Below are 208,793 nucleotides of genomic sequence, written 5' to 3'. Positions count from 1 at the left end.
CGCTTGAACTCCGACGTGTACCGCTTGCTCATGTTGCTCTTGCCACTCAACCTGGACTGCTTCCTCCGGGACCCATCCGTCCCAGTATCAGGCTGTCCACTTCAGAGGGGGAACTTCAGTGCTGAGGCTTCCCCGCCACGCCGACGGCGCCCGCCTACGTCAGGTCGTCGCCCGAGCCGACGTGGCCTGACCATCGACTACCCGAACGACGAGTCCTCAGCCCACGGTCGTGGTTTTGATGAGCGGCGCGTCCCGCGTGAACTTCCGGAACCCGACGCTGTAGTACAGCCCGCGCGCCTGGGGATGCCCCGGCGCACCCAGGCAGGCGACCGTCATATGAGTGGCCCCGGCCGCCCGCGCCAGACGCATCCCGTGCAGAAGCATCGCCCTTCCCAGCCCCAGACGCCGGTAGTCCGGATGCGTCCCGACCGGCTCGAACTCAGCGGTCTTGTTCGCTTCGTCGAGCCACATGATCGTCGAGGATGCCATCGTTCCGTCCGGCGCCTCCACCAGGATGTGCAGGTCGCCGCGGTACGCCGCCGTCTGCCGGACGCCCTGGTAGTTCTCGGCCGTGTACGTCGAGGGAGCCCAGGCGTCCAGATGGGCCTGGACCGCGGCCTCTGGCCCGGCCTCGTCGGCGGTGCGGAACCGGAATCCGTCTGGCAGTACCGGCTGTTCCAGGTCGGTGAGGTCCCGCTCGTTGAGCTGGGTCCAGGACCCGGTGTCGCCGAGCGAGGCCGGGTCGGTCACATAGCCGTGCGCCGCCCATCGCTTCAGGGCGAACTCATCGGCGCCGCTCGGTATCACCGTACGCTCGATGTCCCCCGCCGTACCGTCGTACCAGTCGATCACCTCGTCAACCAGCCCGGCATGGTCGGGATGGACCTGATACGCCAGATAGGCGCCGGTGACGTCCTTCACCGACCCGTCGTTCCGCCTCACCTGGTGCGGAAGATGGGCCCAGCTCCACGCCACCAGATCCCCGCCAGAGAACCACAGCCGACGCGTCCAGCTTGCGCCGTCGCTGGCGTGCCCCTTGCCCCAGTTCCAGGCCAGCTCGCCGAACGACGCGTCGCTGTTCACCAGGTCCGGGCGGGTGGCGGTGACACGCTGTGCCAGACTCTGCATGAGCTGCACGTCCGCGGCGGTCACAAGCTCGAAGTTCGCCATGGTGCGCCACTGTGTCAGGACCCGGTAAAGCTGTCGAACCGTTTTCCGGGGCCGCCGATCGCGGCGCGCGAAGCGCATAGTCGTGGTGGCCGGATCGATCAGGAATCGAGAAGCGCGGGTCTGGGAGCCGCACTTAGCCTGAGCATCATGGACATCACCATTCACACGAGCTTCCTCCCGCATGAAGACCCGGACGCGTCCCTGGCTTTCTACCGCGACGCACTCGGCTTCGAGGTCCGCAGCGACGTCGGACAGGGAAAGATGCGCTGGATCACGGTCGGCCCCGTCGGCCAGCCCAGCACGTCCATCCTCTTGGCGCCGCCGGCCGCCGATCCTGGGGTCACCGAGGACGAGCGCCGCACCATCGTCGAGATGATGGCCAAGGGCACCTACGGCTGGATCCTGCTGGCCACCCGGGATCTCGACGGCACTTTCGAGAAGGTGCAGGCCGGTGACGCCGAGGTCGTCCAGGAGCCGACCCAGCAGCCGTACGGCATCCGCGACTGCGCCTTCCGCGACCCCGCGGGCAACCTGGTCCGCATCCAGGAGCTTCGCTGAGCCGGCCGGTCAACGATTCGGCCATGACGGTCGACGTCGCGACCACCTGCGAAGAAGACGGCGGCCGGCGCTTCCAGGCCGCTGTCCTCGACCACCCCTCGGCGGCCGCATCATCGCAGAGGTACTCGCGATATCGGCCGCCGAGGCCGAGGAGCGCACGCCGGCCGCCAACAAGGGCGGCGTCTGCATCCTTGCCGAGCCGACCACCGGCCTCCATCCCAACGCCGTCGAGCAGTTGCTCGGTCTGCTCGGCCTGCTCGTCGACTCCGGCAAGCCGGTCATCGCCATCGAGCACCTTGCCGCCAGCCTCGGCATGCAACCCAGGTGCTCGCGGACATCGATGAAAAGGAGTTCTCTCATGTGTCACCCCTCGTGGGGGCGCGCACGCACCGCGGCGCAGCGCCAGAGCGACCTCGCGCGGCTGCGCCGCGTCCGCGACCGGATCGACCGGGAGTACGCGCAGCCGCTGAACGTCGAGGCGCTCGCCCGCGGCGTGAACATGTCCGCCGGGCACCTCAGCCGCCAGTTCCGGCTGGCCTACGGCGAGTCGCCGTACACGTACCTGATGACGCGTCGCATCGAGCGCGCGACGGCACTGCTGCGTCGTGGCGACCTCAGCGTCACCGAGGTCTGCTTCGCGGTCGGCTGCTCATCGCTGGGCACCTTCAGCACCCGCTTCACCGAGCTGGTCGGCATGCCGCCCAGCGCCTACCGGCGCCGCGCAACAGGCGTTGCGGCGGGGATGCCGCCGTGTGTGGCAAAACAGGTGACCAGACCGATCAGGAATCAAGAAGCGACGGGCGCCGAGCCGCAACTAGCGTGATGGCCATGGCATCCATCGAATCCGTCACCCTCGACGTGGCCGACCCCACGGCCGCCAACCACTTCTACACTGCCGCCTTCGGTTTGGACACGCAGATACGCCTGCGGGCCTCGGAGGCCCCCACAACCGGCTTCCGTGGGTTCACGCTGGCGCTCACGGTGTCCCAGCCGGCCACCGTCAACAGCCTCATCGACGCCGCCCTCGGCGCCGGCGCCACGCCGCTGAAGCCCGCCTCGAAGTCGTTCTGGGGCTACGGCGGTGTCGTACAGGCCCCGGACGGGACGATCTGGAAGGTCGCGACCTCGGCGAAGAAGGACACCGGCCCTGCCACCCGGCGGGTCGACGAGATCGTGCTCCTGCTGGGAGTCGCGGACGTAGCCGCGAGCAAGCGGTTCTACGTCGACCAAGACCTTGCCGTGGCGAAGAGCTTCGGCCGCATGTACGTCGAGTTCGCTGCTGGGTCGAGTCCCGTCAAGCTGGCGCTGTACAGGCGCCGTGCTCTGGCCAAGGACGTCGGCGTCTCTCCCGACGGCACCGGATCGCACCGGCTCATGATCGGTGGCGATGCAGGGCCTTTCACCGACCCGGACGGGTTTGCATGGGAGGCCGCATCGCCGGCACCCACGCTCTGATGTGTCACTGCTGCCTGCCCTGCCTGCCCTGCCTGGTCGCCGGTCACGAGACAGCCGCCGGGCTCGCGGCGGTCCGGGTGCCGAACCGATGCGCCCGCCGCGGCCGATCACCGTCGTCACTCGGACCGAGTGGACCGCCCGCCTCGCCGGCCATGGGGTTCGGGTACTGTCGCCGCCGAGCAGATACGTACATACGTACGCTTCGTGGTCCACAGGGCCCACGAGAGGGCGGTGTGCGCGAGGCCGTCAGGGCGCTGGAGGCCGTGACGTCCGCGAAGCCCGCGGCCCCGGTGAACCGACCGATGACCGACGGAGCCCGTCCCCTGAAGGAAGGGCTCTCCACGAAGTGACTGGAGGAAGCATGACGGGCGCGCCGCCGCGTGGACTTGAGGAGAGGCTGCGGGACACTCGCGCGAAACTGGAGAGCGACGTCGATCTCTGGGCCGCGACGTCGGGTTCTCCGGGCGGCGTCCATCTCGTCCCGCTCTCGTACCTCTGGGACGGGACCGCTTTCCTCGTCTCGACGCCGCGCGCCTCGGTCACCGGCCGCAACCTGCTGGCGGACGGCCGGGTGCGACTCAGTCTCGGGCCGACCCGCGACGTCGTCCTCGTCGACGGCACCGCCGAGCCGGTGGACATCGCCGACCTCGCCCTCAGGACGGGCGACGCGTTCGCGACCAAGACCGGTTTCGACCCGCGCGAACTCGACGAGCCCTACCAGTACTTCCTGATCCGGCCGCAGCGCATCCAGGCCTGGCGTGAGGCGAACGAGCTGCGAGGACGCGACCTCATGCGCGAAGGCCGCTGGCTCGGCTGACCGCCGCACGGAACACCCGACCCACCCGGCGAGCGCCGCGGCTGAGGACGTGGACTTCCAGCGGGGACTCCTCACTCGGATCGAACAGAGCTGACGCATCTCAGACGTCTCCAGCACCGACCTCCGTCGGGAGAAGCACGTCACACCCCGTGATCGTCGGCGGCCAGTCGTCTCCCGGCAACTGGCTTCCGGTGGGAATTCCAACGGGCCGCTGTCACACGTGACCGCGGCCCGCGAGGAAAGTCCGCGATCCCGTCCTTGAGACCGGAAGCCCCATCATGGGCTGGTGACGACGTGGATGCGCTGCTGCTGAACTTCCCTTCTCGGCACGGGAAGTCCACCACCCCGAGCAACTGGCCCCCGACCAGTTTGAGGAGGTCTGGGAGACTGCCCGCCAGCACCTCACGGCTCTGCCGTCGTGACGCCTGACGCGAGCCAAGAGGAAATGCCACTCGTCCTGAGACAAGAGCGTCTGGCCACGGTGTGAGACAGGCCGAGAACCCGCTGGTCAGCGCGACGCTCTAGGCCGCGAGCTGCGAGACCTGCACGGGTCCTTAATGTCGCCGGCTCACCCCCTTCCGCCTCGTGGCGAATGCGGGATGGAGCGGGAGCGATGATTTTGGAGGGGAGCCGGAGTCTCTCTTGCAGTAGACCCGGTTGAGGAAGAGGAGCGAGTCCCGTGCGCATCGTGATCAGTGAGTTCATGAGCTTGGACGGCGTCGTGCAGGCGCCGGGTGGACCCGACGAGGACACCGACGGTGGCTTTGCCCACGGCGGCTGGTCGCACCGGTTCTTCGATCCGGAGGTGGTGGGCGGTGCTTTCGATGACGCGCTGGCCAAGGCCGAGGCGCTGTTGTTCGGGCGCCGTACGTGGCAGTCCATGGCCGCGGCGTGGCCCGAGCGAGCCGGGGACCCGTTCGCCGACCGGATGAACGCCATCCCGAAGTACGTCGTGTCCGAGACACTGGGCGATGCCGTGCTGACGTGGGACAACAGCACGCGCATCCCCGGCGACAAGGCCGTCGACCGCGTCCGTGAGCTGCACGAGACCGATGGAGGCGACCTGTTGGTCATGGGGAGCCCCACGCTCGTGCGCACCCTGCTGCGCGAGGGCCTGGTCGACGAGCTCAGACTTATGATCATGCCGGTGATCCTCGGCGGCGGGAAAACGATCTTCCCCGGCGACCGCGCGTTGCGCCCAATGGAGTTGGTCTCCACGGTCACCAACGGTGCGGGCGTACAGGTGTGCACCTACCGGCCGGTTGCCGAGGGGTAGGCGCCGGGTCGATGGGGCGTCGGCCCTGGTGCGCAGCGTCATGCGGGCCAGTTGTCCGGCCGGCTCCTGGTCGAAGCACTCCAGGGCCGCCGTTCGGTGCCCTATCAAGGCGAGGCGGGTGGCCTTCCCGACCTCGCGCGACGCCCTCCAGGACGCGAGCCCGCTTCGGTCGGTGCGGCCGACAGCACGCCGTCAGTCGTTCTTTGTCCGCCCGCGTCGCAGGCCGGAACCCATGTCGACCGGGCGTGCCACGGTGAGTTCGGCAGCAGACGAACGCCGTTGTGGCGGACCGGGGCGATGGACACGGTTGCTGGGCCGTCCCGCGCGCGGAGCGGCGTCATCGACAAGGAGGTGTGCAGCACATGCTCAGGAGCCGTCAGCACCCGAACTCGTGCACTGCCATGCCACCAGCCGCTTCTTCATGACAGAGACATCTTGTCGATTCGCATACCCCGCTGACCGACCCCGACCGCGGCGCTGAAGGCCGAGGTGATCCGGCAGGCCGTCGAGTGCCACCCGCATCTCGCCGGTCTGCTGACAGACACGGCCGACAGCAACCGGCCCATGCGCGCGATCAACGACGCGTTCGGTTGTCTGCCGACCCATACATCGCTTCTCTACCAGCTCGATCGGTAGACGCGATGCCGCATGGCAGGGGCAGCTCTCTCGTCCTGGGAGTGCAGCCCCTGCCATTTGTTGCCCTGTCCGGGCGGCTCACCTCGCCGGAATGATAAGAGTGACCACCGTCTCCACAATCCGGTCCAGGGTGGCATCGGTGTGGGGACCGTCGTCGGTGTCGCCCCCGGTGAGCACGTCGGGCAGCGTGAAGTGCTCCAGCAGCAGGCCCGTCATGGCGAGATACAGCACGAGGAAGGCGTCGGCGTCGCCCGGCAGTCCCGCTTCCCGGTGGAAGCGGGCGCTCTCGTCCAGATTGGCGCGGAAGGTCCGGTTGAGCCGGTCGCGGAGGGCGGGGCGCCGGGTGGCCTCCAGGCGCAGTTCCAGCATGGCGAGGTAGCTGGTGCGATCGGCGGCCATGCGCTGCACCAGCCATCGCATCAGTTCCGTGACCAGCTCACGCGAGGGAGCCGGGCGCATCGCCTTCTCGACTCCGGCCGGGTCCGGTGTCATCCGGTCGGTGATCCGGGCGCCGGCTTGCATGAACAGGTCGTCCCGGTTGGCGAAGTAGTTGGACGCAGTCCCGACCGGTACGCCCGCCCGTGTGTCGACCGCGCGGAAGGTGAGCCCTCGCGCACCCTCGTGCGCCAGCACCTCGATGGCGGCATCGACGAGTGCTGTTCTGCGCTCCGGGTTCCTGACCATGTGTGTCTCCTCTTCCTTCGGTCCCTCTGCGGAAAGGGGCTTGCGCAACCACTACATGTGAAGCACTATGAATGAAGTGTTTCACATGTCCGAGCCAACGCCACATTGAACGGGGATCCTGTGCGAAAGCTGACCTACTTCATTGCCTGCTCCATCGACGGCTTCATCGGTGACCCGAGCGGCGATGCGTCGTCCATGTACCGGTTCCTGGACAAGGAGTTTCTCGACTACCTCAAGTCCCAGTATCCGGAGACGGTTTCGACCGCAGGCCGCAGGCAGCTGGGATTTCACGGCGTCAGGAATCAGAAGTTCGACACCGTGATCCAGGGAAGGGCCAGCTACCAACTGGCCCTGGACGTCAACATCACCAGCCCGTATGCCCAACTGCGTGAGCTTGTGGCATCCCGGACCATGAAGGAGTCTCCGGACCCGAACGTCGAACTCGTCTCCGGCGACGTGGTCGGCAGGGTGCGGGAACTCAAGGCGGAGGAGAGCGGCCTCGGGATCTGGCTCTGCGGTGGCTCACAGCTCGCGGGGGAGCTGCTCGACGAGATCGACGAGCTCGTGATCAAGACGTATCCGCTGGTCTACGGCTCGGGTATGCCGATGTTCGGATCGGATTTTGCGGCCACGGAGTTCATGTTGGATTCGGTGGCCGCCTTCGACAGCGGAGTACTGGTCAGGACGTACAGCCGCAAGCGCTGACCCCCAGGCCCGCGGGCTTCGAAATCGGGTCGCCGCCGACTCGCTGTGCCGGTACTTGTTGACCATGACCTATTCCTCAGAAGAGTTGCTTCCCGGTACGCAGCGGGCGCTGCTGCACCGCATCGCCTCCGCACAGGTCGAAGGCCGTACGCCCTCGCTCGTCGCTGCGGTGCAGCGCCGGGGCCGGATTGTCTGGAACGCATCGCGCAGTTGCGTCGACGGTCACGCCCCCGACTCCGATACGCAGTTCAGGATCGGTTCCCTGACCAAGACCTTTACAGCCGTGCTGGTCCTGCGGCTGCGTGACGAGGGTCTGCTCGATCTCGACGACCCGCTGGAAAAGCACCTGCCGGGGACAGGCGTCGGCGGGGTCACCGTCCTCCAACTACTGGGCCACAGTGCGGGGCTGAGCGCCGAGTCGCCCGCGCCCTGGTGGGAGCGGACGCCGGGAACTCTGCGCCCCGAGCTCGCCGATGTCCTCGGCGAGCAGGCGCGGATGCATCCTCCCGGCCGGCGTCACCATTACTCGAACCCCGGCTACTCAGTGCTCGGGGCGCTGATCGAGGCGGTGCGTGGCGCATCGTGGGCGGAGGTGCTGCAGCGCGAGATCCTGGAACCGTTGGGCATGCGTCGTACGAGCACCCAGCCACAGGCGCCGCACGCGGGTGGCTGGGCCGTCCACCCGTGGGCCGATGTCATGCTTCCCGAACCGGCGGAGGACCTCGGTCTCATGGCACCGGCCGGGCAGCTCTGGTCCACGGCCACCGATCTTCTCCGGTTCGCCTCCTTCCTTGCCGAGGGGGACGACCGGGTACTCGGCGCTGCCTCGGTGGAGGAGATGCGCGCGCAGTCGGCGCCGTCCGCGTCCAGTCCCGGGGAGGGGGCTTACGGTCTCGGCCTGCAGGTCGTACAACAGAGCGGCCGCACCCTGCTCGGGCACACCGGCTCGCTGCCGGGGTTCCTGGCCACGCTCTGGTTCAGCATCGAGGACGATGCAGCCGCCGTGGTTCTCACCAATGCCACTTCCGGGCCGCTCGCCGCTACGATAGCCGCAGACCTCGTGGAGATCGTCGCTGAGGCCGAGCCGCGCATCCCTGAGCCGTGGCGCCCGCTGCCCGAGGCCGACCCGGAACTTCTCGCGCTGACCGGATTCTGGTACTGGGGCACACGCCCGAATGTCCTGCGCCTGACTGCAGACCGGGGTCTGGAGCTGGGGCCGCTGCGTGGCGACGGCCGCGGTGCCCGATTCGTCGCGCAGCCGGACGGTAGCTGGATCGGCCTGGACGGGTACTACGCCGGGGAAACGCTCCGCGTCGTCAAGGCCGGTGACGGCAGCGTGAGCCACCTCGACCTGGGATCGTTCGTCTTCACGCGTGAACCGTACGATCCCGAGTCGGTCGTTCCTGGTGGGGTCGACGCGGAGGGCTGGCGGGGCCTCGGCGCCTGAGCGTTACGTCGTCACGTCGTCACGTGAAACGTGACGACGTGGCCCGCTCAGGCCGTCAACTCCCTTTCCAGCGGCGTGCGGAAGCGTGGAGTGATCCGCGTTTCCCCCACCCACTCCGACAGCCGGGACGCCTCCGCCTCGATCGCGGCGGTGGCCTCCCGGCCGACGTCGGACAGCAGTCGCCACACCGGCTCACCGTCGGCGCGCTGAGCCCAGCCGCCCACGATCTCGCCGTTCCACCACACCGTCGGGCCGATGTTGCCGGCCCGGTCGAAGAGTGCCGCCCGGTGCTCGGCCGGAAGATGGAAACCGCGATCGGCCCAACCCATCGCGCTCGGGTCGAGGGCGGGAAGCAGTGCCGCCCACGGCTCCAGGGCCGGTTCGGGCTCTGTGTCCCCCGGGGAGATCCAGCCCGTCGCGCCGCTGTCGAGCCGCACCTTCTCGGCGCCGGTGGCTGCCAGAGCACTGCGTACCTGGCCGAAACCCCAGCCCGTCCACCACTTCAGATCTGCCTCGGTCGCGGGGCCGTACGAGCGGAGATAGCGCAGGGCCAGTTCAGCCTGTGCCTCTGAGAGCTCCTGGGCGGGCCATGGCTCAGCCGTCGTCCAGCGGAACTGGCTGGAGGTCCAGGAGCCGCGCGGCCGGTGCCGGCGGATCAGGCCTTCGGCTGCCAGCACCCGCAGAACACGGGTGGCGACACCCTGCACCGTCTCCTGCTTCTTACCGGGAAAGACCGTGATCTTCGTACGCAGCGCCGGCACGGCGGCGGACAGTTCGCTGCCGGTGGCCGAGCCGCGCGCCGTCAGGGCGGACAGGGTCGCCTTCTCCGTCTCGATGAGCCAGCTCTCGTCCAGTCCGTTTCCGTCGTCCCGCAGGTGTTTGAGGAAGGTCCGGCGCTCCTTGGCTGCCACGGCCCGGGCGTTCGACGCGTCGACATACGGGGCGAGCCCGCTCGACACCGTGAAGAGGGTGTTGCGCATGGAGAGCAGCCGGACCAGAGAGACATCCTCGTAGAGAGCCCGCTCCACTGTGTCCACGCCGGCCTCGGCGAGCCGGGCACAAGTGGAAAGAATGACAGTGGCCGCGTCGGTGGCGTGCAGGGCAACGACCGCGTCGGCCACGGACACCGCAGAGGGAACCCGCACGGAGGGCGCCAGGAGGTGACGTCGGCCGAGTCTGGCCCGTCGTTGCGTGTCGCAGATGGCGTGCACCGAGCGCTCCTTCGGTCCGTCGGATTCTGTGGATTCCGAGCTGCGGTCACAGAGCGAGCTTGAAGCCTACGTGACTGGCGGTGAACCCGAGCCGCTCATAGAAGCGATGGGCATCGGTCCGGGTCGCATCGGACGTCAGCTGGACCAACTGGCATGTCTGGCGCCGGGACTCGTCCACCGCCCACTGGATCAGCTGGGTGCCGAGGCCACTGCCGCGCTCATCGGCATGAACACGGACGCCCTCGATGACGGAGCGGGTCGAGCCGCGCCGGGAGAGCCCGGGGATCACCGTCAGCTGCAGGGTCCCGACAACACTGCCTTCGCGTACGGCGACGACCAGGTGCTGGTTCGGGTCATCGGCGAGTCGCTGGAAGGCGGCGTGGTAGGGGGCGAGATCGTCCGGCGACTCGCGCTGTGCGCCCAGCGGATCGTCCGCGAGCATGGCCACGACGGCCGGGATGTCGATGAGGGCCGCAGGGCGTATTTCCAGATCGCTCATGATCGGCAGACTACGCAGTTCAGGCGGCCTACGCGGGGACCTTCAGCTCTTCGACCGCCGTGACGAGCGGGGCCAGCTCGGGGTTCCTGGCCGCCTCGTCGAGGGCGGCGCGCAGCGCCGCGTCGTTGGTCGGCCGGGCCTGGGCGAGCAATGTGAGGCCGGCATCGGTGACATTGGTGTAGATGCCGCGGCGGTCGGTGTCGCAGAGATACCGGGTCAGCAGCCCGCGGTCTTCGAGGCGGCTGACCAGACGGGTGGTGGCGCTCTGGCTGAGCACGACCGCGTCGGCGACCTGCTTCATCTGCAGATGGCCGCCCGGGCCGTTGTGCTGTCGGCTCAGGACGTCGAGCAGGGAGTACTCCCGCACGCTGAGCCCGTGCCCGGACTGCAGGGCCCGCTCGATACGGGACTCGATCTTGCCGTGAAGCAGGGAGAGGGCGCACCAGCCCTGCGAGAGGGCAGTCAGTGCAGGGTCCGTCGCTGTCATGGTCTCTCCTCCGTGCGGAGCCGCTTGCCTCCAGGATAGAGGACGTCTGCAATAGCCCGCGCTTGCAATTAATCGCGTATGCAATTATTGTGGACGCTCGTAAGGCGCAGACGCAATCTCCTGGGAAGGTGAAACCCATGCCGCTCGCGCTCCTCGCCCTCGCCATCGGGGCATTCGGTATCGGAACCACCGAGTTCGTGATCATGGGGCTGCTCCCCGAGGTCGCTGCGGACTTCCAGGTCTCGATTCCCACCGCAGGATTCCTGGTCACCGGCTATGCACTCGGCGTCGTACTCGGCGCTCCACTGATGACGGTTCTCGGTACGCGGGTCACCCGCAAACGCATGCTCATGCTCCTGATGGGGCTGTTCGTCGTGGGCAATGTGATGTCCGCCGTCGCTCCCGTCTTCGGCGTGATGCTCGCCGGGCGAGTGATCGCCTCGCTCGCCCACGGTGCCTTCTTCGGCATCGGATCGGTCGTCGCAGCCGATCTGGTCGCCCCGGAGAAGAAGGCCGGCGCGATCGCCATGATGTTCACCGGCCTCACCGTCGCCAATGTCGTCGGCGTACCGCTCGGCACCTACATCGGGCAGAGCGTCGGCTGGCGGACCACGTTCTTCATCGTCGCGGCCCTCGGAGTCGTCGGCCTCCTGGGCGTGGCCAGGCTGGTGCCCGAGCAGCCGAAGGCCGAAGGCGTGCGGCTCCGTCATGAGCTGGCCGCGTTCCGCAATGTGCAGGTGCTGCTTGCCATGGCGATGACCGTTCTGGGCTTCGGCGGAGTCTTCGCCGCGATCACCTACATCACGCCGATGATGACCGAGATTGCCGGCTTCTCCGCGTCTTCCGTCACCTGGCTGCTGGTCCTCTTCGGGCTCGGCATGGTCGGGGGCAATCTGCTCGGCGGTAAGTTCGCCGACCGCCACTTGATGCCGATGCTGTACGTGTCGCTGGGCGCCCTGTCCGTGGTCCTGGCACTCTTCACCCTGACCGCCCACAACAAGATCGCGGCAGCCGTCACCATCGTCCTGATCGGTGGCCTGGGCTTCGCGACCGTACCGCCGTTGCAGAAGCGGGTTCTCGACCAGGCGGCGGGGGCCCCGACCCTCGCCTCCGCCGTCAACATCGGCGCCTTCAACCTCGGCAACGCGCTCTCGGCGTGGCTCGGCGGCCTCGTCATCGTCGCCGGTCTCGGCTACACCGCACCCAACTGGGTCGGCGCCGCACTGGCTGCTTCCGCACTGGTCCTCGCCGTCCTTTCCAGCGCCCTGGAGCGTCGGACGGTCACACGCAGTCGGCTCGTCGCCGGGCACATTCCCGAGCCGGTCGAGGTATCTGCGGCTCGGCACTGACACCCCCCACAGAGCGCGCTCACCGCAGGGCGCGCACTCTCCACCGCACCAAGGAGCCATCCTTCATGAGCACCACCATCCCCACGGCCATTGCCCCGCTGACCATTCTGGACGCGGAATTGCTGGTCGCCGCGGCTCGCACCGCCGCCGAAGCCGCCGGTGTGACCGCCGCTGTGACAGTCCTCGACGCGGGCGGCCACCTGCTGGCCTTCCGCCGCGACGACCGGGCCGTTCTCATCGCGGGTGAGACCAGCACCCGTAAGGCGTACACGGCCCTTCAGCTCGGCGCTCCGACCGCCGATCTTGTCGACGCGGTCCAGCCGGGCGGGCTCTTCCACACCCTGCCGACCGCCCTCGACCGTCCGCTGCTGTTCATCGCCGGCGGCGTCCCCGTCTTCCGTGACGGTCGGCTGATCGGAGCCGTCGGCGTGGGCGGTGGCGCGCCCGAGCAGGACCACGGCTTCGCCACGGCCGCCGTGACGGCTCTCGGTTGACTCGCGAACCGCCGCTGAGGTCGCGGAAATCCATCGATGCCCGTTCTCATGTGCCAGCAGAATCAGGGCACATGAGAACGGACATCTGCGGTTTCAGCGAGTGCCGGGCCAGTTGGTACGAAAGTGCGAGCCGAGCCCGACCCGACCCGGCCGGCCCGGCGCCGCTCAGCCCGGTCCGCGTCAGCCCGTCGCCACGGTCAGCGGTGCGAAGCGACGGGTCCAGTCGCCCGGCAGGTCCGGGGACCGGTAGGTCATCACCGTGGTTCCGGAGCCGGCCGGCTGCAGACCGCACTCCCTGAGCCGGTCCAGCAGTTCTTCATGGCGTGCGTCGATGTCCGCGCGCAGGGGACGGACCGTCGCCTGCGCGAGGGAGTCGACGAGCGCCATCGCCGTGACGGTGTCCCGGGCGATCAGCGGACCGACCACATGGACACTGTCGCTCGGCCACAGCGCCGCGTAGCCGACAAGTCCGCCCTCGTCCTCTGCGACCCGGAGGTGATCTGCGAAGGCCGGCAGCCGGGCAAGGAGATGCGTCCGGTCCGCGCCGAACACCTCCGCGTCCAGCCGGAGCATGGCACGCAGATCCTCGGCCGTCGCCGGACGGACGGTCATGGTGGACGCTGCGGGAGCGCCGTCGCCGGACGCGCCGGTCAGCCGGAAGTGACCACTGATCCGCTCGACCCGGCCCACCGCTTCGAAACCGAGCTCTTCGTACAGCGGCCGCCCGGCCGACGTCGCGTACAGGCTGAGTGTCGTCTCCCTCGCCGTTTCGATCACCTGGTGCATCAGGCGTCGGGCGATCCCCTGGCGCGCGTATCGCTCGGCGACGAGGAGCATGCCGATGGCGGCGAGTCCCTGGCCGTATGAGGTCATTACACAGGCGGCCATCAGGCCTTTGCCCTCGGGATCATCGATGCCGTAGCCCGTCCCTGCGGAGAGGAGCAGGGCCCAGCGGTGCTCGTCGCGCGGCCAGCCGCGGTCCTCGCAGAGATTGGCGCAGGGGACCAGGTCTCCCCGGGTGAGGCGCCGGATGGGCGTGTCGGTGTGCGGGCGAGGCAGTGGGCTGGGCATGAGGGCCAGGCTGTACGACGCAGTGAGCGCTCGTCCACCGCTTTACCGGATCCGGCCGAGACTCACATGCGCCCACCCCTCGATACTGCCGGCGCGGCCAGTCAGCCGAGCCCGTGGTGAGGGCTCGACGGCGAGTCGCACGCGTGCGCGGTTTCACGTGAAACACGCTGCTGAGCGAGGGTGAGAGGTGATCCGGCGCAGATACGCGTTGCGCGCACGGTCCTGGGTTCCCGGTGTGGCCATGGGGGCAAGAGAGCGTAACGGGAGAACTGGTTCGGATACCCGGACTTCACGCTATTTGTCCGACCTGTAGGTGTCGCAGGCATGCTGGGGCGAGGGACCGCAGGCGGTACGTGCGGTGCCGGCGCGCTCATGCGACCAGAAGATGCTCGAGGCGAGGCAGAATTATGGATGCTCCGGCCACCATGTCGACCGGCGACGGAATTCCGAGATCTCCCGATGCGACCCTGATCCACCACACCGTGGCGGAGAGGATTACTTCTGTCGCGGACCAGGCCACCTTGTACTTCTACGCCCTGCTCTCGTGCGCCACCCCGATCTGCGGGCCATGTTACCGGCCGCGATGGATGCTCAGCGCGGCCGCCCGGGATGATCCGCAGAGGCGTGGGTGTCCTCAGACGGATCGGTATGCCGCCCGAGCGCATCCGGCACGACTCCGTCGAGGAACTGGCGCTCGTGAGCCCGAGGTGGCCACGACGGTCCATCCCATCCGCGTGGAGCCTCCGGGCTCAGGATCAGCCCAGGTCCGGCGCGTGCATCGCTCGTACACCCTCGATGTTGCCGTCCAGGTAGTGCCGCAGTGACAGCGGCACGAGATGGACGGCGGCGATCCCGATCCGGCTGAACGGCACCCGTACGACGTCGTACTCGCCGCATGGATCGTCGATCTCGGGGCCGTGCCGCCGGGACAGGTCCATCGAGTCCAGCCGGCAGACGAAGAAGTGCTGGACCTTGACGCCCTTCACCCCACCGCCCTCGATATGTTCCACGGTGTCGACGAAGCAGGGGACCACATCGGTGATCTTGGCGCCGAGCTCCTCGTCCACCTCGCGGTGGAGGGCGTCGACGACGGTTGCGTCCTCGGGCTCGACCCCGCCGCCCGGCGTGAGCCAGTACGGATCCACCCCCGGCTTGGTGCGCTTGATGAGGATGAGGTCGTTGCCGTCGAGCAGGATGGCGCGTGCGGTGCGCTTGACCACAGGACGTTCGGTCATGGCAAGAGAGTGGCCCACAGAACCCTTTCTGAAACACCCGCCCTGCCGTCGGGTCACCAATCGACGGCGGCACGCACCAGCCACTCGTGCGCCCGCGCGATGTGCGGCAGCGCGAGTGTGCCGGTCCGCGCGGCCAGGAAGTAGGTGCGCAGTGGCGGCACGGGCGGGTCCAGGAGCGCCACCACCTCGCCGCGCTCCAACGCCCCCTCGCACAGATAGCGCGGCAGTACGGCCAGTCCGGCGCCCGCCGCGGTGCACTCCAGGACCGCGCGCAGATCCGGCGCGATGACGGTGCCCGCTGTGGCCGGCCGGCCGTCGAAGACGGCGGCCCAGTAGCGGGAGACGAGCGGGAGGCTCTCATGCACCTCCACCACTGGCAGCTTCTGAAGCACCACGGGGCCCTTGCGCCGCAGCGCTCCGGGTCCGAGGCGTGCCGCCCAGCGCGGGGCGGCGACCAGCACATGCTCTTCGTCGCAGAGCGGAGTCGCGGTGAGCAGACCACCACGCGGCCGGGCCGTCGCGATGGCCAGATCATGATGTCCGGCGGCGAGCCCCTCCAGCGCCTCATCGGAATTGGCGAGGAACGTGCTGCGCAGGGTGAGGCCCTGGGAGATGAGCGGGGTGAGAGCGGGCAGTGCCCGCAGCGAGGTGAATTCCGGCGGACCGGCCAGATGCAGTGTCCGCACGACCGACTCCTCGTCGAGCCCCGTCTCGGCGATCTCGACCAGTGCGTCCAGATGAGGAGCCGCCCGGTGCGCGAGCTCGTCGCCCATGGTGGTCGGGGTGACGCCGCGGGCCCTGCGCAGGAAGAGCGGGCGGCCCAGCTGCCGTTCCAGCGTACGTATCTGCGAGGTGACCGCGGGCTGGGAGAGACCGAGCAGCGCGGCGGCCCGGGTGAAGGAACCGGCCCGGTGCACCGTGACGAATGTGCGCAGCAGGGCCAGGTCCATGTCCGGTTCCCTCCCGCCCTTTCGACGCGTCCGACCCGAACAATCATAAATATGTCGATAGGTCGCTGTCGCTACTGTGATTGGACACTGACGCAGAGTCAATTAGCCTTGTCCAGGCGGTTCTTCGTCCGTGGAACCGGGACGGTCCGAGCCACGAGGGGGGAGGCTCGGACCGTCTGTACCGCTGGCTCCTCTCTGTCCTGACCTGTCCCCCCAGCCCATCGCCTCGTCGAGGGCCCGCTCCACGTCAGCGATCAGGTCGTCCGCGTCCTCGGCCCCGACCGAGAATCGGATAAAGCCCTCCGGTACGGCGTCGCCGCCCCAGCGCGCCCGCCGTTCGGCGGTGGAGCGGACGCCGCCGAAGCTGGTGGCGTCGTCGACGAGCCGCAGCCCCGCCAGGAAGCGCTCCGCGATCTCGCGGTCGGGCAGTACGAACGACACCACGGAGCCGAAGCGCCGCATCTGCCGCACGGCGACCGGGTACGAGGGGTCGGTGGGCAGCCCGGGATACCGCAGCCCGGTCACCTCCTGCCGTTTGTCCAGCGCCTCGGCGAGAACGAGCGCGGTCGCGCACTGCCGGTCGATCCGCAGCTCCAGCGTGGCCAGCGAACGGTGCGCGAGCCAGGCCTCCATCGGGCCGGGGATCGCCCCGACGACCTTGCGCCAACGCCGTACACCCGTCGCCAGCGCCGGATCCCGGCACGTCACGTGGCCGAGCAGGATGTCGCCGTGCCCGGTCATGCCCTTGGTGTCACTGGCCACGGAGAAGTCGGCGCCCAGCTCCAGAGGGCGCTGTCCGAGCGGGGTGGCGAGCGTGTTGTCGACGGCCACCAGAGCTCCGGCCGTGTGTGCGGCGTCGATGACCCGCCGCAGGTCGCAGACGTCGAGTCCCGGATTGGACGGCGTCTCGATCCACAGCAGCCGGGCCCCTTCCAGGACCGCAAGCTGTCCGTCGCCCCCGGTCGGCGCGGTCCGCACCTCGACTCCGTACGCTTCCAGCTGCTCACGCACCAGCGGCAGCGCCTGATATCCGTCGTCGGGCAGGACGACCGTGTCGCCGGTACGGGCCTGCGACAGCAGTACTGCTGAAATCGCCGCCATTCCGGAGGCGAACACCGTGGTCTCGACGGCCTCTCCCGGCGCTTCGAGCTCGCCGATGGCCTGTTCCAGATGGGTCCAGGTCGGATTGGTGTCCCGGCCGTAGGTGTACGGACCGGTCGGCTCGCCGGAGAGATGGAAGTGCGCGGCGAAGACCGGACCGGGCAGGGTGGGTTCGTACTGCTCCGGGTCGGGAAGGCCTGCCCGTACCGCCCGGGTGCCGTCGCCCATGGTGCTCATGCTGTGCCTCTGTTCTCTCTGTGCTCTCTGGTCTGTGCGGCGTCGGATCAGTCCTCGTCGGGCAGGACCACGTTCAGTGCCCACGACACGATCGAGATGATGAGGCCGCCGAGCACCGCGGTCCAGAAGCCGTCGACATGGAAGCTGAGATGGAACTGGCCCGCCAGCCAGGAGGTCAGCATCAGCATCAGCGCGTTCACCACAAGGGTGATCAGCCCCAGCGTGAGTATGAACAGCGGCAGGGTGAGCACCTTCACGATCGGCTTGACCACGAAGTTCACCAGCCCGAAGAGCAGGGCGACCAGGATCAGGGTGAGCGCCTTGCGACCGGTGCTGCCGCCCGACAGTGTGATGTCGTCCAGCAACCAGATGGCCACGGCCAGCGCACCCGCGTTGGCGATCGTCTTGACTACAAAATTCTTCATGTGTCTGATCGTGGCAGACATGATCGGTGGCGGACACCGGCTGAACAGAAGCAGGGAGCGGACGGGCCATGAAGGCATTCAGGCTGGACGAACTCGAGGCGGAACGTGCCGCCAACGACGGCGCGTACCTGCAGTTCCTGCGGGAGCGGAACATGTCCGTCGGCCTGTACGCGCTGGACGCCGGCGAACTCGACCCGCAGCAGCCGCACCAGCAGGACGAGGTCTACTTCATCGTCAGCGGCCGTGCCTCGATCACTGTGGGCATGGAGACCACGCAGGTGGGCAGGGGAAGCGTGGTGTACGTACCAGCCGGCGTGGCCCACAAGTTCCACCACATCACCGAGGATCTGCGGGTCATGGTGGTCTTCTCTCCGCCCGAGAGCTGACCGGGCTCTCAGGGATCCCTCGGGGTTCGATCAGGGGAGATCAAGGGCTCCGGAGCCCCCGCCGGCGACCCCCGCGCCTCTAGCATCGAATCAGGTACTCACAGGAATGGGGTAGGGACGATGGCTGTGCGGGAGATATTCACGGGGATGCCCTGGTGGGTGAAGTGGGTCGCGGTGCCCGTCATCGCGATCGTGGTGTTCGGCGGCCTGATCGCCAGCTTGATCGGGTTCGTGATCGGTCTGCTCTTCAAGGCCCTGGTCTTCGTCATCCTGGTCGGCGGCCTCGTTTTCGTCGTACGGAAGTTCATGTCGTCCTCGTCCTCGCGCGGAGACTGGTAGAGACGGGCGGTCACCAGTCGGGCAATTAGCCCAGCTGGGCTAAGCGCAGGACGAAACGGCGCCTCCTGCTGACGCGGCCGATACAGTGGCAGTCCGCTGCCGCCGCCTGGGAATTAGCTGTCTGTTGCCACTGTGACCAGTGGATTGTGCGTACGTCCGGCCTCCGGACCTCAGGATTGCGGCAGGACCGTGGGGGCGGCCCCCACGGACGGGCCGACCGCCCGTCGCCATGCCTGGGGGTGACTTTTGACCACGGCATCGAGTACCGCTGTTCCGACGTTGATCGGTTCGGTTCAGCGGGCGTTGAGGCTGTTGGAGGCTGTGGGCGCCCATCGGGACGGGGCGCCCGCGAAGCAGCTCGCACGGGAAGCGGGACTTCCTCTTCCCACCGCCTATCACCTGCTGCGCACCCTCACCCACGAGGGCTATCTGCGCCGCGAGAACGGGGTCTTCCTCTTCGGCGCTGCCGCCGAGAGGCTCGTCGACGACGGCGGTCTGCGGAATCGGCGCAGCAGAATGACCCAGTCGCTGGCCCGCTGGCGCGACATCATCGGTGCACCGGTGTACTGCGCCGTCTACCGTGAGGGTGAGATCGAACTCATCGCGGTCGCCGACAGCCCCGCGGCGGATGAGTGGGCCTCGTTCCGGGAGACCGGGCATGCCCACGCGCTCGGTCAGTGTCTGCTCAGCCGGCTCGACGAGAAGGCCCGTGAAGACCATCTGGACCGTCATCCTGTGCAGCCACTGACCCGCTATTCGGTGCGGGACCGACCGGCGCTTCTTGAGCGGTTGAGGTCGTTGGAGCGAATGGAACCTGTCATCGAACGACAGGAGTACACCCTGGGGACGGTCTGCGCGGCCATCCCGCTCATGGCCGGATTCGCCGCAGCCGCCATGGCGATTTCCATGCCTCTCGACCAGGAAGATCGATTGCTCCCCGCAGTCGAACGACTACGCGGCGAAGTGGCAAGCCTCTTGCGCTCGTTCGTTTTCTCTATCAGTATCTGAAAAATCACTCCTTGTGATCTGCTATCGCGTGCACCACGATGGCGTCAATAGGGCCATGGGGGATCATTCCTGGCCAGATTCATCTACTGCGGGGTTGGACGATGCGCGAGTCGGTTCAAGCTGAGGTCATGATGAGCTTTCTCGTTTCCGAGGAGCTCTCATTCCGTATCCCGGTGGAGCTCCGGTACGAGGTGTGCGATCCGTATGCGATCCGGATGACCTTTCACCTGCCCGGCGACGCCCCCGTCACCTGGGCTTTCGGCCGTGAGCTGCTGCTGGATGGTCTCAACAGCCCCAGCGGCGACGGTGATGTGCACATCAGTCCCACCGAGCCTGAGGGGCTTTCCGACGTACACATCCGGCTACAGGTCGGGACGGACCGCGCCCTGTTCAGGGCCGGTACAGCGCCGCTTGTCGCCTTTCTGGACCGCACGGACAAGCTCGTGCCCCTCGGACAGGAGTGCACGCTGAGTGACTTCGAGGGCAGTCTGGAAGAGGCGCTGGGCCGGATCCTGGCCAAGGAACAGAACGCCGGCTGAGGAAGACCGCACGGACGGCCTACCGGCCGATTCGAACGCAGTCTCTGCCGAACGGGTGAAATGTGCTCCGCGTCGAGGTGCTCAATGCCTCGCCCTGCGACGCCGGCCCCTCCCGCTCCGTACGGGTGCCGAAGCTCCTGCTTCCGCGTCGAGTCCTGTGCGGTCGGCGGAGACGACCAGTGCCGCGAGCACCGTCGTCACCGGCACCGAGGCGACCAGTCCGATCGAACCGACCAGCGTCCGGACGATCTCCTCCGCCACCAGCTCGCTGTTGGCCACCGTCCCCACGCTGCTCTGCGCGATCGAGAACAGCAGCAGGAGGGGAAGCGCGGCGCCTGCGTAGGCGAGCACCAGCGTATTGACCACCGAGGCGATGTGGTCGCGACCGATCCTGATCCCTGCCCGGTAGAGCCTCCGCGCACCCATGGCCGGGTCCGCCTGGTGCAGCTCCCAGACCGCCGACGTTTGGGTGACCGTCACGTCGTCGAGAACACCGAGCGAACCGATGATGACGCCGGCCAGCAGCAGGCCGCTCAAGTCGATGTGCGGGTAGAGGCCGTGGATCAGACCGGTGTTGTCGTCGGTGTTCCCCGTCAGGCTCGCCCAGCCGATGAAGAGCGAACCGAGCAGCCCGATCAGCAGCAGTGAGAGCAGCGTGCCGATGACCGCGACCGAGGTACGGGCGGTCAGGCCGTGGCACATGTAGAGCGCGATGAGCATGATCGCGCTGGCCCCGACGACCGCGACGAGCAGCGGATTCGACCCTTGAAGGATCGCGGGGAGGATGAACAGGGTCAGTACGGTGAACGACACGGCGAGCGCGACCAGCGCCATCAACCCACGCATTCTGCCGACCACGACCACTGCGAGAGCGAAGATCCCGGCCAGCAGCGCCATCGGGAACTTCCGGTTCACATCCGTCACGGAGTACTGCAGATCATGGGGCGCGTCCGGGGCGTACGCCACGACCACACCCTGACCCTCGCGCAACTGCCGAGGGGCGTCGGGCTGAATGATCTCGACGAACCTGCGCCCCTTGTCGTGCCCGGTCGTCACCTCGACCGTGGCCTTCTCGCACAGTTTCTGGCCGGCGCCCGCGCCCCCCGACGGCGTCGTGGTGCCGCCCGTGACCGGCGTCTGCGCGGCGTTCACGTCCTTGCAGTCGACCTTGCCGACGCTCACCACCTTGCCCTGCTGGGTCTGCCGGTCGAAACCGACACCGGTGCGCTCGTGCGCGGGCGCACCGCCCGGCCAGAGGACCATCAGGCCGACAACGACCGCCGTGGCGAACGGGATCAGCACGGCCGCGATGACCTTGCGCAGATGTTTGGAGACCGGTGCAGCGGGGCCGTGGCTGTGCGAGTGTCCGTGCTGATGGTCCTGCAGTTCGGGGGCCCTCTGAGGAGACGTCACCGGGCGATCATCGCAAGAAGGAAGGGGCCCTCTGTCCAGCACACCCGGACAGGCGCTAGCGTGAGGACACCTTTGCACACGCGGGAGCTCGGAGCACCGGGCTGAGAGGGCGCTGATATCCGTACGTCCGTACGGAGCGGGCTGCGCCGACCGCTGAACCTGTTACCGGGTAATGCCGGCGTAGGGAGTAGGTCTCATGACCACATCGGACGCACGTACGCCTGCCTCGACCCAGAGCGACGAGGCCGGGAAGTCCATCGGCTGGCACAAGGGATACGTCCAGGGCTCGCGCCCGGACCTCCAGGTGCCGGTCCGAAAGGTACACCTCACCAATGGCAAGGACGTGACGCTGTACGACACGTCGGGGCCGTACACCGATCCCGCCACCGAAACCGACGTACGGCGCGGTCTCGCCCCCGTGCGGGAGGACTGGATCGTCGCCCGTGGCGACACCGAGGAGTACGCGGGCCGCCCCGTCCGCCCCGAGGACGACGGGCTCAAGCACACCTCTCCGCGCGGGGGACTGCGTAACCTCGACGCCGTCTTCCCCGGCCGCCCGCGCCGGCCGCGACGCAGCCGTGACGGGCAGCCCGTCACCCAGCTCGCGTACGCCCGCCGGGGCGAGATCACTCCGGAGATGGAGTACGTCGCGATCCGGGAGAACGTCGAACCCGAGGTCGTACGCGAGGAGATCGCGGCCGGCCGGGCGGTTCTGCCGGCCAACGTCAACCACCCGGAGATCGAGCCGATGATCATCGGCAAGCGGTTCCTGGTGAAGGTCAACGCCAACATCGGCAACTCCGCGGTCACTTCCTCCATCGAGGAGGAGGTCGAGAAGATGACCTGGGCGACGCGATGGGGCGCCGACACGGTCATGGACCTCTCCACCGGCCGCAATATTCACACCACCCGTGAGTGGGTGCTCCGCAACTCTCCCGTGCCGATCGGCACCGTGCCCCTCTACCAGGCCCTCGAAAAGGTCGACGGCAGGGCGGAGGAGCTGACCTGGGAGATCTACAAGGACACCGTGATCGAACAGGCAGAGCAGGGCGTCGATTACATGACGGTCCACGCCGGCGTGCGGCTGCCGTATGTCCCGCTCACCGCCCGGCGCAAGACCGGAATCGTCTCCCGCGGCGGGTCGATCATGGCCGCGTGGTGCCTGGCACACCACAAGGAATCGTTCCTGTACGAGAACTTCGAGGAGCTCTGCGAGATCCTCGCGACGTACGACGTGACGTACTCGCTGGGCGACGGACTGCGCCCCGGTTCGATCGCCGACGCCAACGACGAGGCGCAGTTCGCCGAACTGCGCACGCTGGGCGAGCTCAACTCGGTCGCCAAGCGGTTCGGCGTCCAGACCATGATCGAGGGGCCGGGCCATGTCCCGATGCACAAGATCAAGGAGAACATCGACCTCCAGCAGGAGATCTGCGAGGAGGCGCCGTTCTACACGCTCGGCCCGCTGACCACCGATATCGCCCCGGCGTACGACCACATCACCTCGGGCATCGGCGCGGCGATGATCGCCTGGTGGGGGACGGCGATGCTCTGTTACGTCACGCCCAAGGAGCACCTGGGCCTGCCCAACCGGGACGACGTGAAGACGGGCGTCATCACCTACAAGATCGCGGCCCACGCGGCGGACCTCGCCAAGGGGCACCCAGGGGCGCAGGACTGGGACGACGCGCTGTCGGACGCGCGTTTCGAGTTCCGCTGGGAGGATCAGTTCAACCTGGCGCTCGACCCTGACACGGCAAGGGAGTTCCACGACGAGACGCTGCCGGCCGAGCCGGCGAAGACGGCCCACTTCTGCTCGATGTGCGGTCCGAAGTTCTGCTCGATGAAGATCAGCCGAAGCATCTCGGAGCAGTTCGGTGGCGACGAGCCCGCGGCGACCGAGGTCGAGATCGCCGAGGGAATGATGAAGAAGTCGGCGGAGTTCGCGGCCGCGGGCAACCGGGTGTACCTTCCGCTCACCGACTGAGCACGCCGTACCGGAACGGCCCGCGGCTCCCCCGGAAACCGCCGGGGCCGCGGGCCGCTCCGCCGGTCGCCTGCCGGGTGCCGGTGGGAGCCGTTACGTTTCCCGCGTGTGCAGGCCGGAAGGGGGGCGCAGGGGTGAGTGAGATGGAATCGGTTGTTCTGCTGTCCTATGCGGAGGGGTGGGATCTTGCGGCGCGTGCGCTGTGGAGGCCGCTGACCCCCGAGGCGGCGACGGCCCGGGACTCGGCCGGACTGCCGTATACGGTCGCGTACTGGATCACAGGACGGAACGAGCCGGTCGAGGTCCGTCTGGTGTCCTGGCAGGACCACTACACGGGTGTGTGGGTGTACGACGAGCAGGGCCGGCGTACACATCGGCTGGAGCTGCGCCTCCTCGACGACGGCCGGCTCTTCCACCGTCAGGTGGAGAACTGGCTCTATGCCACGCCGGACATGCCGGAGTTCGACCGCACCTGCGCACGGACGAAGCTGCGCATGCATCCGGGCCGCCGAGGGAGGACCTCGTGGGAGCCCCAGGGGGATGCGGGTTCCAGATTCGACACCCTGGCCGATGTCACCGAGGAGCAGCAGCGGTTGGCCGTGCCCGGGTTCGCCGACTGGCCGCTCTTCTCCGCCGAGCAGCAGGGACTGGCCGGGCCACTGGTGTTCCGGAACGCGGAGGCGCCCGAAGGGAGAGCCGTCGGCCGGCCGGAGGACGCATGGCGAACTCCCCGACCGGCCGGTCCCGGCCACCTGGACGCCTTGTTCCGGCCCGGTACGCGCATGTCCACCCGTGACTTCCCCGCAATGACGGTTCTGGAGCCGAGCCGGTGCGGGACACTCCGCGTGCCCGGCGGCCTGCTGGCCGTCGACTGTCCCGGAAACGACGAGGGGCCGAGAATCACCGTCGCCGTCCCGCCCGGCGAGTACGTACTCGAAGAGGCGCAGGTCACCGTCGGGTACGACTGTGAGTGGACCGGCGGCTGGGTGACGCGTACGGACATGCTGCAGGCCACGACTCCTGGTGAGCCGAGGGGTGCCGAACCCACGGCCCGTGGCGCCGCCGCCTGGTGATTCCCCACCGCTCACGAGGCAGGCCGGGCCGCGGCGGCCGGTCAGTCCGGTTCGTGTTCCGGGCCGCCGAAGTCCGGGCTGGTGAAGTCCGGGCTTGTGAACGACGGGCGGGGACCCGCCGCAGGCCCCTCGTCCGGCCCCGTGAAGTCCGGTCTGCTGTAGCCGATCTTCGGGATGCGGTTGGCGGAGGGGTGCGGTGTGCGCGACGCGGCGCCTGCGGTGGGATCGGCGAGTGCGTCGCGCAGGAACGGCAGGATGCCGCGCTCCAGCAGCGCATGACGCCAGGCCTCCCTTGCGCGCGCCACCTCCTCCGGCAGTTCGTCCTCGGCGTCCTCGGCGGGCAGCGCGGTCGATCCGTTGCGCAGCGCCGTGATGAGCAGTCCGACGGCGGCGGCCAGTATCGCGGCCGCCGTCATCGCGGCGAAGAACCACCCGGCGGCGACCATGGTGTCGGCGAACGAGGGGGGCCGGCTGAGCATCTTCAGCAGATAGCCGACCAGCAGGAAAATCAGTGCGGCGGTGCCCGCAAGCATCGGCGCCAGGACCGTGACGACCGCCCCTATCCCGGCGCCCGGCCGGTCCCGATCGTCCGCGTCCGCGTCGGAGCCGAGGCCCGAGCCCTGGGCGGAGTCCGCGGTCGGTCCGCGCAGCTCTTCGCGGGCCTTCACATAGTGGTCGTACTCGGTGGCCGCCGCCGTGGTGATCAGCGCCGTGGCGTTCAGTGCCATGGTGCGCAACTGTTCCGCGTTGAGCCGTTCGCCGACTCCGGCGAGATCCGGTCGTTCATGAGCGTGACGCAGCGCGTCGCCGAGGATCCGTTCGTACTCGGGTCGGTCCTCGGCCAGCAGGTGCGGAGCGCTGTTCATGTGCATCCCCCGATGCTCCGTTGGGCCTGAATACCCGCTTTGGCCGGGCAGTTGGGCGGAAACGGAGGAGAGCCTGCTACTGATACGCCGATGGTAGAGCGCCCACGGCACGGGGTGACAGGGGGTTTCCGTAAATAGGCCCAGTGGTCGGCGTGGTCAGGTCGTGGATGCGTCTTCCCCGAAGACCGTCAGTCATGCAACGGCAGCTGGACGACCAGTAGCTTTCCGGCCATGGTCACGCCGCCGTCCATGGCGATCGCGAGCCCGTCCGCGTATACGTGCGGACCCTCCACCACGGGTCCGGCGCTGTCCTCGCCGTCCTCCGAGCCGACCTCGCCGAGGAGATACGGAATGGGGCTGTGACCATGGACGACGCGCTGTCCGCCGTATGCCGTCATCAGCTCCTGGACCGCCTGCGGACCCGCCTCGTCGCGGAAGGCGAACCGCTTGGTGAGTTTGCGGAAGAGGTCCCAGCACTCGTCGGCGTCGTTACGCGTGAGAATGGCGTGCACGGTGTCATTGACGTCCTCGATGGTGGAGCCGTAATCGAGGTACGCCGTCGTGTCGGAGTGCATCAGCAGATGCCCGTCCTCCTCGACGACCGCGTCGAGCCGGGACATCCACTGAAGGTGGTGGTCCTGGAGCCGCTCCATGTCGTTCTTCTGGCCGCCGTTGAGCAGCCACGCGGCCTGGAACGTGGCGGTGCCGGCCCCGGAGTTCACCGGTGTGTCACCGAACCGTTTGGCGCCGATGAGCAGCAGTTCGTGGTTGCCCATCAGGGCCTTGCAGTAGCCGCCCGCGGCCGCGGCCTCGGCGGACAGGCGCATGACGAGTTCGATGACGCCGATGCCGTCCGGTCCGCGGTCGGTGAAGTCGCCGAGGAACCAGAGCCGGGCGTTGCCCGCGGCCCATTGGCCCTCCGCGTCGATGAGCCCCTGTTCGGCCAGGGCGGCGTGGAGTTCGTCCAGATAGCCGTGGACATCGCCGACGACGTACAGCGGTCCGAGCCCCCGGTCCTGGGCCGGCCGAGGGTCGGGGACTGTGTGCACCTGGACGGTGTCACCGAGGTTGATCACGGGAAGATCGCGCGCGGTGGGGGTGTAGCCCTCCGGCTCGTCCGCCGGAACGGCACTGCCCGGATGCGGCGCCGTGGGTGGCACCGGAGTCTGCGCATAGGGCGGCACGCGGAAGTCACGCAACGTTGCCGTCCGCACCACGGGTTCCTGACCGGCCCCCTGTGTCATCGACCCCTCCACCACCGTCGCGCCGCCGTACACCTGACGGGCCCTGCTGGTCGGGGTGGTCCGCGGTGTCGTGCGCCCATCATAGGAATGCGGATCGTGCTCTGTGACGCACCAGGGGTGGTGAATCCGGGCGCACGACGAGGTTCACCGGTTGATTTGTCTTGATTGCGCCGATCAGTCCCCTGAGGGGGACCGCGGGGCGCTGACCGTGGTGCGGGGCGGACGGCGTTGCGAGGACGTCCGCACGATGAGTTCTGTCGGTATGACCTGTTCCACCGGGCCGTCCTGGTCGACGCCTTCGATGGCGTCGATGAGGAGCTGGACGACCGCCGTACCGATCCGGCGCGGTTTGAGCGAGAGCGTGGTGATGGGCGGCTCGGTCGTCGCGTACCCGGTGGACTCGCTGCAGCAGACCAGCAGCAGATCCTCGGGGACGCGCAGGCCGTACCGGCGGGCCGCCGCCAGCAGATCGGTGCCGTTGGGATCGAAGAGCCCGTAGACGGCGTCGGGCCGGTCCGGGCGGGCGAGCAGACGGTCGGCGGCGACCGCCCCCGCGCACGGGTCGTGGGCGGGATAGGACTCGTACACCGGGTCCTGGCCCACGCGCTCGCACCAGTGGAGGTACGCCGTGGTGGAGAGGCGGGTGTACGTGTCGGTGGTGGTGCCGGTGAGCAGGCCGATGCGGCGGGCCCCGGCGGCGGCGAGATGGTCGAGGAGGTCGAGCACGGCGGCCCGGTGGTCGTTGTCGACCCAGGCGGTGACCGGGAGGGTCCCGGCTGGGCGGCCGTCCGAGACGACGGGCAGCCCCTGCCGGACGAGTTCGGTGACGACCGGGTCCTGGTCGGAGGGGTCGATGACGACAGTGCCGTCGAGAGCGACGTTCGACCAGACGTCATGGCGTGAGGTGGCGGGGAGGATGACGAGGGCGTAGCCGCGGGCGAGCGCGGCGGAGGTGGCCGCCCTGGCCATTTCGGCGAAGTAGGCGAATTCGGTGAAGGTGAAAGGTTCATCCCCGTACGTCGTCACGGTCAGGCCGATGAGGCCGGACCTGCCGGTACGGAGGGTTCGGGCCGCGGCGGACGGGCGGTAACCCAGGCGCTCGGCGACCTCGCGGACATGTCGGCGGGTGGCGTCCGGGAGCCTGCCCTTGCCGTTGAGCGCGTCGGAGACGGTCGTGATGGAGACCCCGGCGGCGGCGGCCACATCCCGGATTCCCGCTCGTCCCTGCCGGCCGCCGCGCCGGGGGGTCTCCGTCCGGCTCACCTGGTGCTTCCCTGCTGCTGTCATGGCGAGCCGATAGTAGGGCTCGCGCGGACGGTTGGCCCGGCCGCATATTCACACGTCGACAGGCACGTTTCTGCATGGTCACCTGGCCGCAAATGCCTTGCAAAACAAGGGCGTTGGCGGGGTGGGCCGTAGTGTGTCATGCACTGAGGAGGATGGGCCTACTAAATGGTCGATGTTTCGAAGAGGTCTCAACTCACCTCTTCGAGGGATGCGCACCACGGAGTGAGCTACCGGCGCGCGCCGGTACGAGGAACGCTCCCCCCCATTCCTGGCCCCACCGGACGATTCCTCCGCTCTGCCATTCGCAGCGGCGCGCAATCCTCATAAGGTGAGCAGTATTGATGTGTGTGACGGTCGAGGAGGACCTGCGGTGAGCGAGACGAGCCCCAAGCTGCGCGCCGAGCTGGACGGCGTCCCTGCCTATGTGCCGGGCAGGCCGGCGGCGGCCGGCGGACCGGTCGCGTTCAAGCTGTCCTCCAACGAGAACCCCTATCCGCCGCTGCCCGGGGTGATGGAGTCCGCCCTGGCCGCGGCCGCGAACTTCAACCGCTACCCGGACATGGCGTGCACCGGTCTGATGAATGAGCTGGCCGACCGGTTCGGTGTGCCCGTCTCGCATCTCGCCACCGGCACCGGTTCCGTCGGGGTGGCGCAGCAACTGCTCCAGGCCACCTCGGGCCCGGGCGACGAGGTCATCTACGCCTGGCGCTCCTTCGAGGCGTACCCGATCATCACCCAGGTCAGCGGAGCGACCTCGGTGAAGGTTCCGCTCACCGACGGCGAGGTGCACGACCTCGACGCGATGGCGGACGCGATCACGGACCGCACGCGGATGATCTTTGTCTGCAACCCGAACAACCCGACCGGGACCGTGGTGCGCAGGGCCGAGCTGGAGCGGTTCCTGGACCGGGTGCCGGGCGATGTGCTCGTGGTGCTGGACGAGGCGTACAAGGAGTTCATCCGCGACATCGACGTGCCGGACGGCATCGAGATCTACCGGGACCGGCCCAATGTGGCGGTGTTGCGGACGTTCTCCAAGGCCTACGGTCTGGCCGGTCTGCGGGTCGGGTTCGCGGTGGCCCATGAGCCGGTGGCGGCGGCGCTGCGCAAGACGGCGGTGCCGTTCGGGGTCAGCCAGCTGGCGCAGGACGCGGCGGTCGCCTCGCTGCGCGCCGAGGACGAACTCCTCGGCCGGGTCGGCTCCCTGGTCTGCGAGCGCGTCCGGGTGCACAAGGCCCTGGTGGACCAGGGCTGGACCGTTCCGGAGTCCCAGGCCAATTTCGTCTGGCTCCGGCTGGGTGACCGCACGGTGGACTTCGCAGGGTTCTGCGAGCGGGCCGGCGTCGTGGTCAGGCCGTTCGCGGGCGAGGGCGTGCGGGTCTCGATCGGTGAGGACGAGGCGAACGACGTGTTCCTGAAGGTGGCGGAGGCGTACCGCAAGGAGCTGTAGCGCGGCACGTCCGGCCCGGGTGTACCGGAAGGCCCCGTACCTCTCGTTTCTCGGAGGTGCGGGGCCTTCGCGTGGAGCGTCCCGATAGGGGACCCCCCTCGAACATCCCGAAAGTCTGTGCGCAATAATGCTTGTGAATGTGAACGCGTTCACAAGCGTGTCCTGTTCCTCCAGCGATCAGTCGGATTAACGGGGCAAACTGCCGCTGCGACTACGGCGACGTAAGGAGAGACGACGTGGAGCTGGCTCTGGCGCCCGAGACCCTGGCGCGATGGCAATTCGGTATCACCACCGTCTACCACTTCCTCTTCGTTCCCTTGACGATCTCGCTCGCCGCGCTCACCGCCGGCCTGCAGACCGCCTGGGTGCGGACGAACAACCAGAAGTACCTCAGGGCCACCAAGTTCTGGGGCAAGCTCTTCCTGATCAACATCGCCATGGGTGTCGTCACCGGCATCGTCCAGGAGTTCCAGTTCGGCATGAACTGGTCCGACTACTCGCGGTTCGTAGGCGACATCTTCGGCGCTCCGCTCGCCTTCGAGGCCCTGATCGCCTTCTTCTTCGAATCCACCTTCATCGGGCTGTGGATCTTCGGCTGGGACAAGCTGCCGAAGAAGATCCACCTCGCCTGCATCTGGATGGTCTCGATCGGAACCATCCTCTCCGCGTACTTCATCCTCGCGGCCAACTCCTGGATGCAGCACCCGGTCGGCTACCGGATCAACAAGGAACGCGGCCGGGCCGAGCTCACCGACTTCTGGCATGTGCTCACCCAGAACACCGCTCTCGCCCAGTTCTTCCACACCATCACGGCGGCCTTCCTGGTCGGCGGCGCGTTCATGGTCGGCATCGCCGCCTTCCACCTGGCGCGCAAGAAGCACATCCCGGTGATGCGCACCTCGCTCCGGCTCGGACTGGTCACCGTCGTGATCGCCGGTCTGCTCACCGCTGTCAGCGGTGACACGCTCGGCAAGGTCATGTTCAAGCAGCAGCCGATGAAGATGGCCGCGGCCGAGGCGCTGTGGGAGGGGCAGCACTCGGCCCCCTTCTCGATCTTCGCGGTCGGAGACGTGGCCAAGGGCCACAACACCGTGGAGATCTCGATCCCGGGGATACTGTCCTTCCTCGCGGACGACAACTTCAACTCGTACGTCCCCGGCATCAACGACATCAACAAGGCCGAGCAGGAACGGTTCGGCCCCGGCGACTACCGACCCAACATCCCGGTCGCCTTCTGGAGCTTCCGCTGGATGATCGGCTTCGGCATGGCGTCCTTCGGCCTCGGCCTGCTCGGACTGTGGCTGACGCGGAAGAAGTTCATGCTGCCACCGGGGCTGCGGACCGGTGAGGACGAAGTGCCGCACCTGGTCCTCTTCAAGAACACGGCGCTGAGCCCGAAGCTCACCAGGCTCTACTGGATCGTCGCCCTGTGGACACTCCTCTTCCCGCTGATCGCCAACTCCTGGGGCTGGATCTTCACCGAGACGGGCCGCCAGCCCTGGGTCGTCTACGGGGTGCTGCAGACGCGCAACGCGGTCTCCCCCGGCGTCTCGCAGGGTGAGGTACTCACCTCGATGATCCTCTTCACCCTGCTCTACGCGGTGCTCGCCGTGATCGAGGTCAAGCTGCTCGTGAAGTACATCAAGGCCGGACCGCCGGAACTCACGGAGTCCGACCTCAACCCGCCCACCAAGATCGGCGGCGACGACCACGACGACGCCGACCGGCCGATGGCCTTCTCCTACTGAGAGCAGAGGAGCTGAGAGATGGAACTCCACGACGTCTGGTTCGTACTCATCGCCGTCCTCTGGATCGGCTACTTCTTCCTGGAGGGATTCGACTTCGGGATCGGTGTCCTCACCAAGCTGCTGGCCCGTGACCGCACGGAACGGCGGGTCCTGATCAACACCATCGGGCCAGTCTGGGACGGCAACGAGGTGTGGTTGCTCACCGCGGGCGGCGCGACGTTCGCCGCCTTCCCCGAGTGGTACGCCACGCTGTTCTCCGGGTTCTACCTGCCGCTGCTGATTATTCTGCTCTGCCTGATCGTGCGTGGTGTCGCCTTCGAGTACCGGGCGAAGCGGCCCGAGGAGCGGTGGCAGAACAACTGGGAAAACGCGATCTTCTGGACCTCGCTGATCCCCGCCCTGCTCTGGGGTGTGGCCTTCGGGAACATTGTCCGCGGCGTGAAGATCAACGCTGACATGGAGTACGTGGGCAACTTCGGGGACCTCCTCAACCCGTACGCGATCCTCGGCGGACTGGTCACGCTCTTCCTCTTCACCTTTCACGGTGCGGTGTTCGCGGGACTCAAGACCGTCGGGGACATCCGGGAACGGTCGCGGAGGCTGGCACTCAAGCTGGGGCTGGTCACCGCGGTGCTCGCCCTCGGCTTCCTGATCTGGACCCAGGTCGACCACGGCGACGGCTGGAGCCTGCTCGCGATGATCATCGCCGTGGTGGCGCTGGTCGGAGCGATCGGCGCTGTCGCGGCGGGACGCGAGGGCTGGTCGTTCGCGCTCTCCGGGCTGACCATCACGGCCGCGGTCGCGATGCTCTTCCTGGCGCTCTTCCCGAACGTCATGCCGTCCTCGTTGAACGACGGCTGGAGCCTCACGGTCACCAACGCCTCGTCCACCCCGTACACGCTGAAGATCATGACCTGGTGCGCGGGGATCGCTACTCCCGTGGTGCTGATCTACCAGGGCTGGACGTACTGGGTGTTCCGCAAGCGGATCGGTACGCAGCACATTGCCGAAGCGCACTGACGCGCCGGGGACGCGTCCCGGCGGATCGCGGCCGAGCCCGATCCGCCGGACACGTCCTGGGGACGGTCCGACACGTCCCGCCTGGTCCACCGCCCGAGCTCATTGGGGATGTTTCACGTGAAACCGATCGACCCGCGCCTCCTCCACTACGCCCGTGCCACCCGCCGCTTCCTGGCGGCCGTGGTAGCACTCGGAGTGATTGGGGCGGCGCTGGTCATCGCCCAGGCCATGCTCATCGCCGAAGTGGTGGCGGGCGGGTTCGAGGACGGGCTGACCGTTACTGAGCTGCGGACCCCGCTGATGCTGCTGGCGGTGGTCGCGCTCGGCCGGGGACTGGTCTCCTGGCTGACCGAGCTCGCCGCGTACCGGGCCAGCGCGGCGGTCAAGTCCGAGCTCCGCGGCCGGCTGCTCGACCGCGCCGCGGCGCTCGGGCCGGACTGGCTGAGCGGGCAGCGCACCGGCTCTCTGGTGGCGCTCGCCACCCGCGGTGTCGACGCGCTGGACGACTACTTCGCGCGCTACCTGCCGCAGCTCGGGCTCGCAGTCGTCGTGCCCGTGGCGGTCCTTGCCAGGATCGTCACCGAGGACTGGGTCTCGGCCGCGATCATCGTCATCACGCTGCCGCTCATCCCGCTCTTCATGATCCTGATCGGCTGGGCCACCCAGTCCCGGATGGACCGCCAGTGGCGGCTGCTCTCCCGGCTCTCCGGACACTTCCTCGACGTGGTCGCCGGACTGCCGACGCTGAAGGTCTTCGGACGGGCCAAGGCCCAGGCCGAGTCCATCCGCACCATCACGTCGCAGTACCGCCGGGCCACCCTGCGGACTCTGCGGATCGCGTTCCTGTCCTCCTTCGCCCTGGAACTCCTCGCCACCCTGTCGGTGGCGCTGGTCGCCGTCACCATCGGCATGCGGCTCGTGCACGGCGAACTGGACCTCTACACCGGCCTGGTGGTGCTGATCCTCGCGCCCGAGGCATACCTGCCGATCCGGCAGGTCGGGGCGCAGTACCACGCCGCCGCCGAGGGACTCTCGGCCGCGGAGGAGATCTTTGCGGTCCTGGAGACCGAGGTGCGGGCGGGTGGTACGGCGGACGTCCCGCAGTCGCTGAGGCTGGAACTGGAGGGGGTGACGGTACGGCACGAGGGCCGTACCGCTCCGTCGCTGGACGGGGCCTCGCTGGTGGTCGAGGAGGGGGAGACCGTCGCCCTGGTCGGCCCGAGCGGTGTCGGGAAGTCCACACTGCTCCACGTGGTGCTGGGGTTCGCGGAGCCCGACGAAGGGCGGGTGCGGGTCGGCGGTGCCGATCTGGCGACTCTCGCGCCCGAGCGCTGGCGGGAGCGGATCGCCTGGGTGCCGCAGCGCCCGCATCTCTTCGCGGGCACGATCGAGGAGAACGTACGACTGGCCCGACCGGACGCGGAGGACAGCGCGGTCACGGCGGCGCTGCGGGACGCGGGGGCGTACGACTTCGTGGCGGACCTTCCCGACGGTGCGCAGACACTGCTCGGCGAGGACGGCGCGGGACTTTCCGCCGGCCAGCGGCAACGGCTTGCACTTGCAAGGGCGTTCCTCGCCGACCGGCCGCTGCTGCTGCTCGACGAGCCGACCGCGAGCCTGGACGGCGAGACGGAGGCCGGGATCGTCGACGCGGTACGGAGGCTGGCAGCGGGGCGGACCGTGCTGCTCGTCGTGCACCGGCCGGCGCTGCTCGCGGTCGCCGACCGGGTGGTGACACTGGAACCGGGCGTGGCACCGGAACGCGCGGCGGCCACGGAGCCGGTCGGGGTGAAGGGGCCGGCGCGCGTCACCGAGGACGTACCCGATGGCGTGCGGGGGCCCGAGGCGCTGCGGGAGACCGCGGCAAGGTCCGGCCAGGTGCTCGCCCGGGTCCGGGAGGCCGCAGGGACACAGCGCGGACAGCTGGCGCTCGCGCTCCTGCTGGGCAGTCTCGCCCTGGGCTCGGCCGTCGGACTCATGGCTGTCTCCGGCTGGCTGATCTCCCGCGCCTCCGAACAGCCCCCGGTGCTCTATCTGATGGTCGCCGTGACCGCGACCCGTGCTTTCGGGCTCGGCCGCGCCGTCTTCCGTTATGCCGAGCGCCTCGTCTCGCACGACGCGGTGCTCAAGATGCTCGCCGAACTGCGCGTCGCCGTGTACCGCGGACTGGAACGCATCGCGCCGGCCGGTCTGGCCCGGACCCGACGCGGAGACCTGCTGTCCCGGCTCGTCGCCGATGTGGACGCGCTGCAGGACTACTGGCTGAGGTGGCTGCTGCCCGCCGGGTCCGCGGCTGTCGTGGGGGTGGCGGCCGCCGGGCTCACCGGCTGGCTGCTGCCCCAGGCGGGCGTCGTGCTCGCTGCCGGGCTGCTGCTGGCCGGGGTCGGGGTGCCGCTGGTGAGCGGCGCCTGCGCTCGCCACGCGGAACGTCAACTGGCGCCCGCGCGGGCCGATCTGGCCACACGGATCACCGATCTGCTCGGCGGGACCGCCGAACTGACCGTCGCGGGCGCTCTGCCCGCGCGTACGGCGCGGACCCGCGAAGCCGACAGCGTCCTGACCCGGATCGCGGCCCGGGCGGCAACGGCCACCGCGCTCGGGGGCGGGCTCTCCGCCGTGATCTGCGGTCTGACGGTTGTCGCCGCCGCACTCGTCTCTGTCCCGGCGGTCCTCGACGGGCGGCTGGCGGGCGTGGAGCTCGCGGTGGTGGTGCTCACCCCGCTCGCCGCGTTCGAGGCCGTGACCGGCCTGCCGCTTGCCGTGCAGTACCGGCAGCGGGTCAAGCGGAGCGCGGAGCGGGTGTACGAGGTGCTGGACGCCCCGGTGCCGGTGCTCGAACCCGCAACCCAGGCCGATCCACCCGCCTCGCCCTTCCCGCTGGAGGTACGAGGGTTGGCGGCCCGGTACCCAGGAGCGTCGCGGGACGCCCTGGACTCCGTCGACCTGACGCTGACCGCCGGCCGGCGCATCGCCGTCGTCGGCCCTTCCGGCTCCGGGAAGACCACCCTCGCGCAGGTCCTGCTCCGCTTCCTGGACGCACGGTCGGGGACGTACCGGATCGGTGGTGTGGAGGCCTCGGCACTGGACGGCGACACTGTCCGGCGGTTCGTCGGGCTGTGTGCCCAGGACGCCCATGTCTTCGACAGTTCCATCCGGGAGAACCTGCGGCTGGCCCGTACCGGCGCGACGGACGACGAACTGCGGGCGGCCCTTGCGCAGGCACGGCTGCTCGACTGGGTGCAGGCGCTGCCCGACGGGCTCGACACGCTCGTCGGCGAGCACGGTGCCCGTCTCTCCGGCGGTCAGCGCCAGCGGCTGGCGCTCGCCCGGGCGCTCCTGGCCGACTTCCCCGTCCTCGTCCTGGACGAGCCCGCCGAGCATCTCGATCTGGCGACGGCGGACGTTCTGACGGCGGATCTGCTGACCGCCACCCGGGGCCGTACAACGGTTCTGATCACCCATCGGCTGGCGGGGCTCGAAGCGGTCGACGAGGTGGTCGTGATGGATGCGGGCAGGGTCGTGCAGCGCGGTCCGTACACCGATCTCGCGACGGTGGAGGGGCCGTTGAGCCGGATGCTGGAGCGCGAACAGGAGACCGTACGGATCCTGGCTCCCGTCGAGCGGGCGTAGGAGCGCCCGGGCGGGCCCGTCGGGCAGGGCCCGGAGCGGCCTGCCGGACCACCGGCCGACTAGGAACCGGCCGACTAGGAACCGGCCGACTAGGAACCGGCCGAGGCGCCGTCCGGGTTGCGGACCCGTGTCCTGCGCGAGATCAACATGGCGGCCGTCCTGCTGGGTTTCAAGCCGTCGCACCGTTTCCTCGGCCCGGTCGACTCGCTGGTCGGCGAGCTGACCGGCAAGAACCTGATCGCGGCGCTGAGGGAGGTGCTGTCCAACGCCTTCCGGCATGCCGGGGCGTCCTTGATCGATGTGGTCGTCGACGCGACCGTCACGCTGCCCGACGGACGCGACGCGGTACGGCTGTCGGTCGCCGACGACGGGGTGGGCATCCCGGAGGGCGGGCGGCGCAGTGGGCTGCGGAACCTGGCGCGCAGGGCGGAGGCACTCGGCGGGTCGACCTGGTTCGGGCCGGGCATCGGGGAGGACGGGGGCGGGACGACCGTGGTGTGGGAGGCGCCGCTCTGAGGTCGTCGTCGGCGTTCGGGCCCAGGCCCTTCAGCTCTGGATGCAGTACCTCCGGCGCGCGGCCACGAGCCGCTCGATGACGATCGCGACGCCGTCCTCCTCGTTGGTGACGGTCCGCCCGGAGGCGGCGGCCACTGCGGCCGGGTGGGCGTTGCCCATCGCGTACGAGGTGCCCGCCCAGCTCAGCATCTCCACGTCGTTCGGCATGTCCCCGAAGGCGACGACCTCGGCGGGCGAGATGCCGCGCTCGGCGCAGCACAGCGCGAGGGTGCTGGCCTTGGAGACGCCGAGGCCGCTGACCTCCAGCAGGGCCGTGGGGCTGGACCGGGTGAGGGAAGCCCGGTCGCCGGCTGCCGAGTGCGCGACGGCGAGGAAGTCGTCCGGGGCCAGTTCGGCGTGGTGCGCGAGGAGCTTCAGTACAGGGGCTCCGGCGTCCGGCATCTCTTCGTGGAGCAGTTTCTCGGCAGCGGCGACGGTGGCGCCCGGGTCGAGATGGAACGGCGGGTAGGCCGGTTCGTAGTGGATGCCGGTGGCCAGCTCGACAGCGAACGAGGTGCCCGGAGCGGCCGCGCGCAGGGCGTGGACGACATCGAGGGCGGCGGGGCGGTCCAGCGGGCGGACCTTGAGCAGCGTGCCGCCCGCGTGCAGGTCGGCGATCGCGGCGCCGTTCGCGCAGATCGCCAGGCCGTGGCCGTGGACATGGTCGCTGACGACGTCCATCCAGCGGGCCGGGCGACCGGTGACGAAGAAGACCTCGATCCCGACCTCCTCGGCCGCGGCCAGCGCCGCGACCGTGCGGTCCGAGACGGTTTTGTCGTCGCGCAGCAGAGTGCCGTCCAGATCGGTGGCGATCAGCCGGGTAGCGGCAGGCAGAGGCGAGTCGATAGCTGAGGTCACCCCGCCATTCTCCCGTACAGGGGTGCACGGTTGTGCGGAGGGGCGCGCATTTGAGGATGCGCGCCCCTGACCAGGAGAACATGCCCGACACATGCCAGGCGTGATGAAGGGCGGCCGGTGGTGTGTGCGCGCCGGTGCGTGGGTCAGCCGAGCTGGGACAGCCCCTCGATGGCGATCCGTTCGAAGACCTTCTCGTCCGCCGCGAAGTCGGAGTGCGCGATTGGCCAGTGGATGACGATCTCAGTGAAGCCCAGCTCGAAATGGGTGCCCGCGAAGTCCACGAACGCGTCGAAGGACTCCAGAGGGCGGTCCGGGGTGAAGCCGGTGAGCAGGATCTTGTCCAGCTCGGCGATATCCCTGCCGGTGGCCTCGCAGGCTGTGCCCAGCTTGCTGATCTGCCCGCGGATGGCTGCCACGGACTGCTCCGGGGTGCCCGTCTCGAACAGCTTGGGATCGCCGGTGGTGACCCAGGCCTGACCGTACTGCGCGGCGAGCCTCAGCCCGCGCGGACCGGTCGCGGCCACCGCGAAGGGCAGCCGGGGCAGCTGCACACAGCCGGGCACGTTCCGGGCCTCGTTCGCCGCATACAACTCGCCCTCATACGTGACGGACGGCTCCCGCAGCAGCCGGTCGAGGAGCGGTACGAACTCGGCGAAGTGGTCGGCCCGCTCGCGCGGCGTCCACGGTTCCTCGTCGCTCCTGCGCAGCGTGGTGGCATCGAAACCGTTGCCGCCCGCGCCGATACCGAGGGTGATCCGTCCGTCGGAGACGTCGTCCAGCGTGATGAGGTCCTTGGCCAGGGTGACCGGGTGCCGGAAGTTGGGGGAGGTGACGAGGGTGCCCAGGCGCAGCCGCTCGGTGGCGGCCGCCGCGGCGGTCAGGGTCGGAACCGCGCCGAACCACGGTCCGTCGCGGAAGGTCCGCCAGGCCAGATGGTCATACGTGTATGCGGCGTGGAATCCCAGCTCCTCGGCTCGCTGCCAGACCTTCCGGCCCTCGCTCCAACGGTGAATCGGCAGAATTACAGTGCTCAGACGCATACATACGACCATACGGCGGGAGAGCCGCGGAGCAGGGACGCGTCAGCGAACGCTGCGGCTGAGCCAGGGTGACAGTGTGTCGCCCAGGACGAGCTGCTTGTACGTCCCGTCGCCGGGCAGCGGCACGATCGACGAAGACCCTGTGCGGCAGTGAGCCGTCCGCATCGGTGATGACGAAGGCGCCTGCGGAGGTTCGGCGGGAGACCTGGTCGGCGCCGATGTCATCGGTGGCCCGCACCTCCGGATCGAATACGTGGGCGATCTCGCGGATCGCGAGGACGTCGGTTTCGTGCCGGCGAAGTGCGGACGGGCCCATGAGGGCATTCACGCCGGGACGGGGAGCCGACGCGGATCCGGGACCGCCGGGAGGGGCGGGTGGGACCGGCAGACGACGGCCGGGGACGGGCGGGTCGGGTTCAGCCGGGAAAGTGGAGGAACTCCGGCGGTACGGAGTCGGTCAGCCAGACCCCGTTCGCGCTGACGTACAAGAGGTGGCCGGCGCGGTGCATCGCGCCCGCGTCCACCGAGAGGATCACGGGCCTACCACGGCGGGCGCCGACGCGGGTAGCCGTCTCGCGGTCGGCCGAGAGGTGGACGTGGAGCCGGTTCATGGGGCGCAGCCCCTCGGTGCGGATCGTGTCGAGGGCGCGGCCCACAGTGCCGTGACAGAGGTACGCGGGCGGCTCGGACGGAGGCAGGCCGAGGTCCACCGGGACGGTGTGGCCCTGGCTCGCCCGAATGCGGTCGCCTTCGATCGCGTAGCGCTGCTTGTCATTGGCGGCAACGACATGGTCGAGCTCGGCACGGGTGAGGGGGAAGCCGTGCCGAGCCGCGGCCCGGAGCAACTCGTCGATCGTCACCCAGCCGTTCGGGTCGAGATGGATCCCGATCCGCTCGGGCTGGTGCCGCAGATGCTTTGCGAGGTACTTGGACACCTTGACGGTGCGTCTCTCGTCCATCCGGACAGAGTGCCTGTGGCGATCTCGTCGGCGCACCAGAATGTGCTCACGATTCGCAACGATTTTCGTCCACAGGTTCGATCCACAAGCAACTGCGGTTATCCACAGGTGAATTGGCCATTCTGTGGACAAGTGGCTTCGCAATCAACTGTTTTGGTTAACTTTCCTTGATTCGTGGATTGATGTGGCAAGTGTATCCAATGTTCTGGCCTGTACCTCGCGTTCAGTGGCGGCGGCGACAAAGGCAGCGACGTTCTGCGGACCAACCAGGCGCTGTACGGCCTGCATTGTTTCCGGCGGCAGTGGTACGGAACGCGGCTCGCTCGTCGAGAGTCCCGGGGTGAGCGGTGTGTCCGCGCCGAGATGGTGCTGCAGATGACGCGTGGCGAACGTCCGCATGGCCCGCGCCAGTTCCGCGTCCACTGTCCGCTGGGCGAGCGGGCGGAGCCGACGGACCAGCGAAGCGGCCTCGGCCGCATCCGCGTCCGTCGGTGGACGATGGCCGAGGTAGCGAGCGAACACATGCTCCGTGGTGAACTCCAGGAAACGGGAGGCGATGTGCTCGACCTGTCCCCGAAGTTCCCGCAGATGAGCGGAGATTGCGGTGAGGGGCACCCCTGCGGCATGCAACTCGACGGCTACAGAGAGCTCGTGTGGGCTCGGAACCAGGAACTCGTCGCCCCGGCCCGGGATGCACTCCAGTACGCCGAGCTCGACCGCCTCGGCGACCGCCTGGTCGTCCTGCGCGCCGCCGAACCTCGCATGCAGCTCCTCCCGGGTGATCCGGTCGGCCTGTTCATCGGTCCATGGCCCGTGCACCTCGGCGACGAGCCCGAGCACTCCGCCCAGCCCGCGTCCCGCGTCCCACGCCTCCAGCAGCTCCTTGATGCTGGCCAGCGTGTAACCGCGATCCAGCAGCTCGGCGATCTGCCGGAGCCGGGCAAGATGCGTGTCCCGGTACACATTGGCCCTGCCGCGCCGCTCCGGCGTCGGCAACAGCCCCCGGTCCTGATAGGCCCGGATCGTGCGGACCGTGGCGCCGCTCGCATGCGCCAGGTCCTCGATCCGGTACTCGGCGGCGGAACGCATCGTTGCCGCGGACGGCTCTGCCCGGCTCACAGCGGCGGCTTAAGCCGGGCGATCCCGCGCAGCGCGCCGGGGCTGAGCCGGGACAGGAACCGGGCGGCTCGCGCCTCCGGTGTCACCGGCACCACGGCGCGGTTGTGCACCACGGCATCGAGGATCGCGTCGGCGACCTTCTCCGGCGGGTAGTTGCGGAGGCCGTACAGTCGGCTGGTCCGCTTCCGCAGACGTTTCTCCTCATCCGCGTCGGCCCCGGCGAAGTGCGTGGTCGCCGTGATGTTGGTGTTGACGATGCCGGGGCAGATGGCACTGACTCCGATCGAACGCTCCGCCAGTTCGGCCCGCAGGCACTCGCTGAGCATCAGTACGGCCGCTTTGGAGGTGCTGTACGCGGGCAGCGCCCGGGACGGCTGATACGCGGCGGCGGAGGCGGTGTTGACGATATGGCCGCCCTGGCCGCGCTCGGCCATCTGCCTGCCGAAGATCCGGCAGCCGTGGATGACGCCCCACAGATTGACGTCCAGGACGTTCTTCCAGTCCTCGCTCGTGGTCTCCAGGAAAGAGCCGGACAGCCCGATCCCGGCGTTGTTGACCAGGACGTCGACGATCCCGTACTCGGCGGCGACCTTTTCGGCGAGCTTCTCCATCGCCTGCTCGTCGCTGACGTCCACCGCCTCGCTCCAGGCGGCGGGGGAGCCGATCAGACGGGCCATCTCCGCTGTTCTGGCCGCCCCTTCCGCGTCGCGGTCCACGGCCACCACCCGGGCGCCCGCCTCGGCGAACGCGAATGCGGTGGCCCGCCCGATACCGCCCGCCGCGCCCGTCACCAGGACCAGCTGACCGCCGAACCGGTCGGCGTACGCCCCGGTCGGTGCGGTGTCCGGGGCCGGCCGCCCGTCCTCCCGCGCCGACTCGTCGGCGGCGACGAACTCGCTGATCCAGGAGGCCAGCTGGTCCGGGCGGGTGCGCGGCACCCAGTGCTTGGCCGGTAGGGAGCGCCGTACCAAATGCGGTACCCACAGCTCCAGTTGGTCGTACAGCTTCTCCGAAAGGAAGATGTCACCCGTCGGCGTGATCAGCTGGACCGGCACATGCGCGTACGCATCGGCACGCGGTCTGCGCAGCCGGGCGCGGACGTTGTCCCGGTAGAGCCAGGCGCCGTGCGCCGCGTCGTTCGGCAGGGAGGGCGTCGGGTAGTCGCCCGCGGGCACCTTCTCCATCCGCTGGAGTATCCGCGGCCACTGCTTGCCGAGCGGACCGCGCCAGGCGAGCTCCGGCAGCACCGGCGTGTGCAGCATGTACACGTACCAGGACTTGGCCCCCTGACCGAGCAGCTGACCGACCCGGCGCGGGGTGGGCCGCGTCATCCGCTGCTTGATCCAGTGACCGAAGTGGTCCAGGGAGGGACCCGACATCGACGTGAAGGAGGCGATCCGGCCCTCGGTGCGCTTGACCGTCGCGAACTCCCACGACTGGACCGAACCCCAGTCGTGCCCGACCAGATGCACCGGCCGGTCCGGGCTCACCGCATCGACGACGGCCAGGAAGTCGTCGGTGAGTTTCTCCAGAGTGAACCCGCCTCGCAGCGGCTCCGGAGCCGTCGACCGGCCATGGCCGCGCACGTCGTACAGGACGACATGCCACTGCTCGACCAGCCGCACCGCGACCTGCGTCCAGACTTCCTTGCTGTCCGGATAGCCGTGCACCAGCACGACCGTCGGGCGCGTCCCGTCGCCCAGCTCGGCGACGCACAGCTCGATCCCGCCCGTACGCACCCGGCGTTCACGGAACCCCGGCACATCTTGCAGACTCACACCGCCACCCTCTCCTCGGCCCAGCGCCGCACATGCGGCAGATCGTCGTCCAGCCGGAAGGCCCTCTGCTCAGGGTCCTTGGAGTCGGTGACGACCAGGATCTCCTCGAACTTCGCGCCCGTGCCCCGGAATCCGAGATGGGGTTCGACCGCCCACAGCCCCGGCTGCGGAGGATGGTCGGAGAAGCGGTACGGACTTCACAGCGGAGACCAGCCGTCCCGGTGCCCGTGCACCGCATCGCCGACGAGACCCTTGAGCGACTGGGTACCGAACCCGAACACCCGCGGTGACCAGCGGCGCTCGGCGACGCGGTCGACCTTGTGGGCGATGACGCCGAAGGGATAGGCGCGGTGCCTGTTGGCGTACCGTTCCTGGGCGGTGAGCAGGAGTGAGTCCCGGCTCATCGGCACGCCCCGAACGGTCTTGGGCGCACTGGTCCTCCGCTTTCGCATCCTGGTCGGCGACGCATATCCCAAGGAGCTTGTCGTGCAACGGGTTGAGCCCGAGACAGCCGGAATATCCGATGTCCGCCGTGAACTCCTTGTACACCGGAGCCATGTCGAGGATGAACGGCATCCCGGGCTCCAGCTTCCGGTTGGTCGGGAAGAACCGCAGCGGCACCTTGAAACCGGCGAAAGCCGTGCGGTCCCCGAACCAGGCGAACGGGAGATGGAACCAGTCACGGACCCCTCGCTCGCGTAGCCACTCCCGCTGCATCCGGGCCGCCTCACGCTCCGTCACCCCCGGTCCGAGCCGCGCGGCGACTGCCTCCGCGCAGGCATACGCGAGGCGTTGCACCTCTCTGAACCTCTGGAGCTCCTGAAGCAGTCCGTCCTTCACCGGTGAGGCCATGTCACCGTCCGTCCCATGTCGTGTGCGGTACGTGCTCGTAACGCGACACTGATGAATGTGACAATGTCCGGCGGCTGCGTCAAGGGTGCGCAAAGACCTGTGGACAACTCCCCGGCAGCTCCCCGAGCGCCCCGCTCCGGCCCTGCTCCCGGCCACCACCCCTTATCTTCGTCGTCCTCCTTCGTGGGGTCCCCCTACGGGGCCGTACGACTGGAGACTGACGCGGATCCAACCGCCTGGTCTGACGACCTGTGTGGCCTGCGCCACTATCTTCGAAGACGTGACTGTGATCGCGACCGAAAGCCTGAGCAAGCGGTTCCCGAGGGTGACCGCGCTTGACCGGCTCTCCCTGGACATCGGGCCCGGTGTAACCGGCCTGGTGGGCGCCAATGGAGCCGGCAAGTCCACATTGATCAAGATCCTGCTGGGTCTGTCCCCCGCCACCGAAGGCCGGGCCGCGGTGCTCGGGCTGGACGTCGCCACCGGTGGCGCCGCCATCCGGGAACGGGTCGGCTACATGCCCGAGCACGACTGCCTGCCGCCGGACGTCTCGGCCACCGAGTTCGTCGTCCACATGGCGCGGATGTCCGGACTGCCGCCGACGGCAGCGCGCGAGCGCACCGCCGACACGCTGCGCCACGTCGGCCTGTACGAGGAGCGCTACCGCCCCATCGGCGGCTACTCGACCGGCATGAAGCAGCGCGTGAAGCTGGCCCAGGCGCTCGTCCACGACCCGCAGCTGGTCCTCCTCGACGAGCCGACCAACGGCCTGGACCCGGTCGGCCGCGACGAGATGCTCGGCCTGATCCGCCGTGTCCACACCGACTTCGGCATCTCGGTCCTGGTGACCTCCCACCTTCTGGGAGAATTGGAGCGCACCTGCGATCATGTCGTCGTCATCGACGGCGGCGCGCTGCTGCGCTCCAGCTCCACCAGCGACTTCACCCAGACCACCACGACCCTCGCGGTCGAGGTCACCGACAGCGACGTCCACCCCGACGGCACGGACGCACTGCGCCGGGCGCTCACGGCAGCCGGAGTCGGTCTTCTGGGCCGCGACGGAATCGAGGCGGACGGTCTGCCCGGCGCCGGTCACATCCTGCTGATCGAGGCCACCGGCGAGGAGACGTACGACGTCGTCCGCGACAGCGTCGCCGGGCTCGGACTCGGCCTCGTACGGATGGAACAGCGGCGCCACCACATCGCCGAGGTCTTCCGTACCGAAGGCGCCGCAGAGACCACGGAGACCGTCCTGGCAGGAGCCGCACAGCAGAAGGGGAGCGGTCGCGATGAGCACTGAGACCGGGGCCGTGACCGGGAGCGAGACCACCCGGATCCACAACATCGGGTACCGCTCCTACGACGGCCCGCGCCTGGGTCGCGGCTATGCCCGCCGTTCCCTCTACTCGCAGTCGTTGCGGGGCTCCTTCGGACTGGGCCGATCAGCCAAGTCCAAGGTGCTGCCGATGCTGCTCTTCGGCGTGATGTGCCTGGTTGCGCTGATCATCGTGGCCGTCGCGATGGCCACGCCCGACGCGACGAAGCTCGTGATCAAATATACGGATTTCGCGATCTATCTGCAGGCCGTCATCGGTCTCTTCATCGCCTCGCAGGCGCCGCAGTCCGTCTCCCGGGACCTTCGCTTCAAGAGCGTCCCGCTGTACTTCTCGCGCCCCGTCGAACGAGTCGACTACGTCGTCGCCAAGTACGCCGCGATGGCATCCGCCCTGTTCATTCTCACCGCGACACCGCTTCTCGTGATGTATGTGGGAGCCCTGTTGGGGAAGTTCGACTTCGCCGACCAGACCACGTGGTTCGGACAGGGGCTCGTGTCGGTGGCCCTGCTCTCCGTGCTCTTCGCAGGACTCGGCCTGGTGATGGCCGCACTGACTCCGCGCCGCGGCTTCGGTGTTGCCGCGGTGATCGCCGTGCTGACCATCTCGTACGGAGCGGTCTCCACGGTCCAGGCCATCGCCTGGCAGACGGGCTCGCCCGGCGCCGTGCAGTGGCTGGGGCTCTTCTCGCCCATCACGCTGATCGGCGGCGTCCAGAGCGCGTTCCTCGGTGCCACCTCCGCCTTCCCCGGAGGCGAATCACCGGGCGCCGGGACAGGCGTGGTGTATCTGATCGTTGTCCTCGCGCTCGTCGCCGGCTCGTACGCCGTTCTGATGCGCCGCTACCGGAGGGTCGGGCTGTGACCACCATCGAGATCGACCACACCTCGCGCTGGTTCGGCAATGTGGTCGCCGTCAACGACGTGAGTATGACCGTGGGCCCCGGTGTGACCGGCCTGCTCGGCCCCAACGGTGCGGGGAAGTCCACGCTGATCAACATGATGGCCGGGTTTCTCGCGCCGTCGACCGGCAAGGTCACTCTCGACGGCGCGCTGATCTGGCGCAATGAGGAGGTGTACCGGCAGATCGGCATCGTGCCGGAGCGGGAGGCGATGTACGACTTCCTCACCGGCCGCGAGTTCGTCGTCGCCAACGCGGAACTGCAGGGACTCGACGAGGCTGCCGCGCAGAAGGCGCTGGCCACGGTCGAGATGGAGTACGCGCAGGACCGCAAGATCGCCACGTACAGCAAGGGCATGCGGCAGCGCGTGAAGATGGCGTCCGCGCTGGTCCACGAGCCGTCCGTGCTGCTGCTCGACGAACCGTTCAACGGGATGGACCCCCGCCAGCGGATGCAGCTGATGGAGCTGCTTCGGCGGATGGGCGCCGAGGGCCGTACGGTCCTGTTCTCCTCCCACATCCTCGAGGAGGTCGAGCAACTCGCCTCGCACATCGAGGTGATCGTGGCCGGACGGCATGCCGCGTCCGGTGACTTCCGGAAGATCCGCCGCCTGATGACGGACCGTCCACACCGCTATCTCGTACGGTCCAGCGACGACCGCGCCCTCGCCGCCGCGCTCATCGCCGACCCGTCGACGGCCGGGATCGAAGTCGACCTGAGCGAGCAGGCGCTGCGTATCCAGGCGGTCGACTTCGGACGGTTCACCACGCTGCTGCCGAGGGTCGCACGGGAACACGGCATCCGACTGCTGACCGTCTCACCGTCCGACGAGTCCCTCGAATCCGTCTTTTCCTATCTCGTAGCGGCCTGAGTAGCGGCCTGAAAGGAGCTGTGAAGCGTCATGTACAACCCCACAGTCGCCCGGCTCACCTACCGGGCCCTGCTCGGCCGGCGCCGGGCCGCCATCCTCTTCGTCCTGCCCGCGCTGCTGATCGTCATCGCCGTGGCGGTGCGGGCGTTCGCCGGGGTCGATGACCAGGTCGCCACCGATGTACTGGGCGGTTTCGCCATCGCCACGATGGTGCCGCTGATCGGCGTGATCGCCGGTACCGGAGCCATCGGACCGGAGATCGACGACGGTTCGATCGTCTATCTGCTGGCCAAGCCGGTGAGACGGCCGACGATCATCGTCACCAAGCTGACCGTGGCCATCGCGGTGACCATGGTCTTCTCCGCTCTGCCGACGTTCGTCGCGGGCATGATCCTCAACGGTAACGGCCAGCAGATCGCGGTGGCTTACACGATCGCGGCACTGGTCGCCTCCATCGCGTACAGCGCGCTGTTCCTGCTGCTCGGCACGGTCAGCAGGCACGCGGTGGTCTTCGGCCTGGTCTACGCGCTGGTGTGGGAGGCGCTCTTCGGCAGCCTGGTGCCGGGGGCGCGCACGCTCAGCGTGCAGCAGTGGTCGCTCGCGCTCGCCGCGAAGGTCGGCGGGGACGGTGCGATCACCTCCGACGTCGGACTGCCGCTCGCGACGGTTCTGCTGGCCGCTGTCACGGTGGCCGCCACCTGGTACGCCGGTCAGAAACTGCGCACGCTGAAGCTCGCCGGCGAGGAGTGAGCGGTAGGGCTCCGCAGCCCCTTGTGTCCGCCAACCCCTGCCCCTCGGGCGGGGGTTGGCGCATGAACGGACCGTCGTACGCGTAACTGTACGGTTATCGGTTCGTTGTTCAGGGGGCGTGGAGGCAATGAGAATCCGTGGCGTCGTAGTGTTCGTGAAATTGGGGATTGCCGATTCCGGCTCCGGCGAGACGGTGCGGGCCGGGTCGGTCATTGGGTGAGTGGCAACCGTGAGCGTCCTCCGCCCCTGAAGCCCGGGGACAGGGCCGTCCATTGCCGGTTTCTCGAACGGAAGGCATGCCCATGCCCACGGAAGTCGCCCTGCTCGAATCGCGTGCGCTGCGCGTCGAGCAGATGGGGCGCGTCGACGTCCTCGACAAGGTCAAGAGCCTCGTCATGCTTCCTGACGGAATTCACGTCCGCACAGAGGACGTGGCTCGTTACTTCGAAGTATCCACAGAGGTCGTCAAGAAGGTGATCCAGCGCCATCGTGGCGAGATGGAGGAGAACGGCCTCACGCTACTGCGAGGCTCTGAGCTGCGAAACTTCCATAGGGACATGATGTCCCTATGGGGTGGCCGTGAGGGCGAAAGTTATCCACAGGCGGCCACTCGACTCACCCTGTTCACCCGCCGGACCGTGCTCGACGTCGCCATGCTTCTTCGCGACAGCGACATCGCTCGATGCGTCCGAACCTACCTCCTAGGTGCGGAGGAGGATCTGCGGACAGGGCTCGCCTCGCTCGACCGTCGGGTCAATCGCGTCGAGAACTGCCTGGCCGGAGTCGGTTCCGCGCTCCAGGAGCTCGGGCCGGTACTCAACCGGATGTCGCACCGGCTCGACAGCCTCGACCGCAGGCTGGAAACCACGAATCGGGTCGTCGGCGCGATGAGTGTCCGGCTGGGGGACATGTCCGAGGACATCGTCCGTATCGATGCGCGGATGGACGACTTCGTCCGTCAGCTCCAGGATCTGCGACGTCACCGTAGGCGCCGCTGATTACCGTCCGCCGCCAGCTGTCCGCCCACGGCCAGACGTACGTGGGCCGGGGCGGACAGCGAGCACCCCCCGTCGGTCGTCGCCGCTCGAATAATGGGTGGCGGACAAGGACGGCGCCAGGCACAGTGATTGAGGAAAGCACGCCACAGGACCGGGAGAGGAGCGCGACGATGACCGAAAGTACGAGTCCGTCGAGTTCCCACCAGGGCGGCCCGGAGCAGGCGCCGGAGTAACCATCACCTCACTCCGCTGAGCCGCTCCCAGCAGGACGCCCGGGGCGGCTTTTTTGCGCGTATCGCGCGGCCGCCCACCCGGAGGATTGGCCGAGTGGTAAGGCAGCGGCTTGCTAAGCCGTGGTCGGGGCTGTTGACCCCGCGCGCGTTCGATCCGCGCATCCTCCGCACAGATACCGGCGCAGACGACCCCGTGCGCTGAGGTCGCACACGATCACGGGCCGGGTGCATGCCTGCACCCGGCCCGTGATTCTCCGCATGCGCGCGGCCTGCGGCTGCCTAGAGCAGCTGCTCCAGCACCACCGCGATGCCGTCGTCCTCGTTCGAGGCGGTGATCTCATGCGCGACGGCCTTCAGGTCGTCGTGCGCGTTGGCCATCGCGACCCCGTGCTGCGCCCAGGCGAACATCGGGATGTCGTTCGGCATGTCACCGAAGGCGAGCGTGTCCGCCGCCTTCACGCCCAGACGGCGCGCCGCCAGCGAGAGCCCGGTCGCCTTGCTCAGGCCCAGCGGCAGGATCTCCACCACGCCCGGGCCCGCCATGACGACGTCCACCAGGTTGCCGACGGCCCCACGCGCCGCGTTCGCCAGTGCGTCGTCGTCGAGTTCCGGGTGCTGGATGTAGACCTTGTTCAGGGGCGCGGACCACATCTCGATCGCGTCCTCCACGAAGACGGCCGGCAGGGGTCCGTCCTGTACGCGGTAGCCGGGGCCGACCAGCACCTCGCCGTCGAGCCCGTCGCGGCTCGCCGCCAGCGCCAGCGGTCCGACCTCCGCCTCGATCTTGGAGAGCGCGAGGCCGGCGAGCTGGCGGTCCAGCGTCAGCGACGTCAGCAGCTTGTGCTCGCCCGCGTGGTAGACCTGCGCGCCCTGGCCGCAGACGGCGATGCCCTGATAGTCCAGGTCGTCCAGGATGTGCCGGGTCCACGGGACGGCCCGCCCGGTGACGATGATGTGAGCGGCACCGGCCGCGGTGACGGCGGCCAGTGCCTCGCGGGTGCGCTCGGAGACCGTGTCGTCGTTACGCAGCAGCGTCCCGTCGAGGTCGGTGGCGACGAGCTTGTACGGGAAGGTCACTTGGCGACCGGTTCCAGGACCTCACGCCCGCCCAGGTACGGACGGAGCACCTCGGGCACCCGTACCGAACCGTCGGCCAACTGGTGGTTCTCCAGGATCGCCACGATGGTGCGCGGTACGGCGCAGAGCGTGCCGTTCAGCGTGGCGAGCGGCTGGAGGACCTTCTTGCCGTCGCGGGTGTCGCGCATCCGGACGGAGAGGCGGCGCGCCTGGAAACCGTCGCAGTTCGATGCGGACGTCAGCTCGCGGTACTTGCCCTGGGTCGGGATCCACGCCTCGCAGTCGAACTTCCGGGAGGCCGATGCCCCCAGGTCGCCGGTGGCCACGTCGATCACCTGGAACGGCAGTTCGAGGCCGGTGAGCCACTGCTTTTCCCAGTCCAGAAGACGCAGGTGCTCCGCCTCGGCGTCCGCCGGGTCGACGTACGAGAACATCTCGACCTTGTCGAACTGGTGGACGCGGAAAATGCCCCGGGTGTCCTTGCCGTACGTACCGGCCTCGCGGCGGAAGCAGGGCGAGAAGCCCGCGTAGCGGAGCGGCAGCTTGTCCGCGTCGATGATCTCGTCCATGTGGTAAGCGGCGAGCGGGACCTCGGAGGTGCCGACCAGGTAGTAGTCGTCCTTCTCCAGGTGGTACACGTTCTCCGCGGCCTGGCCGAGGAAGCCGGTGCCCTCCATCGCGCGGGGGCGGACCAGCGCGGGGGTCAGCATCGGGATGAACCCGGCCTCGGTGGCCTGCGCGATCGCGGCGTTGACGAGGGCGAGCTCCAGCAGCGCGCCGACACCGGTCAGATAGTAGAAGCGCGAGCCGGACACCTTGGCGCCGCGTTCCATGTCGATCGCGCCGAGCGCCTCGCCGAGCTCCAGGTGGTCCTTGGGCTCGAAGCCCTCGGCACCGAAGTCGCGGATGGTGCCGTGCGTCTCCAGGACGACGAAGTCCTCCTCGCCGCCGACCGGGACGTCCTCGTGGACGATGTTGCCGAGCTGCAGCAGCAGGCTCTTGGCCTCCGCGTCGGCCTCGTCCTGCGCCGCGTCGGCCGCCTTGACGTCGGCCTTCAGCTGCTCGGCCCTCCTGAGCAGCTCGGCGCGCTCCTCGGGAGAAGCCTTGGGGATGAGCTTTCCGAGCGATTTCTGCTCGGAACGGAGTGCGTCGAAGCGGACACCGGACGACCTGCGCCGCTCGTCGGCGGAGAGAAGGGCGTCGACGAGCGCGACGTCCTCTCCACGGGCACGCTGGGAGGCGCGAACACGGTCGGGGTCCTCACGAAGCAGGCGAAGGTCAATCACCCCTCCAGGCTACCGGTGTGCGCTTCCGTAGCTCGAACCGATATTGCCGAGCGTTTCACTTTGCCCGAATTGCCGGAATTGGTAAAAATGCTGGAGCATCATCGCCCGTGGTCGACTCCAGTCGTCAATAAGGAGCCACTATTCCCCTAAATGGGGCAGAAAGGGCTTTCGATCTTGACGTATCAGCCTTGTGTGCGGGGGGAGTTGAGGACACTTGTCCACAGGGGCGGGAAATCCTTCAGGGTTATCCACAGGCTGTGGGGGAAGTCTGTGGACGCAGGAAGAGATCATTCCGAAAGCCGCATGAGGGCTCATGGAGTCCCCGTTCAAACTCACTTCACACACTCATTCGGGTGGGAATTCCTCATCCTAAAGAGTTGATCAATGGAATTGTGATGACACGGGTGGCCTGCGGCTCTGTGGGCAGATGTGGGACGGGTGGGACGATTTGTCGACCATGTCATGGTGAGGGTGTCGACTTGTCCCCAGGTCGAGAACCGGCCCTGTGGATAACTCTTGCGGATTGTGAAAATCAGCAGGTAATACCGGCGATCCGCGCATGCAACCGTCGCAGGGATGCCCATCCCCCATCGGTCCAGGCCGTCGGGCCAGGTCCTCAGCGACGGCCATCACCCCAGGCCGTCAGGCCCGATCATCCGGGTCCCCGTCAGGCACGGCCGTCCTGGACCCGGGCCAGCCAGTCCGAGGCGTCCGTGAACTCCCTGTCCGACGTCCCGTCGCGCAGCGGCCGTACGTCCTCCGGCGCCACCCCCGCACGCGGATACGAACCGAGGAACCGCACCTTCGGACAGATCCGCTTCAGTCCCATCAGCGCCTCCCCGACGCGACGGTCCGCGATGTGTCCCTCGGCATCGACGGCGAAGCAGTAGTTCCCGATGCCCGCGCCGGTCGGCCGCGACTGGATCAGCATCAGGTTCACCCCGCGCACCATGAATTCCTGGAGGAGTTCGAGCAGTGCGCCGGGGTGATCGTCGCCCAGCCAGATGACCACCGACGTCTTGTCCGCGCCGGTCGGCGCCGCGGGCCGGGCCGGGCGACCCACCAGCACGAAGCGCGTCTGCGCGTTCTCCGCGTCGTGGATCTCCGTCACCAGCGGTTCGAGGCCGTAGGTCGCCGCCGCGAACTCACCGGCGAAGGCGGCGTCGTACCGTCCCTCCTGCACCAACCGCGCACCGTCCGCGTTGGACGCGGCCGACTCCCATACGGCCTCCGGCAGATGGGCCGCCATCCAGTTGCGTACCTGTGGCTGTGCGGCCGGGTGCGCGGTGACAGTCTTGACGTCGGACAGCTTGGTGCCGGGCCGCACGAGCAGCGCGAAGGTGATGGAGAGCAGCACCTCGCGGTAGATCATCAGCGGTTCGCCGGTGGTCAACTCGTCGAGGGTCGCGGTGATACCGCCCTCGACGGAGTTCTCGATCGGTACGAGGGCGGCCGCGGCAGCCCCGGTCCGTACCGCGTCCAGAGCCGCCGGTACGGAGACCATCGGGACAAGTTCCCGGGTGGCGGCTTCCGGGAGCGTACGGAGGGCGACCTCGGTGAAGGTGCCTTCGGGGCCGAGATAGGCGTAGCGCGTGGCGGACATACCGTCACCCTAGTGCGCCTTGGTGGCTCAGGGCTCCAGGAGTCGCTGCCCCACGTATTCCCCTTCCGCCGCACCGCCCGGCACTGCGAAGAGGCCGCTCGCCTCGTGCCGGAGGAACGGCGACAGCGCATCACCCCGGTCGAGTTTGCGCTGTACCGGCACGAATCCCTTCAGAGGATCCGCCTGCCAGCAGATGAACAGCAGTCCGGCGTCGGGAGTGCCGTCGGCCGCGATGCCGTCGTGGTACGAGAAGGGGCGGCGCAGCATCGCAGCCCCGCTGTTCCGCTCGGGGGAGGAGATCCGGGCGTGGGCGTTGCCCGGGATCAGCAGTTTGCCGTCGGGGCCCGACTTGTCGAGGTCCATCGGGGTGGTCTCGGTGCCGCCGCTCAGCGGCGCGCCGTCCGACTTGCGCCGCCCTATGACCCGCTCCTGCTGTGCCACCGGAAGCTTCTCCCAGTCGTCGAGCAGCATCCGGATCCGCCGTACGACGGCGTAGGAGCCACCGGCCAGCCAGGCGTACCTCGCCTCGTCGCCCGCCGCAGGCTGAGAAGGTACGAAGATGCGCCGGTCGAAGTCGCTCTCCGACTGCTTCGGGTTCCCGGTGCCGTCGATCTGGCCCATCAGATTGCGGGCGGTTGCCGGCTCGGCCGTGGCACCGGGGGTGCGGTTGAAGCCGTTCATCTGCCAGCGGACCCGGGCCGTCGTGGCAGCCTCCTTCTGGATGGCGCGCAGTGCGTGGAAGGCGACGAGCGCGTCGTCGGCGCCGATCTGCACCCAGAGGTCGCCGTGGGAGCGCTTGGCGTCGAGCCGGTCGGCGGAGAACGGCGGCAGCGGATCCAGTCCGGGCGGCCGGTGGTCCACCAGCCCCGTGCGCACGAAGAAGGAGTGCCCGAAGCCGAAGGTGACGGTCAGCGAGGAGGGGCCCGCATCCAGCGCGATCCCGGTGTCGTGGTCCGTGCCGTCCGCGCTGCCCCCACTGAGGGGTTCGCCGGCCATCAGGCGCTGGGCCACCTCCGACCAGCGGCGCATCAGGGCGGCGGCTTCCTTCCGCCCTGCGCCGGGTGCCAGGTCGAAGGCGATGAGATGGCCGCGCGCCTGAAGCGGAGTGGTGATCCCCGGTTGGTGTTTCCCGTGAAACACTGCCTCGGTCGAGCCGACCGTCATCAGTGCTGTCGGCTCGTCGGCGCGGGCTGCGGCGTAACCGGTCGCACCGCCCGCCGTGCCCAGTACCAGTCCGGTCGCACCGGCCGCACCCACGCTGCCGAGCAGCCGTCGCCGGGAGATCTCGCCGGTGGACCTCTCCCCGTTGCTTCCGGTCTTCTTGCTGTCTGTGCTCACGTTGCTGTCTGTGCTCACGATTCCGCTCAGCCGATCTTCACGTTCTTGCCGATGGTGATCTGATCGATGTCCGACGTACGGACGGTCACCGCGACGTTCCAGTCGCCCGCCATCGGGATCTGGATGCCGCTCGCTGTCCAGTGCCCTTCGGTGAGCCGTTCGGGGAGGACGGGCAGCGGCCCGATGTCCTTGGACTTCAGGGTGAAGGCGAGCTTCACCTCGGGGACGTCCATGGGCTGTCCGTCGGGCGCGTCGATCCAGAGGTGGAGCCCGTTGGCGCCGGTACGGCCGGGGTCGATGTCCATCCGGACCGTCCCCTTGCCGTTTTGGCCTCCGGTGTCGAACGGCAGGCTCAGCGTGACGGGTCCGTCGGCCACGGGCGCGGACGCGCTGGTCGAGGCGCGGGCCGCTTCCTCCTCGGTCCGTCCCGGCTCGGTCGAGGTCAGTACGGTCGTCACCGCCAACAGGGCCACCGCGACGCCCACTTCCGCCAGCACGGAGCGGCGGAGCCCGGACCGGTCGGGGTCGGCATCGCGGTTCCGCTTCTTCGTGGCGGTCGCCACAGCGGCCTTCTGCCGGGCGAGCTGGGCGGCGCGCGACGGGTCCTCGGACGCCTCCGAGGGTTTGCTCTCCACCTCGGCGGACACATCCACGTCCACCTGGGGATCCACCTCGGTCGTGCCCGCCGTCAGTCGAGCCGTCCACCGCCGTGAGATCCACGCGACCCCGACCAGTACGGCGACGAGTCCCACCTTCACGAGAAGCAGTTGCCCGTACCCCGTGCCCGCGAGCGCGGACCAGGAGCCCACCTGGCGCCAGGACTGGTAGAGCCCGGTCGCGGTGAGCACGAGCACGCTGCCGAATGCGATGCGGGAGAAGCGCCGTACCGCCGTGGCTCCGATGTCCGGCGTCCGGTACAACGCGACCAGGAGCGCCGCGAGTCCGCCCAGCCAGGCGGCGACGGCGAGCAGATGCAGCACGTCGACCGGCATGGCGATGCCGGGCTGGATCCCCGTCGAGGCGTGCTCGGCGAGCGCCCACGTCCCGGCGATCCCGGCGGCGATGACCGCGCCGCCGATGGCCAGTCCGAACGTGAGGTCCTTCTTCTCCCGCTCGTCCTCGCGCTTCGCGTACGCCCCGAACAGGACGGCGATGAAAAGCGCGGCGGCCCCGAGCAGTAGCAGCCGGGAGACCAGCGCGGCCCCGGGCTTGGTATCGAGCACGGCCTTCAGGCCGTCCAGGTCGAAGGCGTCCGCGAGCTTTCCCGAGCCGGTGTACGGGCTCCGCAGCAGCAGCATGGCCAAGGTGGCCGCGGTGAGGGTCATCCAGCCGCGCACGACCAGGCGCTGCACCGGGCGCGCGCCCGCCCCGAGCTGCCAGCAGGCCAGGACGAAGGCCGCGCCACCGGCCAGCACGATGAACCCGGCGTACGCGGCGTACCGCGCGATGCCGTAGAGCGCGCCGACCAGGCCACCACCGGCCTGGTCCGACGGGAGGGCGACAGCGGTCTCGGAGGGGGCCCCGATGGAGAAGGTGAAGGCGCCGGAGACCGGGTGGCTGTCCGCGGAGACCGCCTGCCAGGCCACGGTGTACGTCCCGTCGGGCAGCCCGGCGTGGAGCGTGACGCCGTACTTCACGGCGGAGCCGTTCTGCAGATCACGCGGAGCCGCACCGGTGTCGGCGCGCTTGCCGCCGGGGTCCAGGACCCGGATGGAACCGTCGCCCATGGCGACCTGCTCGGAGAAGGTGAGCGTGACCTCTTTCGGCGCGGTGGCGACCACCGCCCCGTCCTGCGGATCGCTCCCGGTGAGCGCGGCATGTGCGGACGCGGGTGCCGCGCCGCCCAGCAGCAGGCCCGCCACCATCGTGACGAGCGCGGCGAGGAGTGCGGCCGCGGCGAGTGGCCGGCGCATCGGGGGCGCGGACGGGGACGGCCCGAAGTGCGGGGCGGTGGCTGTCATGGTGTGTCAGTCCCTCACTGCTTCTTCGGGTTGTAGGTGGTCTCCTTCACAGGAAGGTCGACCGTGATGGGGTGGGCCTTCTCGAAGTGCAGCTCCACGGTCACCGTCTCGCCCTGCTTGGGCCGCTGCTTGAGCGCGGTGAACATGATGTGGCTCCCGCCGCGCTCCAGGTCCAGCTCGCCGTCGGCGGGCACCTCGAAGGACGTCACCATGCGCATCGTCTGGTTCTTCGTCTCGTGGATCGTGACGTGGTCCGAGAGCGGGCTGGTGACCGAGGTGAGCCGGTCGGAGCTGCCGCCACTGTTCCGCACGACGAGGAAGCCCGCCGCCATGTCGCTGACGGGCTGCGGCATGAACGCGCCGGTCACCTTCAGCTCGGGCTTGCTGTCCGAGCCCGAGCATCCCGCCAGCGCCAGCCCGGTGGTGAGGGCGAGGGCGCCGGCGAGGGTCGTGCGGCGATTCACGGAGTCTCCCCCGCGATGATCTTGGGGAGGTCCTTGGTGTAGTCGTCGGGCGACGTGTCCTCGCTGTACAGCACGTACCCCTTGTCGGTCTTCGGGGAGAACGCGATGACCTGTGACCCGTGCATCGAGACGACCGTACCGTCCTTCTCCTTCTTCGGCGGGTCGATGCCGATGCCGATCTGGCGTGCGCCCGCCTGGATGGTCGGGAAGTCGCCGGTGAGGCCGATGAAGGAGGCGTCCTGGGCCTTGAGCCAGCTGCCCAGCGAGGACGGGGTGTCCCGCTCGGGGTCGGTGGTGACGAAGACGACCCGGAGCTTGTCCTGGTCGGCCTTGGGCAGGGACTTCTTGGCGATGGCGATGTTGCTCATGATCAGCGGGCAGACATCGGGGCAGTTGGTGTAGCCGAAGTAGATGAGCGTGGGCCTGCCCTTGGTCTGCTCACGCAGGTCGTACTTCTTGCCGTGGGTGTCCGTCAGCACAAGATCCGGCTTGGTGAACGGCTGGTCGAGCACGGTCGCGGCCTGGGTCTTCGCCTCCGTGGAGACATCGGCGATGGGCTTCTTGGCGCTGTCGCCGCTGCTGCCGCAGGCCGACAGGGTGAGTGCTGCCGCGGCGACGAACGCCGCGACCAGCACAGTCTTCTTACGCATGGATCGCTGATTCCTGGTGGGTCGGTGAAAACGGTGGGGCGTGGGGCCATCCTCCGGATCAGGCCGGGCTCGTGGGCCGAAGCCCACGCGTCTGCGACCTGATCCGGAGGAGAGGCCTGATCCGAAAGAAAGGACCGGGGGTATCAGACGCTGCGGCGGCGGCCGGCGAGGATGCCGAAGGCCACCCCCGCGATGCCGATGACGATGCCGACCACCCCGAGGACACGAGCGGTGGTGTCACTGGAGGACGAGGCGGAAGCAGCCTCCGTGTGTTTGTCCTTCGCTCCGTCGGCGGTCGCCGCAGCGCTCTTGTCGTCGGCGGTGCTGCCGTGCTCGTCGGTGGTCGCGGCGGTCAGCTTGAGGACCGGCGCCGGGCTCTCGGGCTCCTCGGCGCCGTCTTTCTGCTCCTCGATCCAGCGGACGACTTCCTTGTTGTCGTACGTCTGGATGGCCTTGAAGACCAGCTGGTCGGCGTCCTCGGGGAGCTGGCCGACGGAGAGCGGGAACTGCTGGAACTCGCCCGGGCCGATGCCGAGGTCGCTCTTGCTGCCCTCGGCGGTCCAGGTGACCTTGGAGACGACCTCGTTGATCTTCTTGCCGTGCATGTCCAGCGGCTTCGCCAGCTTGCTCCTGGTGACGTCGATCTTCCAGCCGGGCACCGGCTGCGGCATCACGGAGGCCAGCGGGTGGTCGGTCGGGAAGTTGACCTCGAGCTTGGTCGTCGAGGCGTCGTCGCGCTCGTTGGGAACCTTGAAGTTGATCGTGGCGTAGCCGCCCTTGGCTGCCTCGCCCTGCGGCTGCACGCTGACGTGCGCGGATGCCGTACCGGCGAGGATCAGAACGGTGGACGCGGCGACGCCGCCGACCAGGGCGATGCGGGAAACGTTCATGGCAGGAATCACTCCGGAGAAGCACGAAGGAAAGGAGGTCCGCCGCACAGGTGCGCGACGGCATCGCGACACCTCTTCCCTACGTGCGGCGTGCGTGCACGGAGCCGGGCGGGCACCACGGGGGCATGGGCCGAGTGGTGAACACAGAACGGTTCGTGCGTGCCACGAGCGGAGGGCGTCGCGTCAGGCTGCGAGGGTGAACACGGGCGGAGGCCCGCGCCTGATCACCTGGTGCTGCAGTGGATCGCCGGTGACCGGAGCCGGTGCGTCGGCTGCGGTACGGAGAGTGCGCGGCCCGGTCGCCGCTTCATCCGGGAGACCGGCTCGCAGCGCTCGTACGAGAACGAGCGCGGCCCGCAGCGCGCGCAACCGGGCCCCGGCCGCGAGTTGCTGGGCGCCGTACGCGGACAGCCGGGCCAGCCGGAACAACGCGATCTCGCCGCGCCGCAGCAGCCAGCCGGTGGCCAGCGCGGCCAGCAGATGGCCGAGCAGCATGGGCAGGCTGGGCAGCAGATCCGTGAGCGGCCCGGCGAGGGCGGTCGGGCCGGTTCCGGCGGCTGCCATGGACGGATGGCCCATGCCCGTCACCGTCGCCGGATCGATGCCCGCGTCGCTGACGATGCGGTGGGCGTCGGCGGCGTTCAGCTGCGCCGGCCCGGCGCCGCACACCAGGCCGGCGGCGAACCGGATCAGGGAGCTGTCGCCCGCCGCTGCCTGCGTCGGTGTGGCGGACGCGCTGTGCGTGCCCAGTCCGAACAGGGTGTGCAGGGCAAGCTGTCCACCGGCCAGGGCGGCGGCGATGGACGGCAGGGAACGCTCGCGTCCGGCGAGTGCCACCACCACCGCGAAGACTCCGAGGAAGCCCGCGAGCAGCGTCCACCAGGGGACGCTCGCGCAGGACGCCAGTGCGTGCCCTGCCGCGGACAGCGCGACACAGACCGCGGTGAACACCGCGGCCCTCAAGAGCCGCAGACCGGCTCCGGCGCGTGCGTCAGGCGTAGACATGGCGGGGCCATCATCGCACTGCGCCCCGGGCCTTGGTGCGGCAGGTCCGGAAGGTCGTCTTCGGCCCGATTGGGTGCGCGGCGTTCCTGCTGTCGGGCCCGGCATACACGGGTGCACGAAGTGCGGGTATCCGCCGAATGAGCGGTTTCACATCAGGACTGTGCTTACGAACCGCCCGGCGCGGCAATACGTATCGGTATGTCGAGCCGCAGCCAGGAGGCTGGAGCATGAGCATCTGGTGGTCACTCCATTTGCGGCGCGAAGCTGCGAGCGTTCCGCTCGCCCGTCGTTTCCTGCTCGGCACCATGGAGACCGCCGGCGTCGATCCGGACATCTCCTTCGATCTGTCGGTCGCGCTCAGCGAAGCCTGTGCGAATGCCGTTGAGCACGGCGGGGACCGGAGAGACGTCGGAGACATCGACGCCCCCGGGGCTCTCTGGGACACATGGGACGCCTGGGATGAGCAGCCCGGTACGGCCTCCGGGCAGTACCGGGTCACCGCGTATCTGGACGGCGAGAAATGTCGCATCGAAGTCGCCGACTCGGGGCCCGGTTTCCCCGCCCGGTGCGCGCTTCGCACTGCCGATCAGCCGGAGTCGGATCAGCACCAACATCAGCAGCAGTACCTGCCGCCCGTCGGCGCCGAGGACGGCCGGGGGCTCTGTCTGATCGAGCAGCTCGCCGACCACGTCCACTTCGGCAACCGCCCGGGCTGTGGCGCAGTGGTGAGTTTCGACAAGGTTCTGAAATGGCGGGAGGGCGCCCTGCTCATGGTGTCCTGAGCAGGGCGCCCTCCGGCGCACGGGTGCGGATTCCCGGTGATCAGCCCTTGAGCTGGGCCATCCAGGCCTCGATCTCGTCGGCCTGGCGCGGCAGCTTGTCGGAGAGGTTCCGGTTGCCGTCCTCGGTGACGAGGATGTCGTCCTCGATCCGGACGCCGATGCCGCGGTACTCCTCCGGCACGGTCAGGTCGTCGGCCTGGAAGTACAGGCCCGGTTCGACGGTGAGGCACATGCCGGCCTCCAGCGTCCCGTTGACGTACGTGTCCGTGCGCGCGGTGGCGCAGTCATGGACGTCCATGCCGAGCATGTGACCCGTGCCGTGCAGGGTCCAGCGGCGCTGAAGACCCAGCTCCAGAACCTTCTCCACGGAGAGGTCGCCCAGCAGACCCCACGCGACGAGCTTCTCGGCGAGCACGCGCTGCGCGGCGTCGTGGAAGTCGCGGAAGGCCGCGCCCGGCTTGACGGCGGCGATGCCCGCCTCCTGGGCCTCGTACACCGCGTCGTAGATCTTCCGCTGCAGCGGCGTGAACGTGCCGTTGATGGGAAGGGTCCGGGTCACGTCGGCCGTGTAGAGGTCGTTGGTCTCGACACCGGCGTCGAGGAGCAGCAGCTCGCCGGAGCGCACGGGGCCGTCGTTGCGCACCCAGTGCAGGGTCGTGGCGTGCGGGCCGGCCGCGCAGATCGAGCCGTAGCCGATGTCGTTGCCCTCGACGCGGGCGCGCAGGAAGAACGTTCCCTCGATGTAGCGCTCGCTGGTGGCCTCGGCCTTGTCGAGGACCTTCACGACGTCCTCGAAGCCGCGCGCCGTGGCGTCGCAGGCCTTCTGCAGTTCGGCCGTCTCGAAGGCGTCCTTGACCAGCCGCGCCTCGCAGAGATAGATCTTCAGCTCCTCGTCGCGCTCCGCGGTGACCTTGTCGGTGAGCGCGGCCTCGATGCCCGCATCGTGGCCACGGACGTTGCGGACCGGGCCGGTGGCCTCGGCCAGCGCGGCCGGGAGCTCGCGTACATCCTTCGCCGGGATGCCCAGCAGCTGTTCGGCCTCGGCGAGGGAGTGGCGGCGGCCGACCCACAGTTCGCCCTGGCCGTCGAGCCAGAACTCGCCGTTCTCCCGGTTGGAGCGCGGGAGCAGGTAGATCGTCGCCTCGTGGCCGTCGTCCTTCGGCTCCAGGACGAGCACACCGTCCTGGGTCTGGTCGCCGGTGAGGTACGCGTACTCGGTGGACGCGCGGAAGGCGTACTCGGTGTCGTTGACACGGGTCTTCAGCTTGCCCGCGGGAATGACCAGACGCTCGCCGGGGAAGCGGGCGGACAGCGTGGCGCGGCGGTCGGCGGTGTGCCCGGCCTGCGCGATCGGCTCCAGGCCGTGCAGCTCGGTGTCGGCCCAACCCGACTTCATACCGGCGGCGAGCTCATCGGAGACGCCTGGGTACAGGCCGTTCTTCCGCTGCTTGACCGTCTCGGCTTCTTCGGTCTCCGGGTTCTCCGGGATGAGCTCCTCAGACACGGCTTGACTCTCCTTGATACGACACTGGACCTCGTCCATCGTACGGGCGTACGGAAGGGGGCCCAGGGCCGGAAGACCTCTTACACGCGGAACCTGAAGAGACCACTCAGCCGAAACGACGGGTTCAGTCGAAGCGTGCGGCGAGGATCACGACATCCTCCGTGCCCTCGGTCTGGTCGAGCCCGTCCGGAAGGACGGTCCGCAGGACATGGTCGGCGACGGACTCGGCGTCGTGGCGCTGCGCCCTCGGCACGCTCGCGGCCGCCGAGTGGAGCCGTGCGAAGGCCCGGTCCATCGAGTCGCCGGTACGGCGCAGCAGCCCGTCGGTGTAGAGCAGTACGGTCTCCCCGGGCGCCGGAGCGATTTCCACGCTCGGCGCTTCCCAGCAGGCGAGCATGCCCAGCGGCGCGGACAACGAGGTCTCGACGAACTCCGTGCGCCGGTCGCCGATCACCAGCGGCGGGGTGTGCCCGGCACCGGCCAGCAGGATCTTGTGGCGGGCCGGTTCGCAGTAGGCGAAGAGCGCGGTCGCGGACCGGGCGGGTTCGGTCAGCCGCAGCAGCAGTTCCAGATCGGACAGGACGGCGACCGGATCCTCGCCCTCCATCACCGCGTACGCCCGCAGGCCCGCCCGCAGCCGTCCCATGGCGGCCAGGGCCCTCGGCCCGGATCCGCCCACCGAACCGACGGCGAGACCGAGTGCGCCTTCCGGCAGCGCCAGCGCGTCGTACCAGTCACCGCCGCCGCGCGGTGCCGTGCGATGGCGGGCGGCCAGCTGTACGCCGGTGATCCGGGGCAGTCGGCTGGGCAGCAGCTCCTCCGTGATGGTGGCGACGTCGGCCCTGGCCCGTTCCAGCTCCAGCAACCGGGCCAGATGCTCACTCGCGTACCCGGCGTACAGGCCGACGAGATGACGCTGGCGCTCCAGCGGCTCGGCGGGCTCGTCATACAGCCAGACGGCTGCGCCGAGCCGTCCGGTCGCGTCGGTGGTGATCGGCAGAGCGTAGCTGGCGGCGTATCCGAGCCGGGCGGCGACCTCGCGGTGGCGGGGGTCCACGCTTGTGTCACCGAGAAGGTCAGGGCTGGTCAGTGGAGTTTCGGTGGCCGGGAGACCGTCCAGGATCCGTCCGTACGAGGTGGCGCTGCGCGGCACCGTCTCGATGTGCCCGAGTTCGGCATGGGCGAGCCCGAGACCGATGGTGGAGACCGGGCCGCGACGGTCGGAGGGTTCGAACACGATCAGCCCGCGGCGGGCGCCGACGAGAGCCGCGCCGGCATCCAGCAGCTCGTGCAGGGCGTCGTCGAGGGTGCTGGTTCTGGACAGTCGCTCGGTGAGTTCATGGAGCGTCGTGAGGTCGGACACCCAGCCGGCCAGACGGTCCTGGATGAAGACCCCCGGTGCGGCGGGCCCATCGGCCAGGGACCCGGAAGTGCGCGCTGAAACAGGAACCATGGGGTCGATTCCAGCCACTTTCGGCAGGTGAGGGGCGCTCATGGCAACCGGCTTTCCGACCAGTGCGTTTCGTCGAATAGCATCGCAAACCCCCATGTCATTCTGCGCCGCTATCAGTGCATCCACATGTACACGCACAAGTAAGCCGATGTCCAGCATTGTCCCTACGACATTTGTGGTGTCCATGGGACCACTAAGTTGGCCAAAAAATGCACCCTATGGCGGCTAATTGCGGTCGACTGGGTCTGGCTCGACAGGGGGTGCCTGCGGGGTGAAGCCCGGCGGGAGCGTCATTCCGGGCCTGCGGGGTACGTAATCGGTGAGGAACCAGGGGCAGTTCAGGTTGCCCCGGAACCTGGCGCAGAGCCCGGGCGTCCTCACTGTGACGGCCGCTCCCCATCCCCGAGTGGCGGGGTTGTGCACCGTGAGACGGCAGGTGCGACGCGCGCTGCCCCTCGCCATGCTTTTGGCTGGACCTGGCTCGGCTCGACTCGGCTCACGCTCGGTACCGACGGGTGACCCCGTACCGCAGGCATAGAGAACATGTACGCACGGTGAAGAAATGCACACGTGATGTGACGCACATGGTGTGATGTGGCCCTCGGCGTTCAACGGAAAGGAACGAGCGCTCATGCGCGAGATCCTCGGAAGGCGACGCAGGCTCCGGCTCCGGCGCAAGGCAAGGCCCGCTCAGCTCGACGCGGCCATGACCTGCGCCACTGCATGGCAGTGGCCCGTGCTCCCCGGAGTGGGACTGGACGCAGCCGGTAGCCGCGGCGACCGTGGCCGCGGTTGTGCCTGCCCCGATCCCGAGTGCGCCGTACCCGGCGCACACCCCTTCGATCCCGGTCTCCTCGCGGCGACCACCGATGAGCGCATGGTGCGCTGGTGGTGGAACAACCGCCCGACCGCGCCGATCGTGCTGGCCACCGGTGGCCGAGCCCCGTGCGCGCTGAGCCTGCCGGCCGTGGCCGGCGCCCGGGCGCTGACCGAGCTCGACCGCATGGGCATGCGGCTGGGTCCGGTGGTGGCGACACGGACGCGGTGGTCGCTGCTGGTCGCCCCGTACACCCTCGAACGGCTCGGTGAGCTGTTGCACGCCAAGGACTGGGTGCCCAGTTCGCTGCGCTTCCACGGCGAGGGCGGCTATCTTGTCCTCCCCCCGTCGGGAGTGGGTTCGGGGCAGGTGCGCTGGGAGCGGGCTCCCCTGACCGGCTCGGCGACGCCCTGGCTGCCGGATGTCGAAGCCGTCCTGGACGCATTGGTCGAAGCGAGCACCAGCGCTCCGGACGGCGGCAGCCGGCTCGCCTACTGACGGGCGCGGCTGACGGGTCCGGCGTATGAGCGGCTCAGCCGACGGCCCGGGGTGGATCGGCTCGCGCGTTCGGGTGTGAGCCGGTCCCGGTTCTGCGGAGCACGGGCGTGCTCCACCCGGGCGCCCCTATGGCGCCGATGTCTTCGGCGCGGCGTCAGGGACTCCCGTACAGCCGGCAGGTCGGGCCACCATGAATCTCCGCATGATCGTAATGGTGGGTGCGGTGGTGTTTCCCCTCGTCGCTTCCGCGGAACCCGCGGAGAGCCCTGATTCCGTACCTGGCCATGCAAAGTCCGCCCATGCAAACTCTGATGCCGATGGGCTTTCTGATGCGTCTTCTCATAAAGGTTCGGCAGATACTTCGGGGACTGCCTCAAATGGACCTTTGAAGGGGAGTTCCGGTGTCGGATTTCTGTCCGATACCGACCGCTCCGGTGAAGGTGACGCAGTCGGCGTTGCCACCGGGCCCACCGCCCTCACGGGTCCCGGCGCGCTGCCGGTTCCGCTCCGCGGCGTCCCTGCGTCGGGGTCGACGTCGGTCCGCGGCTGCTGTGCGCCGGGCGCAGTCCGCTCTGTGAGCCGCGCCGCGCGCCGAGTCCGGGCATGAGAATGCCCGGCCGCTGGCGACGGGGGATGCACCAGCGACCGGGCTTCTAGAACCGTAACAAGAGATCTGCCGTTCGCAAATTCGATCTCGCTTATTCGGACAGCGAATTACCTGCGGGTGCGGCAGGTGTGACGCGAGTCACCGCGCGGCCCACAGGGGGCGTCACGTCCGCAGGTCAGCTGAGCGTCACCTGGCGGTTGGTGAGGCCGCCACGGGCCCGGCGCTCCTCGGCGGTGAGCGGGGCGTCCGAGGCGAGTGCCGCCGCCAGCCGCTCCGCGAGTTCGGCTGCGGGCTTCTCGCACTCCTTTGCCCCCATCGCGCTCGGCAGGTCCCAGACCGGAACCATCAGCCCGTGCGCGCGGAAGGAGCCGACCAGCCGGGTCCCTTCGCCGAGCGAGGAGGTGCCGGCGGCATGCAGCCGGGCGAGCGCGTCGAGCAGCTGCTCCTCGGGGTGTGGCATGACCCAGCGCAGGTGGTTCTTCTCCGGGGTCTCGCACCAGTACGCGGCGCTCACCCCGGAGAGCAGAACGGTCGGGATCGCCGCTTCGTTCGCGCGCTCCAGGGAAGCGGACACCTCGGGCGTGGCGTTCTCCGCGTCCGGGACCCAGAACTCGAAGCCGGATCGGACGACCGGCTCGAACGCTGCTTCCGGGTCGAGGAGGTCTTGCAGGCGCGGACCGTCGGCGGGTACACGGCGGGCGGCGACGGGCGAGCCGGGCTCGGCGGCCAGTGCGCGCTGCAGGGTGTCCGCGAGGTCACGGCTGAGGTCGCCGGAGGAGGTGTCGTTCTGCAGGGCGAGCAGGACGGAACCGTCGTCTCGGCGCAGTGCAGGCCAGGCCATCGGCAGCACGGTCGCGAGCGTCACGGAGGGCACACCCTCGGGCAGCCCGCCCTTGAGTGTCAGCTCGACCGTGGCGGCGGGCACCAGCTCGCGCAGGGCGACCCAGTCGCACTCGCCCGCCAGGCCCTCGAAGGGGCGGTGGACCAGCTCGGTCACGGCCTGGGCGGCGGCGCGGCCGTGACACGCCTTGTAGCGGCGGCCCGAACCGCACGGGCAGGGCTCGCGAGCCCCGACCACCGGGATCTCGCCGTCCTTGAGTTGCTGCTTCCCGGCCTTGGTCTGAGGGCGCTTCTTGGCCATGGTGGGCTTTCTCCCGATTGCGACAGTGCGGTCTGGGCCGCGAGCCTAGCCGCCCGTGTCGAGTACGGGGCACAGACGCCCGGGCGCCTGCGTGTACATACGCCGGAAGGTCGGCCGGGACGCGGGTCCGTCCGCCGGTCCGCACGCGGGTCCGTCCGCCGGTCCGTCCGCCGGTCCGTCCGCCGGTCCGCACGCGGGACCGTCCGCCGAGTGGTGCGTCTGCCCCCCGTCCGGGTGGCGCATCCGGCGCGTCGGGTTCAGCCCACGTCGTCGAAGGCGTCGGCGAAGTCCAGCCCGTCGAGCCCCGGCGCGTGTCCGGTCCCGGTCCCATGGCCCTCGCTGACCACCACCCACACGGTGACCTCGCCGGACGAGCTGTCGCGTACGCCCCACTCCTCGGCGAGCGCGCTGATGATGTTGAGCCCGCGTCCGCCGCGCGCCGTCACCGAAGGAGTGGCCGGAATCGGCCTGGTGGGACCGCCTCCGTCCGTCACCTCGACGGTCAGCCCACCTGTTCTGTCGACGCGCCATGCGGCACGGACGTCACCGTCACCCACATCTGTGTGTCGTCCCAGCGGCCTGCCATGTCGACAGGCATTGCTGAGAAGTTCGGAAAGGATCAATACAGCATCGTCGACGACCGAATCCGACACCCCGTAGCTGCGCAATTGCTCACGCATCCGGTGCCGCGCCCGGCCCACGCCCGCAGGGCCGTGGGGTACGGCCATGCTCGACGACGTGGGCACTTCTTGTGCCACCACCAACGCCACCCCCGAGACCTCCTTTGCCCCACGCCACGGAGTGAATGCCCTCCTGGACTGGGCCGGAAACCGGCCCATGGTCTGCCGGTGACGCACTCGTAACGATCGAATACAGACCGAATGCGCCGGAGTACTCCCTGTAACTGATGTTAAAAGTGACCCAGCTGCGACAGAACCTGCTTTGGGCGATTCGTGATGATTGCCTCGACACCCAGGCGAGCGCAGAGCTCGACGTCCTCCGGTTCATCGACCGTCCAGACGTGCACGCGATGGCCCGCGCGGTGCAGTCGCTCGATGTAGTCGGGGTGACTGCGTACGATCCGCAGGCCTGGACCGGCGATCCGGGCACCGGCGGGCAGCCGCCCGTCGCGCAGCCGCGGTGAGACGAACTGCATCAGATAGACGGTGGGCAGGGTGGGTGAGGCGGCCTGGATGCGGTGCAGGGAGCGCGCCGAGAAACTCATGATGCGCACCGGCGAGGGGGCGTCTGCCGGTGGCGCGTCGAGCTCGAACCGCTTCAGGAGGTGCAGCAGCCGTTCTTCCACCTGGTCGGCCCAGCGCGTGGGGTGCTTGGTCTCGATGGCCAGCTGCACGGGGTGCCCGGCGGCTCGCGTCTCGACGACCAGTTCGAGCAGTCGCTCCAGGGTGAGTACGGAGGTGAGCTCGCCCGGCACCGGGTCCCAGTCCGGGGACTCCTCACGGTCCTTCCAGGAGCCGAAGTCGAGTGCGGCGAGTTCGGCGAGCTCCAGGGCGGAGACGGCGCCCCGTCCGTTGGACGTGCGGTTCACCCGGCGGTCGTGGACGCAGACGAGGTGGCCGTCGGCGGTGAGGCGTACATCGCACTCCAGGGCGTCGGCGCCGTCCTCGATCGCCTTCCGGTATGCGGCCAGGGTGTGCTCGGGTGCGTCGTCGGACGCTCCGCGGTGTGCGATGACCTGGATGGGGTGGTGCAGGGTGTGCTGCCGTGCGTGGGTCACCACGTCATCGTGTCACCGTGGGGCGACGGGTGCGTGCACCTCGCAACGAGGGACCGTTTTGCCGGATATAAAGATTGGTGTGCGGACGCACAGGTCCTGCTTACAGTGGCCTGACGGGTCATGGGAAAAGCTGGCTCCAGACACGTGCACAGCGGATCTCTTGCCGAAACTGATGAGGAACCGAGGAGTAAAGAGCTGTGAGCACCGAGAACGAGGGCAACGAGGGCACCGCGGCTCAGGCCGTTCCGTCCGTTCCGTCCGCACCTCCCGTGCCGGCCGCTGCTCCTGAGGACACGCCTGCGTCCCCGCCGGCGCCCGCGAGGCCGGAATCGTCGGAAGCGACGGCAACGCAGCAATTCCAGCAGCCGCAGCAGCACGCGCAGCAGCCGGAGCAGCCGTCCCAGCAGCCGCAGCGTCCGAATGACTGGCCGCCGCCGCAGCCGCCGCAGTCCCAGCCCGCGGGTGCCTGGCCGCCGCCCCCGCCCGCTGTTCCCGCGTACGCCCACGGTGCGGGTGGTGACGGTGGTCCCGTGTGGGGCGCCCCCGGTCTGCAGTCGCCCGAAGCCCCGCGCAAGCGGCGAGGCGGCGGCCTGGTGGCGGCGGTGGCCGTGGCGGCGCTCGTGGCGGGCGGTGTCGGCGGCGCCCTCGGCTACTGGGCGGCCGACCGGAACGACACCAACTCCTCCGGTTCGACCACGGTCGCGGCGTCGTCCAACCCTCAGGTCCTCAAGCGCGATCCCGGTACGGTCGCGGGCGTCGCGGCCAAGGCGCTGCCGAGTGTGGTCACCATCAACGCGCAGAGCGGCGACGGTGAGGGCGGCACGGGCACCGGCTTCGTGTACGACAAGGAAGGCCACATCCTCACGAACAACCACGTGGTGGCCTCCGCGGCGAACAGCGGCCAGCTCACGGCGACGTTCTCCGACGGCAAGAAGTACGACGCCGAGGTGGTCGGCCGCGCGGAGGGCTACGACGTCGCGGTGCTGAAGCTCAAGAACGCACCATCGGGCCTCACGCCGCTCGCCCTCGGAAACTCGGACCAGGTTGCGGTCGGTGATTCGACGATCGCCATCGGTGCGCCATTCGGTCTGTCCAACACGGTCACGACGGGCATCATCAGCGCCAAGAACCGCCCGGTCGCCTCCGGCGACGGTTCGGGCGGCAGCAACTCGTACATGAGCGCACTGCAGACCGACGCCTCGATCAACCCGGGCAACTCCGGCGGTCCGCTGCTCGACGCGCGCGGCGCGGTCATCGGCATCAACTCGGCGATCCAGTCCACAGGCAGCAGCGCCCAGTCGCAGGCGGGATCCATCGGCCTCGGCTTCGCGATCCCGATCAACCAGGCGAGGAACGTCGCCCAGCAGCTGATCAAGACCGGTCAGCCGGTCTACCCGGTGATCGGTGCCACGGTCACGATGGACGAGAAGACCGGCGGAGCCGTCATCTCGGACCAGGGATCGGGCGGCACCCCGGCCGTCTCGCCGGACGGTCCGGCGGCCAGGGCCGGTCTCAAGGCGGGCGATGTCATCACGAAGTTCAACGGCTCGGTGATCGACAGCGGCCCGACTCTGATCGGCGAGATCTGGACCCACCAGCCGGGCGACAAGGTGACGCTGACGTACAAGCGCGACGGCAAGGTGTCGACCGCCGAAGTCACCCTGGGACAGCGCAAGGGCGACAACTGACCGGATCGGCTGTCCGTAGTCAGGAAAGACGCACGAGGGGGGCTGCCGAGCGATTCGGCAGTCCCCTCGTGCGTCCCGTAGGGCCGCGGTGCCGGGCCGGGGCGGTGCGGAATCTCGTCCGCAGGGTGCGGCAGTCGTTCAGCTTGTGTTGATGCTGCGGACGGGTGCCGATTCGCCGTGTGTATCGGTGCCCGGTAGGGGGTTCCCGGCCGTGACGGCCGCAGGGGTTACTGACTCGGTGCGCAGACTTCCTCGACATCCCACTGGGTGCCGACTCTGCTCAGTTCGGCGTGGAGATCTGACGCCGGGGCCCTCTCCTCCAGAGTGGCCGGACGCTGGAAGATCCCGTCGTACCTGCTGAGGTGCGGAGAGCAGGCGGCTTCGCTCGGAGCGAGATCCATGCGGGGTCGCTGCTGTCCGGGATCCGGTGCGGGTACGGCCGATTCGGCACCTGTGACGGCGATTTCGGGTTGCCGGGAGTCCGGTCCGTGACCGTCCGCCCCTGGAGCGCCACCACCGGCCTCGGGGCTCCTCGCCGCAGTGAGCCGCACTGCCGGTCTGCTCCTGGCGGGACCGACCATTCCAGGGCTTGCAGGTGAGGCCGTACGGGGAGCGTGCAGGTGAGTGTCCGTCTCGCCCTACGACCCGGCAAGGTGATGGGATTCCTCTACGAGTGAGCGGAGTTACGTGTCCTGCCGCGGCGCACCCTGCGGCTGGGGACGCGAGACAGGGGCGGCGGTTCCCCGGTGTCGATGGACACATGATCAGCTGACCGGGTGCGGCCACTCATGAGACCGGCCAGTCACACCGGAAGCACCCAGCCGGTAGGCTGTAGCCCGCTCCGCAGCAAACAAGGCGGGGCGAAGGTGGGTTGCCCGAGCGGCCTAAGGGAACGGTCTTGAAAACCGTCGTGGCAGCGATGTCACCGTGGGTTCAAATCCCACACCCACCGCAGCAGGTCAGTGTCTGCGCTGGCCACAAGGGGTGCCCCTGACTGGGGGCGCCCCTTTCAGCTCTCGTTGCGAGGAGGGCGAAGGCGTTGGGCCTGCATTCCGCCATGGGAGTCGGGGCGGGTGACGAGGAACGTGCCGTTGTGCGGGCTCGGCCGCAGCGCTGGAGGCCGAAGTCAACGCGTATATGGCTGAGCTGACTGACGAGCGTGACGAGAAAGGCCACCGGCTCGTGGCGCGCAACGGCTACCACCAGCCGAGGAAGGTCACGACCGCGGCCGGGACGGTCGAGGCGAAGGCGCCGCGGGTGAACGACAAGCGGGTCGATGAGGCCACGGGTGAGCGCAAGCGGTTCTTCTCGGCGATCCTGCCGCCGTGGTGCCGCAAGTCCCCGAAGGTCAGCGAGGTGGTGCCGCTGCTCTACCTGCAGGGCCTGTCGTCAGGCGACTTCGTGCCCGCGCTGGAGCAGTTCCTCGGCTCGGCGGCCGGCCTCTCACCGGCGACGGTCACCCGGCTCACCCAGCAGTGGCAGGCCGACCACCAGGCGTTCGCGAGCGCGACCTGTCCGGCAGCGACTACGTCCCGTCTACGTGTGGGCCGAGGGCATCCACCTGCGCATGCGCCTGCGGGAGGCGAGGTCGTGCGTGTTCGTGCTGATGGGTGTGCGCGGACGGCACCAAGGAACTGATCGCCATGAGCGACGGCTGCCGCGAATCTGCCGACTCCCGGGGCGTCTTGCTGCGCGATTGCCGGCGCCGCGGGATGCGCGCTCCCGTCCTGGCGGTCGGCGATGGCGCGCTCGGCGTTCGTCACCGTCCGCCTGCGCACGAAGGTCACCAAGGGCGCCGGCAGCCCGGCCGCCGCCTTGGCCATGGTCTTCAAGCTGGTGGAGTCCGCACAGCAGCGGTGGAGAGCCGTCAACGCACCCCAACCTCGTCGCCCTCGTCCGCGCCGGAGCCTGTGTCGAACGCGGCCTGCTGGTCGAGCGCCGGGACCGGGTGGCGTAAGGCAGGCATTCGGCGTGCCGGGCGGACTCCGAACGCCCGCCGCGCTGCCTGAGCCGACGGGTAGGGTCCGTGCCGACAGTCAAGGGTCGGGGAAGGGCAGGAGCTGGGGTGGGCGCGTCATCGTGGCAGTACATCGAGCCTTATGCCGGAGATGTCGCGGCGGACTCGGCCACCGCGCGCGTCTTCCCCCGTCGGGCGGGCTGCTTTTGGTGAGGGAGAAAGCAGCCCCGACCGGAAGGTGGCAAGCGAACCCACTCCGACTTTTAACAAAAATATAGAAAATCGGCTGAAATTGAGATATATACCATCACGGGCTTTTTTGCGAATAAGCAGCAGAACCGTATTCTCCGTGTGGCGTCAACCACGGGTGAGACTCTGGGTCGTGGTGGGTGTCGTGGCCCTCGGATTCCTCATCGCGCTGGAGATCGCCGCACGTCGCTACGGACTGCCGGGGCCGATCACCAACCAGGCGCGAGAGGTGATATTCGCCCCCAAATCAGGCTTCCTGTTGTACGCCGGTATGGCGTTGATGATGGTGGTGCTCACCTGGCGACAACGGTTCATCGCGGCTGCTGCCGCGATCGGCATCGACGTCGCCTTCTTGGTGGTCCGGTGGGCGGTCGACGCCAAGATGACCGGCGGCCACCCCTTCGGCAACGGTGCGTTGTGGGTGCTTCTGGGCTATGCGGCCATCGCTGTCACTCGCCGTACCGGCCGGGAACGTGTCCTGCTGCTGAAGGGCGTCGGGCTGGGCCTGCTGCTGGTGGCCGGCCGCAAGACCGGCGACACCTGGCTACTCATCACCTCGAAGACCCGCCCAGCGGTGCTCGACCAGTACGTGGCAACCGCCGATCACGCGCTGGGCAACCCGTCGTGGCTGGTGGGCCGGATCGTCACGGCCACCGGCCCGATCGGTTTCAATTTTCTCGACATCGTCTACGGTCAGCTCGCGGTGGCCGCGGTCATCGTCGCGCTGTATCAACTGCGTAACGTGGCGGTCGAGCGCCGCTTCCCGGGCCATCATCTGGTGCGCACTTTTCTGGTGATCGGCCTCCTCGGGCCCACCATCTACATGATCTTCCCCGTGGTCGGACCGATCTTCGCCTACGGCGCCGGCGCCGAGCACTGGGCGACGGTCAGTCTGTGGTCGGAAACGCCGCCCAGCGAGCAATGGGCGGTGGCCAACCTGTGGCCGGAAACGCCGCCGCTGATCAATACCCCGCACCACATGCCATTCGACGAGATCACCCCACGGAACTGCATGCCCAGCCTGCACACAGCGTGGGCTACCGCGATCTTCATTCATTCCCGGACGGGCCCACGGATTCTGCGATTCGCAGGCACGTTCTGGCTGATAGCTACGCTCTGCGCAACGCTGGGATTTGGCTACCACTACGGCGCGGATCTCATTGCCGGCGTGGTGTTTACGCTCACGATCGAGGCAGCTCTGCGCTCGCTCGACCGCGGCTGGGATCGATCAGGGATTCAGTTGGTCGCTTGCGGCGCAACCGTCTTCGCTGCGCTCTTGGTGTCTTATCGCTATCTGCCGTTGGAGATGGCGAAGCATCCGTGGGTGTCCGGACCACTTCTCATGCTGGCGACGATCTCAGTGGTCTACGGCTATGTAAGGACCACCGCACGGTGGGAACCGAGGACCGCACCAGCGCGGCAACCGGAACCGCAACCCGGACTGGTTTGAACCGAGTTGCACCAGGTTGTGGGCTGAGCGCTACCCGAGTGAGGCCGGGATGGTGGGGTGTGGCGCAGGTGGCACGTCAGCCCATGACTGACAGCCGTCCAGACAACACAGAAGCCCCGGGCCGCCCTTGAGTTCTAGTGGTCGTCGCAACACCCCAGCTCAGGGGATGCGATGGAATTCGAGATCCGGGAGGACCGGCACCGGAAGGGGCGCCGTCTGACGCGTGAGCGGGAGGCATACCTTCAGCTCATGCAGCAGGGACGCAGCAGCACAGAGGCATGCCGGATCGTGGGCATCAACGTGCGAACCGGCAAGAGATGGCGCAACGGCTGGCACGGGTCCGGCACGAGGGCGCGAGTCACCGTGGGTTCAGATCCCACACCCACCGCATCATCTGTGAAGGGGCGTCCAGGAGGGCGCCCCTTCTGCGTGTCCGCCCGGCACGTCCGGTCAGGGTGACCGGTCGGGGCCGTCCTCCGGGCCGACGGGGCGGCCGGAGGTGAGGCGGGCGGCCGAGGCGATGGTGGCGCGGGCTTCGTGTTCGGTGAGGCCGGTGCGGACGGCAGCTCTGGTGAGGGCATCCGCGAGGGCGTCCCCGAAGCCATGTTCGTACGCACGGCAAGCCGCCCAGAACAGGCGGGTGTTGCGCTGTCCTTCGTGTGCTGCGAGGACGAACTGGACCAGGCCCTGGCCATGGTGGGGGCGGTTCGAGGGGCGGTGAGGGCGCGCGGGGGGTGTGAGCAGCCGCAGGAGTGCGCGGGGGCAGGGGGCCGGTGCGAGATCGGCGGCGCCAGGGGCGAGTCGGTAGGTGCCACCGGTGGTGACCGAGCCGGGGCCGACCAGGTAGCCGCCGGCGCCGCGGATGTCGATGCCGGAGGCGAGGCGGCTGGCGGAGTTCGGTACGGACACCCCGGGTGGGCCGGTGAGCCAGATGTGGCGGCCGCCGCTCGGTGTGATGACCGTGACGGTCGGCGGAATGGTGAACAGGTGGTGCAGGGCCAGCTGCTGGAGGGCCGTGGCGGAGTCGTTGCGGCCAGAGGCGTCGATGTCGAGGTCGATGCCGATGAGGTGGTGCGGGGCCCGGCCGCAGGCGATGCCGTAGCCGGTGGCCCACGGAGCGGCGGCGAACAGGGCTCGTACGGCGGCGGGATTCGTGGTGGCGTCATGGACCCCGTGTCCTGGAAGGCCGCAGGCGCCCCGGCAGCTGACCGGCCTGTCGTCGCCGCGGTGGGGGGAGCGCAGGGCGGGGAGCTTGGTGGCGGACAGCGGGATGACGGGGAGCCCGTGCTCGGCGGCGGAGAGCGCGTGGGCGAGGGCCAGGGTGGCGGTCTGCCGGTCGGTGATGGCCATAGTTCATTTTCGTACATGTGTTCGAGAATGGGAAGAGGGTGGGCGGGGTCGGCGTGCCGGTGGGCGGCTCGGGGTGACTGAGGGTCGATGGGGTGGATTGGTAGAAAATGTGCAGTAATGCTTTCCCTCTTGGGGTGCGCGGGATCGCGGGGGCGCGAATCCATGCGTCGGGGGACTGGGGCTTTGGCGGGGTGCGGAAGGTTTATCGGGTGTTCCTCATGCTTGCGGGGGAATTGAGGATCATAGGCGGTTCGTCAGGGATTCGGTGGGCAACTTTGGTCTCGCGACGTCGTGACCAACACCGGGGCGGTCGGCCAACCGCCCCGGAACGAGCTGCACTTCCGGTTCCTGGAGGAATTGACATGGCAAGCATCCGTACCGCTCGCGCCCTCGCCGCCGTTGCCGCGCTGCCTCTCGCCGCCGCACTTTTCGGCGGCGTGGCCCAGGCCGACAACGGCTCGGTTGCGAACAACGGATCGAACGCGGGTGTCGCGACGATCAGCAGCAGTGGAGTCGGTAGGGACAACTTCGGCAACTCGTTCACGTCGCAGCAGCAGGCCACGGGCTCCGGGGCATCGAACCGTAGCAACTCGGCGCAGGTGAACGGCTCGGCCTTCACTGTGATCGATCAGTCCAGCAGGAATCTCGCGGTGTACTTCACCAAACTCTGGTGAGCCGGGGTCCACTGCGGACCGGTCGGGGGCCGGGGCGCGGTGGGGTGAACAGCGGCCTGCGTGAGGACACTTCGGTTTCCTTGCGCAGGCCTTCGCGTTCCGGAGGATGCGTACGGGAGCGTCCGGACGTCGCCGACCCTGACACGGCCACTTCACTTTGTCCGGGCTGATGCAGCTGGAGGAGTTCGGCTTCTGCGGACCGGGCGAGGCAGCCGGCTTCGTGGCGGACGACGCGCTGCCCCTGAACACGCATGGAGGTCAGCTGGGGGAGGCGCATCTGCACGGAATGAACGGCATCGCGGAGGCGGTCCGGCAGGTCCGGGGCACGTCGGTGAACCAGATATCCGGGGCGGCCAGAACCCTGGTCACAGCGGGCACAGGGGTACCTGCCTCGGGACTGATTCTGGGCACGGACGATTGAGCGTGGGGCAGGAGCGGGCCCGTCGCCCCGGCGGGACGACCCTGAGTCCTGACAACGAGCTCTACTCCTCCAGGAGGTGGGGCCGGCCCCACCCCTACAACCTGAGGCGGACGTGGCTTCGGGACCTGGGGCCGATCCCTCGGATAGCACCCGCTCCTAGCGTGGAGCTATGACCACGCCAGTCTGCACGGGCGCCTCCAGGGGAGCCACTGCCGCCACCGGACACGCGCCGCTCAACTCACCGGCGTCGCAGACGCAGCATGCGTCGCATGGTTCGCAGGGATCGCACGGTTCGTATGCGGGGCGGGCGCCCTACGCTCCCTACCCGACGTTCTCGTCGTTCGTACGGGCGCGGGGGCCCGTGCTGCTGCGTACCGCGCGCTCGCTGACCGCGAACCCGAGCGATGCCGAGGATCTGCTGCAGACCGCGCTCACCAAGACGTACGTCGCGTGGGAGCGGATCGAGGATCATCGGGCGCTCGACGGCTATGTCCGTCGGGCCCTGGTGAACACCCGGACTTCGCAGTGGCGCAAGCGGAAGGTGGACGAGTTCGCCTGCGAGGAGCTGCCCGAGCAGGAGACGGCTCCGGCGCCCGATCCGGCCGAGCAGCAGTCGTTGCACGATGCGATGTGGCGAGCCGTGCTGAAGCTGCCGGACCGGCAGCGGGCGATGGTTGTCCTGCGCTACTACGAGGATCTCAGCGAGGCGCAGACCGCCGAGGTGCTCGGGGTGTCCATCGGAACGGTCAAGAGCGCGGTGTCACGGGCGCTCGGCAAGCTGCGCGAAGATCCGGAACTGGCACCAGTCCGCTGACCCCGCGAGCCCGTCGGTCCGTGAGCCGGCTGATCTCGCCGGCTGACGTAAGCCCGCGGTCCGGCCAGTCCGTGAGCTTGTGAGTCCGTGACCCCACTCGTCGGCAACCAGGCCGTCGAAGTTGACGAGTGCATGGAAGATGTCGAGGTCACCGGCGGATTCTGGTCCGCGGTCCCGGGATTCCGTGCCCCGGGCGCTCCGCCGATGCGTGCGGGAGAAGTCGACGGACACCGATTCGTATGCCCGGGACTAGTGACATACCAATTGGTATGTGCGCAGAATCAGCGGAACCTTACTGCCGCGTAGCGCCCACCGGGAGGACGCCGTGCTGAGCACCATGCAGGACGTACCGCTGACCGTCACCCGCATCCTGACACACGGGATGACGATCCATGGGAAGTCGCAGGTCACGACCTGGACCGGCGAGCCCGAGCCGCAGCGGCGAAGCTTCGCCGAGGTGGGCCGCCGAGCCACACAGCTCGCCCATGCCCTGCGCGACGAGCTCGGTGTCGTCGGCGACATGAGGGTCGCGACCCTCATGTGGAACAACGCCGAGCACGTCGAGGCATACCTTGCGATCCCCTCCATGGGTGCCGTGCTCCACACGCTCAATCTGCGGCTCCCCGCCGAGCAGCTGATCTGGATCGTCAAGCATGCCGACGACAAGGTCGTCATTGTCAACGGCTCGCTGCTGCCGCTCCTCGCACCGCTTCTCCCGCACCTGACGTCGATCGAGCATGTGGTCGTCGCGGGGCACGGTGACCGTTCCGTGCTCGACGGTGCCGCGCCGCGGGTGCACGACTACGAGGAGTTGATCGCCGGTCGCCCGACCAGCTACGACTGGCCGGAACTGGACGAACGCCAGGCCGCCGCCATGTGCTACACCTCCGGCACCACCGGCGACCCCAAGGGCGTCGTCTACTCCCACCGCTCCGTCTACCTGCACTCCATGCAGGTCAACATGTCGGAGTCGATGGGGCTGACCGACAAGGACACCACGCTGGTGGTCGTTCCCCAGTTCCACGTCAACGCGTGGGGCCTGCCGCACGCGACGTTCATGTCAGGCGTCAACATGCTGATGCCTGACCGGTTCCTGCAGCCCGCCCCGCTCGCGGAGATGATCGAGCGGGAGAAGCCGAGCCACGCCGCCGCAGTCCCCACCATCTGGCAGGGTCTGCTCGCCGAGGTCACCGCCAACCCGCGCGATCTGACCTCGATGGCCCAGGTCACCATCGGCGGCGCCGCCTGTCCGCCCTCCCTCATGGAGGCGTACGACAGGCTGGGCGTCCGTCTCTGCCACGCCTGGGGCATGACCGAGACGTCGCCGCTCGGCACGATGGCCAACCCGCCCGCCGGACTGACCGCGGAGCAGGAGTGGCCGTACCGCATCACCCAGGGACGATTCCCCGCCGGAGTCGAGGCGCGACTGGTCGGCCCCGGCGGCGAGCATCTGCCCTGGGACGGTGAATCGGCCGGTGAGCTGGAGGTCCGCGGTCCCTGGATCGCCGGCGCGTACTACGGCGGCGCGGACGGCGAAGCGCTGCGCCCCGAGGACAAGTTCAGCGAGGACGGCTGGCTGAAGACCGGTGACGTCGGTGTCATCAGCGCGGACGGGTTCCTCACCCTCACCGACCGTGCCAAGGACGTCATCAAGTCCGGCGGCGAGTGGATTTCCAGCGTCGAGCTGGAAAATGCCCTGATGGCGCACCCGGATGTGGCCGAGGCCGCCGTGGTCGCGGTCCCGGACGAGAAGTGGGGCGAGCGTCCGCTGGCGACCGTCGTTCTCAGGGACGGCGTGACCACGGAGTACGAGGCGCTGAAGGCGTTCCTCGCCGAGTCCGGCATAGCCAAGTGGCAGCTGCCGGAGCGCTGGTCGATCATTCCGGCGGTGCCGAAGACCAGCGTCGGCAAATTCGACAAGAAGGTTATCCGCGAAGCGCATAGGTTGGGGCAGCTGGAAGTGACCCGAGTCGACTGACCCTGGCCGCGTCCGCCGGCCGCCCGGCCCTCGATCACCAACCGCGTCCCCGACATCACCCCACTACGACGGACCCCATAACCTCACCTGGCGCGGACAACGGGTCGGAAACCGGCTGCCCGCCTGGAGACGGAGATGGCAAGGTGTGAGCATGGTGTTCCTGCGCTGCGAAGCCGTCCGCTGGGTCGACGACGAGCCCCGACCCGGACTGGTCGAGGTCCGGTTCACGGACGCCTGCAACCAGCAGTGGACCTTCATCGACAAATGGCCCGTCTTCAGCGGTGAAAACCTGCACCCCAACTCCAGCTACCCCGTCAAGGTCGGAATCCTCTGCGACATCCTGGCCAGCGGCAACAGCTCGGGCAGTGCGGACACGGTCAAGATCTCCGTTGCTCCCTGGGGACTGGAACCACTCGAAGGACGCGTCGAGTTCGAAGTGCGAGCTGATCAATTGACCACCAGCTGAGGTCCACGATCACTGGGGGCCCGCCGGCCTGACGGCAGGCGGGCCCCCAGCATGTTCTTCGATCCCCACTTTCCTCACATCGTTCAAGCGGCAACGAAATGAGGTGAAGAGCGACATTGGCCGTTTTCAGTGGCGTGAGCGCGAGTACCGGCAACGTAGGCGGCACGCCTGCGCCGGCCAGCGGCTGCTATTGGGATGCCCCCGGGGGGCGTAGCCGGGGTGGGGGTGGTCGAGCCTGGCGAGCAGGGCCCGGCGGGCGCCGGTCCTTCCGTCATCGGTACGGCGGCGTGCCTCGGCCGGGTCGGCGTGTCCGAGGGCGGCGGCGATCGCCTCCCAAGAGTGCCCGGAGGCCAGCAGCGCATTGACCGCGGCGCCCACGGCGACGGTGGTGGCGGTGTCGGCCCGGCTGATCTCGGTGAGGGTGTGGAGCAGGTCGGGCGCCGACTGCGCGTCGTCGAGGTGGCGGCGCGCATCGGCGGAGGACCGGCCGACCGTGACCCACCAGTCGGCCGAGGTGTAGCCGGGGTCACGGTGGCGGGCGGGTTCGTCCGGGAGACCGGAAGGCGCGGTCATGTGATCGTCTCCGGGGGAGTTGTCACCGGGGAGTTCCGGCCGACGCCACCAGAGTGTACTCACTAGACCGTACATTGCTACGGTTCCGCGGGTCTGCCTGCCGGGCGGCGCGACTACGATGATTGGGTCCGCACCCATACCGCCTGGGGAGCCGCATGCCCATGCCGAAGCCTGCCGACCCGTCGCCCACGTCGCGCCCGCCCCGCTCCACGGGCTCCGTGGCCACCGGCGCGCGTCCGGACCGGCAGCGCGATGCCGAGCGCACCAAGGCGGAGATCATGGCGGTGGCCCGGGAGGAGTTCGTCCGCAACGGCTACGCGGGCGCGCGGGTGGACGAGATCGCCGCCCGTACCCGCACCACCAAGCGGATGATCTACTACTACTTCGGTGGCAAGGAACAACTCTACGGGGTCGTCCTGGAGCAGGCGTACGCCGAAATCCGCCAGGCCGAGCAGGGCTTGGACGTCGAGCACCTCGACCCGGTCGCGGCCATCCGCCGGCTGGCCGAGCTGACCTTCGACCACCACGAGGCACACCCCGACTTCATTCGCCTGGTGACCATCGAGAACATCCACGAGGCCGCGCACCTGACCGGCTCGACCTCGGTGGGCGCCACGAACGTCCGGGCGGTCCAGGTGATCGCCGGCATCCTGGAGGCGGGCCGGGCGGAGGGGGTGTTCAAGGCCGAGGCCGACGCGCTGGACATCCACATGATGATCAGCTCCTTCTGCTTCTTCCGGGTGGCCAACCGGCACACCTTCGGCGCGATCTTCGGCCGTGACATGACCGACCCGGCGCGGCGGGAGTGGTACCGGTCCATGCTCGGCGACATGGTGGTCGCCTATCTCGCCAACGGCTCGGCGGCCGCCGCGCAGTGACGGGCGCCAGGTGCGCCGAGCGCCGGCGAACGGGGGTAGCGGTCCGACCGGACCCGGAGCGTCCGGGCCGTGCCGGACCGAATTGTTTCGGGCGGATGTCTTGACAGTGACCACTGCGGGACCCACCATCGCTTTTCAACGCACTATTAACTACCTAGTGCGTTAAGTGGAGCCGCACCACCTTAGGCCGGCAGTCACCCGGCGCCTATGCTCGATCCGGACATCCCGGGAGCGAGCCGCGTCGACGTATGTCCCCACCCACCACCACCCCGCCTGTTCCGTTCCCCCCGGAACGCTGGGGTGGCTCCCTGAGGAGCACACGTGACAGCTCACTCAACCGACCCCACGGCAGTGGCCGGGAGGCCACAGGGCAGACCGCGCAAGGCAGCGCTCGCCGCCTGGATCGGCAGCGCCCTGGAGTACTACGACTTCTTCATCTACGGCAGTGCCGCGGCCCTGATCTTCCCGAAGGTCTTCTTCGACGAGAGCGACCCCTGGACGGCACACCTCGTCTCGCTCGCCACCTTCGGTGTCGCGTACGCGGCCCGGCCCATCGGCGCCCTCATCCTGGGGCACTTCGGCGACCGGATCGGCCGCCGGAAGATCATGTTCTTCACCATCCTGCTGATGGGCCTGTCGACCTTCCTCATCGGCTGCCTGCCCACGTATGCCCAGATCGGGACGGGCGCCCCCGTGCTGCTGGTGGCGATGCGCGTGCTCCAGGGCCTGTCCGCCGCCGGTGAGCAGGCCAGCGCCAATTCCATGACGCTGGAACACGCCCCACCGGACCGCCGAGGCTACTTCACGAGTTTCACGCTCAACGGCACGCAGGCCGGACAGATCCTGGCGACCCTGGTCTTCATCCCGATCGCCAACCTGCCAGAGAAGGACCTGCTCAGCTGGGGCTGGCGCGTCCCGTTCCTGCTCAGCGCCGTGGTCACCGTCGCCGCCTTCCTCATCCGGCGCCACCTGGACGAGACGCCCGAGTTCCAGCGGGTCACCGCCCGGAACGAGGTGGCGAAGCTGCCGCTGGCGGAGTTGCTCCGGCACAACTGGGCTGAGGTGCTGCGCGTCATCGGGGCGGCGCTGATCGCGACGGCGAGCACCGTCTTCTCCGTCTGGGCGCTGTCCTACGGCGCCTCCACCGTCGGCCTCAGCCGGTCGACCCTGCTGTGGGTCGGGGTGGTCGCCAACGCTGTGGCCCTGCTCGCCATCCCGCTGTGGGCCAGGCTCTCCGACCGCATCGGCCGCAAGCCGGTGTTCCTGATCGGCTCGGTCGGCAGCGGTGTGATGATCTTCGTCTACCTGTGGGCCGTCTCCTCCCGCAGCTATCCGCTGATCTTCCTGACCGGCGCGCTCTTCTTCGGCGTCGTCTACAGCGCCGCCAACGCGGTCTGGCCGTCGTTCTACGGCGAGATGTTCAGCACCCGGGTGCGGCTCTCCGGCATGGCCATCGGCACCCAGTGCGGCTTCGCGATCGCCGGGTTCGCCGTCACGTTCGCGGCCGAGATCGCCGGCCCGAACGGCCGGAACTGGACCGGTGTCGCCTTCTTCACGGCCGCGATGTGCGCGGTCAGCGCCATCGCCGCACTCACGGCGCGGGAGACCTGCAAGGTGCCGACGGGCGAACTCGGCCGCAAGTCGGCCGCGCACCCGGAGCCCTCGCTGGCGGCTCAGCGGGTCTGAACGAACCGGCCGTGGCCCTCCGGCCCTGGCGGGCGGCCACGGCTGATTTAATGGACGAACCAGTTAGTTTATTAGAGGCGGACGATGTCGCACACCGTACTGGTCCTCAACGGACCCAACCTCAACCTGCTCGGCCTGCGCGAGCCGGACGTCTACGGCACCGGCACACTCGCCGACGTCGAGGCGATCTGCCGGGCCGCAGCCGCCGACCGCGGACTGCGAGTGGACTTCCGCCAGAGCAACCACGAGGGCGTACTCATCGACGCCGTCCACGAGGCCCGCGCCGCGCACCGCGGCATCGTCGTCAACCCGGCCGGCCTCACGCACACCTCCGTCGCACTGCGCGACGCGCTCGCCGCCGCCGAGCGGCCCATCGTCGAGGTGCACCTGTCCAACATCCACCGGCGCGAGCCGTTCCGGCACCACTCGTACGTCTCGGCCGTGGCCGACGCCGTGATCTGCGGAGCCGGCCCGCACGGCTACGCGCTGGCCCTCGCCCACCTCGCCCAGCTGATCCCCCAGGATCGGTGACACCCATGACCGCGCCCTCCTACCTCACCGGTCTGATCGGAGCCGGCATTGGCCCTTCGCTCAGTCCGGCGCTGCACACCCGTGAGGCCGACCGGCAGGGCCTGCGCCTGCTGTACCGCACGATCGACATCGCCGATCTCGGCCTGCCGGGCGAGTCCGTCGGCCGTCTCGTGGCCGCCGCCGCCGTGATGGGCTACGACGGACTCAACATCACCCACCCGTGCAAGCAACTGGTGATCCGGCACCTGGACGAGCTGACGCCCGAGGCCGCGGAACTGGGCGCGGTCAACACCGTCGTCTTCCGGGACGGGCGTACCGTCGGCCACAACACCGACGTCACCGGCTTCACCCAGTCCTTCGCCCGCGGCCTGCCCGAAGCGCCCACCCGCCGCGTCGTCCAGCTCGGTGCGGGCGGGGCCGGCGCCGCCGTCGCCCACGCCATGCTCGCCCTCGGTGCGGAGCAGCTCACCGTCTTCGACACCGACCCCACCCGCTCCACCGCCCTCGCCGAGGCGCTCAACCGCCGCTTCGGCGCGGGCCGTGCCGCCCCCGGTGCCGCCACTGAGCTGGCCGTCGAACTCGCCCGCGCCGACGGCTTGGTGCACGCCACGCCCACCGGCATGGCCGCCCACCCCGGGCTGCCGCTGCCGATCGGCCTGCTGCGTCCGGGGCTGTGGGTGGCCGAGGTGGTCTACCGGCCGTTGGAGACCGAACTGCTGTGCCAGGCAGCCGCGTTGGGCTGCCGGACGCTCGACGGGGGTGGCATGGCCGTCTTCCAGGCCGCTGACGCCTTCCGCTTGTTCACCGGCCGTGAACCGAGCACCGAGCGGATGCTCACCGATCTCGCCGACCTGGTCGGCGCACCTGCCCTGTGAGGAGCACGGCCTTGCGCAAGTCCATCGCCACCGTCTCACTGAGCGGCTCGCTCTCCGAGAAGCTCACCGCCGTCGCCGCCGCCGGCTTCGACGGAGTGGAGATCTTCGAGAACGACCTGCTCACCAGCCCGCTCAGTCCCGAGCAGGTGCGGCTGCGCGCTGCCGACCTGGGCTTGCGGATCGAGCTCTACCAGCCGTTCCGCGACTTCGAGGCCGTCCCGGACGACGTGCTGGCCGGCAACCTGCGGCGGGCCGAGCGGAAGTTCGCGCTGATGGAGCGGCTTGGCGCCGATCTGCTGCTGGTCTGCTCCAACGTCTCGGCCGAGGCCCGCGACGACGACGCGCTCGCCGCCGGGCAACTGCACCGGCTCGCCGAACTGGCGGCCGGGTTCGGCATCCGCATCGCCTACGAGGCGCTGGCCTGGGGGCGGCACGTCAGCACGTACGATCACGCCTGGCGCATCGTCGAGCGGGCCGACCATCCGGGCCTGGGCACCTGCCTGGACAGTTTCCACATCCTCTCCCGGGGCTCCGACCCGAAGGGCATCGAGGACATCCCGGGAGAGAAGATCTTCTTCCTGCAACTCGCGGACGCGCCACGGGTGGCGATGGACGTACTCCAGTGGAGCCGCCACTACCGCTGCTTCCCCGGGCAGGGCGGCTTCGACATCGCCGGGCTGGCAGCCCACGCCGTGCGGGCGGGATACCGCGGCCCGCTGTCGCTGGAGGTCTTCAACGACGTCTTCCGGCAGGCCGACGCGGGACGCACCGCCGTCGACGCGCTGCGCTCGCTGATCGGGCTGGAGGAGTCCGCCGGGCTCGCCGCGCTGCCCGCGCCCGTCGTCCCCTCCGGCTTCGCCTTCGCCGAACTGGCCGCCGCCGACACCGAACCGCTGCGCGGCCTGCTCGCGGGTCTGGGCTTCACCCGGTCCGGACGGCACACCGCGAAGCCGGTCGAGCTGTGGCGGCAGGGCGAGGCCCGCGTCCTGCTCAACACCGCGGGCGGCCACCGGCGCGACGGCGCCTGCCTCGCGGCGCTCGGTCTGGACACCGCGGACCCGGTCGCCGCCACCTGGCGCGCCGAATCGCTGCTCGCGCCCGTCGTCCCGCGCCGCCGCGGCCCGGCGGAGTCGCCCCTGGACGCCATCGCGGCTCCCGACGGCACGGAACTGTTCTTCTGCGGCACCCCGCAGCCCGGCCGACCCGGCTGGACCGGCGACTTCACCGACCTGGAGGACACCGCGGCGGAGCCGATCGGCGTCACCCGTATCGACCACGTGGCGATGACCCAGCCGTGGCACCACTTCGACGAGGCGTCCCTGTTCTACCGGACGGTCCTGGGTCTGCGCCCGGACGAGAGCCTCGACCTCGCCGATCCCTACGGACTGTTCCGCAGCCGTGCCGTGGCCAACACCGAAGGCACCGTGCGGATCGCCCTCAACGTCGCCCCCGGGCCGGGCGACCAGGAGCTCCGTCCGCAGCACATCGCCCTGGCCACCGACGACCTCGTCACCACCGTGCGGCGATGGCGCGAACGAGGCGGCGCGGCGCTGCGGATACCCGGCAACTACTACGACGACCTCGACGCCCGCCACGCCCTGGACCCGCAGACCCTGGCCGTCCTGCGCGAACTGGACATCCTCTACGACCGCGACGAGCACGGCGAATTCCTGCACTGCTACACACCCACCGTCGGGCGGGTCTTCTTCGAACTCGTCCAGCGCACCAGCGGCTACCGCGGCTACGGCGCGCAGAACGCCACGGTCCGCCTCGCGGCCCAGCACACCGGCCAGCAGCAACCCGCCTGACGCGTCATCAGCCGACGCGGATTTTTCGAGCAGACCCTGAGCAGACGATGAACGGAGCCCGGAAAGTGGACAAAGTCAGCGGTGCCGCGAACCTCGCCGTGGTCTCCAACAACTGCGGGGTGGACGGCGGGGGGGCTCGGCATCCGGGCACGCCGCTGAGGCCGAAGCCCCCGACAGCGAACGACGCGCCGCTCACCACGTCCGCCAGCGCCGCTTCGGCGTCGGCCCTCACGGTCCGCCGGGCCGTCCTGGGGGACGCCCACGTCGACCGTGCCCTCGCCAGGGCCACCGAATTCACCGCCGACTTCCAGGACTTCATCACCCGCTGCGCCTGGGGCGAGATCTGGACCCGCCCCGGTCTCGACCACCGCACCCGCAGTTGTGTCACGATCACCGCCCTGGTCGCCCACGGCCACCTGGACGAACTGGCCCTGCACGTCCGGGCCGCCCTCCGCAACGGCCTCACCCCCGAGGAGATCAAGGAAGTCCTCCTCCAGACAGCCGTCTACTGCGGAGTACCCGCCGCCAACGCGGCGTTCGCCACCGCGCAGCGCGTCCTCGCGGAACCCGCCCCCGAAGACTGACAGCCGGCCGACGCCGGGCATCTCGCCGTGCGGGCGCCGGTACCCCCGAAGCGGACGTTGGACATCGTTGACGGGCCGCGAGTACAGAACCAGGTGCCCGGAAGCCGTGGCATCACCCGCTGTGCCGACATATTCCCGATATTCCCGATATTCCCGGGACCTCGGGCAGGACGACGTGGTCCTCATCATTCGGAGGAGCAACGCAATGGGAGTTCTGAGTGGGCGGTTCGTGACTCTTTGAGTGGTTCTGTGGTCGCCTGATGGTGTGGGTGTGGGCGGAATCGGCTGGTCCGCCGCCTGCCGCCTGTTGGGGTGGCAGGGTGAGTGAACGCAAGCCGTATCCGAGTGACTTATCGGTCGAGCAGTGGTCGTTTCTCGAACCGGTGATTACCGCGTGGAAGGACCGGCATCGCTCGGTCAGTGGCCATCAAGGCGCCTACGAGATGCGGGAGATCGTGAAGAAGGTGATCCGCAAGCAGTACGCGGCGGGCGAGCTGGACATCACGCAGCTCTGAGCGATGCGCTGACGGCGAGGGCGGTACGGGAAGTCCCGTACCGCCCTCGCCCGTCGTCGTCGGGGACGACAACTGCCTCAGTTCGTGCCGATCTTCGCCAGCAGGTCGACGATGCGGGACTGGACCTCTTCGCTCGTCGAGCGTTCCGCCAGGAAGAGCACGGTCTCGCCGGAGCTGAGCCGCGGCAGCTCCGCCCGGTTGATGTCGGCCGAGGTGTAGACGACCAGCGGGGTCCGGTTGAGCTGGCCGTTCGCGCGCAGCCAGTCGACGATCCCGGCTCGGCGGCGGCGTACCTGCATCAGGTCCATCACCACCAGATTCGGCCGCATCCGGGTGGCGAGGGAGACCGCCTCGCTGTCGGTCGCGGCACACGCGACCTGCATGCCGCGGCGTTCCAGCCTCGCCGTCAGTGCCACCGCGATTTCCTCGTGCTCCTCGATCAGCAGTACCCGCGGCGGGTGCTGCTCGCTGTCGCGGGGGGCGAGCGCCTTGAGGAGCACCGCGGGGTCGGCGCCGTACGCCGCTTCCCGCGACGCCTGTCCCAGACCGGCTGTCACCAGTACCGGAACCTCGGCCGCCACGGCCGCCTGGCGCAGCGACTGCAACGCCGTACGGGTGATCGGCCCGGTCAGCGGGTCCACGAAGAGGGCGGCGGGGAACGCCGCGATCTGGGCGTCCACCTCCTCGCGGGAGTGCACGATCACCGGCCGGTAGCCGCGGTCGCTCAGCGCCTGCTGGGTGGAGACGTCCGGCTCGGGCCAGACGAGCAGCCGGCGCGGGTTGTCCAGCGGCTCCGGGGGAAGCTCGTCGTCGACCGGCTGCGGTGAGGGACGGTTGGCGACCTCGACCGCGCCGCCCGGGCCATCCAGTGGCTCCGGACCCTCGGCGCCCGCGTCGGGTGCCCCTATGGCGTACGCGCGCCCTTCGGTGGCCGGGGCGGAGAGCAGCTGCCCGGAGGCACTGGTGGTGGGCGCGATGCCGGGCTGGGGGGCGGCGACCGGCGCGGTGGCCGGCTGCGGCAGGGCGGGCTCCGCGGTGCGCTCGTCCTCGGGCGGGGCGGCGAGCTTACGCCGCCGCCCGGCACCGCCGAGCGTCTGGTTCTGCTGGTGCGCGAGGTGCTGGGTGAACGGCACGCCCTGCCCGAGGGTCCGCACGCTGAACGCCCGCCCCTGCGTCGAGTCGGTGGAAGCGGGCGCAGCGGCCGGGGCGGGCGCGGAAGCGGATGCCGACGCGGGCATCGGGGCCTCGGCGGGCAGTGGCTGTCGCCGTGGGTCCGGCGCGGGCTCGGCCACGGGAGCGGGCGCGGGCGCGATGGCGCGCGGACGGCTCTCCGCCGTGCCGACGGGGGCCGCGGTGTCCGTGGTGCCAGTGGTGTCCGTGGTGCCGGTGGTGTGCGAGGTGTGCCCCGACCCGGGCCTGGACAGGTCGTCGCCGGGGGCGTTCAGGGCGGCCCGGTCCTGTCCCGCGGTGCCGTTCTCCGGCCATCCGCCGGGCTGGGGCTGCATGGGCTGCTGCGCGGGTTCCGGCTGTGCGGGCTGCTGCGGCACGTCCGGGGCGTGACGGGCACGGCGGCGCCCGGTCGGGGCGGGGTGTTCCTGCGGCGTGTGGTGGTCGTCCTGCGGCGTTCCCACGGTGTCATGACGTCCGGGCAGCGAGGCATCCGCCTCACCGGCCGTGGGCGGGATCCGGTCGGCCTCGGCGGGCGGGAGGGCGAATGGGGTACGCGGCCCCACCGGTTCGGCCGCGGCGGCTCGGTCCTGCGCGGCCGCCAGCGCCCGGCGGGCCCGTCGCCCGCTCGGCTGCTGCTGTGCCTGATGCTGAGCCTGCTCGGTCTGCTCGGTCTGCTCGGTCTGCGGTGCCTGCTGTCGGCCGGTCTGGGACGCGGCCTGGCTCTGCCCCGGGACAGACGCGAGGGCCGGGAGGGCCAGCTGCTTCTCGTTGCCCGGACGCGCCCGTCCACCGCCCGCGGGTACCGGCACGGGCGCCTCGGCGGGCACGCCCTGCGGCGGTACGGTCTGCCCGCGCTGCGGACGGCTGCCCGCACCCTGAGCGCCCTCGGCCGCCGTCACCACCGACCCCTCGGACGGCGCCGCGGCCGCGGGCAGCGCCAACGCCTGCCCCGGCCCCTGCTGCTCGCCGGGCAGACCGGCGCTCGTCTCGGCCGGGCTGGGCCGCCCCCGCCTGCGACCGGATCCCCCGCCCTGCTGGGCCGGGATGAGCTCGTGGGACGAATGTGGGGGCTGCTCTGCGGACGGCTGCTGAGTTCGCTGCCCACTGTGCTCGTCCTGCGCCGCCGCTTCACGACGCGCCCGCCGCCGCCCCGTCGGCTCCGCGGTGGCGGTGTCACCGGACGCGGCGGCCGTCCCGCCGCCCACCGGGCTCTCCAGGAAGGCGTCTGTCGACGCGCGTCGTGCCCTGCGCCGTCCGCCGCCCGGCATCCCCTGCTGCTGCCCGGTCTCCTCGGGCACAGCCGGAACAGGAGGCGCCTCCGGCGGCAGCACGGTTCCCCCACCGGCGCCCAGCGGCACTTCGAGGACGTACGCGCTGCCGCTCATCCCCGGCATCTCGTGCGTCTGCAGTACGCCGCCGTGCGCCCGTACGATCCCCCGCACGATCGGCTCGTGCACCGGGTCGCCCCCGGCGAACGGTCCGCGCACCTCGATCCGTACGACCTCACCGCGCTGCGCCACCGCCACGACCACGGTCGAGTCGACGTAGCCCCCGCCCGGTACCACCCGCGCCTTGCCGGTCGAGTCGATCCCGGCGACATCCGCGACCAGGTGGGCGAGCGCCGTCACCAGCCGGCCCGCGTCCACCTCGGCCTCGATCGGCGGCGCGTGCACCGCGAACTGCGCGCGCCCCGGACCGATCAGTTCCACAGCGCCGTCGATACCGGCCGTCACGACCGAGTCGAGCAACACCTTCTCCTTGACCAGTGCCTCCGCCCCACTGTCGAGACGCTGGTAGCCGAGCACGTTGTCGACGAGCGTCGTCATCCGGGCGTAGCCGGCGGCCAGGTGGTGCAGGATCTGGTTGGCCTCGGGCCACAGCTGCCCCGCCGGGTCGGCGGCGAGAGTCGAGAGCTCGCCACGCAGCTCCTCCAGCGGCCCGCGCAGCGACTCACCGAGGACGGCGGTCAGCTGCGCGTGCCTGGCGGTCAGTTGTGCGAGCCGCTCGGCCAGCTCCTCCGACTCGGCCGCGTACCGCTCGGTCCGGTCGGCCAGCTCGACAGCATGCCGTTCGGTCAGTCCGGTGACCTCGGCGGTGTGCCGCTCGGTCAGCCGGGTGACCTCGGCGGTGTGGCTGTCGGTCAGCTCGGTCAGCTGCGCCGTGTGCTCGTTGGCGAGTTCCTCGTACGGCCGGCGGTCGGTGAACGTCATCACCGCACCGACCAGCTGGTCCCCGTCCCGGACGGGCGCGGTCGTCAGATCGACCGGCACCTGCGCGCCGCTCTTGGACCACAGCACCTGCCCGCGCACCCGGTGCTTGCGCCCGGACTTGAGCGTGTCGGCGAGCGGCGACTCCTCGTACGGGAACGGCTCACCCTCCGCACGCGAGTGCAGGATCAGCGGATGCAGCTCCTGGCCGCCCAGGTCGCTGGCGCGGAAGCCGAGGATCTGCGCGGCGGCGGGGTTGACCAGGACGACCCGGCCGTCGGTGTCCGTGCCGACGACTCCTTCGGCCGCGGCCCGCAGGATCATCTCGGTCTGCCGCTGCGAACGGGCCAGCTCGGCCTCGGTGTCGACGGTGCCCGACAGATCCCGGACGACGAGCATCAGCAGCTCGTCGCCCGTGTAGTTGCCGCTGTAGGTGGACTGGAAGTCGTTGTACGCGGCCTGCCCGTCCTCCAGGCTGGCGCTGGTGACCTCGACCGGGTACTCGTTGCCGTCGGTCCGCCGCGCGATCATCCGCGTCGGCTTCGTCCGGCCCCGCTCGTCCGCCGCCTCGGGCCTGCGCATCGACCCCGGGATCAGCTTGGAGTCGAACTCCGGAAGCAGATCGAGCAGTCCGCGACCGACGAGCGCGGTGCCCGGTGTCTCGAACATTTCGAGGGCGATGGTGTTGGCGTTGACGACCGTGCCGTTGCAATTGACGAGCAGGAGCCCGTCGGGGAGGGCGTCGAGTATGGCTGCGAGGCGAGCAGTGCCTCGGGATGGCCTGCTGCTCACGACGACGCTTCCTCCCTGGTTACCGCACCTTGCCGACAGCGGGCCCCATCTTGCCCCTCGGGCCGAAGGCTGTCACTTGAGGAGTCTAAAGGCAGGGGAGGGTCATCCGGCGGAGGATGGGGGGGAGCTCTCACCAAGGTTCTGTGCATACCGTGTACGACCCCTGCCCCTGACGTGTCCGGTGACGGTCCCGGCCACCCCGGGTCAGCGGACATTCGGGAGCACCGGCCGCAGGTTGTTCCAGCGTGCGATCTCGCAGCCGTCGGTCCGGTCGAAGGCTGCGTCGACACGCTGCCCGTGCCAGGTTCCGGTGACCCTGGCCGTGGCCGATCCGCCGAACTGCTGGGTGCACATGGTGTCCGCGGGCACCGCGCGGAAGGGGTTCCTGCCGTCACCCGCGGGCTCCGCCAGCTCCGCGAGCCGGTCGCACGCCTGGTGCGCCACCGGATGGCTGCCGCCGGAGGGGAGGCACTTCAGTTCGTACACGCCGTCGGCGGTGCGGTCTCCGGAATCCGAGACCGTGACCGTCAGCTGGGTCTTCCGGGTGGCGTCGTCGCCCTGGAGCCCCGGTACCGGCAACGGAAGGGGCAGCGGCAGGTGGCCGGTGACAGCGGTCGCGGCCGGTGTGGCGGCGGACAGGACGGCAAAGGATGTGACAGCGGTGAGCGCGAGGCGGCGCAGCATGCGAGCTCCTGTGGGCGTGTGGAAGACGGCGAGACGGTGCCCCCGACATCACTAACGCTCCGCATGCCCCGGCGTTGCGCAACCCGAAGGCTTTGCCCTGGCGGCCGACGGCCTAGTACCGTAGGCAGCGATTGGTGAGGCAGCGCTCAGCTGTGTCATCATCTGCACGCACCACTCGCGTCCGCGCGGGGTGTGCTGGAGGCGTCGCCTAGTCCGGTCTATGGCGCCGCACTGCTAATGCGGTTTGGGTCTTAAAGCCCATCGAGGGTTCAAATCCCTCCGCCTCCGCTTGATCGCTGAAGCCCCGTGCCACTGGCCGGGGCTTCAGTCGTATCCGGGTGCGGAGTGGGGCCGCGAAGGTGCGTGCGGAGATGGTCCAGCATGGTGTTTCCGCAGCTCAGGGGCGGTTTGGGTAATGGATTTCGCGTGACGGCGCAGGTCATGTAATGTTGTTCCCGCAACGCCGACCAGGCAGAAAAGCCCGGAACGCCAAGCACTCGTAGCTTAACGGATAGAGCATCTGACTACGGATCAGAAGGTTGCAGGTTCGAATCCTGCCGAGTGCACAGCAAGCCAGAGGCCCTCAGGAGAAATCCAGGGGGCCTCTGCCGTTGCCCGTCCACTCGGTCAATGACAGCGATTCGCCCAGCGGTGCACAGCAGGTCCAGCAGGCTCGCATGTGGTTCGACAGCGTCTGGGAGACCATCGCGAGGGGATTCGATCTCGATGGAAATTGACCACCTCAGCGCAGCTCTGGCCGACACTGCGGCAGTGTTCTTCGACTTCGACGGCCCGCTGTGCGACGTGTTCGCCGGCCGCCCCGCGAGAGAGGTCGCAAGGGAACTGGCCAAGCTAGCCGCCAAGGGCGAACCCGGTCTCAGCGGGAAGCTGAACGGGACGGATGACCCTCTCGAAGTCCTTCGACTCACACACGAGGCCGACCCAGAGATGGGGATGGAGGTGGAGCGCGCTCTCACCGCTGCCGAGATTGAAGCAGTCGGGGTGGCGGGGGAGCCCACGCCGGGGGCGGTCGCTGCGCTGGAAGCGGTTCGGGTGACGGGGCGGAAGATAGCTGTGGTGAGTAACAACTCCGCCGAGTGCGTTCGGGTATTCCTGGATCGGCACGGTCTGACGGGGCATGTGCTGGAGGTGGTGGGTCGCCCCGCGAATCAGCCGGGGCTCATGAAACCGAACCCGCACTCCCTCATTACGGCTGCTGACGCACGCGGAGTCGACGTCACGCTATGCGCACGGTGCGGGCGGCTTCGTCGAGCTCGCGCAGGCGAACCCCCACGGATGCCGCTTCGCGGGCGGCTGCGAGAGCATGGGCCACGACGCGTCCGGCTTCACGCATCGCCTCCAGTGCCGTGTCGGTCTTGATCTCCACCATGTGTCGTGACTCCCTGCGACGCGACGCTATCCAATACTTATACCGGTATTAGTATCACGGACATGGTGAGAGTTCCTTTGAGTCCGCGAGAGCGGCAACGCGGAGAGCGGTTCGGGGCCCTGCTCCGCGAGGCCCGCGGTGACCGCAGTTTGGTGGACGTGGCAGCGGCGGCCGGGGTGTCCGCGGAGACACTCCGCAAGATCGAGACCGGTCGAGCCCCGACCCCGGCCCTGTTCACCGTGGCGGCCCTGGCCCATGCACTGGACATATCGCTGGATGACCTGGCCACAGCCTGCGCAGAGGATGCCTACGGCGGTAGCCAGGCCATGTCTGCGTGAACGTCAGGAGACCTGCAGCCGACCGAAAGGCGGATGTTCCCGACATGGCACGGGAGTGCCGACCTTCGCCGCATGGCACCAGGTCGACGCTGCATTCTCGGCACGGCTCGGACCCTCAGGTCAACCCCCGAAGGACTTCGAGAGCCGACCACTTAGCCATCAGCAGCTCTCCTCAAGTTGATTGCGGACGAACGCGGCGATCTCGGCCACGGGGATGCGGCGGGATCGGCCGGCGGTAAAACTCCGGAGCTGTCCTGTGCGCAGAAGGTCGTAGACCTTGCTGCGGCTGAGCTGGAGCGCAGCCATCACTTCGGGGACTGTGACGGACGCTTCGACTGCGGGAGTGGCGGTGCTCATGGGCATGCCTTCCTGGGGCAGCGAGGGGCACCGGGCCCCTTCCTGTCAGGTCCGCTACCTCCGCTACCGCCCTGGTCAGGGGCATGATCGAGGTAGCGGATAGGGGTAGCGGTAGCGGATAGAAGTCGGTTGAATGCCGACATGCGGGAGAGCGACGACCATGCGAGAACCGGTGCCCGACTGACAACGTCTGGTTGTCTGGCTGGGCTGCTCGTTGTTCTCGCGATCCCGCTATGGATGGTCGGTGCTCTCCTCTTCGACGTCCTCTCCCGCTAACCGTTCAGCGTCAAGCCGCTACCGGCCGGTGCGGTGAGCCATCGGGCCGGTAGCGGCAAGGTGGTGCGGGTAGCGGATGGGTAGCGGCTTGCCGCTAGCTGGAAAGGGCCTCTGAGCTGGGTGGTAGCGGAGGTAGCGGAAGTAGCGGACTTTCAACGGGGGGAGGGCAGTACCGCTGCCACGCGTCGTTGAGGTCGGTGGCGTAGTAGCCCTTCATGACGCTGCCGCCGGTTTTGATGTTGCGGGCGGCGATGGGCTTGGGGCCTGTCCGTGCTGTCGATGCGCGAAGCCTTCGCGCACGTCACCCTCGGCAACCGGGAACTTGACCGGGGCAGGCTCGACCAGGCATGCCACACCGCTACCAAGCGCTGGAGCCCGCATCGGCGGTGGCCTGGAGCGACTGTCAGGCCATCTCAGGAAGTTCTACGACCAGTTGGCACCGCACACGTAGCCCTGGCCTTCGAGGCACGGCTACGGGAACTCCTCCCACCGGTCAGCGGATCGCTTCGTCCATGAGCAGGTACAGCAGACCGACGAGCGATCCACTGCTCACGATCTCCCGGCGGTCGATCCCACTCGATGCGATCGGACTCGTTCTTCTCCGTGGGCGGCCCGGCGTAGGTCGCGCCATCGGCGCGGAAGACATGGTGCTGCGAGTCAGTGATCCCGTTGGCCGGCCCGGCGTAGATCAGGGGCTTGATGGGGCCAGGGCGCCAGCCCGTCTCTTCCAGCACTTCGCGGGCCGCCGCCTTCTCCGGGGACTCGCCGTCCTCGATCAGGCCCATGGGCAACTCCCAGGCCCACGAGTCCGTGATGAAGCGATGCCGCCACACCATCAAGACCTCTTGGTGATCATTGACGACAGCGGCCACAGCCAGGTGCCGGAGGCGAACAACGTGGTACTCCCACCTGCGCCCGTCAGGCCTGCCGTCATTTCGGTCGGCTTCACTGGGCCGGGCCGAGTACCTCGTCGGCGCTGCGCGGCTCTGTGCGCGGCTGCTGGTTGAGCTTGTGGCGCTCGATGGAGGATCGCCGGTAGACCTCCTTGCGGGCCCGCATGATGTTGCCCAGGGGCGCGTGCTCGGCGGTGACCCTCCAGGGCGTGAAGGACAGCGCGTCCATCTTCTCCAGATTTTCCGGGCCGGAGATGTCCTGCTGCGGCAGCCGCAACTTGGCCACGGTGACGGACGGCGAGAGCTGCTCGGGCCACTCGACGGTGGTGTCCTCCACCGGCATCCGCTCCAGGTCGGTGCAGAGCTGGACCTGGATGTCGAAGGCGTAGGGCCGCTCCTGCAACTCGGCCTGCAGGGTCGGTCGGAAGACCTCCGTCCCCGAGGCCGGATCGACGTCGCGCCGGACCACTGCGGCGGCGAAGAGCGGGTCGGGGGTGATGCGCACCTTGGCGATGTAGTCCCCGTGCCGGACCGCGCCCATCGTCCAGTAGCTCGACAGCAGCAGGTTTGCCGGAGGGGTCTTTGACAGGCGCAGGAAGGCCAGGAACTCGTCCCACGCCCAGTTGCCCTGGTCCAGCGTTCCCTTTCCGGTCACGAAATCGGTGAAGAAACGACGCGCGCCGGGTCGGCCCTGGGAGAAGTAGGCCGGCGCGTTCAGGAACAATTCCTGGATGAACAGGTAGTGCTCGACTGTGTTGCAGAAGAAGATCGGTCCGTTGATGTTGGCGTAGTCGAATGTGCCCGTGCCCGGTTCGTCTTCCAGCAGGGTCGGGCCGGGGATGTCGAACATCTTCAGGGCCAGTCCGGCGGCCGCGCCCAGTCGCGCGTCGGCTCCGGCGTGAGGCGAGCCGTTGGAGAAGCGGATGAGCGCATCGTGGGTTCCCGGCGTCGCGTAGATGCCTTGGGCGTACTCGGGGGGAAGCCCGTCCAGGATCTTCACTTCCCCCCGGACCAGCCCGTAGCCCTTGGCATGGGCGTCCCGGAGGGCCCGGCCGGTGCCACCGGCCTTGACCGACTCGGCGATGTAGCTCTCGGTTCTTTCAATCACCGTCTGCAGGTTCTGGTCGAAGTGCGGATCGTCGTCTTCGACGTCCGGCGTGTAGCGGACGAACTGTGCTGCCATGACCTCGACCTTTCCTCGGAGAGCGTGATCGGATCTCAGGGGGCAGGAACTGCCCTCAGTCCTCCAGTTCCGCGAGCCAGCGCAGGGCACGCAGACCCGGCACGAAGCAGTACTCACCGCCGCGGGTGACCACAAAGCTGGGCAGATTCTGCAGGCGACGCCGGACCGGCTTCTCGGGGATGGTGACGCTCCCGGTTCCGCCGTGATGCCCGGCTACCGGATCCTTCTCGCCGGGATAGCCGATGAAGTTGCCGTCGTTGACCCACTCGGCCTTGATGAACTCAAACTGCCGTTCCAGATGGGCCCCGAGGAAGACTCCGACCAGGCCCCGGTCGACACCGTCGTCCTCCAGCACGCCCTCCGGTAGCGGCGGGCCGTAGGTGGTGCCGCGGCGGATGAGACGGTGCATCCGCGCGTCGCCGATGATGGTGGAATCGCGGGGGTTGGTGCGCCGGATGTGCGCACCGGCGGGGCACCGGAACCCTCGGTCGTCGTTCTCCCGGTACAGGAAGTTGTTGACGCGGTGCGGATCGGCCGCCAGCTCCGGATCATCGTGCTCCGGGGTCAGCGTCAGCGGCGCCCCGCTGGGCCAGCGCCCGACCATCTTCGCCGCCAGGAGCGCCTCCTCCTCGGCGCTGGAGCTGTTCGCGCGCAGGTAACGGCGCCATGCCGCCACGTTGGTGTGGACCTTGCGTACGGCCGCGTAGGTGCCGTTGCGCCCTAGCACATCGGGGCTCGGCATGGGCGGCGGGCTGCCGGTTTCGTCGGGGTACCCGAGGATGAACTCGCCGGCCTTGATGGGGGCTTCCTGCGGGTTGGAGCCGGGCAGTCCGACGCCCTCGATGTTCGGATGGCTGATGCCGTCACGGAAGCCGAAGGTGGTGCGCCCGGTCGGGAGCTGGTGGACCTCCTGCTGCCAGATCACTTGGACACCGGGCGTGTCCTCGTAGGCGACACGGGCCCCTTCCAGCTCCTCGTCCAGCTGTGCCGTATCTGAGGAGAGGGCGCTCACCGCGATGTGGACATCGCCCGTTCCGAACGGTGCCTCCCAGTGGGCCGGTGCACTCTCGCCCACGTCGCCGATCAGCTCTGCCCGAGCGGCCATGCCCTCACGAAACGCTCGTGGAAAGCTGTCCAGCGACTCCGGGGGCACCCCCAGGGCCCTCAGACCCTGGTAGGTGAATGCCACAGCCACCCAGGCGTCCTGGCTCCGGTCCGCGCTGGGCAGGCCACTTGAGGTCACCGGGAGCAGCCGCCGTAGCAGGGCGCGCCCGGCGTGGCGGTCATCGACGCGCAGGAAGATGAACTTTCCCACGTAGGGCACGGGCCGTGGACGCAGTGCCCCGCTCTGGACGTCGTCGATCTCGACGCGCACGCCGGCCGCGCTGCTGCTTGCCGTCGCATTCATGATTTGTGCCTCCACATCGGTCTCTGCCTGGACAGCCCCGGCAGCGACTGGTCCGCGCCCGCCGACGCGGACCACAGATGTGGGGTCGGCTCTGAGGGTTGGTTGTGTCCTGGTTCTAGGCCGAGGCTTCCTCCAGCAGCTTCTGGAAGGCCGGGGTGGCCACCAACTCGGCGTTCGCCGGGTTGTCCAGCGCCGCCCGGAACTCGGGGGTGTCCAGCACCGCCTGGAACGCGTCGTCCACGCGCTGGTCCTTGTAGATCTGCTGAACGGTCAGGTCGGGATAGGCGCTGACGAAGACCCCCGCGGGTTCCTGGTGCGCGACGAACCAGTCCTTCGCCCCTGGATCGGTGACGCCGGGAAACCCTTCGCTGTGCGAGAAGACCTGGTCGAAGCGGGACCCGACCACCGTCTGTGCGAAGTCGTCGATGTAGGTGTCCCAGGAGCCGTCGAAGACGCTGGCGAACATGAACCGGGTGTCGTTGTCGAAGATCACGTGCCGTGCGTCATGCAGGGTGCCGATCTGGCGCACCGCCGCATGGACCTTCTCGTCATCCGCCGCGTCGGCGAGCGTGGAGAGATCCTTACGCAGCGCATCGGCCTCGCCGGGCTTGATCTTGGTAAAGACGGTGAACTCGCTGCAGACCCCATCCGACCTGCCCGGGCGCTCGGGGTGAGCTGATTGGGTTGCACCTGTCGTCGCAGTCATCGTGAGATTCTCCTGCCACGGATCGGTGGGAAGGTCGCCAAGCGCCCGAGCATGAGGCGCCATCGCCCCCGCATATCAATCCTCACGGCGGATGCGCTGCCTCGCATCTTCGCCCCTGGGCGATGTGCTCAGCTGGGACGGATTCCCGGGAAGCTCCGGCACTGGCGGGGTCCAGCACGGGTGCGGCAGGCCAATACCCGGGGTCCTCGCGTCCTGAGGAGCCCCCGAGGACAGATCCGGCCAGGCGCAGGAAGATGGAACCGGGACGTGCCGAGTACGTCGCCGTCACCCTTCTCGGGCAGCCACTTCCCCGTGCCCGTGAAGACAGCGGCGCAGTCGATCGCAGGACAACCCGTTGCGCCGCTCAGGCGGTCGGGGCACCCGCTTCCGCCAGGCCCTGCTCACCTTGATCGCCACCCTGACCCCCACACGGAGGCAACCATGGGCGCAGTTCTCGGTGACGTGCTGGGTTTCGCGGCCGCCGTCGCGATCAGCCCGCTCCCGATCATCGCAATCATCCTCATACTCGCCACGCCTCGGGGACGTCTCAACGGAGTCCTCTTCACCGTCGGCTGGATCCTGGGACTCTCGGTACTGGGCGCGGTGATGCTCGCGATCGCCTCCCCCGCAGGTGCCTCCGCCCACAATCACCCGGCCACCTGGGTGGGAGCTCTCAAGCTCGCGCTGGGCTTGTTCCTCGTCCTCTTCGGCGCCCGGCAGTGGCACCGGCGCCCGAAGGATCCCTCGCAAGCCCAGCTGCCGAAGTGGATGGGCGCGATCGACCGCCTCACGCCGGTCAAGGTCTTCGCACTCGGACTGGCCCTGGCCGCGCTCAACGCCAAGAACGCCCCGCTGACCATCGCCGCGGGCGCCGCGATCGGCTCAGCCGGACAGCCGGTTGGGCAGCAGATCGCATCGCTGGCAATCTTCGTCCTGATCGCCACCCTCGGCCTGCTGGCCCCACTGGGAGTCTTCCTGCTCGGGGGAGAGCGAGCGAAGACCACGCTCGGCAACTGGAAAGACTGGGCTGCGCGGCACAACGTCGTCGTCATGGCGGTCCTGTTCTTCGTTCTCGGGTTGAAACTGCTCGGAGACGGCATCGGCATCCTCACCTCCTGACAGCCGAGGAGCGGTGAGTGTCGGCTGCAGAGACGCCGAGGAGGAGGGGGATTCCGCTCGTTGCTGGGGCGCCACCGTTCGGAGCTGACGGCAGCCGTGACAGCAACGGCGGCACGCAGGCGCGCACGGCCGCTGACCTGAGCGATCGGAGCAGGAGGCCGCCGGGGCTCACGGAGTGGTGCCACCTTCACGACGGAAGCGACGTTCTGGCTGATCTCCTCCTCGGCGACCGCGTGGGTCAGGGCCGCCCGCAGGGCATCGCGACAGCCCGGCCTCCGGCGTGCCGTCGAACAACTTCGGTGTCCGCCGGTCGGTGACCCGCGACTTCGGCTCCGGCGGCCCCTTCACGTTCACCGTCTCCGCCACCGACGGCGTCCGCGTCTACGTGGACGGCTACCGCCAGATCGACATGTGGTACGGCACCGGTGACACCGCCCGCTCCACGAGCCTCAACCTCACCGTCCCCTCCGGCAAGCACACCCTCCGCGTCGACTACGTGAACTGGACCGGCGCCGCGAAGGTCAAGTACACGTACACGCCCCGGACGTCGGCCACGTACAAGACGAAGCCACTCGCCCCCACCGGCGTGAAGACCGCCTACAACACCACGACCCGCCGGGCGACCGTCTCCTGGTCCGCCAACAAGGAGATGGACCTGGCGAGTTACTCCCTCTACCGGCGGCCCGTCGGCTCCAGCACCTGGACGAAGGTCACCACGACCACCGCCCGCAGTTACACCGACCCCCTGGTGAACCCCGACGACCGCACGCCCTACTACTACGAGGTCCGCGCCAAGGACAAGGCGGGCAGCACCTCGTCGGGCAGCACGGACACCATCGTCCGCCCCCTGCCGATCGTCGCCTCCGTGACCGGCGCGTACGACAAGGCGACCGGCAAGGTCACTTTGAAGTGGCCCCTCAACACCGAGCCGCACTTCGACCACTACACGGTCCTGAGCAACGACAAGGTGAACGGCTACTGGAAGTGGGTCCCGCTCGGCACCACCACCGGCAATACCTGGACCACCGCTCAGATCGTCGCCGACGGCGAGGCCCGCCACTACCGCATCCTCGTCACCAACGATGGCGGCACCACCACCTACAACCCGGACCGGCTCGTCGCCTACGCCACCAACGAGCTCTGGCTCAACATCCCCGACGGCATCGCCCCGGCCTACGCCCCCGAACTCCTCGTCGGCTCCTGCGAGGGAGGCATCCGGGCGACCGCCAACGACTACACGCGGGCCCCGATCCGCGACTTCACCGGCTTCGAGATCGAGCGCCGCGAGGCGGGGACGGACACCTGGTCGGCCGTCCTGCACCGGGCCTACGACCCGCGCTTCGACCCGGCCTACGTCACCGTCTGCGACCCGCTGCCCGCCGACGCGCGCACCTATGAGTACCGGGGCCCCCGCTCCCGGTCGGCGGTGTGCCTGTAGGACCTCAGCGCAACCGGTATGACCGCCGGCGACCGATCCGCATGGAACTACGGATCAGAAGGTTGCAGGTTCGAATCCTGCCGAGTGCACAGCAGGCCGGAGGCCCCCAGGAGAAATCCTGAGGGCCTCCGGCTTTTGCGTTGACGGCAGTGTTGACGAGCTGTGGAGCAAAAGGGAGCTGAGGCCAGGAGGCCAGGGCGAGCGCCCAGTTCGAATCGGCGAGCCGGAATCCGCAGTGACCCTTCGCTGTGCCCGAGGCCCCGAGGCCCCGAGGCCCCGTGGCTGTGGCGGCCGACCTGCGCGGCTTCACCCACCTGTCCGGGCCGGGGCCCGAGTTGTCGTCCAAGGCCCGCAGAAGCACGGCCGGGTCAGGCCGACGCCTTGACGGCCGAGCCCGCCCGGGCCCGCTCCTGCACGACGCGGCGGCGCCGGGTCGGCATCCCGAACGTCGGGTTGGCGACGCCCCAGGTCGCGCCTTTGCAGACCAGCTCCTTGTAGACGGCGGCGAGCCGTCCGGTCAGGGCCGCCCGGACGGCGCGGTCGTCGGCGGTGACGTACTGGATCACGCCTTCCCTGCGGCCCAGTGAGATGCACTGGTTGAAGTAGCGGAGCGGCGCGTTCGGGAGCTTCCCGCCGGTCAGGCGTGCCGCGATGGCGTCGGCGGCCTGCCACGCGGTGGGGGTGCCCGAGGCGCACGACATCCGCAGCGGCTTGCCGCCTGGGCCCATGGCCATGGCCGCGTCGCCGATGGCGTACACGTCCGGGTGCGAGACCGAGCGCATGGTCCCGTCGACCACGATCCGGCCTGTGCCGGTGACCTCCAGAGCGGTGGCCTTCGCGATCGGGTGGACCGCGAAGCCGGTGGTCCACACGGTGACCGCGGCCGGGACGGACGTGCCGTCGGCGGTGGTGACGCGGTCGGCCTCCACGCCGGTGACGGCGGTGTGCTCGTGCACGGTGACGCCGAGCTCGTCGAAGACCTTCCGCAGGTGCCGGCGGCCTTTGGGCGCGAGCCAGTCGCCGAGCCCGCCGCGGGCGACGAGGGCGATACCGAGGTCCGGGCGGGCCTCGGCGATCTCGGTCGCGGCCTCCAGGCCGGTGAGGCCGCCGCCGACGACGACTACGGGCTGTCCGGCATCCAGGCCGGCCAGGCGCTTGCGCAGCCGCAGCGCTCCGGGGCGGCCGGTGATCTCGTGGGCGTGCTCGGCGGTGCCGGGGACGCCTTGGGTGTTCCAGCCGCTGCCGAGGGCGTACACGAGACTGTCGTACTCGAGCTCCTCGGCGCCGTTCGCGTCGATGACGGCGACAGTCTTGCGGCCGACGTCGACACGGGTGACCTTCGCGAGCTTCAGTTCGACGCCGGTGCCCGCGAACATCTCGCTGAAGGGCCGGGGCTTGAGGTTCTGGCCGACCGCCAGCTGGTGCATCCGGACGCGCTCGACGAAGTCGGGCTCGGCGTTGACGAGGGTGATGGCGACGTCCTCGCGGCGCAGCCGCTTTGCGAGGCGACCGGCGGCGAAGGCTCCGGTGTATCCGGCTCCGAGGACGATGATTCGGTGCTGCATTTCCCTGCTCCTGTCTCGCGCGGGTTCGCCACCTGAACCGGGCAGCCCGCTGTTTCCTGACAAGAACGCGATGTGAAGCACCTCACATCGCGGTCAGAAGATGTTGAGCAGGGGTTCCCCGTGGTCGGCGGCCGCCCACCGCTGGGTCGCGCGTTCGAGCTTGTCGGGGTTGACCTGGTTGCGGAAGGCGGTGATGCCCTCGGCGGTGACCTCCAGGCACATGACGCCGATGACCCGGCCGTCGAAGACAGCCACGAGGGCGGGGGTGCCGTTGGCGGTCGTGGCGTAGATCCCGGGGGAGCCGCCGACGATGGCGCGCTTGGCCTTGCCGGGCTTGAACAGGCCCCGCATGAATGTGGCGACCGCGAGGGCGCCCTCGAACGCCTTGGCGCTGGCCGGGACCTTCCCGCCGCCGTCGCCGATCGAGATGGCGTCTTCGGTGAGCAGCCGCACGAGCGGCTCGGTCCGGCCGCTGGTGGCGGCCGCGAGGAACTCCTCGACGATCCGCCGGGCGGCGGCCTCGTCGATCTCGTTGCGGGCCTTGCTGTCCGCGACGTGCTTCTTGGCGCGGTGGAGGATCTGCTGGCTGGCGGCCTCGGTGATGTCGAGGATCTCCGCGATCTGCCGGTGCGGGTGGTCGAAGGCCTCCCGCAGCACGTACACCACCCGCTCGTTGGGGGAGAGGCGCTCCATGAGGGCGAGGACCGCGTACGAGACGGATTCACGCTGCTCGGCGGTGTCGGCCGGGCCGAGCATCGGGTCCCCGGCGAGCAGCGGCTCGGGCAGCCAGTGGCCCACATAGGTCTCGCGCCGGGCGCGGGCCGAGGTGAGCTGGCTGAGGCACAGGTTGGTGAGGACCTTCGTCAGCCAGGCCTCGGGGACCTCGATGCGGTCGATGTCGGCGGCCTGCCAGCGCAGGAACGTGTCCTGCACGGCGTCCTCGGCATCGCTCGCGGAGCCGAGGAGGCGGTAGGCGATGGCCTCCAGGCGGGGCATGGAGGCCTCGAACCGGTCCATGTCGTTCATGGTCAGAGCCATGGCCCGGATCCTAGTGCCGTGACCGGCAATGTTTGCCCGGAAGGAGCGTCGTCCAGTGCGTGCGATCGCAAGGCGGCCGGAAGCCCTTGGAATGGGGTCTCCCCTGCTCGAACGGAGTTGAGAGCTTGGGGAAGGAGCTACCAGGGTTTTTGGCCAACGCAGCGAGCGTGCGTGCTGGGCGGCGTGACGGGGCAAAGCTTGCCGGGAGGGGCACTGGCTCTCGCAGCGCGCGACGGACCGTGGGCTGCGTCCATGCGCTGCTCGACCGGTGCTGTTCGGCTTCCCGGACGCAGTGGATCGCGTCACCCCTGTCTCCCGGGGCCCCGTGTGCGCCGATCGCCCTTCCCCGCGCGGCCGGTTGATCGGGATCCCCGCTCCGCCGCGGAGCCTCGTTACGATCGCACGCATGAGCTGGCACTGCACCGGGTTGCGATGGCCCCCAGAAGGGCCGGTCCTGGGGTGGCAGAGGGACGGGGCGAAGGGCCGGGCGGTGGGCGGGGCCGGTTCGACGCGGGTGAGTGTCCTTGCGTACGGGAGGGAGCTCGGGTTCCGCGCCGGCGGTGAGCGGCACTGTGTGGGGGCACGGGGGAACGTGTGTCCGCCGGGCGCCCTGGTGTCCGGGCGGAGTACGGGGGCGCGGTGCCCGGAGTGCGCGCGGCTGGACCGGGCGCATTCGGTGGCCGCCGACACGATCGCCGACGACCCCCGGACGTACCGCGTCTATCTCGCCTGGTTCGGGCCCGGGATGGTGAAGGCCGGCATCACCGCGGAGGAGCGCGGCGCGGCGCGGTTGCGGGAGCAGGGGGCCGTGGTTTTCAGCTGGCTGGGGCGCGGACCGTTGATGGCGGCGCGGCGGACCGAGGAGCTGCTCCGTGCGGCGCTGGGGGTGCCGGACCGGATTCCGTACGCACGCAAGCGCGTCGTGCGGGCCGTGCTGCCGGGTGCCGCCGAGCGGGTCGCGGAGGTCGAGGAGCTGTACGGGCGGGCGGCGGCGCTGGAGGCGGGGGCGGGGTGGCCGCAGTCGCTGGAGCGGCTGCCGTTCGATCCCGTCGACCACACAGGGGTGTTCGGACTGGACGGGCCGGTCGAGGTGGAGCGGGCGGTGACCGAGCTGGTGGACGGCGGGGTGGTCGGCGGGCGGCTGGTCGCGGCCGCCGGGCCCGATCTGCATCTGGCGACCGCGGACGGGGTGGTCGTGCTGGACACCCGGCTGATGACCGGGTGGGAGCTGGTGGGGGCCGATGCGCGGTCCGGGGTGACGGTGCCGGTGGTCGACATCGGGGGTGGTGGTGTGCAGGACGGGCTGTTCTGAGATCGTCGGTGATCCGGGCGGGCCGGGGGCGAGGAGTGCGCGATGAGTGGCGAGAGCGATGACGTGGTGCGGTTCTGGGAGCGCCTCGGGCTGCCGGGGCTGATCGACGTCCATACGCACTTCATGCCGGAGCAGGTGCTCCGCAAGGTGTGGGCGTACTTCGACTCCGCCGGACCGCTGACCGCCATGGAGTGGCCGATCGCCTACCGGCACGACGAGGACGAACGGCTCGCGCTGCTCCGGTCCTTCGGGGTGCGGCGGTTCACCTCGATGCTCTACCCGCACAAGGCGGGGATGGCGGCCTGGCTGAACGGCTGGGCGGCCGACTTCGCGCGCCGGGTGCCCGACTGCCTGCACACGGCGACCCTCTTCCCCGAGGAGGGCGTGGAGCGTGATGTCCGCGAGGCGGTCGAGGCGGGGGCGCGCGTCTTCAAGTCGCACCTCCAGGTCGGGGCCTACGACGCCAACGATCCGCTGCTGGAGCCCGTGTGGGGGCTGCTCGCGGATGCCGGGGTTCCGGTGGTGATGCACTGCGGGTCCGGGCCCGCGCCCGGCACGTACACCGGGCCCGGGCCGGTCGGCCGGCTGCTCGCCCGGCACCCTCGGCTGCGGCTGGTGGTGGCGCACATGGGGATGCCCGAGTACGCGGAGTTCCTGGCGCTGGCGGAGACGTACCCCGAGGTGCGGTTCGATACGACGATGGCGTTCACGGACTTCTCGGAGAAGTTCGCGCCGTTCCCGGTGACGGAGCGGGGACGGCTCGCCGATCTCGGGGACCGGATCCTGCTGGGGACGGACTTCCCGAACATCCCGTACCCGTACGTGCATCAGCTGCACGCGCTGGAGCGGCTGGAGTTGGGGGACGACTGGTTGCGCGCGGTCTGTTACGGGAACGCGCACGCGTTGTTCGGCCGGGGCTGAGCGCCCTCGGGCACTTCGCGCTTTCTCAGGGAATTCACAGAATCGGGAAAGGACCCTCTCAGAGGCCTCTCGCATCGTTGAGGCATGACGACGACCTCGCCCCAGGGGCGTACCGAACTGCTGAGGCCGGACCGCAGTCCCGTCCGTGTGCTGGTCGTGGACGACGAGGCTCCGCTTGCCGAGCTGCTCTCCATGGCCCTGCGCTACGAGGGCTGGGAGGTGCGCAGCGCCGGGGACGGTGCGAATGCCGTCCGGACGGCACGCGATTTCCGGCCCGACGCCGTGATCCTCGATGTGATGCTGCCCGACACGGACGGGCTCTCGGTCCTCGGCAAGCTGCGCCGGGAGCTCTCCGAGGTCCCCGTGCTGTTCCTGACCGCGCGCGATTCGGTGGAGGACCGGATCGCCGGGCTCACGGCGGGCGGCGACGACTACGTGACGAAGCCGTTCAGCCTGGAGGAGGTCGTGGCGCGACTGCGCGGGCTGATCCGGCGGTCCGGGACGGCGGCGGTGCGGAGCGAGTCGACGCTCGTCGTCGGTGACCTGGTGCTCGACGAGGACAGCCACGAGGTGAGCCGGGGAACGACGTCCATCCACCTCACCGCGACCGAGTTCGAGCTGCTGCGCTTCCTGATGCGCAATCCGCGACGGGTGCTGAGCAAGGCGCAGATCCTCGACCGTGTGTGGAACTACGACTTCGGCGGGCAGGCGAACGTCGTCGAGCTGTACATCTCGTATCTGCGCAAGAAGATCGACGCCGGACGGACGCCGATGATTCACACCCGGCGCGGAGCGGGATATCTGATCAAGCCCGGTGAGTAGCCGGACGAGGCGGTGGGGCAAGGGACCGTGGACGCTGCGGACCCGGCTGGTGGTTGTCCGCGGTGACGCTCGTCGCCGTGGTCGCCGCGGTGATCGGCTCGGTCACCACCGTCGCCTTCCACCGCTATATGCCCGGGCTCCGGCCCTGCCGTCCGGTGGGACCGCCGCCCTGGCCTCCCGTCGGGGGCTGTCCCGTTCCGCCGCCTGCGACCTGGCCCAGCCCACCGGCTGAACCAACCGTCCGCACAGGCCACCCGTGCCACGGCCAACCCCGCCGAAAACAGGCGGGGTTGGCTTACGATTTCCATCGGAGTCCCTCGGTTGGAAGGCAGTGTGCACCCCATGACGGTTGAAGACCAGCGGCAGCCCGGAGAGCAGCCGGCGCAGGACCCCATGGCGGACCAGGGGCCCACCCTTCCGGTCTGGGTGGCCGTCGATGATCTCGATGAGCTGCTGGAGGACTCCAAGGGGGTGTTCGGCCGCAGTGGTGACGCGGTGCTCCGCCAGGTCCCGCTGGGCCCCCTCCGTAACAACCTCACCAAGTTCGTGGACGACCTTCAGCAGGTCTTCGCCGATGTGGCCGCCCGTGGCGGCACGCTTCCGCTGAAGGAGGCGCAGCTGTCGTTCCAGGTGACGGCGACCGGTGGCGTCCAGCTGATCGGCACGGGACAGGTGCAGGGCACCCGGGCCATCACGCTGGTCTTCAGGCAGTAGTTCCATGGGCAGACACCTGGCGCTGCTGATCGGGGCCAGCGACTACCGGTCCTCGGGCTCGTTCTCCTCACTGGATTTCATCCCGGCCGAGCTCGACCGGTTGCGCAGGGCCCTGGAGGCGCGGGGCTTCGACCGGGTCGACGTGGTGGCTCGAGGGCAGGGCGGTGTGGTGGAGGTCGGCCGTTCCCAGATCCGGGGCCAGGTCAATCAGTTCCTCCACGAGACGGCCAAGGTCGGCGACAGCCTGCTGATCCTGCTGAGCGGGCACGGCGTACATCATGAGGGCCGGGACCTGATGGTCCCGGAAGGACTGCATCGGTACGACTCCGCCACGGAGGAGTCGGTGCCGGTCGACTGGGCGAAGGCGCTGGGGAGCAGTCCCGCCACCTCGGTGGTGTTCCTCCTGGACATCTGCCGTGAGGGAGTGCGCGAGGAGACGAAGTCGGCCGCCGTTCTGCAGCCCCGGAGCAGGCGGGAACTCGGCTGGAAGCTGGACCGCGTCCGCAAGGTGGCCCGGGTATTCGCCTGTGAGCCCCTGGAGTTGTCGCTCTGGCAGAGCGGAAGCACGTCCGAGGACGGTACCGAGACACCTTCATTCAGTCTGTTCACCCGGGCGGTGACCGACCTCGTCGAGGAGGAAGGGCCGCCGGTCCGCCTGGACGACCTGCTGGAGAAGGTGCAGGGCCGGATCACCGAACTGCACACCTTGCACGGCAAGCCGGGACCGGCGCAGCGCATCGACCACCAGATAGCCGGCGCGCACGGACCGGGCGACTTCGTCGTGCTGCCCGGCGTGCTCGGGGCGGAGCAGGCCCCGGCGCGGTCGTACGAGGACCACCCGTGGACCGGCATCGTCACCGGGCATGTCGCCTGGGACCTCGTTCCGTCGCCGCATCCGCCGGCGGTCGCGCCGCTCAAGACCCATTGCGCGGCGGTGGCAGCCCACCTGGCGGCCCTGAACGAGCGCTACGAGGAGGTTCTCGTAGACGATCCCTGGCACGATCCCGGCCGTGCCGAGCGCGCTGTCAGCCGGCTCACCCACCTGCTGACCGGCGGTGCGTCGCCCGGGAAGCGGACTCTCCTGGCGGCGATGACGCCCACCGAGGCAGCGCTGCTGGTGCTCACTCCGTTCGTGCTGGAGACGGCCCATCGCGCGCTGGCGGCCGACCTGCATCGTTCGCGCGCGGCCGAGTCGGCCGAGTTCGACACATTCACCGGCCAGTTTCCGAGAGAGCGGCGCCGGATGGAGCAGGCGGAGCAGGCCGGCAACGCCGAGGCGGTACGGCAGATCCGGTGGTGGCTGCTCCGCCGCTGGCTCCTCTACCGGCCGGAGAGCTACCACTCGGCTGTCGTGGAGCCGTTGATTCCGCCTGCCGGGGAGGGCGTGCCGCAGTGGGTGACCACCGCTCTGGGGCCCGGACAGTTGATCCGGCTGCTGAACGAACTGCGGCTCGCTCCTTTCACGCTCTCCGGCGACGGGACGTCGGCCGTGGGGGAATCCCTGGCCCAGGAGACCGAACTGCGTGAGCAGGTCGTCGCCGCACCCGGCGACAACGACCAGCACATAGTCCGGGAGCGGCTGGTGGGCGCACTGCTCAAGACCGCGCTGGCCCTCGCGGTCACCGGCGACGGCCTGCCGCCGGTGGTGGTGCAGAACCTCGGCTTCCGCGATCAGGTGGATCTGCCCGCACTGCTCACCGCGGTTGAGAAGGCGTACTGGAATCCCTCGGGCGCCTCCGCCGAGGAGTCGGGCAAGGCCATCGTGCTCCACGCGCGCAGCGGCGACCACGCGTCCACCCTCGCCCTGGAGCTGTACTGCGGCCAGGTGGACAGCCTGCTCCGGGACATCCACGACCAGGCGGGCCGTCTGCCGGACCTGCGGCCCCTGTCCACGCTGCCGGTACGGGTGAGCCCGGCTGTGGACGCCCCCGCCCACAGCCGGGAGGCGATCCGCTTCCGGGCGGACGAGGAGCGCGTGCTCGACCTTCTGATGGGCCGGAATCTCTACAAGGACCCCGAGCTCGCGGTACGCGAGCTGTACCAGAACGCTCTGGACGCCTGTCGGCACCGCGCGCTGCGCACCGAGTACCTCCGGCGCACCCGGAACCCGCTGCCGGAATGGGAGGGCGCCATCAGCTTCACGCAGGGCGTCGACGATTCCGGACGCGCGTATCTGACCTGTCACGACACCGGTATCGGGATGGGCGTCAGGGAGATCCGGGACGCGTTCTCCGAAGCGGGGGCGCGGTTCGTGCAGATGCCGGAATACGTGCGGGAGAGGGCACTCTGGCAGCAGCACGCCTCCGACCTCCGGTTCTACCCCAACAGCCGTTTCGGTATCGGCGTGCTCAGCTACTTCATGCTGGCGGACGAGATCATGGTGGAGACCCGACGGTTCACCATGGACGGTCGCACCGGCCAGGGTCTGAGAGTGCGGATCGCCGGTCCCGGCAGTCTGTTCCGGATCGACTCGCTGAAGACCGACCCGTGGAGCGGGGATCCGCTGCCCGACGACCCGCTGGGGGGCGACGCAGGCACCAGGGTGACGCTCTATCTCCACCCTGCGGAGCCCGACGAGCGGCCGGTGTCGTGCGTGAGCGCCCTGGCCGGGCAGCTGTGGGTCTCGCCCTTCCGTACGGTCGCCTCGCACGGATCCATGCACGCCGAGTGGAATCCGTACGAGCTGCGCCCCGAGGCCCTCATCGACCATCATCTGGATCGCCGACGCGTAGGGGGCTACCTGAGGCTGCCCGAACCGCAGATCGTCCCTGCCGAGGACAGCAGGCTGCACTGGGTGAACGGCCCTGGCATCCTTCTCGCCGACGGCATCAGGACGGACACGGACACCTTCGGTGCGGTCATCGACCTCCGTGAGGAGCTGCGGCCCGAAGTCCTCTCCGTCGACCGGGTGGACCTGCGCAAGTACGACGAGCGGGCCGTGGAACGGCTCAAGCGGGAGGGGCTGCCGAGCCTGATCAGCAGCCCCGTGTTCACATACGACTGGGTCGTGGCTCAGCCCTGGGACGCGGAGGAGTTCGCCGACGACTGTGTACGTGCCGCCGCGGCGGCCGGGGTGAAGTGGACGGTCGGCGGTCGGCGGGCGGCGGTGGCGGACACCGGGGTATTCCCGCCCGACGAGCTGCTGATCGACGCCCTGACCGGACGTGGAAGCGATCCCGTACCACCGGGACGGGACGACCACCTGCTGGTCGCGTGCATCCCCGAACCCGTGCTGCGCTGGCGGCTTCCCTGCCTGCTGCGGGCCGGCTTCGGCGGTCCCGCGGCCGACGCCGAACGCCTGCCCACGCTGCCCACGGCGCTCCCCTCGGACGTGTCGTTCCTGCTCGGCGAACGGGCGGGAGACGGCGAATCCGGATGGAGCGCCCGTCATGCCGCCTGGGCGGTACGCTCTCTGCCCCGCAACCTGGCCTGGCACAGTGGCAACGTCTCCCCCGTGCTGGAGGCTTGCGGCGTGCTCATGCTGTTGACCCTGCCCGAGTGGACCTGGCCCGACGAGATCGGGACGTCCGGGATTCTCGGCCGGCTGTCCCGGACGGGCCGGACGGCCGGAGAGCTCGCGGAGCGGTTCCGGGCGATGGGGCTGAGGGTGTCCCTGCGTCGCGAGCTCGCCGGGATCGGTGCGAGTGAACTGGATCTGATCCGGAAGGTCGGCGGCGTCGGGTGGGTGGAGGCGGGTGCCTCGCTCTCCTGGGGGCAGCTGCTCGCCTCGGCCGCCCGTAGCGGTACGCCCGTGGCGACGGCCGCCGCCCTGCTCAAGGACCTGGGATACGAACCGCCCAAGCCGCCACCGGGGTTCGCCGAGCCCGTTCCCGAGGACGCGGAGCTGTTGGACGTCCTCCTCCGCGACGTACCTGACGCCGCCCATGGCGACACGCCGGCACTGTCGCCCGCCCGGATCAATGTGGTGGCCGCGCAGACGAACAGATCCCCGGCCGCGGTAGCCGGGCGTCTCTCCTCACTCGGCTTCGACGTCCCCGCGGGCTTGTGTCCCGCCAGGCAACTCGAAAGCAACGAACTGATCGTGCTCAGCCTTGATCTGGACGAACGCTCCCCCTGGCTGTCGCCGGACGCCGAGGTCCCGGCCCCCCACCTGTTGGCGGCTGCCGTGCGGACCCGCGTTCCGGTGGAGACGGTGGCGCAGTGGCTGCGCGCCCTGGGATTCGCCGTTCCCGCGGTGCTGCCGAATCCGTCCGAGCTGAGCGACCGGGACCTGGTCCTGCTCAGCGGCAGTTACAAACGCGTGGGCAACTTTCTGCCCAAGGACCGGATGGTGCGCCGCAGCCATCTGCTGGACACCCGGGAACGCTTCGGAATCCCGGTGCTGGAGGCCCGTGAACGGCTGGCCGAGCTCGGTTACCGCCTGCCGCCGCCGAACCCGGTGGTGGATGAACTGTCCAACGACGACCACGCGTTGATCGACCCGTACATCCGCGATTCCGACGACGACACGGACTGCAGGGTCGTGCCGTCCAGTCATGTCAGGGCAGTGGCGGAGCGGCTGGGTATCCCGGCGCAGGAGCTCGCCGGCAACCTTGTCGAGATGGGGTGCGCGCTGGAGACGCCCCCGGACTCGTACGGCACGACGGCGGCGGGTGCTCTGCTGCTGGATGTCCTCGACACCGCCGAGGAGGACCTGTTCGGCCTGCGGCTGCACGCGGGCACCTGGATCTCGCTCTCCGAGCTGGTCTCGGTGGCGATGCGGCTGGGGCGGCCGTTCCGGGAGATCGCGCTGGAGGCCGCCCGGCACGGCTTCCGCCACGAGGCGGAACCGTGGTTCGGCGAGCAGCAGGGGGCCGGGACGGAAGCGTCCCCGTGACGGTCCTCGCCCCGCCCGGGCAGAACTGCCCCGCCCCCGTACCGGTCCTCAGCCGCGCCGCAGCAGCAGATCCGCGACGACCGGGCGGTGGTCCGAGGCAAGTGTCTCGGCCACCGCCGCGTCGCGTACCCGTACGCCGTCCTTCGACACCGCCACGAAGTCGATCCGTTTCACCGGGTCCAGTGCGGGGAAGGTCGGCGCGTTCGGTTCGGCGTCGGTCAGGTCCTCCCACAACGGGGCCAGCTCCGGGGCGCCCGGCTCCGCGTTGAAGTCGCCGAGCAGCACCTTCCGCCCCTCGTCCTCCGCCATGATCCGCCGGGTGTCGGCGACCTGTGCGATCCGTACGGACGGGTCGCCGCGGTAGTCGAGGTGCGTCACATACACATGCACGGGCATCCCCTTCACCCGTACGACCACCTCACCGAAGCCGGGCGCGGGCTCCGGCACGGGGTTGGGGACCTGGGTGGAGAGCCGGGTGATCTCGTGGTTCTCGGCGCTCACGATCCGGTACTTCGACAGCACCGCGACCCCGAACTCGCGCCGGGACGCGCCGGGAGTCTCCGGATCGAGGCTGTAGATCGGGGCGAACGACACCTGCATGCCCAGCCGCTCCGCCAGCTCGCCCGCGACATCGCGCCACTCGCTGCGCGTGCCCCAGTGGACGTCGACCTCCTGAAGCCCGATCACATCGGCGTCCAGCGAGCGGAGTTCCGCCGCCTGCCGGTCCAGGTCGAAGACGTTGTCCATGCCCGAGCCGGCATGGATGTTGTACGTGGCGACGCGCAGCGGCACCGGATGCCCCTGCCCGACAGCTCCGGCGGGCGGGGCGGCGACCGTCCCCAACAGACCCGCGGCAATCAGGACTTCCACCGTACGACGACGCAGTGACATGCCACTCCAGCCCTAGTCGGCTTCCTGTTGGTCAGCGTCGAGCACCGTACCCCGCGAAAGTCGCTTGTACGCCGTACAAGAGGTGCCTTACGGTGTGCAGGCGATTCTCTCGTACACCGTATAGGAACTTCAGGAGCTCAAGGAGCCCGCATGACGGCGACCGCCGCCGAGCAGAACCACCTCTCGCCACCGAGCCACCCGCAACGCTGGCTGATCCTCGGCGTCATCTGCCTCGCCCAGCTCACCGTGCTGCTCGACAACACCGTCCTCAACGTCGCGATCCCCTCCCTCACCCGGGAACTGGACGCGTCCACCGCCGATGTGCAGTGGATGATCAACGCCTATTCGCTGGTCCAGTCGGGTCTGCTGCTCACGGCCGGCAGTTCCGCCGACCGCTACGGCCGCAAGAAGATGCTGGTCGCCGGGCTCGCCCTGTTCGGCATCGGCTCGCTGGTGGCCGGACTGGCCCAGACGTCCGTGCAGTTGATCGCCGCCCGCGCGGGCATGGGCATCGGCGGTGCGCTGCTGATGACCACGACCCTGGCCGTCGTCGTCCAGATCTTCGACGACACCGAGCGGGTCAAGGCGATCGGTGTCTGGTCGACCGTCAGCTCGCTCGGCTTCGCCGTGGGACCGCTGATCGGCGGAGTGATGCTCGACCACTTCTGGTGGGGGGCGATCTTCCTGATCAACATCCCGGTCGCCGTCATCGGCCTGGCCGCCGTGATCCGTCTCGTCCCGGAGTCCAAGAACCCGAACGGCGAGCGTCCCGACCTGCTCGGCGCGCTGCTGTCCACCATCGGCATGGCCTCCGTCGTGTACGCGATCATCTCCGGCCCGGAACACGGCTGGACCTCGGGCCGGGTGCTGCTGACCGCGTTCACCGGGGTCTGCGTCCTCACCGGATTCGTGCTGTGGGAGCTGCACATCCCGTATCCGATGCTGGACATGCACTTCTTCCGGAACCAGAAGTTCATCGGGGCGGTCGCGGGCGCGATCCTGGTCGCCTTCGGGATGGGCGGCTCGCTCTTCCTGCTCACCCAGCAGCTCCAGTTCGTCCTCGGCTACGAACCGCTGGAGGCGGGGCTGCGTACGGCTCCGCTGGCGCTGAGCGTCGTCGCGCTCAACCTCACGGGCCTGGGCGCCAGGCTGGTGCCCAAGCTGGGCACGCCCGTCACGATCGCCGCCGGGATGAGCCTGCTGGCCGCCGGTCTCGCCGCGATCGCCCTGCTGGGCGGCAACGGCTACGGCGGCATGCTGCTCGGCCTGGTCGTCATGGGCGCGGGCATCGCACTCGCCATGCCGGCCATGGCCAACGCGATCATGAGCGCCATCCCGCCGGCGAAGGCGGGTGTGGGCGCGGGGGTCAACGGCACGCTCGCCGAGTTCGGCAACGGCCTGGGGGTCGCGGTCCTCGGCGCGGTGCTGAATTCGCGGTTCGCCGCGCTCGTGCCGGCGGCCGTCGGGGCCGCCTCGCTTCCCGCCGCGCTCGCCGCGGCGACCGATGACGGCGAGCGGCAGCGGATCACCGACTCCTTCGCCTCGGGACTGGAGACCAGCCAGCTGGTCGGGGCGGTGGCGGTGCTGGCGGGCGGGCTGCTGGCCGCCGTGCTCCTGCGCCGGGCGGAGCGGGCAGAATCCGCTCAGGCAGACTCGGCCGCGGCAGCGGCATAGCATCAGGTGGGGCGGACCGGACTGTACGAATCCGGTTCGTGTGCAGGGGGTACGGATCCGGTTCAGTCATCCCGTCCGTCCCGCCTGCAAGACGAGGAGAGTGCGCCATGGTGTCCGCGGCCGACCGTGTGAAGAACCCTGCGAGGACCAGCGTGTGGCTGGATCGGCGGGCACCGTCGCGCACCCGCAAATCGGATCAGCCGGCCGGCCTCGACCGTGACAGGATCACCGCGGCGTCGGTCCGGCTCCTGGATGCCGAGGGTCTCGCCAAGTTCTCCATGCGCCGGCTCGCCGCCGAGCTGAACGTCACCGCGATGTCCCTCTACTGGTACGTCGACACCAAGGACGACCTGCTGGAGCTGGCCCTCGACTCGGTCTACAGCGAGATCGCGCCTCCCCGGGAGGAGGCGCACTGGCACGACCGGCTCCGCGAACTGGCCACCAGCTACCGGGAACTGCTGGTCCGGCATGTCTGGGTGTCGCCGCTCGCCGGGCATTTCCTCAATATCGGCCCGCACTCGATGCTGTTCTCGTACGCCGTCCAGGACGTGATCCGGGCGACCGGGCTGCCGCTGCGCCGGCAGACCGGCGCTCTCTCCGCGGTCTTCCAGTTCGTGTACGGATTCGGCACCATCGAGGGCCACATTGTGCAGCGTTCCGCGGAGGCGGGGCTCAGCCAGGACGAGTTCTTCCAGCAGGCGGTGGGCGCCGTCCGGTCACAGCCGCAGCTCAGCCGGATCGTCGAGTCGTCGCAGGACCTGATGGACGCCCGTGGCGGCGACACGGTCGAGGAGATGCGCGAGCGGGATTTCGCCTTCGCCCTGGACCTGCTGATCGCGGGCATCGAGGCGATGCGGGACCGCTAGGTCCTGTCCGGTCGACCTTCGTGGATCAGCCTGCGGCGTCCGGTGCGGTGCATCGCAAGGCTGAGGATCGTCCTCGTACCGGGCGTACTCGGGCGACTGAGGACAACGCGGCGAGGTGCCGTGCCGGACGTCGCGGCCCACGAACATCGGCCGGACAGGACCTGGCCAATACCCCTCCCGGCAAGGAACCGCACCAGCGGCCCGCCCCGCAGCGCATCCGGTAGTGCGGCCCCGACACAGATGAACGGTTCCTCCGGCGGTGTGCTGGAGAAACCCTGTTCCACCGGGCGGCTGGTGATCCGCTTCAGGCCGCGGACGACGTGGGCGCCGACCGTCGGTGCGGCCGGCAGCCAGGGCCGCGCGAGCAGGCCCGGCGCCGGAAGGACGGTCTCACCCATCCCGGAACAGCCGTCAGCTGCCGGGTGCCAGGCGGGCGGGGAAACCGCCCGTAGCGATGGGCCCCCACCGCTCCGGGGTGATCCGGATGATCGACTTGCCCTGCTTCACCATCGCCGCCCGGTACTCGTCCCAGTCCGGGTGCTCTCCCGAGATGTTCCGGAAGTACTCGACGAGCGGCTCGACCGAGTCGGGTGCGTCGATCACCTCGGCCGACCCGTCGATCTGCACCCACGGCCCGTTCCAGTCGTCCGACAGGACGATCACGCTCACGCGCTCGTCCCGCTTCGCGTTCCGGGTCTTGGCCCGTTCGGGGTAGGTCGAGACGACGATACGACCCGCGTCGTCGACGCCGCACGTCAGCGGCGATCCCTGGGGGCGGCCGTCGGCCCGGGCGGTCAGCAGGATCGCCCGGTGCCGGGGCCGTACGAACGCCAGCAACTCATCGAGCTCCACGGCGGTGTTGGTCGCGATGTTGGGTGCCATCTCCGCAGACTACGACGGCAGGGACTCGCCCTGCACGGCCTGGATGTCCAGTTCCACCCGCAGTGTCGTGCCGATCGCCGAGATGCCCGCCTGCACCACCTGGTTGTAGTTCATGGCGAAATCGTCGCGGCGCAGCTCTGCCGTTGCGCTGAACGCCGCGCGCACCCCGCCCCACGGGTCGGGGCCGGTGCCGAGGTAGCTCAGGTTCAGGTCGACCGGGCGCTCGACGCCGCGCATCGTCAACAGGCCGTGCACGGTCCAGCGGTCGGGGCCGGCCGGGGCGAGCCCGTTCGAGCGGTACGTGATCTCCGGGAACCGGTCCGCGTCGAGGAAGTCCGGCGAGCGCAGGTGCTTGTCCCGCATGCCGTTGCCCGTGTCGATGCTGGCCGCGCTGATCACGGCGTCGACGCGGGAGCGGTGGACCTCCTCGGCGATCTCGATCCGGCCGCCGAACTCGGTGAACCGGCCGTGCACGCTGGAGATCCCCAGGTGCTGCGCGACCGCTCCCACCGAGGAGTGCGCCGGGTCCAGCGACCAGGCGCCCGGCGGCGGCAGCTCCACGCCGACCTGGCGGGCCAGCACCACCGTGCCGGCCTCGACCCGCCCGCTCGCCGTGACGAGAGCGGTCGACGCGGCGGGGGCGTACCCGACCGCGGTCACGATCACCGTGTACGCGCCGGCCGGGAGCAGGGCGTCGGTCCGTACCGCCCCGTCCTCGTCGGCGGCCGCTCGCAGCACCTGGGTGCCGGTCATGTCGGTCACCGTCACGACCGCGTGCTGGACGGCCCAGCCGTCCCGCGTCCGTACCTGTGCGCGAAGTCCCATCCCGTTTCTCTCCTTGCTCCATGACTCAACGAGTCGGGCCCCGGGGCGGGGACGGCAGGCCGTCCCCTGCCTGCCGTACCCACCACCGGGGCCCATTTCCACCGGGGGCAGCCTCTCCGCTCGAAGCGCTGTCCACCAGGGGTCTGTGTTACTCGATCACTCGCCGGCGTGGGCGAGCTCGATGTCGTGGCCGTCGACCCCGCGACCGGCCACGGTCAGCGCGCCGGCCACCGGCGGGTAGCCGGTCGCGATGACCGAGTACTCGCCCGCGTCCAGGTCGGCGAAGGCGTACGCCCCGTCCTCCCCCGTCGTCGAGGTGGCGACCACATTGCCCGCCGCGTCGACGAGCGTGACGCGGGCGTCCGGGAGCGGCCGCCGGGCCGAACCGGCCCGCACGACACCCTGGACCAGCGCACCGGACTGCAGTACGGCGTCGACCCGGGTGACACCCTGGCCGCCGATCTCCACCGGCAGCGCCAGCGGACGGAAGCCGGCGGCGTTCACCGCGACGGTCACCGCACCGGGCACCAGCTCGGTGAAGGTGAACTCGCCGCTCCCGGTGGACTTGCCGGTGGCCAGCACATCACCGCGCACATCGGTCACGATGACCATGGCGCCGTCGACCGGATCACCGTTCTCGGCGGCCCGCACGGTCCCGGCCAGGCCACTCGTACCGGCGAGCAGGATGTCGTACGACAGCTGCTGGCCGCCGACGACCACGGTGGACGCCTGCGGCTGGAAGCCGTCGGCGGATGCGATCAGGACGTAGCTGCCGGCGCCCGGCGCGTCCAGACGGTAGCTGCCGTCGGCCTGGGCGACGGAGCGCCCCAGCTGCCGGCCGCCCAGCGAGATCAGCGTGACGGCGGCCCGGGCGACGGGTGCGCCCTCGGCGCCCCGCACCACACCGCTCACCGGGGTGCCCTGCACGGTTGCCACCGGGGCGACTTCGGCCGCGCCCTCGGAGACCGGCGCGGCAGCGCCGGACGGGACCTCGGAGAGCACCGCGGCGGGAACCTCGTCGGGAGCATCGGCCCCCACCGGGGCGTCGTTCGCCGCGTTCGTCTTCAGCGCGACCTCCTTGATGAAGATCGTGATGATGAAGGCGATCAGCGCGGCCGGAGCGGCGTACAGGAAGACATCGCCGACACCGTGCCCGTAGGCACTCTCCACGACCGTACGGAACGGTGCGGGCAGCTTGTCCAGATCGGGGATGCCCCCGCCACCGGTGCCGCCGTGGCCCAGGGCGGCGCCCTTCGGACCGAGCTCCGCGAGGCCGTCCTTGACGTAGTGGGTGACGCGGTTCGCCATGACGGCGCCCAGCGCCGAGACGCCGATCGCACCACCGAGGGAACGGAAGAAGGTGACGACGGAGCTGGCCGAGCCGAGGTCGGACGGAGCGACCTGGTTCTGCGTGGCGAGCACCAGGTTCTGCATCATCATGCCGATGCCGAGACCCATCACGGCCATGAAGGCGGCGATGTGCCAGTACTCCGTGTCGTACCGGAGGGTGCCCAGCAGCCCGAGCCCGGCGGTGACCAGGAAACCACCGCTGACCAGCCAGGCCTTCCAGCGGCCGGTCTTCGTGATGATCTGGCCGGAGACCGTCGAGGAGATGAACAGACCCGCGATCATCGGGATCGTCATGACGCCGGACATCGTCGGCGACTTGCCCCGCGCCAGCTGGAAGTACTGGCTGAAGAAGACCGTGCCCGCGAACATCGCGATACCGACGAACAGCGAGGCCAGCGAGGCCAGCGTGATGGTGCGGTTGCGGAAGAGGCGCAGCGGGATGATCGGCTCGCTGGTCCGGGACTCGGTGTAGACGAAGAGCAGGGCGAGGATCAGGGAACCCGCGAGCATCACGCCGGTCTGCCAGGACAGCCAGTCGTACTTGTCGCCCGCGAAGGTCACCCAGAGCAGCAGCAGCGAGACGGCGGCGCTGATGAAGAACGCGCCGGTCCAGTCGACCTTGACCTCACGCTTGACGACCGGGAGCTTCAGGGTCTTCTGGAGCACGATCAGCGCGATGACGGCGAACGGCACACCGACATAGAAGCACCAGCGCCAGCCCATCCAGCTGGTGTCGGTGATGACTCCGCCGAGCAGCGGACCACCGACGGTGGCGACGGCGAACACCGCGCCGATGTATCCGCTGTAGCGACCGCGCTCGCGCGGGGCGATCATCGCGGCCATCACGATCTGGGCGAGGGCGGAGAGACCGCCGACGCCGATGCCCTGGACGACACGGCAGGCGATGAGCATGCCGCTGCTGGTCGACAGACCCGCGACGACCGAGCCCAGGACGTAGATGACGAGCGCTATCTGGACCAGCAGCTTCTTGCTGAACAGGTCGGAGAGCTTGCCCCACAGAGGAGTGGTGGCGGTCATCGCGAGCAGCGAGGCCGTGACGACCCAGGTGTACGCGGACTGGCCGCCACCGAGGTCCGAGATGATCTCGGGGAGAGCGTTGGAGACGACGGTCGACGACAGGATCGCGACAAACATGCCGAGCATCAGCCCGGCCAGTGCTTCCATGATCTGCCGGTGTGTCATCGGCGCGCCGTCGGAGGAAGAGATTCCTCCGTGCTTGGCGTGGCCGCCCCGCACACCGGTTGGTGTGGTCGTAGCCATTGAGTTCCTTTGCTTTGCTTCTGTTACACGGGTGTACGGGTGTGCGAGCCGTTGTCGCTGTCCGCGGGCCGCGTGCGGCACCCGTGGCTGTGCCTTCCGGGAGCGCACCCACCGGAACTGCGACAGGTGAAACTGTCACGCAGCCGGGCCAACAACGTGTTGAGCTGTCCGACCTCGTCGTCGGACCATTCCTGAAGGTTGTGGGCGAACATTTCGGCGATCCGCCGGTTCAGGTCGCCGAGTACCGCGTTTCCCGCGGGGGTCAGCCGCAGGATGCGGGACCGCTTGTCCGCCGGGTCCGCAGACCGTTCTATCCAGCCGTGCTCGGCCACATGGGCGACATGTCGGCTGGTCACCGACAGGTCGACGGCCATGAGCTCGGCCAGTCTGCTGATCCGCATTTCGCCGTGCTGGCTGAGTAGGGCCAGTACCGCGGCGGATCCGCCAGGACATTCAGCAGGGAGGATGCGCGCGATTCCGCGTTTGACGGCCCCGACGGCGCTGAGCTGCCGGGCCAGTTCTTCGTACTGACTCCGTGCGGCCACGGGACCCCCAGACCGGTTCTGTGCATTTTGTTGCTTAGGGCAACCATAGATTCCGTTGGTTGCCGCAGGCAAACGAAAGTGCCCTTGCAGAAGTAAAGGAACGCAAAAGGCTGTGTAGGGCTCGGGTCAAGGGCCCAGCGTGTGGGGGTGGGCGTCGGTCCACTGCGTGATACGTCACAGGTGGCCTCGAAACGGCATAAGGCCCCGAATGTCACTCGGGACCTGGCCGGAGCCCCTGGGGGGCGTGAAGTGCTGGCGGACCGCTAGGGTCCTGACCCATGACACACAACCGTTCCTGGGCGCCCGGCGCGAGGAGCTATGCGCCTGGCGGGCCATCCCGAACGGTCTTGGATGACCTGGTTCTCCGCTTTCGTACCTCGGTGGCGGCACGCGTCGTGCGTGTGATCCAGTCCGTGGCGGGCAGAGTCCCTGGCGTGCAAGAGGGGCCGAGCGTTTGCCGGAGGACCATTCTGCACTGCGTCAACGCTACAGTTCCACAGGCTTCATATCGCAGTATCCGACGAGCACTTCACCCGATCGAGTGGGAACGTATCCATGCGTAATCAGCCGCCGGTAAATGGCAACCCACAGGGCCCCGAGGGCAACCACGACCCCGCGGGCAACACCCAGATGTTCCGCGCCTTCGTCGACGAGGGCGAGCCGCAGCGCCGGCAGCAGCCGGCCGCGTCGTCCGGACCGAAGACCGGGGTGATCGTCGCCGTCGTCGCGGTGATCGTCGTCCTCGGCGCGGTCGCCTGGCTCGCGCTCCGCTGATCTGCCCCGCCCTTCCCATCCGTCATTTCCAGACGGCGGTGACGTCCCGGGTCTCGACAGGGCATGCCCAGGGGCACCCGCCAGGCGTCCACACAGACGGTGTACGTCTTCTCCCGCGCCGTTCCCGCGCCGATCGGCGCGGGAACGGCGCGGTCGTTTCCACGGTCGCCCAGTCGATCCCGAGCCCGCCGATGATGTGCGTGGCGAAGGTGACCGTTCCCGACCGGGCCGGTGAGCCGCCGGTATTGCGGAACTCGACCGTCACCTTTTCGCACCAGCGGTGATCGGCCGCCGCCCGCTCGGGTGCGCCCAGGGTCAGCACGGCAGGTCCCGCGGGTGCGGTGGGCCCCGGTGCGGACGGGTGGAGGGAGTCGCTGAGCCGCCCCCCGTGCCGCCCGAGGCCGTGCCACCTGTACCGCCGGTATCGCTGCCACCCGTACCACCCGCGGAGCCCGTGGCGCCCCCGGTGGTTCCGGCGGAGCTGCTGCCGGATGCGCCGGAGGACTGCGCACCGCCGCTCGTGCTGTCGCCCGTGTCGCCGCCCGCACCACTGCCGATGCCGCCCGTACCGCCGGAGTGGCCGCTCGAGGCGGAGGAGCCCGGCCTCGGCTCCGTACCCGCGCTGCCGCGGCCCTCCCCGTCCAGCGGTATCAGCGTCACCCTGCCCGAAGGCGCGACCGCGCCCCTGGGTGCCTTCTCCGGGTCGGTGCCCGCCGCGCCGACTGCCGCATAGCCGTCTCCGTCGCCCGCCCCGGCGTCGCAGGCGGCCCATGCGCCGCCCGGGCACAGCACGGCCGCCGAGGCGGCGATCACGGTGCCCCGGCGGCCGGTCGAGCCGAATGCCTGACGTCGCGTCGCGCCAGTGGCTGACGGGGCGTCAATTCGGAACCCTCGCGCGACTGCGCGTGGGTCAGTCGGCGATGAGCCCCTCCCTGAGCTGGGCGAGCGTCCGGGTCAGCAGGCGTGAGACGTGCATCTGTGAGATGCCGACCTCCTCGCCGATCTGCGACTGGGTCATGTTGGCGAAGAACCGCAGCATGATGATCTGCCGCTCCCGGGGCGGGAGTTTGGCCAGCAGCGGCTTCAGCGATTCGCGGTACTCGACGCCTTCCAGCGCCGAGTCCTCGTAGCCGAGCCGGTCCGCGAGCGAGCCCTCGCCGCCGTCGTCCTCCGGGGAGGGCGAGTCCAGTGAGGAGGCGGTGTACGCGTTGCCGACGGCCAGGCCGTCGACCACGTCCTCCTCGGAGACCCCGAGCGCCGCCGCGAGCTCCGGCACGGTCGGCGAACGGTCGAGCTTCTGGGCCAGCTCGTCGCTGGTCTTCGTCAGCGCGAGCCGCAGCTCCTGGAGCCGGCGCGGCACCCGCACCGACCAGGAGGTGTCCCGGAAGAAGCGCTTGATCTCGCCGACGACGGTGGGCATCGCGAACGTCGGGAATTCCACGCCCCGTTCGCAGTCGAAACGGTCGATCGCCTTGATCAGGCCGATCGTGCCGACCTGGACGATGTCCTCCATGGGTTCGTTACGGCTCCGGAACCGCGCCGCGGCGTAGCGCACCAGCGGGAGGTTGAGCTCGATGAGTGTGTCCCGTACGTAGGCACGCTCCGGGCTGTCCGGTCCGTCGGGCCCTGGTGCGGGACCCAGGGCGGCGAGCCGCAGGAACAGGGAGCGGGACAGAGTGCGGGTGTCGATGGCTTCCGGCGAGCTGGTGAGCGCAACGGGTGCGGGTGCGCTCTTCGTGAGCGTGAGCACCTTCGAGCTGCCCTGTTCTGCGGACATGCCACCCCCTTGAGGTCGCGGACGGTCGCGGTAGCCACGACCATCGGAGGAACGCAGCCTCCACCTGAATACCGGAGGGGAGGCTGCGGCAAACGCGGTTCACGCAGAATGTCACATGTCGGCAACACGCTGTAGTGACATGTCGACAAGTCAAGGTGGCGTATGCGCAGTTAACAGGGGGTGTGCGGCATTCGGGGTACCTGAAACGGGCTTTGATCGTTTTACCCGATCCGGTTACGCTTCGATCCTGTTTGCGGATCGAAGTCGCGCGAAGCTTCTGGCCAGCAGTCTTGACACATGCATCTGGGAAACGCCCAATTCGGCACTGATCTGTGATTGCGTCAGATTGCTGTAATAGCGCAGCAGCAGGATCCGCTGCTCGCGCTCGGGCAGCTGGACGAGCAGATGGCGGACCAGATCGCGATGCTCGACCCCGGCGAGAGCGGGGTCCTCGTAGCCGAGCCGGTCGAGCAGTCCGGGCAGCCCGTCGCCCTCCTGGGCGGCTTCCAGGGAGGTCGCGTGGTAGGAGCGGCCCGCCTCGATGCAGGCCAGCACCTCCTCCTCGGAGATCTTCAGTCGCTCGGCGATCTCCGCGGTGGTGGGCGAGCGGCCGTGCGCGGTCGTCAGGTCCTCGGTGGCGCCGGTGACCTGCACCCAGAGCTCGTGCAGCCGCCGCGGCACGTGGACGGTCCGCACGTTGTCCCGGAAGTACCGCTTGATCTCGCCGACGACGGTGGGCATCGCGAAGGTCGGGAACTGGACGCCGCGCTCGGGGTCGAACCTGTCGATGGCGTTGATCAGGCCGATGGTGCCGACCTGGACGACGTCCTCCATGGGTTCGTTACGGCTCCGGAAGCGCGCCGCGGCGTACCGCACGAGGGGGAGGTTCGCCTCGATCAGCGCGGCCCGCACCCTGCCGTGCTCCGCGGTCCCCGGTTCCAGCTCCTTGAGCTGGCCGAAGAGGACCTGGGTGAGCGCCCTGGTGTCCGCGCCCCGGGACCTGGCGGGCGTCGTGCCCTCGGGTGTCTCGGTCTGGACGGTCTCGGCCACCGGGGCGGCCCGGGTCGCCGGGGTGGACTGATCGGACTGAGCTGTTTGGGCGATTTGGGCATCGTCGTTCTGGACGATCTGGGGAGGCACTTGAGGCGCTGTACTGGCCGGCACGGTGAGGCCACCCCTTTGCGGTCAATTTCGGTCAACTCATCCGTCAAAAGCGGTCATAGCATCACAAGACATGTCCACTGTGTGCAAGCACCGCATAATGTCGTGTTGAGGTCATTCGGGTTTAAACACACGGCAAAGCCCCTCACCGAAATGGTGAAGGGCTTGTGGGTTCCGGGAATGCGGAGGTCAGAAGGGGTAGTCGGCAATCACCCAGGTGGCGAAAGCCTTCCACTGTCCGGCGGCGGCCTGATGGGCCGGGTGCGCGACGTAGCGCCCCAGGGCGTCCTCGTCGGCGACCGCGGAGTTGATGGCGAAGTCATACGCGATCGGCCGGTCGGTGATGTTCCAGGCGCACTCCCAGAACTCCAGCTCCGGGATCTGCCCTCCGAGCTCCTGGAAAGCCTTCGCACCGGCGACGACACGCGGATCGTCACGCTTCACGCCGTCGTTCAGCTTGAACAGGACCAGATGGCGGATCATGGGTACTCCTACTTCACGAGCTCGGTCATGAAATCGCCGACGCCCTGTGCCGCACTCGAAATGCCCTCGAACCCTACCTGGACAAGTTCTGCGGCCCGTTTGGGGGAGTGGATGATCGTGTACAGCACGAAGATGAAAACGATGTAGAGCGCGATCTTCTTCGCTTGCACCATCAGCCCCTGCCTCCCCCTCGATCACCAGTGCAGTCGGGCGATTCTATCCGCACGAACGGCCGTATCCGAGGGGGGTTTCGAGGGGGTTTCCGATCACGGTTCGACTACCTGGTCCCCATCGGCACCCCGGACCCGGCCGCCCGCGCGGCCATCGTCGCGCCACTCCGCCCGGCGCGACGATGGCCGAACCGACGCGCCCTGACTGTCCCTGTCGGTGCCGAAGCCCATTTCGTGCACCGGTCGGTTCGACCGTGCGAGGGAGTATCAGGACGGGCGGCGCCCGGCAGGACTGCGCCAATTGGCCGCGGGCCGAGCAAGTCGTCCCTCCGCGCCGCATGGTCGCGGGCACCGTTCAACGCCGGCATCGCCGCCGGCTCCTCGGGGCCGGTTGTCGTCGACCTGGACGTGCCCAAGGACAAGGGCAGGGCCGTTGGACTTCCCGCACAGCTCGCGGACCTCTTGCGGCCCCACCGGGCCGAGCAGGCGGCCGAACGAGCGGCGGCCGGCAGCGACAGGTCGGACGAGGGGTGGCTGTTCGCCACCCCAACGGGTGAGAGCCCGTCCACGGGTCAACCGAGATGGAAACTGAGACGGAAGCCGACGAAGCGCCCGGTCCATCGGACCGGGCGCCTCGTCCATCTGCGGTAGCGGAGGGATTTGAACCCTCGGTGAGTTTCCCCACACTCGCTTTCGAGGCGAGCTCCTTCGGCCGCTCGGACACGCTACCGAGAGAGAGCTTAGACCATCCCGGCCGTGGGTCGAAATCCGATTCTTCCGCGTGTGCGGAAGCCGGGTCGGAGGGTGTGCGCGCTGCCGGGTCAGCGGTCGCGGAAGAAGGCCGTCAACTGGGCGGAACAGGCGTCCTCCAGAACGCCGTGGATCACTTCGGGGCGGTGGTTGAGCCGCCGGTCCCGTACGAGGTCCCAGAGCGAACCGGCCGCGCCCGCTTTCTCGTCCCGTGCCCCGTAGACGACCCGGGCCACCCGGGACTGCACGAGTGCGCCCGCGCACATGGTGCACGGCTCCAGGGTGACCACCAGCGTGCAGCCGGTCAGCCGCCATGCACCGAGCGCCTCGGCGGCCCGGCGGACGGCAAGGATCTCGGCGTGCGCGGTCGGGTCGCCGGTCGCCTCGCGTTCGTTGTGTCCCGTGGCGAGCAGGGCGCCGTCCGGGCCGAGGACGACGGCGCCGACCGGCACATCGCCGGTCTGCGCCGCGTGTGCGGCCTCGTCCAGGGCGCGGCGCATGGCCGCCCGCCATGGGTCCCGTACGGGATCGTTCGTCGGATCGTGGGATTCGTGCGGTCGGTGCGGGCCCGGTGGTGCGGTCACCAGCGGACCCTAACGGACGGTCTCCAGGACCTCGGCCGCGCCCAGCGCGTCCGCGATCTCCACCAGGGCATCCGTGCGCATCAGCAGCAGCTCCTTCTCGGGGAGTCCGAGGTCGGACAGGACCCCGGTGTCTCCGAGCGGACCCGCCGGCACGGCGTCGGCGTCGAGCCCGTCGTCGTCGTTGTCGTCGTGGTCGGTCTGATTGTCGGTGGCGTGGTCCGGCTCGCCGTCCTCCGTACCGTCGAGGCGGACGAGCTCTTCGAGGGCGGCAATCGAGTCCTCGGCCTCTGGTTCGCGGCCGAGCAGTTCATCGGTGAGCAGGATCTCCCCGTACGAGGAGCGGGCGGCGGCGGAGGCGTCCGAGATGTAGATACGGGGGTCCTCCTCACCGTCCACCCGGATGACGCCGAACCAGGCGTCCTCCTGCTCGATGAAGACGAGCACCGTGTCCTCGTCCACCGAGGCCTCACGGGCCAGATCCGTCAGATCGGACAGGGTCTCCACATCGTCGAGCTCCGTGTCGCTCGCTTCCCACCCGTCTTCGGTGCGCGCGAGCAGTGCGGCGAAGTACACCGTGACTCTCCCACTGGTCATAGGGGTGTCGGTCCGGCGGGAGGGCATCCGGTGATCCGGCTGTCCTGCGTCCCGCCCATCGGAATCGTGGCAGAAACCTGGCGTTTGTGAGAGTAGTTCGACCGTTGCGTCGGGGATCAGTTGTCGTGAAGACCGTTCCGAGGGGGCCGTCCGGCCGCTTGGACCGCTACCAGCGGAAGGCCCGCATCCGCATGGCTTGGCGCATTCGGGCGGCCCGGGCCCGGCGTGGCTGGACCCGGTCGCGCAGCGCCTTCGCCTCATGAAGCTCGCGGAGGAAATGGGCGCGCCGCCTCCGGCGCTCCGCTTCGGTCTCGGTCTCCGGCGCGTCGCGCGGGGTCGACCGGTTCCGTTGCCGCTGCTCCCCGTCCGCCATCCGCGCATCACCCCAAGGCTGGGTCCGTATGCCCTCACCTTCCCTCCGAACGTGTGGTTGATGCCAGCGCACAGGTGCGGAAAGCCCGGTTACTGTTGAACCCATGCGGATCCACGTCGTCGACCACCCGCTGGTCGCGCACAAGCTCACCACCCTGCGCGACAAGCGCACCGACTCCCCGACCTTCCGGCGGCTCGCCGACGAACTGGTCACCCTGCTCGCGTACGAAGCCACCCGTGACGTGCGCACCGAGCAGGTCGACATCCAGACGCCGGTCACACCGACGACCGGGGTCAAGCTGTCGCACCCGCGGCCTCTGGTCGTGCCGATCCTGCGGGCCGGTCTCGGCATGCTCGACGGCATGGTGCGGCTGCTGCCGACCGCCGAGGTGGGCTTCCTGGGCATGATTCGCGACGAGGAGACGCTCCAGGCGTCCACGTACGCGACGCGTATGCCGGAGGACCTCTCGGGCCGACAGGTCTACGTCCTGGACCCGATGCTGGCCACCGGCGGCACACTGGTCGCGGCGATTCAGGAGCTGATCAAGCGCGGTGCGGACGATGTCACCGCCGTCGTGCTGCTCGCGGCGCCCGAGGGTGTCGAGGTGATGGAGCGCGAGCTTGCGGGTACGCCGGTGACCGTGGTCACCGCCTCGGTCGACGAGCGGCTGAACGAGAACGGGTACATCGTGCCCGGGCTCGGCGACGCGGGCGACCGGATGTACGGAACTGTCGACTGAGTCCCGGATTGCGACCAGTGCTTTCGGCCTCTGCCCCCTCTCCACCCCCTAGCGGCAGGAGGAGGGTGCGGGGGCCGGCTTGTTGAGGGCGGCGAGGGCCGCGGCCGCGTCCTTCGGTGTGTTCAGCTTTGTGAACGCCGTACCGAGGATCAGATCGACGTCCGCCGTCCTGCGCGCGTCGGTCTTCGGCGTGGCGCCCGTCAGTTGCGTACCGAGGACCGGGAACGTGCCGTTCATGGCCGTCGGCGCGCCCAGCAGCACCCCGGGTCCGGGGACCTTCTTGTCGTACGCGGCCGAGGCGTTGCCCACCTTGCCGATGCGGAAGCCGCGCTTCTTCAGCTCGTCGGCGGCGGCCTTCGCCAGTCCGCCACGCGGCGTCGCGTTGTAGACGTTGACGGTGATCTTCGCCGGCGCGGGCAGCGACTTCGCGGGCGTGGACGGTTTGGGCGTGGGGCAGTCGGCCCTGCGGTCCGCGGCGCTGGCTTGCTTGTCGCCGCCCGTGAAGACATCGATGAGCTGCAGGGTGCCCCAACCGGCCAGCCCTAGGGCCACCACGGAGGCAATGGACGCGAGGACCAGTTTGCGGCGGTTCCGGGGGCGGCGCATGCGCGGGTACTTGTCGCCCGTGATGCGGTACTTTCCGCCCATGCCGGGGGGAGTGAGCATGCTCATGGGCGCAGCGTAGTGCGACCTGGTGAAGATGCGTACTAAATGATCAACCGATGGCACCCGTCCGGGTGCGAATGCACCCGAAAGCACCCGGCGCGGCGCCGTGCGCGGGCCATCGGCTCCCCGAGCCGCCGGAATGTCAGCCGAGTTCGAGGACGCGGGCGTGCAGCACCTGGCGCTGCTGGAGCGCCGCGCGGACCGCGCGGTGCAGCCCGTCCTCCAGATAGAGGTCGCCCTGCCACTTCACGACGTGGGCGAACAGGTCGCCGTAGAACGTCGAGTCCTCGGCGAGGAGGGTTTCGAGGTCCAGCTGGCCCTTGGTCGTCACCAACTGGTCGAGGCGGACCGGGCGCGGCGCGACATCCGCCCACTGTCGGGTGCTTTCCCGGCCGTGGTCGGGATATGGCCGCCCATTTCCGATGCGCTTGAAGATCACACGGAAAGCCTACCGGCCAAGAGCCTCCGGGCGCAGCCATGGAGCGGTACTGCGATGCTGACCATAACGCCATGAAGGCAGGCATTTCGGAATAGGGGCCGTGATGAGTGACAGCGACAGCACGGGCGCGGGCGCGGGCGGGGGTACCGAAGCTGACACGGGAGCAGGCGCCGGCGAGGGGGCCGGCGTACTGCCGCAGCAGGCCCGGGAGATCGCCGACGGGTATGCCGTCGGCGGGGCCGCGCTCGATCTGGGTGCGCTGCTCTGGGACGGTACGTGCCTGCCCGGCGCACAGATCCGGATCCCGCTGGGGATGCTCAACCGGCACGGACTCGTCGCCGGCGCCACCGGCACCGGCAAGACCAAGACCCTGCAACTGATGGCCGAACAGCTGTCGGCGAACGGCGTTCCCGTCCTTCTCTCCGACATCAAGGGCGATGTCTCCGGCATCACCGCGCCCGGCCCACCGGGTGACAAGGTCGCCGAGCGCGCCGGGCAGGTCGGACAGCAGTGGGAGGCCAGGGGATTCCCGTGCGAGTTCTACGCGCTCGGCGGCATCGGCCCCGGCATTCCGCTGCGGGCGACGGTCACCAGCTTCGGTCCGGTACTGCTCTCCAAGGTGCTGCAGCTCAACCAGACACAGGAGCAGTCGCTCGGCCTGATCTTCCACTACGCGGACGCCAAGGGCCTGGATCTGGTGGATCTGAAGGACCTGCGGGCCGTCGTCGCGTTTCTCGTCTCGGACACCGGCAAGTCCGAACTGAAGGGGATCGGCGGGCTGTCCACGGCCACGGCCGGGGTGATCCTGCGTTCGCTCACCGCCTTCGAGCAGCAGGGCGCGGGCGACTTCTTCGGCGAGCCGGAGATCGACACGGCGGAGTTCCTGCGGTCGGCGCCGGACGGGCGGGGGCTGGTCTCCGTACTGGAACTGGCGGCCGTTCAGGACAAGCCGCAGCTCTTCTCGACGTTCCTGATGTGGCTGCTCGCCGATCTCTTCCACGATCTGCCGGAGGTCGGCGACCTCGACCGGCCCAAACTGGTGTTCTTCTTCGACGAGGCGCATCTGCTCTTCAACGGGGCGTCGAAGGCGTTCCTGGACTCGATCACGCAGACCGTGCGGCTGATCCGCTCCAAGGGTGTGGGCGTCTTCCTTGTCACGCAGACGCCGCGTGACGTACCGGGGGATGTGCTGGCGCAGCTCGGCAACCGGGTGCAGCACGCGCTGCGCGCGTTCACGCCGGACGATGCGAAGGCGCTGCGGGCGACGGTGAAGACGTTTCCGAACTCGCCTTACGACCTCGAGGAGTTGTTGACGCAGCTGGGCACCGGCGAGGCGGTGATCACCGTACTGAGCGAGAAGGGCGCGCCGACACCGGTCGCCGCGACCCGGCTGCGGGCGCCGCAGTCGCTGATGGGGCCGTTCCCCGCGGCGGAGCTGGACGCGATGGTGAAGGGGTCCTCGCTGTACGGGCGTTACGCACACGCGGTGGACCGGGAGTCGGCGTACGAGAAGCTCACCGCCGAGCACGAGGCGGAGCAGCGGGCCGCCGCGGAGGCGGCAGCGGTGGACACGGCGGTGAAGGGCAGGAAGGCCGGGACGCAGCAGAAGGCGGCGAAGGACGAGGAGTCGCTGGTGGAGCAGGTGGTGGGGAGCGGGATGTTCCGGTCGCTGGCGCGGTCGGTGGGGACGCAGCTGGGGCGGGAGATCTCGCGATCGCTGTTCGGTACGGCACGCCGCGGGCGGTAAGAAGGAAAGGAGAGGGGGTGGGGACCGCAGTCGGGTCCCCACCCCCTCTCGGGCGCTAGGCGGTGGCGCCGAAGTGGCCTTCGCGCAGACCGCCGCCGCTGCCGGCCTCTCCCCCGGTGGTGGCGGGCGGGACCGGGCGGGTCAGTGAGCGCAGGTCGTACGCGTACGTGCCGACCGCGAGGACGACGCCCTCACGAGCTGGCGCGACAGCTTGGCCGCGTCCTTCGCGGGGTCGTGCCCGGACGGGTGTCCGTGGTTCGGGGAGGCGGCCAGGAGGAGGGGCGTGGCCAGAACGGTGGAGGCCACGACAGCCGTGGCCCTGCGACGGGTTGCGTGCACAAGAGTCCTTCCGGTGCGAACAGTTGTGCCGGAACGCTAGCGACCGCAGTGACGTCCGTGAACAGATGCGGGCCCTCCCTCATCTCGTCTTCGCCGCGGCCGCCTTCGCGGCCGCCTTCGCTTCCTGTTTGTGCGCGCGGACGAGGGCGAGCGAGTCGGGGCCGGTGATGTCGGCGACCGACCGGTGTGAGCCCGCCTCCCCGTACGGACCCGCCGCGGCGCGCCAGCCGGTCGGCCGGACATTCAGCTGCTTGCCCAGCAGCGCGAGGAAGATCTGCGCCTTCTGGACGCCGAACCCCGGCAGCGCCTTCAGTCGTTTCAGCAGTTCGGCACCGGTCCCGGCATCGCTCCAGACGGCACGCGCGTCCCCGTCGTACTCCGCGACCAGGAATTGGCACAGTTGCTGCACCCGTTTGGCCATGGAGCCGGGATAGCGGTGCAGAGCGGGTTTGGCGGTGAAGAGTTCGGTGAACGCCTCCGGGTCGTAGACGGCGATCTCATGGGCGTCCAGATCGTCGGAGCCCATCCGCTGCGCAAGGGCGTACGGGCCGGAGAACGCCCACTCCATAGGAACCTGCTGGTCGAGCAGCATGCCGACCATGGCGGCGAGGGGACTGCGGCCGAGCAGCTCGTCCGCCTCCGGCTGCTGAGCGATCTGCAGGGCGGTCGGCCTGCCCTTGCCGTTCGGTTTGTTCTGTGTCATGCCTCCGATCATCGCGACAGTGACGGGGGACGGCGAGTCCAGGAGCCGCCGATGGAGTACGCGAAGCTGCCTGCCCGGGCCCGCACACGGAGAGCGCCTTCGGTGACTGTCAGTGGCGAGTGGCAGGCTCGGGGATGTGGACATCGACAACTGGAAGTTCTTTCTGGAGCGTTGGAGCAGGCAGTGGCTCGCCGCGCAAACCCTGCTGGATCCCGAGAAGGTCGACGAGGAGGCGTTCGCCGCCGGCACGCTGGGCTTTCCGGCGGCCGGGGAGCAGGACGCAGCCGCGCTGGAGCACCGGCTGGGGACGGCACTGCCGCCCTCGTACCGCGCGTTCCTCCGGGTTTCCAACGGCTGGCGGAACGCGGGCCGTTCGGTCCACCTGCTGGGGATCGCGGAGCGGGTGCACTGGCACGGCGATCCGCCGCACCGGGAGGGTGCCCGAAGAGGCAGCAGCGGTTGCCCTTCGCAGGCGGGGCACGGGCTGGACGGGGCGACGACGGTGCGGTGAAGGTGGAGGACCGAGGCCAGTAGCAGCGACGTCTTCGACCGGTGCGGTCAGGGGAGCTGACGGATGAACGCACACGAGCAGCAGTACGAGTGGGACCACGACCACACGCCCGACCACGATCGCGATGACGACCACGGGCGGCATGAGCACGACGAGGTGTTCGTCCCACCGGGGACGGCGGACGCCCATGAGGCGTCCCCGGACAAGCCCCACCTCCACCGGGCCGCGGCCACCGGGCGGACCGACGTGGTCGGGGCGTCCGGCATGGGTGTGCTCCAGCGGACGGTGGGGAACAGCGCCGTCGGGGCGATGGTGCAGCGCGCGAGGAGCGGGCCGGCGCGGAGACGGTCAGGGCCCGGCTGACGACGGACGAGGTGTACGGAGCCGGGAACGGCCGCCGCCTGGCCATCGCGGAGATCGAGTTCTTCGGCCGCCGGTCCTGACGGCGCCTCCGGGTCAGGCGGTCGCCGACGTCGCGGCCTGGGCCCGGCGGCGGTAGTTCCCGGGCGCCGGCCCCGATCGGTCAGCGTCTCCCGGGTCACCTGCACCACTTCGCTGCTTCTGCCCGGCGTCGAGCCCTTGTCGTCCGTACCGCCTCCGCCGAGCCCCAGGGCTCCGACCGTGCTGACCACGGCGACCAGAAAGAAACCGGCCGTGATGAGGAGCGGGCCACGCCTGCACCTCCCTGTTCCCCTGCCGTCGGCACGGCCGTCCGCCCCGTCTTCACCTTCTGCGCGCCCCTGGCCCGCATCCCTCATGACGTCCACGGCTGCTTGTCCCGTCAGCCCTGGGGCGTGGGCGCGTTGTCGGGGATGCCGATGATCGAGGCACAGGCGCGTGTCGCCCGCTTGGCACCCGCCGATGTCGAATCCCATGTGACGTCCCGGAAGTGGCCGTCCGCACCGGTGTCGGGGAAGTCCGGGGCCCCGTGCTCCTGCATGCACTCCGCGTACTGCTGGTTCTTCCGGATCTCTTCCTTGGCGAGCTCGGGCTGCGTTTCCCGCGCGGGGACGGCACGATCACGCGCCGGAGCCGGGCCGAGGTGACCGGGGCGGCCGTCTGGAGGTGTCGGCGCCGCACCCTCGGCCGGTCTTCCCAAGGGCCTTGGCACGCACGCCGGCTCCGCGCCGGCGCGGCTGTCCGGGCACCCGGTCCGATGCCGTTCCGGTCGGCAGGACGGCGGCCCGCGAAGATCATTACGCTGGTGCACGGCTCGGGCCCGAGCCGGGGAGAGCCTGTCCGGACGGCTGCGAGCCGACTGAACGAGACTGAGGGGGGTCTGCGAGTGCTGGTGGCGGATCGATACCGGTTGGAAGCAGAGATCGGCCGTGGGGGGATGGGCGAGGTCTGGCGGGCCACGGACGACGTGCTGGGCCGCCCGGTGGCGGTGAAGCTGATGCTTGACGGCGGAGCCGACGAGCAGGCGACCGCACGCTTTCGCCTGGAGGCGCAGACAGCCGCAAAGCTCCACCATCCGAACGTTGTTACGGTGTTCGACTTCGGTTCCTGGAACAACCGTTTGTACCTCGTCATGGAACTGGTCGACGGGGCGAGCCTGGCCCAGGTTCTGGGGGCGACCGGAGCGTTCAGTCCGCAACGGGTCGCCGACGTCGCCGGTCAGATAGCGGCCGGCATGGCCGCGGCCCACCGGCAGGGTGTGATCCACCGCGACATCAAACCCGGCAATCTGATGCAGGATGCCGACGGGACGGTCAAGATCGGCGATTTCGGGATCGCCCGGTTCGTCGACGAGGCATCGACCGCCCTCACCGGCGCCGGTCAGATCGTGGGCACCAGCCTCTACCTCGCCCCCGAGCGAGCACTCGGCCGGCCTGCCGGGCCCGCCTCCGACGTCTACGCTCTCGGCTGCGTCCTCTATCAACTGCTGGTGGGTGAACCCCCTTTCCAGGCGGGCAACGCGGCGGCCCTGCTCCACTTGCACGTCACCGCTCCGCCGACGCCTCCCTCGCTGCGACGCCCGGAGCTGCCCGGCGCGTTCGAGGAGCAACTGCTCCGGATGCTGGCCAAGCAGCCTGAGGACCGCCCCAGCGCACGGGATGTCGCCGACTGGTTCACCAGCCCGGCCTGGCGCGAGGGCGCGCACCGGATGCCCACGTCCCGTGAGGCGGGTACGGCCACGGAATACGCGCTGCCCCGCACCACGCATCGGCCGATCACCGCGGATCGACGACACCGAACCCCGCAGGGCGAGCGGCCCGAGGCGCTTCAGGTCCGATCGGTGCCCGCACGCGTGTGGGCGCTTATGCGGCAGCACCGGATGCTGACTGTCGCGATCGCCGGGCTTGGAGTCTTCGTTGCCTCCACACTGCTCGGCATGGGGCTGTTCTCCCCTGACGGGAGACAGTCCCCACTCCCGGCGCCTTCCCCGTCAGCGGACACGTCCACCACCACCCCTGTCCCGGCGTTCCGCGAGTTCACCCCGTCCGCATCCCCAGCCGATTCCTTGGGCGGCGAGCAGGAGGAGGGGCACGGGAAGCAGAAGCGAGGTCACGAGAAGGGCCATCACTGAGGGTTGCCGACTGTCACGCCCGCATCAGCAGGGATACGGGGGAGACGCCCCGGCGGCCGCGTCGGGCCCGGTTGGCGATCCGGTCGACCCGACTTGGGACTGTGCGGGCGAGGCCCTGGATCCACGCAGCCGGGAGCGGATGGCCTTGGAGCTGCAGTCCTCGTCCACGACGACGTGAGAGAGCCGCACGCGGTCGGCGGCATCGTCACGGCTGACGTCATGGCCGGCAACGGCCCGCTCGGGAAGGCCCCCGAGCGGGCCGTCATGTACATACGGGCTGGTCGTCCACGGTGATGGCGGCCTGCTGCCCACACGTGCGACCTGGTGTACTCCTTCGCGCCCGGTGTACTCCTTCGCTACGTCGACAGCCGGGCGCTGGGCGCGGAGCGCTTGGCCGCGGATCGCCGCATGAACGCCATCGCCACTTCGCCCAGGCCCAGCAGGACGAGCCACAGCCCCAGCAACCTGGCCAGCGCGACCGCGGATTCCACGGGAAACGCGAGCACGACGATGCCGGCCACGATCCCGAGGGCGGCCAGAGCGAAGGCCGGCCCCCGATGCGGCATGTCGCGTCCCCAGCCGGCAAGGAAGGCCACCAGCAGGCCCGACACCAGCCAGTAGGCGCCGAGGATGAGCGACAGCACCGCGGTGGTCTGCAGTGGGTGCCGCAGGCACAGGACGCCGGCCAGGATGGCCAGTACGGCAACCAGCGCCCGCATCGCCGTCCTGCTGCCCTCGCTGTCCCGGGAGAAGGCCGTGACGAAGCGGAAGGCACCCGAGACAAGCAGGTAGAGGCCGAGAACGACCGCCAAGGCGTGCAGTGTCTCGTCCGGCCGGACGAGCACGACCATCCCTGCCGCCAGGGTCACCAGTGCGATCCCGAGTGTCCACGTCCATGAGCCGCCCAGATCGGCCAGCGTGTCGTTGGGGTCGGCCGGCCCATGAGGCGTCGCGGAATTGGATGGTGCGTTCATGATGCTTCCCGCCGTACTGCCCGTCGCGTCGGACGCGTGCCCGTCACCCGGGTCGGGAGGGTTCACCCGCTCCCTGATGCAGAGGGGGACTCAGCGCAGGATCTGCTCCCTGGCACGCCGGAACCCCTCCCCGGTGTGGCCGACCGTCCGTCGGTGCTGGTCACAACCCCTGTGTATCGACGCTCTCGGCGAAGCCGAGGGCGCGCAGAACGCTGCCTGCGGCGTCGACCACCCGCGCACTGCCGACGATCGGTGCGATCGCCACGCAGACGGCCTTGGCGTCCTCGGCGGTCAGGCCGGCTTCCTTGGCCACGCTGAGATTGGCCAGGTACGAGGCCGGGGCGGCGTCCATGGCGATGAGCGCAGCCAGCCGTACGAGGTGGTATGTGCGTTCGTCCAGGCCGGAGTTGGGCAGCGTCTCGATGGTCATCCGTGCGAGTTGCTCGAAGACCGGGTGCTCGCCATGCGCGAGGGCGTCGAGGGTGCGTTCGGGCGCTTCTGTTGTCATGATCTGCAACCTTTCGCGCTTGAGGGGAACCGCAGGGGCCAGAGGTGAAGCTGTGCACGGTGTGGCCACGGCGGCTGAAATAGTTCTATCCACCTGATTCCTCCACAACATGCTCGTAAACGGATCAGGGTGGAATTTAAGGGTACTTGTGACGGAGGGGCGTGCCCAGCCGTGGCGCCGAGAAGGCCGGGAATCCGGCCGCCGCAGGCCTCCGGAACATGCCGTGCGCGGTTGCGGCGCCACGTGCGGCCCCCATGCGCTTTCCACCTGTTCGTCCGGCTGTCCAGTAACGCACGTCCGGTTCTGACCTGCGGCTCGATGGCTTGATCGCTGACTGTCGCGCGTTGCTGGACGCAGGTGAACGCAACCGGAATGGCGACGACGAGAGCCGCGCCCTGAACTGCTCCATCTATGGCATGGTCCGCCCGATGGCAGCTTGGACCGCGAAGTCCGCCACATGCACGGTGCCATCGCGGTCGGCGGCGACCGCATGGGGCTGTGAAAGCCGCGACCACCGTCGCCGAGTCGTCCTGTCGAGCGACAGGTCAGGCGAGCCGGATTCGAACTCGTGAGGGGTTGCCCCCAACACGCTTTCCAAGTTCTCGCCCGGCTGTTCGGGGACGGTCGCAGGCATCCCGACCCGTGGCGGAACCAGAGGTTGCAGCCTCGCCGAACTGTGGCGTACGCCCGCGAATGAGACCAGAACTGCGGGCGGGTGTCTACTTACCGGCCACCGGGCCGTACCACTGCATGGCTTGGCCGGTGACGGCGGCGATGCATTCGAAGTCGTGGTCGCGGTGCAGGAGGGTCAGGCCCTGAAGTTCCGCGGTGGCGGCAACGACGAGGTCCACGGCTCCCGCACTGTGGTGCTGACCGCGCTGGGTCAGTAGCTCCTGGACCTGCCAGGCGCGGTCGTACGCGCGGTCGTCGACGGGCACCCAGCCGAAGAGCAGCCGCATGTCCTCGATGCCGCGCGCACGGTCTGCGGCAGAGCGGGTGCTGTAACAGAACTCCAGCTCGGTGACAGGGCAGGTCGCGATGAGGCCGGCTGTGGCGGCCTGGTCCCATCCGTACTGTTCGGCGTTGCCGCGGAGGAACCGGGCGAGCGCGCTGGTGTCCATCAGGAACTGCGCCGCGCTCACCGCCGGTAGTCCCTCTTGTCCTCGAAGAGATCCAGATCGAAGCCGCCCGCTCCTGCTGCACCCCGCAGCCGCGTGAGAGCGAGAGCTCGCCGGCGGTTCTCGAGCACCTCACGCAGAGCGGTGTTGACCGTCTCCTTCTTGGCGCCGGTTCCCAGCGCCTGAGCCACATCGGCCAGCAGTTCGTCGTCGAGGTCGATCACTGTGCGACTCATTAAGCACCTCCGGTGATATCAGCTCGTACTGCAAGTAGATCTCACTGGATACATAGGGGACCTCGTCCGCGCGCCGGCGGGGAGGGCCGGGTCTGTCCTGACCTGGGGTCTCGCGAGTCGTCGGGTGGGTGCTGGACGGCGCTGAACGCGGGTGAACGAGACCAGAGCGCCGGGTCACACCTTCTTGACGACGATCGAGTCCGGAACCAGCCTCTCCAGGTCGTCCACGTCCGAGGTGAAGACGGTGACCTGCCCCTTCTGCCGGCGGGCGATGACGGCGAGGACCGCGTCGATCGCGTACTCGTGGCCGTGCAGCTTGGCGTCGGCCAGGAGCCGGCGGGCCTGGCGGGCCTCGTCCTTGCCGATGTCGGCGACTGTGAGCCGAGAGAGCACCCAGTCCCAGCGTTGTTCGGTGGTTCTGCCGTCGTATGCCTCGACCAGTGTCATCGGTGACGTCACCACCTCGGCCTCGCCCTGGGCTGCGAGGTCGAGCCAGGCGATCATCTTCCGGTCGCCGCGCACGGCCAGGGACAGGGCTTCGCAGTCGAGTACGAAGATGCGCAGCGGCCGCTGCCCGTGCTCACCGGCCCGCTTCTTCACGCGGCCTCTCCGGCGCTGTGCTTTCCGGTGGCGCGGCGACGCTTGTGTTCGGCGTCGAGGTCCTCCAGCTCCCCGAACGCCGCCGCGCGCTCGTCTTCGGTGACGGGGCCGTGTTCCTCCTGCAGCCAGTCCACCAGTTCCCGCAGACGATCCCGGTCGCGCTTGAAGCGCAGCGCCTCGGCGACGTACGCCGACAGGCCCCGTTCCGTCGCCTCTGCGCGGATCTCGTCAAGGAGATCCTCGGGGATCGTCACCGTTACTTTCTTGGTCGTCGCCATACAAGAGACCATACTCATGGTATTGACCCCCTTACCAGCGCGTGCCGCGAACGGTGGCGTGGCCGGACGGCTCGTCCTTCATGGTGTCGTGAGGCGCAGCAGCCGCGCGTTGGCCTCGTCCGGCGCGAAACGGTCCGGGGCGAATTCCGTGGCGGACCGAAGTCCGAGCCACACCAGCATGGCGTGGTGTTCCTCATGTGCCGGGTCGGCGAGGATCACTTTGAGATCGCTGTAGCCGGGGGTGCCGCCGCAGTCCTCGGGCGGGCACGCCCCGGCACCGTCCATGCAGTACGGATAGTGCAGCCCGGCTGAGGCCGTCTGGATCTGCTCCACGGTGATGAGGTGCTCCCAGGAGTCCCCGAAGTCGTACGTGTACACGAAGTGGGCGCCCGGTTTGAGCAGGGCGGCCAGTGTGGCGGCGCGCTCGTCGCGGAGTCCGAGTTCGCCGCCGGGACGGCCGTACTGGACGCCGTCGATGGTGAACGCGTGCATGTGGCAGTTCTGCCAGCCCATCGCGTCCTGAATCACGGAATGAAGCCGGTCCAGGCGGATCGCGGCGGGCACCAGCAACTGCCGCCAAACCGGGGGGTCGTCCACGTCGGCGAGCTCGACGAGGATCCGCAACACCGCGTCGCCGGGCTCGGGCTCGCCGCGCATCCGGGCCGTCTCGGTACGGCCGTCCGCCGTCAACCCGGCGCATTCATCGGTGAGATGGACAGCGCCCAGGGAGACCAGGGCCTTCAGGACCCGTTGGACGTCGTGGTCGTTGGCGGTACGCAGATGCCCCAGACGGTCGGGAGACAGGTCGTCGAGCACGTACAGCGGGCTGACCGCCTGCCACACCACCTCGTACAGGTCACTGAGTGGCACCGGGGCAGTGGTCGCGTACAGCCGCTGCAACAACGCCCGCAGACCCCGGTCGTACTCGTGCGAGAGCAGAGATTCCAGCCAGCCGGAGACCGTCACGGCCGGGCCGATGCGCGGCAGCGCGGCGAACAGCGCGCCACGCAGCTCGTCGGGGCGGTCCAGCAGCCTGGCGTTCTTCTTCACCGGCAGCAGGCGCCCGCCCGCGGTCCGCAGCAGTCGTGCCGCCTTCGCCCACTCGACCAGCAGTGTGAGGTGGTACAGCTCCTCGCTGGATTTCGTCTTGAACGTACGGTCCCCGATCACCGGGTCCATCCGGTCGCCGGTGTCCAGAACCTCCACCAGTGCTCGCGCGTCGGCAAGCGTCACACGGCCGGTCTGAGTCAGCTTGCGGCCCGTGCCGACCCAACCGACCAGCGCTCGCACCTGCTCGACGGTCCCGCCTACTGTCTCACCCATGCCGACCTGCCCGTTCCGGTTCGTGTCCCGACTCACCCGAACCCAGGATGGCACCACCGCCGGCGCACCCTGTGCTTCGCATGGGGCGACACGGAAGTGGCAGACTGTGACGGTGACAACGCGTGACGAGGAACTACTGGCCCGGGTCCAGGAGATGAGGGGGCGCGGCAGCGCGCCGAAGCAGATCGCGAAGGCGCTGGGGCTACGCCCGGCCCAGGCGACCGCGCTGGTCAGACGGGTCGCCGAGGCGGCACTGGCGAACATCGCGCCGGATGAGCGGCCGGTGGTGGGCTGCTGGGTCAACGCGGGCTGGAGCACGGGACTGGACATGGCCGAAGCCCCGGACTGGGCGGCGGCCGACCCCCTCGGACAGGAGCCCGACCCGGGCACGGGCGGCTTCGCCCAGATTCTCCTGGCCCGCCAGGAACGTGCCAGCAGGGTGACTGTCACCGGGTTCCTGGTGGACGTCTACTGCCTGGGAGTCAAGAACGTCACAGACCCCGAGGTGATGGGGTCCGGATCCCTGACCACCTACGTACCGACGTACTACTCGGCCTTCGATCATCGGCCGGTGCCGATCGGCGTAGAGCAGGCGCAGACGATCGTGCACGATGGCGTCGCCTACGCCCGCGGTCTTGGCTTCGAGCCCTCGGGCGGCTTCGCCGACGCCGCAGTGCACTTGGGTGCCCCGCCTGGGGACCGGCCTGTCATCGGCTTCGGGCGGGACGGCAAGCCGTTCTACTTTTCCGGCCCCTACGACAACTCGCGCAAGGTGGTCCAGACCCTCGAGCGCACCTGCGGTCCGGACAACTACGACTATGTTGCCCATCTGTAGGAACGGGACGAGGGCGGCGCGAAGCGGGGAACACGAGCAGTGATATCGGTCGAACAGCCGCAGGAGCCCACCGGCACTCCACGGGTCCGGCACACCGAGCACGAGGCGCAGGCCAACCTGCTGACGGTGCTGCGCCTGTGTATGACGGAGAAGCTGCGGTGCAGCGAAAAGACCCGCCGCCCCAGCACCGCCACCGTCTCGGCGGTCGCCGACGTCCTGGACGGCGGCGACTTCTATCCGCACGACGCCATCGCCGCCTTCGCCTGGCCGATGCTGCTCCAGGCAGGCGGCCTCGCCCAGCTCACCGGCGGTCGGCTCGTGCTGACCACGCGTGGACGGGCCGCGCTGACCCGGCCACCGCACCTGACCATTCCTCAGCTGTGGCAACGCTGGCTGAACAACAGCCTCCTGGACGAGTTCTCCCGCGTCGAGGAGATCAAGGGCCAGCGCTCGGCGAACGTCCTGAGCGCCGCCAAACCGCGCCGCAAGCTCGTCGGCCAGGCGCTGGCCGGCCACGATCAGAACGACAAGAGCCGTGTAACGGGAGACTGTTACGCACGGTTCTGTGAGAGCCGGGAGGTGAAATCCCTCCCGGCTACTCGGCAACCTCTCGTGCGACTCTTCAGACGCTCTCTGCGAGGCGGCGTGCGGCGTCGAGCCAGGGCGTGGGTTGCGGCCCGTCCTCGGCCATCATGACCTCCTCCTCCCACCAGCCGGTCCCGTCCAGCCAGGAGGTCAGCCACTGGGCCACGGACGGCGAGTCCAGGAACCACGCGTCGGCCCAATCATCAGGGTCGGCGTTCGGCTCGAAGAGGAGAACGGGAGCGTCGGGGGCCAGGCAGTCGACAGCGGCGTACATGCCGCAGCCCCAGTCCAGGATCGGCAGCACGCCGCGCGGCCAGCACTCCGAGCGAGTGTTCCCGAGCGGCCCGTACTCGGCCACGGCGGTTCGCCCGTCACCGACAAGTGGCAGAAGGGTGTAGTCAGGGCCGAAGCCGCCGTTGGCAACCTGGAGGTACAGAAGGCGGAGCAGTGGCGGCAGGCTGAAGCCGAGTACCTGCTCGGCGTCGGCGATTTCCTGTTCGCTGACGCACGGGGCAAGGATTTTTGTCTCCTGCTCAGCGCGGTCACGCACGCGCAGCAGGAGCTCGGACAGGTTGTTCATGCAACTGCCTCTTCGCTGGTGAGATGCCGGTCGATGACGTCCGCGGACTCAGGTGCGAGCCGGTAGATCCCCTGCAGGCTCAGTGCCCGCAGGAGCCGACCGTCCTCGACGTACTTGAGCTTCCGCTCGCCCCGTCGCGAGGTGAAGGTGAGGTGTTCCAGGTGGTGTCCGGGCAGCGGCCGGTCGAACCTGAGCGGGCTGCCGGGCGGCCCCAGCACGACCTCGGAGAAGCAGCCGCTCTTCAACGGGCGCCAGTGGATCAGCTTGGGATAGTCCTCGTCGGCCAGCTCCGCACCCGCCCTGTCGTAGTCGACGATCCGCTGGACCTCCATCGAGCAGACCGGGTACAGCGCGGTCCGCCAGGCCCGGACGGCGAAGATCCGGTCACCGGGCGCGACACCGGCACGCCGGAAGCTCGGACGCGACTGATGGGGTCCGCCGAACAGCACCGTCGGGCGCTGCCCCGTGAAGCCTCCGCGTATCAATTCACGGCACAGGTCATTGGTCCACAGCACGGTGTAGGAGTTGGCCACGGCCCCGAACATAGCGGTGGGCACCGACAGTGCGTCCCGGCTACCGGTCCAGCAGGTGGTGCATGACCGTTTCGGGGATGGCGGGGTTGGCGGCGGCGCCGGTTGCGGCCGCGGTGTCGTGCAGGAGGGTGGCCAGGACGCGGGTCGGCGGCTGCTTCGTCCCGTATGCCGTGGTGGAGGTCGTCGAGCATTCGGATCACGGATGCGGCGGACAGGCGCTGGTCGCGCAGAGCGCGCCGGCGGACGCCTGAGTCCGCGTCCCGGGGCGAACGCTGGGCTCCGGTTCCTGGCCGATCAGGGCCACTGGGTATCGGATGGGTAGGTACCCGACGCTGTCAGAGGCATCCGCGCAGTTCGTGCGCCAGTGCTCGGGCTGCGGCCGCTGGTCGTTCCCATCCGGACGGTCCGTAACGGGCGGCGACAGCGGTACTCGCGGCGCCACTCCGGGCGTTGCGGCGTGCGTCGAGGAAGGGTGATGGGCGGTCGAGGGGGACTGACAGATCCTCATCGCGGTGCCTATGATGCCGGGGATGAAGAACAACTCCTCGTACGGATCGGGGGAATCGTTCGCGCAAGGTGAGTGCTGATGGCACATCACTTCGCGAACACGATTCCGGCCCACCTGTTGATGTGGCAGCGCGTGCGCGAGTACGCCGTGCCGCCGTCCATGATCGAGACCGCGACCGCACGGCGTGCGGTCGGTGACTGGGCGGGGGCCTGCGCCGCCGCCCGGGTCGACACCGATCTCGATCTGCGCGCCGTGCGCGACCGCCACGGCATCGAGCTCGTCACCCGCCTTCGTGCGGATCTGCGTCGGCTGGCGCCGGATCTGCTTCGCTGGCACATGCCCCGGATCGCCCCCGACGGACGGCTCCGGCCCGGCCTGACCATCTCCCTGAGCCATTACCGGAGGTGCGGCGCCACGCCGTTGCAGCTGGTGGTGCGGACACCGCCGGCCTGGGCGGACGCTGGACAGCGAATGTCCCTGACCCTGTGGGAGGAGTCCGGGATCGGCGCCCCGAGGCACCATCCGCACCCGCATCCCGACCGGCGTTTCCGGCTCGACCTGCACCGGCATCTCTGGGATTCCGGGCGGAGCGGCGAGCTGGCGCGGCGCTGCGGTGCGGGCGGGGCGCCGTTCCAGGCACCGCCCGACCGGCCCTACGCGCTCGCCCGGCCGGACGTGCCAGCCCTGTCCGATCGGTCCGCCGTCCACGACTGCTCGTGGGCGTCGGCACGGTGGGCCGCCGAGGCCGAGCTGCTGTTGGGAGCCGAGGGTCGCCCTCGCGGGGCCTTCACCGTGCGGCTCGGTGCGCGGAGCCGCGCCGTGCTCGAACTCGTCGCCCCCGACGACAGCCATGCCCCGACGTTCCGGCCGCTCCGGGAGGCGCTGCCGCCGCAGGAAGTCGCAGCGCTTCCGGTGCTGCCGGAGGCGGCGGCCCGGGTTCTTCCGGATCTGGAGTTGCTGCGCGCCGGGCTGGTCGCGTCCGATCGGCTGCATCCGCTCGTCGCCACAGCATTGGCGGTGGCTGACCCGGTGGCGGCGGCCGGCCCGGGAATGGCGGCCGGCCCCGCCCCTCAGCCCGGCGACCCGCACCGGGTGGAGTGCCGGGGCGAGGTCCACCGGATCGCGCTACGGGACGGGGCACTGACGGCGATCGATCACGACCCGGCACAACTGCGCCGGGAGGAACTGCTGGTGGCGCTCGGCGGGCCCGCGCTGCCCTGCCTGCGGGCGATCGACGCGGTGCACCGCGAACCGGAGGCACTGCCCGCGGTCCGGGAGCGGCTCGGCCACGGTGACGTCGCCGGGGCGCTGAACGTGGTCGAGGGGTTGCTCGGTCCCGGTGCGGTCCTGCGCGACGGGCCGCTCCGGGAGGAGCTGGAGTCGGCTGCGGCCCGCCGCATCGACCACGGACTTTTCCGCTCGGGGCTGGTCGCCGTGCACCCCGCTGCCGGTGCGGTCGGGGGCGGGAACGCCTCCGGCGTGGGGCACGCGGAGCCGGGCCACCGGCCTCGGCTCGATCGCCGTACGCCTGCCGCAATGCGCCTCAAGCGGAGCAGCCGGGCACGGCCCCGTACCGGCCTGATCTGACCTGACCTGACCTGACCTGCCCTGCCCCTGATTACCGGGCGATCGTCTGACCGGCTGCCCCACCTACGTCCCGCACTCGCACTGCGCGTTCCGCGCCGCACGATTCCACCACCTTCGGGACCCGCCGTCCCGTTCCGTTCCCTCATCCCACCCCAGGTGATGCCCATGACCTCCAGTACCCTCCTGCCCGCCCCGGTCCCGGCCGTCGGTGCGTCCGCACCCGCCCCTGCCGGTGTGTCAGCACCCACCCCCGCCGGCGCATCCGGTACCGGCACCCAACTCGTTGTCGCCGATGACCTCCTGGCCCTGCTGCGGATGACCACCACCGAGCCGCGCCCCGACGAGCAGCTCGAAGCGCTCACCCTGGCTGTCGCGGCCGACCTGCCCGTGCTGCTGTGGGGCGAGCCGGGCATCGGCAAGACCGCGGCCCTGACGCAGCTCGCCGCATCCCTCAACCTGCCGCTGACGACCGTGATCGCCAGCGTCCATGAGCCGACCGACTTCTCCGGCCTGCCCATCGTCGGCGACGACCCGGCGGTGCAGGGGGTGCCGATGGCACCGCCGCAGTGGGCCGTGGAACTCGTCCGGGCAGGGCGGGGGTTGCTTTTCCTGGACGAACTCTCCACCGCCACCCCTGCCGTTCAGGCCGCGCTGCTCCGGGTCGTCCTGGAGCGGAGGGTCGGTGCGCTGCAACTGCCGCCGGGGGTACGGATCGTGGCCGCGGCCAATCCGCGCGCGTCTGCGGCGGACGGGTGGGAGCTGAGCCCGCCGCTGGCGAACCGGTTCGTGCATCTGTACTGGGTGCACGACCGGGAGGTGGTGGTGCGCGGGCTGGGCGGGATCTGGCCCCGGGCGGAGCTGCCCCGGCTGGTGCCGGAGCGGCTGCCGGAGGCGGTGGCCTACGCCCGGCGCGCGGTCTGCGGTTTCCTGGAAGCCCGGCCGACGCTGATCCACCGGCTGCCGAGCACCGAGACGCGGCGCGGCGGTGCTTGGCCATCGCCCCGGAGCTGGGAGGCCGCGTTGACCCTGCTGGCCTTCGGCACGGCGGCCTCCGCCTCCCGGGAGGTGCTGGCGCTGCTGGTGCGGGGTGCGGTGGGGGACGGGCCGGGGCTCGAACTCCTCGCCCATCTGGACCGTATGGAACTGCCGGACCCGGAGTCGTTGCTGGCCGATCCGGCCTCCGCCGAGCTGCCGGCGCGGGGCGATCTACGGCAGGCCGCGCTGGAGGCGGTGGTGGCCGCCGTAGCGGCACGGCCGCAGCGGGCGCGGTGGGAGGCGGGCTGGGCGGTGCTGGTCCGGGCACTGGAGACCGGCGTCCCGGACCTGCTGGTCGCCCCGGCGACGGCGCTGGCCGCGCTGCGGCGCGACGACTGGGAGGTGCCGGAGGCGGTGGAGCGGCTGGCCGGGGTGATCGGTCTCGCCCGGCGGGCGGACCAGTCGGTGGGGCGGGCCGCGGCGGTGACCGACGCCGGGCGTACGACGGGGGCGCGCCGATGAAAGGGGCCGCGAAGCGCCCGCTGCCGCGCCCGATGGCCCGGCCCGCGCCGCCACGCCCGGTGCGGGCCACTGTTCCGACGCCGCCGGCCGGCTCCGGCGCGCCGTACGGCCCGCCCGGACTCTCTCTGGACATGGAGAAGTTGCTGGCCGCCCGGCTGCATGCGGTGAAGGTCCGTCCCTACCTGGCCGGCGCACTCTTCGCGCTGCACGTGGTGGAGGACCGTTCAGTGCCGACGATGGCGGTGGACGCGCACTGGCGCTGCTACGTCTCCCCCGGCTTCGTGGCGCGCACACCGGCGGAGGAGCTGGCGGGCGTCTGGGTGCACGAGGTCTCCCACCTGCTCCGAGACCACCACGGGCGCAGCGAGCGGTATGCGCGGGGGCGCGAGGAGCACGGGCCCGGCGAGCGGCTGCGGCGGAACATCGCCGCCGACTTCGAGATCAACGACGACATCTACGGTGACGGTCTGCCCCTGCCTGCCGGGGCGGTGCTGCCGTCGCTGCTGCGGCTGCCCGACGGGCTGCTGATGGAGGAGTACCTGCGGACGGCATCGATGTCCGGGCTCGGCGCGGACCTGGCCTGGCTGGACTGCGGCAGTGGTGCCGACGGGCAGGACCGGCCGTGGGAGCTGGGGCCCGACGGGGCACACGGGCTGAGCAGGCAGCAGCGGGACGCGGTCCGCTTCCGGGTCGCCGAGGGGATCAAGGGCCGGCCGGGCGACGCTCCGGAGGGATGGCGCCGGTGGGCGGACGAGGCGTTCCATCCACCGCAGCCGTGGCGGCAGTTGCTGGGGGCGGCGGTCCGCTCCGCGGCGGGTGCGTCGGGAGTGGGCGAGGACCACAGCTACCGGCGTCCGTCCCGCCGATCGGCCGCTGTTCCCGGGGTGCTGCTGCCGAGCCTGCGCCGTATGCCGCCCCGGGTCTGCGTCGTGATCGACACCTCAGGGTCGGTGAGCGACGCCGAGTTGGGCAGCGCGCTGCTGGAGGTGGCGGCGATCTCGCGAGCGGTGGGCGGGCGGCGCGACCTGGTGTCGGTGATCTCCTGCGACGCGGCGGCCGGGGTCGCCGTCCCGCTCTGCCGCGCCGAGAACATCGAGCTGGTCGGCGGCGGGGGAACAGATCTGCGCTCCGGTTTCGCCCGGGCGCTCCGCTCCCGGCCCCGCCCGGACGTGATCGTCGCTCTGACGGATGGTCAGACGCCCTGGCCCTCCACACAGCCACCCTGCCGCACCGTCGTCGGTCTCTTCCCCCGCCCAGTGAGCGCAGTGGACGAGGAAAACCCCGACTACGTCCCGGACACCCCGCCGCACTGGGCCCGCGTCGTCACCATCAGCTGAGAAAGCGCAGTGGCGCGCCACCACGACCGGGATGCTGTTCGTGCGGGCACCTGACTGCTCATTGGCCGATCCTTGTCAGCTCGATCCTCGGAGACTCCTGAGGCCGACGCTGCCGTGGCCGAGACGGCGCTGCGTCAGCGCCGCCCGGTCGTCATGCTCACCTCGGACATCGACGACATGACGAAGCTCTGCGGCGACAGAGTGCGCCTGGTCGCCGTGTAGTCGACGCCCAGGACCCGAACGCCGGGGGCTGAAGGTCGGCCGGTATGTCCTTGTCCGAGCGCGGCGGGGCCGGTGGAGTCCCCGAAGTCGTACGTGCACACGAAGTGGCGCCCGGTTTGAGCAGGGCGGCCAGTGTGGCGGTGCGCTCGTCGCGGAATCCGATTTCACCGCCGGAACGGCCGTACTGGACGCCGTAGATGGTGAACGCGTGCATATGGCAGTTCTGCCGGCCCATCGCGGCCTGGATCACGGAATGAAGCCGGTCCAGGCGGATCGCGGCGGGCACCAGCAACTGCCGCCAGACCCGGGGGTCGTCCACGTCGGCGAGCTCGACGAGGATCCGCAACACCGCGTCGCCGGGCTCGGGCTCGCCGCGCATCCGGGCCGTCTCGGTACGGCCGTCCGCCGTCAACCCGGCGCATTCATCGGTGAGATGGACAGCGCCCAGGGAGACCAGGGCCTTCAGGACCCGTTGGACGTCGTGGTCGTTGACGGTGCGCAGATGCCCCAGACGGTCGGGGGACAGGTTGTCGAGCACGTACAGCGGGCTGACCGCCTGCCACACCACCTCGTACAGGTCACTGAGTGGCACCGGGGCAGTGTTCGCGTGCAGCCGCTGCAAGCGAAGCCGGGTGCGCCGACGGTGTGCTGACCACGCGCGGACGGGCCGCGCTGACCCGGCCACCGCACCTGACCATTCCTCAGCTGTGGCAACGCTGGCTGAACAACAGCCTCCTGGACGATTTCTCCCGCGTCGAGGAGATCAAGGGCCAGCGCTCGGCGAACGTCCTGACCGCCGCCGAACCGCGCCGCAAGCTCGTTCCCAGTGCGTCGGCGGATTGCCCTCTCACCGTATGGGCCCCTGGACCGCGCGCATGTCGGCGTGTGCGCACGCTGCTCCGGGGAGGCGTAGGCGACCGTCATGCCGCCCGACGGCACCAACACGCTGACCCCCGGCGCCGTTTCGAGGCACGCCGGGGCCACGGCGGCCTTGGACCGGGCGAGGCCGAAGTCGGTGATCTTCGCGGCGCCCGCGCCGTCGAGCAGCACGTTGGCCGGCTTCACGTCCTGGTGCACCAGATCTCTGCGATGGGCGTGCTCAAGCCCGCGGGCCGCTTGGACCGCCGTTTCGAGTACGCGGGCGAGGACCTGCCGAGCGTCCCGGCATAGAGCTGGCCCTCGCCGATCCACTCGGCGAGTCTGCCGCCCTCGACGTACTCGGCGAACACGCGGGGGACACCATCGATCACCCGCACGTAGTGGCAGGCGCAGACGTTCGGATGCAGCCCGAGGGGCACCCGCGCCTCGGCTTCCCTGACGAACAACTCCTGATCGCCGGGGCGGCGGAACAGCTCGGGCCGCGAGCTCTTCACCGCCATGTCGATGCCCCAGGCGAGATGCCGGACCCGATGCACGATGCCCATCCCGCCCCGGCCGAGCTCACCGATCACCCGATACCGACCGTCGACGGTCCCGCCGGACGCCCAAGCGGCTGACGTAGGTGCGTTCACTGCGATTCACCCCTGCTGGTGACGACCGGCGCCGGGGTCGGCTCGTGACGGCATTGCCGTGGACGTCCCTTCCGCCGCCGAGGCGTTCACGGTCACCGGGGCTGTAGAAGTCGCCGCGCACAGCCGCCAGTTGAGGTCTCCGGCCCCACGCCGGATGCGGAACTCGCCTGCGGGCCCGGATCCTCGTCCATTCCTGTATTACGGTACTGGAGTGTGCGGGCCTTGCTGGGGGAGAGTTGTTGAACGCTCGAATTCTGGTCGCGGAAGATGACGAAAAGCAGTCTCGACTGATCCGGATCTATCTGGAGCGCGAAAGCCACGCGGTGCAGGTCGTGGCCGACGGCCGTGCGGCGCTGGAACGGGCCCGTTCGGTGCAGCCGGATCTTATCGTTCTCGATGTGATGCTGCCCCTGGTCGACGGACTGGATGTGTGCCGCATCCTACGTACCGAATCGGATGTTCCGATTCTGCTGCTCACCGCGCGCTCGACCGAGGAGGACATGCTTCTCGGCCTCGACCTCGGCGCCGATGACTACCTCACCAAGCCGTACAGTCCGCGCGAACTGACCGCACGGGTACGGGCGTTGCTGCGCAGGTCCAAGAGGGGCGGCAGCGCGGTGGAGCCCGCCGTGCTGCGGGTGGGCGAGGTGGAGCTGGACATGGCACGCTTCGAAGTCCGGGTGGCGGGGCGGCCGGTGGCACTGACCGCGAAGGAGTTCGCCGTCCTGGAGACGCTGGCCCGTGAACCGGGCCGGGTCTTCACCCGGGCGCAGATCATCGAGCGCGTCTTCGGTTTCGACCGGGATGTCCTGGAGCGGACCGTCGACGCGCACGTGATGAACCTTCGACGGAAGCTGGAGACGGACCCGAGGCGGCCCCGCCATCTGGAGACGGTTTACGGGCGGGGCTACCGCCTCGCGGACGGTGGCGGCTCAGCCTCCTCCTGACCTGCCGCCATGGCCCGAAGCCGCGGGCAGGGTGATCGTGAACGTCGTACCCAGCCCGACCGTGCTGTGCACGTCGATCCCCCCGTCGTGGTCGGTGACGATCTGACGCGCGATGGACAGCCCCAGCCCGCTGCCGCCGGTCGCCCGCCCCCGTGACGGATCCGCCCGCCAGAAGCGGTCGAAGAGGTGCGGCAGGTCCTGTGCCGATATCCCTTTGCCGGTGTCCCGGACTTCTACGACGGCCTGCTCGCCGCGCCGGATCAGAGCCAGGGTCACCGTGCCACCGGGCCCCGTGGCGTGCAGCGCGTTTCCGATGAGGTTGCCGACGACCTGGCGCAGCCGGTCCGGGTCGGCGGTCACGTACACCTGGCACGGCGCCTCCAGCTCCACCGCGACGCCCGCCGTCTCGGCCTGGGCACGATGGGCGGTGCGGCCGGCGTCGAGCAGCTCGCGCAGGTCGACCTCGCGGCGGTGGTACGTGAGCGCCCCGGCCTCGGCCAGGGCCAGGTCCTGCAGGTCGTCCACGATCCGTTGTTGGAGCAGCGCCTCCTCGTGGAGGGAGTCGAGCAGGTCGGGCGTCGGTTCGACGATCCCGTCCCGCAGGGCTTCCAGATAGCCGCGCAGGTTGGCCAGCGGGGTGCGCAGCTCGTGCGCGATGTCCCCGGTGAGGCGGCGCTGGCGCTCCTCGCCGGCCTGGATGGAGTCGGCCATGCGGTTGAAGGCGCGGCCGAGCTGTGCGATCTCGTCCCGCCCGGAGACGGGGACGCGTCGCCCCAGATCGCCCTCACCGAGCCCCTTGGCGGCGTGCGTCATGGCCCGGACCGGGCGAAGGACCGCCCGGCTCAGGAGCAACGCGCCGAGGACGGTTGCGAGGGCGACTCCGATCGCGACGGCGACGGTGGGTGCGGCGGCGAGGCTGGGCGGGGACTCGTTCCGGTAGCCGAGGTGGATTTCCAGGCGGGGCGGGGCGACGGAGGCGGTCCGCTCGTTGAAGACCCGCTGGAGGCAGGGGGTGAGGGGCTGTGCGGAGTCGCAGGCGCGGAGCGCGTCGAGATCCTGCGGGGTGTGCGGGTCGGCCCCGCGGGGCGGCTCTGTGCAGTGCGCGGGCCGGCCATCCGTGCTGATCCGGGGAATGCCCAGGTCGTCCTGCCGGGCGGTCACCTCGGCGCCCACCCGGGTCAGGCAGGCAGCGTACGCGGCCGAGGAGCGGTAGTTGGCGATCGCGGTGGCCGCCAGCTTGACCGAGAGCCGGGGTGTCTGCCCGTCGGGGAACCGCAGGACGGGCCGCGCGTCGACCAGTACCGGGGGCCGGCTGCTCAGTGGGCGGGGCCCGCGGCCCGCGAGGGCGTCGGAGTCGGCGAGCGGGGCGCCGGTCTCGGTCACGACCCGGATGCGCTGCCCGGTGGCCTTGGCGAGTTCGCCCACCGTCGGTGCGAGCCCGTCCCAGGTGCCGTGCGCGAATCCGTACGTGCGGAGTTCACCGGTGATCAGGGAGACCTCCCGCTGTCCGGCGCTGACGGTCTCCTGGACCTGACGGTTCGCCTGACGCAGGGTGAGCCAGGCGGTGGAGGCGGTGGCGGTCAGGGCGACCAGCATGAGCAGGCCCAGGACCCGCAGCCGGAAGCTCATCGCGTTCCCCTTGTCCTGGCTGTCGGGACGCGTGCGCTCAACGGGGCTCCTTCGGTCGGGTTTCCCCAAGTGCGGGATGACGGGATATTTCGGCGTGTGGCTGGGGCCTGCTCGGCAAGAGCGCCGATTCGGCCGGTACGCCGCAGGAATGGCCGATTCCGCCCTGAAGTCAATTTTGGTCCCCAATGGAAGGAAAGTGGCCAGTTGGCTGCGGAATGCTTACTTCAGCACTGTCGGCCTGTGAGGGTACTTACACCTCTCGCATCCCGATGGATGCGGTGGCAGCACCGTTCGCTCCGGTGCCTCCCGGTACTGGGGTCGCACTACTAACGAAACGACACATGGGGGTACAACTTGAAGCGTCGACTCGCAGCGATCATCCCTGCCGTCGCCGTGGCTGCCCTGGCCGTCCCGATGGTCACCGCCACCTCGGCCTCCGCGAACGCGTCCTGCGGTACCACGGTCAGCGACAAGGACGGTTCGGCCTGGGGCGTCTACGCCAACGATGCCAACGAGCGCAGCGGCTCCAGCACCGGCTGCGGGATCAACGGCCTCGCCGACAGCAACGACAGGCTCGACTACCACTGCTACACCGTGGGCAGCGACGGCCACACCTGGACGTACCTGCGCGACGAGAACGGCACTAGCGCCGATGTATACGGCTGGGTCCGTGACGACCTGCTGAGCAACGGCGGCAGCTACGTCTACTGCGGCTTCTAGCAGCACCGGGGAACTGCCGGCCGAGCCGGAGCAACAGCACACCAGGGGCGGTCTCGTGCGAGGCCGCCCCTGCCTCGTGCGGCACCGGAACGGACACGGGCCCGCCGCCGTTCCGCCCACACCCGCGGTGGTGGCCCCGCCCATCCCGCTCACCTCTCTCCCCACCCGCCGCGGCCGGGCCTGTGGCCGGCGTTCCCGTGGCCGTACGGCTCAGGAGCTGGACAGCGCCTCCGTCGGCGACAGCTTGCTGGCCCGCACCGCCGGATACAGTCCGGCGGCCATGCCGATGAGCAGGGTCGATCCGATGCCGGCCGCGCTCGCCCAGGCCGGGACGACCGTCGGCCAGCCGCGGCCGACGGCGTACCCCGCCGTGATCAGGGTTCCGAGCACCGTACCGCCGAGCCCACCGATGAGGGACAGCAGCAGCGACTCCGTCACGAACTGCGTGCGGATCTGACCCCGGGTCGCCCCCAGGGCCCGGCGCAGACCGATCTCCGGCCGGCGCTCCAGGACCGAGATGACCATCGTGTTGCCCACACCGACCCCGCCGACCAGCAGCGCCACTGCGCCGAGGCCCAGCAGCAGGCCGGTGAGCGCCGACTCGGTGGCTTCGCGGGCCGCGAGGGCGTCGGAGGGCCGCGAGACCCGGACCTCGCTCGGCTTCTCGGGGTATGCCGTGGTCGGCAGCACCGCCCGTACCGCCGCGACCTCACTGTCCTCGGTGCGGACGTAGACCATGGAGGGGTGGCCGTCGAAGCGGAGGTATGTCCGGGCCGCCGACCAGCCGACCAGTGCCGCGCTGTCGAGTTCCGGCGCGAGCGGTACGGGATCGAGGACGCCGATCAGCGAGAACCAGCGGCCGCCGATCAGGACCCGGGTTCCGGAGGTGTACACGTCGAGCCGCTGGGCGGCCGTGGCACCGAGCACGACAGCCGGGTACTTCTCCGTCGCCGCGTCCAGCCAGCGGCCCTCGCGGACCTTGCCGCCGACGGCCGGGAGCAGGTCCCGGTCGGCCGCGAGGACGTCGAGGGAGCCGGTGCGGCCGATGGCGATGTGGTCGTTGCGGTAGATGTGCGCGCCGGTCGCGCCGGTGGCGGCGACCTGCTGCGCGGGCGGGATCCGGCGGATCATCGGCACGGCCTCGTAGGGGAGTCTGGCTTTCTCGCCGGCCAGGCTCTGGCCCGGTGCGACCCGCAGGAGGTTGGTGCCGAGCGCGTCGAGGCGGCGGTTCACCTCGGCCTGCCCGGAGCCGGAGATGCCGACCACCGCGATCATGGCGGCGACGCCGATGGCGATGCCGAGCGCGGAGAGAAAGACCCGCAGGGGCCGGGTCCGCAGTCCGGTGCCGCCGAGGCGTACGACGTCGGCGGGCCCGAGGCGTGCGGCGCGCAGCCGTGACCGTGACCGCTCCGGGACCGGAGCCCCGGCGTCCGAGGACTCGGGGCCCGGGGAACGGAACGGCGGGGTCTCCGGGGCCGGACCCCGGGCGTCCAGGGAGCCAGCCGCTGTGGGACGGGAGTCCGGGGTCTGCCAGGAGGAGTTCGTCGTACGGTCCTTCACCGGGGTGCCCCGATCGTCGTGCTGCGGGCCGTGTCGGCGACCAGGCGTCCGTCGCGCATCTCGATACGGCGGGGGAGTTCGGCCGCGATCTCGCGGTCGTGGGTGATGATCACGACCGTGGTGCCGACCGCGTGCAACTCGCGTAGCAGGGTCAGTACGGCGGCACCCGACGCGGAGTCGAGGTTGCCGGTCGGCTCGTCCGCCAGCAGGACGGACGGTTCGCCGACCACCGCGCGAGCGACCGCGACCCGCTGCCGCTCGCCTCCGGAAAGCTGCTGCGGCAGGTGGTGGACACGGTGGCTGAGCCCGACCCGGGCCAGCGCGGCGGCCGCCCTGGCCCGGCGGCGGCGCATCGGGACGCCCGCGTAGAGCAGCCCGTCTGCCACCGCGTCCAGCACGGGCACGCCGACCGCCAGGTGGAACTGCTGGAAGACGAAACCGATCCGCGTGGCCCGCAGCGCGGACACCTCCCGGTCGGACAGCTTCGCCACGTCGTGGCCGTCGACCAGCACCCGCCCCGAGGAGGGGCGGTCGAGGCTGCCCATCAGGTTCAGCATGCTGGACTTTCCTGAGCCCGACGGGCCGACGACGGCGACGAGTTCCCCGCGTCCGATCCGCAGACTCACGTCGCGGACCGCGGCAACGCCGCCCGGATACGTCTTGCAGACCGCGTCGAACTCCAGAACCGCCGGGGACACACCGCTCACGCGATCCTCACCTTCATGCCCTCGCGGATCGCTGTGCCGCTCACTTCCACGTTGCCGTCCGCGAACAGCCCCGTCTTCACGGCGAGGAACCGGCCGTCCTCGGTTTCCAGGCCGTACCCGCCCTCGGCGAGGGCGACCAGCGCGGAGACCGGAACGCTCAGTACGTCCTTGGCCTCGCGTCCCACGTACTCGACCGTCACAGGGCCGCTCTCCAGCCGCCCCAGGGCCTTCTGGTCCTGGACGGTGATGGTCACGGGGATCGTCGCGTCGGCCTCTCCCGATCCGCCCTCGCTGCCACCCCCCTCGGGCGTGCTCGCCTGCTTCCCCACCGACGCCACCTTGGCCTGCACGGACTTGCCATTGGGCAGCTTGACCCGGACGTTCGTGCCGCGCACCGCCCAGGCGGCGTCCGCGGCCGAGGCGCTCACGACGACCTTCCGCGACGTACCGGTGTAGGCCAGGGTGTTCTCGCCGGCCGCGGAGCCCAGGCGTGCCCCCGCATGGCCGATCCGCACCTTGCCGGAGGAAGAGATGACGTCCCCGACGCCGACAGTCCCGGACTGGGGCAGCCCGAGCGACTTCTGCCAGCGCTTGACCGCTTGGGCGGTGGCGGCGGTGAACCTCTCGTCCACGGTGAAGCCGGTGTAGCCCAGAGCCGCCAGGTTGGACTCGAACTGCATGACGTCCATGCCTCTGAGCTCACGCGGGGCCTGAGTCGAGCCGGTGTCCCCGCCGGTTCCGGCGCCCCCCGGCGCCGGTGACCCGGAGGGGCTCGGGGACGTGCCGTCCGCGTTCTTCTGCTGCTGGTCGACGGAGCCCTTCTGCTGCTGGGCGTCCGAGCCCTGGTCACCCTCCTGGGCGGTCAGGCCGAGGTCCCGGTACATCGGCAGCGTCCCGTACATGAGCACGACCGGCCGGTCGTCGACGCGCAGCAGCGTGCCGCCGCGCTCGACCGTCGCGCCCTGCTCGGGCAGCCAGGTCACGGTACCCGTCGCCTTGACCGGCAGCGGGACCTCCGTTCCGTAGCTCAACTTGCCATCCACCGCGGTCCGTTCGGCCAGTGTGGTCCGGGTCACCGGGACGACGGAACCGGAGCGGGGCGGCGCGCTCGGGCCCTTGTCCTGGCCGCCGCCGAGCCCCAGTGCGCCGACCACGGCGACCGCCGCCACGCCGACCACGGCCGAGGCGATCAGCGCCGTACGCCGGCGGTGCCGGCGGCGCGGCGGAGGCGGCAGGGGGGCCGTCGCGTGCGCGTCATCGATGTGCGTCACCGTCTCGGCCATGATCAGCCCTTGCCGGCCGGCGGGTTGGTCGGTTCACCGATGATCGGGGCGCAGACGCGGGTGGCTCGCCGGGCGCCGGCCGAGCTCTGATCCCATCCGGGTTCACCGGAGTTGTCGTCGCGGCTCCCGTTCGGATCCGGGTCCGGGAAATCGGGGGCGCCGTTCTTCTGCATGCAGGCGGCATAGTCCCGCTGCTTCTTCATCTGCGCGGGAGTGAGTTTGGGCTCGCTGGGCTCCAGGTCCTGGGGGACCGTAGCGTTGAACTTGGCACACTTCTTGCTCGCGTTCATGAACTTCGGGTCCTTCTTCAGGGCCAGGCCCTGGCCGGACATGTCGACCTGTCCCTTGGAGTCCGGGTCGGGGAGGTCGACCCCGTTCGTCCGCATGCACGCGACCCACTTGCGCTGGCTCTCGACGTACGCCGCCACATCGTTCCCGCCACCCTGACCGCCCGTCTTACCAGCCGATGCGGCCGAGCCGCCACCACCGGCCGTCGGGAGCTTCGAACCGCCGTCGTCGCTCCCGCAGCCGGTCAGCGCGAAGACCATGACCGACGCCGCCGAGGCCAGCAGTACCCAGTTCGTCCTCATCGCTTTCCCCGCTCCTCCTGTCGGGCCCGGCCGCAGACACGGCGGGCAGGCCGACCGTAAGCCGGAGATGATGAAGAACCTTTGAAGAACCTGTCAGCCGATCATGCGCACTGCAGCTCTTCCGGATCCCCGGGCGCCGCCGCGTTCGGGACCAGAACTGAGACCAGGCGCCGGTCATACCCGCGACCGTCGGTACCGCTCGCTCCGGTACCGACTGCCATGCCGGCTTGCTCACACCTGGCCGTAGAGGCTTGTCAGGTCGACGAGTTGAATGCTCGGTGAGGTCTCAGAAGCTGTTGTTTCCGGACTTGAGGACGACGTTTTCGCTGGTCAGACATAAGGGTGGTGATTCCGTGGGAGTCGTGGCCTGTCGTGTTGTCGCTCCTTCGGAGATCGCGGATGCCGTCGGTTGTTGGACTGCTGGAACAGCACGAGCTCGCCGCTCGCCGTCGGGTCGACGGGCTGCGTGAGGAGGCCGACCGCATCCAGGCCGAGCTGGCCGTGGCTGAGCAGGAACGGCAGGAGTGGGCGATCGCTCGCAGGCGGGTCGATACGGTGCTGGCTCCGGATGGCGGCGGCACCGCCGACACGGAGGACGCCCCGGGTCCGCGGGATGCGGCGAAGCCGAAGTCACAGGTGCCGGTGTGGCGTGAAGGCCTTTCCTGGTCGGTGCTTTCGGTGGACTACCAGCGCATCCTGCAGGACCTCGCGGACCGTCTCCGGCTCGGGCAAGGTCCGCTGACTTGCCAGGAGATGGCGGCCATGTTCGGCATGGAGGTGGTGCCGGCACGGGTGGAGGCCCTGCGATCAAAGGCGAAACGCCTGGTCGCGCGCGGCTGGCTGGCCGAGCCGGCGCCGGGCCGGTTCACGCTCGCGCAGGGCGTGGCCGGGCCAGACGGCGCGTCATGAGCAGGATCGTCGACCAGTAGACCATCGACTCATGAAACAGACGCTCGGCTGGACCGCCCCGAAGGTCCGTCACGCGGACACCGCCGACCTGTGGACCTGGCTCATCATCGCTGCCCACACCCAGCTCCGCCTGGCCCGACCCCTCGCCGAGGACCTCCGCCGGCCCTGGGAACGACCGACCGGGCCCCGCCGACTCACGCCCGCCCGGGTGCGGCGGGGGTTTCGCAACGTCCGCGCGGCCGCGGCGAGGCTGTCGCACGGCTCCTGCCCCGTGAAGGTCAAGAGCGATTCGTTGTTCGGTTCCGAGGATCAGGGAGGCGTCGGATTCTTGGCCGGTGAAGCAGAACTTCTTGTCGTGCGACCGTGAACGTGATCTTGAGATGCCGCGGGATGTCCGGCAGTGGCTGCCGCCCGAGCACCTGTGCTGGAAGGTGCTCGACGTCGTCGAGGTTCTTGACCTATCGGCGTTCGAGAACAGCTACCGTGACGACGGGCGGGGCGGGGTGGCCTACCCTCCCGCGAGCCTGATTGCGTTGCTCCTGTACTGCTACAGCAAGGGAGTGCGCTCCTCCCGTCGCATCGAGCAGGCTTGCTGGGACGACGTGGGCTGCCGAATCATCACAGCGAACCGCCGAGTGGACCACTCCACCGTCGCGCGGTTCGTACGACGCCACCGTGCCGCCTTGAACTCGCTGTTCGTCCAGGTGTTGTCGCTGTGTGGCCGACGTGGCCTGGTCGATCTTTCGGCGGTGGCCGTGGACGGCTCACCGATGGAGGCGAATGCCTCACGCGACGCCAACCAGCGGCTCCAGCGCCTGGAGGGGACCATCTCCCAGTGCGAGAAAGAGATCCACGCGCTGATGGAGGATGTAGTCGACCACGCGCTGAGCGTCGAGGCCGACGGCTCTGCAGCACAGGGCGATGGCGAGGACGCGTGCGATAGCTGGCCTCGCCTGTCCCGGCTGTGCGACCGGCTCACCCGGGCCCACATGGCCAGGGACAGACTGCATGAACGGGCTATGCCTTCACCTACCGAGATCCGGATCAAGGTCGAAGCCGCCGAGCGGATGGTGGCCCGCGCGGAGAAGCGCCTGGCCGCTGAGACCGAAGCTCACCAGGAGAAGCTGAAGAAGTACGAGCTCCGCGTCCAAGAGGACCGGGCGGCAGGACGTCGTGGAGCGAACGGACGGCCGCCGGTCCCGATGGAGCACAAGACCGTCCTCGTTCGCCAGCGAATACGACTGGTGAAGATGCGGGCCTGGCTGGAGCGGGCCCGCACACCCCGACCGGCCCCCTCCCCGGATTCCCGTGCCTGCCTGAGCGATCCCGACTCCCGGCTGATTCCCGGCAAACGCGGTGGCTACCTGCAGGGATACAACATCCAGATCGTGTGCGCCCGCCGTCAATTCTTGCTGGCCATCGAAGCGCACGACAATCCCTCGGACAGAACGGCCCTCGTTCCGATGGTGAAGAAGACCCAGCACAATCACCAGGCCGCACGGCTCCCCGGCGACATCCAACTCTGGCTCGCCGACAGCGGGTACGCTTCGGCCGCGTCCTTCGAGGCCCTCGCCGACCTCCCGCTACTGGTCTCGGTCACCAGCGATGCTGACCAGGCAGGCTTTCCCGCGAAACGTCAGCAGGCCCCTGCCGGCCAGCAGGACATGGCGGCCCGCCTCGCCACTCCAACAGGACGGGCCCAGTACCGTCAACGCAGTGCCCTGGTCGAGCCGGGATTCGCCCAGATCTTCCAACGGTTCGGACGACACCTCAACTACCGCGGCCGCCAGGCGGTGGACGCCGAGATCAAGCTCCTCGGCACGGTGCACAACCTCAACAAGCTCATCAATCACACGCCCAAGAATCGCTCTTGACCTTCACCGGGCAGGAGCCCTGCGACAGCCTCCGGCCGGTCCGGCGGCCGCACCGAAACCATCCCGGTCGGGACCCGGCACTGTGGAGACAGCCCGGACGAGAAGGCGCTGCCTGGTGACTACCGCCGGATCCTTCAGATCGTTCGGGCCGCCGGTGGTCCGGTCCAGGTCAGGGCGGTGGGCGAGGAGCTGGGACTTCAGGTGGCGGTGCGCGGGAAACTGGAGCCGCTGCGGGCGAAGTTGACCAAGCTCGCGGACCGCGGCTGGCTGCAGCGTCCGCCACTGCCTCGTCAGCGAGGGTGGCGGTCACTGTGGCGCGATTCACGCCGACTGGTTTGTGCCCGCGCTGTGCGTGCCTGAGAAGAAGCCGGTCTACATCGAAGACATGGTCTTGCAGAGCGCTACGGGGGAGAGCGTCCCGGTCTACGTGCCCAGCCGCGGCAACGGCCGGGCCGGTCGGCACATGTGGGTGTCGGCAGACGACCGCACGCTGTGGGAGGAGATTGTCGGTGAACGGACGCCTCTTCCCCCAGCCGCGGCCGAAGAGGACGACGACGTGATCACCTTTACCGAGCAGGAGAAGAAGGGTGGTTCGTCAGCGGCGCCCGGCCCATCCGCAACCTCGGCCAGCCGACCGGTGGCATCACCCTTCCCCGCATGCCCGTGCAGGGCTCTCGTGACCCGATGCGGATCACTCCAGTCGAGCAGGCCGCCGCCTCCGCCGCACTGGGATGCCCAACGTGGGAGCGGGGGCCATGCGCCGGGTGCGGCCAGCCGATGCGCAGGTAACGGGCGGTACGCGGCGATGTACTGCCGAGCGTGCCGGGCCGTCCTCAACGGGTGCTAACCGGGAACTGCAACCAAAACTGCAACCACGCAATGACGAAGGCTCCGGCCGCGATGCGGTCGGAGCCTTCGTTTGCCCAGGTGGGCGGCTGCGGAGGATACGAGATTCGAACTCGTGAGGGGTTGCCCCCAACACGCTCTCCAAATGTTCGTTTGGGGGTTCGGGGAGGGGCAGGGGCGTCCTGACCTGGGGCGGAGTTGACTGTTCAGCGGCGTCCGGACGCGGCTGAATGCAGGCGAATGAGACCAGAACTGAGACCACGAGGTGCCGGATGGGTGGCTCGCCTTGTTCGGCGGATGCTGCGCGGCAAAATTCCTACTTGTTTGATAATGTCGGTTCCATGAGCGAAATTCCTTACAGCGTCGGTGAAGGACCGGCCACCAGGGTCAGTCTCTCCCTCCCCGAGGGGACGGCGGAGGCGATTCGCCGACGGGTTGGCAAGCGTGAGTTCTCCGCGTTCATCACCGAAGCGGTGGAGCGCGAGCTGCGCGGTCAGATCTTGGATGAGTACCTGGCCGACTACGAACGCCGGCAGGGGTCGATCTCCGAGCACGAGCAGGAGCGGGCACGCCGGGTTTTCGACGAGGTGTTCGCCGAGGAGGGGCAGTGGCCCGCCGCAAGCTGAGCCACGAAGGCGCCCTCGTTCTCGACTGCGAGGGCCTGTCGAAGTTCGTCAGTGATCACGAGCCCGTCGTCGCCCTCATCGCCGAAGCCCGCAAGCGGGGCATGGAGGTGGTCATCAGCGCACTCACCATCATCGAAGCGGTGCATCGCCGGACAGACAAGGCGCGGCTCGCCTGGGTCCTGTCCGGCGTGCGAATCGTGCACATCGGCGACGAGGAGGCCAAGGCCGCCTCAGCCATGCTGATCAACGCTGGGCTGCATGGTCACAAATACGCCATCGACGCTGCCGTGGCCGAGACGGCGCTGCGTCAGCGCCGCCCGGTCGTCATGCTCACCTCGGACATCGACGACATGACGAAGCTCTGCGGCGACAGAGTGCGCCTGGTCGCCGTGTAGTCGACGCCCAGGACCCGAACGCCGGGGACTGAAGGTCGGCTGGGCGCCCGGTTTGAGCAGGGCGGCCAGTGTGGCGGTGCGCTCGTCGCGGAGTCCGAGTTCGCCGCCGGAACGGCCGTACTGGACGCCGTCGATGGTGAACGCGTGCATATGGCAGTTCTGCCAGCCCATCGGGGCCTGGATCACGGAGTGAAGCCGGTCCAGGCGGATTGCGGCGGGCACCAGCAGTTGCCGCCAGACCCGGGGGTCGTCCACGTCGGCGAGCTCGACGAGGATCCGCAACACCGCGTCGCCGGGCTCGCCGCGCATCCGGGCCGTCTCGGTACGGCCGTCCGCCGTCAACTCGGATCATTCATCGGTGAGATGGGCAGCGCCCAGGGAGACCAGGGCCTTCAGGACCCGTTGGATGTCGTGGTCGTTGGCGGTACGCAGATGCTCCAGACGGTCGGGGGACAGGTTGTCGAGCACGTACAGCGGGCTGACCGCCTGCCACACCACCTCGTACAGGTCACTGAGTGGTACCGGGACGGTGGTCGCGTACAGCCGCTGCAAGCGAAGCCGGGTGCGCCGACGGGTCACCGTCCTGGCGAACTTCGACATCGTCGCCCTTGACGGGGGAACCCGGTGCGTCGGCGGATTGCCCTCTCACCGTATGGGCCCTGGACCACGCGCATGTCGGCGTGTGCGCACGCTCCGCCGGGCTTCGCGGCGGCCCCGCACGCCCCGCAGCCCCTATACAGCGTGAAGACCTCTTCCAGCCGGCGGACGGCTCCGTCGTCACTTACGTGAACACGGGAACGGGAAAGGCCCCGGGCACGATCGCCCGCGCCCGGGGCCCTGGTCGCGCTCATCGCCCGTGCGTCAGGCGACGACCACGGCCGTCGCTTTGCTGTACGCGTAGCCGCTGGAGTGGCCCGTGCGGAGGGCGGTCACCTTGACGGTGATCCGCAGACTGCGCTGCGCCCGGGTGAGGACGAACGTGGACTTCGTCGCGCCCGTGACGGCCTTGCCGTTGGCGTACCACTGGTAGCGGTACGACGTCGGCGTGGGCGTCCACGTGCCGCGGTTCGCGGTGAGCGTGCGGCCCACCTTCGCCGTGCCGGAGACCGACGGCAGTGTGGTCGCCTTCGGGGCGACACCACGGGCCACGGCGATCGCCGTCGTCCCGGCCGTGCCGCTCGCGTGGCCGGTGCGGTTGGCCTTCACCGTGACCGACAGCTTCTTGCCGAGCTGGGAGGCCGTCGGGACGTACGAGGAGGCGGTGGCGCCCGCGATGGCGACGCCGTCGAGCCTCCACTGGTAGGTGTACGACGTCGGCGTCGGCGTCCAGACGCCGGCCTTGGCGTACACCCGGGTGCCGACCCGGGGGGTCGCGCCGAGCGCCGGCGGTGTCGTGGCCTTCGGCGCGACGCCCAGGGCGACCGTGGTGGCCGCCGAGGTCGCGGTGCGGGACGGGGCCCCGGTGAGGTGCGCGGTGACGGCGACCGACAGCTTCTTGCCGAGCTGGGCGGCGGTCGGGACGTACGAGGAGGCGGTGGCGCCCGCGATGGCGACGCCGTCGAGCCTCCACTGATAGGTGTACGACGTCGGCGTCGGCGTCCACGTGCCGGTCCGGGCGACCAGACCGGTACCGACCCGGACCGTGCCCGCGATGGTGGGGGCGGCGGTGTTGGCCGGCGGCTGGGGGGCGGTGACCGTGAACTGACCGCTGGAGTACTGCCATCCGTTGGTCGTGATGACGCTGAGCGCCCACGAGCCCGTGGCCGCGTTCGTCAGGTCGAGCGTGGCCGTGAGGGTCCGGCGGTCGGGCGCCACCGAGACGGTGGTCGACTCGATCGTCGTGCCGCCGGAGCTGATCCGGACCTTGTCGCCCTCGTGCAGGGCCGAGCCCGACACGTTGACGGTCACCTTGGTGCCGGTGACGCCCGTGGTCGGGGTGACGCCGGTGACACTGTGCTTCTCGGTGCCACAGGTCGTCGAGCAGACCAGCTCCGCCTTGTAGGACGTCCGGGACGCCTTCTCGGGCAGGCCGAGGACGAAGAGGGACGGGACGACCTGGGTGCTGTACGACCCGTTCAGACTGCAGCGGCTCTCGCCGCCGGACGCGGCGAAGCAGGCGTTGTCCAGGTCGGTCTCGTACAGGGCGGGCACGGCGGTAGTGGTCGCGCCGTTCGTGTCGCTCACCTTGACGTCGAAGGCGTCGCGGTACGAGGTGGGCAGCTGGGCGCAGAACGCCGTGTGCTGCTCGTCCAGCGTGCCGGTGAACGGCCCGTATCCGTACGTGATGTTCGGGACCTTCACGCACTCCGGCGACGGGCCGGCGGCCGTGGCGATGCGCAGGGCGTCGAGCCGGTACGAGTCGGCGGCCTTCAGGGACGACGGGACGGTCAGCAGCACCTGGTACCGGGTTGAGCCGGTGACCGCGCAGCTCCTGTTCCGGTTGGCGCACGTGGTGACGGCGCCGTCGGCGCCGTGCGCCAGGATGTTGGTGGTGCCGAGCGCGTCGCGCACATCGAGGTGCAGGACGTCGGCCGGGCCGGCCGTGGTGACCTGGTGGCACACCAGGGTGCCCGGCTCCCCGGGGACGCCCGGCGTCGCGGGGCCGTTGACGGTGGTCGCCGGAGTGGGCGTGCAGCCCTTGGCGTTCCCGGTGACGTCACGGCGGACCAGGGTGTGTTCGGCGGTGGCGTCACGGCCCCGGAAGAGCGCGGTGTACGCGGCCCCGGGGGTGAGGCGGCAAGTGGTCCAGGTCGCGGGGGCCGAAGCGGCCGAAGCGTTCATGGAGCAGGCCTCCTTGCCCGCGGCGTCGAGGACCCAGAACATGGCGCCGTTCGTTTCGGCGACGGTCCGCATCTGGAAGTTCTCGACGGCGCTGTGCCCGTCCGCGGGGATGGCCAGGCAGTACGAGAACCCGTCGGCGCCGGCGCCCGTGCGCAGCCGCGCGGACGCGGTCGCGGCGGTGAAGTCACCCGCGGGGAAGACCTGGCAGCCGCTCCCGGCCGGGTCCGTACGGTGGAACGCGACGCGGTACGTCTTGCTTCCCGTGTTGCCGCTGCCGTGGGACACGAGGGCGCGGTACGGGGCCGGTCCGGTGAGGGTGCACGCGAGGCTGGAGCCGGAGCACAGGGTGTCGCCGTCGGCGTTGACGACGGTGACGTCCGGGGTCGACGCGAAACCGGTGTACGCCGTGAGAGCGGCCATGCGGGCGCCCTGGGGCAGAGGCAGTGTCAGGCAGTCCACCGCGGCGCCCGAGACCCACGCTCCGTCGTTGACGCCGAGGCGCGCGGGCCGGCAGCCGGCGGTGGACCTCCGGTCGAGGACGAGCGTCGCCTCGTCGGTCAGGATCGTGTAGTCGCCGTCGGCCGGAACGGTGCAGGTGTTCCCCCGGCAGACCGTGCGCCCGGCGCTGTCGTACAGGAGCATGCCGGACCGGTAGCCGTTCGGCCCCACGCCGTACACGTTGTAGCGGCCGGCCGTCGAGGCCCTGAAGACCTTGCAGTCGACGGCCGGGTCCACGACGGTCGCAGCGGAACCGTAGGCGTTGACGGGCACGGTGGCGCAGCCGACCGGGTCCGACAGCCTGCGCGCCCCGCGGGCGTACGCGGCGGGGTAGCCCCGCGGCGACTTCGCGACACGCACCAGCACCCGGTACGGGCCGTCACCGCGCAGGACGCAGCCCGGATTGTCGTCCCCGCTGAAGGCCGGGCAGAGCGGGGCGCCGCTCTCGTCGGTGATCCACGCTTCGACGGCCGTGTCGTACGTCTGCGGATCGAGGCGGATCCGCTCACCGGCCCTGGCCACGAGGCCGTGGCACCGGACCGTGAACGGGTCGGGAACGGTACCGGTGACGTCGGGCGAGGTGAAGAGCGTGTGGATCGCTTCCCCGGCGCACTCGGCGGTGGCGGCGCCGAGGGGCACGACGGCGAGGGTGTTCGCCTGGTCCTCGTCCCAGTAGTTGGGGATCCGGATCGTGTACGCGCCCGCCCGGGGCAGGTCGCACCAGCCGCTGTAGTACGAGACCGTCTGGTCCTCGCACTGGACTTCCTGCGCACCGTCGTAGACGTGCGCGTACAGCAGGTCGTTGCCGGTGAGGACGCGGTGCATACCGGGCTGCTGGACATCTACGGTGAAGCAGACGGACCCATGGGCCGGAACCGTCGCCTTGCCCATGGCCTCCTCCCCGGTGCCGCCGATGGAGGCGAGCGGGAGAGGTGCGCATTCCTCGGTTCCGGCGGCCCACGCGGTGCCGACGCCGACCGGCACCAGCAGCGAGAGCAGGATGGCCAGCGTGGCCATCAGAGCGGTGGCGTGCGGCCATCCGGTTCCGGATCTGCCTTCCGCACGCGGGCGGTACGACATGAAACCCCCAGGAGATCACAAGTATCGGGGTGCATGACCGCCAAGAGGCCCAGATGGTTGTATGACACATGGCGTAGGCCGACCAATCCGTGGCCGGAGGTCACCGGCTACGGTGACTCGACGGCCCAATGGGTGCCGGTGAACGGTGCGTTGGTGTGGCGTCCTGCACCCGGCCGTAACAGGGCGCCAGTTGTCACGCACGTAGGAGTACGCACGCCCTGTTGCGATACGAGGCGCCTGGACCGGTCCCGGGCAACAAAGAAGCCCCGGGCCGATGGCCGGGGCTTCCTTGTTGGAGCGGGTGACGGGAATCGAACCCGCGCTCTGAGCTTGGGAATCACCGACCGTTCCGCCGCGATCTCGCGTGTGACCTGCGCGAATGAGGGTTTTCCTCCTTCGGCGCCGGCCAGGGAGCACGGCGGTGGATCATACGGTGGCAGTTTGCACAGATGTTGGCTGCTCGCCGATGCCAAGGCCCGGGATGGACGCTTGGCGGGGTCGTAATACGCGTCATACACTTCTGGTATGCCGAAGACGAGGATCAGCATCAGCCTGGACAGTGATCATGCCGAGCGCATCCGGACTCACGCGGAGCGGGCCGGCATGGATGTTTCCGCTTATCTCGTCAACGCTGCGACCCGGCAGATGGCCGAGGCGGAAGCGGCCGAGGCGCAGTTCGCCCGACTCGACGCGGTGATCGCGGCAGCTGAGGCCGAGGCTGCCGCACTGGCACCGCTGGCTGAAGTCGCCGACGACGATCTCACGGAGCAGGAGCGGCAGGAGGTGCAGGAGGCCATGGGGCTCGTCTATGGCGCAGACGGTCCTGCTACCCGATCCGGTAACGCGGCGTGACTGCCCGGGTGCCGGTCTACGACACCGGCATGCTGATTGCGCTCGCGGATCGCAAGGCGAAGGCCGTTCGTCTGCACGCCGGCCTCCAGGACACGCCGCATCGGGCGCTCGTGCTCGGACCGGTACTGGCACAAGTCTGGCGGCCCAGCCCCGCCACGGTGCATGCCCTGGCCGGGGTGATGAAGGACTGCACGGTGCCGCAGGCTCGTAGTTCGGCCCCAGCCATGCGCCCCACCAGCGTGGGGCAGACGGCCTGCATCATGTGCGCCACCGGCCCGGACATCACCGAATGGCAGCGCATCGGAAGCGCCCTCGGTGCGGCAGAGCTGCCCCCGAAGAAGCGGCCGGACGCCGTGGATGCCCTGGTGGCTCTGACGGCGGCCCGACACGGCAGTGCCGTGGTCTTCACCAGCGATCCGGCCGACCTCGATGCCTATCTGAAGGCACTGGACGCCAAGGACGTGCACGTGGTGCAGATCTGAGGAGTCGGTCGGCGGTCGTGTCCCCGGTGCGAGGGTACGGAGGAACGCAGAAGGCCCCGGCCGGTTTCCCCGAGTGTCCGAGGGATGGCGCTACTTCCGGTCCGGTGCGGTGGTGTTGCAGCCCTCTCCCTTCCCGCGGTGGTCCGCGATGTCAGTCACGGACGTCGGCGACCCCGGCCCCGCGCTGCCGACGTCGCCTGACCAGATCCCGCACCAGGTCCCAGGCGGTCCCAGCGCCGATCACCAGCCACACCACACGCACCCACGCCGCACTGCTGCTACTGGCAGCTCCCCACACAGCCGCGACGAGCCGCACCACCGTCCAGCCGTTGCTGTCGAGAAAGGACCGATCCCGCCCCTGCGACACCACCTGCTCCCCCCCCTGCGCCCAGCCGACGAGCGTACCCCTCAGCCGGTGTCGCCCAAACAAACGCCGGAACAGCGCCCGCTGGATGCTGGCGCTGGCGCTCGGACTCCGGCAGGGCGAGACGCTCGGACTTCGGTGGGCCGACGTGGACTTGGATAACGAGTACCTGAAGCTGCGGCGGAACCGGCTACGACCCAAGTACGAGCACGGGTGCGCGGAGGTATCACCGTGCGGTCGGAAGGCCGGGTACTGCCCCGACCGCGTTCAGGTACGGCGCGAGACTAAGAACACCAAGTCCCGAGCCGGTCGCCGTGCTGTACCTCTGCCGGGCCCGCTGGTCCTGACGCTGCGCTCGCACAAGGAGGCCCAGGCCCGGGAGCGTGAAACCGCCGGGAACCTGTGGACTGAATCGGACTACGTCTTCACCAAGCTCACGGGCGGACCGCTGAGTCCGAACACGGACTACCACGACTGGAAGCGACTCCTGGATGACGCGGCGGTCCGGGATGGCCGGCTGCACGATGCCCGGCACACCGCCGGAACGGTCCTCATGCTGCTGGGCGTACCGGACCGGGTCATCGACCAGATCATGGGATGGGAACCGGGCGGGGCCGCCCGCATGCGGGCGCGGTACCTCCACGTCCCCGATCACCTGTTGAAGGAGGTGGCCCGAAAGATCGGCGCCGCGATCTGGGGTGCCCCGGAAACAGCCCTTGTGGACAAAGACACAGGACAACGAGGCCTGAGACAACGTCGAAGGGCCCCACCGCGAACGGTGGGGCCCTTCAACGTATTGCCCGGTGAGAGCAATGGCGGAGGATACGAGATTCGAACTCGTGAGGGGTTGCCCCCAACACGCTTTCCAAGCGTGCGCCCTAGGCCACTAGGCGAATCCTCCGCGGCAAACAATACAAGACGTTGAGGAGTGCTCGCGAACCCGTTCCCCGGGGAAGGGCCGGGAGGGCGGACGGGTGGACTCGACCGGGTGGGGATCGGCTAAGGTGGGCGTCAGCCCCTCACGTGGCGCTATCTGACTGAACTCCCCCAGGGCCGGAAGGCAGCAAGGGTAGGTTGGCTCTGGCGGGTGCGTGGGGGGCCCTTGCGTGTTCGGGCGCGTGGCGTCGCTTCCCACGGCTTCCGACCCTCTGTGACTGCTCCTTCCCCGGTGGTGTCCCCGGTCCGGGGCCGGTTGTCGGTCCGCCCCGATAACCTCGTATGTGTGTCGTCCCTTGCGCTGTACCGCCGCTATCGCCCCGAGTCGTTCGCCGAGGTCATCGGGCAGGAGCATGTCACTGACCCGCTGCAGCAGGCCCTGCGGAACAACCGGGTCAATCACGCGTACCTGTTCAGCGGTCCGCGCGGTTGCGGGAAGACGACCAGCGCGCGGATCCTCGCGCGCTGTCTGAACTGTGAGCAGGGCCCCACGCCGACGCCGTGCGGGGAGTGCCAGTCCTGCCGGGACCTCGCGCGCAACGGGCCTGGGTCGATCGATGTCATCGAGATCGACGCCGCATCGCACGGTGGTGTGGACGACGCCCGTGATCTGCGGGAGAAGGCGTTCTTCGGGCCCGCGTCGAGTCGTTACAAGATCTACATCATCGACGAGGCGCACATGGTCACCTCGGCGGGGTTCAACGCCCTGCTGAAGGTGGTCGAGGAGCCGCCGGAGCATCTCAAGTTCATCTTCGCGACCACCGAGCCCGAGAAGGTCATCGGCACGATCCGGTCGCGTACGCACCACTACCCGTTCCGCCTCGTACCGCCGGGGACGCTGCGCGAATATCTCGCCGAGGTCTGCGGCAAGGAGAACAGCTACGTCGAGGACGGCGTCCTGCCGCTGGTCGTGCGGGCCGGCGCCGGTTCCGTGCGTGACTCGATGTCCGTCATGGACCAGTTGCTGGCCGGCGCGGGCGACGACGGTGTGACATATGCCATGGCGACCTCGCTGCTCGGTTATACGGACGGCTCGCTGCTCGACTCCATCGTGGACGCGTTCGCGGCGGGCGACGGGGCCGCGGCCTTCGAGGTCGTGGACCGGGTGATCGAGGGCGGCAACGACCCGCGGCGCTTCGTCGCCGACCTCCTGGAGCGGCTGCGCGACCTGGTGATCCTCGCCGCCGTGCCGGACGCCGGGGAGAAGGGGCTGATCGACGCACCCGCCGACGTGGTCGAGCGGATGCAGGCCCAGGCGTCCGTCTTCGGCGCCGCAGAGCTGAGCCGCGCCGCCGACCTCGTCAACGAAGGGCTGACGGAGATGCGCGGGGCCACCTCGCCGCGTCTCCAGGTCGAGCTGATCTGCGCCCGGGTGCTGCTGCCCGCCGCCTTCGACGACGAGCGTTCGCTGCAGGCCCGGCTGGACCGGCTGGAGCGCGGTGCTGCGTTCGCGACGGCCGGGGCCGGGCCGGCCGTGGGGTACATGCCGGGGCGGGAGGCTGAGGCGCACGCGCCCGTGGCCATGGTTCCGCCGGGTGGCGGGGTCGCCGCGGCGCGGGCCGTGGGGCGGGGTGACGTACCCGAGGCCGCGCCCGTGCCCGCGGCACCCGCCGCGCCTGCGCAGCCGGTGCAGTCTGTTCCGTATGTGGCACCCGCCGCCCCCGCACCGCAGCCGCCCGCCGAGGCTCCCGCGGGCGGTCAGCGTCCCGGGGCCTGGCCCGCCGCGGCCGCGCCGGAGCCGGGACGCCGTCCCGGGGGATGGCCGACCGCCTCCGCCCCCGGGCAGGCCCCCGCCCCCGTCACGCCCGCGGCCCCCGCTCCCGGGCCTGCCTCTGTGCCCGCTCCCGGTGCGGCCGAGCCGAGTCCGGGGATGGCTCAGGGCGCCGCACAGGTGCGGAACATGTGGCCCGGCATCCTGGAGGCCGTGAAGAACCGGCGCCGGTTCACCTGGATCCTGCTCAGCCAGAACGCGCAGGTCACCGGGTTCGACGGCGCCACCTTGCAGATCGGCTTCCTCAACGCGGGCGCCCGCGACAACTTTGCGAGCAGCGGCAGCGAGGACGTGCTGAAGCAGGCACTCGCCGAGCAGTTCAACATGCAGTGGAAGGTCGAGGCGATCGTCGACCCGTCGGGCGGTGCGGGGCAGCCCCCGCAGACCGGCGGCGGTCGGCCCTCCGCCCCGGTCGCACCGCAGCGTCCGGCCGCGCCCGCACCGCAGCAGTACGAGTCCCGGCCCGCGCCCGCGCCGGCCCCGCACCAGCAGCCGGGCACCGGTCCCGCGCCCGCCGTGGCGGCGCCCGCACCCCAGCCGCGCAACGCCCCTGAGCCGCCGCGGTCGGTCGCGCCCGAGGACGACACCCCCGAGGCGGACGACCCGGACCTGGTCGACTCCGCCCTCTCCGGCCACGACCTGATCGTCCGGGAGCTGGGCGCCACGGTCGTCGAGGAGTTCACCAACGAGTAGCGGGCCGGAAGCCGCTCCACGGGAGTGTCCACGGAGCGGCGCCCGTCAAGGTAGCCGGGTCCCGGCGGCTAGGCTGCACCCCGTGAAGGTCCTCGTCATCGGCGGCGGCGCCCGCGAACACGCCCTGTGCCGCTCTCTCTCCCTCGACCCCGACGTCACCGCTCTGTACTGCGCTCCCGGCAACGCCGGCATCGCAGACGTGGCCGAACTGCACCCGGTCGACGCCCTCGACGGCGCCGCCGTCGCGCGCCTCGCCACCGAACTGGGCGCCGGGCTGGTGGTCGTCGGCCCGGAGGCACCGCTTGTCGCCGGGGTCGCCGACGCCGTTCGCGCCGCGGGCATCCCCTGCTTCGGCCCCTCCGGTGAGGCGGCCCGGCTGGAGGGTTCCAAGGCGTTCGCCAAGGACGTGATGGCCGGGGCCGGTGTCCCCACCGCCCGGAGCTATGTCTGCACCACCCCCGCCGAGATCGACGCGGCCCTGGACGCCTTCGGCGCCCCGTACGTCGTCAAGGACGACGGACTCGCCGCGGGCAAGGGCGTCGTCGTCACGGACGATGTCCAGGCGGCCCGTGCCCACGCGCTGGCCTGCGACCGCGTGGTCATCGAGGAGTTCCTCGACGGCCCCGAGGTGAGTCTCTTCGCGATCACGGACGGCACCACCGTGCTGCCGCTGCAGCCCGCCCAGGACTTCAAGCGGGCTCTCGACGGCGACGAGGGCCCGAACACCGGCGGCATGGGCGCGTACTCCCCGTTGCCGTGGGCCGACCCCAAGCTGGTCGAGGAGGTCATGCAGTCGGTCCTGCAGCCGACCGTCGACGAGCTCCGCCGCCGTGGCACCCCCTTCTCCGGGCTGCTGTACGCGGGTCTCGCGATCACTTCGCGGGGCGTCCGGGTCATCGAGTTCAACGCCCGCTTCGGCGACCCGGAGACCCAGGTGGTCCTGGCCCGGCTGAAGACCCCGCTGGCCGGTGTTCTGCTGGGCTCCGCCAACGGCACCCTCGACGAGCTGCCCCCGCTCAGGTGGCGCGACGACGCCGCGGTCACCGTGGTCATCGCCTCGCACAACTACCCGGACACGCCGAGGACGGGTGACCCGATCGGCGGCCTCGACGACGTTGCGGCGCAGGACGCTCCGCACGCGTACGTCCTGCACGCCGGGACCAGGCGGGACGGCGACAGGGTCGTCAGCGCGGGCGGCCGTGTGCTGTCCGTGACCGCGACGGGCGAGGACCTCGCCATCGCTCGGGAGCGCGCCTACACGGCGGCCGCCCGGATCCGGCTCGACGGCTCGCAGTTCCGTAGGGACATCGCCCGAAAGGCCGCCGAAGCCTGATCGGCCGCTCCGGTACCTCCACTTCGCCCCCTCGGGTCTCGGACCCGAGGGGGCGTTGTCACGCCCATGCCCTATGGGGACCGGCGCGTCAGCACCTTTGCCCAAAGCCATTCCATCGAGTGACGGCTGAGCTATCCGGGTGACGCCCGCCGAGGCCCCAACTAGGGTGCGGCGCAGGCGTTCCGGCACTTGGCCCACCGGCATTGCGATGTCTGTGACGGGTGCCACAGTGGGGGAGTGAGCAATACCGCCGCGGGGGCAGAGGGGGTGACGTCCAGCCGTGTCCGGTACCGGTACTGGTGAGGAGCTGGGCGCGCAGGCTGCGCGCGCCCGAGCTCTTGCCCTGCTGCGCATCCGCAGCAGGGCAGCAGCGGCAGCCCTGCTGCCTGCGGCGGTCGCCGTCGTGCTGCTCGTCGCGGGTGCGCAAGGCCGTATCGGCGGTGGTGGCTGGGACGCCGTGCGCTGGGCCGTGACGGCCTGCGCGGCGCTTGTGCTGCTGGGCGCCGCCGCGGTCTCGGTCGCGATCGTACGGGCGAGACCCGCGGTCAGTCCGACGGTCCCGCTCAGCGAGCAGGCCGCCCCCGATCTCTACCGGCTGGTCCGGGATCTCGCCGACCGGCTCGGCGTCCCCGCGCCGTCGGCCATAGCTCTCACGCCCGACTGCGACAGTTGGCTGGAGGACCGCACCCACCCGGCCGCGCAGCCCGCTGGGGGCTCCGCGGGCCGGCCCGCCGTCTCCGGCGGCCGCCGTCATGGCGTGCAGGCGGCGCCCGTGCTCGTCATCGGTTCGCCGTTCCTGTGGTGGATGCGGGTCGCGGAGCTACGGGCGGTGCTCGCCCCGGTCGTCGCGGGCACGGGTCCCTCCGCGCATCCCGACATAGCCGCCGCCCGCCGTTTCGTACGGGGACTGGACGGCGCGGTCGCCGACGCGGACACTCCCGTGCCCGGACCGCTCGCGACGTTGCGCAAGGTGCCGCGCCGCTTTGTCGGCTGGATCGCGCGGCTGCTGCTCCGCACCTGTCGTGGCCATGCCGCAGCGATGGAGCGGGCTGTCGCCACTGCCGCGTCCGAGCGTGCACAGGCTGTGGACTACGGGCTGCGGATCGTCGCCCAGGAGCAGGTCGGTCTCGCCTACGCGGGCTGGGACCGGCTGCTCACCCGGGTCGCGCTGCCCGCCTGGCGGATGGGCCGCTGGCCGTCCGGGCTCGACGCCGGCGTCGTCTCCGCTCTCACCGAGCTCTCCCGGCGCGACCGGCTCGCCGAGGGCTTCACCTCCCGGCTCGGTGAGCGTCCCGCCTGCGACCTCCTGGAGGAGCCCGGAGCGGCCGACGAAGCCGCTTCCCTGCTGGCCGCCAGGCTCTTCCACGGCGGCCCGGCGGAGACCGGTCCCGACTGGGCCCCGGTCGACTGGCAGCAGTATCCGGAAGAGGTCGTCGACCGGAAGTGGCGCACCGAAGCGGCCCGTCTGCACCGCGTCCTGGACGCACTGGGCGTACGGCATGCACCGGTGGCCGCCGAGGAGGCCGGGGCCCACACGACGCCCGGATCGCACGGCGCCGATCCCGTGGATGTCCCGGTGCCCACACTGGCCCGGGTCGTCGAGCATCTGGCCGGCCGGAGCGGCCGCAGCGAGGAGCTCGCCGCCGGGATCAGTGCCGCGGTGGCCCGTGAGGAGGCCGCGGCCCCGCAGCTCCCGCCGGGCTCCCCGGCAGCCGGTGTCTCCGGTGCCTGCAGTGCCTTCGGCGGCGATGCCCCGGGCTTCTGGGGACCCGACCCGCTGCCGCTCTTCCCGCTCCAGCCGCCCCGTACGGGTGCGGAGCTGCTCGCCGACCATGTCGCGGCGATGGTCTGCTGCGCCGCCGTGGACACGGCAGGTGCGGCGCCCGGCCTGGACTGGCTCGACGGACCCGCGCTGCTGGTCGACGGCGAGCGCCGGGCCGATCTGGGCAGCCCGGTCCTCAGCCTGGTCGAGGACGGCGACGCCGGACCGCTGCGTTCGTGGCTCGCCTCGGTGGGCGTCCGCACCGACAAACCCGTCCGCCTCGTCTGACCCACGGGTGTACTCCGTACCCGTGGGTCGTTGACTGGTCGGCCGCACGATCCGGAAGTCAGTGCTCCGTTCCCACCAATTCGCGACGAACGGTGACGGAGTGCATGCGTTATGTGATGTGCTGGGGATCGACGCTGACAGTCGACGCACCACTGTTGTCCCGGGGGACTTGAGGGAGGGAAGCGCCATGGGGGCGGAGCAGATTCGCCGATGGGAATCAGGTGCCCTCGCGCATGCCGTCTCCGACCCGTTCGGCCAGGGCCCCCTGCCCTGGCTCCGCGGCAGCGCGAACTACTTCGACGACACCGGCCAGGTCGTCCCCTGGTACGCCGATCCCACCCTGGCCCGCGGCTCCACCGGCGGAGGCACCCGTACCGCCGACGACGTCCACCGCCAGATCAAGGGTTTCACCTCGACCGGCGCCGCGGCGCCCGGTGAGGCGATCGACTTCCACATCACCGTGGACCCGCCGCAGCAGTTCACCGTGGACATCTACCGGATCGGTCATTACGGGGGCGACGGCGCCGCCAAGATCACCACGAGCCCGCGGCTCTCCGGCATCGTCCAGCCCGCCCCGCTCGCCGCCGACCGCACGGTCTCCTGCCACCACTGGTGGCAGTCCTGGCGGCTGCAGATCCCCACCTACTGGTCGATCGGCGCCTACGTCGCCGTGCTCACCACGGTCGACGGCCACCGCTCCCACATCCCGTTCACGGTCCGCGACGACCACCCGGCCGATCTGCTGCTCGTCCTGCCGGACATCACCTGGCAGGCGTACAACCTCTACCCCGAGGACGGCCGCACCGGCGCCAGCCTCTACCACGCGTGGGACGAGCATGGCCGGCTGCTCGGCGAGGAGGACGCGGCGGTCACCGTCTCCTTCGACCGCCCGTACGCGGGTGCGGGGCTGCCCCTCCACGTCGGTCATGCCTACGACTTCATCCGCTGGGCCGAGCGGTACGGCTACGACATCGGGTACGCCGACACCCGCGATCTGCACGCCGGCCGGATCGATGCCGGCCGCTACCGGGGCCTGGTCTTCCCGGGCCACGACGAGTACTGGTCGGTCCCGATGCGCCGCACCGTGGAAGCGGCGCGCGACGGCGGCACCTCACTCGTCTTCCTCTCCGCCAATTCCATGTACTGGCAGGTCAGCCTCTCCCCGTCACCGTCCGGTGTCCCGGATCGCCTGCTCACCTGCCGCAAACGCCGCGGCCCTGGCAGGCCCGCGCTCTGGCGCGAGGTCAACCGGGCCGAGCAGCAGCTCCTCGGCATCCAGTACGCGGGCCGGGTTCCCGACCCCCACCCCCTGGTCGTGCGGAACGCGGAGCACTGGCTCTGGGACGCGACCGGGGCGGGCGAGGGCGACGAGATCGACGGACTGGTCGCCGGCGAGGCCGACCGCTACTTCCCGCGCACCGCCCTCCCGGAGCACGACAGTCGCATTCTGCTCGCCCACTCCCCGTACCGGGACAGCGAGGGTGCGACGCGCCACCAGGAGACGTCCCTCTACCGCGCCCCGTCCGGCGCCCTCGTCTTCGCCTCCGGCACCTTCGCCTGGTCCCCGGCCCTGGACCGCCCCGGCCACGTGGACACCCGTATCCAGCGCGCCACTGCCAATCTCCTCGACCGCATCTGCAAACGCGACTGACTTAGTACTCCAGCCGTAGATAGTGATCTTGCCCGTTGGTGTACTGGACGCTTCAGTTGGCGGTCCCGTGCTCAGTCGCAGATGCGGCGGCTGGTGGCGGCAGTAATGCGGCGGCCGGCACTCGGGGACGTGGATCTGGACGTGGAGCACCGTGCGCCGCTGGTGGTCCGGGCATGGGTCCTGAGGCCGTGCCCAAGTGCAGGGGCGTGTCCGCCGGGAAGGCCGCCCGTAGGATCCGGGCATGAACAGCAAAGGGTGGGGAGCCCTCTATGGGCTGTGCATGGCTATCGCGTTCGGCTGGGGGCTGACCGGGCTTGTCGAGGGCGGGTGCGACTGGGGGTTCAGCGGCCGAAGTCGGGTGTGTGGCGTGCCGGACGGCTACGGCTGGCATTTTGCCGTCTGCGTCATCACGGCTGTTTCGCTGGTCGCGCTGGGCTGGACGGTGATCCGTACCGACGACTGGCGGCCGTCGTTGGGGATCTCTGCCGGTGCTGTGGTTGCCTTGGGGATCACCTTGTCCGCGGGCACCGCCCAAGGATTCTTGATTCTGGCGGCAGTCGAGGCGGCATTCGCCGTGGGAATGCCGTTGATTCTTTGGCGGTCGGGCGCACGAAGGCGCGGGCGTAGAGGATGAGCAAGACCTCCACGCCAACGTGAACGCTCGAAGCTGAGTGGACCGCAGACTGGTGCGGCCACCGGTGATCATCGGCGTGTGAAGACAGATGATCAGGCGGTGGCCGCGGGGCACAGCGTAGATCCTGCCCGTTGGCAGGAGGCGTTCGAAGTTCTGATGGGCCGGATAGCGGGCCGGTTCGCGCGAGTGGAGCCACGGCGTCGGGTACGGGACTTGGTGCTGGGGCTGCTGTCGGACCTGCCACGTAAGAACTGCTGGAGCATCGCCGAGTGGGTCGGGGAGGCCACCCCGGACGGCATGCAGCACTTGCTTGGCCGTGCCAGGTGGGATGCCGACGTAGTGCGCGATGATGTGCGGGAGTACGTGCTGGAGCACCTGCGCGACGAGGACGCGGTGCTGGTGGTCGACGAGACCGGGGACGTGAAGAAGGGCACGCACACCGTCGGTGTCCAGCGCCAATACACCGGCACCGCCGGGAGGATCGAAAACGCCCAGGTCGCCGTCTACCTCGTCTACGCAGGCCGCCGCGGACACGCGGCGGTGGACCGTGAGCTGTACATCCCGCGCTCGTGGACGTGCGACCCGGACCGCTGCCGGGCAGCCGGACTGGGTGAGGACACCGTCTTCGCCACCAAGCCGGAGCTGGCCGCCCGCATGATCGGCCGGTTCCTTGACGCCGGGCACCGCGTGGGCTGGGTCGCGGGGGACGAGGTCTACGGCGGCAACCCGAAGCTGCGCTCCCCGCTGGAAGAGCGCGGTGTCGGTTACGTGCTCGCCGTCGCCTGCTCGGCCGAAGTCACTACCGGTGCTGGAAAGTTCCGCGCGGACGTGCTGGCCGCGAAGGTGCCCAACCGGGTCTGGCAGAAGCTGTCGGCGGGGGCAGGCGCCAAGGGGCAGCGCTTCTACGACTGGGCCGTCATCGACCTGGCCGAACCCCGCCCTGGCAGCCACCAGCTGCTGATCCGCCGCAACCGCACCACCGGTGAACTGGCCTACTACCGCTGCTTCTCGCCCACCCCGGCGCCCCTGGCCACGCTGGTCCGCGTCGCCGGGTCAAGATGGCGGGTGGAGGAGACCTTCCAGTCCGGAAAGGGCCTGGCCGGACTGGACGAGCACCAGGTCCGCCGCTTCACCTCCTGGTCGCGCTGGGTCACCCTGGCCATGCTCGCCCACGCCTTCCTCGCCGTCGTCCGCGCCGACGAACACGCCCACCATCCCGCCCCGGACAGGCTGATCCCGCTCACCTGCAACGAAATCCAGCGACTGTTCACCACGCTCGTCGTCCAGCCCGTGCACGACGCAGCCCACCGGCTCGGCTGGTCCGCCTGGCGACGCCGCCACCAAGCCCGAGCCCAGGCCAGCCATTACCGCCGACAAGCCGCGCACCAGACATGAAAATCACGATCTACGGCTGGAGTACTAGTTCATAGATCTCCACATATCCTTCATCCGATCTTGTCGGGTATGCAGCTCGCGTGTAACTTCCTTACGGCTGGGGCCTGTTGCGACGTATGCACGGGCCTGTGGTCGTCCAGGGGGAGTTCCCTGGTGTTTTTGCCTGTTTCATTCCTGAAATTGAGCCTGCCGCCAGGCTGTTCAGCAAGGAACACAAAGCAATGGGGTTCAAGAGATCCGCTTTCACCCGTGCCACCCCAGTGGTCGCGCTGTCGGTAGAGCCGGTGGCGACCGCGACCGCTCAAGGGGACGGAGAAGGTGACTGCTCGGATGCCGGAAACATCTGCGTATCCAACCACCAGCAGCCCACCGGTTACATCTACGGCCACTACGACCTGAACGGTACCCGTCCCGACGGATACGGCGGCAAGATCTGCTTCGCCGACAGGAAGTTCAATTACCTCAGCTTCTACGACAACAACAACGAGTTCTCCTCGTTCCGGAAGACCGGGTGCTGAAAGCAGTGAGGAAATTTTCACGCATCGTCGGGCCGACAGCGTTGCTGGCCCTCGCGTTGTGTGCCTGCTCTACCCCGGTGGGTGGAGGAAGGGAGCCGGTGCTCGGCTCCGTGCCCACTCCCGGGCATTTCGACCCGGCGCAGATCACCACCCCGCTGGACGCGTATCTCCCGACTTCCGAGGAGAACTACACGCTGAAGAAGGCGCGGGTGCTGCTGGTCAACGCATGCATGCGTGGGCTGGGTTACGCGCAGAATCCGCAGCCCCTGGGGCGGTTCACCGGCAAGGCATACCTGGAGCACAGCGAATTCCTCGTCGTGCCGGTCGCCCAGGCGGAACGCTACGGATACAAGCAGCCACTCGACCCGAAGGCCGCGGGTTCGGCCACTGAAGCGCGGTACTCCGAGAACGCCACGGAGACCCAGGGGCAGCTGCTGTCCGGCAAGGTTGCCACGTACAACGGTCACAAGGTCCCGAAGGACGGCTGCGAGGGTGAGGCGCTGCGAACCATCACGGCCGGAGCGAAGACCGCTCAGGAAGTGAAGTTCCCCGACGGGTCCGTGGCAGGCGCAGGAAGAGGCGGATTCGGCGAGGGATACGCGGAAATGGTGGTGTCGTCCGTCGGTGGAAAGGCCATGGCCAAGACACGGGACGACAGCCGTTTCCGGGACGCCGCCGTGCGGTGGTCGGACTGCATGAAGAAGCAGGGTTACGACTACGACAGCCCGAGCAGCGCGTGGAATGACAAGAGCTGGTCGCATGCAACCAGAGCCGGCGACAAGGAGATCGCCGTCGCGGTCGCCGACATGGGATGCAAGAAGAAGACCAATTACCTCGGCATAGGAATCGCCGTGAAGACGCTCTACGAGAAACAGGTGATCGAGGAGAGCGCCGAGATTCTCAAGGATGCCAAGGACAAGACCGCCAGGTGGATCGAGAATGCGAACAGAGCGATCGAAGCACGCTGACCGCGGTGCACCTGCCGGAACACCGGAGGACGTCTCAGCGGCTTCGGCACTGTCCCGCCGCCGGAGGCTGCTGGCCGTCGTGGTGGTGGGAGCGCTGACCCTGGCAGGCGCCGGGTTCACCCTCTCGACGGTGATCAAGTCGCCTGCCCAGGCGGCGGCCGAGGCAGGGGCGCCGGAGCGCGATGTCCTCACGGCAGCGGTCGAGCACCGGGTGCTGCACGCTTCACTGGTGGTACGTGGCCAGGTGGCTGCCGAGCGCACGATAGCGGTCTCCGCCGCAGTGAGCGCGGCCGACGGTGCGGAGCCCCTGGTCACCAAGGCACCGCTGCGAGCCGGTGACGCGGTGAGGGCGGGAGGTGTTCTGGTCGAGATTTCGGGGCGCCCCGTTTTCGCTCTGTCGGGTGCGCTGCCCGCGTACCGCGACCTGAAGCCCGGAGCCCGCGGGGAGGACGTGACTCAGCTCCGGAAGGCGCTGGGGCAGCGCGGTTTCGGCTCGGCGACTGACCCCGCAGGGGAGTTCGGCGCCGGTACCCAGGCCGCCCTGGCGGCGTACTACCGCTCCCTCGGATACGATCCCCGACCGGTCTCCGAGGACGGGACCGCCCAGGTCGAGAGCGCAGCAACGGCTGTCACCGACGCCACCCGGGCGCTCCAGGACGTCCGTGCGGGCAAACACGGTGCGACCGACACGGCACGGGCCGAGGAGGATCTCGCCCGTGCGGAGAAGGCGCTGGCCGCCGCACGTCTTCAGGCCGGAGCCATGCTCCCCGCCGCAGAGATCGTCTTTCTGGACCGATTCCCCGCTCGGGTCGAGTCCGTCGCGGCCCGCGTGGGGGACCGGGCTCCCGAGACCGTCATGACGATCTCCTCCGGCACGCTCGGCGTACGGGGATCCCTCACGCCGAGCCAGCGGAAGATCGTCCGGGCGGGCCAGAAGGTGCGGATCCTCGCCGAGGCGACCGGCGACGAGTTCGACGGAACAGCGGCTGCGGTCACCGAGGGTGATGCGGGCTCGTCCTCCGGTGGGGGCGAGGAAGCCGGAGGGAGCGCGGGCGAGGGCGGTGGCACAGCAGACGCCCTCTCCATCCTGAACGTCACACCGGACCGGAAGATCGACGCGTCGCTCGTCGGTCAGGAGGTCCGGCTGACCATCGAGATCAAGAGCTCTCAGGGCAAGGTGCTCCTCGTACCGTTCTCCGCGGTCTCGGCTGCCGCCGACGGCAGCACCGTGGTCACCGTCCTCACCGAGCAGGGAGAACGCCGACGGGTACGGGTACGTCCGGGCCTGGAGGGCGACGGCAGCGTGCAGGTGACCCCGGTCCCACAGGACGCGCTGGCCGAGGGCGACCGGGTCGTGGTGGGTACCGCATCCGCACGGCAGCCGGGCCAGGACGACACCCGGTGAGTCCGGCAGCGGTCATTGACTTCCGTGGTGTCGGACTCACGTACCCGGGCCCTCCGCCCGTCCCCGCTCTGCGCCCCGCCGAACTGGTCATCGAGCGCGGGGAGTACGTCACGGTCACGGGGCCGTCGGGGTCGGGGAAATCGACGTTCCTCAATATCGCCGGACTCATCGACGCCCCCACCAGCGGGCGCTACCTGCTCGACGGCATCGATACGAGCGGTCTTTCCGACACCGAGCGTGCGGGGCTGCGGGGCCGCCGTATCGGCTTCGTCTTCCAGTCGTTCCATCTGTTGCCGCACCGAAGCGCACTCGACAACGTCGTACTGGCGATGGTTTACAACGGCGTGCCGCGCAGAGAACGGCCGGGACGGGCCCGGGACGCCCTGCAGCGGGTCGGCCTCGGGCACCGGATGGCCGCGCTGCCGACCAGGCTGTCCGGCGGTGAGCGGCAGCGCGTGGCGATCGCGCGCGCTCTGGTCGCCCGTCCCTCGCTGCTCCTGTGCGACGAGCCGACGGGCAACCTCGACACGGCGACCGCGGACTCGGTACTCGGTCTCCTCGACGATCTGCACAAGGACGGAATGACCATCGTCGTCATCACCCATGACCCCTCGGTGGCAGCCAGGGGCGGTCGTACCCTGGCCATCCGGGACGGCCGACTCGACGGAGCGCCCCACCTTCCGGCCGACCGGGCCGTGTCGTGACGGCCCGTCCGGAGTTCCGGGGACGGCGCCGACGCGAGCGGGTGAACGGGGCCGACCTGTCCCGGTTCTCCGCGCGCGACCTGCTGACGGAGGCCGTGGCCGGCATGCTCCAGCGACCGGCCCGGTCCGCCCTGACCATGCTCGGCACCGTGCTCGGCATCGGGGCCTTTGTCGCCGTCCTCGGCCTGACAGCGACGACCTCGTCCCAGATCGACGGCCGCTTCAACGCGCTGACCGCAACCGAGGTCACCGTCGAGGATGTCGGCGCCGCCGACGGATCGTTCAGCGGCATGTCTTTTCCCGAGGACGCGCCCGAAAGGATCGAGCGGCTCAACGGAGCCACCGATGCGGGCGTCTACTGGCCGGTGAGCCTCGCGGACGGTGAGAGCGTCCGCTCGTCCCCGGTCGGCGCTTCGGTCACCGAGGAGGAGACGCAGGTCCAGGCCGCAACCCCGGGGGTGCTGAGGGCCGCGAAACCCACCCTGCGGATGGGCAGGCTCTACGACGAGTACCACGAGGACCAAGCGGTGCCGGTGGCCGTCATCGGTTCCGGCATGGCCGGCCGGCTGGGCATCACCACGCTGGAGAGCCGGCCGGCGGTGTTCATCGGTGACAAGCCCTTCACCGTGATCGGCATCATGGCCGACGTCCAGCGCAAGACCGACCTGCTCCTGTCCGTCGTGGTCCCCGGTAGTGTCGCGAAGGCGACGTGGGGGGCGCCGGGGGCCGAGACGCCCGCCAAGATGCTGATCTCCACGAAGCTCGGCGCGGCGGCTCAGATCGCCGAGGAGGCGCCACTGGTCCTGGACCCGGCGCATCCGGCTCACTTCAAGTCCATTCCGCCCCCGAACCCCAAGGCGCTGCGCACCACGGTCGGTTCGGACATGAACCAGCTCTTCCTGCTGCTGGCCGTGGTGTGCCTGATCATCGGTGCGGTGGGGATCGCCAACACCACCCTCGTCGCGGTCCTGGAGCGCACAGGAGAGATCGGTCTGCGCCGCACGCTGGGGGCGCGGGGGCGCCACATCACCAGCCAGTTCCTCGCCGAGTCCGCCGCGCTGGGTGCCCTGGGCGGACTGGTCGGCACGGCGCTCGGCGCCGTGACGGTGGTGGGCGTCGCGGTGACCCGGCAGTGGACACCGGTCATGCACCCCGCCACCTTGCTCATGGCACCCGTGATCGGCTTGGTGACCGGTCTCCTGGCGGGGGCGTACCCGTCCTGGCGGGCCAGCAGGATCGAGCCCGCCGAGGCGCTGCGGCGCTGACGGTGTCCTTTTGACTCCTGTCCCGGCAGGGCCCGGCGTATCGCAGGGGCCGATCGAGGAGTGTGGGCGGCCCCGCTCCACCGCACTTCACCCGGATACGGGAGAATCGGAACCGACTCCTGGATCAACCTACGCGGAGGCAGCGTGTCCGGATTTGTAGAAAAGCCCGAGCCGGTGGTGGTCCCCGGACTCACCCACCTGCACACCGGCAAGGTGCGCGACCTGTACCGGAACGAGGCGGGCGACCTCGTCATGGTCGCCAGCGACCGTATGTCCGCGTACGACTGGGTCCTGCCCACCGAGATCCCCGACAAGGGCCGCGTCCTCACCCAGCTCTCGCTGTGGTGGTTCGACCAGTTGTCCGATCTCGTCCCGAACCATGTCGTGTCCACGGAGCTCCCCGCCGGAGCCCCCGCCGACTGGGCCGGGCGGACGCTGATCTGCACGTCGCTGCGGATGGTCCCCGTCGAGTGCGTCGCCCGCGGCTATCTCACCGGCTCGGGCCTCGTCGAGTACAACGAGTCCCGTACGGTCTGCGGACTCGCTCTCCCCGAAGGGCTCGTCGACGGATCCGAACTCCCGGCGCCGATCTTCACCCCCGCCACCAAGGCGGCCGTCGGTGACCACGACGAGAACGTGTCGTACGAGGAGGTGGCCCGCGAGGTCGGCGCGGAGACCGCGGCCCTGCTGCGCCGCACCACCCTCGACGTCTATGCCCGGGCCCGCGACATCGCCCGCGAGCGCGGCATCATCCTCGCCGACACCAAGTTCGAGTTCGGCTTTACCGCCGCAGGTGAAGGAGGTGCGGACCTGATCATCGCGGACGAGGTCCTGACCCCGGACTCGTCCCGCTTCTGGCCGGCCGCCGCCTGGGAGCCGGGCAAGGCGCAGCCCTCGTACGACAAGCAGTTCGTGCGCGACTGGCTGACCTCGCCGGCCTCCGGCTGGGACCGGAGGAGCGAGCAGCCGCCCCCGGCGCTGCCGCAGGAGATCGTCGACGCGACCCGGGCGAAGTACCTGGAGGCGTACGAACTCCTCACCGGCACCACCTGGCAGTAGGACACGAAGAAGGCCCCGGTCACAGGACCGGGGCCTTCTTGTATGGAGCGAACGACGAGGTTCGAACTCGCGACCTCAACCTTGGCAAGGTTGCGCTCTACCAGCTGAGCTACGTTCGCATGCGCCGAAGCGCGATGCCCACTATACCCATCCGCGCTCGCGCGCGAGACGCACCGCCGCACGACGGCTCTCCGCACCGAGCTTCGAAGCGGCCGCGGAGAGGTGGTTCCGCACGGTCCCCTGCGACAGCGACGCCCGCTCCGCGATCTCCGCGACCGGCTCCCTGTCCGCCGCCGGTTCCAGCACCTCGGCCTTGCGCGCCGTCAGCGGCGAGTCCCCGGCGGAGACCGCCTCGGCCGCCAACTCCTGGTCCACATAACGGTTTCCGGCGTGGACGGTGCGAATGATGCCGGCCGGCTGCCGGGCGCTGACCGTCTTCGGGACGAACGCCCGCACGCCCGCCGCGAGCGCCCTCTTCAGATGTCCGGGGCGGCCGTGACCGTCACGATGATGGTCCGGCAGCCGGGCAGTTCAGCCTGTAGTGATGTGGCCACACTCACACCGTCCGCACCCGGCATCTCCAGATCGAGGACCGCGACATCGGGGCGGTGAGGCGTGTCATGACGAGCGTCTCCGGACCGCTCGCCGCCTTCGCGACCACGACGAGGTCGTCCTCCAGCGCGAGCAGCGCGGCCGGCGCCCCCCGGATCAGATGCTCGTCGTCGGCGAACAGCACGCGTACGGTCTGTGCGGTCGTCGTCGTTCCTCCCGCAAGGGGGCCGTGCGCGGCTCATGTCCTCGGACTTCCGCCGGATCACGGCGGGAGCAGTGCGAGCTGTCACCACTGCTCATGAAAGACGTGGGGGTCATCGCGACGGACCCCGGAATACGACAAAGGCCCCGGTCGATATCGACCAGGGCCTTCGATCAAGAGCGGACGACGAGATTCGAACTCGCGACCCTCACCTTGGCAAGGTGATGCTCTACCAACTGAGCCACGTCCGCATTGCTGCCGCTCAGCTTTCACTGGGCGGTGCGAACACCACTCTACCCGAACCACCGGAGTGGTTGTGAAGAGCGATGCAGAGCGGGTGACAGGAATTGCACACTGCGCCTTCCCCCTGGAAGGAGGATGTTCTGCTACTGAACTACACCCGCACGCTGCGTGAGGCCCGGCTTTTCGGCCTTGCCCCTCGGCGTGCTCCAGACTCTAGCCGACCTGATGGGGTGTCGCGCAAGTCGGCGCCGCGGGGTGTCGCCGCAGGGCCCGCGTGGGGTGTCCTTCAACTGGCGTCGCGGAACGCCTCGTAGACCTTCTTGGGGATCCGGCCACGGGCCGGCACCTCCATCCGGTGCGAGCGGGCCCAGGCGCGCACGGCCGCCGGGTCGGGCGCCAGCGAGGTGTGCCGGTACGAGGCGGGAGTCTTGCCGTGCTTGCCGGCATGTGTCTGCTTACGGCCGGCTGCCATGTACGGCGCCAGGACCTTGCGCAGTTTCTTTGCATTGGACGGATTCAGGTCGATCTCGTACGACTTCCCGTCCAGGGCGAAGGTGACCGTTTCCGCCGCTGCTCCCCCGTCGATGTCGTCGGAGAGCGTGACCACTACGCGCTGAGCCACGGATATCGGTCCTTTCCTACGGCATCGGCGCGTCTGGCATGCGCTGATGACCGGCCTTCTGGCTGCCAGGCGGATGTGGGTCGACCGGTGTCGACTGTTTAGGGGCAATCCTGCTTTCCCCGGTAATCATTTGTACAGCGAGAGGCACCGCATTGTGAAGCCCGGCCAATTGCCTCCGCGTGTCCGCCTTCTATGTATGCGTCGTGAGGATTTCTCTTCGCAGGTTTTCCTGCCCGTTGTCACGGCCGATATCTCCACGTGATCAAGCCTGTTTGATATCTACCCGCGTAGAATTTCTGGCCAGGTAGGCTGAGGGGACCTGCGGGGGTCTGGGGAGCCCCCCGGAGAAACAGCCGCACCACACCACCACCGGGAGTGCCAGTGGCACGCGTCGTAGTCGACGTCATGCTCAAGCCCGAGATCCTCGACCCGCAGGGACAGGCGGTGCAGCGTGCACTGCCCCGTCTCGGCTTCGAGGGAATCGCGGACGTACGTCAGGGAAAGCGTTTCGAGCTGGAGGTCGAGGGGCCGGTCGATGATGCCGCCCTCGGTCGCATTCACGAGATGGCCGAGACGTTCCTCGCCAACACCGTCATCGAGGACTTCACCGTGAAGGTGGAGAAGGCCGAGGAGTCGAAGTGACTGCTCGTATCGGAGTCGTCACCTTTCCGGGCACGCTCGACGACCAGGACAGCCTGAGGGCCGTACGGGTCGCGGGCGCCGAACCCGTATCGCTGTGGCACCGCGACAAGGACCTGCACCAGGTCGACGCGGTCATCCTGGCGGGCGGCTTCTCCTACGGCGACTACCTGCGGGCCGGAGCCATCTCCCGGTTCTCGCCGGTCATGGAGACGATCATCGAGAACGCGCGGGCCGGCATGCCGGTCCTCGGCATCTGCAACGGCTTCCAGATCCTGACCGAGGCGCACCTGCTGCCCGGCGCGATGCTGCGCAACAACCACCTGCACTTCATCTGCCGCGACCAGAAGCTCCGCGTCGAGAACGCGGAGACCGCCTGGACCTCGGACTACTCCGCGGGCCAGGAGATCTCCGTACCGCTCAAGAACATGGACGGGCGCTACGTCGCCGACGAGCGCGTCCTCGACGAGCTTGAGGCGGAGGGCCGCGTCGCCTTCCGTTACCTGGACGTGAACCCCAACGGCTCGCTCCGCGACATCGCGGGCATCACCAACGCCGCGGGCAATGTCGTCGGTCTGATGCCGCACCCGGAGCACGCCGTCGAACCGCTGATCGGAACCGGTCGCACCGACGGCCTCGGTTTCTTCACCTCGATCATCAAGAAGCTGGTCAACGCATGAGCCTGGATACGGTCAAGCACGCGGCCGAGACCCCGGACGTCGAGCAGCCCTGGAAGGAGCTCGGCCTCAAGGAGGACGAGTACGCCCGGATCCGCGAGATCCTGGGCCGCCGTCCCACCGGCGCCGAGCTCGCCATGTACTCCGTGATGTGGTCCGAGCACTGCTCGTACAAGAGCAGCAAGGTCCACCTCAAGCAGTTCGGCGAGAAGGTCCCCGCCAACGACGCGATGCTCGTCGGCATCGGCGAGAACGCCGGTGTGGTCGACGTCGGTCAGGGTTACGCGGTCACCTTCAAGGTCGAGTCGCACAACCACCCCTCGTACATCGAGCCCTACCAGGGCGCGGCCACCGGCGTCGGCGGCATCGTCCGCGACATCCTCGCCATGGGTGCCCGTCCGGTCGCGGTCGTCGACCCGCTGCGGTTCGGCGCGGCCGACCACCCCGACACCAAGCGGGTCCTCCCGGGTGTCGTCGCGGGCATCGGCGGGTACGGCAACTGCCTCGGTCTGCCCAACATCGGCGGCGAGGTCGTCTTCGACGCCTGCTACCAGGGCAACCCGCTCGTCAACGCCGGCTGCATCGGCGTGATGAAGCACGAGGACATCCACCTGGCCCAGGCCTCCGGCCCCGGCAACAAGGTGATCCTGTACGGCGCCCGCACCGGCGGCGACGGCATCGGCGGAGTCTCGGTCCTGGCCTCGGAGACCTTCGAGTTGACCGGTCCGGCGAAGCGCCCGGCTGTCCAGGTCGGTGACCCGTTCCAGGAGAAGCTCCTCATCGAGTGCACCCTGGAGATCTTCGGCGAGAAGCTCGTCGCGGGCATCCAGGACCTCGGCGGCGCGGGTCTCTCCTGCGCCACCTCGGAGCTGGCCTCCGCCGGTTCCGGCGGTATGCGCGTCGAGCTGGACACCGTTCCGCTGCGTGACTCCTCCCTCTCGCCCGAGGAAATCCTCATGAGCGAGTCGCAGGAGCGCATGTGCGCGATTGTCGAGCCGCAGCACGTGGACCGCTTCCTGGAGATCTGCGAGAAGTGGGACGTCATCGCCACCGTCATCGGTGAGGTGACCGAGGGCTCGCAGCTGGAGATCTTCTGGCACGGCGAGCAGATCGTCGACGTGCCGCCGCGGTCCGTCGCCCACGAGGGCCCGACGTACCACCGCCCGTTCGCCCGCCCGTCCTGGCAGGACGCGCTCCAGGCCGACGACGCGAACAAGCTCGCCCGCCCGGCGAACGCCGCCGAGCTGCGCGAGCAGGTGCTGAAGCTGGTCGCCTCTCCGAACCAGGCCTCGAAGGCATGGATCACGGACCAGTACGACCGGTTCGTACAGGGCAACACCGTGCTCGCGATGCCCGAGGACGCCGGCATGGTCCGGATCGACGAGAAGTCGAACCTGGGCGTGGCCATGGCGACCGACGGCAACGGCCGGTACGCGAAGCTCGACCCGTACACGGGTGCGCAGCTCGCGCTGGCGGAGGCGTACCGCAATGTCGCCACCTCCGGCGCCAAGCCGCTCGCCATCTCGGACTGCCTGAACTTCGGATCGCCCGAGGACCCGGACGTCATGTGGCAGTTCGCCGAGGCCACCCGTGGTCTCGCGGACGGCTGCCTGGAGCTCGGCACCCCGGTCACCGGCGGCAATGTGTCGCTGTACAACCAGACCGGTGAGACGGCGATCCACCCGACGCCGGTCGTGGCCGTGCTCGGTGTGATCGACGACGTGACGCGGCGTACGCCGGTCGCCTTCAAGGAAGAGGGCCAGCTCCTCTACCTGCTCGGCGACACGCGTGAGGAGTTCGGCGGCTCGGCCTGGTCCGAGGTCGTCCACAACCACCTCGGCGGGCTGCCGCCCAAGGTCGACCTGGGCCGCGAGAAGCTGCTCGGCGAGATCCTGATCTCGGCGTCCCGCGACGGCATGGTCGACGCGGCGCACGACCTCTCCGACGGCGGTCTGATCCAGGCGGTCACCGAGTCCTGCCTCCGCGGCGGGAAGGGCGCCCGGCTGGTCGTGCCGGACGGTCTGGACGCGTTCACGTTCCTCTTCTCCGAGTCTGCGGGCCGCGCGGTCGTCTCGATTCCGCGCAGCGAGGAGCTCCGCTTCAACGACATGTGCGGGGCGCGGGGTCTGCCCGTCACCCGGATCGGTGTCGTGGACGGCGAGGAGATCGAGGTCCAGGGCGAGTTCAGCATCCCGCTGAGCGAGCTCCGCACGGCCCACGAGGCGACGATCCCCGGCCTGCTCGCCTGAGAGCCTGTCGGGTGACCTCTGATCGGGCGGCCACGCCCTGGCACGCAGGCTTCCGGCGTTGCCGGGATGCCTCCTGGTAGCTCCTTCCTCAAGTTCTCAGCTTCGTTCGAGCAGGGGAGACCCCGTCCGAGGCCGTCCCGGCGCCTTGGAATCGCACGCACCATGCCGCGTCCGCTCTCCGGTCGAAGGTCACCCGACAGGCTCTGAGCCGGACGCGCTGTTCCACTGCGTGACGCCGAAGCCCCCGCCCGGTCCGCCGGGCGGGGGCTTCGGCGTGGGGACACCCCGTAGGCTCGTTCCCATGCCGCCGTCCCAGAAGCGCGCCCGCCGCTACGACCTCGCCCGGACCCGCATCGCCGTACAGGCGCAGTTCGCCCATGTCCGCTCGGCGGTCAGCACGCTGACGCCCGATCAGCTCGCTCTGCCGACCCGGCTCGGGGAGTGGACGGTGCGGGAGCTGGCCGCCCATCTGACGATGGCGGTCTCGAACGTCTGCCGGAACCTGGAGCTGCCCGAGCCGCCCGGCGAGAAGCCCGAGGTCTCCCTGCTGGAGTGGCCGTCCTCGACTGCCGGGCGGGCCGGCCGGATCGCCGACGACACCACGGCACTCGCCGCGGACCGCCCCGACCTCGACGCGTTGTACGCGGAGGCCGCCGACCGGTTCGACGCGGTGGTGCCGGGCGTGGCCGAGAGCCGGCTGCTGCCGACCCGTGTCGGTGTGATGCGGCTGGGTGACTTCCTCGTCACCCGCACCGTCGAACTCGTCGTGCACACCGATGACCTGAACGCGGCGACCGGACTCGACATCCCGTACGACCGGCAGGCACTCGCCGCCTGCACCCGGCTGCTCGCCGACGCCCTCGCGGAGAAGGCGCCCGGCGGCTCGGTGGAGGTGCGCGTCCCGCCGTTCGCCGTCGTCCAGTGCGTCCGGGGCCCGAAACACACACGGGGTACGCCGCCCAACGTCGTCGAGACCGATCCGCTGACCTGGATCCGGCTCGCGACCGGGCGTACGCAGTGGCGGGCGGCGCTCGATGCGGCGAAGGTCAGTGCCGGCGGTGAGCGGGCCGATCTCGGCGATCTGCTGCCGCTGCTCGGCTGAGGGGAACCGGATCGGCCCTCCGTACCGTCACATGGCCATGCTGAGACAACGTATGGCTGTCAGCGCCGGCGTCCTGGCCCTTCTTGCCCTTGTCGGCTGCGGTACGAAGCAGGGCCACGGCGACGGTGCCGGCTCGGGGTCCGACGACCGTGGCTCCGTACGGACCGGCCCGGCCGTCACCGACGTCCACTGGAAGGCCGACTCGGTGACGGTCGGCGGCAGGAGGACCGCCGCCCCGGACGGCGCCCATGTCACGATCACGCCCGAAGGCAGGGCCCGCGGGAACTTCGGCTGCAACCACTTCTCCGCCGCGGTCAGGATGAACGGCGACGAGATCACCGTCGGCCGGGTCGTGTGGACCGCGATGGGCTGCAGGAACGACACCGGGCAGTTCGAAAGGGCCATGTCCCGCACCTTCAGGGGCACACTCACTGCTGCCGTGGCGGACAGGACCCTCACCCTGACCACGGCGAAGGGCGACGCCATCGCCTTCACCTCCGAGCCTTCCGCCCCGCTCATCGGCACCACCTGGACCGTCACCGCTCTGGTCTCCGGTTCGGTCGCCTCGTCGCTGCCCGCCGGGGCGGAGAAGAAGGCGCGGCCGACCTTCGGCAAGGACGGCTCGGTGCAGGGCGGCTCCGGCTGCAACCAGCTGCGCGGCACCGCGACGGTCGCCGGCTCCACCGTCGCGTTCGGCCGGATCGACACCACGAAGATGATGTGCCCGGACGCCGAGATGAAGGTGGAGCGCCCGCTGCTCGCGATCCTGCAAGGGAAGACGACGTACCGGATCGATCACCGCACGCTGACCCTCACCGCGGCGAACGGCGAGGGGTTCCGCGCGACGGCATCCGCACCCGGGAAGTGAGTCAGGACTCCGTCGGCTACGGCAGCAGACCGGCATAGAAGCCGCATACCGGCCCTCCGCGGCCCGCGTCCGGTGTGAGGCTCACCACGAAACGAGCGTTCGGCCAGCGCCTGGGGCGCCCCGCTCGGCGGACCCACCGAGCGCCACCACCGGGCCCGGCCCCCCGGGGGCACCCCGTGGCTTGAACTAGCTGGTAACCCGCCGGTAGGCCGGGCGTCAGCCGCCCTGTCGCGGATCCTGCCCCGCCTCCGCACCCCGCCGTCAGCCGAATTCCGTCACTGCCCGTGATCGCGCAAGCAGCGCCCGGAACGGCCCTTCGGGCCTCTTCCCCGGTGCTCCGGCGGGGTATCCCGAATTCGGACCAGTGGTCGATCTCGCCTACACTCGGTGGTGTGCCTCGTGGTGATGGACGACTCAACCACGACCTGCTCCCCGGAGAAAAGGGCCCCCAGGACGCTTGCGGCGTCTTCGGTGTCTGGGCTCCGGGCGAAGAGGTCGCCAAGCTCACCTATTTCGGACTGTATGCCCTGCAGCACCGTGGACAGGAGTCCGCGGGTATCGCAGTGAGCAACGGGTCCCAGATCCTGGTCTTCAAGGACATGGGACTGGTCTCGCAGGTCTTCGACGAAACGTCTCTGGGATCTCTCCAGGGCCATATCGCGGTCGGTCATGCCCGCTACTCCACCACCGGTGCCTCGGTGTGGGAGAACGCGCAACCGACGTTCCGTGCGACCGCGCACGGCTCGATCGCCCTGGGTCACAACGGCAATCTGGTCAATACGGCCCAGCTCGCCGAGATGGTCGCCGACCTTCCTCGCAAGGACGGCCGTGCCACCCAGGTCGCCGCGACGAACGACACCGATCTGGTGACCGCTCTGCTCGCCGGCCAGACCGACGACGACGGCAAGCCGCTCACCATCGAGGAAGCCGCCGCCGCGGTGCTTCCCGAGGTGAAGGGCGCCTTCTCGCTCGTCTTCATGGATGAGCACACCCTCTACGCAGCCCGTGACCCGCAGGGCATCCGCCCGCTGGTTCTCGGCCGGCTGGAGCGTGGCTGGGTGGTGGCCTCCGAGTCCGCCGCCCTCGACATCTGCGGCGCCAGCTTCGTCCGCGAGATCGAGCCGGGCGAGCTCGTCGCCATCGACGAGAACGGTCTGCGCACCTCGCGCTTCGCGGAAGCGAAGCCCAAGGGCTGTGTCTTCGAGTACGTCTATCTGGCCCGCCCCGACACCGACATCGCCGGACGGAACGTGTACCTCTCCCGTGTGGAGATGGGCCGCAGGCTGGCCGCCGAGGCCCCGGTCGAGGCGGATCTGGTCATAGCGACTCCGGAATCCGGCACGCCCGCCGCCATTGGTTACGCGGAAGCCAGCGGCATCCCGTTCGGCGCCGGTCTGGTCAAGAACGCGTACGTCGGCCGGACCTTCATCCAGCCTTCCCAGACCATTCGGCAGCTGGGCATCCGCCTCAAGCTGAACCCGCTCAAGGAAGTCATCAAGGGCAAGCGCCTGGTGGTCGTCGACGACTCGATCGTCCGTGGCAACACCCAGCGCGCACTCGTACGGATGCTCCGCGAGGCCGGTGCCGCCGAGATCCACATCCGGATCTCGTCCCCGCCGGTGAAGTGGCCCTGCTTCTTCGGCATCGACTTCGCGACCCGCGCGGAGCTGATCGCCAACGGCATGACGGTCGACGAGATCTCCACGTCGATGGGGGCCGACTCGCTCGCGTACATCTCGCTCGACGCGATGATCGAGGCGACCACGATCGCCAAGCCGAACCTGTGCCGCGCCTGCTTCGACGGTGAGTACCCGATGGAGCTTCCGGACCCGGAGCTGCTCGGCAAGCAGCTGCTGGAGACCGAGCTGGCGGCAGGCCCTGCGGCGACCGCCGCGGCCGACGCACTGCGTCGTCCGTGACCGGCCACGCGCACCAGCCCTGCCACCAGCCCCGAATTTCCACACGAAAGATCCCAGGCAATGTCTGAGACAACAGGTGCTTCCTACGCGGCAGCGGGCGTCGACATCGAGGCCGGCGACCGTGCCGTCGAGCTGATGAAGGAGTGGGTGAAGAAGACGCAGCGCGCTGAAGTCGCGGGCCTTGGCGGCCTGGGCGGATTCGCCGGCCTCTTCGACGCCTCGGCCCTCAAGCGCTACGAGCGTCCGCTGCTCGCCTCCGCCACTGACGGCGTCGGCACGAAGGTCGACCTCGCCCGCAAGATGGGCGTGTACGACACCATCGGCCACGACCTCGTCGGCATGGTCGTCGACGACCTGGTCGTCTGCGGCGCCGAGCCCCTCTTCATGACCGACTACATCTGCGTCGGCAAGGTGCACCCCGAGCGTGTCGCGTCCATCGTGAAGGGCATCGCCGAAGGCTGCGTGCTGGCCGGCTGTGCCCTGATCGGCGGCGAGACCGCCGAACACCCGGGCCTCCTCGGCCCCGACGACTTCGATGTCGCGGGCGCCGGTACGGGCGTGGTCGAGGCCGACCGGCTGCTCGGCCCGGACCGTATCCGTAAGGGTGACGCGGTCATCGCGATGGCGTCGTCCGGTCTTCACTCCAACGGGTACTCGCTCGTTCGCCACGTCTTCTTCGACCGGGCCGGCTGGGCACTGGACCGCGACGTCGAGGAGTTCGGCCGCACGCTCGGCGAGGAGCTCCTGGAGCCCACCAGGATCTACTCGCTGGACTGCCTGGCACTGACCCGTACGACCGAGGTGCACGGCTTCAGCCATGTCACCGGGGGCGGTCTCGCCAACAACCTGGCCCGGGTCGTCCCGGATACCCTGCACGCCACCGTCGACCGCTCCACGTGGACGCCCGGCGCGGTCTTCGACCTGGTCGGCAGGACCGGTCAGGTCGAGCAGCTGGAGCTGGAGAAGACGCTCAACATGGGCGTCGGCATGATCGCGATCGTCCCGGCGGAATCCGTGGATGCGGCGCTGACGACGCTGGCCGACCGCGGGGTCGACTCCTGGGTGGCCGGCGAGATCACGGACCGCGGTACGCACGGCTCGGGCGCCGAGCTGGTCGGCGCGTACGCGCGGTAGGACACGCGGCGGGGGCAGGGCGCACCGGTACCGTCCGGCGAGCGTCCTGCCCTTGGTCGAAGGGCAGGATCACGCTGCCGATCGGGACCCGAAAAACGCAACACAGAACCCGGTCCGGGCAGGCCCGGACCGGGTTGATGTGTCAGCGCGAGGTCAAGCGCCGCGGCGCTGTGACGACGGACCGGACTGATCGTCCTCGTCCTCGTCCTCGTCGTTGTACAGATCCGCGTACTGTGCGTACGGGTCATCTTCCTCGTCGTCGTCCTCGAACGGCTCTGCGTTCGGTGGTTGACTCGAAGGCGATGCGCCCAGCTCATTGGCCAGACGCGACAGGTCAGTCCCGCCGCTGCTGTACTTCAGCTGGCGGGCGACCTTTGTCTGCTTGGCCTTTGCCCGGCCGCGCCCCATGGCTCGACCCCCTCGGTGACGGGGCTCGACGGCCCCAGAGTCTTGACACGCGTTCATGTTTCAGGACGGACTCTCGGCAGAGAGACCGTGCCCGTAGGGCTTTAACGGTACCTGCTTCCGTGGCCATACGGTACGCCGCCCGCATCACACGCCCCGGAACAGGACCAACGAGAAGCCCCGTCCTCGCTGGTCAACTGCGATTTTAACCTCTTCTCGGCATGCGACCCGCCGACCGGCGTGAGTCTTGTCTCGCCGGTCGGCGGGTCAGTGGCCCGAGGAACGGTCGCGACGCCCGGTGAAGGCCCCGCGACCGTCGGCGACGAGCAGTCAGGGGCGCCGCGCCTCCGCCATCCGCTGTTCGGCGATCCGGTCGGCCGCGGCGGCCGGCGGGATACCGTCTGCCTTCGCACGTGCGAAGATGGCCAGCGTGGTGTCGAAGATCTTCGACGCCTTCGCCTTGCACCGGTCGAAGTCGAAGCCGTGCAGCTCGTCGGCGACCTGGATGACGCCGCCCGCGTTCACCACGTAGTCGGGGGCGTAGAGGATCGAACGGTCCGCGAGGTCCTTCTCGACGCCCGGGTGCGCCAGCTGGTTGTTGGCCGCGCCGCACACCACCCGGGCCGTGAGCACCGGGACGGTCTTGTCGTTCAGCGCACCGCCGAGCGCGCACGGGGCGTAGATGTCGAGACCTTCGGTGCGGATCAGCGCGTCGGTGTCCGCGGCGACGGCGACCTCGGGGTGGAGCTCGGTGATCCGGCGTACCGATTCCTCCCGGACGTCCGTGATCACGACCTCGGCGCCGTCCGACAGCAGGTGTTCGACGAGGTGGTGACCGACCTTGCCGACGCCCGCGACCGCCACTTTTCGGCCACGCAGCGTCGGGTCGCCCCAGAGGTGCTGGGCCGAGGCCCGCATGCCCTGGAAGACACCGAAAGCGGTGAGGACGGAGGAGTCGCCGGCGCCGCCGTTCTCCGGGGAGCGGCCGGTGGTCCACCGGCATTCGCGGGCGACGATGTCCATGTCGGCGACGTACGTGCCGACGTCGCAGGCGGTCACGTAGCGCCCGCCGAGCGAGGCCACGGCCCGGCCGTAGGCCAGCAGCAGTTCCTCGGTCTTGATCTTCTCGGGGTCGCCGATGATGACGGCCTTGCCGCCGCCGTGGTCGAGACCGGCCATGGCGTTCTTGTACGACATGCCGCGCGCCAGGTTCAGCGCATCCGCGACCGCCTCCTCCTCGGAGGCGTACGGATAGAAGCGGGTGCCGCCGAGGGCCGGGCCCAGGGCGGTGGAGTGGATGGCGATGACGGCCTTGAGGCCGCTGGCACGGTCCTGGCAGAGCACGACCTGCTCGTGTCCCCCCTGATCCGAGTGGAACAGGGTATGCAGGACGCCGTCGGTCACATCGGTCACGGTGGTGACTCCCAAGTACGAAGCGGCGGAAGACCCTCCTGGAGGTGGGGAGGGCCCGGACCGACCGGCACGGACGGTCCGATTGGGCACGAGCGTAAGTCCTACGGGGGCGTAGATCTGTTCCAGTGCCAAGGATCACCCCCCGGCGGAGTACGGGCGTGACACGATCTGGGACATGTCGGTGGTGTCTTCGGTGCTTGTCCCTTACGCGTCGTACCTCCGGGTGTACGAACCGCTGGCCGCCTTCCCGGAGCCGGAACGTGCCTACTGGGCCCGCTACGCGAGGCGCGACCGCATCCCCACGGCGCAGGACGAACTCCGGCGTTCGCTGGCCGACTTGGCGGCCACCCCGCCGGTCGGGGTGCCGGTGCACGAGAGCGGGGACGCGTTCGTCGCCGAGGTCGACGGAGTGGTGTGCGTCTGTCCGTGGCGGACCCGGCTGCGCGGCTGGCTGGCTCTGGAGGAGCTGGCGGAGATGTTCCCGGCCCCGGTGCTCGACGCGGTACTGCCGCCGGTGGTGCGCGGGCAGGCGCTCGCGGACCACGAGCAGTGGGCTGAGCGCAATCCGGACGCCCGGCCGTGGATCCGGACCGCGGTGTGGCAGGTACCGGTGCGCTGGTTCGTCCTCTTCTCGGACGAGGAACGGGAGCACACGGAGGCGGCCGAGGACGGGGGAGCGCCGGTGCTGCGCTACCGGACCCCGATGGTGCAGGCGCGCCGCCGGGTGGCCAGGTCGCTGAGGACGCTGCGGGAGACCGTCGACGAGGGGCCGCTGACCGAGGGCCTGGTGGACGTCGGCCGGTGGCTGGAGGAGTTCCATCCGCGCGCGCTGGTCGAGCTCGACTACGGCGGTCTGGTGCACGCGCTGTCGGCCGAGCAGCTCGCCGGGGACCGATCGGCCGCGGATGTCGCCGAGGGCATCGCGGCGTTGCGGGCCGGTGACACCGAAGGGGCGAGTGAGGCATACGGGCGGCTGGCGGAGCGCTGGCGGGCTGTGAGGGACCGTCAGTTCGCCAGCTGAGTCCGGCGGCGCGGGGCCGGGAACCGGCCTCCCTTGCGGCTCGTCCGTGTGATTCATGAGGGTGGTGAGGGCAAAGTGGCGGGAGCGTATTCGTGTGGTACCAGGACCTACGTCCCGAACCGGGCCTTTGCCTCAAGGGTGACGGATAGCACTAACGGGGCCCTTGCGCCCTTCCCTACTCCTCGTGCCAAAATAGGACAAGGAGTCCGGAGGGGGCTCCATCCGTCCAAGTGTGGGCGGAATGCTCAGCATTGCACGCTATGGGGGGTCTGACGACTCCTGATCGCTCTGTGACTGATCGTCACGGTGGTGTGACTGTCCGCTATGGCATGGTCCATCGGCTTCCGTCGCTGATGAACACCTGGGAGGGCAATTCCATCGGTTTGGCCGACGTGGCTGGGCGGATGGTGTAGTTGTAGTGCCGAGGACAAGCCGTTCGTCCTATAACCGACTCGGCCCGCGTCCGCCATTTCGGGCAACGCGGGTCAAGGTGCAGAATTTAGAGGAAAGAACCGAGATGGTTCGGTTCTCCCGAGGAGGCCGCTCATGACCGCTCGCACCCCTGATGCCGAGCCGCTGCTGACCCCGGCTGAGGTTGCCACGATGTTCCGCGTGGACCCGAAGACGGTCACCCGTTGGGCCAAGGCAGGCAAGCTCACGTCCATCCGCACGCTCGGTGGACATCGCCGGTACCGCGAGGCAGAGGTCCGCGCACTGCTTGCGGGTATTCCGCAGCAGCGCAGCGAGGCCTGACACACCCCTGTCGCCGCGCCACAACCGGGCTGCCCGGGTCCCCCAACCCGCGTTCGCCCACCCATAGCTCCACACGACGGGCGCCTGCCCCAACGGGCGCCATACCTGTGCAATAGGGGTACGTCGTTCGATCGCGCTGGACTCCGCCGGGTCCAGCGCGATCTTTTTTGTGCCCGCGGAGCGGGCGGCCGACCGGGACGCCGGCTTCGCGCGGAGTGCTGTGCGGGCGCATCCGACCCTGACGGGCGGGTCCTCCGGGAGGTCGCCCGGGGCCCATGGGCCGCCCTTCGGCCTCCCCGCGGAAGCATCCATCGGAGGGTGCAATTGCACATATTAAATTCGCCAGTTGTAGGAAGGGTGTAAAGTCACCCTTTCTCAAAACTCATTCAGTGACACCCGTCACATCGTCCAGGTCTTGCCAAGGTCGAGCCTGCCACTGCCGGGAGGTGGATGTCCTCGCCATTGGTCGCGTGGCGGCAGGGCTTTCGTCCTCGGCCCTCTCGGCGCGTCTCTGTTCTTCGGGGGCGGCCACGAGGGCGGCGAACGTCGCGGCCTCCTGAACGGCCGCTGGAGCCCCGCCGGGCAGCGCGGGTGGTTCGGTGGGCGGGGTGGCCGGGGAGGCCGTCACGGGCTCCAGGGCGAGCGCCAGGAGTCGATGGCAGATCGGGCAGTGCCGGGTGAGATGCCGATAGCCGGAAGCGGCCGCCAGATGGGCGCGCAGCAGCGCGCGTGTCTCGTGCCTCCCCGTGGACGCCGCCATCCGCGCCACCTCCCGGTGGACCGCGCCGCCCCGCGCCGAGGAACAGGGGCGGCCCCTGCTGTCTGAGTACCCGTCGGCAGTTGCCGGAGTCAAGACACGCGAAAGCCCGGATCCAGAAGGATCCGGGCTTTCGTTACTGCGGTCCTGACGGGATTTGAACCCGCGGCCTCCACCTTGACAGGGTGGCGAGCACTCCAAACTGCTCCACAGGACCAGGTTTTCGCGGCTGCCTTGCGGCTGGCTGCGAAACCAGACTGTACAGGAGTTTGGCCGCTCCGGTCGACTTCACTCCTGGTGATGGCTCCATCACACCCCCGGCAGTGCCCCGGTCACGGAGCCGCGGCGTCGATCGCCTTCACGATCCGCTTGTCCGAGACGGGATACGCGGTGCCCAGGGCGTGCGCGAAATAGCTGACCCGGAGCTCCTCGATCATCCAGCGGATCTCCAGGACCTCCTGCGGAACGGGCCTGCCCCGCGGCATCTGTTCGAGCAGCCAGGCGTACTCGTCCTGCATCTCGTGGACCTTCTCCATGCGCGTGGTGTCGCGCTGGACGGCCGTCGGCATCTGCTGGAGCCGGCGGTCCGCGGCGACCAGGTAGCGCATCAGATCGGGCAGCCTGCGCAGCCCGGTCTTCGTGACGAAGCCGGGCGGTACGAGGGCCGCGAGCTGGTTCCGTACATCGGTGACGTTGTTGACCAGGACCAGGCTGTTGGTGGCCTTCAGGCGCCGCTCGCAGGACTGCCAGGCGGCCAGCACCTGCTGCACCTGGGCGACGGTGTGCTCGGTCAGCGCGACGAGGTCGGCGCGGACCTTGTCGTACAGCTTCCGGAACGACTCCTCGTCCCAGGCCGGCCCGCCGTGGGCGCCGATCAGCCGGTCCGCGGCCGCGGTCGCGCAGTCCTCGAACAGCGCCTGGATGGAGCCGTGCGGATTGCGGGACAGAGCAAGCTTCTGCTGGTTCGTCAGCTTGTCCGAGGCGAACTTCGCCGGGTTCACCGGGATGTTCAGCAGGATCAGCTTCCGGGTGCCGCGCCACATCGCCTGCTGCTGCTCGGCCTCGGTGTCGAAGAGCCGTACGGCCACGGTGCCTGCCGCGGCTCCCTCCTGGTCGACCAGGGCCGGGTACGCCTTGACCGGCTGGCCGGCCCGGCGGGTCTCGAAGACCCGGTCCAGCGTGCCGATCGTCCAGCCCGTGAGCCCCGAACGCTCGATGGACTCGCCCGAGGGGCCCGCAGTCGCCGCAGCGGCCTCGGAGAGGGCCTGACGGGCCTTGGGGCGCAGCTGGAGCTTCAGCGCTTCCAGGTCCTTGTCCTCGGCCACCCTGCGGCGCCGCTCGTCGACGATCCGGAACGTGATCTTGAGGTGGTCCGGGATCCGGGAGAGACCGAAGTCGTCGGCGGAGACCGGCACCCCGACCATCCGCTGGAGCTCACGCGCGAGTGTGACCGGCAACGGCTCCTGCAGGGGCACCGCCCGGTCCAGGAACGTGCCCGCGTAGTTCGGCGCGGGGACGTAGTGCCGGCGGATCGGCTTGGGCAGGGAGCGGATCAGCTCGGTGACCACTTCCTCGCGCAGGCCGGGGATCTGCCAGTCGAAGCCCTCGGCGGTGACCTGGTTGAGCACCTGGAGCGGGACATGGACGGTCACACCGTCCGCGTCCGCGCCGGGCTCGAACTGGTACGTCACCTTGAACTTGAGCTTCCCCTGCCGCCAGGAGTCCGGGTAGTCGTCCTTGGTGACGGCCCCGGCCTTCTCGTTGATGAGCATCGAGCGCTCGAAGTCGAGCGCGTCCGGCTCGTCGCGGCGCTTGTGCTTCCACCAGGAGTCGAAGTGCGCGCCGGAGACGACATGCTCCGGGATCCGCTGGTCGTAGAAGTCGAAGAGGGTCTCGTCGTCCACGAGGATGTCGCGGCGGCGCGCCCGGTGCTCCAACTCCTCCACCTCGCCGAGGAGTTTGCGGTTGTCATGGAAGAACTGGTGGTGGGTCCGCCAGTCGCCCTCGACCAGTGCGTTCCGGATGAAGAGATCGCGGGATGTCTCGGCGTCGATACGGCCGAAATTGATCTTGCGCTGGGCGACGATCGGTACGCCGTACAGCGTGACCCGCTCGTAGGCCATCACCGCCGCCTGGTCCTTCTCCCAGTGCGGCTCGCTGTAGGTGCGCTTCAGCAGATGCTGGGCCAGCGGTTCGATCCACTCCGGCTCGACCCTGGCATTGACCCGCGCCCACAGCCGGGACGTCTCGACCAGTTCGGCCGACATCACGAACCGCGGCTGCTTCTTGAAGAGCGCCGACCCTGGGAAGACCGCGAACTTGGCGCTGCGCGCGCCCAGGTACTCGTTCTTCTCGGTGTCCTTCAGTCCGATGTGCGACAGCAGCCCGGCCAGCAGCGAGGTGTGCACCGCCTGCTCCGGCGCGGCCAGGTCCGCCGAGGGCTCCTCGAGATGCATACCCATCTGCTTGGCGACCGTACGCAGCTGCGCATAGATGTCCTGCCATTCGCGGATGCGCAGGAAGTTCAGATACTCCTGCTTGCACATCCGGCGGAAGCTGGACGAGCCACGCTCCTTCTGCTGCTCGCGGATGTACCGCCACAGATTCAGGAACGCCAGGAAGTCCGACGTCTCGTCCTTGAAGCGGGCGTGCTGCTGATCGGCCTGCGTCTGGTTGTCCGAGGGCCGCTCGCGCGGGTCCTGGATGGAGAGCGCGGCAGCGATCACCATGACCTCGCGCGTGCAGCCGTTGCGGTCGGCCTCGATGACCATGCGGGCGAGGCGCGGGTCGACGGGCAGCTGCGAGAGCTTGCGCCCCAGCGGCGTCAGCCGTTGCCCCTTCTTCCCCTCCTGGGGGGACTTGTCCTCCAGGTCAAGAGCGCCGAGCTCCTGGAGCAGCTGCACACCGTCGCGGATGTTGCGGTGGTCCGGCGGGTCGATGAAGGGGAACTTCTCGATGTCGCCGAGGCCGGCCGCGGTCATCTGGAGGATGACGGACGCCAGATTCGTACGGAGGATCTCCGCGTCCGTGAACTCCGGGCGGGTCAGGAAGTCGTCCTCGGAGTACAGCCGGATGCAGATGCCGTCCGACGTACGGCCGCAGCGGCCCTTGCGCTGGTTGGCGCTGGCCTGCGAGATCCGCTCGATCGGCAGCCGCTGGACCTTGGTGCGATGGCTGTAGCGGGAGATGCGGGCGTTGCCAGGGTCGATCACGTACTTGATACCGGGGACGGTCAGCGAGGTCTCGGCGACGTTCGTCGCCAGAACGATCCTGCGGCCGGTGTGGCGCTGGAACACCCGGTGCTGCTCGGCGTGCGACAGGCGCGCGTAGAGGGGGAGCACCTCGGTGTGGCGGAGGTTCTTCTTGTTCAGGGCGTCCGCGGTGTCGCGGATCTCGCGCTCGCCGGAGAGGAAGACCAGCACGTCGCCGGGGCCCTCCGCCTGGAGCTCGTCGACGGCGTCGCAGATCGCGGTGATCTGGTCGCGGTCGGAGTCCTCGCCCTCTTCCTCCAGGAGCGGCCGATAGCGCACCTCGACCGGATACGTACGCCCGCTGACCTCGACGATCGGCGCATCGCCGAAGTGCCGGGCGAAGCGCTCCGGGTCGATGGTCGCCGAGGTGATGACGACCTTCAGATCGGGGCGCTTGGGCAGCAGCCGGGCCAGATAGCCCAGCAGGAAGTCGATGTTCAGCGACCGCTCGTGGGCCTCGTCGATGATGATCGTGTCGTACGCGAGCAGTTCGCGGTCCGTCTGGATCTCGGCCAGCAGGATGCCGTCCGTCATCAGCTTCAGATACGTCGCGTCCGGGTTCACCTGGTCGGTGAAGCGGACCTTCCAGCCGACCGCCTCGCCGAGCGGGGTCTTCAGCTCGTCGGCGACGCGCTCGGCGACCGTACGGGCCGCGATCCGGCGCGGCTGGGTGTGCCCGATCATGCCCCGGACGCCGCGCCCCAGCTCCATGCAGATCTTCGGGATCTGCGTGGTCTTGCCGGAGCCGGTCTCACCGGCGACGATCACGACCTGGTGGTCGCGTATCGCCTCCAGGATCTCGTCCCTCTTCTGGCTGACCGGAAGCTCTTCCGGGTACGAGAGAGCGGGCATCCGCTCGGCGCGCCCCGCGAGCCGCTCGGCTGCCTTCCAGGCCTGGCCGGCGATCTCGTCCAGCACGGCCTGCCGGGCCTCGGGTTTACGGATCCGGCGTGCGCCTTCGAGGCGGCGGCCGAGCCGGTGCGCGTCGCGGAGCGAGACGTCCCCGAGCTGGGACTGGAGATCGGCAAAGGAAGTAGACATACGGCTCCCAGGATCGCACCCGGGCCCGAGGAACGGCGAACCTATTTCGCGCGGTCTGCGTCACGGTCGCGGTGACTGCGGGGCGGCCTCTGATCACAGCACGTACCATTTCGGGCAACTGATCTTCGTACCGCAGTGGAAAGGCCGTCGCCCGTGTCCCGTACGCAGTGGTGCTGCCTGGTGGCGGTGCTCGCGGTCGCGCTGGGGCTGTTCTGCGGGCCCGCCACGGCGGTGACGGCGGCGACCGCGTCCGGGGAATCCGGCGCCGCCGCGGCCGCCGATGGCCTGAGCGTGCCCGGCTGCGGCAACGGCATGAAGCACGACGGCACCGAGCCCGGCGTCCCGGTCCGGGCCGGTGCCGCGCACGACCAGGCGCCCGGTCTCGCCGAGTGGGGGCTGAGCGCTGTTCCCGGGCGGGGGCCCGAGAAGCCGCGCGTGCGCGTCGGGCTCCGTGGGCCGGAGCCCGCCACGCCCTCCCCGGTGGAACTCTCCGTACTGCGGGTTTAGGGGGTGCCCGTCACCCGGTTGTCCCCCTTTCCCCTCCCGCACCACGAGCACGGAGTCTCGCCATGCCCACGCCCAGAACCTCCTCGTCCAGGAAGCCGCTGCTCTACGGCACCGGTGTCGTCCTCGCCGCCGCGCTGCTCGGCTTCGTCTCCTACCGCGCCACCGCCCCCGCCGACCACTCCGGCTCCTCCTCCTCGACCGCGGCCGGCGATGTCACGGCCGACCCGGACGCCGGCGTCTTCCCGGAACTGGCGAGGCTGGCCCGCCGCGACCCCGGCGACGGGCTCGCGCAGGGCCGGGTCGACGCGCCCGTGGTCCTCATCGAGTACGCCGACTTCAAGTGCGGCTACTGCGGCAAGTTCGCCCGGGACGCCGAACCCGCCCTGGTGAAGAAGTACGTCGACAACGGCACCCTGCGCATCGAGTGGCGCAACTTCCCGATCTTCGGCGCAGAATCCGAGGCCGTCGCGCGGGCCGCCTGGGCCGCCGGGCAGCAGGGCCGCTTCTGGCAGTTCCACGCCGCCGCCTACACCGAAGGGGCCAAGGAGAAGGGCTTCGGCAAGGACCGGCTGAAGGCGCTCGCCCGGGAGGCGGGGGTGCGGGACCTCGGCCGGTTCGTACGCGACGCGGACGGTGCGGCAGCTTCCGGCGCGGTGAGCAAGGACCAGGCGGAGGGGTACGGGATCGGCGCGAGCTCCACCCCGTCCTTCCTGATCAACGGCCGCCCGCTGGCCGGAGCGCAGCCGGTGGAGGTCTTCGAGCAGGTCATCCAGGCGGCGGCCGACAAGGCGGCCAACACCAAGGACGCCAAGGACACCAAGGACGCGAACGGCTCCAAGGGCTCCGGTGACTCCTCCGGGGGCGCCGACAAGTGACGCCGGACATCGGCTACTTCGCTGCTTTCCTCGGCGGGCTGCTGGCCCTGGTCAGCCCCTGCAGCGCCCTGTTGCTGCCCGCCTTCTTCGCCTACTCCATCGACTCGGCCTCGCGACTGCTGGCCAGGACCGGCATCTTCTACGTGGGTCTGGCCACCACCCTCGTGCCGCTCGGCGCCGCGGGCTCGTACGCCGGACGGCTCTTCTACAGCCACCGCGACCAGCTGGTCCTCGGCGCCGGCTGGCTGATCATCGCGCTCGGAGTGGCCCAGATCGTGGGCCTCGGCTTCGCCTCGCGCCGGATCACGGCCCTCAGCGGGCGGATCCGGCCGACGACCGCCCTGTCCGTCTACGCCCTCGGCGCCGTCTACGGGCTGGCCGGGTTCTGCGCCGGACCGATCCTCGGCGGCGTCCTGACGGTGGCGGCTGTCAGCGGCAGCCCGGTCTACGGCGGACTGCTGCTCGCCGTCTACGCCCTGGGCATGGCGGTCCCGCTGTTCCTGCTGGCGCTGGTCTGGGAGCGCTTCGACCTCGGGCGCCGCGCCTGGCTGCGCGGCCGCGCTTTTCGGCTCGGCCCCTTCGAACTGCACACCACCACTGCGCTGTCGGGGTTGTTCTTCATCGGGCTGGGCGCACTGTTCCTGGCTTTCGACGGGACGACGGCGCTGCCCGGACTGCTGGACGTGGACGATTCGTTCGCCGTCGAGCAGTGGGCGCAGCGGATCGGCGAGCAGGTGCCGGACGCGGCCGCGCTGGTGGCGGTGGTGGCAGTGGTGCTGCTGGTGCTCGGGGTGCGGGCCCGGCGCCGCCGGGATGCGAACTCTGCGGAGCGGGAGGAGGCCTGACACGGCGAAAGCCCCGTCCGGCGGACGGGGCTTTCGGGTGGTGGCTGGGGCCGGGATCGAACCGGCGACCTATCGCTTTTCAGGCGATCGCTCGTACCAACTGAGCTACCCAGCCACGCAGCGCTTACGAGCTGCAGCGGTCCTGACGGGATTTGAACCCGCGGCCTCCACCTTGACAGGGTGGCGAGCACTCCAAACTGCTCCACAGGACCAAGCTGTTGTGCGACTAAGTGTCGCACAAGGTGGTGCGTGCCCCCAACGGGATTCGAACCCGTGCTACCGCCTTGAAAGGGCGGCGTCCTGGGCCACTAGACGATGAGGGCAGAACTGCTGGTGTCGCTACTTCTGCGTCTATCGCCCCCCGAAGAGGACGTGAGAAGCATGTGACTCCGCTTCCCCCCAAGAGGTTCCGCTTCTTCTTCGACCTCTGGGGTCTCGGAACGGTCAAGTCCTGACCGGCGCCCTTGGGCACGTCGGAGACTGTACTACGGCGTTTCGGTGTCAGCCAAACCGAATAGGCGAAGGGGTCGCTCCGGGTGGGTTCCCCTCCGGCAAATGGCGGCTGACCTCGGCCGTTGCCAGGCCGAGCCCGCCGAGCGTGATCTCGTCCCAGGCCTGCAGACGGCGAGTCGCGCGGTCCAGGTAGAGCACCGAGGCGCGCACCTTCTCCGGCTTCCTGTTCTGTACGGCGCGCAGGCCGCCGCCGCCCGTGGAGCCTTCGACCTTGAGCCGGGTGCCGAGTGCCATCAGTTCGTTCTGCCGGTGGTGCACATGGCCGGCGAGGACCAGCGGCACCGTGCCGTCCGTCTCGCGGGCCGCTTCCGGTTCATGGGCGACGGCGATGTCGACGGGGGTGCCGGCCTGTTCCTGGCTGCGGAGCGCGGAGGCGAGTCGCATGCCCGCCATCCGCTCGGCGGCCGCTCCCTGGGCGGGGAGCGAGCGGTCAGGGGTGAACTGGGGGTCCCCGATGCCCGCCACCCGCAGTCCGCCGACGTCCACGGCCCGGCCGTCGTCCAGCACATGCACGTTCGTGAACCGCTCCAGATACCGCTGGGTGATCCGGGAGTCGTGGTTGCCGCGGACCCAGACGTAGGGCGCGCCCAGGTCGCGGATCGGGTCCAGGAAGCCGTTCTCGACGGCGGCGCCGTGGTCCATCGTGTCGCCCGAGTCGATGATCACGTCGATGTCGTACTGCTCGACCAGTGAGCCGATGATCTGCCAGGCCGCGGGGTTGAGGTGGATGTCGGAGATGTGCAGGACACGGAGGGTGGCGGGGTCCGGGCGGTAGACGGGGAGGGTCGATGTGGCGTCGTACAGCCTGGTCACATTGGTCACCAGCCGGGCAAGTTCCCGTTGGTAGACGTCGAAGTCGGTGACGATCGAGCGGGCGTCGCCGACCACCGAGGGGGCGCTGGAGAGCAGCCCGGAGAACCTGGGTTCCAGGACGGACTCCGGATTCCAGGTGGCGTACGCGCTGACCCCCGACGCGGCCAGCAGTGCGAGTGCGAGACCACCGGCGGCCAGCGCGCGACGCGGGCGGCGGTAGACGGCGAGACCGAGCGCGGTCGCACCGGAGACGACGGCGACGCAGGAGCGTACGGCGAGCTCGCGGGTGCCGGTGGAGACGTCCGCGGTGATCTCCTGCTGGAGTCCGGAGAGCCGCTCGGGGTGCTGGACCAGGGCCCCGGAGCGCACCGGGTCCAGCCGGTCGACCTGGACGTCGAGGCGGACCGGGGCGATGTGGGAGTCCAGTTCCAGGGCGCCGAGCGGGGCCACATTGATCTTCGTGCCGCCGCTGAGGGAGGGGCGCAGGGCCATCGTGGTGTCCATGGGGCCGACGGGCGTACGGACACTGCCGACGACCAGCAGCCCCAGCCAGGCACCGAACACGACCACGGCGATCAGACCCAGCGCGCGCCCACAGGGGTGCGGTGTGGCGGCGAGGGTGCTGCTGGGTGCGGTGGGGCGGGAGCGGTGGTGGTGGCGGATGCGGGCGACTGCGGCGCGGAACGGGTCGCGGGCCATGGGGCGCGTATGCCCGGGTTCGGGGGCGGCCATGCGGGGGGCGCGGGATGGTGGGCAGAGCGGGGGTGGCGGTCCGGGGCCGGTCGGGCGGGGGTTCACAGCTGCTGGGCAAGCACATCGTTGTGGCGAACGTGGGCACGATGGGGTGAACGGCGCGACGAGCTGGGGGTTATGCCTGGCGGGGTGTGCGTAGCGTTCTCGGTGCGCTCCGGGACGCCGGGTGTGGCGTCAGCAGTCGGGGCCCCCGTGTCACCGGAGTGATGGTTCGGGGTCTCCCCGTCGTCTCCGGCCACACCCATATGGCCGGGTCGTAGGGATTCCGCCCGCCCGGGACGGACCGTATACGGGATGTGCGTCGCCGACCGGGACGCGAAAGCGGACCAGTGCGCCCAGGACCGTTCGGGGCGTACCGGTGAGCCGGGACTCACTCCTGCCCACCGCCCAGGAACGGTACGTGACAATGACGGTGTGCTGGAGATGACGCGCGAAGAGTTCGAGGAACTGGTCGCCGAGGCCCTGGACCGGATTCCGCCGGAGCTGACGCGGCTGATGGACAACGTCGCGGTGTTTGTCGAGGACGAACCGGAGCCCGGCGATCCGGAGCTGCTCGGGCTGTACGAGGGCACGCCACTGACCGATCGCGGCGAGTGGTACGCCGGCGTGCTGCCGGACCGGATCACGATCTACCGCGGGCCGACGCTGCGGATGTGCGAGTCGCGCGAGGACGTGGTGGCCGAGACGGAAATCACGGTCGTTCATGAGATCGCCCACCACTTCGGCATCGACGACGAGCGGCTTCACGCGCTCGGTTACGGCTGAGTGCGCCGGGGGAGAGCGGGCGGCGAAGGGGCCGGTGACGCGCGGGGCGTGTCCCATTCGGGGGAACGGGAGTTGGACACAGCGTCCCCTCCCGTCCGTTCCCGCCCTTCTTCGTCCCCGCCTCCCGGAGGTGCCCCCGTGCGCCAGTTGCCCGCCCCTGCCCGATGGGCAGCCGTCACCGCAGTGACGATTGCCGCGTCCACCGGCTGCATGAGCATCAGCGGCGACGGCGAGAAGCCGGCCCCGTCGAGGTCTGCCGAGCACAGGGGCTCGTCGAACGAACCGGACGGCTCCACGGCGGCGGGTACCGGACGGGCCCGTACCGGGGGTGGCGCGCAGGCACACTCCGACCGGGAGGCCGCCGAATCGCCGAGCCCGCGTGCGTCGGCGGGTGCCCCGGCCGGACCCGGTGGCACGCACGCGGGCGTGGGGTCCGGTGCTCCGTTGCCGACCCGGGGCGGGCATCTGCCGGTGCCGTCCCCGCCGGGAGGCGGGGGGTCGCAGCAGCCGGGGCCGTCCGCGGATCCGTCGGGGACCTCCGGGCCGTCCGCGCCGGTCACCCCGGAGCCGTCGGGCTCACCCGATCCGGAACCCTCGGGTCCGCCTCCGGTGCCCTCCGCGTCTCCGGCCGCTCAGCTCCGCAGCAACGCGATGAGTGCGGCGGCCGGCGTGGAGGCGCTTCGGACTCCCGAGGTATCGCCGCAGGTGGGGCCGGTGTAGCGGGTGCGCCGGAGCGTGTGGTTTGCGCAATGTGGGTGAGAGTGCGTATGGTGGCAGATCGTTTGATCCCATTGCCCGGCGCCGACACAGAAGAGCGCCGTGTGGCGCGTACTCTCCCTTGCCGTGGCTGGACCGCATTGAGGCGGTCGAAATTGCGAATCACGGAGTTATGGGCGCGTGCCGAGACTCCGGAAGGTTTCGCATTTCGCATGTCCAATTTCAACTCTGACAACACCGTCATGCCCGAGAACGACGAGATTGTCACCGAAGCCGAGGCCGTAGTGGCCGAGGCCGCCGAGGTGTCCGAGACGGTCGAGACGGCCGAGTCCGTCGACTTCACCGACGCCACCACCGACGCCGAGCCGACCATCACCTTCGCCGACCTGGGCCTGCCCGAGGGCATCGTCCGCAAGCTCGCGCAGAACGGTGTGACCGCGCCCTTCCCGATCCAGGCCGCGACCATTCCGGACGCGCTGGCCGGCAAGGACATCCTGGGCCGCGGCCGTACCGGCTCCGGCAAGACGCTCTCCTTCGGTCTGCCGACCCTGGCCACGCTGGCCGGCGGTCACACCGAGAAGAAGAAGCCCCGCGCGGTCATCCTCACCCCGACCCGTGAGCTCGCGATGCAGGTCGCGGATGCGCTGCAGCCCTACGGGGACGTGCTCGGCCTGAAGATGAAGGTCGTCTGCGGCGGTACGTCGATGGGCAACCAGATCTACGCGCTGGAGCGCGGTGTCGACGTCCTCGTCGCCACCCCGGGCCGACTGCGCGACATCATCAACCGGGGCGCCTGCTCCCTGGAGAACGTCCAGGTCGCCGTCCTCGACGAGGCCGACCAGATGTCCGACCTGGGCTTCCTGCCCGAGGTCACCGAGCTGCTCGACCAGGTTCCGGTCGGCGGTCAGCGCATGCTCTTCTCCGCCACCATGGAGAACGAGATCGGCACGCTGGTCAAGCGCTACCTGAGCAACCCGGTGAGCCACGAGGTCGACAGCGCCCAGGGCAACGTCACGACCATGACGCACCACGTCCTCGTCGTGAAGCCGAAGGACAAGGCGCCGGTCACCTCCGCCATCGCCGCCCGCAAGGGCCGCACGATCATCTTCGTCCGCACCCAGCTGGGCGCCGACCGCATCGCCGAGCAGCTCGTCGAGGCGGGCGTGAAGGCGGACGCGCTGCACGGCGGCATGACGCAGGGTGCCCGTACCCGCGTGCTCGCCGACTTCAAGGACGGTTACGTCAACGCGCTCGTCGCGACCGACGTCGCCGCCCGCGGTATCCACGTCGACGGCATCGACCTGGTGCTGAACGTGGACCCCGCCGGTGACCACAAGGACTACCTGCACCGTTCGGGCCGTACCGCCCGTGCCGGCAAGTCCGGTGTCGTCGTCTCCCTGGCGCTGCCCCACCAGCGTCGCCAGATCTTCCGCCTGATGGAGGACGCGGGCGTCGACGCCTCGCGCCACATCGTCGGCGGCGCGGGCGCCTTCGACCCGGAGGTCGCCGAGATCACCGGCGCCCGTTCGCTGACCGAGGTCCAGGCCGACTCCGCGAACAACGCCGCCAAGCAGGCGGAGCGCGAGGTCGCCGACCTGACCAAGCAGCTGGAGCGCGTCCAGCGCCGCGCCGGTGAGCTCCGTGAGGAGGCCGACCGCCTGGTCGCCCGTGCCGCGCGCGAGCGGGGCGACGACCCCGAGGCAGCAGTCGCCGAGGTCGCCGCCGAGGCGGAGGCCGCGATCGAGGCCGCCGTCTCCGTACCGGAGCAGCCCACGGCGCGCGAGCGCGACGACCGTCGCGACGACCGCGGCAACTTCGACCGCCGCGACAACCGCGGTGGCGACCGCCGGGACGACCGGGGCGGCGACCGCGGTGGGTACCGCGGCGGCGACCGCGGTGGTGACCGTGGTGGTTTCCAGCGTCGTGACGACCGTTCGTCGGGTGGTTTCCGTCGTGACAACGACCGTCCGTCGTTCAACCGTGACCGCGGCGGCGACCGCGGTGGTGACCGTGGTGGTTTCCAGCGTCGTGACGACCGCCCGTCGGGTGGTTTCCGCCGTGACAACGACCGTCCGTCCTTCAACCGCGACAACGACCGCCCGTCGTTCAACCGCGACCGTCGTGACGACCGCGGTGGTGACCGTGGTGGTTTCCAGCGTCGTGACGACCGCCCGTCGGGTGGTTTCCGCCGTGACAACGACCGTCCGTCCTTCAACCGCG

Annotated in this window: 176 protein-coding genes, 13 tRNA genes, 1 other RNA gene and 20 pseudogenes; 111 read left to right on the top strand and 99 right to left on the bottom strand. The window is 69.6% G+C overall.

The window, feature by feature from the left end:
• Positions 1-216: 216 nt before the first annotated feature.
• Entirely contained in the window at positions 217-1,170 is a 954-nt protein-coding gene (locus tag AB0I23_RS15240; RefSeq protein WP_359109648.1) for a GNAT family N-acetyltransferase, read from the bottom strand.
• 147 nt (positions 1,171-1,317) lie between these two features.
• Between AB0I23_RS15240 and AB0I23_RS15235 the strand changes: the two genes are divergently transcribed.
• The 5 genes from AB0I23_RS15235 (at position 1,318) to AB0I23_RS15215 (ending at position 5,276) form a co-directional block, all read left to right on the top strand.
• Entirely contained in the window at positions 1,318-1,728 is a 411-nt protein-coding gene (locus AB0I23_RS15235; protein ID WP_359109647.1) for a VOC family protein, read from the top strand.
• A gap of 358 nt (positions 1,729-2,086) precedes the next feature.
• The gene (locus AB0I23_RS15230) at positions 2,087-2,551 is read left to right on the top strand and encodes a helix-turn-helix transcriptional regulator (RefSeq protein ID WP_359109646.1); all 465 of its coding nucleotides are present in this window, start codon (positions 2,087-2,089) and stop codon (positions 2,549-2,551) included.
• Positions 2,552-2,556: 5 nt separating this feature from the next.
• Positions 2,557-3,183: a glyoxalase gene (locus AB0I23_RS15225; protein WP_359109645.1), complete on the top strand. Its 627-nt coding sequence runs from the start codon at positions 2,557-2,559 to the stop codon at positions 3,181-3,183.
• 361 nt (positions 3,184-3,544) lie between these two features.
• Complete coding sequence (locus AB0I23_RS15220) at positions 3,545-4,000, top strand: pyridoxamine 5'-phosphate oxidase family protein (protein WP_359109644.1); 456 nt, start codon at positions 3,545-3,547, stop codon at positions 3,998-4,000.
• A gap of 679 nt (positions 4,001-4,679) precedes the next feature.
• Complete coding sequence (locus AB0I23_RS15215) at positions 4,680-5,276, top strand: dihydrofolate reductase family protein (RefSeq protein ID WP_359109643.1); 597 nt, start codon at positions 4,680-4,682, stop codon at positions 5,274-5,276.
• A 714-nt stretch (positions 5,277-5,990) separates the two neighbouring features.
• On the opposite strand, the gene AB0I23_RS15205 is transcribed toward AB0I23_RS15215, so the two are convergent.
• Positions 5,991-6,596 (bottom strand): TetR/AcrR family transcriptional regulator, encoded by a 606-nt coding sequence (locus AB0I23_RS15205; RefSeq protein ID WP_359109642.1) that lies wholly within the window; start codon positions 6,594-6,596, stop codon positions 5,991-5,993.
• 120 nt (positions 6,597-6,716) lie between these two features.
• Between AB0I23_RS15205 and AB0I23_RS15200 the strand changes: the two genes are divergently transcribed.
• Both AB0I23_RS15200 and AB0I23_RS15195 read left to right on the top strand, forming a co-directional pair.
• A complete protein-coding gene (locus AB0I23_RS15200) occupies positions 6,717-7,301 on the top strand; it encodes a dihydrofolate reductase family protein (RefSeq protein ID WP_359109641.1) in 585 nt (194 codons plus the stop codon).
• A gap of 64 nt (positions 7,302-7,365) precedes the next feature.
• The gene (locus AB0I23_RS15195) at positions 7,366-8,748 is read left to right on the top strand and encodes a serine hydrolase domain-containing protein (protein WP_359109640.1); all 1,383 of its coding nucleotides are present in this window, start codon (positions 7,366-7,368) and stop codon (positions 8,746-8,748) included.
• Between the two features lie 47 nt (positions 8,749-8,795).
• On the opposite strand, the gene AB0I23_RS15190 is transcribed toward AB0I23_RS15195, so the two are convergent.
• The 3 genes from AB0I23_RS15190 to AB0I23_RS15180 are packed head-to-tail and all read right to left on the bottom strand — an operon-like array spanning position 8,796 to position 10,945.
• Positions 8,796-9,959: a winged helix DNA-binding domain-containing protein gene (locus AB0I23_RS15190; RefSeq protein WP_359109639.1), complete on the bottom strand. Its 1,164-nt coding sequence runs from the start codon at positions 9,957-9,959 to the stop codon at positions 8,796-8,798.
• A gap of 46 nt (positions 9,960-10,005) precedes the next feature.
• Positions 10,006-10,458 (bottom strand): GNAT family N-acetyltransferase, encoded by a 453-nt coding sequence (locus tag AB0I23_RS15185; protein ID WP_359109638.1) that lies wholly within the window; start codon positions 10,456-10,458, stop codon positions 10,006-10,008.
• Between the two features lie 28 nt (positions 10,459-10,486).
• A complete protein-coding gene (locus AB0I23_RS15180) occupies positions 10,487-10,945 on the bottom strand; it encodes a MarR family winged helix-turn-helix transcriptional regulator (protein WP_359109636.1) in 459 nt (152 codons plus the stop codon).
• Between the two features lie 137 nt (positions 10,946-11,082).
• On the opposite strand from AB0I23_RS15180, the gene AB0I23_RS15175 reads away from it, so the two are divergent.
• Together AB0I23_RS15175 and AB0I23_RS15170 are read left to right on the top strand one after the other, a co-directional pair.
• Entirely contained in the window at positions 11,083-12,294 is a 1,212-nt protein-coding gene (locus tag AB0I23_RS15175; RefSeq protein ID WP_359109635.1) for an MFS transporter, read from the top strand.
• A gap of 65 nt (positions 12,295-12,359) precedes the next feature.
• Entirely contained in the window at positions 12,360-12,788 is a 429-nt protein-coding gene (locus AB0I23_RS15170; protein WP_359109634.1) for a GlcG/HbpS family heme-binding protein, read from the top strand.
• 180 nt (positions 12,789-12,968) lie between these two features.
• On the opposite strand, the gene AB0I23_RS15165 is transcribed toward AB0I23_RS15170, so the two are convergent.
• The 5 genes and pseudogenes from AB0I23_RS15165 to AB0I23_RS15140 all read right to left on the bottom strand — a co-directional run bounded on the left by AB0I23_RS15165 (position 12,969) and on the right by AB0I23_RS15140 (position 17,807).
• The gene (locus tag AB0I23_RS15165) at positions 12,969-13,859 is read right to left on the bottom strand and encodes a GNAT family N-acetyltransferase (protein WP_359109633.1); all 891 of its coding nucleotides are present in this window, start codon (positions 13,857-13,859) and stop codon (positions 12,969-12,971) included.
• A gap of 755 nt (positions 13,860-14,614) precedes the next feature.
• On the bottom strand, positions 14,615-15,094 hold the full coding sequence (locus tag AB0I23_RS15155) for an NUDIX domain-containing protein (RefSeq protein ID WP_037702185.1): 480 nt from the start codon (positions 15,092-15,094) through the stop codon (positions 14,615-14,617).
• 53 nt (positions 15,095-15,147) lie between these two features.
• Positions 15,148-16,044 carry a LysR family transcriptional regulator gene (locus AB0I23_RS15150; RefSeq protein ID WP_359109632.1) on the bottom strand — a complete coding sequence of 299 codons (897 nt, stop codon included), beginning with the start codon at positions 16,042-16,044 and terminating at the stop codon, positions 15,148-15,150.
• Positions 16,045-16,263: 219 nt separating this feature from the next.
• Positions 16,264-17,382: pseudogene (locus tag AB0I23_RS15145) on the bottom strand (cystathionine gamma-lyase); the annotation flags it as partial.
• Between the two features lie 47 nt (positions 17,383-17,429).
• Positions 17,430-17,807, bottom strand: a complete 378-nt coding sequence (locus AB0I23_RS15140; RefSeq protein WP_037702194.1) for a phage holin family protein — start codon at positions 17,805-17,807, stop codon at positions 17,430-17,432.
• Between the two features lie 68 nt (positions 17,808-17,875).
• Between AB0I23_RS15140 and AB0I23_RS15135 the strand changes: the two genes are divergently transcribed.
• From AB0I23_RS15135 to AB0I23_RS15120, 4 genes are all read left to right on the top strand, one after another.
• Complete coding sequence (locus tag AB0I23_RS15135; RefSeq protein ID WP_037702197.1) at positions 17,876-18,193, top strand: cupin domain-containing protein; 318 nt, start codon at positions 17,876-17,878, stop codon at positions 18,191-18,193.
• Between the two features lie 126 nt (positions 18,194-18,319).
• Entirely contained in the window at positions 18,320-18,532 is a 213-nt protein-coding gene (locus AB0I23_RS15130) for a DUF5326 family protein (RefSeq protein WP_359109631.1), read from the top strand.
• 246 nt (positions 18,533-18,778) lie between these two features.
• On the top strand, positions 18,779-19,540 hold the full coding sequence (locus AB0I23_RS15125; RefSeq protein ID WP_359109630.1) for an IclR family transcriptional regulator: 762 nt from the start codon (positions 18,779-18,781) through the stop codon (positions 19,538-19,540).
• A gap of 101 nt (positions 19,541-19,641) precedes the next feature.
• Positions 19,642-20,079, top strand: a complete 438-nt coding sequence (locus AB0I23_RS15120) for an SsgA family sporulation/cell division regulator (RefSeq protein WP_037702202.1) — start codon at positions 19,642-19,644, stop codon at positions 20,077-20,079.
• 81 nt (positions 20,080-20,160) lie between these two features.
• Here the strand turns inward: AB0I23_RS15120 and AB0I23_RS15115 are convergent, their stop codons facing one another.
• Positions 20,161-21,492: a YibE/F family protein gene (locus AB0I23_RS15115; protein ID WP_359109629.1), complete on the bottom strand. Its 1,332-nt coding sequence runs from the start codon at positions 21,490-21,492 to the stop codon at positions 20,161-20,163.
• Positions 21,493-21,688: 196 nt separating this feature from the next.
• On the opposite strand from AB0I23_RS15115, the gene thiC reads away from it, so the two are divergent.
• Both thiC and AB0I23_RS15105 read left to right on the top strand, forming a co-directional pair.
• Positions 21,689-23,479: a phosphomethylpyrimidine synthase ThiC gene (thiC, locus tag AB0I23_RS15110; protein WP_359109628.1), complete on the top strand. Its 1,791-nt coding sequence runs from the start codon at positions 21,689-21,691 to the stop codon at positions 23,477-23,479.
• Positions 23,480-23,613: 134 nt separating this feature from the next.
• Positions 23,614-24,552: a hypothetical protein gene (locus tag AB0I23_RS15105; protein ID WP_359109627.1), complete on the top strand. Its 939-nt coding sequence runs from the start codon at positions 23,614-23,616 to the stop codon at positions 24,550-24,552.
• A gap of 41 nt (positions 24,553-24,593) precedes the next feature.
• Here AB0I23_RS15105 and AB0I23_RS15100 read toward each other — a convergent pair whose 3' ends face one another.
• From AB0I23_RS15100 to AB0I23_RS15090, 3 genes are all read right to left on the bottom strand, one after another.
• On the bottom strand, positions 24,594-25,424 hold the full coding sequence (locus AB0I23_RS15100; RefSeq protein WP_359109626.1) for a hypothetical protein: 831 nt from the start codon (positions 25,422-25,424) through the stop codon (positions 24,594-24,596).
• A gap of 182 nt (positions 25,425-25,606) precedes the next feature.
• Positions 25,607-26,662: a metallophosphoesterase gene (locus AB0I23_RS15095; RefSeq protein ID WP_359109625.1), complete on the bottom strand. Its 1,056-nt coding sequence runs from the start codon at positions 26,660-26,662 to the stop codon at positions 25,607-25,609.
• 174 nt (positions 26,663-26,836) lie between these two features.
• Positions 26,837-27,949, bottom strand: a complete 1,113-nt coding sequence (locus AB0I23_RS15090) for a LacI family DNA-binding transcriptional regulator (RefSeq protein ID WP_359109624.1) — start codon at positions 27,947-27,949, stop codon at positions 26,837-26,839.
• Positions 27,950-28,319: 370 nt separating this feature from the next.
• Between AB0I23_RS15090 and hisC the strand changes: the two genes are divergently transcribed.
• The 5 genes and pseudogenes from hisC to AB0I23_RS15065 form a co-directional block, all read left to right on the top strand.
• Positions 28,320-29,399, top strand: coding sequence for a histidinol-phosphate transaminase (gene hisC, locus AB0I23_RS15085; RefSeq protein WP_359109623.1), 1,080 nt, complete (start codon positions 28,320-28,322; stop codon positions 29,397-29,399).
• A 236-nt stretch (positions 29,400-29,635) separates the two neighbouring features.
• Entirely contained in the window at positions 29,636-31,147 is a 1,512-nt protein-coding gene (locus AB0I23_RS15080; RefSeq protein ID WP_359109622.1) for a cytochrome ubiquinol oxidase subunit I, read from the top strand.
• Positions 31,148-31,165: 18 nt separating this feature from the next.
• The gene (gene cydB, locus AB0I23_RS15075; protein ID WP_359109621.1) at positions 31,166-32,167 is read left to right on the top strand and encodes a cytochrome d ubiquinol oxidase subunit II; all 1,002 of its coding nucleotides are present in this window, start codon (positions 31,166-31,168) and stop codon (positions 32,165-32,167) included.
• Positions 32,168-32,284: 117 nt separating this feature from the next.
• Entirely contained in the window at positions 32,285-35,797 is a 3,513-nt protein-coding gene (gene cydD, locus AB0I23_RS15070) for a thiol reductant ABC exporter subunit CydD (RefSeq protein WP_359109620.1), read from the top strand.
• 93 nt (positions 35,798-35,890) lie between these two features.
• Positions 35,891-36,313: pseudogene (locus AB0I23_RS15065) on the top strand (ATP-binding protein); the annotation flags it as partial.
• Positions 36,314-36,343: 30 nt separating this feature from the next.
• On the opposite strand, the gene AB0I23_RS15060 reads toward AB0I23_RS15065, so the two are convergent.
• The 6 genes and pseudogenes from AB0I23_RS15060 to AB0I23_RS15030 all read right to left on the bottom strand — a co-directional run.
• Positions 36,344-37,210, bottom strand: a complete 867-nt coding sequence (locus AB0I23_RS15060) for an HAD hydrolase family protein (protein WP_359109619.1) — start codon at positions 37,208-37,210, stop codon at positions 36,344-36,346.
• Positions 37,211-37,353: 143 nt separating this feature from the next.
• Entirely contained in the window at positions 37,354-38,250 is an 897-nt protein-coding gene (locus tag AB0I23_RS15055) for an LLM class flavin-dependent oxidoreductase (protein WP_359109617.1), read from the bottom strand.
• 416 nt (positions 38,251-38,666) lie between these two features.
• A complete protein-coding gene (locus AB0I23_RS15045; protein WP_359109616.1) occupies positions 38,667-39,209 on the bottom strand; it encodes an RNA 2'-phosphotransferase in 543 nt (180 codons plus the stop codon).
• A 144-nt stretch (positions 39,210-39,353) separates the two neighbouring features.
• Positions 39,354-40,298: a MerR family transcriptional regulator gene (locus AB0I23_RS15040; RefSeq protein WP_359109658.1), complete on the bottom strand. Its 945-nt coding sequence runs from the start codon at positions 40,296-40,298 to the stop codon at positions 39,354-39,356.
• Between the two features lie 26 nt (positions 40,299-40,324).
• Complete coding sequence (locus tag AB0I23_RS15035; RefSeq protein WP_359109615.1) at positions 40,325-42,106, bottom strand: SDR family oxidoreductase; 1,782 nt, start codon at positions 42,104-42,106, stop codon at positions 40,325-40,327.
• Positions 42,103-42,888: pseudogene (locus AB0I23_RS15030) on the bottom strand (M24 family metallopeptidase); the annotation flags it as partial. The pseudogene AB0I23_RS15030 and the gene AB0I23_RS15035, both read right to left, overlap by 4 nt.
• A gap of 356 nt (positions 42,889-43,244) precedes the next feature.
• On the opposite strand from AB0I23_RS15030, the gene AB0I23_RS15025 reads away from it, so the two are divergent.
• The 6 genes from AB0I23_RS15025 (at position 43,245) to AB0I23_RS15000 (ending at position 48,213) form a co-directional block, all read left to right on the top strand.
• Entirely contained in the window at positions 43,245-44,258 is a 1,014-nt protein-coding gene (locus AB0I23_RS15025; protein ID WP_359109657.1) for an ABC transporter ATP-binding protein, read from the top strand.
• The gene (locus AB0I23_RS15020) at positions 44,248-45,156 is read left to right on the top strand and encodes an ABC transporter permease (RefSeq protein WP_359109614.1); all 909 of its coding nucleotides are present in this window, start codon (positions 44,248-44,250) and stop codon (positions 45,154-45,156) included. Before AB0I23_RS15025 ends, AB0I23_RS15020 begins: the two co-directional genes overlap by 11 nt.
• Positions 45,153-46,064 (top strand): ABC transporter ATP-binding protein, encoded by a 912-nt coding sequence (locus tag AB0I23_RS15015; RefSeq protein ID WP_359109613.1) that lies wholly within the window; start codon positions 45,153-45,155, stop codon positions 46,062-46,064. Before AB0I23_RS15020 ends, AB0I23_RS15015 begins: the two co-directional genes overlap by 4 nt.
• A gap of 30 nt (positions 46,065-46,094) precedes the next feature.
• Entirely contained in the window at positions 46,095-46,814 is a 720-nt protein-coding gene (locus AB0I23_RS15010) for an ABC transporter permease (protein ID WP_359109612.1), read from the top strand.
• Between the two features lie 302 nt (positions 46,815-47,116).
• Complete coding sequence (locus tag AB0I23_RS15005; RefSeq protein WP_359109611.1) at positions 47,117-47,812, top strand: hypothetical protein; 696 nt, start codon at positions 47,117-47,119, stop codon at positions 47,810-47,812.
• 313 nt (positions 47,813-48,125) lie between these two features.
• Positions 48,126-48,213: transfer RNA gene (locus tag AB0I23_RS15000), tRNA-Ser, on the top strand.
• A 111-nt stretch (positions 48,214-48,324) separates the two neighbouring features.
• On the opposite strand, the gene AB0I23_RS14995 is transcribed toward AB0I23_RS15000, so the two are convergent.
• The 9 genes from AB0I23_RS14995 to AB0I23_RS14955 all read right to left on the bottom strand — a co-directional run bounded on the left by AB0I23_RS14995 (position 48,325) and on the right by AB0I23_RS14955 (position 58,319).
• On the bottom strand, positions 48,325-49,122 hold the full coding sequence (locus AB0I23_RS14995; RefSeq protein WP_359109610.1) for an HAD family hydrolase: 798 nt from the start codon (positions 49,120-49,122) through the stop codon (positions 48,325-48,327).
• Positions 49,119-50,408: a serine--tRNA ligase gene (gene serS / locus AB0I23_RS14990; protein ID WP_359109609.1), complete on the bottom strand. Its 1,290-nt coding sequence runs from the start codon at positions 50,406-50,408 to the stop codon at positions 49,119-49,121. The genes AB0I23_RS14995 and serS overlap by 4 nt, the downstream gene beginning before the upstream one ends.
• A 667-nt stretch (positions 50,409-51,075) precedes the next feature.
• Positions 51,076-52,011 (bottom strand): prephenate dehydratase, encoded by a 936-nt coding sequence (gene pheA, locus AB0I23_RS14985; protein WP_037694981.1) that lies wholly within the window; start codon positions 52,009-52,011, stop codon positions 51,076-51,078.
• A gap of 27 nt (positions 52,012-52,038) precedes the next feature.
• Positions 52,039-53,349, bottom strand: a complete 1,311-nt coding sequence (gene efeB, locus AB0I23_RS14980) for an iron uptake transporter deferrochelatase/peroxidase subunit (RefSeq protein ID WP_359109608.1) — start codon at positions 53,347-53,349, stop codon at positions 52,039-52,041.
• A 26-nt stretch (positions 53,350-53,375) separates the two neighbouring features.
• The gene (locus tag AB0I23_RS14975) at positions 53,376-55,310 is read right to left on the bottom strand and encodes a copper resistance CopC/CopD family protein (protein ID WP_359109607.1); all 1,935 of its coding nucleotides are present in this window, start codon (positions 55,308-55,310) and stop codon (positions 53,376-53,378) included.
• Positions 55,311-55,324: 14 nt separating this feature from the next.
• Complete coding sequence (locus tag AB0I23_RS14970; protein WP_359109606.1) at positions 55,325-55,774, bottom strand: copper chaperone PCu(A)C; 450 nt, start codon at positions 55,772-55,774, stop codon at positions 55,325-55,327.
• A complete protein-coding gene (locus tag AB0I23_RS14965; RefSeq protein ID WP_359109605.1) occupies positions 55,771-56,424 on the bottom strand; it encodes an SCO family protein in 654 nt (217 codons plus the stop codon). Before AB0I23_RS14965 ends, AB0I23_RS14970 begins: the two co-directional genes overlap by 4 nt.
• A 143-nt stretch (positions 56,425-56,567) precedes the next feature.
• On the bottom strand, positions 56,568-57,314 hold the full coding sequence (locus AB0I23_RS14960) for a YcnI family copper-binding membrane protein (protein WP_359109604.1): 747 nt from the start codon (positions 57,312-57,314) through the stop codon (positions 56,568-56,570).
• A gap of 183 nt (positions 57,315-57,497) precedes the next feature.
• Entirely contained in the window at positions 57,498-58,319 is an 822-nt protein-coding gene (locus AB0I23_RS14955) for a hypothetical protein (RefSeq protein ID WP_359109603.1), read from the bottom strand.
• A gap of 227 nt (positions 58,320-58,546) precedes the next feature.
• Here AB0I23_RS14955 and AB0I23_RS14950 point away from each other — a divergent pair, with 227 nt between their 5' ends.
• Positions 58,547-59,101 carry an ATP-binding protein gene (locus AB0I23_RS14950; RefSeq protein ID WP_359109602.1) on the top strand — a complete coding sequence of 185 codons (555 nt, stop codon included), beginning with the start codon at positions 58,547-58,549 and terminating at the stop codon, positions 59,099-59,101.
• Positions 59,102-59,141: 40 nt separating this feature from the next.
• On the opposite strand, the gene AB0I23_RS14945 is transcribed toward AB0I23_RS14950, so the two are convergent.
• Both AB0I23_RS14945 and AB0I23_RS14940 read right to left on the bottom strand, forming a co-directional pair.
• Positions 59,142-60,605, bottom strand: a complete 1,464-nt coding sequence (locus AB0I23_RS14945) for an aminopeptidase P family protein (RefSeq protein WP_359109601.1) — start codon at positions 60,603-60,605, stop codon at positions 59,142-59,144.
• A gap of 124 nt (positions 60,606-60,729) precedes the next feature.
• Entirely contained in the window at positions 60,730-62,217 is a 1,488-nt protein-coding gene (locus tag AB0I23_RS14940) for a PP2C family protein-serine/threonine phosphatase (protein WP_359109656.1), read from the bottom strand.
• 472 nt (positions 62,218-62,689) lie between these two features.
• Between AB0I23_RS14940 and AB0I23_RS14935 the strand changes: the two genes are divergently transcribed.
• Positions 62,690-63,373, top strand: coding sequence for a bifunctional DNA primase/polymerase (locus tag AB0I23_RS14935; RefSeq protein ID WP_359109600.1), 684 nt, complete (start codon positions 62,690-62,692; stop codon positions 63,371-63,373).
• Between the two features lie 782 nt (positions 63,374-64,155).
• On the opposite strand, the gene AB0I23_RS14930 is transcribed toward AB0I23_RS14935, so the two are convergent.
• The 3 genes from AB0I23_RS14930 to AB0I23_RS14920 form a co-directional block, all read right to left on the bottom strand.
• Entirely contained in the window at positions 64,156-65,121 is a 966-nt protein-coding gene (locus tag AB0I23_RS14930) for a DUF5926 family protein (protein WP_359109599.1), read from the bottom strand.
• Positions 65,122-65,378: 257 nt separating this feature from the next.
• On the bottom strand, positions 65,379-65,978 hold the full coding sequence (locus tag AB0I23_RS14925; RefSeq protein ID WP_359109598.1) for an ATP-binding protein: 600 nt from the start codon (positions 65,976-65,978) through the stop codon (positions 65,379-65,381).
• A gap of 53 nt (positions 65,979-66,031) precedes the next feature.
• On the bottom strand, positions 66,032-66,859 hold the full coding sequence (locus AB0I23_RS14920) for a glycerophosphodiester phosphodiesterase (RefSeq protein WP_359109597.1): 828 nt from the start codon (positions 66,857-66,859) through the stop codon (positions 66,032-66,034).
• A 197-nt stretch (positions 66,860-67,056) separates the two neighbouring features.
• On the opposite strand from AB0I23_RS14920, the gene AB0I23_RS14915 reads away from it, so the two are divergent.
• The 5 genes and pseudogenes from AB0I23_RS14915 to AB0I23_RS41680 form a co-directional block, all read left to right on the top strand.
• Positions 67,057-68,547 carry a S1C family serine protease gene (locus tag AB0I23_RS14915; RefSeq protein ID WP_359109596.1) on the top strand — a complete coding sequence of 497 codons (1,491 nt, stop codon included), beginning with the start codon at positions 67,057-67,059 and terminating at the stop codon, positions 68,545-68,547.
• Positions 68,548-69,412: 865 nt separating this feature from the next.
• A tRNA-Ser gene (locus AB0I23_RS14910) sits at positions 69,413-69,499 on the top strand.
• 152 nt (positions 69,500-69,651) lie between these two features.
• Positions 69,652-70,504, top strand: a pseudogene (locus AB0I23_RS14905) (transposase); the annotation flags it as partial.
• A 382-nt stretch (positions 70,505-70,886) separates the two neighbouring features.
• Positions 70,887-72,203 (top strand): phosphatase PAP2 family protein, encoded by a 1,317-nt coding sequence (locus AB0I23_RS14900; RefSeq protein ID WP_359109595.1) that lies wholly within the window; start codon positions 70,887-70,889, stop codon positions 72,201-72,203.
• A gap of 171 nt (positions 72,204-72,374) precedes the next feature.
• Positions 72,375-72,548, top strand: a pseudogene (locus tag AB0I23_RS41680) (helix-turn-helix domain-containing protein); the annotation flags it as partial.
• Positions 72,549-72,653: 105 nt separating this feature from the next.
• Here AB0I23_RS41680 and AB0I23_RS14890 read toward each other — a convergent pair.
• The gene (locus tag AB0I23_RS14890) at positions 72,654-73,553 is read right to left on the bottom strand and encodes a bifunctional DNA primase/polymerase (protein ID WP_359109593.1); all 900 of its coding nucleotides are present in this window, start codon (positions 73,551-73,553) and stop codon (positions 72,654-72,656) included.
• Between the two features lie 362 nt (positions 73,554-73,915).
• Between AB0I23_RS14890 and AB0I23_RS14885 the strand changes: the two genes are divergently transcribed.
• The 5 genes and pseudogenes from AB0I23_RS14885 (at position 73,916) to AB0I23_RS14865 (ending at position 77,906) form a co-directional block, all read left to right on the top strand.
• Positions 73,916-74,227: a hypothetical protein gene (locus AB0I23_RS14885; protein ID WP_359109592.1), complete on the top strand. Its 312-nt coding sequence runs from the start codon at positions 73,916-73,918 to the stop codon at positions 74,225-74,227.
• A gap of 142 nt (positions 74,228-74,369) precedes the next feature.
• A pseudogene (locus AB0I23_RS14880) lies at positions 74,370-74,648 on the top strand (thiolase C-terminal domain-containing protein); the annotation flags it as partial.
• Between the two features lie 169 nt (positions 74,649-74,817).
• Positions 74,818-75,462, top strand: a complete 645-nt coding sequence (locus tag AB0I23_RS14875) for a SigE family RNA polymerase sigma factor (protein ID WP_359109591.1) — start codon at positions 74,818-74,820, stop codon at positions 75,460-75,462.
• Positions 75,463-75,787: 325 nt separating this feature from the next.
• The gene (locus AB0I23_RS14870; protein WP_359109590.1) at positions 75,788-77,440 is read left to right on the top strand and encodes a long-chain fatty acid--CoA ligase; all 1,653 of its coding nucleotides are present in this window, start codon (positions 75,788-75,790) and stop codon (positions 77,438-77,440) included.
• Between the two features lie 151 nt (positions 77,441-77,591).
• On the top strand, positions 77,592-77,906 hold the full coding sequence (locus AB0I23_RS14865; RefSeq protein ID WP_359109589.1) for a hypothetical protein: 315 nt from the start codon (positions 77,592-77,594) through the stop codon (positions 77,904-77,906).
• Positions 77,907-78,032: 126 nt separating this feature from the next.
• On the opposite strand, the gene AB0I23_RS14860 is transcribed toward AB0I23_RS14865, so the two are convergent.
• Entirely contained in the window at positions 78,033-78,479 is a 447-nt protein-coding gene (locus tag AB0I23_RS14860; RefSeq protein WP_359109588.1) for a hypothetical protein, read from the bottom strand.
• Positions 78,480-78,640: 161 nt separating this feature from the next.
• Here AB0I23_RS14860 and AB0I23_RS14855 point away from each other — a divergent pair, with 161 nt between their 5' ends.
• The 7 genes and pseudogenes from AB0I23_RS14855 to AB0I23_RS14825 all read left to right on the top strand — a co-directional run.
• On the top strand, positions 78,641-79,357 hold the full coding sequence (locus tag AB0I23_RS14855) for a TetR/AcrR family transcriptional regulator (RefSeq protein WP_359109587.1): 717 nt from the start codon (positions 78,641-78,643) through the stop codon (positions 79,355-79,357).
• A gap of 321 nt (positions 79,358-79,678) precedes the next feature.
• The gene (locus AB0I23_RS14850) at positions 79,679-81,043 is read left to right on the top strand and encodes an MFS transporter (RefSeq protein WP_359109586.1); all 1,365 of its coding nucleotides are present in this window, start codon (positions 79,679-79,681) and stop codon (positions 81,041-81,043) included.
• An 84-nt stretch (positions 81,044-81,127) separates the two neighbouring features.
• A complete protein-coding gene (gene aroQ, locus AB0I23_RS14845) occupies positions 81,128-81,574 on the top strand; it encodes a type II 3-dehydroquinate dehydratase (RefSeq protein WP_359109585.1) in 447 nt (148 codons plus the stop codon).
• A 5-nt stretch (positions 81,575-81,579) separates the two neighbouring features.
• Positions 81,580-82,449, top strand: coding sequence for a shikimate dehydrogenase (locus AB0I23_RS14840; protein WP_359109584.1), 870 nt, complete (start codon positions 81,580-81,582; stop codon positions 82,447-82,449).
• Positions 82,450-82,460: 11 nt separating this feature from the next.
• Positions 82,461-84,257, top strand: a complete 1,797-nt coding sequence (locus tag AB0I23_RS14835; protein WP_359109583.1) for a bifunctional sugar phosphate isomerase/epimerase/4-hydroxyphenylpyruvate dioxygenase family protein — start codon at positions 82,461-82,463, stop codon at positions 84,255-84,257.
• Positions 84,258-84,484: 227 nt separating this feature from the next.
• A pseudogene (gene pcaC / locus AB0I23_RS14830) lies at positions 84,485-84,841 on the top strand (4-carboxymuconolactone decarboxylase); the annotation flags it as partial.
• 320 nt (positions 84,842-85,161) lie between these two features.
• A pseudogene (locus tag AB0I23_RS14825) lies at positions 85,162-85,311 on the top strand (transposase); the annotation flags it as partial.
• Between the two features lie 122 nt (positions 85,312-85,433).
• Here AB0I23_RS14825 and AB0I23_RS14820 read toward each other — a convergent pair.
• Both AB0I23_RS14820 and AB0I23_RS14815 read right to left on the bottom strand, forming a co-directional pair.
• On the bottom strand, positions 85,434-89,525 hold the full coding sequence (locus AB0I23_RS14820; protein ID WP_359109582.1) for a PAS domain-containing protein: 4,092 nt from the start codon (positions 89,523-89,525) through the stop codon (positions 85,434-85,436).
• A 204-nt stretch (positions 89,526-89,729) separates the two neighbouring features.
• Positions 89,730-90,209, bottom strand: coding sequence for an SSI family serine proteinase inhibitor (locus tag AB0I23_RS14815; RefSeq protein WP_359109581.1), 480 nt, complete (start codon positions 90,207-90,209; stop codon positions 89,730-89,732).
• A gap of 197 nt (positions 90,210-90,406) precedes the next feature.
• Here AB0I23_RS14815 and AB0I23_RS14810 point away from each other — a divergent pair.
• From AB0I23_RS14810 to AB0I23_RS14800, 3 genes and pseudogenes are all read left to right on the top strand, one after another.
• Positions 90,407-90,497 (top strand) — tRNA-Ser (locus tag AB0I23_RS14810).
• 205 nt (positions 90,498-90,702) lie between these two features.
• Positions 90,703-90,775: transfer RNA gene (locus AB0I23_RS14805), tRNA-Arg, on the top strand.
• A gap of 64 nt (positions 90,776-90,839) precedes the next feature.
• Positions 90,840-91,388 (top strand): annotated as a pseudogene (locus tag AB0I23_RS14800) (HAD family hydrolase); the annotation flags it as partial.
• Between the two features lie 70 nt (positions 91,389-91,458).
• Here the strand turns inward: AB0I23_RS14800 and AB0I23_RS14795 are convergent.
• Positions 91,459-91,599 (bottom strand): annotated as a pseudogene (locus tag AB0I23_RS14795) (type I methionyl aminopeptidase); the annotation flags it as partial.
• Between the two features lie 62 nt (positions 91,600-91,661).
• Here AB0I23_RS14795 and AB0I23_RS14790 point away from each other — a divergent pair.
• Positions 91,662-91,937 (top strand): helix-turn-helix domain-containing protein, encoded by a 276-nt coding sequence (locus tag AB0I23_RS14790; RefSeq protein WP_359109580.1) that lies wholly within the window; start codon positions 91,662-91,664, stop codon positions 91,935-91,937.
• Positions 91,938-92,096: 159 nt separating this feature from the next.
• On the opposite strand, the gene AB0I23_RS14785 is transcribed toward AB0I23_RS14790, so the two are convergent.
• Both AB0I23_RS14785 and AB0I23_RS14780 read right to left on the bottom strand, forming a co-directional pair.
• Complete coding sequence (locus AB0I23_RS14785; RefSeq protein ID WP_359109578.1) at positions 92,097-92,294, bottom strand: helix-turn-helix domain-containing protein; 198 nt, start codon at positions 92,292-92,294, stop codon at positions 92,097-92,099.
• A gap of 370 nt (positions 92,295-92,664) precedes the next feature.
• Positions 92,665-92,826: pseudogene (locus AB0I23_RS14780) on the bottom strand (DUF3631 domain-containing protein); the annotation flags it as partial.
• Between the two features lie 65 nt (positions 92,827-92,891).
• Between AB0I23_RS14780 and AB0I23_RS14775 the strand changes: the two are divergent.
• Positions 92,892-93,086: pseudogene (locus AB0I23_RS14775) on the top strand (hypothetical protein); the annotation flags it as partial.
• Here AB0I23_RS14775 and AB0I23_RS14770 read toward each other — a convergent pair.
• The 4 genes and pseudogenes from AB0I23_RS14770 to AB0I23_RS14755 all read right to left on the bottom strand — a co-directional run.
• Positions 93,064-93,493, bottom strand: a pseudogene (locus AB0I23_RS14770) (NUDIX hydrolase); the annotation flags it as partial. The pseudogenes AB0I23_RS14775 and AB0I23_RS14770 overlap by 23 nt on opposite strands.
• Before the next feature lie 22 nt (positions 93,494-93,515).
• A complete protein-coding gene (locus AB0I23_RS14765; protein WP_359109577.1) occupies positions 93,516-94,646 on the bottom strand; it encodes a catalase family protein in 1,131 nt (376 codons plus the stop codon).
• A gap of 55 nt (positions 94,647-94,701) precedes the next feature.
• Positions 94,702-96,054: a Dyp-type peroxidase gene (locus tag AB0I23_RS14760; protein WP_359109576.1), complete on the bottom strand. Its 1,353-nt coding sequence runs from the start codon at positions 96,052-96,054 to the stop codon at positions 94,702-94,704.
• A 115-nt stretch (positions 96,055-96,169) separates the two neighbouring features.
• Positions 96,170-96,760 carry a hypothetical protein gene (locus AB0I23_RS14755; protein WP_359109575.1) on the bottom strand — a complete coding sequence of 197 codons (591 nt, stop codon included), beginning with the start codon at positions 96,758-96,760 and terminating at the stop codon, positions 96,170-96,172.
• A gap of 441 nt (positions 96,761-97,201) precedes the next feature.
• Here AB0I23_RS14755 and AB0I23_RS14750 point away from each other — a divergent pair, with 441 nt between their 5' ends.
• The gene (locus AB0I23_RS14750) at positions 97,202-97,879 is read left to right on the top strand and encodes a GAP family protein (RefSeq protein WP_359109574.1); all 678 of its coding nucleotides are present in this window, start codon (positions 97,202-97,204) and stop codon (positions 97,877-97,879) included.
• Between the two features lie 280 nt (positions 97,880-98,159).
• On the top strand, positions 98,160-99,317 hold the full coding sequence (locus AB0I23_RS14745) for a hypothetical protein (RefSeq protein ID WP_359109573.1): 1,158 nt from the start codon (positions 98,160-98,162) through the stop codon (positions 99,315-99,317).
• Between the two features lie 368 nt (positions 99,318-99,685).
• Here AB0I23_RS14745 and AB0I23_RS14740 read toward each other — a convergent pair whose 3' ends face one another.
• Together AB0I23_RS14740 and sigJ are read right to left on the bottom strand one after the other, a co-directional pair.
• A complete protein-coding gene (locus AB0I23_RS14740; protein WP_359109572.1) occupies positions 99,686-100,882 on the bottom strand; it encodes an NAD(P)/FAD-dependent oxidoreductase in 1,197 nt (398 codons plus the stop codon).
• A 93-nt stretch (positions 100,883-100,975) separates the two neighbouring features.
• Positions 100,976-101,920 carry an RNA polymerase sigma factor SigJ gene (gene sigJ, locus AB0I23_RS14735; RefSeq protein ID WP_359109571.1) on the bottom strand — a complete coding sequence of 315 codons (945 nt, stop codon included), beginning with the start codon at positions 101,918-101,920 and terminating at the stop codon, positions 100,976-100,978.
• 406 nt (positions 101,921-102,326) lie between these two features.
• On the opposite strand from sigJ, the gene AB0I23_RS14730 reads away from it, so the two are divergent.
• The 6 genes and pseudogenes from AB0I23_RS14730 (at position 102,327) to AB0I23_RS14710 (ending at position 110,526) form a co-directional block, all read left to right on the top strand.
• Positions 102,327-103,232: a DUF2797 domain-containing protein gene (locus AB0I23_RS14730; protein WP_359109570.1), complete on the top strand. Its 906-nt coding sequence runs from the start codon at positions 102,327-102,329 to the stop codon at positions 103,230-103,232.
• Positions 103,233-103,274: 42 nt separating this feature from the next.
• A complete protein-coding gene (locus AB0I23_RS14725) occupies positions 103,275-104,153 on the top strand; it encodes an amidohydrolase family protein (protein ID WP_359109569.1) in 879 nt (292 codons plus the stop codon).
• A gap of 84 nt (positions 104,154-104,237) precedes the next feature.
• The gene (locus tag AB0I23_RS14720) at positions 104,238-104,975 is read left to right on the top strand and encodes a response regulator transcription factor (protein WP_359109568.1); all 738 of its coding nucleotides are present in this window, start codon (positions 104,238-104,240) and stop codon (positions 104,973-104,975) included.
• Positions 104,968-105,151, top strand: a pseudogene (locus tag AB0I23_RS41675) (hypothetical protein); the annotation flags it as partial. The gene AB0I23_RS14720 and the pseudogene AB0I23_RS41675, both read left to right, overlap by 8 nt.
• Before the next feature lie 166 nt (positions 105,152-105,317).
• Positions 105,318-105,689 (top strand): Pepco domain-containing protein, encoded by a 372-nt coding sequence (locus AB0I23_RS14715; protein WP_359109567.1) that lies wholly within the window; start codon positions 105,318-105,320, stop codon positions 105,687-105,689.
• Between the two features lie 4 nt (positions 105,690-105,693).
• The gene (locus AB0I23_RS14710) at positions 105,694-110,526 is read left to right on the top strand and encodes a wHTH domain-containing protein (protein ID WP_359109566.1); all 4,833 of its coding nucleotides are present in this window, start codon (positions 105,694-105,696) and stop codon (positions 110,524-110,526) included.
• Positions 110,527-110,574: 48 nt separating this feature from the next.
• Here the strand turns inward: AB0I23_RS14710 and AB0I23_RS14705 are convergent, their stop codons facing one another.
• Positions 110,575-111,417, bottom strand: a complete 843-nt coding sequence (locus AB0I23_RS14705; protein WP_359109565.1) for an endonuclease/exonuclease/phosphatase family protein — start codon at positions 111,415-111,417, stop codon at positions 110,575-110,577.
• A gap of 150 nt (positions 111,418-111,567) precedes the next feature.
• On the opposite strand from AB0I23_RS14705, the gene AB0I23_RS14700 reads away from it, so the two are divergent.
• Together AB0I23_RS14700 and AB0I23_RS14695 are read left to right on the top strand one after the other, a co-directional pair.
• Positions 111,568-113,091, top strand: a complete 1,524-nt coding sequence (locus tag AB0I23_RS14700; protein WP_359109564.1) for an MFS transporter — start codon at positions 111,568-111,570, stop codon at positions 113,089-113,091.
• 107 nt (positions 113,092-113,198) lie between these two features.
• A complete protein-coding gene (locus AB0I23_RS14695) occupies positions 113,199-113,957 on the top strand; it encodes a TetR/AcrR family transcriptional regulator (protein WP_359109563.1) in 759 nt (252 codons plus the stop codon).
• Positions 113,958-114,368: 411 nt separating this feature from the next.
• Here AB0I23_RS14695 and AB0I23_RS14690 read toward each other — a convergent pair whose 3' ends face one another.
• The 4 genes from AB0I23_RS14690 to AB0I23_RS14675 form a co-directional block, all read right to left on the bottom strand.
• Positions 114,369-114,839 (bottom strand): PPOX class F420-dependent oxidoreductase, encoded by a 471-nt coding sequence (locus AB0I23_RS14690; protein WP_359109562.1) that lies wholly within the window; start codon positions 114,837-114,839, stop codon positions 114,369-114,371.
• 9 nt (positions 114,840-114,848) lie between these two features.
• A complete protein-coding gene (locus AB0I23_RS14685; protein ID WP_359109561.1) occupies positions 114,849-115,664 on the bottom strand; it encodes a YceI family protein in 816 nt (271 codons plus the stop codon).
• A gap of 156 nt (positions 115,665-115,820) precedes the next feature.
• Positions 115,821-118,295, bottom strand: coding sequence for an MFS transporter (locus AB0I23_RS14680; RefSeq protein WP_359109560.1), 2,475 nt, complete (start codon positions 118,293-118,295; stop codon positions 115,821-115,823).
• A gap of 23 nt (positions 118,296-118,318) precedes the next feature.
• The gene (locus tag AB0I23_RS14675) at positions 118,319-118,840 is read right to left on the bottom strand and encodes a MarR family winged helix-turn-helix transcriptional regulator (RefSeq protein ID WP_359109559.1); all 522 of its coding nucleotides are present in this window, start codon (positions 118,838-118,840) and stop codon (positions 118,319-118,321) included.
• Between the two features lie 555 nt (positions 118,841-119,395).
• Here AB0I23_RS14675 and AB0I23_RS14670 point away from each other — a divergent pair.
• The gene (locus tag AB0I23_RS14670) at positions 119,396-119,614 is read left to right on the top strand and encodes a hypothetical protein (protein WP_359109558.1); all 219 of its coding nucleotides are present in this window, start codon (positions 119,396-119,398) and stop codon (positions 119,612-119,614) included.
• A 454-nt stretch (positions 119,615-120,068) separates the two neighbouring features.
• Entirely contained in the window at positions 120,069-120,347 is a 279-nt protein-coding gene (locus tag AB0I23_RS14665) for a hypothetical protein (protein ID WP_359109557.1), read from the top strand.
• Between the two features lie 177 nt (positions 120,348-120,524).
• Here AB0I23_RS14665 and AB0I23_RS14660 read toward each other — a convergent pair whose 3' ends face one another.
• From AB0I23_RS14660 to AB0I23_RS14620, 8 genes are all read right to left on the bottom strand, one after another.
• Positions 120,525-121,391 carry an RNA polymerase sigma factor SigF gene (locus AB0I23_RS14660; RefSeq protein ID WP_359109556.1) on the bottom strand — a complete coding sequence of 289 codons (867 nt, stop codon included), beginning with the start codon at positions 121,389-121,391 and terminating at the stop codon, positions 120,525-120,527.
• A 234-nt stretch (positions 121,392-121,625) separates the two neighbouring features.
• The gene (locus AB0I23_RS14655) at positions 121,626-122,555 is read right to left on the bottom strand and encodes an RNA polymerase sigma factor SigF (protein WP_359109555.1); all 930 of its coding nucleotides are present in this window, start codon (positions 122,553-122,555) and stop codon (positions 121,626-121,628) included.
• Between the two features lie 186 nt (positions 122,556-122,741).
• Positions 122,742-123,035: a Dabb family protein gene (locus AB0I23_RS14650; protein ID WP_359109554.1), complete on the bottom strand. Its 294-nt coding sequence runs from the start codon at positions 123,033-123,035 to the stop codon at positions 122,742-122,744.
• An 8-nt stretch (positions 123,036-123,043) separates the two neighbouring features.
• Positions 123,044-123,208, bottom strand: a complete 165-nt coding sequence (locus tag AB0I23_RS14645) for a hypothetical protein (RefSeq protein WP_359109553.1) — start codon at positions 123,206-123,208, stop codon at positions 123,044-123,046.
• A 642-nt stretch (positions 123,209-123,850) separates the two neighbouring features.
• Positions 123,851-123,935: transfer RNA gene (locus AB0I23_RS14635), tRNA-Ser, on the bottom strand.
• 91 nt (positions 123,936-124,026) lie between these two features.
• On the bottom strand, positions 124,027-124,455 hold the full coding sequence (tadA, locus tag AB0I23_RS14630) for a tRNA adenosine(34) deaminase TadA (RefSeq protein WP_037695084.1): 429 nt from the start codon (positions 124,453-124,455) through the stop codon (positions 124,027-124,029).
• A 93-nt stretch (positions 124,456-124,548) separates the two neighbouring features.
• Complete coding sequence (locus AB0I23_RS14625) at positions 124,549-125,112, bottom strand: tRNA adenosine deaminase-associated protein (RefSeq protein ID WP_359109655.1); 564 nt, start codon at positions 125,110-125,112, stop codon at positions 124,549-124,551.
• 187 nt (positions 125,113-125,299) lie between these two features.
• Positions 125,300-125,506: a hypothetical protein gene (locus AB0I23_RS14620; RefSeq protein ID WP_359109552.1), complete on the bottom strand. Its 207-nt coding sequence runs from the start codon at positions 125,504-125,506 to the stop codon at positions 125,300-125,302.
• Positions 125,507-125,609: 103 nt separating this feature from the next.
• Between AB0I23_RS14620 and upp the strand changes: the two genes are divergently transcribed.
• The gene (upp, locus tag AB0I23_RS14615; RefSeq protein ID WP_359109551.1) at positions 125,610-126,245 is read left to right on the top strand and encodes a uracil phosphoribosyltransferase; all 636 of its coding nucleotides are present in this window, start codon (positions 125,610-125,612) and stop codon (positions 126,243-126,245) included.
• Between the two features lie 48 nt (positions 126,246-126,293).
• Here the strand turns inward: upp and AB0I23_RS14610 are convergent, their stop codons facing one another.
• Together AB0I23_RS14610 and AB0I23_RS14605 are read right to left on the bottom strand one after the other, a co-directional pair.
• Positions 126,294-126,893 carry a LytR C-terminal domain-containing protein gene (locus tag AB0I23_RS14610; protein ID WP_359109654.1) on the bottom strand — a complete coding sequence of 200 codons (600 nt, stop codon included), beginning with the start codon at positions 126,891-126,893 and terminating at the stop codon, positions 126,294-126,296.
• 160 nt (positions 126,894-127,053) lie between these two features.
• On the bottom strand, positions 127,054-127,350 hold the full coding sequence (locus AB0I23_RS14605; RefSeq protein ID WP_003955420.1) for a type II toxin-antitoxin system VapB family antitoxin: 297 nt from the start codon (positions 127,348-127,350) through the stop codon (positions 127,054-127,056).
• 103 nt (positions 127,351-127,453) lie between these two features.
• Between AB0I23_RS14605 and AB0I23_RS14600 the strand changes: the two genes are divergently transcribed.
• Positions 127,454-129,097, top strand: coding sequence for a helicase HerA-like domain-containing protein (locus AB0I23_RS14600; RefSeq protein ID WP_359109550.1), 1,644 nt, complete (start codon positions 127,454-127,456; stop codon positions 129,095-129,097).
• A gap of 418 nt (positions 129,098-129,515) precedes the next feature.
• On the opposite strand, the gene AB0I23_RS14595 is transcribed toward AB0I23_RS14600, so the two are convergent.
• On the bottom strand, positions 129,516-130,151 hold the full coding sequence (locus AB0I23_RS14595; protein WP_436846933.1) for an HhH-GPD-type base excision DNA repair protein: 636 nt from the start codon (positions 130,149-130,151) through the stop codon (positions 129,516-129,518).
• A 124-nt stretch (positions 130,152-130,275) separates the two neighbouring features.
• On the opposite strand from AB0I23_RS14595, the gene AB0I23_RS14590 reads away from it, so the two are divergent.
• Both AB0I23_RS14590 and AB0I23_RS14585 read left to right on the top strand, forming a co-directional pair.
• Entirely contained in the window at positions 130,276-130,650 is a 375-nt protein-coding gene (locus tag AB0I23_RS14590; protein WP_359109548.1) for an SMI1/KNR4 family protein, read from the top strand.
• Positions 130,651-130,713: 63 nt separating this feature from the next.
• A complete protein-coding gene (locus AB0I23_RS14585; protein WP_359109547.1) occupies positions 130,714-131,013 on the top strand; it encodes a hypothetical protein in 300 nt (99 codons plus the stop codon).
• A gap of 418 nt (positions 131,014-131,431) precedes the next feature.
• On the opposite strand, the gene AB0I23_RS14580 is transcribed toward AB0I23_RS14585, so the two are convergent.
• Entirely contained in the window at positions 131,432-131,761 is a 330-nt protein-coding gene (locus AB0I23_RS14580; RefSeq protein ID WP_359109546.1) for a hypothetical protein, read from the bottom strand.
• Between the two features lie 198 nt (positions 131,762-131,959).
• On the opposite strand from AB0I23_RS14580, the gene AB0I23_RS14575 reads away from it, so the two are divergent.
• Entirely contained in the window at positions 131,960-133,180 is a 1,221-nt protein-coding gene (locus tag AB0I23_RS14575; protein ID WP_359109545.1) for a serine/threonine-protein kinase, read from the top strand.
• 356 nt (positions 133,181-133,536) lie between these two features.
• Here AB0I23_RS14575 and AB0I23_RS14570 read toward each other — a convergent pair whose 3' ends face one another.
• The 7 genes from AB0I23_RS14570 to AB0I23_RS14540 form a co-directional block, all read right to left on the bottom strand.
• Entirely contained in the window at positions 133,537-134,154 is a 618-nt protein-coding gene (locus AB0I23_RS14570; protein ID WP_359109544.1) for an HdeD family acid-resistance protein, read from the bottom strand.
• 160 nt (positions 134,155-134,314) lie between these two features.
• Positions 134,315-134,662: a carboxymuconolactone decarboxylase family protein gene (locus tag AB0I23_RS14565; RefSeq protein ID WP_359109543.1), complete on the bottom strand. Its 348-nt coding sequence runs from the start codon at positions 134,660-134,662 to the stop codon at positions 134,315-134,317.
• A 719-nt stretch (positions 134,663-135,381) separates the two neighbouring features.
• Positions 135,382-135,804, bottom strand: a complete 423-nt coding sequence (locus tag AB0I23_RS14560) for a PIN domain nuclease (RefSeq protein WP_359109542.1) — start codon at positions 135,802-135,804, stop codon at positions 135,382-135,384.
• Complete coding sequence (locus AB0I23_RS14555; RefSeq protein WP_359109541.1) at positions 135,801-136,016, bottom strand: type II toxin-antitoxin system VapB family antitoxin; 216 nt, start codon at positions 136,014-136,016, stop codon at positions 135,801-135,803. The genes AB0I23_RS14560 and AB0I23_RS14555 overlap by 4 nt, the downstream gene beginning before the upstream one ends.
• Before the next feature lie 174 nt (positions 136,017-136,190).
• On the bottom strand, positions 136,191-136,616 hold the full coding sequence (locus AB0I23_RS14550) for a hypothetical protein (RefSeq protein WP_359109540.1): 426 nt from the start codon (positions 136,614-136,616) through the stop codon (positions 136,191-136,193).
• The gene (locus tag AB0I23_RS14545; protein WP_359109539.1) at positions 136,613-136,894 is read right to left on the bottom strand and encodes a CopG family transcriptional regulator; all 282 of its coding nucleotides are present in this window, start codon (positions 136,892-136,894) and stop codon (positions 136,613-136,615) included. Before AB0I23_RS14545 ends, AB0I23_RS14550 begins: the two co-directional genes overlap by 4 nt.
• A gap of 78 nt (positions 136,895-136,972) precedes the next feature.
• Positions 136,973-138,217: a plasmid pRiA4b ORF-3 family protein gene (locus tag AB0I23_RS14540; protein ID WP_359109538.1), complete on the bottom strand. Its 1,245-nt coding sequence runs from the start codon at positions 138,215-138,217 to the stop codon at positions 136,973-136,975.
• A 112-nt stretch (positions 138,218-138,329) separates the two neighbouring features.
• Between AB0I23_RS14540 and AB0I23_RS14535 the strand changes: the two genes are divergently transcribed.
• Together AB0I23_RS14535 and AB0I23_RS14530 are read left to right on the top strand one after the other, a co-directional pair.
• Positions 138,330-139,052 carry a hypothetical protein gene (locus AB0I23_RS14535; RefSeq protein ID WP_359109537.1) on the top strand — a complete coding sequence of 241 codons (723 nt, stop codon included), beginning with the start codon at positions 138,330-138,332 and terminating at the stop codon, positions 139,050-139,052.
• A gap of 39 nt (positions 139,053-139,091) precedes the next feature.
• Positions 139,092-139,748, top strand: coding sequence for a hypothetical protein (locus tag AB0I23_RS14530; protein ID WP_359109536.1), 657 nt, complete (start codon positions 139,092-139,094; stop codon positions 139,746-139,748).
• Here AB0I23_RS14530 and AB0I23_RS14525 read toward each other — a convergent pair.
• Together AB0I23_RS14525 and AB0I23_RS14520 are read right to left on the bottom strand one after the other, a co-directional pair.
• The gene (locus AB0I23_RS14525; protein WP_359109535.1) at positions 139,675-140,217 is read right to left on the bottom strand and encodes an SMI1/KNR4 family protein; all 543 of its coding nucleotides are present in this window, start codon (positions 140,215-140,217) and stop codon (positions 139,675-139,677) included. The two genes, AB0I23_RS14530 and AB0I23_RS14525, sit on opposite strands and share 74 nt — an antisense overlap.
• Positions 140,214-140,750 (bottom strand): hypothetical protein, encoded by a 537-nt coding sequence (locus AB0I23_RS14520; RefSeq protein WP_359109534.1) that lies wholly within the window; start codon positions 140,748-140,750, stop codon positions 140,214-140,216. The genes AB0I23_RS14525 and AB0I23_RS14520 overlap by 4 nt, the downstream gene beginning before the upstream one ends.
• A gap of 62 nt (positions 140,751-140,812) precedes the next feature.
• Here AB0I23_RS14520 and AB0I23_RS14515 point away from each other — a divergent pair, with 62 nt between their 5' ends.
• From AB0I23_RS14515 to AB0I23_RS14495, 5 genes and pseudogenes are all read left to right on the top strand, one after another.
• Positions 140,813-141,001: a hypothetical protein gene (locus AB0I23_RS14515; protein WP_359109533.1), complete on the top strand. Its 189-nt coding sequence runs from the start codon at positions 140,813-140,815 to the stop codon at positions 140,999-141,001.
• A gap of 335 nt (positions 141,002-141,336) precedes the next feature.
• Positions 141,337-142,845, top strand: a complete 1,509-nt coding sequence (locus AB0I23_RS14510) for a hypothetical protein (RefSeq protein WP_359109532.1) — start codon at positions 141,337-141,339, stop codon at positions 142,843-142,845.
• A 165-nt stretch (positions 142,846-143,010) separates the two neighbouring features.
• A complete protein-coding gene (locus tag AB0I23_RS14505) occupies positions 143,011-144,342 on the top strand; it encodes an AAA family ATPase (RefSeq protein WP_436846932.1) in 1,332 nt (443 codons plus the stop codon).
• Positions 144,343-144,473: 131 nt separating this feature from the next.
• A complete protein-coding gene (locus AB0I23_RS14500; protein ID WP_359109531.1) occupies positions 144,474-145,679 on the top strand; it encodes a vWA domain-containing protein in 1,206 nt (401 codons plus the stop codon).
• 105 nt (positions 145,680-145,784) lie between these two features.
• Positions 145,785-145,901: pseudogene (locus tag AB0I23_RS14495) on the top strand (DNA-binding protein); the annotation flags it as partial.
• Between the two features lie 172 nt (positions 145,902-146,073).
• On the opposite strand, the pseudogene AB0I23_RS14490 reads toward AB0I23_RS14495, so the two are convergent.
• Positions 146,074-146,280: pseudogene (locus tag AB0I23_RS14490) on the bottom strand (IS1096 element passenger TnpR family protein); the annotation flags it as partial.
• Between the two features lie 83 nt (positions 146,281-146,363).
• Positions 146,364-147,092, bottom strand: a complete 729-nt coding sequence (locus tag AB0I23_RS14485; protein WP_359109530.1) for a protein kinase domain-containing protein — start codon at positions 147,090-147,092, stop codon at positions 146,364-146,366.
• A 559-nt stretch (positions 147,093-147,651) separates the two neighbouring features.
• On the opposite strand from AB0I23_RS14485, the gene AB0I23_RS14480 reads away from it, so the two are divergent.
• Positions 147,652-148,359: a response regulator transcription factor gene (locus tag AB0I23_RS14480; protein WP_359109529.1), complete on the top strand. Its 708-nt coding sequence runs from the start codon at positions 147,652-147,654 to the stop codon at positions 148,357-148,359.
• Here the strand turns inward: AB0I23_RS14480 and AB0I23_RS14475 are convergent.
• A complete protein-coding gene (locus AB0I23_RS14475) occupies positions 148,345-149,988 on the bottom strand; it encodes a sensor histidine kinase (protein ID WP_359109528.1) in 1,644 nt (547 codons plus the stop codon). The genes AB0I23_RS14480 and AB0I23_RS14475 overlap by 15 nt on opposite strands.
• A 354-nt stretch (positions 149,989-150,342) precedes the next feature.
• Between AB0I23_RS14475 and AB0I23_RS14470 the strand changes: the two genes are divergently transcribed.
• Positions 150,343-150,708, top strand: coding sequence for an SH3 domain-containing protein (locus tag AB0I23_RS14470; RefSeq protein WP_359109527.1), 366 nt, complete (start codon positions 150,343-150,345; stop codon positions 150,706-150,708).
• A gap of 210 nt (positions 150,709-150,918) precedes the next feature.
• Here AB0I23_RS14470 and AB0I23_RS14465 read toward each other — a convergent pair whose 3' ends face one another.
• The 4 genes from AB0I23_RS14465 to AB0I23_RS14450 all read right to left on the bottom strand — a co-directional run bounded on the left by AB0I23_RS14465 (position 150,919) and on the right by AB0I23_RS14450 (position 154,848).
• On the bottom strand, positions 150,919-152,100 hold the full coding sequence (locus tag AB0I23_RS14465) for an ABC transporter permease (protein WP_359109652.1): 1,182 nt from the start codon (positions 152,098-152,100) through the stop codon (positions 150,919-150,921).
• Between the two features lie 164 nt (positions 152,101-152,264).
• Positions 152,265-152,975 carry an ABC transporter ATP-binding protein gene (locus AB0I23_RS14460; protein WP_359109526.1) on the bottom strand — a complete coding sequence of 237 codons (711 nt, stop codon included), beginning with the start codon at positions 152,973-152,975 and terminating at the stop codon, positions 152,265-152,267.
• On the bottom strand, positions 152,972-154,258 hold the full coding sequence (locus AB0I23_RS14455; protein ID WP_359109525.1) for a peptidoglycan-binding domain-containing protein: 1,287 nt from the start codon (positions 154,256-154,258) through the stop codon (positions 152,972-152,974). Before AB0I23_RS14455 ends, AB0I23_RS14460 begins: the two co-directional genes overlap by 4 nt.
• Positions 154,259-154,260: 2 nt before the next feature.
• Positions 154,261-154,848 carry a hypothetical protein gene (locus tag AB0I23_RS14450; RefSeq protein ID WP_359109523.1) on the bottom strand — a complete coding sequence of 196 codons (588 nt, stop codon included), beginning with the start codon at positions 154,846-154,848 and terminating at the stop codon, positions 154,261-154,263.
• A gap of 399 nt (positions 154,849-155,247) precedes the next feature.
• Between AB0I23_RS14450 and AB0I23_RS14445 the strand changes: the two genes are divergently transcribed.
• From AB0I23_RS14445 to AB0I23_RS14425, 5 genes and pseudogenes are all read left to right on the top strand, one after another.
• Positions 155,248-155,757 (top strand): hypothetical protein, encoded by a 510-nt coding sequence (locus AB0I23_RS14445; protein ID WP_359109522.1) that lies wholly within the window; start codon positions 155,248-155,250, stop codon positions 155,755-155,757.
• 25 nt (positions 155,758-155,782) lie between these two features.
• Positions 155,783-156,037 (top strand): annotated as a pseudogene (locus AB0I23_RS14440) (NF041680 family putative transposase); the annotation flags it as partial.
• A gap of 55 nt (positions 156,038-156,092) precedes the next feature.
• The gene (locus AB0I23_RS14435; RefSeq protein WP_359109521.1) at positions 156,093-157,631 is read left to right on the top strand and encodes a transposase; all 1,539 of its coding nucleotides are present in this window, start codon (positions 156,093-156,095) and stop codon (positions 157,629-157,631) included.
• 1,187 nt (positions 157,632-158,818) lie between these two features.
• Positions 158,819-159,103, top strand: a complete 285-nt coding sequence (locus AB0I23_RS14430) for a hypothetical protein (protein ID WP_283457299.1) — start codon at positions 158,819-158,821, stop codon at positions 159,101-159,103.
• Positions 159,085-159,498, top strand: coding sequence for a DNA-binding protein (locus AB0I23_RS14425; RefSeq protein ID WP_359109520.1), 414 nt, complete (start codon positions 159,085-159,087; stop codon positions 159,496-159,498). The genes AB0I23_RS14430 and AB0I23_RS14425 overlap by 19 nt, the downstream gene beginning before the upstream one ends.
• Positions 159,499-159,558: 60 nt before the next feature.
• Here the strand turns inward: AB0I23_RS14425 and AB0I23_RS14420 are convergent.
• The 3 genes and pseudogenes from AB0I23_RS14420 to AB0I23_RS14410 all read right to left on the bottom strand — a co-directional run.
• Positions 159,559-159,807: pseudogene (locus AB0I23_RS14420) on the bottom strand (plasmid pRiA4b ORF-3 family protein); the annotation flags it as partial.
• A 39-nt stretch (positions 159,808-159,846) separates the two neighbouring features.
• On the bottom strand, positions 159,847-160,098 hold the full coding sequence (locus tag AB0I23_RS14415; protein WP_359109519.1) for a hypothetical protein: 252 nt from the start codon (positions 160,096-160,098) through the stop codon (positions 159,847-159,849).
• A gap of 261 nt (positions 160,099-160,359) precedes the next feature.
• Complete coding sequence (locus tag AB0I23_RS14410) at positions 160,360-163,794, bottom strand: hypothetical protein (protein WP_359109518.1); 3,435 nt, start codon at positions 163,792-163,794, stop codon at positions 160,360-160,362.
• Between the two features lie 588 nt (positions 163,795-164,382).
• On the opposite strand from AB0I23_RS14410, the gene AB0I23_RS14405 reads away from it, so the two are divergent.
• A complete protein-coding gene (locus AB0I23_RS14405; protein ID WP_359109517.1) occupies positions 164,383-164,709 on the top strand; it encodes a hypothetical protein in 327 nt (108 codons plus the stop codon).
• Complete coding sequence (locus AB0I23_RS14400; protein ID WP_359109516.1) at positions 164,706-165,191, top strand: hypothetical protein; 486 nt, start codon at positions 164,706-164,708, stop codon at positions 165,189-165,191. The genes AB0I23_RS14405 and AB0I23_RS14400 overlap by 4 nt, the downstream gene beginning before the upstream one ends.
• A gap of 151 nt (positions 165,192-165,342) precedes the next feature.
• On the opposite strand, the gene AB0I23_RS14395 is transcribed toward AB0I23_RS14400, so the two are convergent.
• Positions 165,343-165,558, bottom strand: a complete 216-nt coding sequence (locus tag AB0I23_RS14395) for a hypothetical protein (RefSeq protein WP_359109515.1) — start codon at positions 165,556-165,558, stop codon at positions 165,343-165,345.
• Between the two features lie 58 nt (positions 165,559-165,616).
• On the opposite strand from AB0I23_RS14395, the pseudogene AB0I23_RS14390 reads away from it, so the two are divergent.
• Positions 165,617-166,285, top strand: a pseudogene (locus AB0I23_RS14390) (tyrosine-type recombinase/integrase); the annotation flags it as partial.
• Positions 166,286-166,368: 83 nt separating this feature from the next.
• On the opposite strand, the gene AB0I23_RS14385 reads toward AB0I23_RS14390, so the two are convergent.
• Positions 166,369-166,456, bottom strand: a tRNA-Ser gene (locus tag AB0I23_RS14385).
• A 110-nt stretch (positions 166,457-166,566) separates the two neighbouring features.
• Here AB0I23_RS14385 and ffs point away from each other — a divergent pair.
• From ffs to AB0I23_RS14320, 13 genes are all read left to right on the top strand, one after another.
• Positions 166,567-166,661, top strand: an RNA gene (gene ffs, locus AB0I23_RS14380) — signal recognition particle sRNA small type.
• A gap of 116 nt (positions 166,662-166,777) precedes the next feature.
• Positions 166,778-168,955, top strand: coding sequence for a DNA polymerase III subunit gamma and tau (locus tag AB0I23_RS14375; RefSeq protein WP_359109514.1), 2,178 nt, complete (start codon positions 166,778-166,780; stop codon positions 168,953-168,955).
• An 82-nt stretch (positions 168,956-169,037) separates the two neighbouring features.
• Positions 169,038-170,288 (top strand): phosphoribosylamine--glycine ligase, encoded by a 1,251-nt coding sequence (purD, locus tag AB0I23_RS14370; RefSeq protein ID WP_359109513.1) that lies wholly within the window; start codon positions 169,038-169,040, stop codon positions 170,286-170,288.
• Between the two features lie 280 nt (positions 170,289-170,568).
• A complete protein-coding gene (locus AB0I23_RS14365) occupies positions 170,569-172,338 on the top strand; it encodes a hypothetical protein (protein WP_359109512.1) in 1,770 nt (589 codons plus the stop codon).
• 187 nt (positions 172,339-172,525) lie between these two features.
• A complete protein-coding gene (locus AB0I23_RS14360) occupies positions 172,526-173,989 on the top strand; it encodes a N,N-dimethylformamidase beta subunit family domain-containing protein (protein ID WP_359109511.1) in 1,464 nt (487 codons plus the stop codon).
• 241 nt (positions 173,990-174,230) lie between these two features.
• Positions 174,231-174,623 carry a hypothetical protein gene (locus AB0I23_RS14355; protein WP_327242194.1) on the top strand — a complete coding sequence of 131 codons (393 nt, stop codon included), beginning with the start codon at positions 174,231-174,233 and terminating at the stop codon, positions 174,621-174,623.
• A 156-nt stretch (positions 174,624-174,779) separates the two neighbouring features.
• Positions 174,780-176,018, top strand: coding sequence for an IS701 family transposase (locus tag AB0I23_RS14350; protein WP_359109651.1), 1,239 nt, complete (start codon positions 174,780-174,782; stop codon positions 176,016-176,018).
• A 221-nt stretch (positions 176,019-176,239) separates the two neighbouring features.
• Entirely contained in the window at positions 176,240-176,536 is a 297-nt protein-coding gene (locus AB0I23_RS14345; protein ID WP_359109510.1) for a hypothetical protein, read from the top strand.
• A 98-nt stretch (positions 176,537-176,634) separates the two neighbouring features.
• Positions 176,635-177,504 (top strand): hypothetical protein, encoded by an 870-nt coding sequence (locus tag AB0I23_RS14340; RefSeq protein WP_359109509.1) that lies wholly within the window; start codon positions 176,635-176,637, stop codon positions 177,502-177,504.
• Positions 177,476-178,909, top strand: coding sequence for a peptidoglycan-binding protein (locus tag AB0I23_RS14335; RefSeq protein ID WP_359109508.1), 1,434 nt, complete (start codon positions 177,476-177,478; stop codon positions 178,907-178,909). The genes AB0I23_RS14340 and AB0I23_RS14335 overlap by 29 nt, the downstream gene beginning before the upstream one ends.
• Complete coding sequence (locus tag AB0I23_RS14330) at positions 178,906-179,613, top strand: ABC transporter ATP-binding protein (protein ID WP_359109507.1); 708 nt, start codon at positions 178,906-178,908, stop codon at positions 179,611-179,613. Before AB0I23_RS14335 ends, AB0I23_RS14330 begins: the two co-directional genes overlap by 4 nt.
• Before the next feature lie 41 nt (positions 179,614-179,654).
• Complete coding sequence (locus AB0I23_RS14325) at positions 179,655-180,878, top strand: ABC transporter permease (protein WP_359109650.1); 1,224 nt, start codon at positions 179,655-179,657, stop codon at positions 180,876-180,878.
• A 144-nt stretch (positions 180,879-181,022) separates the two neighbouring features.
• A complete protein-coding gene (locus AB0I23_RS14320) occupies positions 181,023-181,937 on the top strand; it encodes a phosphoribosylaminoimidazolesuccinocarboxamide synthase (protein ID WP_359109506.1) in 915 nt (304 codons plus the stop codon).
• A gap of 43 nt (positions 181,938-181,980) precedes the next feature.
• On the opposite strand, the gene AB0I23_RS14315 is transcribed toward AB0I23_RS14320, so the two are convergent.
• The 5 genes and pseudogenes from AB0I23_RS14315 to AB0I23_RS14295 all read right to left on the bottom strand — a co-directional run bounded on the left by AB0I23_RS14315 (position 181,981) and on the right by AB0I23_RS14295 (position 183,556).
• Positions 181,981-182,056: transfer RNA gene (locus AB0I23_RS14315), tRNA-Gly, on the bottom strand.
• A 22-nt stretch (positions 182,057-182,078) separates the two neighbouring features.
• Positions 182,079-182,673 (bottom strand): annotated as a pseudogene (locus tag AB0I23_RS14310) (response regulator).
• 196 nt (positions 182,674-182,869) lie between these two features.
• Positions 182,870-182,942 (bottom strand) — tRNA-Gly (locus AB0I23_RS14305).
• Positions 182,943-183,023: 81 nt separating this feature from the next.
• Positions 183,024-183,095 (bottom strand) — tRNA-Gly (locus AB0I23_RS14300).
• 125 nt (positions 183,096-183,220) lie between these two features.
• Positions 183,221-183,556, bottom strand: a complete 336-nt coding sequence (locus AB0I23_RS14295) for a histone-like nucleoid-structuring protein Lsr2 (RefSeq protein WP_359109505.1) — start codon at positions 183,554-183,556, stop codon at positions 183,221-183,223.
• Positions 183,557-183,937: 381 nt separating this feature from the next.
• On the opposite strand from AB0I23_RS14295, the gene purS reads away from it, so the two are divergent.
• From purS to purM, 7 genes are all read left to right on the top strand, one after another.
• Positions 183,938-184,198: a phosphoribosylformylglycinamidine synthase subunit PurS gene (gene purS, locus AB0I23_RS14290; protein ID WP_037695153.1), complete on the top strand. Its 261-nt coding sequence runs from the start codon at positions 183,938-183,940 to the stop codon at positions 184,196-184,198.
• Positions 184,195-184,875, top strand: coding sequence for a phosphoribosylformylglycinamidine synthase subunit PurQ (gene purQ, locus AB0I23_RS14285; RefSeq protein ID WP_359109504.1), 681 nt, complete (start codon positions 184,195-184,197; stop codon positions 184,873-184,875). The genes purS and purQ overlap by 4 nt, the downstream gene beginning before the upstream one ends.
• Entirely contained in the window at positions 184,872-187,121 is a 2,250-nt protein-coding gene (purL, locus tag AB0I23_RS14280) for a phosphoribosylformylglycinamidine synthase subunit PurL (RefSeq protein ID WP_359109503.1), read from the top strand. Before purQ ends, purL begins: the two co-directional genes overlap by 4 nt.
• Before the next feature lie 301 nt (positions 187,122-187,422).
• Positions 187,423-188,223, top strand: coding sequence for a maleylpyruvate isomerase family mycothiol-dependent enzyme (locus AB0I23_RS14275; RefSeq protein WP_359109502.1), 801 nt, complete (start codon positions 187,423-187,425; stop codon positions 188,221-188,223).
• Between the two features lie 52 nt (positions 188,224-188,275).
• Positions 188,276-189,091: an META domain-containing protein gene (locus AB0I23_RS14270; RefSeq protein ID WP_359109501.1), complete on the top strand. Its 816-nt coding sequence runs from the start codon at positions 188,276-188,278 to the stop codon at positions 189,089-189,091.
• Positions 189,092-189,483: 392 nt separating this feature from the next.
• Entirely contained in the window at positions 189,484-191,010 is a 1,527-nt protein-coding gene (gene purF / locus AB0I23_RS14265) for an amidophosphoribosyltransferase (RefSeq protein ID WP_359109500.1), read from the top strand.
• 60 nt (positions 191,011-191,070) lie between these two features.
• Complete coding sequence (purM, locus tag AB0I23_RS14260) at positions 191,071-192,144, top strand: phosphoribosylformylglycinamidine cyclo-ligase (RefSeq protein ID WP_359109499.1); 1,074 nt, start codon at positions 191,071-191,073, stop codon at positions 192,142-192,144.
• Between the two features lie 153 nt (positions 192,145-192,297).
• On the opposite strand, the gene AB0I23_RS14255 is transcribed toward purM, so the two are convergent.
• Both AB0I23_RS14255 and AB0I23_RS14250 read right to left on the bottom strand, forming a co-directional pair.
• Positions 192,298-192,552: a DUF3073 domain-containing protein gene (locus AB0I23_RS14255; RefSeq protein WP_073722084.1), complete on the bottom strand. Its 255-nt coding sequence runs from the start codon at positions 192,550-192,552 to the stop codon at positions 192,298-192,300.
• Positions 192,553-192,879: 327 nt separating this feature from the next.
• Positions 192,880-193,962: a Leu/Phe/Val dehydrogenase gene (locus tag AB0I23_RS14250; RefSeq protein ID WP_359109498.1), complete on the bottom strand. Its 1,083-nt coding sequence runs from the start codon at positions 193,960-193,962 to the stop codon at positions 192,880-192,882.
• A 175-nt stretch (positions 193,963-194,137) separates the two neighbouring features.
• On the opposite strand from AB0I23_RS14250, the gene AB0I23_RS14245 reads away from it, so the two are divergent.
• Complete coding sequence (locus tag AB0I23_RS14245) at positions 194,138-194,983, top strand: hypothetical protein (protein ID WP_359109497.1); 846 nt, start codon at positions 194,138-194,140, stop codon at positions 194,981-194,983.
• Positions 194,984-195,529: 546 nt separating this feature from the next.
• Positions 195,530-195,736 carry a developmental transcriptional regulator BldC gene (bldC, locus tag AB0I23_RS14240; protein ID WP_003949541.1) on the top strand — a complete coding sequence of 69 codons (207 nt, stop codon included), beginning with the start codon at positions 195,530-195,532 and terminating at the stop codon, positions 195,734-195,736.
• Between the two features lie 382 nt (positions 195,737-196,118).
• On the opposite strand, the gene AB0I23_RS14235 is transcribed toward bldC, so the two are convergent.
• The 3 genes from AB0I23_RS14235 to hrpA all read right to left on the bottom strand — a co-directional run bounded on the left by AB0I23_RS14235 (position 196,119) and on the right by hrpA (position 200,785).
• Positions 196,119-196,496 (bottom strand): DUF6274 family protein, encoded by a 378-nt coding sequence (locus AB0I23_RS14235; protein WP_359109496.1) that lies wholly within the window; start codon positions 196,494-196,496, stop codon positions 196,119-196,121.
• Between the two features lie 139 nt (positions 196,497-196,635).
• Positions 196,636-196,710: transfer RNA gene (locus tag AB0I23_RS14230), tRNA-Asp, on the bottom strand.
• 115 nt (positions 196,711-196,825) lie between these two features.
• Positions 196,826-200,785 (bottom strand): ATP-dependent RNA helicase HrpA, encoded by a 3,960-nt coding sequence (hrpA, locus tag AB0I23_RS14225; protein WP_359109495.1) that lies wholly within the window; start codon positions 200,783-200,785, stop codon positions 196,826-196,828.
• Between the two features lie 153 nt (positions 200,786-200,938).
• Between hrpA and AB0I23_RS14220 the strand changes: the two genes are divergently transcribed.
• From AB0I23_RS14220 to AB0I23_RS14210, 3 genes are all read left to right on the top strand, one after another.
• Positions 200,939-201,292: a hypothetical protein gene (locus tag AB0I23_RS14220; RefSeq protein WP_359109494.1), complete on the top strand. Its 354-nt coding sequence runs from the start codon at positions 200,939-200,941 to the stop codon at positions 201,290-201,292.
• Positions 201,293-201,354: 62 nt separating this feature from the next.
• Positions 201,355-202,167, top strand: coding sequence for a DsbA family protein (locus AB0I23_RS14215; RefSeq protein ID WP_359109493.1), 813 nt, complete (start codon positions 201,355-201,357; stop codon positions 202,165-202,167).
• Complete coding sequence (locus tag AB0I23_RS14210) at positions 202,164-203,012, top strand: cytochrome c biogenesis CcdA family protein (protein WP_359109491.1); 849 nt, start codon at positions 202,164-202,166, stop codon at positions 203,010-203,012. Before AB0I23_RS14215 ends, AB0I23_RS14210 begins: the two co-directional genes overlap by 4 nt.
• Positions 203,013-203,050: 38 nt before the next feature.
• Here the strand turns inward: AB0I23_RS14210 and AB0I23_RS14205 are convergent.
• The 4 genes from AB0I23_RS14205 to AB0I23_RS14190 form a co-directional block, all read right to left on the bottom strand.
• Positions 203,051-203,127, bottom strand: a tRNA-Phe gene (locus AB0I23_RS14205).
• Between the two features lie 22 nt (positions 203,128-203,149).
• A tRNA-Asp gene (locus AB0I23_RS14200) sits at positions 203,150-203,224 on the bottom strand.
• Positions 203,225-203,262: 38 nt separating this feature from the next.
• Positions 203,263-203,335: transfer RNA gene (locus AB0I23_RS14195), tRNA-Glu, on the bottom strand.
• A gap of 178 nt (positions 203,336-203,513) precedes the next feature.
• Positions 203,514-205,037, bottom strand: a complete 1,524-nt coding sequence (locus tag AB0I23_RS14190) for a metallophosphoesterase family protein (protein WP_359109649.1) — start codon at positions 205,035-205,037, stop codon at positions 203,514-203,516.
• A gap of 468 nt (positions 205,038-205,505) precedes the next feature.
• On the opposite strand from AB0I23_RS14190, the gene AB0I23_RS14185 reads away from it, so the two are divergent.
• The gene (locus tag AB0I23_RS14185; RefSeq protein WP_359109490.1) at positions 205,506-205,856 is read left to right on the top strand and encodes a metallopeptidase family protein; all 351 of its coding nucleotides are present in this window, start codon (positions 205,506-205,508) and stop codon (positions 205,854-205,856) included.
• A gap of 929 nt (positions 205,857-206,785) precedes the next feature.
• Positions 206,786-208,793 (top strand): DEAD/DEAH box helicase (locus tag AB0I23_RS14180; protein WP_359109489.1); only part of this gene is annotated, 2,008 nt, incomplete at its 3' end.

Origin of the sequence: Streptomyces atratus (genome assembly GCF_040655115.1) — a bacterium.
GTDB classification, from domain to species: Bacteria; Actinomycetota; Actinomycetes; order Streptomycetales; family Streptomycetaceae; genus Streptomyces; species Streptomyces atratus_D.
This window is presented reverse-complemented; position numbering and strand designations above follow the sequence as displayed.

Excerpts from the sequence above, each read along its gene's own strand:
- AB0I23_RS14755 (WP_359109575.1), bottom strand. The coding sequence starts at position 96,760 with ATGACTGCGACGACAGGTGCAACCCAATCAGCTCACCCCGAGCGCCCG.
- AB0I23_RS14450 (WP_359109523.1), bottom strand. The coding sequence starts at position 154,848 with ATGAGGACGAACTGGGTACTGCTGGCCTCGGCGGCGTCGGTCATGGTC.
- AB0I23_RS14215 (WP_359109493.1), top strand. The coding sequence starts at position 201,355 with ATGCCCACGCCCAGAACCTCCTCGTCCAGGAAGCCGCTGCTCTACGGC.
- AB0I23_RS14760 (WP_359109576.1), bottom strand. The coding sequence starts at position 96,054 with ATGAATGCGACGGCAAGCAGCAGCGCGGCCGGCGTGCGCGTCGAGATC.
- AB0I23_RS14855 (WP_359109587.1), top strand. The coding sequence starts at position 78,641 with ATGCCGAAGCCTGCCGACCCGTCGCCCACGTCGCGCCCGCCCCGCTCC.
- AB0I23_RS14790 (WP_359109580.1), top strand. The coding sequence starts at position 91,662 with ATGGTGAGAGTTCCTTTGAGTCCGCGAGAGCGGCAACGCGGAGAGCGG.
- AB0I23_RS14670 (WP_359109558.1), top strand. The coding sequence starts at position 119,396 with ATGCGTAATCAGCCGCCGGTAAATGGCAACCCACAGGGCCCCGAGGGC.
- AB0I23_RS14255 (WP_073722084.1), bottom strand. The coding sequence starts at position 192,552 with ATGGGGCGCGGCCGGGCAAAGGCCAAGCAGACAAAGGTCGCCCGCCAG.
- AB0I23_RS14540 (WP_359109538.1), bottom strand. The coding sequence starts at position 138,217 with ATGGGTGAGACAGTAGGCGGGACCGTCGAGCAGGTGCGAGCGCTGGTC.
- AB0I23_RS15040 (WP_359109658.1), bottom strand. The coding sequence starts at position 40,298 with ATGCGTTCCGCCGCCGAGTACCGGATCGAGGACCTGGCGCATGCGAGC.
- tadA (WP_037695084.1), bottom strand. The coding sequence starts at position 124,455 with ATGCGCCGCGCCCTGGACGAGGCCGCACACGCGGCGCAGACCGGCGAT.
- AB0I23_RS14235 (WP_359109496.1), bottom strand. The coding sequence starts at position 196,496 with ATGGCGGCGTCCACGGGGAGGCACGAGACACGCGCGCTGCTGCGCGCC.
- AB0I23_RS14190 (WP_359109649.1), bottom strand. The coding sequence starts at position 205,037 with ATGGCCCGCGACCCGTTCCGCGCCGCAGTCGCCCGCATCCGCCACCAC.
- AB0I23_RS14815 (WP_359109581.1), bottom strand. The coding sequence starts at position 90,209 with ATGCTGCGCCGCCTCGCGCTCACCGCTGTCACATCCTTTGCCGTCCTG.
- AB0I23_RS15140 (WP_037702194.1), bottom strand. The coding sequence starts at position 17,807 with ATGAAGAATTTTGTAGTCAAGACGATCGCCAACGCGGGTGCGCTGGCC.
- AB0I23_RS14430 (WP_283457299.1), top strand. The coding sequence starts at position 158,819 with ATGAGCGAAATTCCTTACAGCGTCGGTGAAGGACCGGCCACCAGGGTC.
- AB0I23_RS14700 (WP_359109564.1), top strand. The coding sequence starts at position 111,568 with ATGACGGCGACCGCCGCCGAGCAGAACCACCTCTCGCCACCGAGCCAC.
- AB0I23_RS15165 (WP_359109633.1), bottom strand. The coding sequence starts at position 13,859 with ATGCCCAGCCCACTGCCTCGCCCGCACACCGACACGCCCATCCGGCGC.
- AB0I23_RS15005 (WP_359109611.1), top strand. The coding sequence starts at position 47,117 with ATGCCCACGGAAGTCGCCCTGCTCGAATCGCGTGCGCTGCGCGTCGAG.
- thiC (WP_359109628.1), top strand. The coding sequence starts at position 21,689 with ATGACCACATCGGACGCACGTACGCCTGCCTCGACCCAGAGCGACGAG.
- AB0I23_RS14865 (WP_359109589.1), top strand. The coding sequence starts at position 77,592 with ATGGTGTTCCTGCGCTGCGAAGCCGTCCGCTGGGTCGACGACGAGCCC.
- AB0I23_RS14720 (WP_359109568.1), top strand. The coding sequence starts at position 104,238 with ATGACGACGACCTCGCCCCAGGGGCGTACCGAACTGCTGAGGCCGGAC.
- AB0I23_RS14505 (WP_436846932.1), top strand. The coding sequence starts at position 143,011 with ATGACCTCCAGTACCCTCCTGCCCGCCCCGGTCCCGGCCGTCGGTGCG.
- AB0I23_RS15155 (WP_037702185.1), bottom strand. The coding sequence starts at position 15,094 with ATGACCGAACGTCCTGTGGTCAAGCGCACCGCACGCGCCATCCTGCTC.
- AB0I23_RS15090 (WP_359109624.1), bottom strand. The coding sequence starts at position 27,949 with ATGACAGCAGCAGGGAAGCACCAGGTGAGCCGGACGGAGACCCCCCGG.
- AB0I23_RS14510 (WP_359109532.1), top strand. The coding sequence starts at position 141,337 with ATGGCACATCACTTCGCGAACACGATTCCGGCCCACCTGTTGATGTGG.
- AB0I23_RS14715 (WP_359109567.1), top strand. The coding sequence starts at position 105,318 with ATGACGGTTGAAGACCAGCGGCAGCCCGGAGAGCAGCCGGCGCAGGAC.
- AB0I23_RS14515 (WP_359109533.1), top strand. The coding sequence starts at position 140,813 with ATGACCGTTTCGGGGATGGCGGGGTTGGCGGCGGCGCCGGTTGCGGCC.
- AB0I23_RS14750 (WP_359109574.1), top strand. The coding sequence starts at position 97,202 with ATGGGCGCAGTTCTCGGTGACGTGCTGGGTTTCGCGGCCGCCGTCGCG.
- purM (WP_359109499.1), top strand. The coding sequence starts at position 191,071 with ATGTCTGAGACAACAGGTGCTTCCTACGCGGCAGCGGGCGTCGACATC.
- AB0I23_RS15175 (WP_359109635.1), top strand. The coding sequence starts at position 11,083 with ATGCCGCTCGCGCTCCTCGCCCTCGCCATCGGGGCATTCGGTATCGGA.
- AB0I23_RS14405 (WP_359109517.1), top strand. The coding sequence starts at position 164,383 with ATGCCGAAGACGAGGATCAGCATCAGCCTGGACAGTGATCATGCCGAG.
- AB0I23_RS14475 (WP_359109528.1), bottom strand. The coding sequence starts at position 149,988 with ATGAGCTTCCGGCTGCGGGTCCTGGGCCTGCTCATGCTGGTCGCCCTG.
- AB0I23_RS14270 (WP_359109501.1), top strand. The coding sequence starts at position 188,276 with ATGGCTGTCAGCGCCGGCGTCCTGGCCCTTCTTGCCCTTGTCGGCTGC.
- AB0I23_RS14585 (WP_359109547.1), top strand. The coding sequence starts at position 130,714 with ATGAACGCACACGAGCAGCAGTACGAGTGGGACCACGACCACACGCCC.
- AB0I23_RS14935 (WP_359109600.1), top strand. The coding sequence starts at position 62,690 with ATGCGCGAGATCCTCGGAAGGCGACGCAGGCTCCGGCTCCGGCGCAAG.
- AB0I23_RS14650 (WP_359109554.1), bottom strand. The coding sequence starts at position 123,035 with ATGATCCGCCATCTGGTCCTGTTCAAGCTGAACGACGGCGTGAAGCGT.
- AB0I23_RS14965 (WP_359109605.1), bottom strand. The coding sequence starts at position 56,424 with ATGCGTAAGAAGACTGTGCTGGTCGCGGCGTTCGTCGCCGCGGCAGCA.
- AB0I23_RS14335 (WP_359109508.1), top strand. The coding sequence starts at position 177,476 with ATGCGAACAGAGCGATCGAAGCACGCTGACCGCGGTGCACCTGCCGGA.
- AB0I23_RS14600 (WP_359109550.1), top strand. The coding sequence starts at position 127,454 with ATGAGTGACAGCGACAGCACGGGCGCGGGCGCGGGCGGGGGTACCGAA.
- AB0I23_RS14410 (WP_359109518.1), bottom strand. The coding sequence starts at position 163,794 with ATGGCCACGCTGGCCATCCTGCTCTCGCTGCTGGTGCCGGTCGGCGTC.
- AB0I23_RS14960 (WP_359109604.1), bottom strand. The coding sequence starts at position 57,314 with ATGAACGTTTCCCGCATCGCCCTGGTCGGCGGCGTCGCCGCGTCCACC.
- AB0I23_RS15120 (WP_037702202.1), top strand. The coding sequence starts at position 19,642 with ATGCGCGAGTCGGTTCAAGCTGAGGTCATGATGAGCTTTCTCGTTTCC.
- AB0I23_RS14500 (WP_359109531.1), top strand. The coding sequence starts at position 144,474 with ATGGAGAAGTTGCTGGCCGCCCGGCTGCATGCGGTGAAGGTCCGTCCC.
- AB0I23_RS14350 (WP_359109651.1), top strand. The coding sequence starts at position 174,780 with ATGGGCCGGATAGCGGGCCGGTTCGCGCGAGTGGAGCCACGGCGTCGG.
- AB0I23_RS14345 (WP_359109510.1), top strand. The coding sequence starts at position 176,240 with ATGGGGTTCAAGAGATCCGCTTTCACCCGTGCCACCCCAGTGGTCGCG.
- AB0I23_RS15205 (WP_359109642.1), bottom strand. The coding sequence starts at position 6,596 with ATGGTCAGGAACCCGGAGCGCAGAACAGCACTCGTCGATGCCGCCATC.
- AB0I23_RS14860 (WP_359109588.1), bottom strand. The coding sequence starts at position 78,479 with ATGACCGCGCCTTCCGGTCTCCCGGACGAACCCGCCCGCCACCGTGAC.
- AB0I23_RS14955 (WP_359109603.1), bottom strand. The coding sequence starts at position 58,319 with ATGTCTACGCCTGACGCACGCGCCGGAGCCGGTCTGCGGCTCTTGAGG.
- AB0I23_RS14545 (WP_359109539.1), bottom strand. The coding sequence starts at position 136,894 with ATGGCGACGACCAAGAAAGTAACGGTGACGATCCCCGAGGATCTCCTT.
- AB0I23_RS14360 (WP_359109511.1), top strand. The coding sequence starts at position 172,526 with ATGGGGGCGGAGCAGATTCGCCGATGGGAATCAGGTGCCCTCGCGCAT.
- AB0I23_RS14875 (WP_359109591.1), top strand. The coding sequence starts at position 74,818 with ATGACCACGCCAGTCTGCACGGGCGCCTCCAGGGGAGCCACTGCCGCC.
- sigJ (WP_359109571.1), bottom strand. The coding sequence starts at position 101,920 with ATGGCTCTGACCATGAACGACATGGACCGGTTCGAGGCCTCCATGCCC.
- AB0I23_RS14730 (WP_359109570.1), top strand. The coding sequence starts at position 102,327 with ATGAGCTGGCACTGCACCGGGTTGCGATGGCCCCCAGAAGGGCCGGTC.
- AB0I23_RS15045 (WP_359109616.1), bottom strand. The coding sequence starts at position 39,209 with ATGGACGAGAGACGCACCGTCAAGGTGTCCAAGTACCTCGCAAAGCAT.
- AB0I23_RS14765 (WP_359109577.1), bottom strand. The coding sequence starts at position 94,646 with ATGGCAGCACAGTTCGTCCGCTACACGCCGGACGTCGAAGACGACGAT.
- AB0I23_RS15195 (WP_359109640.1), top strand. The coding sequence starts at position 7,366 with ATGACCTATTCCTCAGAAGAGTTGCTTCCCGGTACGCAGCGGGCGCTG.
- AB0I23_RS14525 (WP_359109535.1), bottom strand. The coding sequence starts at position 140,217 with ATGAACAACCTGTCCGAGCTCCTGCTGCGCGTGCGTGACCGCGCTGAG.
- AB0I23_RS15220 (WP_359109644.1), top strand. The coding sequence starts at position 3,545 with ATGACGGGCGCGCCGCCGCGTGGACTTGAGGAGAGGCTGCGGGACACT.
- AB0I23_RS14885 (WP_359109592.1), top strand. The coding sequence starts at position 73,916 with ATGGCAAGCATCCGTACCGCTCGCGCCCTCGCCGCCGTTGCCGCGCTG.
- AB0I23_RS14245 (WP_359109497.1), top strand. The coding sequence starts at position 194,138 with ATGTCGGTGGTGTCTTCGGTGCTTGTCCCTTACGCGTCGTACCTCCGG.
- AB0I23_RS15230 (WP_359109646.1), top strand. The coding sequence starts at position 2,087 with ATGTGTCACCCCTCGTGGGGGCGCGCACGCACCGCGGCGCAGCGCCAG.
- AB0I23_RS14695 (WP_359109563.1), top strand. The coding sequence starts at position 113,199 with ATGGTGTCCGCGGCCGACCGTGTGAAGAACCCTGCGAGGACCAGCGTG.
- AB0I23_RS15170 (WP_359109634.1), top strand. The coding sequence starts at position 12,360 with ATGAGCACCACCATCCCCACGGCCATTGCCCCGCTGACCATTCTGGAC.
- AB0I23_RS14565 (WP_359109543.1), bottom strand. The coding sequence starts at position 134,662 with ATGACAACAGAAGCGCCCGAACGCACCCTCGACGCCCTCGCGCATGGC.
- AB0I23_RS14660 (WP_359109556.1), bottom strand. The coding sequence starts at position 121,391 with ATGTCCGCAGAACAGGGCAGCTCGAAGGTGCTCACGCTCACGAAGAGC.
- AB0I23_RS14685 (WP_359109561.1), bottom strand. The coding sequence starts at position 115,664 with ATGGGACTTCGCGCACAGGTACGGACGCGGGACGGCTGGGCCGTCCAG.
- AB0I23_RS14455 (WP_359109525.1), bottom strand. The coding sequence starts at position 154,258 with ATGGCCGAGACGGTGACGCACATCGATGACGCGCACGCGACGGCCCCC.
- AB0I23_RS14740 (WP_359109572.1), bottom strand. The coding sequence starts at position 100,882 with ATGCAGCACCGAATCATCGTCCTCGGAGCCGGATACACCGGAGCCTTC.
- AB0I23_RS14415 (WP_359109519.1), bottom strand. The coding sequence starts at position 160,098 with ATGTCGAAGTTCGCCAGGACGGTGACCCGTCGGCGCACCCGGCTTCGC.
- AB0I23_RS15095 (WP_359109625.1), bottom strand. The coding sequence starts at position 26,662 with ATGACACAGGGGGCCGGTCAGGAACCCGTGGTGCGGACGGCAACGTTG.
- AB0I23_RS15225 (WP_359109645.1), top strand. The coding sequence starts at position 2,557 with ATGGCATCCATCGAATCCGTCACCCTCGACGTGGCCGACCCCACGGCC.
- AB0I23_RS14445 (WP_359109522.1), top strand. The coding sequence starts at position 155,248 with ATGCCGTCGGTTGTTGGACTGCTGGAACAGCACGAGCTCGCCGCTCGC.
- AB0I23_RS14680 (WP_359109560.1), bottom strand. The coding sequence starts at position 118,295 with ATGGCTACGACCACACCAACCGGTGTGCGGGGCGGCCACGCCAAGCAC.
- AB0I23_RS15185 (WP_359109638.1), bottom strand. The coding sequence starts at position 10,458 with ATGAGCGATCTGGAAATACGCCCTGCGGCCCTCATCGACATCCCGGCC.
- AB0I23_RS15010 (WP_359109612.1), top strand. The coding sequence starts at position 46,095 with ATGTACAACCCCACAGTCGCCCGGCTCACCTACCGGGCCCTGCTCGGC.
- AB0I23_RS14725 (WP_359109569.1), top strand. The coding sequence starts at position 103,275 with ATGAGTGGCGAGAGCGATGACGTGGTGCGGTTCTGGGAGCGCCTCGGG.
- AB0I23_RS14355 (WP_327242194.1), top strand. The coding sequence starts at position 174,231 with ATGAACAGCAAAGGGTGGGGAGCCCTCTATGGGCTGTGCATGGCTATC.
- AB0I23_RS14940 (WP_359109656.1), bottom strand. The coding sequence starts at position 62,217 with ATGCTGGACATCGGCTTACTTGTGCGTGTACATGTGGATGCACTGATA.
- AB0I23_RS14705 (WP_359109565.1), bottom strand. The coding sequence starts at position 111,417 with ATGTCACTGCGTCGTCGTACGGTGGAAGTCCTGATTGCCGCGGGTCTG.
- AB0I23_RS15055 (WP_359109617.1), bottom strand. The coding sequence starts at position 38,250 with ATGCGTCTGAGCACTGTAATTCTGCCGATTCACCGTTGGAGCGAGGGC.
- AB0I23_RS14555 (WP_359109541.1), bottom strand. The coding sequence starts at position 136,016 with ATGAGTCGCACAGTGATCGACCTCGACGACGAACTGCTGGCCGATGTG.
- AB0I23_RS14710 (WP_359109566.1), top strand. The coding sequence starts at position 105,694 with ATGGGCAGACACCTGGCGCTGCTGATCGGGGCCAGCGACTACCGGTCC.
- bldC (WP_003949541.1), top strand. The coding sequence starts at position 195,530 with ATGACCGCTCGCACCCCTGATGCCGAGCCGCTGCTGACCCCGGCTGAG.
- purL (WP_359109503.1), top strand. The coding sequence starts at position 184,872 with ATGAGCCTGGATACGGTCAAGCACGCGGCCGAGACCCCGGACGTCGAG.
- AB0I23_RS14570 (WP_359109544.1), bottom strand. The coding sequence starts at position 134,154 with ATGAACGCACCATCCAATTCCGCGACGCCTCATGGGCCGGCCGACCCC.
- hrpA (WP_359109495.1), bottom strand. The coding sequence starts at position 200,785 with ATGTCTACTTCCTTTGCCGATCTCCAGTCCCAGCTCGGGGACGTCTCG.
- AB0I23_RS15235 (WP_359109647.1), top strand. The coding sequence starts at position 1,318 with ATGGACATCACCATTCACACGAGCTTCCTCCCGCATGAAGACCCGGAC.
- AB0I23_RS14930 (WP_359109599.1), bottom strand. The coding sequence starts at position 65,121 with ATGGCCAAGAAGCGCCCTCAGACCAAGGCCGGGAAGCAGCAACTCAAG.
- AB0I23_RS14595 (WP_436846933.1), bottom strand. The coding sequence starts at position 130,151 with ATGATCGGAGGCATGACACAGAACAAACCGAACGGCAAGGGCAGGCCG.
- AB0I23_RS15100 (WP_359109626.1), bottom strand. The coding sequence starts at position 25,424 with ATGCACATGAACAGCGCTCCGCACCTGCTGGCCGAGGACCGACCCGAG.
- AB0I23_RS14645 (WP_359109553.1), bottom strand. The coding sequence starts at position 123,208 with ATGGTGCAAGCGAAGAAGATCGCGCTCTACATCGTTTTCATCTTCGTG.
- pheA (WP_037694981.1), bottom strand. The coding sequence starts at position 52,011 with ATGTCCGCCACGCGCTACGCCTATCTCGGCCCCGAAGGCACCTTCACC.
- upp (WP_359109551.1), top strand. The coding sequence starts at position 125,610 with ATGCGGATCCACGTCGTCGACCACCCGCTGGTCGCGCACAAGCTCACC.
- AB0I23_RS14620 (WP_359109552.1), bottom strand. The coding sequence starts at position 125,506 with ATGGCGGACGGGGAGCAGCGGCAACGGAACCGGTCGACCCCGCGCGAC.
- AB0I23_RS14840 (WP_359109584.1), top strand. The coding sequence starts at position 81,580 with ATGACCGCGCCCTCCTACCTCACCGGTCTGATCGGAGCCGGCATTGGC.
- AB0I23_RS14690 (WP_359109562.1), bottom strand. The coding sequence starts at position 114,839 with ATGGCACCCAACATCGCGACCAACACCGCCGTGGAGCTCGATGAGTTG.
- AB0I23_RS15135 (WP_037702197.1), top strand. The coding sequence starts at position 17,876 with ATGAAGGCATTCAGGCTGGACGAACTCGAGGCGGAACGTGCCGCCAAC.
- AB0I23_RS14975 (WP_359109607.1), bottom strand. The coding sequence starts at position 55,310 with ATGACAGCCACCGCCCCGCACTTCGGGCCGTCCCCGTCCGCGCCCCCG.
- AB0I23_RS14610 (WP_359109654.1), bottom strand. The coding sequence starts at position 126,893 with ATGGGCGGAAAGTACCGCATCACGGGCGACAAGTACCCGCGCATGCGC.
- AB0I23_RS15180 (WP_359109636.1), bottom strand. The coding sequence starts at position 10,945 with ATGACAGCGACGGACCCTGCACTGACTGCCCTCTCGCAGGGCTGGTGC.
- AB0I23_RS15240 (WP_359109648.1), bottom strand. The coding sequence starts at position 1,170 with ATGGCGAACTTCGAGCTTGTGACCGCCGCGGACGTGCAGCTCATGCAG.
- aroQ (WP_359109585.1), top strand. The coding sequence starts at position 81,128 with ATGTCGCACACCGTACTGGTCCTCAACGGACCCAACCTCAACCTGCTC.
- AB0I23_RS15020 (WP_359109614.1), top strand. The coding sequence starts at position 44,248 with ATGAGCACTGAGACCGGGGCCGTGACCGGGAGCGAGACCACCCGGATC.
- AB0I23_RS15150 (WP_359109632.1), bottom strand. The coding sequence starts at position 16,044 with ATGGACCTGGCCCTGCTGCGCACATTCGTCACGGTGCACCGGGCCGGT.
- AB0I23_RS14275 (WP_359109502.1), top strand. The coding sequence starts at position 187,423 with ATGCCGCCGTCCCAGAAGCGCGCCCGCCGCTACGACCTCGCCCGGACC.
- AB0I23_RS14950 (WP_359109602.1), top strand. The coding sequence starts at position 58,547 with ATGAGCATCTGGTGGTCACTCCATTTGCGGCGCGAAGCTGCGAGCGTT.
- cydB (WP_359109621.1), top strand. The coding sequence starts at position 31,166 with ATGGAACTCCACGACGTCTGGTTCGTACTCATCGCCGTCCTCTGGATC.
- AB0I23_RS14785 (WP_359109578.1), bottom strand. The coding sequence starts at position 92,294 with ATGAGCACCGCCACTCCCGCAGTCGAAGCGTCCGTCACAGTCCCCGAA.
- AB0I23_RS14890 (WP_359109593.1), bottom strand. The coding sequence starts at position 73,553 with ATGGCCATCACCGACCGGCAGACCGCCACCCTGGCCCTCGCCCACGCG.